General features: G+C 75.7%; 188 protein-coding genes, 2 tRNA genes, 18 pseudogenes and 3 riboswitches (2 of these 211 running past the window's edge). Of the genes and pseudogenes, 138 read left to right on the top strand and 70 right to left on the bottom strand.

Annotated elements, in window-relative coordinates; translation table 11 throughout:
• Positions 1–52, bottom strand: the 5' portion of a protein-coding gene (locus AC1VL8_RS12695) for an LD-carboxypeptidase (protein ID WP_483075395.1). It extends 977 nt beyond the left edge of the window; the window shows 52 of its 1,029 coding nt (coding positions 1–52); its start codon is at positions 50–52; the stop codon falls past the left edge of the window.
• A gap of 167 nt (positions 53–219) precedes the next feature.
• Between AC1VL8_RS12695 and AC1VL8_RS12700 the strand changes: the two genes are divergently transcribed.
• A complete protein-coding gene (locus AC1VL8_RS12700) occupies positions 220–1,329 on the top strand; it encodes a class I SAM-dependent methyltransferase (protein WP_483075396.1) in 1,110 nt (369 codons plus the stop codon).
• Here AC1VL8_RS12700 and AC1VL8_RS12705 read toward each other — a convergent pair.
• On the bottom strand, positions 1,220–4,357 hold the full coding sequence (locus AC1VL8_RS12705) for an AfsR/SARP family transcriptional regulator (protein WP_483075397.1): 3,138 nt from the start codon (positions 4,355–4,357) through the stop codon (positions 1,220–1,222). The genes AC1VL8_RS12700 and AC1VL8_RS12705 overlap by 110 nt on opposite strands.
• Before the next feature lie 67 nt (positions 4,358–4,424).
• On the opposite strand from AC1VL8_RS12705, the gene AC1VL8_RS12710 reads away from it, so the two are divergent.
• Both AC1VL8_RS12710 and AC1VL8_RS12715 read left to right on the top strand, forming a co-directional pair.
• Positions 4,425–5,723: an amidohydrolase gene (locus AC1VL8_RS12710; RefSeq protein WP_483075398.1), complete on the top strand. Its 1,299-nt coding sequence runs from the start codon at positions 4,425–4,427 to the stop codon at positions 5,721–5,723.
• A 27-nt stretch (positions 5,724–5,750) separates the two neighbouring features.
• Positions 5,751–6,609, top strand: a pseudogene (locus tag AC1VL8_RS12715) (TrmH family RNA methyltransferase).
• A gap of 54 nt (positions 6,610–6,663) precedes the next feature.
• On the opposite strand, the gene AC1VL8_RS12720 reads toward AC1VL8_RS12715, so the two are convergent.
• Positions 6,664–7,911, bottom strand: a complete 1,248-nt coding sequence (locus AC1VL8_RS12720) for a Fic family protein (protein WP_483075399.1) — start codon at positions 7,909–7,911, stop codon at positions 6,664–6,666.
• A 46-nt stretch (positions 7,912–7,957) separates the two neighbouring features.
• Positions 7,958–9,193 carry an ROK family protein gene (locus tag AC1VL8_RS12725; protein WP_483075400.1) on the bottom strand — a complete coding sequence of 412 codons (1,236 nt, stop codon included), beginning with the start codon at positions 9,191–9,193 and terminating at the stop codon, positions 7,958–7,960.
• A 94-nt stretch (positions 9,194–9,287) separates the two neighbouring features.
• Between AC1VL8_RS12725 and AC1VL8_RS12730 the strand changes: the two genes are divergently transcribed.
• From AC1VL8_RS12730 to AC1VL8_RS12740, 3 genes are all read left to right on the top strand, one after another.
• Positions 9,288–11,483 (top strand): alpha-galactosidase, encoded by a 2,196-nt coding sequence (locus AC1VL8_RS12730; protein WP_483075401.1) that lies wholly within the window; start codon positions 9,288–9,290, stop codon positions 11,481–11,483.
• A 93-nt stretch (positions 11,484–11,576) separates the two neighbouring features.
• Positions 11,577–13,349: a BCCT family transporter gene (locus tag AC1VL8_RS12735; protein ID WP_483075402.1), complete on the top strand. Its 1,773-nt coding sequence runs from the start codon at positions 11,577–11,579 to the stop codon at positions 13,347–13,349.
• A 62-nt stretch (positions 13,350–13,411) separates the two neighbouring features.
• Positions 13,412–14,863 carry an amino acid permease gene (locus tag AC1VL8_RS12740; RefSeq protein WP_483075403.1) on the top strand — a complete coding sequence of 484 codons (1,452 nt, stop codon included), beginning with the start codon at positions 13,412–13,414 and terminating at the stop codon, positions 14,861–14,863.
• A 28-nt stretch (positions 14,864–14,891) separates the two neighbouring features.
• Here the strand turns inward: AC1VL8_RS12740 and AC1VL8_RS12745 are convergent, their stop codons facing one another.
• On the bottom strand, positions 14,892–15,509 hold the full coding sequence (locus AC1VL8_RS12745; protein WP_483075404.1) for a LysE/ArgO family amino acid transporter: 618 nt from the start codon (positions 15,507–15,509) through the stop codon (positions 14,892–14,894).
• Positions 15,510–15,594: 85 nt separating this feature from the next.
• On the opposite strand from AC1VL8_RS12745, the gene AC1VL8_RS12750 reads away from it, so the two are divergent.
• Positions 15,595–16,479 carry a LysR family transcriptional regulator ArgP gene (locus tag AC1VL8_RS12750; protein ID WP_483075405.1) on the top strand — a complete coding sequence of 295 codons (885 nt, stop codon included), beginning with the start codon at positions 15,595–15,597 and terminating at the stop codon, positions 16,477–16,479.
• Between the two features lie 30 nt (positions 16,480–16,509).
• Here AC1VL8_RS12750 and AC1VL8_RS12755 read toward each other — a convergent pair whose 3' ends face one another.
• Positions 16,510–17,775 (bottom strand): APC family permease, encoded by a 1,266-nt coding sequence (locus tag AC1VL8_RS12755; RefSeq protein ID WP_483075406.1) that lies wholly within the window; start codon positions 17,773–17,775, stop codon positions 16,510–16,512.
• A 180-nt stretch (positions 17,776–17,955) separates the two neighbouring features.
• On the opposite strand from AC1VL8_RS12755, the gene AC1VL8_RS12760 reads away from it, so the two are divergent.
• Positions 17,956–20,157, top strand: a complete 2,202-nt coding sequence (locus AC1VL8_RS12760) for a putative bifunctional diguanylate cyclase/phosphodiesterase (RefSeq protein WP_483075407.1) — start codon at positions 17,956–17,958, stop codon at positions 20,155–20,157.
• 21 nt (positions 20,158–20,178) lie between these two features.
• Here the strand turns inward: AC1VL8_RS12760 and AC1VL8_RS12765 are convergent, their stop codons facing one another.
• From AC1VL8_RS12765 to AC1VL8_RS12790, 6 genes and pseudogenes are all read right to left on the bottom strand, one after another.
• Positions 20,179–23,283 (bottom strand): DEAD/DEAH box helicase, encoded by a 3,105-nt coding sequence (locus AC1VL8_RS12765; protein ID WP_483075408.1) that lies wholly within the window; start codon positions 23,281–23,283, stop codon positions 20,179–20,181.
• A 186-nt stretch (positions 23,284–23,469) separates the two neighbouring features.
• On the bottom strand, positions 23,470–23,733 hold the full coding sequence (locus AC1VL8_RS12770; RefSeq protein WP_483076246.1) for a PTS sugar transporter subunit IIA: 264 nt from the start codon (positions 23,731–23,733) through the stop codon (positions 23,470–23,472).
• Positions 23,734–23,800: 67 nt separating this feature from the next.
• A pseudogene (locus AC1VL8_RS12775) lies at positions 23,801–23,896 on the bottom strand (hypothetical protein); the annotation flags it as partial.
• An 8-nt stretch (positions 23,897–23,904) separates the two neighbouring features.
• Positions 23,905–25,391, bottom strand: a pseudogene (locus AC1VL8_RS12780) (PTS mannitol transporter subunit IIBC).
• Positions 25,392–25,591: 200 nt separating this feature from the next.
• Positions 25,592–26,632: a zinc-dependent dehydrogenase gene (locus AC1VL8_RS12785; RefSeq protein WP_483075409.1), complete on the bottom strand. Its 1,041-nt coding sequence runs from the start codon at positions 26,630–26,632 to the stop codon at positions 25,592–25,594.
• A gap of 52 nt (positions 26,633–26,684) precedes the next feature.
• Positions 26,685–27,446: a DeoR/GlpR family DNA-binding transcription regulator gene (locus AC1VL8_RS12790; protein ID WP_483075410.1), complete on the bottom strand. Its 762-nt coding sequence runs from the start codon at positions 27,444–27,446 to the stop codon at positions 26,685–26,687.
• Between the two features lie 269 nt (positions 27,447–27,715).
• Between AC1VL8_RS12790 and AC1VL8_RS12795 the strand changes: the two genes are divergently transcribed.
• From AC1VL8_RS12795 to AC1VL8_RS12825, 7 genes are all read left to right on the top strand, one after another.
• Positions 27,716–28,126 (top strand): transferase, encoded by a 411-nt coding sequence (locus tag AC1VL8_RS12795; RefSeq protein WP_483075411.1) that lies wholly within the window; start codon positions 27,716–27,718, stop codon positions 28,124–28,126.
• A 105-nt stretch (positions 28,127–28,231) separates the two neighbouring features.
• Positions 28,232–28,948, top strand: a complete 717-nt coding sequence (locus AC1VL8_RS12800) for a helix-turn-helix transcriptional regulator (protein WP_483075412.1) — start codon at positions 28,232–28,234, stop codon at positions 28,946–28,948.
• A 70-nt stretch (positions 28,949–29,018) separates the two neighbouring features.
• Positions 29,019–31,625, top strand: coding sequence for a nitrite reductase large subunit NirB (nirB, locus tag AC1VL8_RS12805; RefSeq protein ID WP_483075413.1), 2,607 nt, complete (start codon positions 29,019–29,021; stop codon positions 31,623–31,625).
• On the top strand, positions 31,622–31,975 hold the full coding sequence (gene nirD / locus AC1VL8_RS12810; RefSeq protein WP_389228106.1) for a nitrite reductase small subunit NirD: 354 nt from the start codon (positions 31,622–31,624) through the stop codon (positions 31,973–31,975). The genes nirB and nirD overlap by 4 nt, the downstream gene beginning before the upstream one ends.
• Positions 31,972–33,267 carry a uroporphyrinogen-III C-methyltransferase gene (cobA, locus tag AC1VL8_RS12815; RefSeq protein WP_483075414.1) on the top strand — a complete coding sequence of 432 codons (1,296 nt, stop codon included), beginning with the start codon at positions 31,972–31,974 and terminating at the stop codon, positions 33,265–33,267. The genes nirD and cobA overlap by 4 nt, the downstream gene beginning before the upstream one ends.
• Before the next feature lie 11 nt (positions 33,268–33,278).
• Positions 33,279–34,007, top strand: coding sequence for a sirohydrochlorin chelatase (locus AC1VL8_RS12820; RefSeq protein ID WP_483075415.1), 729 nt, complete (start codon positions 33,279–33,281; stop codon positions 34,005–34,007).
• Positions 34,008–34,091: 84 nt separating this feature from the next.
• Positions 34,092–35,138, top strand: coding sequence for an App1 family protein (locus AC1VL8_RS12825; protein ID WP_483075416.1), 1,047 nt, complete (start codon positions 34,092–34,094; stop codon positions 35,136–35,138).
• 28 nt (positions 35,139–35,166) lie between these two features.
• On the opposite strand, the gene AC1VL8_RS12830 is transcribed toward AC1VL8_RS12825, so the two are convergent.
• From AC1VL8_RS12830 to AC1VL8_RS12845, 4 genes are all read right to left on the bottom strand, one after another.
• Positions 35,167–36,627, bottom strand: a complete 1,461-nt coding sequence (locus AC1VL8_RS12830; protein WP_483076247.1) for a phytoene desaturase family protein — start codon at positions 36,625–36,627, stop codon at positions 35,167–35,169.
• Between the two features lie 218 nt (positions 36,628–36,845).
• The gene (locus AC1VL8_RS12835) at positions 36,846–37,097 is read right to left on the bottom strand and encodes a CDGSH iron-sulfur domain-containing protein (RefSeq protein WP_483075417.1); all 252 of its coding nucleotides are present in this window, start codon (positions 37,095–37,097) and stop codon (positions 36,846–36,848) included.
• On the bottom strand, positions 37,094–38,161 hold the full coding sequence (locus AC1VL8_RS12840; protein ID WP_389228121.1) for an iron-containing redox enzyme family protein: 1,068 nt from the start codon (positions 38,159–38,161) through the stop codon (positions 37,094–37,096). Before AC1VL8_RS12840 ends, AC1VL8_RS12835 begins: the two co-directional genes overlap by 4 nt.
• Positions 38,162–38,317: 156 nt before the next feature.
• Entirely contained in the window at positions 38,318–38,890 is a 573-nt protein-coding gene (locus AC1VL8_RS12845; protein ID WP_389228124.1) for a YbaK/EbsC family protein, read from the bottom strand.
• 83 nt (positions 38,891–38,973) lie between these two features.
• On the opposite strand from AC1VL8_RS12845, the gene AC1VL8_RS12850 reads away from it, so the two are divergent.
• Positions 38,974–39,435 (top strand): GNAT family N-acetyltransferase, encoded by a 462-nt coding sequence (locus tag AC1VL8_RS12850; RefSeq protein ID WP_483075418.1) that lies wholly within the window; start codon positions 38,974–38,976, stop codon positions 39,433–39,435.
• 45 nt (positions 39,436–39,480) lie between these two features.
• On the opposite strand, the gene AC1VL8_RS12855 is transcribed toward AC1VL8_RS12850, so the two are convergent.
• Entirely contained in the window at positions 39,481–40,017 is a 537-nt protein-coding gene (locus AC1VL8_RS12855; protein WP_483075419.1) for a YbhB/YbcL family Raf kinase inhibitor-like protein, read from the bottom strand.
• A 361-nt stretch (positions 40,018–40,378) separates the two neighbouring features.
• Between AC1VL8_RS12855 and AC1VL8_RS12860 the strand changes: the two genes are divergently transcribed.
• Genes AC1VL8_RS12860 through AC1VL8_RS12875 form a run of 4 tightly spaced genes read left to right on the top strand, consistent with a single transcriptional unit; the run spans position 40,379 to position 47,505 of the window.
• Positions 40,379–41,404, top strand: coding sequence for a hypothetical protein (locus AC1VL8_RS12860; protein ID WP_483075420.1), 1,026 nt, complete (start codon positions 40,379–40,381; stop codon positions 41,402–41,404).
• On the top strand, positions 41,401–43,023 hold the full coding sequence (locus AC1VL8_RS12865) for a DNA polymerase Y family protein (RefSeq protein WP_483075421.1): 1,623 nt from the start codon (positions 41,401–41,403) through the stop codon (positions 43,021–43,023). Before AC1VL8_RS12860 ends, AC1VL8_RS12865 begins: the two co-directional genes overlap by 4 nt.
• Positions 43,020–46,568 (top strand): error-prone DNA polymerase, encoded by a 3,549-nt coding sequence (locus AC1VL8_RS12870; RefSeq protein ID WP_483075422.1) that lies wholly within the window; start codon positions 43,020–43,022, stop codon positions 46,566–46,568. Before AC1VL8_RS12865 ends, AC1VL8_RS12870 begins: the two co-directional genes overlap by 4 nt.
• A gap of 43 nt (positions 46,569–46,611) precedes the next feature.
• On the top strand, positions 46,612–47,505 hold the full coding sequence (locus AC1VL8_RS12875; protein ID WP_483075423.1) for a dihydrodipicolinate synthase family protein: 894 nt from the start codon (positions 46,612–46,614) through the stop codon (positions 47,503–47,505).
• A gap of 105 nt (positions 47,506–47,610) precedes the next feature.
• Here AC1VL8_RS12875 and AC1VL8_RS12880 read toward each other — a convergent pair whose 3' ends face one another.
• The 3 genes from AC1VL8_RS12880 to AC1VL8_RS12890 all read right to left on the bottom strand — a co-directional run bounded on the left by AC1VL8_RS12880 (position 47,611) and on the right by AC1VL8_RS12890 (position 51,383).
• A complete protein-coding gene (locus tag AC1VL8_RS12880; protein ID WP_483075424.1) occupies positions 47,611–48,633 on the bottom strand; it encodes a hemolysin family protein in 1,023 nt (340 codons plus the stop codon).
• Positions 48,630–50,036 (bottom strand): hemolysin family protein, encoded by a 1,407-nt coding sequence (locus AC1VL8_RS12885; protein ID WP_389228148.1) that lies wholly within the window; start codon positions 50,034–50,036, stop codon positions 48,630–48,632. Before AC1VL8_RS12885 ends, AC1VL8_RS12880 begins: the two co-directional genes overlap by 4 nt.
• Before the next feature lie 162 nt (positions 50,037–50,198).
• Positions 50,199–51,383 carry an AI-2E family transporter gene (locus AC1VL8_RS12890; RefSeq protein WP_483075425.1) on the bottom strand — a complete coding sequence of 395 codons (1,185 nt, stop codon included), beginning with the start codon at positions 51,381–51,383 and terminating at the stop codon, positions 50,199–50,201.
• A gap of 190 nt (positions 51,384–51,573) precedes the next feature.
• Between AC1VL8_RS12890 and AC1VL8_RS12895 the strand changes: the two genes are divergently transcribed.
• A tRNA-Leu gene (locus AC1VL8_RS12895) sits at positions 51,574–51,657 on the top strand.
• A gap of 102 nt (positions 51,658–51,759) precedes the next feature.
• Here the strand turns inward: AC1VL8_RS12895 and AC1VL8_RS12900 are convergent.
• From AC1VL8_RS12900 to AC1VL8_RS12915, 4 genes are all read right to left on the bottom strand, one after another.
• Positions 51,760–52,530: an amino acid ABC transporter ATP-binding protein gene (locus AC1VL8_RS12900; protein WP_389228154.1), complete on the bottom strand. Its 771-nt coding sequence runs from the start codon at positions 52,528–52,530 to the stop codon at positions 51,760–51,762.
• An 11-nt stretch (positions 52,531–52,541) separates the two neighbouring features.
• A complete protein-coding gene (locus tag AC1VL8_RS12905; protein ID WP_483075426.1) occupies positions 52,542–53,210 on the bottom strand; it encodes an amino acid ABC transporter permease in 669 nt (222 codons plus the stop codon).
• A 46-nt stretch (positions 53,211–53,256) separates the two neighbouring features.
• Positions 53,257–54,102 carry an amino acid ABC transporter substrate-binding protein gene (locus AC1VL8_RS12910; RefSeq protein ID WP_483075427.1) on the bottom strand — a complete coding sequence of 282 codons (846 nt, stop codon included), beginning with the start codon at positions 54,100–54,102 and terminating at the stop codon, positions 53,257–53,259.
• A gap of 310 nt (positions 54,103–54,412) precedes the next feature.
• Positions 54,413–55,264 carry a helix-turn-helix transcriptional regulator gene (locus AC1VL8_RS12915; protein WP_483075428.1) on the bottom strand — a complete coding sequence of 284 codons (852 nt, stop codon included), beginning with the start codon at positions 55,262–55,264 and terminating at the stop codon, positions 54,413–54,415.
• Positions 55,265–55,364: 100 nt separating this feature from the next.
• On the opposite strand from AC1VL8_RS12915, the gene AC1VL8_RS12920 reads away from it, so the two are divergent.
• The gene (locus AC1VL8_RS12920) at positions 55,365–56,129 is read left to right on the top strand and encodes an SDR family oxidoreductase (RefSeq protein ID WP_483075429.1); all 765 of its coding nucleotides are present in this window, start codon (positions 55,365–55,367) and stop codon (positions 56,127–56,129) included.
• A 6-nt stretch (positions 56,130–56,135) separates the two neighbouring features.
• Here AC1VL8_RS12920 and AC1VL8_RS12925 read toward each other — a convergent pair whose 3' ends face one another.
• Positions 56,136–56,723: an NAD-dependent epimerase/dehydratase family protein gene (locus AC1VL8_RS12925; RefSeq protein WP_483075430.1), complete on the bottom strand. Its 588-nt coding sequence runs from the start codon at positions 56,721–56,723 to the stop codon at positions 56,136–56,138.
• 466 nt (positions 56,724–57,189) lie between these two features.
• On the opposite strand from AC1VL8_RS12925, the gene AC1VL8_RS12930 reads away from it, so the two are divergent.
• Entirely contained in the window at positions 57,190–57,915 is a 726-nt protein-coding gene (locus AC1VL8_RS12930; protein ID WP_483075431.1) for a TetR/AcrR family transcriptional regulator, read from the top strand.
• Here AC1VL8_RS12930 and AC1VL8_RS12935 read toward each other — a convergent pair.
• The 6 genes from AC1VL8_RS12935 to AC1VL8_RS12960 form a co-directional block, all read right to left on the bottom strand.
• Positions 57,912–58,472, bottom strand: a complete 561-nt coding sequence (locus AC1VL8_RS12935) for a hypothetical protein (protein WP_483075432.1) — start codon at positions 58,470–58,472, stop codon at positions 57,912–57,914. The genes AC1VL8_RS12930 and AC1VL8_RS12935 overlap by 4 nt on opposite strands.
• Positions 58,469–59,146 (bottom strand): MarR family transcriptional regulator, encoded by a 678-nt coding sequence (locus AC1VL8_RS12940; RefSeq protein ID WP_483075433.1) that lies wholly within the window; start codon positions 59,144–59,146, stop codon positions 58,469–58,471. The genes AC1VL8_RS12935 and AC1VL8_RS12940 overlap by 4 nt, the downstream gene beginning before the upstream one ends.
• 55 nt (positions 59,147–59,201) lie before the next feature.
• On the bottom strand, positions 59,202–59,444 hold the full coding sequence (locus tag AC1VL8_RS12945) for a helix-turn-helix domain-containing protein (RefSeq protein ID WP_483075434.1): 243 nt from the start codon (positions 59,442–59,444) through the stop codon (positions 59,202–59,204).
• The gene (locus AC1VL8_RS12950) at positions 59,444–60,052 is read right to left on the bottom strand and encodes a hypothetical protein (RefSeq protein ID WP_483075435.1); all 609 of its coding nucleotides are present in this window, start codon (positions 60,050–60,052) and stop codon (positions 59,444–59,446) included. Before AC1VL8_RS12950 ends, AC1VL8_RS12945 begins: the two co-directional genes overlap by 1 nt.
• A gap of 91 nt (positions 60,053–60,143) precedes the next feature.
• Positions 60,144–60,716, bottom strand: a complete 573-nt coding sequence (locus AC1VL8_RS12955; RefSeq protein ID WP_483075436.1) for a dihydrofolate reductase family protein — start codon at positions 60,714–60,716, stop codon at positions 60,144–60,146.
• A 164-nt stretch (positions 60,717–60,880) separates the two neighbouring features.
• A complete protein-coding gene (locus AC1VL8_RS12960) occupies positions 60,881–61,486 on the bottom strand; it encodes a hypothetical protein (RefSeq protein WP_483075437.1) in 606 nt (201 codons plus the stop codon).
• A gap of 76 nt (positions 61,487–61,562) precedes the next feature.
• Between AC1VL8_RS12960 and AC1VL8_RS12965 the strand changes: the two genes are divergently transcribed.
• The 6 genes from AC1VL8_RS12965 to AC1VL8_RS12990 all read left to right on the top strand — a co-directional run bounded on the left by AC1VL8_RS12965 (position 61,563) and on the right by AC1VL8_RS12990 (position 69,422).
• Positions 61,563–62,144, top strand: coding sequence for a GNAT family N-acetyltransferase (locus tag AC1VL8_RS12965; protein WP_483076248.1), 582 nt, complete (start codon positions 61,563–61,565; stop codon positions 62,142–62,144).
• A 64-nt stretch (positions 62,145–62,208) separates the two neighbouring features.
• Positions 62,209–63,696 carry a DUF3375 domain-containing protein gene (locus AC1VL8_RS12970; RefSeq protein WP_389228190.1) on the top strand — a complete coding sequence of 496 codons (1,488 nt, stop codon included), beginning with the start codon at positions 62,209–62,211 and terminating at the stop codon, positions 63,694–63,696.
• Positions 63,693–64,574 carry a DUF4194 domain-containing protein gene (locus AC1VL8_RS12975; RefSeq protein ID WP_483075438.1) on the top strand — a complete coding sequence of 294 codons (882 nt, stop codon included), beginning with the start codon at positions 63,693–63,695 and terminating at the stop codon, positions 64,572–64,574. The genes AC1VL8_RS12970 and AC1VL8_RS12975 overlap by 4 nt, the downstream gene beginning before the upstream one ends.
• Positions 64,571–67,942, top strand: a complete 3,372-nt coding sequence (locus AC1VL8_RS12980; RefSeq protein WP_483075439.1) for an ATP-binding protein — start codon at positions 64,571–64,573, stop codon at positions 67,940–67,942. The genes AC1VL8_RS12975 and AC1VL8_RS12980 overlap by 4 nt, the downstream gene beginning before the upstream one ends.
• Positions 67,939–68,493 carry an adenylyl-sulfate kinase gene (locus AC1VL8_RS12985; RefSeq protein WP_389228199.1) on the top strand — a complete coding sequence of 185 codons (555 nt, stop codon included), beginning with the start codon at positions 67,939–67,941 and terminating at the stop codon, positions 68,491–68,493. The genes AC1VL8_RS12980 and AC1VL8_RS12985 overlap by 4 nt, the downstream gene beginning before the upstream one ends.
• A gap of 62 nt (positions 68,494–68,555) precedes the next feature.
• A complete protein-coding gene (locus tag AC1VL8_RS12990; RefSeq protein WP_483075440.1) occupies positions 68,556–69,422 on the top strand; it encodes a CPBP family glutamic-type intramembrane protease in 867 nt (288 codons plus the stop codon).
• Here AC1VL8_RS12990 and AC1VL8_RS12995 read toward each other — a convergent pair.
• Together AC1VL8_RS12995 and AC1VL8_RS13000 are read right to left on the bottom strand one after the other, a co-directional pair.
• Positions 69,406–70,683, bottom strand: a complete 1,278-nt coding sequence (locus tag AC1VL8_RS12995) for an MFS transporter (RefSeq protein ID WP_483075441.1) — start codon at positions 70,681–70,683, stop codon at positions 69,406–69,408. The genes AC1VL8_RS12990 and AC1VL8_RS12995 overlap by 17 nt on opposite strands.
• Positions 70,684–70,849: 166 nt before the next feature.
• Positions 70,850–71,734 (bottom strand): annotated as a pseudogene (locus tag AC1VL8_RS13000) (glycoside hydrolase family 16 protein); the annotation flags it as partial.
• 11 nt (positions 71,735–71,745) lie between these two features.
• Between AC1VL8_RS13000 and AC1VL8_RS13005 the strand changes: the two are divergent.
• The 4 genes from AC1VL8_RS13005 to AC1VL8_RS13020 all read left to right on the top strand — a co-directional run bounded on the left by AC1VL8_RS13005 (position 71,746) and on the right by AC1VL8_RS13020 (position 76,460).
• Entirely contained in the window at positions 71,746–71,982 is a 237-nt protein-coding gene (locus AC1VL8_RS13005) for a hypothetical protein (RefSeq protein WP_483075442.1), read from the top strand.
• A gap of 31 nt (positions 71,983–72,013) precedes the next feature.
• Positions 72,014–73,306, top strand: coding sequence for a hypothetical protein (locus AC1VL8_RS13010; RefSeq protein ID WP_483075443.1), 1,293 nt, complete (start codon positions 72,014–72,016; stop codon positions 73,304–73,306).
• A gap of 273 nt (positions 73,307–73,579) precedes the next feature.
• Positions 73,580–74,620: a M15 family metallopeptidase gene (locus AC1VL8_RS13015; RefSeq protein WP_483075444.1), complete on the top strand. Its 1,041-nt coding sequence runs from the start codon at positions 73,580–73,582 to the stop codon at positions 74,618–74,620.
• A gap of 205 nt (positions 74,621–74,825) precedes the next feature.
• Positions 74,826–76,460 carry a peroxidase family protein gene (locus tag AC1VL8_RS13020; RefSeq protein ID WP_483075445.1) on the top strand — a complete coding sequence of 545 codons (1,635 nt, stop codon included), beginning with the start codon at positions 74,826–74,828 and terminating at the stop codon, positions 76,458–76,460.
• A gap of 27 nt (positions 76,461–76,487) precedes the next feature.
• On the opposite strand, the gene AC1VL8_RS13025 is transcribed toward AC1VL8_RS13020, so the two are convergent.
• The 3 genes from AC1VL8_RS13025 to AC1VL8_RS13035 form a co-directional block, all read right to left on the bottom strand.
• Positions 76,488–77,528 carry a YihY/virulence factor BrkB family protein gene (locus tag AC1VL8_RS13025; RefSeq protein ID WP_483075446.1) on the bottom strand — a complete coding sequence of 347 codons (1,041 nt, stop codon included), beginning with the start codon at positions 77,526–77,528 and terminating at the stop codon, positions 76,488–76,490.
• A 141-nt stretch (positions 77,529–77,669) separates the two neighbouring features.
• The gene (locus AC1VL8_RS13030; protein ID WP_483075447.1) at positions 77,670–78,146 is read right to left on the bottom strand and encodes a winged helix-turn-helix domain-containing protein; all 477 of its coding nucleotides are present in this window, start codon (positions 78,144–78,146) and stop codon (positions 77,670–77,672) included.
• A gap of 243 nt (positions 78,147–78,389) precedes the next feature.
• A complete protein-coding gene (locus tag AC1VL8_RS13035; protein ID WP_483075448.1) occupies positions 78,390–80,024 on the bottom strand; it encodes a metallophosphoesterase family protein in 1,635 nt (544 codons plus the stop codon).
• A gap of 366 nt (positions 80,025–80,390) precedes the next feature.
• On the opposite strand from AC1VL8_RS13035, the gene AC1VL8_RS13040 reads away from it, so the two are divergent.
• On the top strand, positions 80,391–81,350 hold the full coding sequence (locus AC1VL8_RS13040) for a cation diffusion facilitator family transporter (RefSeq protein WP_483075449.1): 960 nt from the start codon (positions 80,391–80,393) through the stop codon (positions 81,348–81,350).
• A gap of 328 nt (positions 81,351–81,678) precedes the next feature.
• Positions 81,679–82,080 carry a hypothetical protein gene (locus AC1VL8_RS13045; RefSeq protein ID WP_483075450.1) on the top strand — a complete coding sequence of 134 codons (402 nt, stop codon included), beginning with the start codon at positions 81,679–81,681 and terminating at the stop codon, positions 82,078–82,080.
• A gap of 345 nt (positions 82,081–82,425) precedes the next feature.
• Here the strand turns inward: AC1VL8_RS13045 and AC1VL8_RS13050 are convergent, their stop codons facing one another.
• Positions 82,426–83,187, bottom strand: a complete 762-nt coding sequence (locus AC1VL8_RS13050) for a fructosamine kinase family protein (protein ID WP_483076249.1) — start codon at positions 83,185–83,187, stop codon at positions 82,426–82,428.
• A gap of 114 nt (positions 83,188–83,301) precedes the next feature.
• Here AC1VL8_RS13050 and AC1VL8_RS13055 point away from each other — a divergent pair, with 114 nt between their 5' ends.
• Positions 83,302–84,255, top strand: coding sequence for an aminoglycoside phosphotransferase family protein (locus tag AC1VL8_RS13055; RefSeq protein WP_483075451.1), 954 nt, complete (start codon positions 83,302–83,304; stop codon positions 84,253–84,255).
• 6 nt (positions 84,256–84,261) lie between these two features.
• Here the strand turns inward: AC1VL8_RS13055 and AC1VL8_RS13060 are convergent, their stop codons facing one another.
• Complete coding sequence (locus tag AC1VL8_RS13060; RefSeq protein WP_389228241.1) at positions 84,262–84,798, bottom strand: Lrp/AsnC family transcriptional regulator; 537 nt, start codon at positions 84,796–84,798, stop codon at positions 84,262–84,264.
• 91 nt (positions 84,799–84,889) lie between these two features.
• Here AC1VL8_RS13060 and ald point away from each other — a divergent pair.
• The 4 genes and pseudogenes from ald to AC1VL8_RS13080 all read left to right on the top strand — a co-directional run bounded on the left by ald (position 84,890) and on the right by AC1VL8_RS13080 (position 90,143).
• A pseudogene (gene ald, locus AC1VL8_RS13065) lies at positions 84,890–86,009 on the top strand (alanine dehydrogenase).
• A 79-nt stretch (positions 86,010–86,088) separates the two neighbouring features.
• Positions 86,089–86,655 carry a GNAT family N-acetyltransferase gene (locus tag AC1VL8_RS13070; RefSeq protein WP_483075452.1) on the top strand — a complete coding sequence of 189 codons (567 nt, stop codon included), beginning with the start codon at positions 86,089–86,091 and terminating at the stop codon, positions 86,653–86,655.
• Positions 86,652–88,736 carry a M3 family metallopeptidase gene (locus AC1VL8_RS13075; protein WP_483075453.1) on the top strand — a complete coding sequence of 695 codons (2,085 nt, stop codon included), beginning with the start codon at positions 86,652–86,654 and terminating at the stop codon, positions 88,734–88,736. Before AC1VL8_RS13070 ends, AC1VL8_RS13075 begins: the two co-directional genes overlap by 4 nt.
• A gap of 57 nt (positions 88,737–88,793) precedes the next feature.
• Entirely contained in the window at positions 88,794–90,143 is a 1,350-nt protein-coding gene (locus AC1VL8_RS13080) for a M20/M25/M40 family metallo-hydrolase (RefSeq protein ID WP_483075454.1), read from the top strand.
• 39 nt (positions 90,144–90,182) lie between these two features.
• Here AC1VL8_RS13080 and AC1VL8_RS13085 read toward each other — a convergent pair.
• A pseudogene (locus AC1VL8_RS13085) lies at positions 90,183–90,430 on the bottom strand (DUF5703 family protein).
• Between the two features lie 60 nt (positions 90,431–90,490).
• Between AC1VL8_RS13085 and AC1VL8_RS13090 the strand changes: the two are divergent.
• Positions 90,491–90,802 (top strand): primosomal protein, encoded by a 312-nt coding sequence (locus AC1VL8_RS13090; RefSeq protein ID WP_389228259.1) that lies wholly within the window; start codon positions 90,491–90,493, stop codon positions 90,800–90,802.
• A 44-nt stretch (positions 90,803–90,846) separates the two neighbouring features.
• On the opposite strand, the gene AC1VL8_RS13095 is transcribed toward AC1VL8_RS13090, so the two are convergent.
• The gene (locus tag AC1VL8_RS13095) at positions 90,847–91,809 is read right to left on the bottom strand and encodes an aldo/keto reductase (RefSeq protein WP_389228262.1); all 963 of its coding nucleotides are present in this window, start codon (positions 91,807–91,809) and stop codon (positions 90,847–90,849) included.
• 137 nt (positions 91,810–91,946) lie between these two features.
• Between AC1VL8_RS13095 and AC1VL8_RS13100 the strand changes: the two genes are divergently transcribed.
• Complete coding sequence (locus AC1VL8_RS13100; RefSeq protein WP_389228265.1) at positions 91,947–92,828, top strand: undecaprenyl-diphosphate phosphatase; 882 nt, start codon at positions 91,947–91,949, stop codon at positions 92,826–92,828.
• A gap of 13 nt (positions 92,829–92,841) precedes the next feature.
• Here AC1VL8_RS13100 and AC1VL8_RS13105 read toward each other — a convergent pair whose 3' ends face one another.
• Positions 92,842–93,822: a CorA family divalent cation transporter gene (locus AC1VL8_RS13105; protein WP_483075455.1), complete on the bottom strand. Its 981-nt coding sequence runs from the start codon at positions 93,820–93,822 to the stop codon at positions 92,842–92,844.
• A 167-nt stretch (positions 93,823–93,989) separates the two neighbouring features.
• Between AC1VL8_RS13105 and mshC the strand changes: the two genes are divergently transcribed.
• Positions 93,990–95,195 carry a cysteine--1-D-myo-inosityl 2-amino-2-deoxy-alpha-D-glucopyranoside ligase gene (gene mshC / locus AC1VL8_RS13110; RefSeq protein ID WP_483075456.1) on the top strand — a complete coding sequence of 402 codons (1,206 nt, stop codon included), beginning with the start codon at positions 93,990–93,992 and terminating at the stop codon, positions 95,193–95,195.
• Between the two features lie 447 nt (positions 95,196–95,642).
• Here mshC and AC1VL8_RS13115 read toward each other — a convergent pair whose 3' ends face one another.
• Together AC1VL8_RS13115 and AC1VL8_RS13120 are read right to left on the bottom strand one after the other, a co-directional pair.
• The gene (locus AC1VL8_RS13115; protein ID WP_483075457.1) at positions 95,643–96,959 is read right to left on the bottom strand and encodes a DUF4232 domain-containing protein; all 1,317 of its coding nucleotides are present in this window, start codon (positions 96,957–96,959) and stop codon (positions 95,643–95,645) included.
• Positions 96,960–97,045: 86 nt separating this feature from the next.
• Positions 97,046–97,912, bottom strand: a complete 867-nt coding sequence (locus AC1VL8_RS13120) for a PAC2 family protein (RefSeq protein ID WP_483075458.1) — start codon at positions 97,910–97,912, stop codon at positions 97,046–97,048.
• A gap of 50 nt (positions 97,913–97,962) precedes the next feature.
• Here AC1VL8_RS13120 and AC1VL8_RS13125 point away from each other — a divergent pair, with 50 nt between their 5' ends.
• From AC1VL8_RS13125 to AC1VL8_RS13140, 4 genes are read left to right on the top strand one after another with little or no spacing between them, the layout of a single operon-like run.
• Complete coding sequence (locus AC1VL8_RS13125) at positions 97,963–99,669, top strand: bifunctional 3'-5' exonuclease/DNA polymerase (RefSeq protein ID WP_483076250.1); 1,707 nt, start codon at positions 97,963–97,965, stop codon at positions 99,667–99,669.
• Positions 99,670–99,725: 56 nt separating this feature from the next.
• The gene (locus AC1VL8_RS13130; RefSeq protein ID WP_483075459.1) at positions 99,726–100,307 is read left to right on the top strand and encodes a TetR/AcrR family transcriptional regulator; all 582 of its coding nucleotides are present in this window, start codon (positions 99,726–99,728) and stop codon (positions 100,305–100,307) included.
• A complete protein-coding gene (locus AC1VL8_RS13135) occupies positions 100,304–101,263 on the top strand; it encodes a DMT family transporter (RefSeq protein WP_389228285.1) in 960 nt (319 codons plus the stop codon). The genes AC1VL8_RS13130 and AC1VL8_RS13135 overlap by 4 nt, the downstream gene beginning before the upstream one ends.
• The gene (locus AC1VL8_RS13140; RefSeq protein WP_483075460.1) at positions 101,260–102,204 is read left to right on the top strand and encodes a 3-methyladenine DNA glycosylase; all 945 of its coding nucleotides are present in this window, start codon (positions 101,260–101,262) and stop codon (positions 102,202–102,204) included. Before AC1VL8_RS13135 ends, AC1VL8_RS13140 begins: the two co-directional genes overlap by 4 nt.
• Positions 102,205–102,232: 28 nt before the next feature.
• Here AC1VL8_RS13140 and AC1VL8_RS13145 read toward each other — a convergent pair whose 3' ends face one another.
• A complete protein-coding gene (locus tag AC1VL8_RS13145) occupies positions 102,233–102,634 on the bottom strand; it encodes a hypothetical protein (protein WP_483075461.1) in 402 nt (133 codons plus the stop codon).
• A 111-nt stretch (positions 102,635–102,745) separates the two neighbouring features.
• Positions 102,746–103,963 (bottom strand): ROK family transcriptional regulator, encoded by a 1,218-nt coding sequence (locus AC1VL8_RS13150; RefSeq protein ID WP_483075462.1) that lies wholly within the window; start codon positions 103,961–103,963, stop codon positions 102,746–102,748.
• Positions 103,964–104,080: 117 nt separating this feature from the next.
• Here AC1VL8_RS13150 and AC1VL8_RS13155 point away from each other — a divergent pair, with 117 nt between their 5' ends.
• From AC1VL8_RS13155 to AC1VL8_RS13250, 20 genes are all read left to right on the top strand, one after another.
• Positions 104,081–105,604: a sugar ABC transporter ATP-binding protein gene (locus AC1VL8_RS13155; RefSeq protein WP_483075463.1), complete on the top strand. Its 1,524-nt coding sequence runs from the start codon at positions 104,081–104,083 to the stop codon at positions 105,602–105,604.
• Positions 105,601–106,707 carry an ABC transporter permease gene (locus AC1VL8_RS13160; protein WP_483075464.1) on the top strand — a complete coding sequence of 369 codons (1,107 nt, stop codon included), beginning with the start codon at positions 105,601–105,603 and terminating at the stop codon, positions 106,705–106,707. Before AC1VL8_RS13155 ends, AC1VL8_RS13160 begins: the two co-directional genes overlap by 4 nt.
• A 109-nt stretch (positions 106,708–106,816) precedes the next feature.
• The gene (locus AC1VL8_RS13165) at positions 106,817–107,875 is read left to right on the top strand and encodes a substrate-binding domain-containing protein (RefSeq protein WP_389228303.1); all 1,059 of its coding nucleotides are present in this window, start codon (positions 106,817–106,819) and stop codon (positions 107,873–107,875) included.
• Positions 107,876–107,942: 67 nt separating this feature from the next.
• Complete coding sequence (locus AC1VL8_RS13170) at positions 107,943–109,130, top strand: Gfo/Idh/MocA family protein (RefSeq protein ID WP_389228307.1); 1,188 nt, start codon at positions 107,943–107,945, stop codon at positions 109,128–109,130.
• A 268-nt stretch (positions 109,131–109,398) separates the two neighbouring features.
• Positions 109,399–112,776: a PQQ-dependent sugar dehydrogenase gene (locus AC1VL8_RS13175; RefSeq protein WP_483075465.1), complete on the top strand. Its 3,378-nt coding sequence runs from the start codon at positions 109,399–109,401 to the stop codon at positions 112,774–112,776.
• A gap of 72 nt (positions 112,777–112,848) precedes the next feature.
• The gene (locus AC1VL8_RS13180) at positions 112,849–113,856 is read left to right on the top strand and encodes a sugar phosphate isomerase/epimerase family protein (RefSeq protein ID WP_483075466.1); all 1,008 of its coding nucleotides are present in this window, start codon (positions 112,849–112,851) and stop codon (positions 113,854–113,856) included.
• Between the two features lie 13 nt (positions 113,857–113,869).
• Positions 113,870–115,144 carry a hypothetical protein gene (locus AC1VL8_RS13185; protein ID WP_483075467.1) on the top strand — a complete coding sequence of 425 codons (1,275 nt, stop codon included), beginning with the start codon at positions 113,870–113,872 and terminating at the stop codon, positions 115,142–115,144.
• A gap of 151 nt (positions 115,145–115,295) precedes the next feature.
• Positions 115,296–116,402: a WxL protein peptidoglycan domain-containing protein gene (locus tag AC1VL8_RS13190; protein WP_483075468.1), complete on the top strand. Its 1,107-nt coding sequence runs from the start codon at positions 115,296–115,298 to the stop codon at positions 116,400–116,402.
• Positions 116,403–116,490: 88 nt separating this feature from the next.
• Entirely contained in the window at positions 116,491–117,501 is a 1,011-nt protein-coding gene (locus AC1VL8_RS13195) for a sugar phosphate isomerase/epimerase family protein (RefSeq protein ID WP_483075469.1), read from the top strand.
• On the top strand, positions 117,498–118,661 hold the full coding sequence (locus tag AC1VL8_RS13200) for an inositol-3-phosphate synthase (RefSeq protein WP_483075470.1): 1,164 nt from the start codon (positions 117,498–117,500) through the stop codon (positions 118,659–118,661). The genes AC1VL8_RS13195 and AC1VL8_RS13200 overlap by 4 nt, the downstream gene beginning before the upstream one ends.
• Complete coding sequence (locus tag AC1VL8_RS13205) at positions 118,658–119,560, top strand: SCO3242 family prenyltransferase (protein ID WP_483075471.1); 903 nt, start codon at positions 118,658–118,660, stop codon at positions 119,558–119,560. The genes AC1VL8_RS13200 and AC1VL8_RS13205 overlap by 4 nt, the downstream gene beginning before the upstream one ends.
• Positions 119,557–120,474: a sugar phosphate isomerase/epimerase family protein gene (locus AC1VL8_RS13210; protein WP_483075472.1), complete on the top strand. Its 918-nt coding sequence runs from the start codon at positions 119,557–119,559 to the stop codon at positions 120,472–120,474. Before AC1VL8_RS13205 ends, AC1VL8_RS13210 begins: the two co-directional genes overlap by 4 nt.
• Before the next feature lie 14 nt (positions 120,475–120,488).
• Complete coding sequence (locus AC1VL8_RS13215; protein ID WP_483075473.1) at positions 120,489–121,256, top strand: EboA domain-containing protein; 768 nt, start codon at positions 120,489–120,491, stop codon at positions 121,254–121,256.
• The gene (locus AC1VL8_RS13220) at positions 121,256–122,131 is read left to right on the top strand and encodes a TatD family hydrolase (protein ID WP_483075474.1); all 876 of its coding nucleotides are present in this window, start codon (positions 121,256–121,258) and stop codon (positions 122,129–122,131) included. The genes AC1VL8_RS13215 and AC1VL8_RS13220 overlap by 1 nt, the downstream gene beginning before the upstream one ends.
• Entirely contained in the window at positions 122,128–123,345 is a 1,218-nt protein-coding gene (gene eboE / locus AC1VL8_RS13225; protein WP_389228340.1) for a metabolite traffic protein EboE, read from the top strand. The genes AC1VL8_RS13220 and eboE overlap by 4 nt, the downstream gene beginning before the upstream one ends.
• Entirely contained in the window at positions 123,342–124,754 is a 1,413-nt protein-coding gene (locus AC1VL8_RS13230) for an alkaline phosphatase family protein (RefSeq protein ID WP_483075475.1), read from the top strand. Before eboE ends, AC1VL8_RS13230 begins: the two co-directional genes overlap by 4 nt.
• Before the next feature lie 31 nt (positions 124,755–124,785).
• Positions 124,786–125,247: a helix-turn-helix domain-containing protein gene (locus AC1VL8_RS13235; RefSeq protein WP_483075476.1), complete on the top strand. Its 462-nt coding sequence runs from the start codon at positions 124,786–124,788 to the stop codon at positions 125,245–125,247.
• The gene (locus AC1VL8_RS13240) at positions 125,244–125,657 is read left to right on the top strand and encodes a HepT-like ribonuclease domain-containing protein (protein WP_483075477.1); all 414 of its coding nucleotides are present in this window, start codon (positions 125,244–125,246) and stop codon (positions 125,655–125,657) included. Before AC1VL8_RS13235 ends, AC1VL8_RS13240 begins: the two co-directional genes overlap by 4 nt.
• A gap of 42 nt (positions 125,658–125,699) precedes the next feature.
• Complete coding sequence (locus AC1VL8_RS13245) at positions 125,700–127,196, top strand: RNB domain-containing ribonuclease (protein WP_483075478.1); 1,497 nt, start codon at positions 125,700–125,702, stop codon at positions 127,194–127,196.
• 58 nt (positions 127,197–127,254) lie between these two features.
• Positions 127,255–127,767 carry a GNAT family N-acetyltransferase gene (locus AC1VL8_RS13250; protein WP_389228349.1) on the top strand — a complete coding sequence of 171 codons (513 nt, stop codon included), beginning with the start codon at positions 127,255–127,257 and terminating at the stop codon, positions 127,765–127,767.
• A gap of 10 nt (positions 127,768–127,777) precedes the next feature.
• Here AC1VL8_RS13250 and AC1VL8_RS13255 read toward each other — a convergent pair whose 3' ends face one another.
• The 6 genes from AC1VL8_RS13255 to AC1VL8_RS13280 all read right to left on the bottom strand — a co-directional run bounded on the left by AC1VL8_RS13255 (position 127,778) and on the right by AC1VL8_RS13280 (position 132,829).
• A complete protein-coding gene (locus AC1VL8_RS13255; protein ID WP_483075479.1) occupies positions 127,778–128,092 on the bottom strand; it encodes a DUF3349 domain-containing protein in 315 nt (104 codons plus the stop codon).
• A gap of 10 nt (positions 128,093–128,102) precedes the next feature.
• Entirely contained in the window at positions 128,103–128,405 is a 303-nt protein-coding gene (locus AC1VL8_RS13260; protein WP_483075480.1) for a hypothetical protein, read from the bottom strand.
• The gene (locus AC1VL8_RS13265) at positions 128,405–129,631 is read right to left on the bottom strand and encodes an inorganic phosphate transporter (protein ID WP_483075481.1); all 1,227 of its coding nucleotides are present in this window, start codon (positions 129,629–129,631) and stop codon (positions 128,405–128,407) included. The genes AC1VL8_RS13260 and AC1VL8_RS13265 overlap by 1 nt, the downstream gene beginning before the upstream one ends.
• Positions 129,632–129,710: 79 nt before the next feature.
• Positions 129,711–130,721 carry an aromatic acid exporter family protein gene (locus AC1VL8_RS13270; RefSeq protein ID WP_483075482.1) on the bottom strand — a complete coding sequence of 337 codons (1,011 nt, stop codon included), beginning with the start codon at positions 130,719–130,721 and terminating at the stop codon, positions 129,711–129,713.
• 89 nt (positions 130,722–130,810) lie between these two features.
• Positions 130,811–131,152, bottom strand: coding sequence for a hypothetical protein (locus AC1VL8_RS13275; protein ID WP_483075483.1), 342 nt, complete (start codon positions 131,150–131,152; stop codon positions 130,811–130,813).
• A 48-nt stretch (positions 131,153–131,200) separates the two neighbouring features.
• The gene (locus AC1VL8_RS13280; RefSeq protein WP_483075484.1) at positions 131,201–132,829 is read right to left on the bottom strand and encodes a methyl-accepting chemotaxis protein; all 1,629 of its coding nucleotides are present in this window, start codon (positions 132,827–132,829) and stop codon (positions 131,201–131,203) included.
• Between the two features lie 171 nt (positions 132,830–133,000).
• Here AC1VL8_RS13280 and AC1VL8_RS13285 point away from each other — a divergent pair, with 171 nt between their 5' ends.
• The 5 genes and pseudogenes from AC1VL8_RS13285 (at position 133,001) to AC1VL8_RS13305 (ending at position 137,048) form a co-directional block, all read left to right on the top strand.
• Entirely contained in the window at positions 133,001–133,531 is a 531-nt protein-coding gene (locus AC1VL8_RS13285) for a hypothetical protein (RefSeq protein ID WP_483075485.1), read from the top strand.
• The gene (locus AC1VL8_RS13290; RefSeq protein WP_389228368.1) at positions 133,528–133,830 is read left to right on the top strand and encodes a hypothetical protein; all 303 of its coding nucleotides are present in this window, start codon (positions 133,528–133,530) and stop codon (positions 133,828–133,830) included. Before AC1VL8_RS13285 ends, AC1VL8_RS13290 begins: the two co-directional genes overlap by 4 nt.
• Before the next feature lie 776 nt (positions 133,831–134,606).
• A pseudogene (locus AC1VL8_RS13295) lies at positions 134,607–135,002 on the top strand (alpha/beta hydrolase); the annotation flags it as partial.
• A 7-nt stretch (positions 135,003–135,009) separates the two neighbouring features.
• Positions 135,010–135,597 carry an alpha/beta hydrolase gene (locus AC1VL8_RS13300; RefSeq protein ID WP_483076251.1) on the top strand — a complete coding sequence of 196 codons (588 nt, stop codon included), beginning with the start codon at positions 135,010–135,012 and terminating at the stop codon, positions 135,595–135,597.
• A 722-nt stretch (positions 135,598–136,319) separates the two neighbouring features.
• Positions 136,320–137,048, top strand: a complete 729-nt coding sequence (locus AC1VL8_RS13305) for an HAD family hydrolase (protein ID WP_483075486.1) — start codon at positions 136,320–136,322, stop codon at positions 137,046–137,048.
• Positions 137,049–137,081: 33 nt separating this feature from the next.
• Here the strand turns inward: AC1VL8_RS13305 and AC1VL8_RS13310 are convergent, their stop codons facing one another.
• Positions 137,082–138,008, bottom strand: coding sequence for a RecB family exonuclease (locus AC1VL8_RS13310; protein WP_389228401.1), 927 nt, complete (start codon positions 138,006–138,008; stop codon positions 137,082–137,084).
• Positions 138,009–138,062: 54 nt separating this feature from the next.
• Here AC1VL8_RS13310 and AC1VL8_RS13315 point away from each other — a divergent pair, with 54 nt between their 5' ends.
• The 19 genes and pseudogenes from AC1VL8_RS13315 to AC1VL8_RS13405 all read left to right on the top strand — a co-directional run bounded on the left by AC1VL8_RS13315 (position 138,063) and on the right by AC1VL8_RS13405 (position 159,138).
• Positions 138,063–139,178, top strand: coding sequence for a site-2 protease family protein (locus tag AC1VL8_RS13315; RefSeq protein ID WP_483075487.1), 1,116 nt, complete (start codon positions 138,063–138,065; stop codon positions 139,176–139,178).
• Positions 139,179–139,201: 23 nt separating this feature from the next.
• Positions 139,202–140,317 (top strand): tRNA (adenine-N1)-methyltransferase, encoded by a 1,116-nt coding sequence (locus tag AC1VL8_RS13320; RefSeq protein WP_483075488.1) that lies wholly within the window; start codon positions 139,202–139,204, stop codon positions 140,315–140,317.
• A gap of 123 nt (positions 140,318–140,440) precedes the next feature.
• A complete protein-coding gene (arc, locus tag AC1VL8_RS13325) occupies positions 140,441–142,069 on the top strand; it encodes a proteasome ATPase (protein ID WP_483075489.1) in 1,629 nt (542 codons plus the stop codon).
• 123 nt (positions 142,070–142,192) lie between these two features.
• A complete protein-coding gene (locus AC1VL8_RS13330) occupies positions 142,193–142,852 on the top strand; it encodes a DUF4956 domain-containing protein (RefSeq protein WP_483075490.1) in 660 nt (219 codons plus the stop codon).
• Positions 142,849–143,616 (top strand): VTC domain-containing protein, encoded by a 768-nt coding sequence (locus AC1VL8_RS13335; protein ID WP_483075491.1) that lies wholly within the window; start codon positions 142,849–142,851, stop codon positions 143,614–143,616. Before AC1VL8_RS13330 ends, AC1VL8_RS13335 begins: the two co-directional genes overlap by 4 nt.
• 26 nt (positions 143,617–143,642) lie before the next feature.
• Positions 143,643–145,517, top strand: coding sequence for a carbohydrate-binding domain-containing protein (locus AC1VL8_RS13340; RefSeq protein ID WP_483075492.1), 1,875 nt, complete (start codon positions 143,643–143,645; stop codon positions 145,515–145,517).
• 478 nt (positions 145,518–145,995) lie between these two features.
• Positions 145,996–147,599, top strand: a pseudogene (gene dop / locus AC1VL8_RS13345) (depupylase/deamidase Dop).
• Between the two features lie 122 nt (positions 147,600–147,721).
• Complete coding sequence (locus tag AC1VL8_RS13350; protein WP_389228424.1) at positions 147,722–147,916, top strand: ubiquitin-like protein Pup; 195 nt, start codon at positions 147,722–147,724, stop codon at positions 147,914–147,916.
• Between the two features lie 3 nt (positions 147,917–147,919).
• The gene (gene prcB, locus AC1VL8_RS13355; protein WP_483075493.1) at positions 147,920–148,780 is read left to right on the top strand and encodes a proteasome subunit beta; all 861 of its coding nucleotides are present in this window, start codon (positions 147,920–147,922) and stop codon (positions 148,778–148,780) included.
• Positions 148,777–149,502 (top strand): proteasome subunit alpha, encoded by a 726-nt coding sequence (gene prcA, locus AC1VL8_RS13360; RefSeq protein WP_483075494.1) that lies wholly within the window; start codon positions 148,777–148,779, stop codon positions 149,500–149,502. The genes prcB and prcA overlap by 4 nt, the downstream gene beginning before the upstream one ends.
• 10 nt (positions 149,503–149,512) lie before the next feature.
• Entirely contained in the window at positions 149,513–150,874 is a 1,362-nt protein-coding gene (pafA, locus tag AC1VL8_RS13365; RefSeq protein ID WP_389228433.1) for a Pup--protein ligase, read from the top strand.
• Positions 150,875–150,960: 86 nt separating this feature from the next.
• A complete protein-coding gene (locus AC1VL8_RS13370; protein ID WP_483075495.1) occupies positions 150,961–151,860 on the top strand; it encodes an FKBP-type peptidyl-prolyl cis-trans isomerase in 900 nt (299 codons plus the stop codon).
• A gap of 2 nt (positions 151,861–151,862) precedes the next feature.
• Positions 151,863–152,633, top strand: coding sequence for an imidazole glycerol phosphate synthase subunit HisF (gene hisF, locus AC1VL8_RS13375; RefSeq protein ID WP_483075496.1), 771 nt, complete (start codon positions 151,863–151,865; stop codon positions 152,631–152,633).
• Between the two features lie 58 nt (positions 152,634–152,691).
• Complete coding sequence (gene coaE, locus AC1VL8_RS13380) at positions 152,692–153,321, top strand: dephospho-CoA kinase (protein WP_483075497.1); 630 nt, start codon at positions 152,692–152,694, stop codon at positions 153,319–153,321.
• The gene (pcp, locus tag AC1VL8_RS13385) at positions 153,318–153,989 is read left to right on the top strand and encodes a pyroglutamyl-peptidase I (protein ID WP_483075498.1); all 672 of its coding nucleotides are present in this window, start codon (positions 153,318–153,320) and stop codon (positions 153,987–153,989) included. Before coaE ends, pcp begins: the two co-directional genes overlap by 4 nt.
• Positions 153,990–154,187: 198 nt before the next feature.
• On the top strand, positions 154,188–154,652 hold the full coding sequence (locus AC1VL8_RS13390) for a hypothetical protein (RefSeq protein ID WP_483075499.1): 465 nt from the start codon (positions 154,188–154,190) through the stop codon (positions 154,650–154,652).
• Positions 154,653–154,733: 81 nt separating this feature from the next.
• Positions 154,734–156,839: pseudogene (uvrB, locus tag AC1VL8_RS13395) on the top strand (excinuclease ABC subunit UvrB).
• A gap of 213 nt (positions 156,840–157,052) precedes the next feature.
• Positions 157,053–158,093, top strand: a complete 1,041-nt coding sequence (locus tag AC1VL8_RS13400; RefSeq protein ID WP_483075500.1) for a TerC family protein — start codon at positions 157,053–157,055, stop codon at positions 158,091–158,093.
• A 7-nt stretch (positions 158,094–158,100) separates the two neighbouring features.
• Complete coding sequence (locus AC1VL8_RS13405) at positions 158,101–159,138, top strand: TerC/Alx family metal homeostasis membrane protein (RefSeq protein WP_483075501.1); 1,038 nt, start codon at positions 158,101–158,103, stop codon at positions 159,136–159,138.
• 13 nt (positions 159,139–159,151) lie between these two features.
• Here the strand turns inward: AC1VL8_RS13405 and AC1VL8_RS13410 are convergent, their stop codons facing one another.
• Positions 159,152–159,445: a YciI family protein gene (locus AC1VL8_RS13410; RefSeq protein ID WP_389228459.1), complete on the bottom strand. Its 294-nt coding sequence runs from the start codon at positions 159,443–159,445 to the stop codon at positions 159,152–159,154.
• 56 nt (positions 159,446–159,501) lie between these two features.
• Here AC1VL8_RS13410 and AC1VL8_RS13415 point away from each other — a divergent pair, with 56 nt between their 5' ends.
• Positions 159,502–160,671, top strand: a complete 1,170-nt coding sequence (locus tag AC1VL8_RS13415) for an acyl-CoA dehydrogenase family protein (protein ID WP_483075502.1) — start codon at positions 159,502–159,504, stop codon at positions 160,669–160,671.
• Between the two features lie 84 nt (positions 160,672–160,755).
• On the opposite strand, the gene AC1VL8_RS13420 is transcribed toward AC1VL8_RS13415, so the two are convergent.
• Positions 160,756–162,216, bottom strand: a complete 1,461-nt coding sequence (locus AC1VL8_RS13420) for a DUF4190 domain-containing protein (protein ID WP_483075503.1) — start codon at positions 162,214–162,216, stop codon at positions 160,756–160,758.
• A 105-nt stretch (positions 162,217–162,321) separates the two neighbouring features.
• The gene (locus AC1VL8_RS13425; protein WP_483076252.1) at positions 162,322–164,148 is read right to left on the bottom strand and encodes a glycoside hydrolase family 15 protein; all 1,827 of its coding nucleotides are present in this window, start codon (positions 164,146–164,148) and stop codon (positions 162,322–162,324) included.
• 144 nt (positions 164,149–164,292) lie between these two features.
• Between AC1VL8_RS13425 and uvrA the strand changes: the two are divergent.
• Positions 164,293–167,167 (top strand): annotated as a pseudogene (gene uvrA / locus AC1VL8_RS13430) (excinuclease ABC subunit UvrA).
• 28 nt (positions 167,168–167,195) lie between these two features.
• Here uvrA and AC1VL8_RS13435 read toward each other — a convergent pair.
• On the bottom strand, positions 167,196–167,720 hold the full coding sequence (locus AC1VL8_RS13435; RefSeq protein WP_483075504.1) for an OsmC family protein: 525 nt from the start codon (positions 167,718–167,720) through the stop codon (positions 167,196–167,198).
• A gap of 62 nt (positions 167,721–167,782) precedes the next feature.
• Between AC1VL8_RS13435 and uvrC the strand changes: the two genes are divergently transcribed.
• The 9 genes and pseudogenes from uvrC to AC1VL8_RS13480 all read left to right on the top strand — a co-directional run bounded on the left by uvrC (position 167,783) and on the right by AC1VL8_RS13480 (position 176,968).
• The gene (gene uvrC / locus AC1VL8_RS13440) at positions 167,783–169,843 is read left to right on the top strand and encodes an excinuclease ABC subunit UvrC (protein WP_483075505.1); all 2,061 of its coding nucleotides are present in this window, start codon (positions 167,783–167,785) and stop codon (positions 169,841–169,843) included.
• Entirely contained in the window at positions 169,840–170,787 is a 948-nt protein-coding gene (gene rapZ, locus AC1VL8_RS13445) for an RNase adapter RapZ (RefSeq protein WP_389228477.1), read from the top strand. The genes uvrC and rapZ overlap by 4 nt, the downstream gene beginning before the upstream one ends.
• Positions 170,784–171,770 (top strand): gluconeogenesis factor YvcK family protein, encoded by a 987-nt coding sequence (locus AC1VL8_RS13450; RefSeq protein ID WP_483075506.1) that lies wholly within the window; start codon positions 170,784–170,786, stop codon positions 171,768–171,770. Before rapZ ends, AC1VL8_RS13450 begins: the two co-directional genes overlap by 4 nt.
• A 51-nt stretch (positions 171,771–171,821) precedes the next feature.
• A pseudogene (gene whiA, locus AC1VL8_RS13455) lies at positions 171,822–172,803 on the top strand (DNA-binding protein WhiA).
• A 224-nt stretch (positions 172,804–173,027) separates the two neighbouring features.
• The gene (gap, locus tag AC1VL8_RS13460; RefSeq protein WP_389228486.1) at positions 173,028–174,032 is read left to right on the top strand and encodes a type I glyceraldehyde-3-phosphate dehydrogenase; all 1,005 of its coding nucleotides are present in this window, start codon (positions 173,028–173,030) and stop codon (positions 174,030–174,032) included.
• Positions 174,033–174,168: 136 nt separating this feature from the next.
• On the top strand, positions 174,169–175,359 hold the full coding sequence (locus AC1VL8_RS13465) for a phosphoglycerate kinase (RefSeq protein ID WP_389228489.1): 1,191 nt from the start codon (positions 174,169–174,171) through the stop codon (positions 175,357–175,359).
• 5 nt (positions 175,360–175,364) lie between these two features.
• Positions 175,365–176,147: a triose-phosphate isomerase gene (gene tpiA / locus AC1VL8_RS13470; RefSeq protein WP_483075507.1), complete on the top strand. Its 783-nt coding sequence runs from the start codon at positions 175,365–175,367 to the stop codon at positions 176,145–176,147.
• A 209-nt stretch (positions 176,148–176,356) separates the two neighbouring features.
• A complete protein-coding gene (secG, locus tag AC1VL8_RS13475; protein ID WP_389228495.1) occupies positions 176,357–176,599 on the top strand; it encodes a preprotein translocase subunit SecG in 243 nt (80 codons plus the stop codon).
• Positions 176,600–176,611: 12 nt separating this feature from the next.
• The gene (locus AC1VL8_RS13480; RefSeq protein WP_389228498.1) at positions 176,612–176,968 is read left to right on the top strand and encodes an RNA polymerase-binding protein RbpA; all 357 of its coding nucleotides are present in this window, start codon (positions 176,612–176,614) and stop codon (positions 176,966–176,968) included.
• A gap of 154 nt (positions 176,969–177,122) precedes the next feature.
• Here the strand turns inward: AC1VL8_RS13480 and pgl are convergent, their stop codons facing one another.
• Genes pgl through tal form a run of 4 tightly spaced genes read right to left on the bottom strand, consistent with a single transcriptional unit; the run spans position 177,123 to position 181,460 of the window.
• On the bottom strand, positions 177,123–177,893 hold the full coding sequence (gene pgl, locus AC1VL8_RS13485) for a 6-phosphogluconolactonase (protein ID WP_483075508.1): 771 nt from the start codon (positions 177,891–177,893) through the stop codon (positions 177,123–177,125).
• Entirely contained in the window at positions 177,890–178,807 is a 918-nt protein-coding gene (locus AC1VL8_RS13490) for a glucose-6-phosphate dehydrogenase assembly protein OpcA (protein ID WP_483075509.1), read from the bottom strand. The genes pgl and AC1VL8_RS13490 overlap by 4 nt, the downstream gene beginning before the upstream one ends.
• Positions 178,804–180,345: a glucose-6-phosphate dehydrogenase gene (gene zwf / locus AC1VL8_RS13495; RefSeq protein WP_389228507.1), complete on the bottom strand. Its 1,542-nt coding sequence runs from the start codon at positions 180,343–180,345 to the stop codon at positions 178,804–178,806. The genes AC1VL8_RS13490 and zwf overlap by 4 nt, the downstream gene beginning before the upstream one ends.
• Positions 180,342–181,460, bottom strand: a complete 1,119-nt coding sequence (gene tal / locus AC1VL8_RS13500) for a transaldolase (protein WP_483075510.1) — start codon at positions 181,458–181,460, stop codon at positions 180,342–180,344. Before tal ends, zwf begins: the two co-directional genes overlap by 4 nt.
• Before the next feature lie 412 nt (positions 181,461–181,872).
• Between tal and AC1VL8_RS13505 the strand changes: the two genes are divergently transcribed.
• From AC1VL8_RS13505 to AC1VL8_RS13575, 15 genes and pseudogenes are all read left to right on the top strand, one after another.
• Entirely contained in the window at positions 181,873–182,742 is an 870-nt protein-coding gene (locus AC1VL8_RS13505; protein ID WP_483075511.1) for a heme o synthase, read from the top strand.
• A 54-nt stretch (positions 182,743–182,796) separates the two neighbouring features.
• The gene (gene xerD, locus AC1VL8_RS13510) at positions 182,797–183,804 is read left to right on the top strand and encodes a site-specific tyrosine recombinase XerD (RefSeq protein WP_483075512.1); all 1,008 of its coding nucleotides are present in this window, start codon (positions 182,797–182,799) and stop codon (positions 183,802–183,804) included.
• A gap of 29 nt (positions 183,805–183,833) precedes the next feature.
• Complete coding sequence (locus tag AC1VL8_RS13515; RefSeq protein ID WP_389228519.1) at positions 183,834–184,700, top strand: ParA family protein; 867 nt, start codon at positions 183,834–183,836, stop codon at positions 184,698–184,700.
• A pseudogene (locus AC1VL8_RS13520) lies at positions 184,684–185,587 on the top strand (segregation and condensation protein A). The gene AC1VL8_RS13515 and the pseudogene AC1VL8_RS13520 overlap by 17 nt, the downstream one beginning before the upstream one ends.
• Positions 185,584–186,255, top strand: coding sequence for an SMC-Scp complex subunit ScpB (scpB, locus tag AC1VL8_RS13525; protein WP_483075513.1), 672 nt, complete (start codon positions 185,584–185,586; stop codon positions 186,253–186,255). Before AC1VL8_RS13520 ends, scpB begins: the two are co-directional and overlap by 4 nt.
• 614 nt (positions 186,256–186,869) lie before the next feature.
• Positions 186,870–187,580: a pseudouridine synthase gene (locus AC1VL8_RS13530; protein WP_483076253.1), complete on the top strand. Its 711-nt coding sequence runs from the start codon at positions 186,870–186,872 to the stop codon at positions 187,578–187,580.
• On the top strand, positions 187,577–188,719 hold the full coding sequence (locus AC1VL8_RS13535; protein WP_389228532.1) for a prephenate dehydrogenase: 1,143 nt from the start codon (positions 187,577–187,579) through the stop codon (positions 188,717–188,719). The genes AC1VL8_RS13530 and AC1VL8_RS13535 overlap by 4 nt, the downstream gene beginning before the upstream one ends.
• Complete coding sequence (gene cmk / locus AC1VL8_RS13540) at positions 188,716–189,447, top strand: (d)CMP kinase (RefSeq protein WP_483075514.1); 732 nt, start codon at positions 188,716–188,718, stop codon at positions 189,445–189,447. Before AC1VL8_RS13535 ends, cmk begins: the two co-directional genes overlap by 4 nt.
• Positions 189,444–190,103, top strand: coding sequence for a lysophospholipid acyltransferase family protein (locus tag AC1VL8_RS13545; protein WP_483075515.1), 660 nt, complete (start codon positions 189,444–189,446; stop codon positions 190,101–190,103). Before cmk ends, AC1VL8_RS13545 begins: the two co-directional genes overlap by 4 nt.
• 49 nt (positions 190,104–190,152) lie before the next feature.
• Positions 190,153–191,721, top strand: a complete 1,569-nt coding sequence (der, locus tag AC1VL8_RS13550) for a ribosome biogenesis GTPase Der (protein ID WP_389228541.1) — start codon at positions 190,153–190,155, stop codon at positions 191,719–191,721.
• Positions 191,718–192,839 carry a hypothetical protein gene (locus AC1VL8_RS13555; RefSeq protein ID WP_483075516.1) on the top strand — a complete coding sequence of 374 codons (1,122 nt, stop codon included), beginning with the start codon at positions 191,718–191,720 and terminating at the stop codon, positions 192,837–192,839. Before der ends, AC1VL8_RS13555 begins: the two co-directional genes overlap by 4 nt.
• Positions 192,840–192,923: 84 nt before the next feature.
• Positions 192,924–193,571, top strand: a complete 648-nt coding sequence (locus tag AC1VL8_RS13560) for a GntR family transcriptional regulator (protein WP_483075517.1) — start codon at positions 192,924–192,926, stop codon at positions 193,569–193,571.
• Entirely contained in the window at positions 193,568–194,830 is a 1,263-nt protein-coding gene (locus AC1VL8_RS13565) for an MFS transporter (protein ID WP_483075518.1), read from the top strand. Before AC1VL8_RS13560 ends, AC1VL8_RS13565 begins: the two co-directional genes overlap by 4 nt.
• A gap of 48 nt (positions 194,831–194,878) precedes the next feature.
• Positions 194,879–194,952 (top strand) — tRNA-Pro (locus AC1VL8_RS13570).
• 159 nt (positions 194,953–195,111) lie between these two features.
• A complete protein-coding gene (locus AC1VL8_RS13575) occupies positions 195,112–196,188 on the top strand; it encodes a hypothetical protein (RefSeq protein ID WP_483075519.1) in 1,077 nt (358 codons plus the stop codon).
• A gap of 40 nt (positions 196,189–196,228) precedes the next feature.
• Here AC1VL8_RS13575 and AC1VL8_RS13580 read toward each other — a convergent pair whose 3' ends face one another.
• The gene (locus AC1VL8_RS13580) at positions 196,229–196,747 is read right to left on the bottom strand and encodes a MarR family winged helix-turn-helix transcriptional regulator (protein ID WP_483075520.1); all 519 of its coding nucleotides are present in this window, start codon (positions 196,745–196,747) and stop codon (positions 196,229–196,231) included.
• Positions 196,748–196,851: 104 nt separating this feature from the next.
• Between AC1VL8_RS13580 and AC1VL8_RS13585 the strand changes: the two genes are divergently transcribed.
• Positions 196,852–197,643 carry an SDR family NAD(P)-dependent oxidoreductase gene (locus tag AC1VL8_RS13585; RefSeq protein WP_483075521.1) on the top strand — a complete coding sequence of 264 codons (792 nt, stop codon included), beginning with the start codon at positions 196,852–196,854 and terminating at the stop codon, positions 197,641–197,643.
• 74 nt (positions 197,644–197,717) lie between these two features.
• Here AC1VL8_RS13585 and AC1VL8_RS13590 read toward each other — a convergent pair whose 3' ends face one another.
• Positions 197,718–198,839, bottom strand: a complete 1,122-nt coding sequence (locus AC1VL8_RS13590; RefSeq protein WP_483075522.1) for a PrsW family glutamic-type intramembrane protease — start codon at positions 198,837–198,839, stop codon at positions 197,718–197,720.
• Positions 198,840–199,076: 237 nt separating this feature from the next.
• On the opposite strand from AC1VL8_RS13590, the gene AC1VL8_RS13595 reads away from it, so the two are divergent.
• The gene (locus AC1VL8_RS13595; RefSeq protein WP_483075523.1) at positions 199,077–199,592 is read left to right on the top strand and encodes an SRPBCC family protein; all 516 of its coding nucleotides are present in this window, start codon (positions 199,077–199,079) and stop codon (positions 199,590–199,592) included.
• A gap of 30 nt (positions 199,593–199,622) precedes the next feature.
• On the opposite strand, the gene AC1VL8_RS13600 is transcribed toward AC1VL8_RS13595, so the two are convergent.
• Positions 199,623–201,779, bottom strand: a complete 2,157-nt coding sequence (locus tag AC1VL8_RS13600) for a peptidoglycan-binding domain-containing protein (RefSeq protein WP_483075524.1) — start codon at positions 201,777–201,779, stop codon at positions 199,623–199,625.
• Positions 201,780–202,164: 385 nt separating this feature from the next.
• Here AC1VL8_RS13600 and AC1VL8_RS13605 point away from each other — a divergent pair.
• From AC1VL8_RS13605 to AC1VL8_RS13615, 3 genes and pseudogenes are all read left to right on the top strand, one after another.
• Positions 202,165–203,897, top strand: a pseudogene (locus tag AC1VL8_RS13605) (ABC transporter ATP-binding protein).
• A 75-nt stretch (positions 203,898–203,972) separates the two neighbouring features.
• A pseudogene (locus AC1VL8_RS13610) lies at positions 203,973–205,920 on the top strand (ABC transporter ATP-binding protein).
• Between the two features lie 74 nt (positions 205,921–205,994).
• Positions 205,995–206,288, top strand: a complete 294-nt coding sequence (locus AC1VL8_RS13615) for a hypothetical protein (protein WP_483075525.1) — start codon at positions 205,995–205,997, stop codon at positions 206,286–206,288.
• Positions 206,289–206,416: 128 nt separating this feature from the next.
• Here the strand turns inward: AC1VL8_RS13615 and adhP are convergent, their stop codons facing one another.
• From adhP to AC1VL8_RS13650, 7 genes and pseudogenes are all read right to left on the bottom strand, one after another.
• Entirely contained in the window at positions 206,417–207,442 is a 1,026-nt protein-coding gene (gene adhP / locus AC1VL8_RS13620) for an alcohol dehydrogenase AdhP (RefSeq protein ID WP_483076254.1), read from the bottom strand.
• Positions 207,443–207,587: 145 nt separating this feature from the next.
• Positions 207,588–207,992 (bottom strand): PLDc N-terminal domain-containing protein, encoded by a 405-nt coding sequence (locus AC1VL8_RS13625; RefSeq protein ID WP_483076255.1) that lies wholly within the window; start codon positions 207,990–207,992, stop codon positions 207,588–207,590.
• Between the two features lie 166 nt (positions 207,993–208,158).
• Positions 208,159–209,617 (bottom strand): annotated as a pseudogene (locus AC1VL8_RS13630) (NtaA/DmoA family FMN-dependent monooxygenase).
• An 11-nt stretch (positions 209,618–209,628) separates the two neighbouring features.
• A complete protein-coding gene (locus tag AC1VL8_RS13635) occupies positions 209,629–209,790 on the bottom strand; it encodes a hypothetical protein (protein ID WP_483075526.1) in 162 nt (53 codons plus the stop codon).
• Positions 209,791–209,893: 103 nt separating this feature from the next.
• The gene (locus tag AC1VL8_RS13640; protein WP_483075527.1) at positions 209,894–210,754 is read right to left on the bottom strand and encodes an LLM class oxidoreductase; all 861 of its coding nucleotides are present in this window, start codon (positions 210,752–210,754) and stop codon (positions 209,894–209,896) included.
• A gap of 41 nt (positions 210,755–210,795) precedes the next feature.
• Positions 210,796–211,344 (bottom strand): flavin reductase family protein, encoded by a 549-nt coding sequence (locus tag AC1VL8_RS13645; protein ID WP_483075528.1) that lies wholly within the window; start codon positions 211,342–211,344, stop codon positions 210,796–210,798.
• The gene (locus tag AC1VL8_RS13650; protein WP_389228596.1) at positions 211,341–211,901 is read right to left on the bottom strand and encodes an NADPH-dependent FMN reductase; all 561 of its coding nucleotides are present in this window, start codon (positions 211,899–211,901) and stop codon (positions 211,341–211,343) included. The genes AC1VL8_RS13645 and AC1VL8_RS13650 overlap by 4 nt, the downstream gene beginning before the upstream one ends.
• Before the next feature lie 61 nt (positions 211,902–211,962).
• Positions 211,963–212,059: riboswitch (SAM riboswitch) on the bottom strand.
• Positions 212,060–212,282: 223 nt separating this feature from the next.
• A riboswitch (SAM riboswitch) is annotated at positions 212,283–212,396 on the top strand.
• A gap of 341 nt (positions 212,397–212,737) precedes the next feature.
• Between AC1VL8_RS13650 and AC1VL8_RS13655 the strand changes: the two genes are divergently transcribed.
• The 16 genes and pseudogenes from AC1VL8_RS13655 to AC1VL8_RS13730 form a co-directional block, all read left to right on the top strand.
• A complete protein-coding gene (locus tag AC1VL8_RS13655) occupies positions 212,738–213,952 on the top strand; it encodes an LLM class flavin-dependent oxidoreductase (protein WP_483075529.1) in 1,215 nt (404 codons plus the stop codon).
• On the top strand, positions 213,949–214,560 hold the full coding sequence (locus tag AC1VL8_RS13660; protein WP_483075530.1) for a GNAT family N-acetyltransferase: 612 nt from the start codon (positions 213,949–213,951) through the stop codon (positions 214,558–214,560). Before AC1VL8_RS13655 ends, AC1VL8_RS13660 begins: the two co-directional genes overlap by 4 nt.
• Positions 214,557–215,570, top strand: a complete 1,014-nt coding sequence (locus tag AC1VL8_RS13665; protein ID WP_483075531.1) for an amino acid ABC transporter permease — start codon at positions 214,557–214,559, stop codon at positions 215,568–215,570. Before AC1VL8_RS13660 ends, AC1VL8_RS13665 begins: the two co-directional genes overlap by 4 nt.
• Positions 215,567–216,409, top strand: a complete 843-nt coding sequence (locus AC1VL8_RS13670; RefSeq protein WP_483075532.1) for an amino acid ABC transporter ATP-binding protein — start codon at positions 215,567–215,569, stop codon at positions 216,407–216,409. Before AC1VL8_RS13665 ends, AC1VL8_RS13670 begins: the two co-directional genes overlap by 4 nt.
• 40 nt (positions 216,410–216,449) lie before the next feature.
• Positions 216,450–217,457 carry an ABC transporter substrate-binding protein gene (locus tag AC1VL8_RS13675; RefSeq protein ID WP_389228609.1) on the top strand — a complete coding sequence of 336 codons (1,008 nt, stop codon included), beginning with the start codon at positions 216,450–216,452 and terminating at the stop codon, positions 217,455–217,457.
• Between the two features lie 38 nt (positions 217,458–217,495).
• Positions 217,496–217,789, top strand: a pseudogene (locus tag AC1VL8_RS13680) (LLM class flavin-dependent oxidoreductase); the annotation flags it as partial.
• A 385-nt stretch (positions 217,790–218,174) separates the two neighbouring features.
• The gene (locus AC1VL8_RS13685) at positions 218,175–218,699 is read left to right on the top strand and encodes an LLM class oxidoreductase (protein ID WP_483076282.1); all 525 of its coding nucleotides are present in this window, start codon (positions 218,175–218,177) and stop codon (positions 218,697–218,699) included.
• Positions 218,700–219,292: 593 nt separating this feature from the next.
• Positions 219,293–220,405: an LLM class flavin-dependent oxidoreductase gene (locus AC1VL8_RS13690; protein ID WP_483076256.1), complete on the top strand. Its 1,113-nt coding sequence runs from the start codon at positions 219,293–219,295 to the stop codon at positions 220,403–220,405.
• Between the two features lie 13 nt (positions 220,406–220,418).
• A complete protein-coding gene (locus AC1VL8_RS13695) occupies positions 220,419–221,516 on the top strand; it encodes an LLM class flavin-dependent oxidoreductase (protein WP_483075533.1) in 1,098 nt (365 codons plus the stop codon).
• Positions 221,517–221,605: 89 nt separating this feature from the next.
• A riboswitch (SAM riboswitch) is annotated at positions 221,606–221,720 on the top strand.
• Between the two features lie 429 nt (positions 221,721–222,149).
• Positions 222,150–222,971: pseudogene (locus AC1VL8_RS13700) on the top strand (ABC transporter substrate-binding protein); the annotation flags it as partial.
• A gap of 55 nt (positions 222,972–223,026) precedes the next feature.
• Entirely contained in the window at positions 223,027–223,434 is a 408-nt protein-coding gene (locus tag AC1VL8_RS13705; RefSeq protein WP_483075534.1) for a hypothetical protein, read from the top strand.
• Entirely contained in the window at positions 223,434–224,396 is a 963-nt protein-coding gene (locus tag AC1VL8_RS13710) for an ABC transporter permease (protein ID WP_483075535.1), read from the top strand. The genes AC1VL8_RS13705 and AC1VL8_RS13710 overlap by 1 nt, the downstream gene beginning before the upstream one ends.
• Positions 224,393–225,304 (top strand): ABC transporter permease, encoded by a 912-nt coding sequence (locus AC1VL8_RS13715; RefSeq protein ID WP_483075536.1) that lies wholly within the window; start codon positions 224,393–224,395, stop codon positions 225,302–225,304. The genes AC1VL8_RS13710 and AC1VL8_RS13715 overlap by 4 nt, the downstream gene beginning before the upstream one ends.
• Entirely contained in the window at positions 225,301–227,010 is a 1,710-nt protein-coding gene (locus AC1VL8_RS13720) for a dipeptide ABC transporter ATP-binding protein (RefSeq protein ID WP_483075537.1), read from the top strand. Before AC1VL8_RS13715 ends, AC1VL8_RS13720 begins: the two co-directional genes overlap by 4 nt.
• Positions 227,007–228,344, top strand: a complete 1,338-nt coding sequence (locus tag AC1VL8_RS13725; RefSeq protein WP_483075538.1) for a M20/M25/M40 family metallo-hydrolase — start codon at positions 227,007–227,009, stop codon at positions 228,342–228,344. The genes AC1VL8_RS13720 and AC1VL8_RS13725 overlap by 4 nt, the downstream gene beginning before the upstream one ends.
• Before the next feature lie 62 nt (positions 228,345–228,406).
• Positions 228,407–230,686: pseudogene (locus tag AC1VL8_RS13730) on the top strand (ATP-binding cassette domain-containing protein) (it continues 1,333 nt past the right edge of the window).

The raw sequence follows: 230,686 nt of genomic DNA on the forward strand, positions 1-230,686 counted from the left end.
TGGCGACGCCGACGACGTCGCCCGGGGCGAGGGGCCGGGGGTAGCGGATCACCCCGGCAGTCTCGCAGCAGAGGCGGTCCGGCGCGGAGGTTCCCGCGAGCGGCCCGCTGCCGGCCGCGACCCGGCTGCGACCTCGCTGCGAGGGTGGCTCGAGGACCCGGGTGTCCGCTGGGCACCGGGCGTCGGCACACCGCCGGCCCGTGACCCGGGGAGGACCCGATGACCACCACGACCACCACGACCCCGTCGGACCTGGCGCAGCCGGTCGGCGGGAGCACCCCGGAGGTCGCCGCCCGGGTGCTCGCGGCCAGCCTGGGCGCGCAGGAGATGGCGGCGTTGCACGCCGGGGAGCGGCTGGGCTGGTACCGGGCGCTCGCGCAGCACGGACCGTGCACGGCGGACGGGCTGGCGGGCCTGACCGGCACGCACGCGCGGTACGTGCGGGAGTGGCTGGAGCACCAGGCGGCGGCGGGGTTCGTGACCGCCGCGGGTGACCGGTTCGCGCTCACGCCCGGGGCCGTCGAGGTGCTGACCGACGCCGACTCGCCGTCGTACCTCGCCCCGCTCGGGCGGCTGCACGCGGCGTCGGGGCGGGTGGTCGACGACCTGCACGCGGCGTACCGGCACGGCGGTGGCGTGTCGTGGGAGCGGCTCGGTGCGGACGCGCGCGAGGCGCAGGCGGCGCTGAACCGGCCGTTCTTCCTGCACGGGCTGGCGGACCTGCTGGCGTCCACGGTGCCGGAGCTCGACGCGCGGCTGCGGTCGGGCGCGCGGGTGGTGGACGTCGGCTGCGGAGAGGGCTGGTCGGCGGTGGGGCTCGCGCTCGCGCACGAGGCGCTGGACGTGACGGGTGTCGACCTCGACGAGGCGTCGGTGGCCGCGGGCCGGCGGCACGCGGTCGCCCACGGGGTCGAGGACCGGGTGCGGTTCGTGGCGGCGGACGCCGCGACCCTGGCGGCCGCCGTCGGGGCCGGTGGCCGGGCGTTCGACGTGGTGACGGCGTTCGAGTGCGTGCACGACCTGGCCGACCCGGTGGCGGTGCTCGCGGCGGCGCGCGCGCTGGTCGCGGCGGACGGGTGGGTGCTCGTCGTCGACGAGCGCGTCGACCCGGAGCCCACGACACCGGCCGGGGTCCTGGACCGGTGGTGCTACGGGTTCTCGCTGACCGTGTGCCTGCCCGACGGGCTGTCCCACGCGCCGAGCGCCGGGACCGGGACGGTCATGCGCCCGGCGACGCTCGCGGGCTACGCGCGGGCCGCGGGGTTCTCAGCGCTCGACGTCCTGCCCGTCGAGCACGACCTCTTCCGGTTCTACCGGCTCCGTGGGTGAGGGCCCGCCGAGCCGGGCGACGGCGCAGACCAGGTCCTCGGACCGGCCCCGCGCCGCCAGCGCCGCGACGGCCGGGGCGCCGAGCAGGGCGGTGAGCGTGTCGTGCGCGGCGGCGAGGGCGTCGGCCTCGACGCCGTACGTCGGCGGCAGGTCGGGGTGCGTGACCGTGCCGAGCAGCAGGCCCGCGTCGGCGTGCCGGCCCAGCCGGACCAGCAGCGGCACGGCGTTGCGCAGCGCGGTCAGCAGGTGCGTCCGGTCGCCGGTGGGCGCCCAGGTGCGGGCGAGGTCCAGCAAGCTCGTCGAGCGCCCCGGCGGGGTCGGGTCGGCGGGACACGGCCGCGACCGTCGCCGCCCTGGCCACGCCCGAGAGGTAGCGGTTGCCGACCTGGTCGGCGAGCCGGCGCGCCCGCCCGAGGGCCGCGAGCGCCCCGTCGGGGTCGCTGCGGGCCAGGGTCTCGCCGGTGACGAACGCCAGCCAGCCCCGGTCCGAGGGGGCGGCGAGGGTCCCGACGGCGTGCTCCAGGGCGGTGAGGGCGGTCTGCGCGGTGGTCGGCCGGTCCCGGTACGCGGCGACGAGCGCGGGGTACGTCAGGCCCATCACCCGGTAGTGCGGGTCGGCGGCGTGCTGGGCCTCGGCGGTGAGCCGGGCGCCGAGCCGGACCGCCTCGTCGGTGCGCCCCTCGAACAGGGCCAGGTCGGCGAGCACCTCCAGGGCGTGCAGCCGGTCGGCCGGGTCGGTCGCGGTGGCGAGCGCGAGCTCCGCGCGGCGCCCGGCGGTCGACCGGTGCCCCTGCAGCAGGGCGCGGGCCGCCAGGGCCGCGAGCACGGGCGGCGCGTCCTCGCGTCCGGGCACGGGCCACGCGAGCACGTCGGTGCGCAGGGCGTCGACGGCGTGCAGGTGCAGGGTCCGGGTGAGGCGCAGCGCCAGGTCGGGGTCGTGGGTCGCGGCCCAGGCGTGCGCGAGCCGCAGGTCGGGGAGCAGCGCGGTGAGCCGGACCCGGGCGTCCGGCTCGACGGCGCCCCGCAGCGCGCGGTCGGCGTCGCGGGCGACGTCGAGCAGCACTGCGGCGTGCCGGGCGCGGACGGCCTCGGCGGGCGGGCCGACCACCGCGCGGACGGTCTGCAGCATCCGGTAGCGGGTGCGGCCGGCCACGTCGTCGCGGACCAGCAGCGACGCCGCCGCCAGGTGCTCGGCGGTCGTGGCGGACACGTCCAGCACCCGTGCCGCGAGGTCCGGCGGGCAGGCGGTGGCGAACACGGGCCAGCCGTCGAGCGCCCGCTGGGCCTCGGGGGGCAGCAGCTCGCGCGACCACGCGACCAGCGCGGCGAGCGACCGGTGCCGCGGGGGTGCGGCACGCACCGGGGCCACGAGCGCGTCCAGCCGCGCGTCGAGGAGGTCCGCGAGGTCGGCCACGCTGAGCGTCGCGGTGCGTGCGGCGGCCATCTCGACCGCGAGGGGGAGGCCGTCGAGCCGACGCACGATCCGGCCGACGGGGTCGGCGGCGGCACCGTCCGTGCCGGCCACGTCGACCCTCCGGCGGCCACCGCCGCCGGACGCACGGGCTCGGTCGCGGAACAGCCGTGCCGCCGCCGACGCCGGTCCGTCGGTGCCCAGCGGCTCGACCGGCAGCACGTGCTCGCCGACCACCCCGAGCGGGGTGCGGCTCGTGGCCAGGACGCGCAGCGGCCCTGGCTCGGTCAGCAGCAGGTCGACGCAGTCCGCGACCGCCGCGGGCAGGTGCTCGCAGTTGTCGAGCACGAGCAGCAGGTCACGCTCGCCGGCGCGTGCGAGCGTGCGGGCGGGGGTGTCCTCCGGGTCGGCGTCCAGGGCCTCCGCCACGGCGGACGCGACCGCGGCGGCGTCCCGGACGGCGCCGAGCTCGACGAACAGCGCGTGCGGGGGCGCGCCCGGTCCGGCCGCAGCCTCGAGCGCGAGCCGGGTCTTGCCCACCCCACCCGGCCCGACCAGCGTGACCAGCGCGGTGCGGGCGAGCAGGTCCCGCAGCGCCGCGAGGTCGTCGGACCGGCCGACGAGGCTCGTGCGCGGGCGCGAGACCGGCGGCGACGGCCGGGGGAGGCGCTCGGCGGGGTGCGGCGTGGTGTCGGCGGGGTGCGGTGTGGCTCCGACGGGGTGCCGGCGTCGCGTCGGGGAGCCGGGCCCCACGCCGGTCGATGCCGCCCCGGCCGACGCCGCCCCGGGGGACGGCTGCGGCCGGGTGGCCGGGTTCGGGTGCGGGACGCGCGAGCCCCGGGCCCGGGCGCGGGCGGCGGCCCCGACGCCGCCGACCGGCGCGCCGGGCGCTGCGTGGGGCCGTGTCCGCCCGGCCGTGAGCGCCTCGTGGTGCGCCGCCCGCAGCTCCTGCGAGGGCAGCAGCCCGATCTCGTCCAGCGCGGCCGCCGCCCGCAGGTACGCGAGCACCGCCTCGCCGGGTCGTCCCTCGGCGGTCCGGGCCCGGACCAGCAGCGCCCACGCGCCCTCGCGGTACGGGTCCGCGTCGAGCGCGTGCTCGGCGTGCTCGGCGGCTCGCGTCGGGTCGGTGCGCAGCACGGCGCGGGCCAGGGCCTCGTGCGCGGTGCGGCGGGCCGCCTCCAGCCGGTCGGCCTCGGCCTGGACCTCCGGCAGATCCGCCTCCGTCCCGAACGCCGGCCCGCGCCAGAGCGCCAGCGCGGCCCCGAGCAGCGCGGCGGCGTCGTCGGGCGTGCGCGCCGCGCCGCGCGCGGCCTCGCGGACCGCGCGGTCGAACCGGTCGGCGTCCAGGTCCTCCGGGTCGAGGCGGTAGCCGCCGGGCACGGCGCGCAGGTCCGCGCCGACCAGCGCCCGCACCCGCGACGCGTGGCTGTGCAGCGTGTGCTCGGCGCTCGGGGGCGGCCCCTGGGGCCACAGCGCGACGATCAGCCGCTCCCGGGGCACGAGCGACCCGCGGTGCGCGAGCAGCACGGCGAGCAGGGCGCGCTGACGGGCGCCGCGGACGGGTTCGTCCCCGTCGGCGGTGTGGAGCTCCACGGGTCCCAGCACCCCGTACCGCATGGGCCCGATGGTAGGGGTCGCGGGGGCCCAGCGGCAGGGCCTCCTGGCACCCGGGTACCGTGCCGGGATGACGACCCTCCCCGCCGCGACCCCCGACCGCACCCGCGCCGCCCGCGTCCTCGACGCCGCTGACCTGCGCACGGAGCACTGGCGGGACCTCTACCGGGACCTGCACGCCCACCCCGAGCTGTCCGGCCGCGAGCACCGGACCGCCGGGGTGCTGGCCGCCGAGCTGCGCGCCGCGGGCCTCGAGGTGACGGAGGGCGTCGGCGGGACCGGCGTCGTCGGGGTGCTGCGCAACGGCGACGGCCCCGTCGTGATGCTCCGCGCCGACATGGACGGGCTGCCGGTGCTGGAGGACTCCGGCAAGCCCTACCAGAGCCGGCACACCGACACGGACCCGGCGGGCGACACCGTGCCGACGATGCACGCCTGCGGCCACGACATGCACGTGACGGCGCTCGCGGCGGCCGTCGACACCCTGGCCGGGGCGCGCGACGCCTGGCGGGGCACGCTGCTCGTGGTCGGCCAGCCCGCGGAGGAGACCGCGACGGGCGCGAACGCGATGCTGGACGACGGCCTGTTCACCCGGTTCCCGAAGCCCGACGTCGCGCTCGGCCAGCACGTCGGCCCGCTGCCCGCCGGGGTCGCCAACCACTCGCGCGAGCTGCTGATGGCGGCGGCGTGCACCCTCGACGTGACGATCCACGGGCGGGGCGGCCACGGGTCGATGCCGCACGTCACCGTCGACCCCGTGCTGACCGCCGCGTACGCCGTGACCCGGCTCCAGGCGATCGTGTCGCGGGAGACGCCCAGCGGGGACCCGGTGGTCGTCACCGTCGGCACGTTCCACGCGGGGACGAAGTCGAACATCATCCCGGACACGGCGACGTTCACGGTGAACCTGCGCGCCCGCTCGGACGCGTCGATGGCGCGCGCGGTCGCCGCGGTCCACCGGGTCGTCGAGGCCGAGGCGGCCGCCGCGGGCTGCCCGCAGCCGCCCACGATCGGCGTCCGCGAGAACCCGCCGGCCACGGTGAACACGCCCGCCCTGGTGGACCGGGTGATGGCCGCGCAGGAGGCCGTGATGCCCGCGGGCGCGATCCGGGTCGCGGAGCCGCTGATGGGCTCGGAGGACTTCTCGGAGTTCGGGCTGCCGAAGGGCCGGTACGCGGGCGACCCGGTGCCGTACGCGTTCTGGTTCTGGGGCGGGATGGACCCCGACCTGTTCCCCGCGGACTACACCACCGGGTTCTCGGCGTCCGTGCCCGGCAACCACACCGCGCAGTTCGCGCCGCTCGACGAGCCCACGATCGCCGCCGGGCGCCGCCTGCTGGTCGCCGCCGCCCTGGAGCTCCTGGCCTGACGCCGGGCGGGTCCCGGACAGGGGATGATGGCGGGCGTGCCCGCGCTCGACATCGTCCACCTGACCGACCCCGACGACGACCGGCTCGCCGACTACGTGTCGCTGACCGACGTCGCGCTGCGCTCGCGGCACGAGCCCGAGAAGGGCCTCTACATCGCGGAGAAGCTCGACCGTGCTCGGCCGGGCGCTCGCCGCCGGGCACCGACCCCGGTCGGTGCTGGTGTCCCCGCGCTGGCTGCCCGACCTGCGCACGATGCTCGAGGCGCGCGACCCCGAGGGCGAGCCCGTGCGCGTGTACGTCGGCGAGCCCGCGGTGCTGGAGGCCGTCACCGGCTTCCACGTGCACCGCGGGGCGCTCGCGTCGATGCACCGGCCGGCGCTGCCGACGGTCGCGTCCGTGCTCGCGGGTGCCCGCGGCGGAGCCGGCGCGCGCCGGGTGGCGGTGCTGGAGGACGTGGTCGACCACACGAACGTCGGCGCGGCGTTCCGGTCCGCCGCCGCGATCGGGGTGGACGCGGTGCTGGTCACCCCCCGATGCGCCGACCCGCTGTACCGGCGGTCCGTGCGGGTGTCGATGGGCACGGTGTTCCAGGTGCCGTGGACCCGGATCGACCCGTGGCCGGACGGCATCGCGCAGCTCCGCGAGGCGGGCTTCGTGACCGCGGCCCTGGCGCTGTCCGACGACTCGGTCAGCCTCGACGTGCTGGAGGCGCAGGCGCCGGAGCGGCTGGCGCTGGTGCTGGGCGCCGAGGGCGACGGCCTGAAGCCGGAGACGGTCGCGGCTGCGGACCTGACGGTCCGGATCCCGATGGCCGGCGGGGTGGACTCGCTGAACGTGGCGGCGGCGGGTGCGGTGGCGTTCTGGGCGACGCGGGTGCGGGGCTGACGCCCGGGCGAGGTCGCACGACGGGACCGAGGCCGCTCGGTCCGCGGGGCTCGGTCAGCGCAGACGGAGCCGCTCGACCATGAGATCCGCCTCGTCCAGCACCTCGCCGGCCGCCCAGGTCATGTCGCGCCTGGACTGGGTGATCGGGCGCAGGACGTCGGCTTCGACGAGGCGCTCGATCGCGGCGTACGCGCGGGCCCGGGAGGTGCCGGTCAGCGTCATGACGTCGTGGGCGTCGACGATCGGGCGGCTGGGCAGCAGCGGGAGCAGCGCAGCGGCGGCGGACCCGACGCGCGGCCGGACGCGCTCGTGCCACTGCGCGGGCAGTGCGATGAGCCGCTCGGCTGACACCGCTGCTTCGGTGGCGGCGCGCGACGTCGCGTCGGCCAGGTACGCGGCGAACGGCTCGACGTCGCCGGTCCGGTAGCTGTTGACGAGGTCGAAGTAGTGCTCCCGGTCGGCGACGATCGCCGAGGCGACCGGCACTGCCATGCGGGTGGTCACACGGCGGTAGCGCCACACGCCGTTGATCAGCGAGCGACCCAGGCGCCCGTTGCCGTCGGTGAAGGGGTGGATGGACTCGAACTGGGCGTGCGTCACCGCGGCGTGCACGATCGGGTCGACGTCGGTGCGACGCGTGAACGCGACCAGGTCGTCCATGAGCTCGGGCACGCGTCCGGGCGCGGGCGGCACGTGCACGGCGCCCAGAGGGGAGCGGTTCGACCCGCCGATCCAGTTCTGGACGGTGCGCAGCGTGCCGGCGTCCCACTTCTCCTCCGGGTCGTCCGCCATGAGCGGGCGGTGCGCCGCGAGGATGTCGTCGAGGTCGATCCCGAGGGTGGACCGCTCGACGAGCAGGCTGAGGCCGTCGATGGCGCCCTTGACCGTGCGCGCGGTCTTGGGTGCGGTGATCCCGTACTGGGCGCGTGCGAGCTGGTCGACGGTGGTCAGCTCCTCCTCGATCCGCGAGGAGGCGATGGCCTCGGTGCGCAGCAGGAACGGCTCGAGCGTGGCCACCTGGGCGGCGTACGTGCGCTCGAGCACGGCGATGTCGACCAGCGCGGCGCGGGCGGCATCGATCAGCTCGGGGGAGGGCGTCAGGGGCATGTCGGCGATCAGGGGAGGGATCGCGGCGGCGTACTCGGTGATCTCCGAGCGGCGTCCGGAGCGGGGGACCCAGGGGAGCACCTCGCGCTCGTGCCCCGGCACGCGCGCACCGCCGACGACCGGCGACGCGTCCGCTGCGCCACGAACGGACCCGCCGTCGGTGGCGACGCGCGCCGGGCGCGGGGAGTGGGCCATCCTGTGCTCCTCAGCGAGAACATCCTCGTCACTGTTCTCGCTTATTCTAGCAAAGCGAGACGAGGCGCCCTCCTGTTCTCGGTTGTGCGACGACGAGTCGGCGGTGGTGTCGACGGCGCGTCAGGCCCCCAGGACGAACCGCCGGACTGCCTCCACCGCCGCGCCGCGGGCCCACTGCCCGAGCTTCCGGGGACTGGACGGCCAGCACCGGGTCGGCGGCCAGCGGGTCGCGGTCGGCGTGCAGGCCCTCGGCGAGCGCCGCAGGTGCGGCGGTCGCGAGGCCGCTGCCCTCGCCTCCGACGACCACGAGCCCCGACAGCGAGAAGTTCGCGGCGGCGGCGACCAGCCGGCCGAGCGACCGGGCCGCGTCGTCGACCACGCGGACCGCGGCCGGCTCGCCCGCGGCGGCGAGCGCCAGGACCTCGGGGAGGTCGACGGGTCGGTGCAGCGCGACGCCGACCTGCGCGGTGATCGAGCCGGTGGTGAGCATCGCGGTCGCGCAGCCGCGGTGGCCGGCGGGGCACACGGGGCCGTGGGGGTCGAGCGGGTGGTGGGCGAGCAGGCCCAGGCCCGCGTCGGCGGCGCGCACCGGGCGGCCGTTCGCGACCAGGCCGTAGCCGATGCCGGCACCGACGGTGACGAGGGCGAACGTGGGGATCCCGCGGCCCTCGCCGAACCAGTGGGTGAGGGCGAGCAGCGCCTCGACGTCGTTGGCGAGGACGGTCGGCACGGCGGTGCGGGCGCGGACGAGGTCGCCGAACGGCACGTCCTCCCAGCCGAGGAACGGGGCGCGGACCACGTGGCCGCCGTCGGTGGTGCGGGCGCCGAGGCTGACGCCGGCAGCGGTCGCGGGGCGTCCGCCGGCGCGTCCGGTCGGCTCGGCCAGCTCGGCGATCAGCGCCGCGGTGACCTCGGCGACCGCCTCCGGGTCGTGGTCGTCCAGCGGACGCTCCGCGCTCGCGACGACCTCGGCCCGGAACGTCGTGCGGACGCCGTGCGCGCGGTCGCCGGTGAGCTTGACGCCGACGAAGTGGTGGGCGTCCGGGGCGACGTCGAGCGGCTGGGACGGGCGCCCGACCCCGGTCGGGCCGGCGCCGGTCACCTCGACCAGCACGCCGTCGGACACGAGGGGCGCGGTGAGGCGGGTGACGCTGCCGGGAGACAGGCCGGTGCGGCGGGCGAGCGCGGCGCGGGACAGCGGGCCGTGCAGCAGGACGTCGAGCGCGAGGGGGTGGGCGGGTCCCGGGGGCACCCACGGGGCGGCGTCGAGCGGCCAGGTCATCCGGGTATGTTGCCATGCGGAACGAAACCGGGTCCACGGTCGACGCTGAGCGCGTCTTGACGGTCAAATTCGTTTCCGGATAGAACCTACCCTCATGGCAGACGACGTGGTCCCGACGCTCGACGACACCGCCCGCAGCACCCCGCTGCACCTGCGGGCGGGGGGCGTGAGCGTCGTCCTCGACACCGCCGGCGCGCGGCTGCCGCGGGTGCTGCACTGGGGCCCGGACCTGGGCGACCTGGGCGCCGACGAGCTGCGCACGCTGCGCGACGTCGCCGTGCCGCCGCTCGTCTCCGGCACCACGGACGAGCCGGTCGCGCTGTCGGTACTGCCGGAGCAGTCCGCGGGCTGGCTCGGCACCCCCGGGCTGACGGGGCACCGGGACGGCGCGGACTTCAGCACGCTGTTCGAGGTGACCGGGGTCCGGGCCGCGCGCGACGTCACCCGCGACGGCGTCCCGGTCGCGCACGAGGTGCTGGTCGACGCCGAGGACGCCGTCGCGGGGCTCGCCCTGCGCCTGGTGCAGCAGCTGCTGCCCGACGGCCTGCTGCGCACCCGCGCCACGGTGACGAGCACGGGCGCGGGCGTGTTCACGCTCGGCACGCTCGACCTGGTGCTGCCGCTGCCGGGCGAGGCGGACGAGATCCTCGACTTCACCGGCCGGCACCTGCGCGAGCGCAGTCCCCAGCGCCACCCGCTGGTCGCCGGACAGCACCTGCGGGAGTCGCGGCGGGCGCGCAGCCACGACGGCACCCTGCTGCTGACCGCCGGCCGCCACGGCTTCGGGTTCGCGTCCGGCCAGGTCTGGGGCGTGCACGTCGCGTGGTCGGGCAACACGCGCACGTTCGCCGAGCAGGCGATGCCGTCCGGCACCCGGCTGATCGGCGCGGGGGAGCTGCTCCTCGCCGGCGAGGTCCGCCTCGCGACCGGCGAGGAGTACGCCACGCCGTGGGTGTACGCGTCCTACGGCGACGGGCTCGACGCGCTCTCCGCGCGGTTCCACGCGTTCCTGCGGTCGCGCCCGCAGCACCCGCGCACCCCGCGCAAGGCACTGATCAACGTCTGGGAGGCCGTCTACTTCGACCACGACCTCGACCGGCTGAAGGCCCTCGCCGACGCCGCGGCGGCCGTGGGCGTCGAGCGGTACGTGCTGGACGACGGCTGGTTCCGCGGTCGCCGTGACGACACCGCCGGCCTCGGGGACTGGGAGGTCGACCCGACGGTGTGGCCCGACGGGCTCACCCCGCTGGCCGACCACGTCCGCGGCCTCGGCATGGAGCTGGGGCTGTGGTTCGAGCCGGAGATGGTCAACCCCGACTCCGACCTGGCGCGCGCGCACCCGGAGTGGATCCTGCGGCCGGGCGACCGGCTGCCCCCGGCCGCCCGGAACCAGCAGGTGCTCGACCTCGCGCACCCGGGCGCCTGGCAGCACGTCTTCGACCAGGTCGACGCGGTGCTGTCCGCGTACGACATCGGGTTCGTGAAGTGGGACCACAACCGCGACCTGATCGAGGCCGGGCACACCGCGACCGGCGCGGCGGGGGTGCACCGGCAGACGCTGGCCGCGTACCGGCTGATCGACGCGCTGCGCGCCGCGCACCCGGACGTCGAGATCGAGTCCTGCTCCGGGGGCGGCGGTCGCGCGGACCTCGGCATCCTCGAGCGCACCAACCGGGTCTGGACGTCGGACTGCATCGACGCGCTCGAGCGGCAGACCATCGAGCAGTGGACCGGGCTGCTGGTGCCGCCGGAGATGCTCGGCTCGCACATCGGCTCGCCGCGCGCCCACACCACGGGCCGGCAGCACGACCTGTCGTTCCGGGGCGCGACGGCGCTGTTCGGGCACCTCGGGATCGAGTGGGACCTCACGCGCGCCACCGAGGCGGAGCGGGCCGAGGTCGCGCGCTGGGTGCGGGCGTACCGGGAGCACCGCGACCTGCTCCACCACGGCCGGTCGGTGCGCCTCGACGTCGCCGACCCCGCGCTGCGCGTGCACGGCGTGGTGCGCCCCGACGGGGGCGAGGCGATCATCGCCGTCGTCCAGCTGACCACCGGGGTGTCCGCGCCGCCGGCGGCGGTGCGCCTGCCGGGGCTGGACCCGGACCGGGTCTACGACGTGCGGCCGCTGGCGCCCGGCGACCGGGCGACGGCCGCCTACGACTTCCCACCGCCGCCGTGGTGGACGCAAGGCGCGCGCCTGTCGGGCCGTGCGCTCGCCGCGGTGGGGCTGCGGGTGCCCGCGCAGCTGCCCGAGCACACCGTGCTGCTGCACGTCACCGCCCTGGACTGAGCGCATGGGGTAGGTGGTGCTCCCGGTCGCCGCCTGCGAGGTGCGCGGATACGCTGACGCGCTGCCCCGACGCCCGACATCGTGAGGTTCCCCGTGACGTCGTCCACGCCCGAGACCGCCGGCCCCGCACCGGTCGACCCCGCCGCGACCGGGTCCGAGCCCGGGACCGCCGCCGAGCCCACCGCCGAGCGCCCCGCGCCGCCCGAGACCGACCACTCCGGTCCCTGGGGCACGTCGCGCGTCGTGTTCTGGGGCGCGGTGGTCGTCGTCCTGGCCGTGTCCGGGTTCACGATCGCGTTCCCCGACACCGCGAGCGACGTGATCGGCGCCGTCCAGACGCACGTCGTCAGCGCGTTCGGCTGGTACTACGTGCTGCTGGTGGCGCTGTTCGTGGCGTTCGCGATCTGGGTGGGCGTCGGCCGGTGGGGCGACATCACGCTCGGGCCGGACGACGACGAGGAGCCGGAGTACCCGCTGGGCTCGTGGTTCGCGATGCTGTTCGCGACCGGCATGGGCATCGGCCTGGTGTTCTGGGGCGTGGCGGAGCCGCTGAGCCACTACGCGGACCCGAAGCCCGGCGTCACCGGCACCCCGGAGCAGCTCGCTCAGGCCGCGATGAGCCAGACGTACCTGCACTGGGGCGTCAGCGCGTGGGCGATCTACGTGGTCGTCGGCCTCGCGGTCGCCTACACGGTGCACCGCAAGGGCCGACCGGTGTCGATCCGGTGGGCGCTGGAGCCGCTGCTCGGCGACCGGGTCCGGGGCCGGCTGGGCGACGCGATCGACGTGACGGCGGTCGTCGGCACCGTGTTCGGCGTCGCGACGTCGCTCGGTCTCGGGGTCCTGCAGATCACCGCCGGCCTCGAGCACACCGGGATCGCCCAGTCGTCCACGGTGCTGCAGGTCGTGGTGATCGTGGTCATCACCGGCATCGCGACGCTGTCCGTGGTGTCCGGTCTGGACCGGGGGCTGAAGTGGCTGTCGAACATCAACGTGTCGTTCGCGGGCGTGCTGATGATCGCAGTGCTGGTGCTCGGGCCGACCCTGTTCCTGCTGCGCGAGTTCGTGCAGTCGCTCGGCGCGTACCTGGCGAACGTCGTCCCGATGATGTTCAACGTGTCCGCGTACGCCGGCGCCGAGGGCGAGGCCTGGCAGGCGTCCTGGACGACGTTCTACTGGGGCTGGTGGATCAGCTGGTCCCCGTTCGTCGGGGTGTTCATCGCCCGGATCTCCCGGGGTCGCACCGTGCGGCAGTTCGTCGCCGGCGTGCTGCTGGTCCCGTCGATCGTGTGCTTCCTGTGGTTCTCGGTGCTGGGCGGCTCGGCCCTGTACCGCGAGCTGTTCGGCGGCGGCGGGCTGGTGGGGCCGGACGGCGAGGTCGTCCCGGAGAACGCGCTGTTCGACCTGCTGGCGTCGCTGCCCGGCGGTGCGGTGCTGTCGGTCGGCGCGATCATCCTCGTCGCCCTGTTCTTCATCACCTCCGCCGACTCCGGCGCCCTGGTCGTGGCGATGCTGTCCGCCGGCGGCGACCCGAACCCGCGCACCCCGCTGCGCGTGCTGTGGGCGGCGCTGGGCGGTGTGCTGGCGATCGCGCTGCTCGTCGCCGGCGGCCTCACGGCGTTGCAGACCGCGGCGATCCTCATCGCGCTGCCGTTCAGCGTGGTGATGATCGGCATGGTCGTCTCGACGTCGCGCGCCCTGCACCTGGAGCACCAGGCGTTCCTGCGGGCCGAGCGCCGTCAGCTGCGGTCGGCGATCACCGCGCACGTCGCCACGCAGGTGACCCGGCACGTCGACGAGCGGCTCGGCCCCCGTCCGCGCCGCGGCCCGCTCGGTGGCGGTCGGCGGGGACGCTCCGCCGACTGAGCGGCTACGGTGTTCGGCGGCCGCGAGCCGCGCGCCGTCCACCCGCACCACCGGAAGTCCTGATGCCCCGCACCCCCGCCCCGCACCCCGAGCCCGTCGTCCCCGCCACCCCCGCCACCCCCGGGACGGCCGACCCGACCGGTGAGGGCCTGGGCCACGGCCTGCGGACCCGGCACCTGACGATGATGGGCCTCGGCTCGGCGATCGGCGCCGGGCTGTTCCTCGGCAGCGGCGTCGGCATCGCGACGGCCGGGCCCGCGGTGCTGGTGTCGTACGCGGTCGCCGGGGTGCTGGTCGTCCTGGTGATGCGGATGCTCGCGGAGATGGCGGCCTCGGTGCCGTCCAGCGGGTCGTTCTCGGTGTACGCGGAGCAGGCGCTCGGCCGGTGGGCCGGGTTCACGCTCGGCTGGGTCTACTGGTTCACGATCATCATGGTGCTCGGCGCGGAGATCACCGGCGTCGCCGGGATCGTCACCGGCTGGCTGCCGGGCGTCCCGCAGTGGGGCGTGGCGCTGGTGGTCGTCGCCGTGTTCGCGGTGGTGAACCTGGCGGGGGTGCGCCGGTTCGGCGAGCTGGAGTTCTGGTTCGCGCTCGTCAAGGTCGCGGCGATCGTCGTGTTCCTGGTGGTCGGCGTGCTGCTGGTCGCGGGGCTGCTGCCGGGCACCGAGCCCGTCGGGACGGCGAACCTCCTGGGGCACGGCGGGTTCGCGCCGATGGGCGTCGGGGGCGTGGCGGCCGGGCTGCTCGTGGTGGTGTTCGCGTTCGGCGGCATCGAGATCGTCGCGATCGCCGCCGCCGAGGCCCGTGACCCGCAGCAGGCGGTCGGCCGGGCGACCCGGACGATCCTGTGGCGGATCCTGCTGTTCTACGTGGGCTCGGTCGCGATCATGGTGCTGGTCCTGCCGTGGGACGCGCCGGTGCTCCAGCAGGGCCCGTTCGTCGCGGTGCTCGAGGTCGCGGGGCTGCCGGGCGCGGCGCGTCTGATGGAGGCCGTCGTGGTGATCGCGCTGCTGTCGGCGTTCAACGCGAACGTCTACGCGACGTCACGGATGGCGTTCTCGCTGGCCGGTCGGGGCGACGGGCCGCGGGTGCTGCACCGGGTGTCCCGCCGCGGGGTGCCGTGGGTCGCGGTGCTGGTGTCGGTGGCGTTCGGCCTCGTGGCCGTGGGGCTGAACGCGGTGCTGCCCGACACGCTGCTGGGCATCCTGCTCAACGCGGTCGGCGCGGCGCTGCTGGTGGTCTGGGTGCTGATCGCGGTCGCGCAGCTGCGGCTCCGGCCGCGGCTGGCGGCCGAGGCACGTGCGCGCGGTGAGCAGATGCCGCTGCGGATGTGGGGGTACCCGTGGCTCACCTGGGCGACGCTCGCGGCCCTGGCCGGGCTGGTGGTGCTGATGCTCGCCGACGGCACCGCGCGTGGGCAGCTGCTGTCGACGGCCGGGCTGGTCGCGGTGGTCGTCGGCGTCTACGGGGTGACGGTGCTGGTGCGCCGGCGCCGGGGCGCGGCCGCGGGCTGACCCGCCCCGCACGGGAGGGCCGCGCGCCTCACAGACCGCGCAGCAGCCCGACCGCGATCGACGCCATCACCACGGCGATGACCGCGTCGAGCACGCGCCACGCCGCCGGGCGCGCGAACAGCGGGCGCAGCACCCGCGCCCCGTACCCGAGCGCGGTGAACCAGACCAGGCTGCCGAGGACGGCGCCGCCGCCGAACCACCAGCGCAGGTCGCCGTGCGTCCCGGCGACCGAGCCGAGCAGCACCACCGTGTCCAGGTACACGTGCGGGTTGAGCCAGGTCAGCGCCAGGCTCGTGGCGACCACGGGCCAGAGCGCGGCGGGTGCGGCGTCGGCGTCCTCGGTGAGCGCGCCGCGGGGGCGCAGGGCCCGGCGCGCGGCGACCACCGCGTAGCCGAGCAGGAACACCGCGCCGCCGATGCGCGCCACGACCAGGACGGCCGGCGCCCGGTCGACGAGGGTGCCGACCCCGGCGACGCCGGCGGTGATGAGCACCGCGTCGGACAGCGCGCAGACCGCCACGACCGGCAGGACGTGCACGCCGCGCAGGCCGGTGCGCAGGACGAACGCGTTCTGCGCGCCGATCGCCACGATCAGCGACAGGCCGAACGCGAGGCCGGTGAGGGTGGAGAGCAGGGCAGCGGGCACCCGGCGACGGTAGGTCCGCCCGGCCACATCGGTCCAATGACTGCAGCGCGCCGTCCATCAGCGGTGCTGATAGTAGGGTCGGCGCGTGACCGACGTGGACCTGCCCCAGCTGCGCGCCCTGCTCGCCGTCGTCGACGAGGGCTCGTTCGAGGGCGCGGCCCTCACCCTGCGGATCACCCAGTCCGCGGTGAGCCAGCGGATCCGCGCCCTGGAGACCGCCGTCGGCCAGGTGCTCGTCCGCCGCAGCCGACCCGCCGGGGTGACGGACGCCGGCGCGGTGTACCTGCGGCTCGCCCGGCAGGTGCTCGACCTGACTGACGAGGCCCGGGCCGCGGTCGCCACCGACGCGACGCCCGGCCGCACCGTGCTGCCGATCGCGGTGAACTCGGACTCGCTCGGCTCGTGGGTGCTGCCGGCGCTCGCGCCGCTGGCGGACGAGGTCGTCCTGGACCTGCACCGCGAGGACCAGGACCACTCCGCGGAGCTGCTGCGCACCGGCACCGTGGTCGCGGCCATCACCACCGCGGACCGGCCCGTGCAGGGCTGCTCGGTGCACCGCCTGGGCGTGCTCCGGTACCGGCCGATGATGACGGTGGCCGGCGCCGCGCGTCACCTGCCCGACGGGCCGACGACCGCCGCGCTCGAGGCGGCGCCGCTGGTGGTGTTCGACCGCAAGGACGACCTGCAGGACCGCTACCTGCGCCGCCGCGGCGCGGACCCCGCGCTCCCGCCGCGGCACCACGTCCCGGCCTCGGCCGACTTCGTGCTGGCGGTCCGGCTCGGGCTCGGCTGGGGCATGCTGCCGGAGGCCGACGCGACCGCGGGGGAGCGCGACGGGACGCTCGTCGACCTCGACCCCGGGCGGCACGAGGACGTGACCCTGTTCTGGCAGCAGTGGACGCTGCCGACCCGGGCCCTGGAGCGCACCGGCGCCGCGGTCCGCGCCGCCGCTGCGCGGTACCTGCGCTGACCGGGGGGCGTGCTCGCGTCGGGCGGGGCGTCAGCCGGCGGCGCGAGCCCGGGCGCGGCGGTGCTGCCAGGCCCGCCCGAGCACGCCGACGCCGAGCACCCCGGCGCCCGCCGCGACCGAGGTCGGCGGGAGCGTCGCGACCAGCACCGCGCAGCCGACCGCCCCGAGCACCTGCACGGCCCGCGGCGACCAGCGGTGCTCGCCGCGCTGCGTGGCGGCGGCGACGTTCGTGACCAGGTAGTAGAGCAGCACCCCGGCGGACGAGAACCCGATCGCCCCGCGCAGGTCGACGACCAGCACGAGCGCGCCCACCACGACCGCGAGGGCGACCTCGGCGTGGTGCGGCACCCGGTAGCGGGGGTGCACACCCGCGAGCCACCCCGGCAGGTCGCCGTGCCGGGCCATCGCCAGGGCCGTGCGGCTCACCCCGGCGACCAGCGCCAGCAGCGCGCCGAGCGACGCCACGGCGGCGCCCACCCGCACGACCGGTCCGACCCAGGGCCAGCCGGTCGCCGCGGCCGCGGCGGCCAGCGGGGTGGCGGTCGCGGCGGTCCCGTCGGGGCCGAGCGTCGCGAGCAGCGTCACCGCGACCACTCCGTAGACCAGCACCGTCAGCGCCAGCGCGATCAGGATCGCCCGGGGGATCGTCCGGCGCGGGTCGCGCACCTCCTCGCCCAGCGTCGCCACCCGCGCGTAGCCCGCGAACGCGAAGAACAGCAGGCCCGCCGACTGGAGCACGCCGTACCAGCCGACCTCGCCGCCCGCCGACCACGGCGTCACCGGCGCCCACGCCTGGTCGGCCCCGACGTGGACCGCCACGACCGCCACGAGCAGGCAGGTGAGCGTCGCCGCCACCAGCAGCCGGGTCAGCCGGGCCGTGCGGGTGATCCCGCGGTAGTTCACGGCCGCCAGCCCCACCACCGCGGCGACCGCCAGGGGACGCTCCCAGCCGGGTGGTGCCGCGTAGGCGGCGAACGTCAGCGCCATCGCCGCGCAGCTCGCCGTCTTCCCGATCACGAAGCCCCAGCCCGCCAGGAACCCCCACCAGGGGCCGAGCTGCTCGCGCCCGTAGACGTACGTGCCGCCCGAGGTCGGGTGCTGCGCCGCGAGCTGCGCGGACGAGGTGGCGTTCGCGGCGGCGACCAGGGCAGCCAGCGCCAGCCCCAGCAGCAGCGCGGGACCCGCCGCGCGGGCGGCCGGCGCGAACGCGGTGAACACGCCCGCGCCGATCATCGACCCGAGACCGAGGGTGACCGCGGCGCCCGTCCCGAGCCGGCGGGCCAGGGGAGCGGTCACGCGGTGGGGCCGGGGGTGCCGGCGCTGCGGGGGGTCACGGGCGTCATCCTGACGGCACCGCCCGCACGTGTCGAGCAGAACTCCACCCGCGTGATGCGTCAAGAACGTCCCGCGGACGCCGATCCCAGCAGAGTGAGGTGGTGGAGCGGGGCCGGTGCGAGGACGACCAGCGTCGTCGCCGTGCTCGTCGGGCACGCCCTGCTGCCCGACGGCGCCGGGCGCGACGCGCTCTACGTGACGGTCGGCGCCGCCGCCGCGGTCGTCGCCACCCGCGCCGCCCGGCGGATGTCCGGACCCGCCCGGCGGGCCTGGCTGCTGCTCAGCGCCGGGCTCGCGGCCTGGGTGACCGGGGACCTGATCTGGACAGTGCTCGACCGGGTCCTCGGCCTCGACCCGTTCCCCTCGCTCGCGGACGTGCCCTACCTGGCGTCCTACCCGCTGCTCGCGGCCGGCCTCCTGCGGGCGTTCCCCGCACCGCGCGACCACCGCCGGGAGTGGTTCCTCGACACGGTGCTGATGACGGGCGGCGTGCTGCTGGTGCTGTGGCAGCTGCTGCTCGCGCCGACCGTGCTGGAGTGGGCGTCGGACCCGGGCGGCTCGGTGGTCGGTGCGCTGTACCCGGCCGGTGACGCGCTGCTGCTGATCGCCCTGGCGCGACCGTTCCTGGCCCAGCACCGGCAGACCCGGGCGTACGTGCTGACCTCGGCCTCGGTGCTGGCGATCCTCGCGGCCGACGTGCTGTTCCAGCTCGGCAGCACGCACGGCGTCGACGACCCCCTCTACCTGCTCGACTCCTTGTGGCTGCTCGGGTACGTCCTGGTCGCCCGGGCGGCGCGCGCCCACGCGACGGACGTGATCTCGACCCCGCAGGCGTCCGGCGAGCTCACCGGCCGGCACATGGCCCTGTTCTCCGCGGCCGCCGCGACGGTCCCGGTGACCCTGGTGGTCTCGGCGCTCGGCGCCGGAGCGGTCCCGCTGCTCGAGGTGTGCGTCGTCGGCACCGCGATGATGTCCGCGCTGCTGCTGCGCTTCTGGTGGCTGGTCCGCGAGCAGCGCGCCACCAACGTCCGCCTCGCGCACCTCGCGATGACGGACCCGCTGACCGGCCTCGCGAACGCGGTCGCCCTGGGCGAGCACGTCGAGCGCGACGCCGCGCCGGACGCCGCGCGCCCCGACGGCACGGTGCCGGCGGTGCTGCTGATCGCGCTGGACGGCTACCGCGACGTCGTGGAGACCCTCGGGCACGCGGTGGCGGACGACCTGCTCCGGGCGGTCGGCGCCGAGCTCGCCGACGGGGTCGTCCCCGGCGGGCTCCCCGCGCGCCTGAGCCGGGAGGTGTTCGCCCTGGCGGTGGACGTGCGCGACCCCCAGGAGGCGGCGGACGCCGCGCGGCAGGTCCTCGACCGCCTCGGCACCGCCCTGGACGTGCGCGGCATGGACCTGCTGCCGGGTGCGCTGGTCGGCGTCGCGGTCGCGGCCGGTCGCCCCGCCGCCCTGGACGACCTCGTCGCCCGGGCCGACACGGCCGTGTCCCGCGCCCGGCGCGGGCCCGAGCGGTTCGCCGTGGACTGCCCCCACGACCCCGGCAGCGCCGGCAGCGTCCCCGCCGGGGGCGTGCTGCTGCGGGGCCTGGTCGCGGGTGCGGCGCGCGGGGAGCTCGTCGTGCACTTCCAGCCCGTCACCACGGTGCTCGGCGGCGCGGTCACCGGGGCGGAGGCGCTGGTCCGGTGGCAGCACCCGGTGCACGGCCTGCTCGGTCCCGCCGCGTTCGTGCCCGCCGCCGAGCGCACCGGGCTGGTCCGCACCGTCACGCTGGTCGTGCTCGACGTCGCCCTCGAGGAGTGCGCCCGGCTGCGCGCCCTGGTCCCGGACTTCACGGTGGCGGTGAACGTCTCGGCGCACGACGTCGACGACGCCCGGCTGGTCGGCGACGTCCGCGCCGCCCTCGAGCGGCACGCGCTGCCGCCGTCCGCGCTCACCCTCGAGGTCACCGAGACGATGGCGATGCGCGACGTCCCGCGGGCCGAGCAGACGCTGCGCGCGCTCGCCGACCTCGGCGTCCTGCTCGCCGTCGACGACTACGGCGTCGGGTACGGGTCGCTGGACTACCTGCGGCGGCTGCCGTTCACCGTGCTGAAGGTCGACCGGGCGTTCGTCGCCCCGGCCGCCACCGACCCGGTGTGCGCCGCCATCCTGCGCTCGACGATCGACCTCGGCCACGCGCTCGGCATGCAGGTGGTCGCGGAGGGCGTGGAGGACGACGACACCGCCGCGCTGCTCGGCGACCTCGGCTGCGACCTGGCGCAGGGCTGGGCGCTCGGGCGGCCCGGGCCCGCGCACGTGCTGGAGCAGCGCGTCGAGCAGCAGCTGCTCGTCGGCTGACCGGCGCCCGGCTGCCCGGCGCTACGCCAGCAGCTCGCGGACGTCGTCCGCCGTGAGCGCCGAGGCGAACAGCTCGCCGTCGTCGAGCACCGCGTCCACCAGCGCGGCCTTGCGCGCCTGGAGGGCGACGACCTTCTCCTCGACCGTGCCCGCCGCGATCAGCCGGTAGACCATCACCGGGCGGTGCTGGCCGATCCGGTGCGCGCGGTCGACGGCCTGCTGCTCCGCGGCCGGGTTCCACCAGGGGTCGAGCAGGAACACGTAGTCGGCCTCGGTGAGGTTCAGCCCGGTGCCGCCGGCCTTGAGGCTGATGAGGAACACCGGCGCCGTCCCGGTGCGGAACTCGTCGACGACCTCCCCGCGCCGCGTGGTGGACCCGTCGAGGTAGACGTACGGGACGCCCGCGGCCTCGAGGCGGTCGGCGGCCTTGCGCAGGTAGGACGTGAACTGGCTGAACACCAGCGCCCGGTGCCCCTCGGCGGCCACGTCCTCGAGCTGCTCCAGGAGCGCGTCGAGCTTGCTGGACGGCGTCCCGGCCTGCTCGGGGTCGATCAGCGACGCGTCCAGCGCGAGCATCCGCAGCAGCGTCAGCGACCGGTAGACGATGAACCGCTGCCGGTCCAGGTCGTCGATCAGGCCCAGCAGCTTCTGCCGCTCGCGCTGCAGGTAGAGGTCGTAGACGGCGCGGTGCGCGGGCGCGAGCTCGACGGTCAGCGTCTGCTCCTGCTTCTCGGGCAGGTCCGCGGCCACCCGCTCCTTGGTGCGGCGCAGCAGGAACGGGCGGACCCGGCGCCGCAGCCGCGCGAGCCGGTCCGCCCGCAGCCGGGCCGTGGACGCGGGGACGTCGCCCGCTCCGGCGCCGTCGGTGATGCCCGCGTGCGCGTCCTCGATCGGCCGGACGTACTGCCGGCCGAACGCCGTCGCGGGCGGCAGCAGCCCGGGCACGGTCAGCGCGAGGAGCGCGTGCAGCTCCGTGAGCGAGTTCTCCAGCGGCGTGCCGGTGAGGGCCAGCACGAACGGCGCGCCGAGGTCCGCGGCCGCCCGGTGCACCCGGGACGCGGCGTTCTTCACCTGCTGCGCCTCGTCGAGCACCAGCCCGGCCCACGCGACGTCCCGGTACGCGTCGGCGTCGAGCCGCAGGAGCGCGTAGCTCGTCACCAGCACGTCCGCGCCGTCGGCGAGCTCCGCGACGGGCGTGCCCGCGGCCTCCGTGGCCGTGACCCGCCGGACCACCAGGCCCGGGGTGAACCGGGCGGCCTCGGCGACCCAGTTCGGCGTCACGGACGTGGGCGCCACCACCAGGAACGGCAGGCGCGGCTCGTCGGCGGGCCGCTCCTCGACCACGTGCTGCACCAGCGCGAGGCACTGCAGCGTCTTGCCGAGCCCCATGTCGTCGGCCAGGATGCCGCCGAGCCGGTGCCGCCACAGGAACGCCAGCCAGGAGAACCCCTCGGCCTGGTACGGCCGGAGCGCGGCGCGCAGCCCGCGCGGCGCGGGTGTCGGCCGGGGTGCGTCGCCGGCGGCGTCCGCGAGCAGGTCCCGCCAGGCGTCCGCGGGCTCCGCGACGTCGGCGAGCTCCGCGAGGTCGGTCCACAGCGCGGTCTGGTGCCGGCTGAGCCGCAGCCCGGTCTCCCACTCGGTGAGCTCCTCGGCCTCCGCGACGAGCGCGGCCAGCGGCTCCAGCACGGGGTGGTCGAGGCGCAGGTACGTCCGGTCCACCAGCAGCAGCCGCCGGTGGCCCTTCGCGAGCGCGGCGAACAGCGGCCCGAACGGCACCGTCCGGCCCTCGATCGTCACCAGCACGCCGAGGTCGAACCAGTCGGTCCGGTCGGTCGGCTGGGTGGTGACGGTCAGCACGGGCGTGCCGGTCAGCTCGCGGTAGGCCGGGGCGGTGCCGGTGGTGTCGACCCGGACCCCGGGCCGCGCGGTGATGCGGGGGAGCGCGGTCGTGACGAACTCCGCGGCGTCCACGCCCGCCAGCCGCACGGGCTCGGGCAGCGCCGTCGGGTCGTCCTCGACCGTCGGCCACCCGCCGGGCACCAGGTGCGCCGGCACCACGCGCCGCGGCAGGGGCGTCGGGCCCGAGCGCGCGTGCCCGTCCCACGACCAGGCCAGGTGCACGACGTCGCCCGCCGCGTACCGGACGGCGAGCACGAGCGTCGGCGGCGCGGGCGGCGGCAGCACCACGCTGCCGTCGGCGCTGACCACCTCGAGCCCGGCCCGCAGCGCCGGCAGCCGGTCGCGGACCAGCTGCTCGGCGTCCGCGGCGGGCACGTGCACGCCGTCGCGCAGCGCGTCGGCGACGGACCGCCCGCCGCGCCCGCCCCGGCCGCCCTGCCCGCCGCGACCGGCCAGCAGGGCGAGCTGGTGCGGGCCGAGCCGCTCGGTCGTGGGGGCGAGCAGCAGCTGCCGCGGCTGCGCGGGGTCGACGACGTACACGCCGTGGTCGCCGATCGGGTGGGCCCGGTCCACGGGGTGCTCCGCGCCGTCCACGGTCAGCCGCGCCCGCAGCAGGACGCCACCGGCCGCGTCCTGCGCGACGTCCAGCCCGAGCCACGCCGAACCGGCGACCTCGACCCGCGCCCCCGCGCCCGAGCCGACGAACGGGATGCCCAGCGCCCGCGCCTGGTGCAGCAGCTCCCAGAGCACCGGGTTCACGAACTCGTCGAGGTACACCCAGGCGGCGTCCGTCCCCGGCACCGGCGGCCCGGCCGCGCGGTGCAGCGCGCCCACCTGGCAGAACCACCGGTGCTGCTCGTCGTCCAGGTCGAGCCGGGCGCGCATGTGCGGGATGTTCGCCCAGGTCAGCGTGCCGCGGGTCCAGCCCCGCTCGGAGCGGACCACCGGGCGGACGCCGAGCGCGTACGCGGGGGCGTCGGAGGCCGCGTCCGCGCCCGGGTCGGTGTCCGCGTCCCCACCGGGCGTCCGGGGCGTGCGGGCGGTCGCCGTGCGGGAGACCGGGCCGTTCCACCGCTCGCGGGTGTGCGGGGTCAGCTCCCGCAGCTCGAGCTGCAGCGCGGCCCGCCGCGCCCGGTGCGGGGCCTCGCCCGCCCCCCAGGCCAGCAGCCCGTCGAGCACCCCCCGCCACCCGTCCCCGGCGAGCGGGCGGTGGGGTTCGTCGGACACGCGCCCGATCGTCCCACACCCCACCCACGCCCCCCGCCTCCCACCGCCCCCCGCCCCCCGCGAGGGCGCACGAGACACCACGAGGGCGCAACCGTTCTGTTGCGCCCTCGTGGTGTCGGATGCGCCTTCGCGGGCCGCGGGGGCCGGGGGGCCGGGCGGGCCGCGGGGGCCGCGGGGGCCGCGGGGTCAGGCGGGGTCGACCTCCGCGAGGATCTGCGTCAGGGCCTCGCGGGTGGTGGCCGCGAGGACGCGGGCCACGCGGTCGGCGTCGGTGAAGACGAGGGCGATCCTCGACAGCAGCGACAGGTGCTCGTCGCCGACGCCGGCGATGCCGACCACGACGCGCACCGGGCCGCCGCCCCAGTCGATCTCGTGCTCGTACCGGACCAGGCAGATGGCCGAGCGGGTGATCTCGCCCTTCGCCTGGTCGGTCCCGTGCGGGATCGCCAGGGAAGCTGCCCATGTACGTCGACACGGTCTGCTCCCGCTCCAGCATCGCGTCCACGTAGTGCGGCGCGACGGCCCCGGACTGCACGAGCAGGGCCCCGGCCTCGCGGATCGCCTCCTCCTTGGTGGTGGCGCGGCCCGCGGGGACGATCAGGTCCGCGCTCATCAGCTCGGTCACGTGGTGCTCCTCTCCTGCGACGCCTCTCGGACGACGTCGTCGTACACGGGGCTGGACAGGAAGTTGTCGACCGAGACGTGCCGGGCCGACGGCGCGTGCCGCCGGGCGCGGTCGGTGAGCTCCCGCTGGGTGATCACGAGGTCGACGTCGTCCTCCAGGTTCGCGACGGCCTTGTTGACCACCGTGATGTCGGGCCTGCCTGCCTTCTTAGCTTGTCCCGCAGGATGCTCGCGCCCATCGCGGACGACCCCATGCCGGCGTCGCACGCGAACACGATGGACCGCACGGGTCCGGCGGGTGCGGCGTCCGTCGCCGTGGCACCGCCGGCCGCGGCCGCCATCGCCCCGAGCGCCGACGAGGACTTGCCCTTGTTGGCCTCGGTCTGCGCGATGGCCGCCGCGAGGTCGCCGCCGCCCGACTCGAGGTCGCGCTTGCGGGACGCCCGCAGGATCACCGCGGCCACCAGGAACGTGACCAGGAACGCCAGCACCACCGACAGCGCGACGCCGAGGAACGAGCCCCGGGGCGTCGCGGCGAACACCGCGAGGATCGAGCCCGGTGCCGCCGGACCGCGCAGGCCGCTGCCGAACACCACGTTCGTGGCGATGCCGGTCGCGCCGCCGAGGATCGCCGCGATGATCAGCGCCGGCTTCATCAGCACGAACGGGAAGTACACCTCGTGGATGCCGCCGACGAACTGCACGATCGCCGCGCCCGGCGCCGACGAGCGCGCGGCCCCGACCCCGAAGAACGTGTACGCCATCAGGATCCCGAGGCCCGGGCCGGGGTTCGACTCGACGAGGAACAGCAGCGACTGCCCGGACTCGACGACCTCCTGCGCGCCGAGCGGCACGAGCACGCCGTTGCCGATCGCGTTGTTGAGGAACAGCACCTTCGCCGGCTCGACGACCAGCGCCATCAGGGGCATCAGCTGGTTGTCCGCCATCCAGGACACGACCGACCCGAGCCAGTCGGACACCTGCGTGATGATCGGCGCGAACCCGAAGAACGCCCCGACGGCCATCGCCGCGCCGAGGATGCCCGCGGAGAACATGTCGACGAGCATCTCGAAGCCCGGCTTGATCTTGCCGGCCCACAGGCCGTCGACCTTCTTCATCACCCACGCGGACGCGGGGCCGACGATCATCGCGCCGAGGAACATCGGCACGGTGCTGCCGGTGATCATCCCGACCGCCACGATCGACGCGACGACGCCGCCGCGCTCCTTGTAGACCATCCGGCCGCCGGCGTTGGCGATGAGGATCGGCAGCAGGTACGTCACCATCGGGCCGACGAGCCCGATGTACTGCCGGAAGGTGGTGCCGTCGTCGGCGAGCGCGAGCTGCGTCGCCGCGCCCTGCCAGCTCATCTCGTCGGCGTTGCCGAACCCGCCGAGGATGCCGTTGGGCAACCAGCCCACGGCGATGAACAGCGAGGTGATCAGCCCCCAGGCCAGGAACGCCGGGAGGTTGGGCATGATCATCGCGCTGAGGAACGCCCCGAACCGCTGGACGCGGACCTGGGCCTGCTTGCCCCGCGACGGGGCCGGTGCTGCTGCGGCTGTGGTGGACACGGGCTCAGCCCTCCTGGGGGGCGCTCGGCCGGGCGGCGGTGCCCGGCGTGGAGTGGATCGGCATTGACCTGCTCCTTCGGTGACGTGACGGCCGGGGCCGTCGGGTGTCGTCAGGGTTCGATGGTGACCTTGATGCCCGCACCGCTGCGGACGACGTCGATGCCCTCGGCGACCCGGTCGAGCGGCAGCCGGTGGGTGATGAGGTCCGCGACCGGCACGCTGCCGTCGGCGATGTGCGCGAGGGCCTGGCGGTTGTGCTCCGGGCTCGACCCGTTCGCGCCGAACACCGCCAGCTCGCGGTAGTGCACGAGGTTGGAGTCGAACGTGATGGTCGGCTTGTCCTTGGGCAGACCGCCGAACAGGCTGAGCCGGCCCTGCGGCGCGAGCATCTGCAGCGCCTGCTCCTGCGCCGCGCCCGAGGCCGCGGCGGTGATGACCACGGACGGGCCCTTGCCGCCGGTGAGCTCCTTGACCGCGGCGACCGGGTCGGTCTCCGCGGAGCAGATCGCGGCGTCCGGCTGCACCACCGCGGCGGCGAGGTCGAGGCGCTCGCGGCTGAGCTCGACCAGGAACACCTGCGCGGCGCCCCGGGCGCGGGCGAGCCGCACGTGCAGGCATCCGATCGGGCCGGAGCCCACGACCACCACGGTGTCGCCCTCGTGGACGTCGATGATCTCCTGGGCGTTGATCGCGCAGGCGAACGGCTCGGCGACGGACGCCTCGGCGAACGAGACGTTCTCGGGGATGCGGTTCAGGCCGTCGACGGCGAGCACCTCGCGGGGCACGACCATCAGCGGGGCGAACCCGCCGTCGAAGTCGTAGCCCATCGAGACCTGGTTGGGGCAGATCGTCATGACGCCCGCGCGGCAGAACTCGCAGGTGCCGCAGGGGATGGCCGCGATGACCTGGACGCGGTCGCCCGGGGCCCACCCCTCGACGCCGGCGCCGGTCTCGAGGACCTCCCCGGCGATCTCGTGGCCCATGACGCGCGGCGGGACGATCCGCTGGTGCCCGGACGTCGAGATCTTCACGTCCGTGCCGCACATGGAGCAGGCGCGCACCCGGATCAGGACCTCGCCGTCCCCGGGGCGGGGGTCCGGCGCCTCCTCGAGGCGCACGTCACCGGGGGCGTAGAAGCGGAAGACCTTCATCGTTCTCCTTCGTCGATCCGTCCGGGCGCGCGGGTGCGCGCGCCGGTGGGTGTCAGGCCCGCACGACGCGCGGGCCGGCGTGCTCGATCTCGTCGGCGAGCTCGGGCGCGACGCCCGAGTCGGTGACGACGGTGTCCACGACCTGCAGCGGTGCGACGACCGCCAGCTCGGTGCGGCCGATCTTGGTGTGGTCGGCGAGGACCACCGTGCGGCGCGCGGCCGCCACCAGCGCCCGCTTGACCGTGGCCTCCGCGAGGTCGGGTGTGGTGAGCCCGTGCTCGGCGGACAGCCCGTTCGTGCCGACGAACGCGACGTCGACCCGCACCTCGGCGAGCGCGCGCTCCGCCCAGTCGCCGACCGCGGCCAGCGTGCGGGGCCGGACCGTGCCGCCGACCAGGTGCAGCGTGACGCGGGGGAGCCCGGCGAGCGCGGTCGCGACCGGCAGCGCGTGCGTGACGACGATGAGCTCGAGGTCGGCGGGCAGCATCTCCGCGAGCCGCACGGTGGTGGTGCCCGCGTCGATCAGCACGGAGCCGCCGGTCGGCAGCTCGTCCAGGGCGGCCTTCGCGATCCGGTCCTTCTCCGCGGCGAGCACGTGCTCGCGCTGGGCGAGGGCGGGCTCGTGGCCCAGCCGCTCGACGGGGACCGCGCCGCCGTGCACGCGCCGGAGCAGGCCCATCCGCTCGAGCGCGGTGAGGTCGCGGCGGACGGTCTCGGGCGTCACGTCCAGGTCGGCGGCCAGCGCCTGCACCTCGACGCGGCCCGCGGCGCGCGCGGTCGTGACGATGACGCTGTGGCGTTCGGGCGGGTACATGAGACGTCGTCGTCCTCGTGTCGGTCCACGTCGGTGTGGAGCTGCGCTGGCGGTGCTGCTGTGCTGCCGTGCGGGCGTCCGCTGGGCTCGGGACCCACTGTGGCGCGGATCACGTGCCCGAGTCAACAGAAACGCAGAAACTCAGAACCATCCGGGCAGACAGCCGGGGCGAAACGGATATCTCGACCCGCCGCGCAGGTCACGAACCGGTCACGACGCCTCGTGACCCGGGGAACAATCTCCCCGGTCCGGGCGTTCAGACGGGTGCCATGAAGAAGCGATACGAGGACCTCGAGCAGGCAGACGGCACGGTCGTGCGCTACCAGCGGCACGGCAACGGCGGCGGACTCGTCGCCAAGGGAGCCGTCGTGGACGACAGCGCCTACGTGGCCGACACCGCGTGGGTGGACCCCGGTGCGCGGGTGGAGGCCCGCGCGCGGATCGGGCAGCACTGCTGGGTGGAGCCCGGCGCGCGCGTGGAGGTGGCGGCCACCGTCGACTCCCACGTGCACGTCGGCCGCGGCGCCCAGGTCGGTGCCGGCGCCCGCGTGGGCACCCGCAGCCAGGTCGGCGCCGACGCGCGGCTGAGCCCGCGCGCGGTGGTCGAGCCCGAGACGCGGGTCGAGCCCGGCGCCGTGGTGCAGCACCCCCGGCGCGCGGACCGGCGGCTCGTCGCCTGACCCCCGGACGGGGCTCGTCCCCGCGGACCCGGTGACCTACGTCCCGGGTCCGCGCCGCCCGCCGGGAGCACCCTGCTGACGTCAGCCGCCGACGCAGGGAGAGCCATGCCCGGGGACGCCCCCGTGGGTCCGCGACCGGCGCGCGCCCGGGTGCCGGCCGCCCCGGACCGCCGCGCCCAACTGCTCGCCGTGCTCCGGCGTCGCGGGCCGAGCACCACCGGCGAGCTCGCCGCGGAGACCGGGCTGCACCCGAACACCACCCGCGAGCACCTGCGGGTGCTGGTGGACTCCGGGCACGTCGAGGCACGGACCGGCGCCCCCGCGGGCCGCGGGCGCCCGAGCACCCGGTACCGCGCGCTCCGGGCCGACCCGGAGGCGTCGCTCGTCGAGCGGCAGGCCGGCGTGCTCGTCGCCCAGGCCGCGCTCGCCCGCGCCCTGCTGGACGGCTACGGCGTACCCGACCCCGACGCCGCGGAGTCCGCGCGCCGGCACGGGCTGCGCGCGAGCGCCGACCTGCCCGAGCCGCCGGGGGACGAGGGAGCAGCCGGGGCCGACGCGCAGCTGCGGGCGCTGGCGGAGCACCTCGACCGGATGGGGTTCGAGCCCGACCTCGACCGCGTCGCCGGGACCGGCGAGGTCCGGCTGCGCGCCTGCCCGTTCCTCGACCTCGCGCGCGACCGGCCCGACGTCGTGTGCCGCGTGCACCTCGGCCTCGCTCAGGGCGTGCTCGCCCGCACCGGCGGTCCCGTGGCGGCCGACGCCGTCGAGCCCTTCGCGGCGCCGGGCCTGTGCGTGCTGCACCTGACCGGCCTCGCCCCCTGACGCCCGTGCGGGGTGGCCCGTGGGCCGTTGGGCCCAATATGCACGGCCCGAGCCGTTGAAAACTGGGCGCATGACGCAGCCCCCGCCCCCCAGCGCCCGGCCCGAGCCCGGGCGCGTCGTCGTCGTCGGCGCCGGCATGGTCGCCCACCGGTTCGTCGAGCAGCTGTGCCGCCGGGACGCCGCGGGCGCCTGGCAGGTGACCGTCGTCGGCGACGAGCCGTGGGCGCCCTACGACCGGGTGCACCTGTCGGACGTGTTCACCGGACGCGCCGACGCCGACCTCGCGCTCGACCCCGCGGTGTGGGACGACCCGCGCGTGGACCTCGTCGTGGGGGACCGGGTCGTCGCGGTCGACCTCGCCGCGCGGACCGTCCGGACCGGCTCCGGCCGGGTGCTCGGCTACGACACCCTGGTGCTGGCCACCGGCTCGCGGGCGTGGGTGCCGCGCACCGAGGGCACGGACCTGCCCGGGGTGCTGTCCTACCGGACGCTCGCGGACGTGACCGCGCTGCGGGCCTGGGTCGCGGACCGCTCGGCGGCGCTCGGCCGGCCGCTGCGCGGGGCCGTCGTCGGCGGGGGCGTGCTCGGTCTGGAGGCCGCGGCCGCGCTGCAGACGCTCGACGTGACCCCGACGGTCGTGGAGTTCGCCGACCGGCTGATGGCCGTCCAGCTCGACGCGGGCGGCGGCGAGGCGCTGCGGGTGCTCGCCGCCGAGCGCGGGATGGCGGTGCGGACCTCCGCCGCCGCGACCCGGGTGGTGGCCGCGGCCGACGGCGCCGTCGGCTCGCTCGAGCTGTCCACCGGCGACGCGCTGGCCGCGGACGTCGTCATCTACTCGACCGGCATCCGGCCGCGCGACGGGCTGGCCCGCGAGGCCGGGCTCGTCGTCGCCGAGCGCGGCGGCGTGGTGATCGGCCCGACCTGCCGCACCTCCGACCCGGCCGTCTGGGCGATCGGCGAGTGCGCGAGCCACGACGGCGAGTGCGCGGGCCTGATCGCCCCGGGCAACGCGATGGCGGACGTCGTCGTCGACCAGCTCTGCGGCGGGTCCGCGGTCTACGAGCGCGCCGCCGACGGCACCAAGCTCAAGGGCGCCGGCATCGACGCCGCGAGCTTCGGCGACGTCCTCGCGCTGACCCCGGGCGCTCTCGAGGTCACGTTCGCCGACCCCGTGGCCCGGACCTACCGCAAGCTCGTCGTGTCCGACGACGCGCGGGTGCTGCTCGGCGGGGTGTTCGTCGGGGACATCGCCCTGTACGCGTCGCTGCGCCCGATGCTGGGCCGCGCGCTCGGCGCCGACCCGTCGGCGTTCCTCGCGCCCGAGGGCGGCGCCGCGCCCGTGCAGACCGACCTGCCGGACGACGTGGTCCTGTGCTCGTGCTCCAACGTCTCGGTCGGGACGGTGCGTGCCGCCGTCTCCGAGCACGGCTGCCGCAGCGTCGGCGAGGTCAAGACCTGCACCCGCGCGGGCACCGTCTGCGGGTCGTGCGTCCCGCTGCTCACCACGGTGGTGAACCGGACGCTCGAGGCCGCGGGCTTCACCGTCTCGACCGCGATGTGCGAGCACTTCGCGATGTCCCGCGCCGAGCTGTTCGCGCTCGTGCGCGAGGGCGGGCTGCGGACGTTCTCCGAGGTCGTCGCCCGGCACGGCCGAGGGCGCGGCTGCGCGGTCTGCCGGCCCGTCGTCGCGTCGATCCTGTCCTCACTCGGCATCGGCCACGTGCTGCAGCCCGACCAGGCGCCGCTGCAGGACACCAACGACCACCTGCTCGCGAACCTGCAGAAGGACGGCACCTACTCGGTCGTGCCGCGGATGCCGGGCGGGGAGGTCACCCCCGAGCGGCTGATGGCGTTCGCCGAGGTCGCCCGCGACTTCGGGCTGTTCACCCGGGTCACCGGGGCGCAGCGCCTCGCGATGTTCGGCGCCCGCCAGGACCAGCTGCCGGAGATCTGGCGCCGGCTGGTCGACGCCGGGTTCGAGTCCGGCCAGGCGTACGGCAAGTCGCTGCGCGCCGTGAAGACCTGCGTCGGGCAGTCCTGGTGCCGGTTCGGCGTGCAGGACTCCTCGTCGATGGCCGTCCGCCTCGAGCTGCGCTACCGGGGACTGCGGTCGCCGCACAAGTTCAAGGTCGGCGTCTCCGGCTGCGCCCGCGAGTGCGCGGAGGCGCGCGGCAAGGACGTCGGCGTCATCGCGACGGAGAAGGGCTGGAACGTCTACGTCGGCGGCAACGGCGGCTTCACGCCCCGGCACGCCGACCTGCTCGCGGAGGACCTGGACGACGACGCGCTGGTCCGCGTGATCGACCGGTTCCTCGCCCTGTACATCCGCAGCGCCGACCGGCTGCAGCGCACCGCCCCGTGGGTCGCGGCGTTCCCCGGCGGCCTGGACGAGCTGCGCCGGGTCGTCGTCGACGACTCCCGCGGGATCGGCGCCGAGCTCGAGGCGGAGGTGGAGCGGCACGTCGCCGGGTACGTCGACGAGTGGCGCGCCACGCTCGACGACCCCGAGAAGCTGCGCCGGTTCACGCCCTACGTCAACGCCCCCGACGCCGGCGACCCCGACCTCGCCTACGTCGCCGAGCGCGGCCAGGCCCGCCCCGCGCGGCCCGGCGAGACCGGCGCGCCCGACCTGCGCACCGCCCGCCGTGCCGTCCCCGTCCTGGAGGTCACCCCGTGAGCACCACCGCCGCCGACACCCCCGTCCGCGTCTGCCGGCTCGACGACCTGCTCCCCGAGCGCGGCACCGGGGCCCTGCTCGGCGAGCACCGGGTGGCGCTGTTCCGGCTCGCGGACGACCGGGTGCTCGGCGTGCAGCAGCGCGACCCGTACTCCGGCGCGAACGTGCTCAGCCGCGGCATCGTCGGGGACAAGGACGGCGCGCCCGTCGTGACCTCGCCGATGTACAAGCAGGTCTGGGACCTGCGGACCGGCGCGTGCCTCGACCCGGTGGGCAAGGAACCCGTCGACCTGCGCTGCTACCCCGTGACTGTCGTCGACGGCGACGTCCTCGTGGCGGTGACCCCGTGACGCTCCTGGCCGGCCTCGAGCTGGCCGGGCGGCCCGTGCTCGTCGTCGGTGGCGGGCCCGTCGCGGCCCGGCGGGCCCGGACGGCCGTCGCCGCGGGCGCCGACGTCCGCGTGGTCGCCGTCGACGCGACGCCCGACGTGCAGGAGCTGGTGGCCGCGGGCGACGTCCGGCTGGACCGGCGCCCCGTCCGGGTGCAGGACGTCGAGGACGTGTGGTTCGTCTGGACGTGCACCGGCGACCCCGCGGTCGACGACGCGGTGCACGGCTGGGCCACGGCGCGCCGCGTGTTCTGCGTCGTCGCGGCCGACGCCGCCGCCGGCTCCGCCCGGACCCCGGCCGCGGCCCGGGTCGGCGGCATGCAGCTCGCTGTGCTGTCCGAGGGACGTCCCGACCCCCGTCGCGCCGCCGCCGTGCGCGACCGCCTCGTGCTCGCGCTGCTGGACCCGCGCACCGACACGCGCGCCCGCCGGCCCGCGACCGCCGGCCCGGACGTCCTGCACCCCGGTGAGGTCGCGCTGGTCGGCGGCGGCACCGGCGACCCCGGGCTGATGACCGTCCGCGCCCGGGTGCTGCTCGCGCAGGCCGACGTCGTGGTGGCCGACCGGCTCGGCCCCACCGCCGTGCTGGACGAGCTGCGCGACGACGTCGAGGTGATCGGCGTCGGCAAGGCGCCCGGTGTGCACCACGTCCCGCAGGACCGGATCAACGCGATCCTGGTCGAGCAGGCCCGCGCGGGCCGCCGGGTCGTCCGGCTCAAGGGCGGGGACCCGTTCCTGCTCGGACGCGGCGGCGAGGAGGTGCTCGCCTGCCGGGCCGCCGGGGTCCCGGTGCGGGTGGTCCCGGGGATCACGTCCGCCGTCGCCGCCGCGGCCGCCGCGGACATCCCGGTCACCCACCGGGGGGTCGCGTCCCGCGTGCACGTGGTGAACGGGCACGGCGGCCTCGTCGACGCCGACCTCGCCGCGCTGCACGCCCCCGAGGTCACGGTCGTCGTGCTCATGGGGCTGGCCTGGCTCGACCGGCTCGCGGAGCAGGCGCTCGCCGCCGGGGTCGACCCCGCGACACCGGCCGCGGTGGTGTCCCGGGCGACGTTCCCCGACCAGCGGGTGCTGCGCGCGCCGCTGGGGGAGCTCGCCGCCCGCGCCGCCGCCGCGGGGCTGCCGTCACCGGCGGTGGTGGTCCTCGGGGAGGTCGCCCGGGAGGGGCTGCTCGACCCGGCGCGCGATGTCGCCTGCGCCGCCGACCTCGCCGCCGACCTCGCTGCCGACGCGCTGGCCGGGGCGACGCGGTGACCGGGGGAGCGGTGGACGCGCCCGTCCTGGTCGCCTGCGCCCACGGCACCCGCAGCGCCGAGGGGCGCGCCACGGTGCGGGCGCTCGCGGACGACGTGCGGGCGCTGCGCCCGGGGCTGCGGGTCGTGGAGGCGTTCGTCGACGTGCAGGAGCCGGCCGTGGCGGACGCCGTCGCGGACGTGACCCTCGCCGGACCGGACGGCGGGCTGCGCGCGGTCGTCACCCCGCTGCTGCTGTCCACCGGGCACCACGTCCGCCACGACATCGGGGCGGCCGTCGCGGGCCGGCCCGTCCGCGCCGCCGAGCCCCTCGGCCCGGACGAGCGCCTGGTCGCCGTCCTGCTGGAGCGGCTGCGCGAGGCCGGCGCCGAGCCGGGCGACGCGGTCGTCGTCGCCGCGGCCGGGTCCACCGACCCCGCGGCCGCCGGTGCCGTCGAGCAGGTCGTCGCGGGTGTGCGCGCCGAGTGGCCCGGCCCCGTGACCGTCGGGTACGGCGCCGCCGCGAGCCCGAGCGTGCCGCAGGCCGTGGCGTCGGCGCGCGCGGCGGGGGCGACCCGCGTGGTCGTCGCCGCCTACCTGCTGGCGCCCGGGCACTTCCACGGCGCGCTGCTCGGCGCCGGTGCGGACGTGCTCACCCGGCCGCTCGGCCCGCACCCGCTGCTGGCCCGGATCGTGCTGGACCGGTACGACGCGCAGGTCGCGTCCGGGCCGGTGGCGGCGGTGGCCGTGGCGCGCGGCTGACGCCGGCTGCGGCGCGCTGCGCGGCACGGTGCCGCCCGCGGTGCCCGACGGGCGCGTCCCGGCGCGCGTACCGATACTGGGTCGATGCCGACCATCGCCGAGCTCGCCGCCCGCGCCGAGGACCGGGTCAACGCCGTCGTCGTGCGCGTGCTGACCCGCCGCGGCTACACGCCCCGGGTGGTGGCCTACCCGTCGTACGGGACCGTCTCCCGGTCCCGGGTCCGCGCGCGCGTGCTGCTGACCGCACCGGACGCGCCCACCCCCGGCAGCGTCGAGCGGCGGGGGTGGCGCAACCTGCTGTCCGCCGAGCTGCCCGACGCCGTGGTCCGCGCGCGGACCGCCCCCGGCACCGACGGCGAGGAGGTGCTCGAGGTCCGCACCGACCGCAGCGGCTACGTCGACGCGCCGGTCGAGATCGACCTCGAGCCCGGCTGGCAGACGCTCTTCCTGTCGGTCGACGGCGGTGACGCGGACGTGCCCGCCCCGGTGCAGGTCGTCGACCCCGCCGCGACGCACGGCATCGTCAGCGACATCGACGACACGGTGCTGGTCACGATGGTGCCGCGCCCGCACCAGGCGGCCTGGAACTTCCTGGTCCGGTCCGAGGCCCGCCGCAAGCCCGTGCCCGGCATGCCCGAGCTGTACGGGCGGCTGACCGCCACGTACCCGCAGGCCCCGGTGTTCTACCTGTCGACCGGCGCCTGGAACACCGCCAGCGCGCTCGGCCGGTTCCTGCACCGCGTCGGGCTGCCCCAGGGCTCGCTGCTGCTGACCGACCTCGGCCCCACCGGGACCGCGCTGCTGCGCTCCGGGCGGGAGCACAAGGCCGCGACGCTGCGCCGGCTCGCCGAGGAGCTGCCCGGGCTCCAGTGGGTGCTGGTGGGCGACGACGGCCAGCACGACCCGCAGGTCTACGAGACGTTCGCGGCCGAGCACCCCGGGCGGGTCGCGGCCATCGCCGTGCGGGAGCTGTCCGTGCAGGAGCAGGTCGCCCAGAACGGCCTGCCCGGCCCGACGCCCGCCACCCGCCGGGCGGTCGACGACCTGGACCGGTCCGCGGTCGTCACGGTGCACGCGCCCGACGGGCAGGCGCTCGCCCGGCAGCTGGCCGAGGCCGGGGTCATCTCCTGACGGAGCGGGCGCCCGACGGGGTGCCCGCTCAGACGGTCGGGTCGAGGTCGTCGGTGCGCCCGAACACCTGACGCAGCGCGCGCCGGGCCGCGTACCAGCCGGACAGGCCGTGCACGCCGGGACCGGGGGGCGCCGACGCCGAGCACAGGTACACCCCGGGCACGCCCGCGGAGAACGGGTCCAGCCGCGGCGCCGGCCGGGTCGCCATGCCCCACACCGAGATCGCGCCGCCGGAGATGTCGCCGCCGACCAGGTTCGCGTCGTGCTCGGCGAGCCGCGCGGCGGGGATCGACCGGTGGGCGACCACGGTGTCCCGGAACCCGGGGGCGAACCGCTCGACCTGCCGCAGCACCGCCTCGGTCGGGTCGACGTCGGAGCCCGCCGGGACGTGCGCGTACGCCCACACCGGCCGGCGCCCGCCCACCGCGCGCGTGCCGTCGACCACGGCCGGGTCCGACAGCAGCGTCAGCGGGTGCTCGGCGTGCCGGCCGCGCGCGACCTCGCGCTCCGCGGCCACCACCTGGTCGCGGGTGCCGCCGAGGTGCACGGTGCCCGCGCGGCGGACCTCCGGGTGGGTCCACGGGATCGGGCCGTCGACGACCAGGTCGACCTTCGCCGCGGCGTTGCCGTACCGGAAGCCCGCGTAGGCCCGCGCGAGGTGCGGCGGCATCGCGTCGTGGAACACCTGCGCGACGACACGCGGGCCGGTGTCGAACAGGTAGGCGCGCGCCGGCGGGAGGTCGGACCGGCGGGCGACCGGGTGGCCCGTCACCACACGCCCGCCGAGCCGCACGAGGTCCCCGAGGAGCGCGTCCACGATCGCCTGCGACCCGCCTCGCAGGACCGGCCAGCCCTGGCCGGTGTGCGCGAGCGTGGTCAGCAGCACCGCGGTGCCGGCGGCGGCCAGCGACGGCAGCGGCGTGATCGCGTGGCCGGCGACCCCCGTGAGCAGCGCGGCGCCCTCCGCGGTGCGCAGCGACGACGGGACCAGGGACTGGCCGTTGCGCAGCACCCCGAGGCCGAGGCGGGCGGCGGTGACCGCCGTGCGCGGGCCCGCGCCGGGCGGGACGCTCCGGTGGTCGCCCAGCACCAGGCCCACGACGTCCCGCCAGCGCTCGCCCAGCGGCCCGAACAGCCGCCGCCACGCGTCCCCGTCGGCGCCGAGACCGGCGGCGGTGCGCTCCAGGTCCCGGTAGGCGATCCCCGCGCGGCCGCCGTCGAGCGGCTGCGCGAACGACACCTCCGGGGTCAGCATCTCCAGGCGCTCGTGCAGCCGCAGCGCCCGGAAGAACGGCGACGCCCACGCCATCGGGTGCACCGCCGAGCAGATGTCGTGGCGGATGCCCGGGGCCAGGCCCAGGTCGAGGGTGCGCGCGCCGCCGCCGACCGTGCCCTGCGCCTCGAGGACCACGACCTCGAGCCCCGCGCGCGCCAGGGTCACCGCGGCGGCCAGCCCGTTCGGGCCCGCGCCCACGACCACGGCGTCCACGGGGCGGGCCTCCCGCGACGACGCCCGCGAGCCACGCGGTGCGGGGCGGGTGCGGGAGGTGCCGGGCCGGGTCGTGCGGCCGCCCGACGCGTGCCGGGCCGTCGGGTGCGCGGGCGCCCGACCGGGGTCGGGGGAGTCGGCGGCTCGAGGTGTCACCCTCCCGACCGTAGGCGTGATGCGCCGGGCCCGCACCGCCCGGCCGCCGACCGTGCCGGAGGTCACGCCGGGTGCGCGTCGGGCTCCGGCGGGCGGGGCACCTCGTCGTCCGTGCGGAAGCCGACGGCCTTGTGCGAGCCGTCGCAGAACGGCTTGATGCCCGACGCCCCGCACCGGCACAGCGCGACCGTCGACCGCCGGCGCGGCACCGCCCGACCCGCGGCGTCGCGGATCTCGACGTCCCCGCGCACGAGGATCGGCCCGTCCGGGCAGGCGGTCAGCACCACGGGCGCGTCGTGGCCGGCGCCGCTCACGCCGCACCCGCCACGGCGGTGCCCTGCGCCCCGGGACGGCGCAGCGAGGTGACGCCCGCCGACCAGCTCGACACCAGGTGCGCCCCGACGCGACCGTCGACCGCCAGGCACGCCGCCGCGCCGAGCAGCACGTCGCCGAGCAGGTCCGGCTGCTGCTCGACCAGCCCGCCCGCGAGGTCCCGCCCGGCGATCTGCTCGTGCACCGCGTCCGCCTCGACGTGCTCGTCGAAGTACCAGGTCACGTCGGCGTCGTAGCCGTGCCGCCGGAACCCGTTGCCGTACAGCCGGTTCGGCTGGGACGACGTCATCTCGAACGCCGCGAGGTGGCCGACGACGCAGCCCCGCAGCCGCCGGTGCAGGCCGAACATCATCATCATGTTCACCGAGGCCAGCGTGATCGCGGGCACGTCGTCGACGTACCGGCCGTGCGTGTCGTCCAGCCCGAGCCCGCGCATCGTGCGGGCGAACAGCGCCGCGTGCATCCGCTCGGGACGCCCGCCGCCGTACTCGTCGGCCTGGATCTCCACCAGCGCGGCCTTCGGCACGCCCGCCAGCCGCGGGACCGCCCAGGTGTGCGGGTCGGCCTCCTTGAGCTGGTAGACCGACCGCTGCACCAGGAGCTCGCGCAGCTGGTCGTCCGTGGCCTTCCGCGCGACGTACGCGGACAGGCCGGGGCCGTCGTCGCGGCTCGTCAGGTCGAACAGCGCGCGGGCGACCGCCGGACCCAGGCCCTCGACCGGGGCGCGCGCCTCCAGGTCGGCGACCAGGTCCGCCGGCACCTGCACGTCCCGGCGCAGCTGCGCCTCGAACCGCGCCTCGAGCACCGCGCGGGCCCGCAGCAGCGTCGGGTCCCACTCGAGGGCGTCGTCGACGCCGTCCAGGCCCTGGTGGTGCAGCTCGTACAGCATCGTCAGCGCGACCTGGACGTCGTCGTCGACCAGCAGGTCCGGGACGCCGTCCACCGCCTCTGCCGCCCGCTCCGGGAGCGCGGGGTCGACCGAGCCCGAGGTCAGGCTCGTCAGCACGGCGGTGCTGAACGGCCCGCGGGGGGTGGGTGCTCGCATGGTGGCCTCTCTCGCTGCCGCGGGTCGCGCGGCGGTGCGCGGCCCCGTCTGCCTGAGGCCGGGAGCGTCCGGGCGGCGGTGCGCGCCGGGGTGCTCCCGTGCGACGACGCTAACCGCGGGGCACGCGACGCGCGCGCCGAGCCGGGCGGTCGCGGCTCAGGCCAGGGCCAGGCCCCCGACCACCTCGACGCCGGGCGCGGTCGCCAGCAGCGACCCGGGCAGGGCGATCTTCGACCGGCGCAGCCCCGAGCCGATCACGACCGTGCCGCCCGCGTCCGGGTCCGCCGCGGCGACGCCGGCGTCCAGCAGCACCCGGTACCCGGACGGCAGCCCCAGCGGCGTGATCCCGCCGTACTCCATCCCGGACTCCTCGACCGCCCGGTCCACCGGCAGGAACGACGCCTTGCGCACGTCCAGCAGGCCCTTCACCGCGCCGTTCACGTCGGCACGCGTCGTCGCCCGCACGACGGCCGCAGCGACCCGCTCCTCGCCCGCGCGCCGGCCGGCGACGAGCACGCAGTTCGCCGAGACCACCAGCGGCAGGGCGTACGCCTCGGTCATCGCGGCGGTGTCCGCGAGCTCCGGGTCGATCTCCGTCACGAGCACGGCGTCGGCCACCGCCGGGTCGGCCGCGGCCCAGGCGGACACCGCCGCGGCGGTGGGCCCGGCCAGCAGGTCGAGACGGTCGACGGCACGCAGCCAGGTCAGGGATCCGAGCGTGAGCGGCATCCCCGCAGGCTACCCACCTGCGGGAGGCGGGGCGGGGCGGGGCGCCGGGCTGCGCGGGGCGGGCGCTGCGCGAGGATGGTCGGGTGACCGACGTGACACCGCCTGCCGACCCGTTCGCGGCCGACCCCTACGTGCTGGTCCCCGCTGCGCCGCCGCTGGACGCGTACCTGCGCCTGCGCGCCGGCTCCGGCCTCACGCCGAAGCGGCCCGACCAGGGAGCCGGTGCGCTGACCGGGAGCTGGTCCTGGTGCCACGTGCGCACCGCCGACGGGCAGGTCGTCGCGATGGGTCGCGTCGTCGGCGACGGCGGCTGGTACTTCCTCGTGGCGGACATGGCGACCGACCCCGCGCACCAGAGCCGCGGGCTCGGTCGCCGGGTCCTGACCCGGCTGCTCGACGACGTCCGGGCCCGGGCGCCGCAGGGGGCGTACGTCACCCTGGTCGCGGACCCGCCGGGGCGGGCGCTGTACGAGTCGCTCGGGTTCCGGGACGTCGCTCCCGGGGCGACCGGGATGGTGCTCGACCTGGCGGCGTCGGCGGGCTGAGGCCGGGGCCCGCGACCGCCGGCGTCGCCGGGTCGGGTCCGCTGGTCAGCGCTGGTAGGTCGGCGCGATCACCGCGCGGGCCAGCGTGTGGAACAGGGCGGTGAACGCCACGGCCGTCGGCGTCGCGTCGGGGGGCACGTCGAGGTGCTCCACGTCGAGCGCGTGCACCGCGAAGACGTACCGGTGCGGCCGGTCGCCGGGCGGCGGCGCGGCGCCGGCGTACCCGGTCGAGCCGCCGTCGTTGCGGACCTGGAACGCGCCCGCCGGCAGCAGGTCACCGGCCTCGGCGCCGGCCCCGCGGGGGAGGGAGGTCGTGCTCACCGGGACGTCCACGACCGTCCAGTGCCAGAACCCCGCCGGGGTCGGCGCGTCGGGGTCGAAGCAGCTCACGACGAACGAGCGCGTGCCCTCCGGGAACCCCGACCACTCCAGCGCGGGCGACAGGTCCTCGCCGTCGGCGGCGAACGTGGCGGCCAGCGGCTCGCCGTGGGTGACGTCGACGCTCGCGACGTCGAACGCGGCGACGGGCGGCAGCAGGTCGTAGGGCTCCGGGGCGACGGGACGGGTCAGCGAGACGGCCATGCAGGGTCCTCCTCGGTGCGGGCGCCGGGGGCGCGTCGGGGACACGGACGGGCGTGCCGCTCGCCATCATGCCCCCGCCCCGGAGGTGGGGCACGAGAGGTCACGACATGCGGGTCCAGGGCGGCGTCGTCCAGCGTGTCGTGACCTCTCGTCGGGCGCGGGAGCGGGGGGTGTGCGGGGGGTCGCGCGGGGGAGTCGGGCAGGAGTGTCCGGGCGGTCCTCGGAGGCGCGCCGGGCGTCGTCCCCAGGTGGGTGAACTCGGATTGACGGGTCCGGGAGTGTCAGCGTCTACTGGCACAATCGAACACGTGTTCGAAGGATGTCGACCCGGCCGCGCGACCGGAGGAGAGGGGTGGGGGCGGTGAGCCACGAGGACCGGATCGCCCGGGCGCGGGCCGCCCTGGCGTCCGCCGAGCTGCGCACCGGCGCGCGCAGCCTGGCACGGGTGACCGACACGGCCCCGGCTGCACCGGCCCCTCCGGCCCCGACCGCACCGGCGCCGACCGCACCGGCCCTTGCCGCTCCGGCGCCGACCGCCGTCGGCCTGGTCCAGGGGACCGCGGCGCTCGCCGGGGCGCAGCAGGTCCGGGACGTGCCCCGCCCGTCGACCCGCACCGCGCCGCGGCCGACCTCGCCGTCCGGGCCGGTGGCGGTCCCCGACCTGCCCGCCCCGCCCGGTCCGCCGGTCGGCGCGCCGAGCGCACCCCCGCCCGCCACCGCCCCCGTCCGGGCGTCGCGCGGGTCGGTGCTGCTCACCGACCGGCCGCCCCTCGCGGTGCCCCCGGCGCTCGCGCCGCTGCTGCCCGACGGGTTGCGGCGCGGCAGCACCACGGCGGTGCTCGGCTCGACGTCGCTCGTGCTCGCGATGATCGCCGCGGCCTGCACCGCGCGGGAGGCGTGGGCGGCCGTCGTGGGCCAGCCCAGCCTCGGGCTGCTCGCCGCCGCGCAGTCCGGGGTCGCGCTGGACCGGCTCGCCGTGGTGCCGCGGCCCGGCGTGGACACCCCCACCGTGGTCGCCGCGCTGCTCGACGGGATCGACGTCGTGGTGGTCGGCCCCGCCGCGCACCTGGCCGACTCCGACCGCCGTCGGCTGATGGCCCGCGCCCGCGACCGCGGCTCCGTGCTGCTGTCGACGGCCCCGTGGTCCGGTGCGGGCACGGTGCTCACCGTGGAGGGCGGCCGCTGGACCGGTGTCGGCGACGGGGACGGGCGCCTGCGCGCCCACGAGCTGCACGTCACCCGCACCGGTCGGGGCAGCGCCGGCCAGGCGCAGGACCTGCGCGTCGTGCTCCCGCTCGAGGTCGGCACGGACCCGTACGGCATCCCCGACCGTCCCGCGCGGCCGGTCGTCGAGGCGCCGGCGCCCGGTCTGAGGTTGGTCGGATGAGCACGCGGACCACCGTCCTGTGGGTGCCGGACTGGCCGGTCGGCGCCGCCGTGCGCGCGGCCGAGGTACCCCCGCACCTGCCCGCCGCCGTGCAGTCCGGCGCGCGGCTCGTGGCGGTCTCCGCGCTCGCCCGCGCCCAGGGCGTGCGCCGGGGGATGCGCCGCCGGCAGGCGCAGGCCGTGTGCCCCGAGCTCGTGCTGCTCCCCGCCGACGACGACCGCGACGCCCGGCTGTTCGAGCCGGTGGCTGCGGCCACCGAGACCGTCGTCGCGGGCATCGAGGTCGTGCGCCCCGGCATGCTGCTGCTGCCCGCCGGCGGCGCGGCGCGGTTCCACGGCACGGAGGAGGTGCTGGCCGAGCGGCTGGTGTCGGCGGTGGCCGAGCGCACCGGGCACGAGTGCCAGGTCGGCACCGCCGACGGGCTGCTGGCCGCGGTCCTCGCCGCGCGCACCGACGACGTCGTGGCCCCCGGGGGCTCCCGCGCGTACCTCGCCCCGCGTCCGGTCGACGACCTGGCCCCGGCCGCCGTGACCGACGAGGCCCTGCGTGCCGTCGCCGACCTGGTGGACCTGCTGCGCCGGCTCGGCCTGCGCACCCTCGGGGACCTCGCCGCGCTCGACGCCGGGGACGTGCACGCCCGGTTCGGCACGTGGGGGTCCTGGGCGTGGACCCTGGTCCGCGGGGAGGACCTGCGCCCGCCCGCGCGCCGCCGCCCGGAGACCGACCTGGAGGTCGCGACCGTCCTCGACCCGCCCGCGCAGCGCGTCGACGTCGCCACGTTCGCCGGCCGCCGCCTCGCCGAGGAGCTGCACACCCTGCTCACCGACCACTCCGTCACCTGCGCCCGGCTGCGGATCACCGCCCGCACCGACGAGGGCACCGACCTCTCCCGGACCTGGCGGACCGACCTGGGCGGGCTCGGCGGGCTGTCGGCCGCGCGCATCACCGACCGGATCCGCTGGCAGCCTCGAGGGCTGGCTGACCGCCGCGGCGGCGGAGCGGGGCGGCGGCACCGAGCCCGAGGACCACGGCGAGCCGGTCGGCCTCGTCACGCTCGCCATCACCGCGGAGGACGTCGCGCCCGCGGGCGCCGAGCAGGGCCGGCTCTGGGGCGGGCCGTCCGGCGGGGACCTGCGCGCGCACCGGGCGCTCGACCGGGTGCAGGGGCTGCTCGGCGGCGACGGCGTCCTCACGGCCGCGCTGCAGGGCGGCCGGGACGTGCGCGACCAGGTGCACCTGCAGCCCTGGGGGGCGCAGGCCGTCGCGCCGCGTCCCGTCGACCGCCCCTGGCCCGGTCACCTGCCCGCGCCCGCACCCGCGACCGTCCCGGCGCAGCCCGCCGCGGTGGAGGTGCTGGACGCCGCGGGCCGACCCGTCACCTTCGACCAGCGGCTCGCCATGAGCGGCGTCCCGGCGCGGGTGCGCACGCCCCGCACCGACCGTCGGCCCGCCGCCGACCACGACGTCGCGGGCTGGGCCGGCCCGTGGCCGCTCGCCGAGCGCTGGTGGTCGCCCGACCAGGCCCGCCTGCGCGTCCACCTGCAGGTCACGCTCGGGGACGGGCGCGCCCTGCTGCTCGCCTGCCGACCGGAGGGCTGGACCTGCGAGGCCGTCTATGACTGACACCCCCCGCTACGCGGAGCTGCACGCGCACTCGGCGTTCAGCTTCCTCGACGGCGCCAGCCAGCCCGAGGAGCTCGCCGCCGAGGCCCGCCGGCTCGGGCTCAGCGCGCTCGGGCTCACCGACCACGACGGCCTCTACGGGGTCGTGCGGTTCTCCGAGGCCGCGCGCGAGGTCGGGCTGCCCACCGTGTTCGGCGCCGAGCTGCACCTGCCCGTCCCGGGGGTCGGCGGCCCCGACGTCCTCGACCCGCCCACCGGCGTCCCCGACCCGCGGGCCCTGCACCTGCCCGTCCTCGCCCGCGGCCCCGACGGCTACCGGGCGCTGTCCCGCACCATCGCCGAGGCGCACCTGGCGACCGGCACCAAGGGCGCCGCCGAGTACCGGATGGAGTCGCTCGCCGAGCAGGCCGCCGGGCAGTGGCTGGTGCTCACCGGCTGCCGCAAGGGCCCGGTGCGCCGCGCGCTCACCGACGCCGGCCGGCAGCCCGGGGTGACGACGGCGGGCGTCGACCGGGCGCGGGTCGAGCTCGACCGGCTCGTGGCCCTGTTCGGCCGGGACAACGTCGCCGTCGAGGCCACCCACGGCGGCGGGCCGTTCGACTCCGAGACGGTCGACGCCCTCGCCTCGCTGGCCCGCGACGCCGGGCTGCCGCTCGTCGCCACCGGCAACGTGCACTACGCGACCCCGCGCGACGCCGACCTGGCGATGGCGCTCGCCGCGGTGCGCGCCCGGTCCTCGATGGAGGACCTCGACGGCTGGCTGCCAGGCGCCCCGACGGCCCACCTGGCCTCCGCGACGGAGATGCTGCACCGGCACCGCCGGCACCCGTACGCCGTGGCCAACGCCGCCGCGATCGGCGACGAGTGCGCGTTCGACCTGCACCTCGTCGCGCCGCGGCTGCCGCCGTACCCCGTCCCGGCCGGGCACACCGAGGCCACGTGGCTGCGCGAGCTCGTCCGCCGCGGCGCGCTCGACTGCTACGGGCCGCCCGACGCCGAGCGGGTCCCCGGCGCGTACGCGCAGCTCGAGCACGAGCTGCGCGTGATCGAGCAGCTCGGGTTCCCCGGGTACTTCCTCGTCGTGTACGACCTCGTGGACTTCTGCCACCGCAACGGCATCCTCGCCCAGGGCCGCGGGTCGGCCGCGAACTCCGCGGTCTGCTTCGCGCTCAAGGTCACCGCCGTCGACGCCGTCAAGCACGGCCTGCTGTTCGAGCGGTTCCTCGCCCCCGAGCGCGACGGGCCGCCCGACATCGACGTCGACATCGAGTCCGGCCGCCGCGAGGAGGTCATCCAGTACGTCTACGCCAAGCACGGCCGCACCCACGCCGCGCAGGTCGCCAACGTCATCTCCTACCGCGCGCGGTCCGCCGTGCGCGACGCCGCCCGGTCGCTCGGCTACGACGTCGGGCAGCAGGACGCCTGGAGCAAGTCGATCGAGCGCTGGGGGACGCTGCGCGGCCCGCAGCCGCAGCACCCCTGGTGGTCGGGGGAGAACCGCGGCCCCGCCCTCGGCGCCGCCGCGCCCGGTGCCGCCGCGCCGAGCCCCGCCACCTCATCGCGCACCGCCGCCGGCGCCCAGTACGCCGCACAGGGCCGCGACCCCGACGGCGTCGTCTGGGGCTGGAACCACGAGCCCGCCGCCGGCGAGCCCACCGCCGACCGGCACGACGTCGTCCCCGCGCACCGGCCGCCGCCGGCCAGCGACCTCGACGAGATCCCCGAGCAGGTCATCGACCTCGCCGACCGGTTCCTGCGCCTGCCCCGGCACCTCGGCATCCACTCCGGCGGCATGGTGATGTGCGACCGCCCGGTCATCGAGGTCTGCCCCGTCGAGTGGGCGCGCATGGAGGGCCGGACCGTCCTGCAGTGGGACAAGGACGACTGCGCCGACGCCGGGCTGGTCAAGTTCGACCTGCTGGGCCTCGGGATGCTCACCGCGCTGCGCCTCGCGTTCGACGAGGTCGAGCGGCACGGCAGCCCCCGCCCCGAGCTGCACCGCCTGCCCGACGAGGACCCGCTGGTCTACGACCTGCTGTGCGCCGCGGACACCGTCGGGGTGTTCCAGGTCGAGTCCCGCGCGCAGATGGGCACGCTGCCCCGCCTGCAGCCGCGGAACTTCTACGCGATCGTCGTCGAGGTCGCCCTCATCCGCCCCGGGCCGATCCAGGGCGGCTCGGTGCACCCGTACATCGAGCGCTACCAGGGCCGCGAGCCCGTCACCTACCTGCACCCCAAGCTCGAGAAGTCGCTGGCCCGGACCCTCGGCGTCCCGCTGTTCCAGGAGCAGCTCATGCAGATGGCGATCGACGTCGCCGACTTCACGCCCGCCGAGGCCGACCAGCTCCGTCGGGCGATGGGCTCCAAGCGCAGCATCGAGAAGATGGAGGCGCTGCGTGCCCGCCTGATGGCCGGCATGACCGGCAACGGCATCCCGGTCCCGGTCCAGGAGGAGGTCTACGAGAAGCTCAAGGCGTTCGCCGACTTCGGGTTCCCCGAGTCGCACGCGTACTCCTTCGCGTTCCTCGTCTACGCCAGCTCCTGGCTCAAGGTGCACCACCCGGCGGCCTTCTACGCCGGGCTGCTCGCCGCCCAGCCGATGGGCTTCTACTCGCCGCAGTCGCTGGTCGCCGACGCCCGGCGGCACGGCGTCGGGGTGCTGCGGCCCGACGTGCAGCGCTCCGGCGTGCAGGCGATCGTCGAGCGGGTCGCGCCCGAGCCGCCCGGTGGGGAGCCGCGCCTCGTGCCGCTGCCGTCCGGCACCGCGCCCGTCCGCCCGCCGCGGCGTGGCGCCGGTGACGTGCCGACCACCGACCAGCCGGGCGACCCCGGCCGGTCGCTCGCCGTGCGCCTCGGGCTCGCGTCGGTGCGCAACGTGGGGGAGAAGGTCGCGATGCGCGTCGTCGCCGAGCGGGACGCGCACGGCCCGTTCGCGGACCTGCGGGACCTGGTCCGCCGGGTCGAGCTCAGCACCGCGCAGCTCGAGGCGCTGGCGACCGGCGGCGCGCTCGAGCCGCTCGGCGTGACCCGCCGCGAGGCGCTGTGGGCCGCGGGCGCCCTCGCCCAGGAGGGACCCGACACGCTGCCGGGCGTCTCCGTCGGCGTCCAGGCGCCCACCCTGCCCGGCATGAGCACCCTGGAGCTGGCCGTCGCCGACGTGTGGGCCACCGGCATCACCGTCGACTCCTACCCGACGCAGCACGTGCGCGAGGGCCTGGACGCCTCCGGGGTGCTGCGCGTCGAGCAGGCGTTCCGGCACGAGGCGGGCCGCCGGGTCGCGGTCGCCGGGGTCGTCACCCACCGGCAGCGCCCCGGGACCGCGGGCGGTGTGACGTTCCTGTCGCTGGAGGACGAGACCGGGCTGCTCAACATCGTGTGCAGCACCGGGCTCTGGCAGCGGTTCCGCAAGGTCGCGCGCACCTCCCGGGCCCTGGTGGTCCGTGGGCGTCTCGAGCGCGCCGACGGCGCGACCAACCTCATCGCCGAGCACCTGACCCCGCTGTCGCTCAGCGTCGCCACCACGTCCCGGGACTTCCAGTGAGCCGGACCGGCCACCCGGACGGGCACCGGCCTACCCTGGGCCGATGTCGCTCCTCGGACCCCTGGTCGCCTACCTGCCCACCCCGCGCGGCTCCGAGGGCGAGGTGCTCACCGAGCCGCTCGAGCAGCTCGTCGACCGGGCCGTCACCGCGGGGGCGTCCGGGGTCGCCGTGCTCGGCAGCACCGGCGGCTACCCGTACCTCACCGCGGCGGAACGTCGGCGGGTCGTCGAGGCGGCTGTCGAGGCCGCGGCCGGTCGGGTGCCGGTCGTCGCCGGGGTCGGTGCGTTCACCACCGACGAGGTCGTCGTGCACACCATCGTCGCCGAGCGCGCGGGCGTCTCCGCCGTCCTGCTGCCGACCCTGGCGTACCTGCCGCTGACCGACGCCGAGGTGCTGGGCCTGGTGCAGGACGTCGCGGGCGCGGCGCAGGTGCCGGTGTGGATCTACCACAACCCCGTGAGCACGAGCTTCCGGTTCGGCGTCGAGGCGCTGGCCCGCGCGGCCCAGGTCCCCGGCGTCGGCGGCGTGAAGGACCGTGGCGGCGACGTCGGCGAGCTGCGCGACCGCGTGCACGCGCTGGCCGCCTCCGTGCCCGCGCACGTCGAGATCGGCTGCTCCGGGGACGTCCTCGGCGTCGAGGGGCTGCTCGCCGGGGCACGCACCTGGCACTCCGGGCTCGCGAGCGTCCTGCCGGACTGGTACGTCGCGGTCGCGACGGCGGCTGCCGCGGGTGACGCGGACCGCGCCCGGGCGCTGATGGCCCGGCTGAGCCCTGTCGCGGAGCTCGTCGCCGCCCTCGGCGGCCCGCGCGCCGTGCACGCGCTCGCGCCCCTGACCGGCGTCGACCTGGGCCTGCTCCCGGCCCCGCTCCTCCCGGTCCCCCGCGAGGGCACCGAGGCCCTGACCCGCGCCCTGGACGCCCTCGGCACCCCTTAGCACCGAACCCGGCGAGGTCGAGGGTTTCGCCGCCGGAACGGGGCTGAAACCCTCGACCTCGGCCGAAACCCTCGACCTCGACCTCGACCGGCCCCGGCGGGCCGGTCAGGCGGGGGTGGGGGTGCCCGTCGCGACCGGGAAGAGGCGGGCCAGGACGTCCGCCAGGGTGACGACCCCGACGACCCGCTCGCCGTCGACCACGACCGCCAGGTGCCGTCGCTTCTCGCGCATCTCGGTGAGCGCGGCCGCGACCGGTGCGTCGGCGGGCAGCCGCAGCACGGGCCGCACGATCGGCGCCACGGGGGCGTCGTCGTCGTGCGCGAGGGTGTCGCGCACGTGCACCACGCCGTCCAGCGCCTCGCCCGAGCCGACGAGCACCCGCAGGTGCCCCGAGGTGCGGCTGATCGCGCGGACCTCGGCCATCGTGGCGCCGGGGCGCACCGACGTGGGCCCGCCGCCGGCCGCGACGAGGTCCTGCACGGTCATCGTCTGGAGCTCCAGGGCGCCGGTGATCTGCGCCGAGTAGGCCTCGTCCAGGGCGCCGACGTTCGCGGAGTGCTCGACGAGGTGCCGCAGGTCGTCGGGGTTCTGGCCGGTGGCGACCTGGTCGGCCGGCTCGACGCCGACCTTGCGCAGGCACCAGTTCGCGGCCTCGTTCAGCACCCGCAGCACCGGCCGGGTCAGCCACATGAACGCGCGCATCGGCGTGGCCAGCAGGATCGCGGACGTCTCGGGGTGCGCGATCGCCCAGGACTTCGGGGCCATCTCGCCGACCACGAGGTGCAGGAACGTCACGATCACGAGAGCCAGCACGAAGCCCGCGGCGTCGGCGACCCAGAGCGCGACGCCCCAGTCGGCGAACAACGGGGTCAGCCAGTGGTGCACGGCCGGCTTGGTGATGGCGCCGAGCGCGAGCGTGCACGCGGTGATGCCGAGCTGGGACCCGGCGAGCAGCACGGTCAGCTCGGTGGAGCTGCGCAGCGCGGCGCGGGCCGACCGGCTGCGGGGCGCGGCCTCCTCGAGGCGGTACCGCTTGGCGGCGAGCGCCGCGAACTCGACCGCGACGAAGAACGCGCTGAGCGCGATCAGGGCCACGGTGATCGCGATGACGACGACGGGGTCGCTCATCGGTCCTCCTCCTGGTCGCGGGTGATGGCGGCGGCGCGCTCGTCCTCGGTGGGCGGCGGGTCGGCGGGGACGGTGACGCGGACCAGCGCGGGCACGTGCCGCTCGATCGTCAGCACGTCGACGCGCATCCACACCGGGTCGGGCTCGCCGGCGTGGGCGAGCTCCCCGGGGTCGTCGGGCAGCAGCACGACGACGCTCGTGCCGGCCGCCGGCAGGGAGCCGTGCGCGGCGATGACCAGACCGCCGATGGTCTCGTGGTCGCCGCGCGGCAGGTCGCGCCCGACGGCGCGCTCCACCTCGTCGACGTGCACGTCGCCGGCCATCGTCCAGGTGCCGTCGTCCTCCACCAGCGTCGCGGGGAAGTCGCCGGGGTCGTGCTCGTCGGTGATCTCGCCGACGAGCTCCTCCGCGAGGTCCTCGAACGTCAGGACGCCGGCCAGGCCGCCGTACTCGTCGAGCACGCACGCGAGCTGGTTGCGGGTGGTGGCGAGCTGTCCGAGCGCGTCGGGCAGGCTCATCGACGTCGGCAGCAGCGCGGCCGGGCGCATCAGCGTCTCGACCGGGGCCTGCGACGGGCCGGCGACCGCGAGCACGTCCTGGAGGTGCACGACGCCGCGCACCTCGTCGTCCGGCCCGAGCACCGGGTACCGGGAGTGCCCGCTGGCCATGAGCTCGCGGACCTGGGTCACGGTGTCGCCGACGCGGACCACGTCGACGCGGGACCGGGGGATCATCGCGTGCTCGACGTCCTGGTCCGGGAAGTCGAGGATGCGGTCGAGCAGCATCGACAGCTCGCGGGGGAGGTCACCGCTCTCGGCGGACTCCGCGACGATGTGCTCGAGGTCGCGCGCCGTCGCGGAGTGCTCGACGTCGTGCACGGGCTCGATCCGCAGCACGCGCAGCAGCGCGTTGGACGCGGAGTCGAACACCCGGATCAACCAGCCGAAGACCCGCAGGTACAGCGTGGTCGACGTGGCGAGCGCCACCGCGACGGGCTCGGGGCGGGAGATGGCGAGGTTCTTCGGGAACAGCTCGCCGAACAGCATCTGCACGAGCGTCGACACCAGCAGCGCGAGGACGGTGCCGACCGCGATGCCCACCCCGGTGGGGACGCCGACGCCGCCGAGCGCCTCACCGAGCGACTCGCCGATCAGCGGCTCCGCGACGTAGCCGACCAGCAGCCCGGTCACGGTGATGCCGAGCTGGGCGCCGGACAGCATGAACGACGTGCGGCGCGTCACCTGGAGCGCGCGCCGGGCACCGGCGTCGCCGTCGGCCGCGCGCGCGTTCAGGCGCGACCGGTCGACGGCCATGTAGGCGAACTCCTGGGCCACGAAGTAGCCGGTCACCGCGGTGATCGCCAGCACGACCACCAGGCCGAGCAGCAGGGACAGGACCCACATCACCTCTCACCCCCCGTCGCGGTCTCGTGCCGGTCCAGGGGGTGCCTACTGTCGCTGTCCATCTCTCTCCAGGTCGCCCGTCAGGTCAGCGCTCCAACGGTCGGCCCGGCCGGGGAGTTCCCGCCGGGGACGAACGGGGACGATCCGGGTGCGTGAGGTGGGTCACGCGGGGGAGACGTCGCCCTCGTCGGCCGGTTCGTCCGCGGGGTCGACGACCGGCGCCGCCTCCTCGGTGGTCATCGGCGGGTCCGTCTGGTGGAACCGGGAGTAGATCGCCCACGCGACCGAGACGAGCGGCACGGCGATCACCGCGCCGAGGATCCCCGCGGTCAGCGTGCCACCGGTCACCGCCAGCGCGACGACGACGGGGTGCAGGGACACCTGCTTGCCCATCACGAGCGGCTGGAGCACGTGGCCCTCGAACTGCCCGATCAGCGCGATGCCGATGCCGACGACCGCCGCCTGCACCGGCCCGTTGGCGGCGAGCGCGACGATCATCGCGACGACCATCGCCGCGGGCGCGCCGATCAGGGGGATGAACGCGCCGATCAGCACCAGGACGGCGAGCGGAGCGGCGAGCGGCACCCCGATCAGCGACAGGAGGACGAACGCGAGGATGCCGTCGGTCACGGCGATGATGACGGTGCCCCGGGTGTAGCCGGAGAACGTGTACCAGCCCGCGCCGCCCGCGGTCTTCCAGGACTCCCGCGCGCCGGCCGGCATCTGGTTGACGAACCACGTCCACATCTCCGCGCCGCGCGCGAGGAAGAAGATCGCGCAGAACACCGACAGCGCCAGTGCCGTGAACACCTCGACCACGGAGCCCGCCGACGCCGCCGCCTGGCTCGCGAGGTCCCCGGCGTGCTGCTGGATCCACTCACGGCCGTTGTCGATCCACTCGGCGATCTGCTCGTTGGTGATCGAGACCGGCAGCGGCCCGTTCTCCAGGAAGTCGACGATCTGGTCGATGCCGTCGCCGAACTGCCGGGACAGGGCCTGCCACTGGTTGGCCACCGAGTAGCCGACGTAGAACACCATCCCGGCGAGCACCAGGAACCCGGACAGCAGCCCGAGGGCCGTCGCCAGCGGCCGGGGCATCACGCGGCTGTAGAAGTCGACGACCGGGCGCAGCACGGCGGTGAACACGAACGCGATGAACACGGCGACGAACAGCAGCTGCACCTGGGACGTGGCGAAGAAGACCAGCGCCACCCCGGCGAGCAGGACTAGCATCCGCCAGGTGACGCCCGCGGAGGTCCGCAGCCAGCGCGGGACGCCGTCGTCCGCTGCCGGGCCGGGCCGTCGCGGTCCGGCCACCCGCCGGGCGCCGCCCATCTGCTCCGCCATGACGTGCATCACCTCCGCGCCGCGGCAGGGGCGTCCCGAGGCGGTCTCGGCGCGGCTCGCGGGCTCCGGCCAGTGTGCTCCTACCTGCGGATGCGTGCTCGGCGGCAAGTCCGTGCTAGGTTTTCTCCCGCACCTGAGGGGTTGTCAGGGCGCCGGTGTGCGCCTCACGACGACCGTTCGGGAGACACCTGTCCGGGTGGCGGAATGGCAGACGCGCTAGCTCTGAGGTGCTAGTGCCCTAACGGGCGTGGGGGTTCAAGTCCCCCTCCGGACACTCGTTGAGACAGCGACGACGAAGGCCTCGACCCCCGCCAGGGTCGGGGCCTTCGTCGTACACCGGCGGTGCGCCCGAGTGTCGGGCGGCCCGGTACGGCGCCTACAGCGGGTCGAGGATCCGCCGCAGGAACTGCTGCGTCCGCTCGTGCGCGGGCCGGCCGAGCACCTCGGCGGGCGGCCCCTCCTCGACGACCACGCCGCCGTCGATGAACAGCACGTGGTCCGCGACCTGCTGGGCGAACCGGATCTCGTGGGTGACGACGACCATCGTCCAGCCCTCGGCGGCGAGGTCGCGCATGACGGTCAGCACCTCGCCGACGGTCTCGGGGTCGAGCGCGGACGTCGGCTCGTCGAACAGGATCAGCCGGGGGCGCAGCGCGAGCGCCCGCGCGATGCCGACGCGCTGCTGCTGCCCGCCGGAGAGCTCGTGCGGGTACGCGTCGGCCTTCGCGCCCAGGCCGACCTTCTCCAGGAGCGCGCGGGCCTCGGCGGTGGCCTCGGCGACCGGGCGGCGCTGGGCGTGCACGGGGCCCTCGACCAGGTTCTCCAGCGCGGTCCGGTGCGGGAACAGCTGGTGCGACTGGAACACCATCCCGGACTGGGCCCGCAGGCGCCGCAGCTCGGCCTGGCTGCGGCGTGCCGTGAAGTCCAGGCGCACGCCGGCGACCTCGACGGTGCCGGCGTCGGGGATCTCGAGGGCGTTGAGGCAGCGCAGCAGGGTGGTCTTGCCCGAGCCGGACGGCCCGATGACGACCGTGACGCTGCCGGGGGCGACGTCGAGGTCGATGCCGCGCAGCACCTGGTTGTCGCCGAACGACTTGGTCAGGCCACGCACCTGCACGAGCGGCGTGCCGGGGGAGGGGGTCGTCATGCTGCGCTCCGTCATGTCGCCACGTACCGGTCCAGGCGCCGCTCGAGCCGTCCCTGCGCGGACGAGAGCACCAGGCAGATCAGCCAGTAGATCACCGCGGCCAGCGAGTACAGGGTCATGAACTCGTACGTCGGGGCGGCGATCTCCTGGGCCTTGCGGAGCAGCTCGGTCACCATGATCGTCGAGGCGAGCGAGGTGTCCTTCACCAGGGAGATGAAGGTGTTCGACAGCGGCGGCACGGACACCCGCAGGGCCTGCGGCAGCACCACCCGGCGCAGCGTCATCGTCGGGCCGAGGCCGATGGTCGACGCCGCCTCCCACTGGCCGCGCGGGACGGACAGGATCGCCGCCCGGATCGTCTCGGCCGCGTACCCGCCGACGTTCAGCGAGAACGCGATCACGGCGGACGGGAACGGGTCGATGACGACGCCGAGCGACGGCAGCGCGTAGAAGATCAGGAACAGCTGCACCAGCAGCGGCGTCCCGCGGATCACCGAGATGTACGCGCGCGCGAGCCAGGACAGCACCGGGACCCGGGACAGCCGGGCGAGCGCCACCAGCAGCGCGATCACGAGGCCGGCGGCGAACGAGATGATCGTCAGCGGGATCGTGCCGCGCACCGCGCCCTCGAGCAGCGGGCCGACCGAGGTGCGCACCAGCTCCCAGGTGGTGTCGTTCACCGGCCCTCCTCACCGGCGGCGGACCGGGTCCGCGTCCGCCGCGGGGTCACTGCGAGACGTCCTCGCCGAACCAGGTGGTGGAGATCTCGGCGAGCGTGCCGTCGGCGCGCAGCGCGTCCAGGGCCTCGTCGATGGCGGGCGCGAGGTCCGAGCCCTTGAGGACCGGGAAGCCCTGCTCGACCCGGTCGTCGGTCTCGAACGCGATCTCCACGTCGGTGTCGCCGGTCGACTTCAGGTAGTCGAGGACGGCGAGGTTGTCGTTGAACGTCAGGTCGATGCGGCCCTGCTTGAGCAGCGCGATCGCCTGCGTGAAGCCCTCGACGGACTCGACGGTCGCGCCCGCGTCGGCGGCGACGGTGGACCAGTTCGACGTCGCGGACTGCGCGGTGGTCTTGCCGTCGACGTCGGCGAGCGACGTGATGTCGGTGGTGCCGGCCGGGACCACGACGACACCGGTGGACACGGTGTACGGCTCGCTGAAGTCGTACTTCGCGGTGCGCTCGTCGGTGATGCTGACCTGGTTCGCGATCACGTCGTACCGGTTCGCCTCGAGGCCCGCGAAGATCGAGTCCCACGTGGTCTCGGAGAACTCGACCTCGACGCCGAGCTGCTCCGCGACGGCGGTGATGACGTCGACGTCGTAGCCCGTGAGCTCGTCGGTGCCCGGGTCGTGGAAGCTGAACGGCGAGTAGGTGCCCTCGGTGCCGACCCGCAGCACCCCGGCCTCCTGGACCGCGGCGAGCGCGGAGCCGGGTGCGGCGGTGGAGCCCGACCCGTCGTCCGACGCGGAGCCCGAGCCGCACGCGGCGAGGCCGAGCGCGGTGGCGGCGACGGCCGCCGCGGCGAGGGCGCGCGTGCGGGTGGGGCGCTGGGCGAGGGGTCGTGCGGTCATGACGGTTCTCCGGTCGTCGAGGGGATCAGTGTGCGGGGTGCGGCGGGCGGCGGCACGCGGGACGCGGCGCCGGCGCGGCGGGGAGGTGGGGCCGGACGGGCGCGAGGCCGGGCGGCTCCGGGGCGCCCGGGCTCGGGCGGGGCGGCGGCTCCGGGGGAGCAGCGGCTGCGGGGAGCGGGAGGGCTCCTGGTGAGCGCGGGTCGCGGGGCGACGCGTCAGCGTCGGGGGCGGCGACAACACGACCCGGGCACGACGGGGGTCCGTCGGGCAGGGGTCGGTGCGGTGGTCACGGCGTCAGGCTAGCAGCGACTCAGGCCCGCTCGGACGCGAAGCGCTGCTCGCCCACGACGGACAGCAGGCGCAGCTGCTCGGCGCCCCGCGACCGCGCGGGGGCGGTCAGCACGAGCAGCGCCAGCGACCGGTCCTCGGTGAACAGGGCCTGGCAGTCGAGCTCGATCGTCCCGAGCTCGGGGTGCACGAGCGTCTTGTGGTCCTCGAACCGGGTGGCGACCTCCTGCCGGTCCCACAGCGCCGCGAACTCGGGCGACCGCGGCAGGAGCGCGTCGACCAGCTCGGCGGCGCGGGAGCCGGGCCCGTCCGCGCCGTGCGCCAGCCGCAGCGACGCGACCAGCGCCCGGGAGTGCCGGGCGTGGTCGGCCTCGGGGTACCGGACCCGCTCGGTCTCCGGGCGGGTGAACCACCGGTAGGCCTCGCTGCGGTCCAGTCCCGTCCAGCCGGAGGCGTCCCCGAGCAGCGCGACGGCCATCCGGTTCTGCACCAGCGTCTCGCCCGTGGTGGACAGGATGAGCGCGGGGGAGTCCTCGAGCCGGTCGAGCACCCGCAGCAGCGCGCCCGGCACCCCGGCGGCGGTGCCGCGCCGGTCCGGCGGGGCGTGCCCGGCGAGCCGGTACAGGTGGTCGCGCTCGTCGTCGGTGAGCTGCAGCGCGCGGGCCACCGCGGCGAGCATCGGCACGCTCGGCTGCGGGCCGCGCCGCTGCTCGAGGCGCGTGTAGTAGTCGACGGACATGACGGCGAGCTGCGCGACCTCCTCGCGGCGCAGCCCGGCGGTCCGGCGGCGGACGCCCACGGGCAGGCCGACGTCCTGCGGGCGCAGCTCCTCGCGGCGGCGGCGCAGGAAGGCGGCGAGCTCGGCGCGGTTCACCCGCCCATCATCGTCGTGGCGCGTCGGCGCAGCCAGGGACCGCGGATCCCCCGATCGGCCTGCTCTGGCAGGGTGCCGGGGTGTTCGGTTGGGTGGAGGCATGGACATCACCGGGAACACCGTCTTCATCCCCGGCGCGACCAGCGGCATCGGTCTCGCCCTCGCCGTCGCGCTGCACGAGCGCGGGAACACCGTCGTGGTCGGCGGGCGCCGTGCCGCCGTGCTGGAGCAGGTCGCCGCCGAGCACCCCGGCATCGGGACGGTCGTGGTCGACACGACCGACCCCGAGAGCGTCGCCGCGGCGTCCGCCCACGTGATCGCCACCTACCCGGAGGTGAACGTGCTGGTCGCGATGGCCGGCATCATGCAGGCCGAGGACTGGCGCACACCGGCCGGGTTCGTCGACTCCGCGGTGCGGACGGTGACCACCAACGTGCTCGGGCCGGTCCGGCTGATCGGCGCGTTCGTCGAGCACCTGCAGACCCGCCCCGACGCGACGATCATGACGGTCTCCTCCGGGCTGGCGTTCGCGCCGCTCGCCGCGACGCCCAGCTACAACGCGAGCAAGGCCGCGATCCACCAGCTGAGCGAGTCGATCCGCCTCCAGCTCGCGGGCACCGGCGTCCGGGTGGTCGAGCTGGTGCCGCCGGCGGTCCGCACGCCCCTGATGCCGGGCCACGAGGACAACGCGGCGGCGATGCCGCTGGACGCGTTCGTCGCGGAGGTGCTCGCGCTGGTGGAGGCGGAGCCCGACGCCACCGAGATCCTGGTCGAGGCGGTGAAGTTCCTCCGGTACGGCGAGGCGCGCGGCGACTACGCGCGGGTGGTCGAGACGCTCAACCGGACGGACCCGCACGGGCGGTGACGGCGCTTACGCCCGCACGGTGACCCCGGCGCTCGCCGCGGTCCGCCGGCAGACCTCGTCCCACGGGGTCGGGGCGATCCCGAACCGCTCCTGCGCGGCGGTGGAGTCCAGCACGTAGGGCCGGGTGAACTGGTAGAGCAGGGGGCGGATCTCCCGCATCAGCGGGGAGACGAGCCCCAGGGCGCGCACACCGGCGGGTCCGATCGCGCGGACCGGGACGGCGGGGCGACCCGCGGCGGCGAGCACGTCCGCGACGGCCTCGGCCTGGGTGCGCGGCGGGTTGCTGGGGACGTGCCAGACCCGGCCGTGGGCGCCGGGGTCGTCCGCCGCGGCCACGAGCGTCCGGGCGACGTCCAGCACGTCGGTGAAGGTGTGCGGCTGGTCGACGCGCCCGACCATCGTCACCGGCCGGCCGCGCAGGGCGGTGGGCAGCACCCGGCTGACGTGCCCGACGCCGGTGCCGACGTAGTCGGAGCCGCGCACCTCGACCGCGCGGACCCGGCCGGCCTCGTGCGCGGCGCGGGCGTCGGCCCACAGGCGTGCCCGCAGGACGCCCTTGCTGTCCGCCGCGGCGTCGGGCAGACCCTCGTGCATCGGACCGTCGACCGGGCCGAGCGGGTAGAGGTTGCCGACGATCGCGTAGACCGCTCCGGAGCTTCTCGGCGGCGGCGAGCAGCGACGCGGCGACGGGCGGCCACACCCGCGCCCACTGCGGGTAGCTGCCCGGGTTCACGGCGTTGTAGAGCACGTCGGCGCCGTCCGCGGCGCGGCGCAGCGCCTCGGCGTCGGCGGCGTCGAGCGCGAGGTGCCGGGCCCCGGGCGCGCCGGTCGGGCGGCCCGAGCGGGTCGCGACGGTGACGGCGTCCCCGCGGGCGGTGAGCAGGGCGGCGAGCGCGCGGCCGACGGGGCCGGCCCCGACGACGAGGTGGGATGCGGTCATGACGACTCCTCCGACTAGGGGAGAGCGGTGCTCTCGGAGTCAGTCTGGCGCGCACGGGGTCGCCTGGCAAGAGCAGTGCTCTCGGTTGTGGCAGGTGCTCTCCCTGTCGCAGGATGCAGCGTGACCTCCCGCGCCCCGACCGCCCGCCAGCTCGCCCGCGAGACCGTCCGCGCCGGGATCCTCGCCGCGGCGCGGGCCCGCCTGGCGCAGGACGGGGCGGCCGGGCTGAGCCTGCGGGCGGTCGCGCGGGACGTGGGCATGGTGTCGTCGGCCGTGTACCGGTACTTCCCCAGTCGCGACGACCTGCTCACGGCGCTGCTGGTCGAGGCGTACGACGCGCTCGGCGCGGCCGTCGAGGAGGCCGACGCCGCCGCAGGCCCCGAGGTCGGCGCCCGCTGGGTCGCCGCGTGCCGCGCGATCCGCCGCTGGTCGCTCGCGCACCCCGCCCAGTTCGCGCTGCTCTACGGCAGCCCCGTCCCGGGGTACGCCGCCCCGCAGGACACCGTCGTCCCGGCGACCCGGGTGGTCGCGGTGCTGCTCGGCGTGGTGCTCGCCGCCGTGGCCGAGGGCGCCGCGCCCGCCCGCCCCGCCGGAGCGCCGACGGGGGCCGAGGAGGCCGTCGCGCAGGCGCTGGCGTTCGCCCGGGCCCGCGGCGACGTGACCGGCGACGACGCCCCCGAGGTCACGGTCCGCACGCTGATGGCGTGGACCACGTTGTTCGGCGCGGTCTCGTTCGAGCTGTTCGGCCACTACGTCCGGGTGGTCGAGACCGACGCGTTCTACGACCAGCTCGTCGCCCGGCTGGCGGGGGACCTCGGGTTCACGGCGGTGTTCGGGGCGTCCTAGGCGGTCGGGCGTCGCGCGCGGTCGAGCACGTCCTCGGCGAGCGCGTGCAGGTACTCGTCGGGCGGGGTGTCGTCCGGGTACTCCGGCCCGAACACCTCCTCCGTGATCCGGACGGCCTGCGCGGGCTCCGTGACACCGAGGACCCGGAACAGCACCGTGAGGTCGTCGAGGTCACGGTCGCGTCCGGCGAGCATCTTCATCGCGAGCAGGTGCCGAGGCGAGGAGAGCAGGACCTCCAGCCCCGGGAGCACGAGCTCGACCGCGTCGGGGTCGTCAGCGCCGGGCACCAGGGACGCGACCTGGTCGTTCAGCCACGCGGCCGGCAGGCCGTGCCGGTCGGCGACGTGCCGGATCGCGGCCGTCAGCTGACCGCGGTCGCTGCGGAACACGGCGTCGACGTCGCGGGTCGCGGACCGGGTGTCGAACAGCAGCGCCATCGCAGCGCCACCGGCGACGTAGATGGTCGCGCGCCAGCCCCGGGCGGCGAGGAACGCCCCGACCTCGGTCAGCAGGTCGACGATGTCCTGGCGGGAGAGCTCGGGATCGGGGCGGCTCATGCGGTGACGAGGTTCCGTGCGTCGAACCAGATGCCGAGGCGGGCGAGCTCGGGCGGCGTGCGCTGCATCGCCAGGACGGCGCGTGCCCCGCGGCCGGACGGCCACCACCAGGTCGCCAGGGGGTCGAGGCGGGTCCAGAGCGGGGCCGGGTGGCCCAGTCGGCGCAGGTGCACGCGGACGGTGCCGGCGAGGAGGGCGTCCCATCGCTCGTCGCCGGTGGGGCCGGGGGGTGCCAGGGCCTCGTCGAGGCGCTCGAGGGCCGCCAGCAGCGGGATCTGGTTCACGCCGTCGAGCAGGAGCCGCAGGGCGCGGTCCTCGTCCCCGGACCCGCGGGCCTCGCCGACCGCGGCGGCGAGCTCGGGCATCGTCTGCCACCACCGGACCCCGCGGTCGCGCTCGGCGTCCAGCTCCTCGGAGAGCAGGACCGCCTCGCGCAGCGCCCGCATCGCCGGGTTCCCGTAGTTCGGCGTCAGGAGCTGGCGGCGACCGTGCGCGGTCGTCGACAGCAGCCCGTCCGCCGCGAGGTCGCGCACGGCGCGCGAGACCGAGGACGCGGGCCGGTGCAGCGCCCGGGCGAGGTCGGTGGCGCTCCGGCTCCCCGCGGGGGCGTGCACCAGCTCGCGCACGACGTCGCGCTGGACGTCGGTCCGGAACAGCGTGCTCGGCAGGCTCACCGCGCCAGGGTATCAACCACGATCTGAGCGATACCCGCGGGGGCGGCGTGTCTGGTCACCGCGCCGGCTCGCCGCGCGGCGTCACGACCAGCAGGTCGCCCACCTGGCACCTGAGCACGTCGCACACCGCCGTCAGCGTGGAGAACCGGATCGCGCGCGCCCGGTCGTTCTTCAGCACCGACAGGTTGACCACCGTCACCCCGACCAGCTCGGCCAGCCGGGTCAGCGTCATCCCGCGCTCGGCCAGCAGCTCGTCCAGCCGGCAGTGGATCCGCCCGGCGTCGTCCTCGGGGGGCATCAGACCAGGCCCTCGGAGTCGCGCTGCATCCGCTCGCCGGCGCCGAACGCCGCGGCGAGCGCCCCGACGGCCATCGCCGCGAGGATCGCCGTCCAGGACACCGGGGTGCGCACCTCGTCGGCGACGGCGGGGTCCGCGACCAGGGCGAGGACGCCGTTGGTGGTCATCACGGTGAACGCGAGGTGCAGCGCCCAGCCGCCGGCGACCAGCACCGACACGGCCGTGATGAGGCGGGTGGCCGTGCGGGAGAAGAACCGGCCCGAGAGCATCTGCCGGCACAGCAGCAGCACGCAGACCGTGACGGCGATCATCGCGAGCGGCGGGACCGCGGCGGCGCCCAGGGCGGACGCGAAGGTCGCCGCCGGCATGTCGGAGACGGACAGGGCGGCGCCGTCGACGGTGGCGGGGACGAGCGCGCCGCCCGGGCCGATCGGCAGCTCGACGCGCGCGCCGGTGAGCAGGACGTCGACCGGGACGTCGCGGTTCGGCAGCAGCCGGGCGACGTCGCTCACCAGCCGGACGAGGCTCGCGACGATCACGACGGCGCCCACGACGAGCACGCTCCACAGGTCGGCGGGGCGGGCGAACAGCGGCGACTTCTCTGGCACGGCGGTCTCCTCATATCGTTTCTCGATGTTATCGACAGACGATACACAGGAGGGTGTCGGTGATCCACCCCGCCAGGGGGAGGCGAGAGGGTCAGCGCCGCCGCACGTGCTCCGCGACCACGACACCGGACTCGAACGTCCGCGACGCCACCAGGTCCAGCGCGACCGGCGCGTACGCGGTGCGGCCGAACAGGGGGATGCCGTCGCCGAGCAGCAGCGGGTTGCGCTTCACCACCAGCCGGTCGATCTCGTCGACGAGCTGTGCGGCCAGCTCGCCGCCCCCGCAGAGCCAGATGTCCGCGCCGGGCTGCTCCTTGAGCGCGCGCGCCGTCGCGACGGGGTCGCGGTCCGTGACGACGAGGTTCTCGGCCGTGCCGGTGCGGCGCCGGGAGAACACGATCTGCTCCAGGTGGCGGTACGGGCTGTCGACCCCCTGGTCGAGGCCGACGGCGTAGGTGTTCCAGCCCATCAGCACGGTCGCGAACCGGCTGCGGGTCTGCGGGACGCCCAGGTGCTCCGCCGCGGCGGTCGGGAGGGTGTCGGCGTACGCGGCGGCCTGGAACGCGATGTGGTCGCCGGTGACCGGGAAGGCGTCGAACTGGCCGTCCGGGCCGGCGATGTAGCCGTCCAGGCTGGCGGCGACGTAGTACACGAGCTCGCGCACGGGGTGGTCCTCTCGTCGGCGGGGGATCGCGGCCACGGTAGGGCGGGTCGCTCGTCGGGCGCGCGGGGTTTCTTCCCACCGGCCGTTCGGGTGAGCGCGACGAGTTCACCCGCGAACTAGCCCAAAAGTGGTCAAACCGGACACTAGCCTCGGGGCACCGAGGCTCACCGGCAGCGTCGCCACCCCCCCCGGAGGACACCGTGCACACCCGTCTCGTCGCCCTGCCCGCGGTGACCGACGCCGACGTCCAGGCCTGGCGACGCCTCGCCGAGGACACCGCCGAACCCAACGCGTTCCTCGACCCCCGGTTCCTCGTCCCCGCGCGGCACCGCGCGGGGGAGGCCGCCGACCTGCGGCTGCTCGTCGTCCAGGACGGCGGGGAGTGGGTCGGGGCGCTCGCGGTCACCACCAAGGCGGTCGCCCCGGGCGTCCCGGTGCGCGCCGCCACCACCGGCGGCCGGTTCATGACGACGCACTCCGACCGGCACCACCCGCTGCTGCGCCGGGGCCGCGAGACCGAGGCGCTCGAGGCGCTGCTGCGCGGCGCGCGCCGGGTCGGCCTGCCCGGGCTCGTCCAGCTGCAGCACTTCCCGGCCCAGGGCCCGCTCGCCGACGCGCTCGCCCGGGTGCTGCGCCGGTCCACGATGCTCGTGCACGAACGGCGGCGCGCCACCAGCGCCTTCGCGACCCGGACCAGCCTCCCGTCCGTGCGGCGCCTCGACGCCGGCGCTCGCGCGGTGGTCGTCGACCCGCCGCTCGCGTGCGACCACATGGGCTCCGGGCGGCGCAAGGACCTGCGCCGCCGGGTCCGCAAGCTTCGAGCGCGAGCTCGGCGGCCCCCTCGAGCTGCACGACGTGAGCGCCGACCCCGGCGCGGACGACGCGTTCGTCGACCTGCAGGCCTCCGGGTGGAAGGGCGACGTCGAGCGGGGTGGTGCCGCCCTCCGGCTCGACCCCGTCGCCCTGCGCTGGTTCCGGGAGGTGCTGGCCGGGTTCCGGCGGGACGGCGACGTGCTCGCGCTCCGCCTCGTCGCCGGCGGGCAGACGCTCTGGACGGGCTACACCCTGCGGTCGGGCGGCACGTACTTCGGGTTCCTCGACGCCTACGCCGACGAGCACCGGCAGCACAGCCCCGGCGCGATCGGGCGGCTCGCGGAGCTGGCCCACCTGTTCGCCGCCACCGACGCACCGCACCTCGACCCCGCGTTCGACGCCCGCTACGCCACCGGCGCGCAGCTGTACCCCGACCAGCGCACCCACGTGGACCTGCTCGTGTCGACCCGAGGACTGGTCGCGCACAGCGCCGTGCGGGCGGCGCCGGTCGCGAAGAAGCTCGGGTTCGGCGCCCACGCGCTCGCGGCCCCGCTGGTCCCCGGGTACGCCGCGGAGCTGGAGCAGGTGCTCACCCTCGTGGGCGCCGGCGTCTGAGCCCGGCGCCGCGGGGCGCGGTCTGGTCCCGACCACCCCCGCCCCGCAACTACGCTGTCCGGCGATGATCACTCGTGCCGAAGGGGCGTACCTGGGCGCCGTCCGGGCCTTCCAGAACCCGATGCTGGACCTGCTGCACAAGCGGTACGCCCCCCTGGTGGTGTCGCTGCTGTCGGTGGTGTTCACCGCGGAGCGACCCCACGTCCCGGTCGCGGACGCGCACACCGAGGTCGGCGACGCCCTCGACCAGCTGCGCGCCGCCGGGTACGAGGAGAACCTGCCCACCGGCACCGCGCGCGACCTGTGCCGCCAGTGGGCCGACGCGGGCTGGCTGGTGCGTCAGGTCCTCGACGACGACGTCGAGGTCTACCAGCTGTCCGCGCACGCCGTCGGGGCCCTCGAGGTCGCCGGGCGCGCGGGCGGCACCCGCGCGCGCGTGTCCCAGTCCCGGGTCCGGACGCTGCTCGACGCCGTCGGGCGGCTCGCGGAGGACGCCGACCCCGACGTGCTCATGCGGATGGCCCGGCTCGACGCCGAGATCGCCCGGCTGCGCGCCGAGCTCGAGCACGTGCAGAAGACCGGGACGGTCGAGCAGGTCGACGACGAGCAGCTGCTCGAGGAGGCGGAGAACGTCCTGCACCTCGTGCGGGAGCTGCCCGCGGACTTCGCCCGCGTCGCCGAGTCGATCAAGGCGATGCAGCGCGACGTCGTCACCGCGCTGCGTCAGGACGAGCGGCCCACCGGCGAGGTGCTGCGCGAGTACCTGGAGCGTGGCGAGCACGTCATGGAGTCCACCGCCGAGGGCCGCGCGTTCGCCGGCGCGCTGCGCCTGATCGGCGACCCGCAGCGGCTCGACCAGCTCGCGAGCCAGCTCGACGTCGTCCTGCGGCACCGGTTCACCCGCCGGCTGCCCGCGCCGCAGCGCGCCGAGCTGCGGGAGATCGGCCGGCGGATCGAGCAGGGCCTGGACCAGGTGTTCACCGCCCAGCGCGAGGCGTCCTACGTCATCACCGCGCAGGTGCGCAACCACGACCCGCTGCGCGACCGGCAGGTCGACGAGCTGCTCCGCGACGTCATGACCGGCCTGCAGGCGTGGGTGCCCGGCGCCCGCCGGGGGCAGGCCGTCGACCCGCTGCGCCGGCTGCCCGTCGCGGAGGTCGAGCACCTGCGGCAGTCCGCCGGCGACCTGCGCCGGGCCCAGCCGCCGAGCCCGCTCGCCGAGTGGGACGACGACGGCGGCGACGCCGCGGCCGACGAGGCGCTGGCCTGGGGCGGGCCGCACTACGCCGAGCTGGGGCAGCACCTGCGGGGCTTCGCGCGCGACGCCGCGCAGGTGGACGTCGCCGCGGCGTTCAACGCCGCCCCCGCGGTGCTGCGCCGGCCGGTGGACCTGCTCGGGCTGCTGGAGATCGCGCACCAGCGCGGCATGGTCGAGACGGACGAGGTCGCCTACGTGGACGCGGTCCGCCCCGACGGCACGCGCCGCCGGTTCGCGTTCGGCGCGGTGACCACCAGGAGCACGGACGACGAGGACGAGGGACGCGACCGATGACCGACCAGACCACCACGACCGAGGTGCCGGACGAGGTCGTCGAGCCCGGGGACCCGTTCATCACGCCCGTGCCGATGGAGGAGGACCCGGCCGAGCTGTTCGCCGGCGACTCCGGCACGCTCGACGCCGACGTCCGCCGCGTCCTGGTCCGGCTGCTCCAGCGCCGGTTCCTGCTCGCGGACAAGAACCGCGCGCAGTGGCGGACCCTGCTCGACAACCAGCAGGTCATCGAGTCGCGGCTGCACGACCTGTTCGTGCACCTGGTCGTCGACCACCAGCGCGGCGTCGCGTACAAGAAGCAGGTCCGCTCCGCCGAGCTCGACGTGCCGGTGCTGCTGCGCGACGAGGCGTACACCCGCGCCGAGACGCTGGTGCTGGTGCACCTGCGGTCCGTCTACCTGCGCGGGCAGAGCGCGGGGGAGGCGTCGGTGCGCGTCGACGTCGAGGAGATCGAGCAGACGGCGCTGACCTACTTCGACCCCGACGACACCAACGTCGCCGCGCGGCAGCGGGAGATCCGCACCGCCGTCGCACGCCTGGCGAAGGAGGGCGTCGTCGAGGAGGAGTCCGAGGGCCGGTTCCGCGTCACGGCGCTGGTCGAGATCGTGCTCAGCAACGAGCGGCTGGCCGAGCTCAGCGCCTGGCTGCGGGAGCAGGTGCGCACGGGCGGTGAGCCGCTGGTGATCGACGAGCCGGACGCCGACGCGGTGCCGGAGGTCGAGACCGACGCCGAGACCGACGCCGACGCCGACGCCGTGCCCGAGGCCGACACCGTGCCCGAGATCGACGACGAGCCGCGGCCCGACCCCGGCCCGACCCTCGAGGAGGCCGCCGCGGCGGACACCGGCACCACCACGACCGAGGAGGTCGCGCGATGACGATGGTCGACACGCTGTTCGGGCTGGTGCCCGCCGCGTCCACCGGGCAGCAGTGGGTCGCCCGCGACCTGCAGCTGGTGAACTGGGGCGGGTACGACGGCCACCACCGGGTGCGCCTGGCCTCGACCGCCACGCTGCTGTCGGGCGGCTCGGGCTCGGGCAAGTCCACGCTGATGGACGCCTACATCGCGCTGCTGATGCCGCACACCACGCCGTTCAACGGCGCGTCCAACGGCGGGGTCGTGGGCCGGCCGCGCGGCAAGGACCAGCGCAACATCCTGTCCTACGCGCGCGGCAAGGTCGACGAGTCGCGGACCGAGGACGGCACCCGGCAGCGGGTGCTGCGCGGCGACGACCGGGACACCTGGTCGGCGATCGCGATGACCTGGGTGGACCAGGCCGGCCGCGAGTTCACCGGCGTGCGCGCCTGGTACGTCCCGTCGGCCGCCCGGACGCTCGAGGACGTGCTGGCGCTGCGCGCGACGGCGGACGGACCGTTCGACCTGCGGGAGCTCGAGGACGCGGCCGCGGACCGGTTCGCCCGGCCGGTCGTCGTCGCGCTCGGCCTGACGCCGTTCGACACCGACCGCGAGTTCACCGCGCGGCTGCACTCCACGCTGGGAATCGGCGCCACCGGTGACGGCACCAAGGCGGTCGCGCTGCTCGGCCGGATCCAGGCGGGCCAGCAGATCACCACCGTCGACGCCCTGTACAAGGCGATGGTGCTGGAGGAGCCGAGCACGTTCGCCACGGCGGACGCCGTGGTCGAGCAGTTCGACAAGCTGTCCGGCACCCGCGAGCAGATGATCACCGCCCGCCAGCAGGTCAAGGCGCTGGAGGCGATCCGCGGGCACCGCGCGGCCGTCGACGAGGCCGCCGAGCGGCTGCGCGTGATCGACCAGGTGGGCACGTTCGACGACGAGGGCTCGCCCGCGGCGCTGTGGAAGCACGAGCGGCGCCTCGGGCTGCTGCGCGCCGTCGAGGAGGAGCTGCAGCGCGGCCACCAGCAGGCCGAGCGGCGCGCGGTGGAGACCACCGGCCGGATCGCCGCGGCGCGCTCCGAGCTGGACGGCGTCCGGGAGACCCTGTGGTCCTCCGGCGGCGACCGGCTGGCGACCGCGCAGCGCGAGCTCAGCGCCACGCAGGACAAGCTGGAGCGCGTGACCCGGGCGCGGACCCGGCTCGACGAGGTGCTGCGCACCGGCCTGGGCACCGCCGTCAGCACCGAGGCGGAGTTCGACGCCCTCGCCGCCCGGGGCCGGGCGGCGCAGTCCGACGGCGACGCGAAGTCCGCCGCGCGCACCGACTTCGGCGCCGCGATGGCGGAGAAGAAGGCCGCCGGCGTCGACCTCGCCGTGCTCCGGTCCGACCGCGACGCCGTCGCGCGCCGGTCCGACAACATCCCCGGCGAGCTGCACCGCGCCCGCGCGGCGCTGGCCGAGGCGGCCGGGCTCACCCCCGAGCAGCTGCCGTTCGTCGCCGAGCTGATCGAGGTCCGCACGGAGCACGAGCCGTGGCGCGAGGCGTTCAACCTCGCGCTCGGCGGGTTCGCGACCCGGCTGCTGATCGACTCGGCCCACCTGACGGCGTTCCGCCGGGCGATCGACGCCGTGCCGACCGGCCGCCGGATCCGGTTCGAGGGCGTGCCGACGGACCTGACGTCCGACGTGGCGCTCGACGGCCGGACGCTGCCGGGGCGGCTGGACTTCCGCCCGGGGCCGTTCACCGGCTGGCTGCGCAGCGAGCTCGCCGCGAAGTTCGCCTACGTCTGCGTCGACACCCCCGGCGAGCTGTCGCAGCACGCCAAGGCGCTCACCCGCGGCGGCCAGGTCTCCGAGGGGCGCCGCGGCGCGCACGGCGGCCAGGGGCACGCGAACGTCCTCGGCTTCACCAACAGCCGCCGGCTCGCGTACCTGGACGAGCAGATCGCCGCCGCCCAGGTACGCCTGGAGGCCGCCGAGCAGCAGGTGCAGGCCGCCGAGGAGCGTCTCGACTCCCACGACGTCGAGCTGCGCGCGTACGAGCAGCTCGACGCCGTCAGCTGGGACCAGGTCGACGTCGCCGCCGTCGAGGCCGAGCAGGCGCGCTGGGCCCGGGTCATCGAGGACGTCACGGCCGGCAACCCCGAGGTGACGCGCCTGCAGCAGCGGGTCGCCGAGCTGGAGGCCACGATCCGGTCGCTCACCGAGGAGGTCGGCCGCACCAAGGGCGCCGCCGAGGACCTGGGCGGACGCTGGTCGTCGGTCACCGACGAGGTCGACGTCGCCCAGCTCGCCCTGGACACGGCGCAGGACGCCGGGGTCGAGGTCGGGGACGACCAGCGCGCGTACCTCGACGCGCTGCTCGGCGGCACCGGCTCGTCCGGCGGCCCGGGCGCCGTCGCACCCGCGCCCGTCACGGCGCTGGCCGCGTTCGACGGCACCGTCGCGCGCGCGAACGAGATCCTCCGGGGCGACCGGCAGGCCGCCCAGCAGACGATCGGCACCGCGCGCGAGTCGCTGCGCCGCACGTTCGAGACGTTCGTCGAGCGCTGGCCCGACCCGAACCTCGGCACCGACCCCGACGGCGCGTACGGGGACTTCGAGCGCATCCTGTCGGCGCTGGAGACCAACGGGCTGCACGAGCTCGAGGCGGAGTGGCGCAAGAGCCTGCTGCGCCTGTCCGGCAACGACCTCAGCGACCTGCACAACGCGCTCAGCCGCTCGGTCCGGGAGATCAAGGAGCGGATCCGCCCGGTCAACGACATCCTCGCGGACCTGCCGTTCGCCGACGACGACCACCGGCTGCGGATCGACGCCCGCGACACCCAGTCGACGGTCGTCGCCCGGTTCCGCAAGGAGCTCAAGGACCTGCGCGACCTGCTCGCGAACGAGGCCACCGACGCCGAGCGGGAGCGCCGGTACCACCGGATGGCGAAGGTCATCGACCGGATCCGCCGGACCGCCCCCGACTTCGCCGACCTGGTCGACGTGCGCCGCCACGTGCGGCTCAGCGCCGAGAAGGTCGACCTCGAGGGCAACCACGTGGCGCTGTACGACCACATCGGGGAGAAGTCCGGCGGCGAGTCGCAGGAGCTGGTGGCGTTCATCGTCGGCGCGGCCCTGCGGTACCAGCTCGGCGACGCCGGGGCGGAGCGTCCCCGGTACGCGCCGGTGTTCCTCGACGAGGCGCTGATCAAGGCCGACGCCCGGTTCACCGGCCGCGCGATCGGCGCGTGGCGCGGGCTCGGTTTCCAGCTGGTCATCGGCGCGCCGAACGACAAGTTCAGCGCCCTGGAGCCGCACGTCGACCTCAAGTACGTCGTGCTGAAGGACACCACCGGCCGCTCGCGGACCAAGCCGGTCGCGGGCGTGGCACCCACGGCATGACCCCGGTCGACGCGCGTCCGGAGCCGGAGGTCCTGCTGGTCGCGGGCCGCTCCGGCTCCGGGAAGTCGGCGGTGGCGTTCGAGCTGTCCGCCCGCTGGGCGCGCGCCGGCCTCGCGCACTGCCTGGTCGACGGGGACAACCTCAGCGCCGCGTACCCCAAGCCGGCGCGCGACCCGCAGGGGACCGGGCTGACCGAGGCGAACCTGCGCGCCGTCTGGGCGACGTACGCCGCCGCGGGCTACCGGCGCCTCGTCTACGTGAACACGGTGAGCGTCCTGGAGCGGGAGCTCGTCGTGCGCGCCCTCGGCGGCCGGGCGCGGGTGACCGGAGCCCTGCTCACCGCCTCGGCCCGCACCATCCACGACCGGCTCGGCGCCCGCGAGATCGGCACCGAGCTGCGCGCGCACCTCGACCGCAGCGCGGCCGCCGCGGAGCTGCTCGACCGCGCGGCCGGGGCGTGGGTCGCGCGCGTGCCCACGGACGGGCGGGACGTCGAGGTCGTGGCGCGCGACGTCGCGGCGGCGTCGGGGTGGGAGACCGCGGGCGCCTGACGCCGGTCGCACCCGACCGCCGTCCTGTCGCCGCCCGACCCGGGCCGTGACATCGTGCCCGCATGCCGACCGACGCACGGGCCGACACCCTCGCCGTCCACGACCGTCCGCCCGTGCACGCGCCGTGGCACGTCGGGTCGCCCGCCGGGCTGCTCGCCGCGGCGCTCGTCTGCGGGTCCGCGGTGCTGCTGTTCGCGGTGCACGTCCGGCCGCTCGGCTACCTCCCGCTGGTGGCGGGCGTCGTGCTGGGCCTGCTCGTCGACCGCGCGCTCGGCCGCGACCTCGCGCTGATCGGCACCGGCATGGCGATCATCTCGACCATCTCCCTCGAGGCGGACCTGTCCGACGCCGGGATGCTGCGGTTCACAGTCGCGCTGTCCCTGGCGGTGCTCGTGCCGTGGGCGCTGTCCCGGTGGGTGTTCGGGCAGCGGACCATCCGGTTCCCGGTCGCGACCGGCCGGCGCTGGACCCGCGCGCAGTGGGTCTACCTGGTCGTGGTGGCCGTCGCGGGCTACCTGATCCTGCCGTTCTACTTCATCGGGTCCGGCGCGTACCGGAACTGGCCGGAGATCACCGGCGGGGCGGAGATCGCCCGGCTGTTCGTCGGGGTGAACGCCGTCGGGATCTGGGACGAGCTGTTCTTCATCTGCGTGGTGTTCGCGCTGCTGCGCCGCCACCTGGGGCTGTGGGTGGCGAACCTGCTGCAGGCGACCGTGTTCGTGTCGTTCCTGTGGGAGCTCGGCTACCGGGAGTGGGGCCCGCTGCTCACGATCCCGTTCGCGCTGGTGCAGGGCTGGATCTTCGTGCGCAGCACGTCGCTGCCGTACGTCGTGGCGGTGCACCTGCTGTTCGACCTGGTGGTGTTCGGGGTGCTCGTGCACGCCCACCACCCGGAGCTGCTGGACGTGTTCGTCACCGCTCCCCGGTGACGTCCTCGGCGGGCGCCTCGTCCAGTGGCGCCGCCGCCTCGTCCGCGTGGGCGACGTGCCGCAGCTGCCGCCAGATCACCACGACGAACACCGCCGACCCCACGGCCGCGAACCAGAACGGCGCCGTCACGCCCCAGTGCTCCGCGAGCACCCCGCCGAGCCCGGACCCGAGCACCAGCCCGCCGAACACGCCCACGGTGTTGACCGCCCCGACCCGACCCTGCAGCGCCCCCGGGACGGCGCGCTGCCGCACCGTGACGGACGTCGTGCCCCAGACGAACGCGTGCGCGCCGAAGAAGAAGAAGATCACCAGCGCGACCCACGGCTGCCGGGTCAGCGCCAGGCCCAGGTGCGTGAACGTCTCGACCACCAGTCCGATCCGCATCAGGTTGCCGAGGGACACCCGGCGGGTGATCCAGCCGTAGGTGGCGGTGCCCGCCAGGCCGCCCGCGGCGGACACCGTCGTGAGCAGCCCGTAGCCGACCTCGCCCATGCCGAGCCGCTGCGTCGCGTACAGCACGAGCACCGACCACGCGGCGCCGAACGTGATGTTGAAGATGAAGATGGTCAGCACGAGCGTCCGCACGGCCGCGTGGTGCCACACCCACCGGAAGCCCTCGGCGATGTCCCGGCCCAGGTGGCTGCGCGTCGCCGGGTCCCGCGGGTGCGCCGGCAGCGCGATCCGGGCCACCAGCAGCGCGGCGGCGCCGACGACCACCGCCTGCGCGCCGAACGGCCACACCGACCCCAGCGCGAACAGCGCGGCGCCCAGCGGCGGCCCGGCCAGCTGGTTCACGGTGATGAACCCCGTCTGCAGCCGGGCGTTCGCCACCGCGAGGTCGTCGCGCCGGACCAGCATCGGCAGGAACGTCTGCGCGGCGTTGTCGGCGAAGACCTCCGCGGTCCCGAGCAGGAACAGCAGTCCCAGCACGAGCGTGATCGTCGCGTGCCCGCCGGCGACCGTCAGCGCGAGCGCGGCCAGCACGACCGTCCGCACGACGTTGACGACCAGCACGATCCGCCGGCGGTCCCACCGGTCCGCCAGCGCACCCGCGAGGAGCCCGAACAGCAGCGGCGGCAGCCACTGCACGGTCGCGGCGAGGGCCACGAGACGCGCGTCGTCGGTCAGCGACGCGACCAGCAGCGGGCCCGCGGCCAGGGCGATCCCGTCGCCCAGGTTGCTCACCCACGACGACGCGAGCAGCCACCGGAACGGCACCCCGAGACGGGCGGGGACGACGGTCTCGACGAGGCGGCTCACAAGGGCGAGATGCTAGCCCCCGGCTCGCGCCCGACCGAGCTGATTGCGCGGCGGTGCCCCGCACGCGAGCGACGACGAGCTCCGGGACCGCCGGTCCGGCCGGGTCGTGCCGCAGGTCGGGGAAGTCGAACACACCCAGCACCAGCTGCACCGGGTAGTCCGGCGCCCGGCGCACCGTGCGCGTCGGCACGCCGTCGACCTCGAACGTGACGTCGTCGGGCCGCCAGTCGACCGCGTAGGTGTGGAGCCCGGCGACGTCGAGCGCGGTGCGCGGGGCGGTGAAGTCCTCCCGCAGCGCGGGGTCGCGGAACGGGTGCACCCCGGACCCGAGCGCGACGGTGAGGGTCCCGTCCGGCTCGGTGCGGACCGTGTCGCCGAACACCTCCACCAGGCAGATCTCCCCGCTGCGCTCCGGCACGTCCTCGATGCCGATCAGCCACGCCGAGAACATCGAGCCCGGTCCGACGACCGCCCGGCAGGTGACCTCGACCCGCCCGTGGTGCGGGGTGTACGCCCACCGGGCCGGCTGCTCCTCGCGCACCCGCAGCCCCGCCCGGAACGGCTGCTGCCCGCGGGTGCTGCCGACCGGCCCGGACCAGCTCCCGCTCTGCACCGCCGAGACCCGCAGCGGCGGGTGGTGCAGGTCGGGGCACCAGACGGGGTGCTCCGGCGGCACCGTGAGGTGCAGGCCCTCGGCGTCCGTGCGCACCCGCGCCGCCGCGGCCGCGCGCGAGCTCCACGCCGGGAGGTACGCGGTGGTCCAGCCGCGGTCCTCGGGCGGGGCGGTGAACCGCTCGTCGACCTCGGTCGGGCCGGGCGGGGCCGGCACGGACGGCGGAGGCACGGGCGGGGTGGGTGCGGGCGGGGTCGTGGGCACGGGCGCTCCCCGGGGATCGGCGCTGCTGGCGGTGAGCCTAGGGCGCCGGAGGGCCGGACGGGAGGGGCCGGGCGGGGCGGATCCGCGCGAGGGGGGCCCGGGTGGCAGCGGCCCCGGGTGCGGCCTACCGTGCGGGCACGGGCGGCGCACCGTCCGTGCCCGCAGCAGCACCACCAGGAGGACCCGTGAGCCACACCCGTGCCGAGACCGTCGGCGACGAGCTCGACCGCCGCACGCAGGAGCAGCCCCCGGCGCCGGCCGCCGGCCGGGTCGCGCTCGCGGCGCTGTGCCTCGCGCTGCTGCTCGGCGGGTTCTACCTGATGGGCTACGCGTTCGAGCACGCCTCGTCGGTGCTGTTCACCCTGGGGATCCTGGTCAGCGGGTCGTCGTTCTTCCTGGGGATGCACCGGCCCGGGCGCTGACCGGCGCGGCGGGGGACCACGAGGGGCGCGGGTGGCGGACCTGACCGAGGTCGCGGCCGGGCTGTACGCCGAGCAGCCCGGGGCGTTCGTCGCCGCGCGCACCGCCGCCGTCCGGGCGGCACGCGCCGCAGGGGACCGCGGGCTCGCCGCGGCCGTGGGCGCGCTGCGCCGACCGTCGGCCGCGGCCGCCGCGGTGAACCTGCTGGTGCGGGAGCGGCCCGAGGACGTCGGGCGGCTGCTGGACCTGGGTGTCCGGCTCCGCGAGGCGCAGGCCGCACTGGCCGGGGCGGACCTGCGGGCCCTGCACGCCGAGCAGCAGGGCACGATGGCCGACGTCGCGGGTGCGGCCGTGGCGCTGCTGACCGCGGCCGGCGGTGCGGCGGGTCCCGCGGTGCGCGGCCAGGTCGAGGGCACGCTGCGCGCCGCGATGGGCGACGCCGGGGCCGCCGCGGCGGTCGCGACCGGGCTGCTCACGCGCGACCTGTTCTCCTCCGGGTTCGAGCCGGTCGACGTCGCCGGCGCCGTCGCGGTGCCCGACGCGCCGCCGCTGCCCGGTGTCCCGGCCCGGCGCACCCCGCTGCGGGCGGTCCAGGCCCCGCCGCCGGTGCCGGAGCCGGAGCCGGCGGAGTCTGCCGCGTCGGGGGAGACCGGGTCGGGGGAGACCGCAGGCGGCCGGCGGCGTCGGGGGCGGGTGATCACCGTCGACGACCCGGACCCGTCCGCAGGCCCCGTGCGCGCGGTGCCGGCGCCCGGGCGCCGACGGGGCCGCGTCGTCACCGACGGCGAGACCGGCGACTCGACCGACGCCTCGACCGGCGGCAGGGCGGACGCCCCGGCGCCCCGGGTCGACGCGGCGCGACGGGGTCGGGGCCAGCAGGCGGCGAGCCGTGCCGAGCGGGCGAGGCCCGAGCAGGAGCGTGCCGAGCGGGCCCGTGCCGAGCAGGAGCGTGCCGAGCGGGCCCGTGCCGAGCAGGAGCGGGCCGAGCAGGAGCGTGCCCGGCGTCGCGAGGCCGCACGACGCAGTGCCGACGCGGACGTCGCGCTCGCCCGCCAGGACGCCGCGGTCCGGGCGGCGGCGCTCGACGTCGCGGAGGCCCGCGTCGCCGCGGCGGAGAGCCGGGCCGCCGAGCTCGCCGCGCTGGCCGAGCGGACGCAGCAGGAGGTGGACCGGCTGCGCGCGGTGCTCACCGACGCCCGGCAGCAGGCCCGGGAGGTCGGCCTGGAGGCCCGGCACGCCCGCTCGGCCCGCACCGCGGCGGCGCGCGCCGCCGAGCAGGCGCAGGCTCGGTGGCGCGAGGCGCAGCGGCACCGTGACGGCCTCTGACGGACCTCTGACGGCCTCTCGCCGCTGCTCCGTGCGCGCGACGACCGCTGTGACGCGGGTCACGTCGGGTCGTTGACACCGCGGACGGGGCGTTCCTACCCTGGCCGGACGGCACGCTGCCGGGTCCGCCGCACCGGCGGCGGGACGGCCCGTGCCGGACCGCCCGTCCTGGAGTCCGCGATGTCGCGTGCGTCCCGTCGTCCCCGCCACCGGCGGGCCGGCCGGGCGCGGCTGGGGTCGCGGGCAGCCGCGGCACGCCGCACCGCCAGAGCCGTGCTGGTCCTCGGGCTGGCCGTCGCGCTCGGGTCCGGGGCCGTCGGCTCGTCGGCACGGGTCCCGGCGGACGCAGTCCTCGCGGCGGACGCGGCCGGGTTCGACGCCGGTGCCGCACCGCCCTCCGGTGGGGACCCGCGGACGGCCGACGCCGCCCGGTGGACGGCGCGCGCCGAGGCCGAGGTGGACCGGGCCGACGAGCGTGCCCGTGCCGTGGCGAGCGCCGCGCTCGTCGGCGCGAGCGGGGTGGACGGCCTGCGGGTCGCCCCGGAGCCCGTGCCCGCGCTCGCCGACCTCGACGCCGCCGTCCGTGAGCTCCGCGGCGCGCAGGCCGTCCGCGCCGACGACCCCGCCGCCCGCCTCGCCGTGGCGACCGACGTCCGGGACGCGGCGGCTGCGGTGTTCCAGCTCACGCTGCAGGTCGAGCGCGACGCCCCGCGCACCGCGACCGACGAGCTCGGGGTGCCCGCGGAGCCGCTCGCCGCGCTCGCCGCCCTCGAGCAGACCGTCGCGGACGCGCGGGCGCAGGCCCAGAGCGTGCGCGCCGGCGGCCTGCTCGCGGGCGGGGGTGCGGTCGCCCGGTCGGGGCGGGTGACGTCGGGTCCGCTGCGCACGGACGGCACCGTCGACCCGGCGGGTCTGTGCGCCGTGCCGTTCGCGTCGGGAGCGCTGCTGCGCTGCGACGCGGTCGACGCCCTGGTGGCCCTGAACGCGGTGTTCCGCGCCGAGCACGGCACCGACCTGCCGGTCGGCGGCACGTACCGGACGTACGACGAGCAGGTCCGCCTCAAGGCCGCGAAGGGCGGGCTGGCCGCCGCCCCGGGGACGTCGCACCACGGCTGGGGCGTCGCGGTGGACTTCAGCGGGTTCGGCGGGGTCGGGCAGTTCGACCACCCGCTGTACCTCTGGATGACGGCGCAGGCACCGGCGTTCGGCTGGATCCACCCGGCGGCGATGGGCCCGGGTGGTGCCGGGCCGCACGAGCCCTGGCACTGGGAGTTCGCGGGAGTCTCACCGACCGGCGCGGCCGAGGCCCGCTGACCGGCACGCCGCCGCCCCCGGCCGCGTGCGCGGGCCCGCGCGACACCCGGTGGTTCGATGGGCTCGTCTCCGCCCGGCCGCACCGCGCCGGGCCACGCGACCCGGGCCCCGGTCGACGTCGACCCGCCCCGGACCGCCCCCGCCCGCAGCCCCGACCGGGGCACGGGACCGCAGACCGGCGAGCAGCGCACCCAGGGGGACCCCGATGAACGCCACCCAGACCGAGACCGCCACCGCCGCCGTGCACACGGGCACGGTGATCGAGGACGTCCACCACGGGGCCGTGCTGCGGCACCACCGGCACGCCTCGGAGTTCGACTACCTGTTCGCCGGCCTGCGGCGCGACGCGGACAGCCACCTGCCCGCCGACGACCCGCCGCGCGTGATCGCGCTGCTGCGCCGGCTAGGCGGGGCGATGGCGGAGCCGGCGGCCGGCGCTGCGTCGTCCTCGTCGATCCCGGCGGTCTACACGTACTGGGGCCAGTTCATCGACCACGACCTCACCCTCGAGGACTCGGAGGACCCCCGGCTCCAGGGTCCGGCGGTCGGCGACCCCGCGATGCGCCCGGTCGCCCCGGACGTGGTGCACCGTCGCCTGGGCAACGCCCGCCACCCCTACCTCAACCTCGACTCGGTCTACGGGGACGGCCCCGCCGGCGAGGCGGCGGACTTCTACGACGGCGCCCGGATGCGGCTGGGCACCCTCGCCACCGGCGGCCCCGGCGAGGAGGTGCCCGCGGCCCGCGACCCGGAGCACCGCGACCTCCCGGGGCGCGTGCGCACCCCGCGCCCCGGCGGGTCGGACACGTTCCCCGCGCGGATCGGCGACTCGCGCAACGACGAGAACCTGGTGGTCGCGCAGCTGCACGTCGCCTACCTGCGGTTCCACAACGCGGTCGTCGACGTCCTCGCCCGCAACGAGCCCGGCCTGCCCACCGACCGGCTGCTCGCCCGGGCGCAGCGGTTCGTCCGGCACACGCACCAGTGGCTGATCGTCAACGACTACCTGCGCACCGTCACGGTGCCCGGCACCGTCGACTGGGTGCTCGCGGAGAGCACCGGGCTGTACCTGCGGCGGTTCCGCCGGTCGAAGCCCGCGGTGATGCCCCTGGAGTTCTCGGTCGCGGCGTTCCGGTTCGGCCACTCGCAGATCCGCAACAGCTACGACTACAACCGCAACTTCGGCGACCCCGGCTTCGTGGCACCGCGCGCGTCGTTGGAGCAGCTGTTCCAGTTCACCGGCCGCGGCGGGTTCATCGGCGGTGCCCCGACGCTGCCGTTCAACTGGGCGATCGAGTGGGACCGGTTCACCGACAAGGGTGACTCCGACCCCCGGCACTTCGCGCGCCCGATCGACACCCAGCTCGCGGACGACCTGTCGGTCATGCGCAACGAGCCGGCCGACCTCGCCGGGATCCAGGAGCACCTCGCCAAGCGGAACCTGCTGCGCGGCTACCTGCTGAGCATCCCGACCGGGGAGGCCGTCGCGCGCGCCGTGCTGATCCGGCCGCTCACGCAGGCGGAGCTCGAGCGCAGCACCCCGGCCGGCGTGCGCAGCGCGCTGCGCAGCCCGGAGCTGTCGGGGCGGACCCCGCTCTGGTACTACGTGCTCAAGGAGGCGGAGGTGCTCACCGGGGGCGACTCGCTGGGTCCGGTGGGCAGCCGCCTGGTCGCGGAGACGATCATCGGGCTCATCGAGCACGACCCGGACTCGTACCGGAACGCCGTCGCGCCGTGGGGCGACGCCGCGGTGCCGACGCTGGAGTCCGCGGACGGCTCCCGGGTCGAGATCGCCAGCCTGCGCGACCTGCTGCGGTTCGCGGGCGTGCTGGCGTCCTGAGCGCGGGGACGTCCTGGGTCCGCGGGCTCAGCCGTCGTGGGGCCGCGACTCCCGGAGCTCGCGGCCGCGGCGCACGTCCTCCTCGGCCTTCTTCCGCCGCTTCTCGCTCGCCCGGGTGTCCCGCGGCGGGAGCTGCAGGGTGCGTTCGGCCTCGATGCCGCCCTGCAGCTCCCGGCCGCGCTCCAGCTCGGCGTCGAGCTCCGCGCCGAACAGCAGCGCGAGGTTGGTCAGCCAGAGCCACAGCAGCAGGACGATGACGCCCGCGAGCGACCCGTAGGTGCTGTCGTAGCTGCCGAAGCTCGCGACGTAGAACCCGAACGCCGTCGAGGCGACCAGCCAGACGACGACGGCCAGCAGCGCGCCCGGGCTGGTCCAGCGGAACCGCGGCTGCCGGACGTTCGGCGTGACGTGGAACAGGATCGCGACGGCGAGCACCACCAGCAGCAGCACGACGGGCCACTTCGCGATGCTCCACACGGTGACGGCCACGTCGCTGAGCCCGACGACCGACCCGACGCGCTCGGCGACCGGCCCGGACAGCACCACCGCCACGACGACGACGACCGCGAGCACGACCAGCACCAGCGTGACCAGCAGCAGCACCGGGCGCAGCTTCCAGATCGGCCGGCCCTCGTCGACCTCGTACACCCGGTTCATGCCGCGGCTGAACGCGGCGACGTAGCCGGACGCGGACCACAGCGCGACGACCAGCGACGTCACGAACGCGATCCCGGCACCGGGTGCGTTCGAGATGTTCTCCAGGATCGGTTGCAGCGTCTGCTCGGCGCCGTCCTGCCCGACCAGGTCCCCGCCCGTCGCCACGAGCTCGTCGACCAGCTGCCGGCCGTCGCCGACCAGCCCGAGCACGGAGACCAGGGCGAGCAGCGCGGGCGCTATCGCCAGCACGGCGTAGTAGGTGAGCGCGGCGGCGAGGTCCGTGCACTGGTCGTCCTGGAACTCGCGCACCGTGGTGCGGAGCACGTAGCGCCACGAGCGTGTCGTCAGGTCGGCGGGGGAGTCGGGCTTGCGCTCGTCGTCCGGCGCGGGCTCGGCGTGGGTCGCGGACATGGCGTCCTCCTGGGGGCGTGGCGCCCGCGCCGCCGACGGCGGCGGGGCTCGGCCCGGCGTGCGCGTCCTGCACCCGGTGCGGATCCACCCTCGCCCCGGTCGTCCCGGCCCGCCACACCTGCGGGCGGGGAGCGCGGCGGGTCAGCCGTCGACGCGCAGGCCCTCGACCGCGTTCAGCCGGTAGCCGACGCCGCGCACGGTGGTGATGAGGTCGTCCAGGCCGGACTTCGCGCGCACCCGGCGGACGTGCACGTCGACCGTCCGGGTCGCGGCGGACAGGTCCTGCGTGCGCCACGCCTGGCCGTACAGCTCGTCGCGGCTGACGACCCGGCCCGCCGACCGGGCCAGGTACGCGACCAGGTCGAACTCCTGCCGCGTCAGGTCCACGACGCCCCCGTCGACGACCAGGCGGCGGCCGGGGAGGTCGACGACGACGGAGCGGACCAGGGGCAGCGAGGCGAGCAGGGCCTCGAAGCCGCGCACGTCGCCGTGCGGCTGCGGCGTCGGCAGCGCGGGGGCCGCGGTCCGGGCAGGGTGCCGCAGGGCGGCGCCGGCGGTGCGGTCGACCGGGCGGTCGGCGGCGCGGCGGGCGGGTGCGGCGGAGGTCAGGACGGTCATGACGGTGCTCCTCGGGCGTCCGCCGCGCCCGGTGGGCGGCGGCGGGGCGGGACCTCGGGTCCCGCGCGGGTGGCTGACGGCTGGGGTGAGCGGTCAGGCCCGACAGAGCGGACGCGCGCAGACGAGCCGCGAGGTGCGGCACGTGGGGAGCGCGGTGGTCATGGCGGGAGCATGGCACGGCCGGCGGGGACGAGGCACGGCCCGGGGCCGGTCGTCTCATCCCGCGGACGCGTGTGTCCCGGGTCAGCCGCCGGGCGTCTCCGTGATGTCCGGGGCGGGGGTGCCGGCACCGGGGTCGTCGGCGTCGGCCTCGGGGTCGGGGTCCGGCACGGGCACCGGCCACGCCTGCGGGTCGCGGACCGTCGCGGACGCGTCGGTGCCGATCTCGACGAGCTGCCAGTCGACGATGCGGCGGGTGGTCGGGTCCCAGCGCAGCAGCGTCATCTCGGCGGTGCCCTTGAGCGGGCCGATCCGCGGCTCGTTCTCCTGCGCACCCGCGGTGGACGACGAGATGTACCGGATGCCCTGGCCGATCTGCTCCGGGTCCGTGCGGGTGTGCATGTGCCCGGACAGCAGCGCGGGCACGCAGCCGTCGGCGAGCATGTTCGGCGCGGCGCGCGGGTTGTGGAACATGACCACGTCCACGCCGTCGGGGTCCGCGCACGCGACGTCCGCCAGGCGCGTGCCCACCGCGGAGTAGGACTCCTCCTGGGTCTGCGTCTGGATCAGGCGGGTGGCCTTGGGGTCGTGGTCGCCGAGCAGGCGCATCCCGTGGACGTCGATCACCGAGCCGTCCAGCACGACCGCACCGGCCCGGGCGTACTGCGCGGTGGTCTCGGCGGAGTCGTGGTTGCCCGGCGCGGTGATGAGGTCGACGCCGTCGGGGATCGCGCGCGCGAACGTGCTGACGCAGTACTGCTCGACGGAGGTCCCGTTCATCGTGGTGTCGCCCGCGTCCAGCACGGCGGCCGCCCCGGACATCGTCGCCAGCGAGGCGATCAGCGGGGCCATGCCGACGTTGCAGTGCAGGTCGGAGATGAGCAGGAACGTCACGGGCTCGTCGGCCTCGTCGCGGGTCGGGCTCGCCGAGGCGCTGGGCGAGTCGCTCGGGGACGCGGCGGCGGTCGGCTCCTGCGCGCCGGGCTCCTGCGCGCCGGACTCCTGCGCGCCGGGCTCCTGCGGGTCCGTCCCCGGTGCGCCGCCGTCGGTCGGCGACGCGGTGGGCGCGGCGGCGGCCTCGGCCGCGGCGGCCTCGACGGCGGGGCGGCGGTCCTCCCAGTCGGCCCAGGCGGCGACCAGGGACTCGTCGGCCTGGTCGTAGAACTCCTCGTTCTCCCGGAACGCCTGCACGACGAGCCCGCCGTAGGTGTCGACGATCCCGCCCAGCCGGCCCGTCACCCGCGCGCCCTCGAGCGGGGTGCCGTCGAACACGGCGGACGACGGCGCCGACACCACCCGGGCCCGGGCGCGGCCGTGCTCGCTCGCGGTGACGAGCGTGCCGACCAGCGCGACGGCGACGCCGCCCGCGACGAGCTGCCGCGCGTGCGGCCGAACCCGCGCGCCGAGCTCGTGGCGCCGTGCGGCACCGAGCAGCCCGCGCACGGTGAACCAGACCAGTAGCAGCGCCGCGAGCGTGACCACGGTGCGCAGCGCCGCGTCGGCGACGAGCGCGCGGGCCGCGTCCTCGATCGTGGCCTGCGGGCCGGTGAAGAACTGCAGGTAGGAGTTGAGGTCCCCGGTCAGCGCCTGGAGCGTGTCGACGCCGTGCAGCGCGTCGACGTCGGCCGGGATCTCCTCGACCGTCACCCGCGCCCCCAGCCACAGCGGCAGCGGCGAGTCGATCTGCAGCGTCCCGATGGGCCCGAGGTCGACGGTCACGGTCGCGTCGGTCGTGACGTCGTACCGGGCCTCGTGCGGCCCGAAGCTGCTGGGCCGACGCGGTCGTCACCCCGGTGACCACCGCGACCAGCACCGCGAGGGTGCCGAGCAGCACCGTGCGCGCACGCGGCCGACGCGGCCGCACCCGTCGCAGCGGCGCGCCCACCGCACGGAGCCACCGGGGCGCGGTGCGGGGTCCGCTCGTGGGCTCGGCGCCCGTGGGCCCGGCGTCCGTGGGGTCAGGGGAGGTGGGGTGCTCGTCGGACATCGCCGTCGAGCCTAGACGCGCCGCCCCGGGCCGCGCGCGGGGAGGCGACGCCGGTGGCTGCCCGCGCGCCGCCCGGCCACGCGTGCTACTCCGGTCCCATGACGTCACCCGCCGCGGACCGGAGCACCGAGCCGCACGCCGAGAGCACGCTCACCGTCGTCGTCGCCCTCGCGGCCAACGGCCTGATCGCGGCGGCCAAGACCGTCGCCGCGGTGCTGACCGGTGCGGCCTCCATGCTGGCGGAGGCCGCGCACTCCTGGGCGGACACCGGCAACGAGGTGTTCCTTCTGGTCGCGCAGCGCCGCGCCGACCGGCCCGCCGACCGGACGCACCCGCTCGGCTACGGCCGCGAGGTCTACGTGTGGTCGATGTTCGCGGCGATCGGCCTGTTCGCGGTCGGCGCCGGGGTGTCCGTCACGCACGGCATCCAGGAGCTCGTCCACCCGGAGCCCGCCGGCTCGTTCGGCGTCGCCTACGCCGTGCTCGGGCTGGCGTTCGTGCTCGAGGGCGTGTCGTTCCTGCAGGCGTGGCGTCAGGCGCGGGCGGGGGCGGCCCGGCGCGACCAGGACGTCTGGGCGCACGTCCTGGCGACCTCCGACCCGACCGTGCGCGCGGTGTTCTTCGAGGACGCCGCGGCGCTCGTGGGCGTCGTGATCGCCGCCGGGGGCATCGCGGCGCACCAGGTGACCGGCTCGCCGGTGCCGGACGCGGTGGGGTCGATCCTGGTCGGCGTGCTGCTGGGCGTGGTGGCGGTCGTGCTGATCGACCGCAACCGGCGGTTCCTGGTCGGGGAGGTCGCGGACCCGGCGATCGACCGCGCGGCGGTCCGGGCCCTGCTCGCGCTGCCCCAGGTCGCCCGGGTGACGCAGATCCGGCTCGAGGTCGTCGGGGCGCGCCGGCTGTTCCTGACCGGTGCCGTCGACCTGGCGGGCAACCTCGCGGAGGACGAGGCGTCGCACGTCCTCGCGGCCGTCGAGCGGGAGGTCGCCGCCGTCCCGGGGATCGTCGGGGTGCTGCTGTCCCTGTCGGAGCCGGAGGAGCCCGCGCTGCCGGGATGACCGCGCCCGCACGGGCGGCCGTACCGGCACCCGACGGCGTCCGCGGCGGTCCGCGGAGGGTGAAACCGCGCGCAGCCGGGCGGTCCTGCAGCCCAGGGCGTCACGAACGGGCGATATGTGGACGAAATCTGTCGGTCGACAGGCGTAGTCTTGGCCGCGAGGGCGTGCCGTCCCGCCGGGGACTCCCGGGCGGCCGCTCGACAGACGTGAAGACCGGTCCTGCGTAGACGCGCAGCGCGGTGCAGAACCTGTCGCCGCGCCCTCCGCGGAGCCCGGCGATCCCGGGCCCGCGGCCGAGGAAGCACGCAACAAGCCCAGGAGGGCCTCGATGAACATGTCCATCGCCCGAGTCGGACGTCCGGTCACGCGCACCCTGAGCGTGGCTGCCGCCGCCGTCGCGACGGTCGCCCTGCTCGCCGCCTGCGCCAGCGGCACCACGGCGGGCTCGTCCAGCCCGTCGGGCAGCCTCTCCGCGTCGGACGAGGCCTCGGCCTCGGTCGCCGCGCAGGTCACCGTGATCGACCAGACCAACCTGCTCCTCGCCACCGCGCAGGAGACGCTCGAGGCGCGCGACCTCGAGGTGCTCGTCGCCGACGCGTCCGGCCAGGGCCGGACCATCGACGACCCGACCCAGTGGGTCGTCGTCACCCAGGAGCCGCTGGCCGGTCAGGTCGACCGCGGCACCGAGGTCACCCTCACGGTCCGCATGACCACGGACCCGATCTCCTGATCCGGGAATAACAGCTGGCGCCACGGTGCTGTACCGGGCGAGACTGAGGTCTCACGGTCCGCGCGGTGGTGCAGCACCCGCCGCGGGAGGACCGTCCCGGACGCGGAGCACGCGCCTCTTGTGAGAGGTGGACGGACGCGGGCCGGGTGGCTCGTCACCGACGGTCCTCAACGAGGCCGGGACGGTTCAGGCCGCGCGTGAGAAGGACAAGCGGGCGCGGTGGACGGTGGCGTGAAGATGCTGCACCTGGCGCCGACGGCCCCGGGGTCGACCAGCGGGCGAGAGCCCGCGGGTCCCCCGGGGCCGTCGTGTTCCCCGGGGTCCACAGCCTGCCCGGGAACCGCGTCAGGACAGGACGTCGACCAGCAGGCGGTGCAGCTGCGCCACGTACCCACCGCCGAACAGCACGGCGTGCATGCCCACCGGGTAGACCTGGTGCAGGGCGACCCGGTGCCGCCGACCGCGCCGCAACGGGTGCACCTCCTGGTAGCCGGCGAGCACGTCGTCCAGGTGGGGGAGGCCGAACAGCGCGAGCATCGCCAGGTCGCTCTCCCGGTGCCCGCCGTGCGCGGCCGGGTCGATCAGCACCGCGCCGTCGGCCGTCCACAGGACGTTGCCCGACCACAGGTCGCCGTGCACCCGGGCGGGCGGCTCGTCGTCGTCCAGGTCGCCCCGGCGGAGCACCGCGGCCAGGCGGTCGAGCAGCTCGAGGTCGCGGGCACCCAGCACCCCGCGTCGCTCGGCTGCCCGGGCCAGGGGGTCGATCCGGCAGTCCGCGAGGAACGCGCCCCAGCGGTCGTGGTCGCCGGCGGGCATCGGCAGCGGCTGGTCGAGCGGCCCGAAGAGCCCGTCCCCCGACCAGCCGTCGGGCGGGCTGCCGAAGCGGTCGGCCCCGGCGTCGTGCGTCACGGCCAGGCCCCGGCCCAGCGCGCGGGCGTGCGCGCGGCTCGGCGCCGTCTCGGCGAGCAGGTCCAGGTCGAGGTGGTCGGGTCCGACCCCGCGCACTCCGACCACGGGGGCGCCGCCCGGCACCCGCAGCCACGCCAGGCCCGCGGCCTCGCACGCGAAGAACCCCGCCGGGGCACCGCGGCGGTGCTTGCGGAACACACCGGCGGGCGGCGGGCCGTCCGCGTCGACGCCGCCCGTGCGCTCGGTGCTGCCCGTGCCGCCCGCGCCCGTCCCGTCCCTCACCCGGCCCACCCGTCTCGCTAGCCTGGCGTCGTGCCCCCGACGCCGTCCGTCCCGGCCATGGTGCCCCTGCCCGCGGCGCTGCGCGACGGCGCCGCCCGCACGCCCGAGGGAGCCGCGTGGGTCGCGCGGCTGCCCGGGCTCGTCGCGCGGGCGGTCGACCGGTGGTCGCTGGTGCCCGGCGAGCCGTTCGCGTCCGGTTCGGCCTCGTGGTGCGCCCCGGCGCGCGACGCCGACGGCCGGGACCGGGTGCTGAAGATCGCGTTCCCGCACGACGAGGCCCGGCACGAGGCCGCGGTGCTGCGGGCCTGGGCCGGTCGCGGCGCCGTCGCGCTGCTGGGCGCGGACGCCGGCGACTGGGCGCTGTTGCTCGACCGGGTCCGCCCGGGCACGCCGATGCGCGCGGTCCGCAGCCCCGTGCCCCGCCGGCTCGCCGCCGCGGCGGACGTGCTGCGCGACCTGCACGCGGCCCCGGTGCCGGGCGGGGTGCCGGCGCTGCACGAGGTCACCGCGGCCTGGGGGGACCTGCTCGAGGAACGGGCCGGACGTGCGGCGCGTGCCGGCGTGCCGCTCGACCCGGGGCGCCTCCGCGCGGCGCTGGACGTCCTGCGTGCCCCGGCCGTCGCCCGTCCCGTCCTGCTGCACGGCGACCTGAACCCCGGCAACCTGCTGCTCGGGACCGACGGCTGGGTCGCGATCGACCCGAAGGCGGCCGTCGGCGACCCCGCCGCGGACCCGTGGCCGCTCCTGGAGCAGGTCGGCGCGCCCCGGCGGACCCCGGACCCGGTGCGGACGCTGCGGGACCGGCTGCGGCTGGTCGCGGACCGGGCGGCGCTCGACCCGGTGGCGGTCGCGGGGTGGTCGCTCGCGCGCGGCACCGAGGTCGCGCTGTGGGCGTGGCAGCACGGCGCGAGCCCGGCGGCGACGCGGCGGCGGCTGCGCGACGCGGGGGACTGGGCGCGCGTCCGCGACGGGCTCGCGGGCTGACGGGCCTCAGCCGCCGACCGAGCCCCGCAGGTGGTCGAACACCAGGCTGGTCTCGGTGGACGCGACGTCGGGGCGGTCGCTGAGCCGCTCGACGACGAACCGGCGCAGCTCGTCGCTGTCGCGCACCGCGACGTGCAGCAGGAAGTCGTCCGCCCCGGCCAGGAAGTAGACGTCCAGCACCTCCGGCCGGGCGGCGACCGACCGGGCGAACGGCTCCAGCGTCGCCCGCGACCCCGCCGCCATCCGCACGGCGATCATCGCCCGCAGTCCCCGGCCGAGCGCCTCGGGGTCCACGTCGGCGTGGAACCCGCGGATCACGCCGGCGCGGCGCAGGGCGCGCACCCGGGCGAGGCACGTCGACGGGGCGATGCCGGCGGCGGCGGCCAGGGCGTTGTTCGCCATCCGCCCGTCCTCCTGGAGCAGGCGCACCAGCTGTCGGTCGACCGCGTCGAGCGGCGTCCGAAGATCGTTCGGCGGTGTGACCGACGTCGCAGTGCCGGTCGCAGGATGTTCGGTCACGAGGGCAGCGTAACGAAGCGACACACGCCGACACCCCGCCGAAACACCGGGAAGTTCACGCTGGACCCCCGAGGTGCCGCCGAGCCGGCGCCGCCCGCGAGCCGAGGAGCCCGACATGAGGATCTCGATCCCCACCGAGGTGAAGAACCACGAGTACCGCGTCGCGATCACCCCCGCCGGGGTGCACCAGCTGGTCGGCGCCGGGCACGAGGTCCTGGTGCAGGCCGGTGCCGGCACCGGGTCCGCGATCACCGACGAGCAGTACGCGGCCGCGGGCGCCCGGGTGCTGCCCACCGCGGCGGAGGTCTGGGCCGCGGCGGACCTGGTCTGCAAGGTCAAGGAGCCCGTCCCGTCCGAGTACGGGTACCTGCGCGACGACCTGGTGCTGTTCACCTACCTGCACCTGGCCGCCGACCGCCCGCAGACCGAGGCGCTGCTCGCGTCGGGCGTCACCGCCGTCGCCTACGAGACCGTGCAGCTCGCGGACGGCAGCCTGCCGCTGCTCGCCCCGATGAGCGAGGTCGCCGGGCGGCTCGCCGCGCAGGTCGGCGCCTACCACCTGATGCGCAGCGCCGGCGGGTCGGGGCGGCTGCTCGGCGGCGTCCCCGGCGTCGCACCCGCGCGCGTCGTCGTGATCGGCGGCGGGGTCGCGGGGCAGCACGCCGCCGAGGTCGCGCTCGGGATGCGCGCCGACGTCACCGTGCTCGACCTGTCCGTGCCGCGCCTGCGGGAAGCTCGACACCGCGTTCGGCGGCCGGGTGCGCACGCTCGCGTCCTCCGCGTACGCGGTCCAGGAGGCCGTCGCCGACGCGGACCTGGTCGTCGGGGCCGTCCTGGTGCCGGGCGCGCGCGCGCCGAAGCTGGTCACCGACGCGATGGTCGCGACGATGCGTCCCGGGTCCGTGCTCGTGGACGTCGCGGTGGACCAGGGCGGCTGCTTCGAGTCGACCCGCCCGACCACGCACGCCGACCCGACCTTCGCCGTGCACGACGCGGTGTTCTACTGCGTCGCGAACATGCCCGGCGCGGTGCCCGTCACGTCGACGCACGCGCTCACGAACGCGACGCTGCCGTACCTGACGGCGCTGGCCGGGCACGGGTGGCGCGGGGCGCTCGCCGCGGACCCGGCCCTCGCCCGCGGGCTCGCCACCCACGCCGGGACGCTGCTGCACGCGGGCGTCGGCGCCGCGCACGGGCTGCCCGTGGGCGACCCCGACGCGGTGCTGGCCGGCTGAGCCCGCCGTGGGTGCGGACGAGCAGGTGGGGCCCGGAAAGCCGGGGACACCGGCCCGGCGGGTCTGGCACGGTGGACCGATGCAGACCTTCGAGCTGACCGACGGCGTCGTGCTGCTGCGCGCCCCCGGCGCCCAGGACGTCGACCGCGTCACCGCGCTGTGCCAGGACCCCGCCATCCAGGAGTGGACCACCGTGCCGAGCCCGTACGTCCGGGCGGACGCCGAGGGGTTCCTCACCGGCATGGTGCGCCGCGGCTGGGAGGACGGCAGCCAGCTCAACTGGGCCGTCCGCACGGTGGGTGACGACGTCCTCGTGGGCATGGTCGGCATCGCGTCGCGCGACGACGGGGCGTGGGAGCTCGGCTACTGGCTGGCGCCCGAGGCGCGCGGACGGGGGCTGATGTCCCGCGCCGTGGCGCTGGTCGTCGTCGCCGCGTCGGACCGGCTCGGCGTCGGACGGCTGACCTGGCGCGCGTTCGTCGGCAACGAGCCCTCGCGGCGCGTCGCCGAGCGCGCGGGGTTCCGGGTCGCCGTCGAGGTCACGCCCGCGGACCACCGGGGGACCCCGCGCGACGAGTGGACCGGCGTGCTGGACCTGCCGGTCCGTCCCGGCATGTCGGTGGCGTCGGAGATGATGGGCCGATGACCTCCTCCCTCGACGCGGGCAACCCGTTCGCCGCACCGTCCGCCCTGCCCTACGGCCTGCCCGACTTCACGCGCGTCACCGAGGCGCACTACCGGCCCGCGCTGCTGGCGGGCATGGCCGAGCAGCGTGCGGAGGTCGAGGTGATCGCCGCGGACCCGGAGCCCGCGACGGTCGCGAACACCCTCGACGCCCTCGAGCGGTCCGGCCGGCTGCTGCACCGCGCCGCCACCGTGTTCTTCAACCAGTCGTCGTCGGACTCCACCCCGGGCCTGGAGGCCCTGGAGGAGGAGGTCGCGCCGCTGCTCGCCGCGCACCACGACGCCATCTACCTCGACCGGCGGCTGTTCGCCCGGGTCGAGGCGCTGCACGTCGCGGCCGAGGCGGGCGACCTCGTCCTCGAGCCCGACACCGCGTGGCTGCTGCACCGCCAGCACACCGCGTTCGTCCGCGCCGGCGTGCGCCTCGACGACGCCGCCCAGGACCGGCTGCGCGAGCTGAACGCCGAGATCACCCGCCTGGAGACCGTGTTCGGCCGGCTGCTGCTCGCCGAGACGAACGACTCCGCGGTGCTCGTCACCGACGCCGCCGAGCTCGACGGCCTGCCCGAGGACGCCCGCGCCGCCGCCGCCGAGGCCGCGAGCCGCCGCGGCCACGCGGGTGCGTGGCTGATCGACCTCGTCCTGCCCACGCAGCAGCCCGCGCTGTCCTCGCTGCGCGACCGCGGGCTGCGCGAGCGCCTGCACACCGCGTCCGTGCGGCGCGGCGGCCGGGGTGGCGCGCACGACACCCGCGCCACCCTGCTCGCGCTCGCCCGGCTGCGCGCCGAGCGCGCCCAGCTGCTCGGCTACCCGCACCACTCCGCGTACGTCGCGCAGGACGCGACCGCGAAGACCCCCGAGGCCGTCGCCGAGATGCTGGCCCGGCTCGCGCCCGCCGCCGTGGCGAACGCCCGCGCCGAGGCCGCCGACCTCGAGGCCGCGCTGCGTCGCGACGTCCCGGGCGCGACCCTCGAGGCCTGGGACTGGGCCTACTACGCCGAGCAGGTCAAGAAGGAGCGCCGCTCCCTCGACGACGCCCTGCTGCGGCCCTACCTCGAGCTGGACCGGGTGCTGCGCGACGGCGTGTTCCGCGCCGCCGGCGAGCTCTACGGCCTCACGTTCACCGAGCGCGCGGACCTGGTGGGCTACCACCCCGACGTGCGGGTGTTCGAGGTGCTCGACGCCGACGGCACCGGGCTCGGGCTGTTCCTCGGCGACTTCTGGACGCGCGACTCCAAGCGCGGCGGCGCCTGGATGAACAACCTCGTCGACCAGTCGACGATGCTCGGCGAGGCGCCGGTGGTGGTGAACAACCTCAACATCCCGAAGCCGCCGGCGGGGGAGCCCACCCTGCTCACCTGGGACGAGGTCATCACCCTGTTCCACGAGTTCGGCCACGCGCTGCACGGGCTGTTCTCCGCCGTGCGGTACCCGTCGCAGTCCGGCACCGAGGTGCCCCGCGACTTCGTCGAGTACCCCTCGCAGGTCAACGAGATGTGGGCGTGGGACCCGGCGGTGCTGCGGTCGTACGCGGTGCACCACCGCACGGGCGAGCCGATGCCCGCCGAGTGGGTCGAGACGATGCTCGCCGCCCGTCAGGACGGCGAGGGCTTCGCCACCACCGAGTACCTCGGCGCCGCGCTGCTCGACCAGGCCTGGTACCGGCTCGCGCCGCAGGACGTGCCCACCGACGTCGAGCAGGTCGAGGCCTTCGAGGCCGCGGCGCTCGAGGCCGCGGGCGTGGCGTTCGCCCCGGTGCCGCCGCGGTACCGGACGACGTACTTCAACCACGTGTTCGGCGGCGGCTACTCGGCCGGGTACTACTCGTACATCTGGTCGGAGGTGCTGGACGCCGACACCGTGACCTGGTTCGAGGAGAACGGCGGCCTGTCCCGCGCGAACGGCGACGCGTTCCGGGCCCGGCTGCTGTCCCGCGGCGGCTCGGTGGACCCGATGGACGCCTTCCGCGACCTGCGCGGCCGCGACCCGGAGATCGCCCCGCTGCTGGCCCGCCGCGGGCTCACGGGCGGCACCGCGTCCTGACCGGACCGGCGTCACCGGGGGCGTCCGACCCCCGGTGACGCCGGTACGGTGGAGCGCATGACCTCCGCACCCACCAGCCCGTCCGCCGACCCGCACGACACCTCGGCGGCCGAGAACGAGGTCGTCCGGCTCGCGCAGGAGCTCATCCGGATCGACACCTCGAACTACGGCGACGGCTCCGGGCCGGGGGAGCGCGCCGCGGCCGAGCACGTCGCCGCGCTGCTGCACGAGGTCGGCCTGGAGCCCGAGCTCATCGAGTCCGCGCCGGGCCGTGCGAACGTCGTCGTCCGGCTGGAGGGCACCGACCGCAGCCGCCCCGCGCTGGTGCTGCACGGCCACACCGACGTCGTGCCCGCCGAGGCGAAGGACTGGAAGGTCGACCCCTTCGCCGGCGAGGAGTTCGACGGCATGGTCTGGGGCCGCGGCGCGGTCGACATGAAGGGCATGGACGCGATGATCCTGGCGGTCGTCCGCCAGATGGTCCGCGAGGGCCGCAAGCCCGCCCGGGACGTCGTCGTCGCCATGTTCGCGGACGAGGAGGCCGGCGGGAAGTTCGGCGCCCGGCACCTGGTGGACGAGCGGCCCGACCTGTTCGAGGGCGCCACCGAGGCCGTGTCCGAGGTCGGCGGCTTCTCCGTGGACGTGAACGGGCGGCGCGCGTACCTGCTGCAGACCGCCGAGAAGGGCATCGCCTGGCTCCGGCTGATCGCGGACGGCACCGCCGGGCACGGGTCCGCGGTCAACGCGGACAACGCCGTCACCGAGCTCGCCGGCGCCATCGCACGGATCGGCGCGTACGAGTGGGACACCCGGCTCACCCCGACGGTCCTCGCGCTGCTGGAGGGCGTCGCGGACCTGACCGGCCTGCCCCTCGACGTCGACGACCCGCTGGCCATCGACCGGCTGATCGGCGCGCTCGGCCCGGCCCGGCGGTTCGTCGGCTCGTCCATCCGCACGCTCGCGAACCCGACGCAGCTGCACGCGGGCTACAAGACCAACGTCATCCCCGGGCGCGCGACCGCGACCGTCGACGTCCGCCCCCTGCCTGGCGACCACGAGGCCGTGCTCGCGAAGGTCCGCGAGCTCGCCGGCCCGAACGTGCGCGTCGAGCCGGAGCACCTGGACATCGGCCTCGAGGTGCCCGCGACCGGCGCGCTCGTCGACACGATGACCGACGTGCTCCGGGCGCAGGACCCCGAGGCCCTGGTGCTGCCCTACATGCTCTCGGCGGGCACCGACAACAAGTCGCTCGCCCGGCTCGGCATCGCCGGCTACGGGTTCGCGCCGCTGCGCCTGCCCCCGGACCTCGACTTCACCGCGCTGTTCCACGGTGTCGACGAGCGCGTGCCCGCCGACTCGCTGCGGTTTGGCGTGCGGGTGCTCGACGGGCTGCTGCGGGAGGCCTGACCAGGTCGGCCCCGCGGGGCAGCAGCCCGCCGTGGCCCGTCAGCCGCCGAGGTCGTTCAGCGTGGAGCGCACCCGGATGATCCGGCGGCGCAGCCACACCTTCCGCTCGCCGCCCGTGTAGAGCAGCGTGCGGGCGAGCTCCACCGGCCGTACTCGGCCTGGTCGGTGAGCAGCCGGCGGGCGTCGTGCCGGCTCGTGCTCCGGGGGATCGTGAGGACGCGGTACTCGTACTCCCGCACCCCGCTGGGGGTGCCGCGGTGCCCTGCGTCGAGGTCGCTGCGTGCCATGCCACCGCCTTCCGGTCGATCGTGGTGCCATTGTGCCTGGTGCGGCGCTACGGTCATCGCATGGCAATCGACCCGCGCGCGGCCCTGGACCGCTTCATCGCCGCTCTCGAGGCGCACTTCTCCGCCGTGGCCTCCGGCCGCGAGGACGACCCGGCCGTCGACGACGCGTACGACGTGCTCGCCGACGCGTTCGAGGTGTACGACGAGTCCCTCGTGGCCGTGCACGGCGAGGCGACGCCGTTCTACCTCGCGGACGAGGAGGACGACGACGAGCACGACGACGAGGACGACGCCCACGACGACGACGAGTACGACGCGGACGAGCTGGCCGAGGGCTCGTTCGACGACGAGGACGACGCCCCCCGCGCCTGAGCGGGCGGTGCCCGGCCCCCGACGGTGCGCGCCGGCCGTCGGGGTCAGCGGCGCTCGGGGTAGCCGAGCTCCGGCGCGCTGACCTCGTCGAGCGCGCGCACGATCTCCGGCGGCAGCTCGACCTCCTCGGAGGCCAGCGAGTCGCGCAGCTGCGCGGGGGTGCGTGCCCCGACGATCGCGGAGGCGACCTGGGTGCGGCCCCGCAGCCACGCGAGCGCGACCTCGAGCGGCGCCCGGTCCAGGCCCTTCGCGGCGATCACCACGGCCTCGACCACGGCGGCCGCCACCGAGCCGAGGTACGGCTCGACGAACCCGGCGAGGTGCGGGGACGCCGCCCGCGAGTCGGCGGGGACGGTCCGGCGGTATTTCCCGGTGAGCACGCCGCGGCCCAGGGGCGACCAGGCGAGCACGCCGACGCCGAGGTCCTCCGCGGCGGGCAGCACCTCGCGCTCGATGCCGCGCTGCAGCAGCGAGTACTCCGCCTCCACGGCGGTCAGCCCCGGGTCCTCGCCGAGCAGCGTCGCCGCGCGCGCGACCTGCCAGCCGGCGTGGTTCGACAGGCCCACGTACCGGGCGCGACCCGAGTCGACGGCGCGACGCAGCGCGGTGACCGTCTCCGCCAGGGGCGTGCGGGGGTCGGGCGTCTGCACCAGCCAGAGGTCCACGTGGTCGGTGCCCAGCCGGCGCAGCGACGCGTCGAGGGTGTCCAGCAGCGCCCCGCGGGAGGCGTCGACCACCCCGCCGGCCGGGGTGCGCCGCACGCCCGCCTTGGTGCACAGCACGACCTCGTCGCGCGGCACGACGCGGCCCAGCAGCGAGCCCAGCAGCTCCTCGGCGCCGCCGTCCGCGTACGACGCCGACGTGTCGACGAGCGTGCCGCCCGCGTCGGCGAAGTCGCGCAGCTGCTCCGCGGCGTCGTGCTCGTCGGTGTCCCTGCTCCAGGTCAGCGTCCCGAGTCCGAGGTGGGAGACCCGCAGGCCGGTCCGTCCGAGCTGGCGCGTGTGCATGCAGCGAGGGTATCGCCGGTGCCGGGTGACGGTCGCAGGCGTCCGGCGCCCCCGCTGCCTGCCGGGCAGGTGCAGCCGCTAGGGTGGCGCCTCGTGGCAGCGCACGCGAACCTCCCGTCCGAGATCGGCTCCCGAGCATGAACGTCCTCGAGGCGATCGTCCTCGGCCTGGTGCAGGGGCTCACCGAGTTCCTGCCCGTGTCGTCGAGCGCCCACCTGCGGATCGTCGGCGAGCTGATCGGCTCCGGCGACCCCGGCGCGGCGTTCACCGCGATCACCCAGATCGGCACCGAGACCGCGGTGCTGCTCTACTTCCGGCGGGACATCGCGCGGATCTGCGTGCACTGGTGGCGCGCGGTCCGCGGCGACCTCGGCACCGACTGGCGGTCTCGGACGGGCGCCCCGGTCGGCGGCGAGCGGGACCCCGACGCGCAGATGGCGTGGTTCATCGCGCTCGGCTCGGTGCCGATCGTCGTGCTCGGCCTGCTGTTCCAGGACGCGATCGAGCAGCCGTTCCGCAACCTCTGGCTGATCGTGCTCACCCTCGCCGGCTTCGCGCTCGTGCTCGACTGGGCCGACCGGCGCGGCCGCAAGGAGCGCGTGCTCACCGAGCTCACCCCGCGGCACGCCGTGCTCTTCGGGCTCGCGCAGGCGATGGCCCTGATCCCGGGCGTCTCGCGCTCCGGGGGCACCATCACCGCCGGCCTGCTGATGGGCTACACCCGCGAGGCCGCGGCGCGGTACTCGTTCCTGCTGGCGATCCCCGCCGTGCTCGGCTCGGGCGTTTACCAGGCGGCCAAGAGCGTGGGCACGTTCGGCGAGGCCGGGACCCCCGCCGTCGGCGTGACGCTCGTCGCGACCCTGGTGGCGTTCGTCGTCGGGTACGTCGTGATCATCGGGTTCCTGAAGATCGTCTCGACGTACTCGTACCGGCCGTTCGTGCTCTACCGGATCGGCCTGGCCGTGGTCGTCGCGCTGCTGCTCGTCGTCGGCGTGCTGCACCCGCTCGCCGGGGCGTGAGCCGCGCGGGTCGTCAGAGCCAGCGGGAGCGCCGGAACAGCCGGTAGAGCGTCCCGGCGGCCGCGCCCATGAGCACCAGCGCCGCGGGGTAGCCCAGCAGCCAGTGCAGCTCGGGCATGTGGTCGAAGTTCATCCCGTAGATCCCGGCGACCAGCGTCGGCACGGCGATGATCGCCGCCCACGCGGAGATCTTGCGCATGTCCTCGTTCTGCTGCACCGAGACGCGCGACAAGTGCACCGCGAGCATGTCGCCCAGCAGGGAGTCGTGGGAGTCGAGGTGCCGGTCGACCTTGCTCAGCGCCGTGTCGAGGCGGCGCATCCAGCGCATCGTGCGGGTCTCCCGCTCGCTGTCCTCCTGCTCCGCGACCAGCTCCGGGAACGCCGCCAGCAGCGGGACCAGGCCGCGGCGCGCCTCCGCGATCTCGCGCTTGAGGTCGTAGACGACCTCGGCGGGGTCGTCGACGTCGGGGGTGAACACCACCCGCTCCACGTCCGCGACCGCCTCCCCGATGCCCTGCTCGACGACGCCCGCGCGGTGCACGAGGGCGGCAAGCGTGGCCGCGAACACGTGGCTGCCGCGGTCGGGCGGCAGGTGGTCGGCGTCCTGCAGGTGCTCCAGCACCTCGTCGAGGAGGCGCGCGTCGCCCTCCTCGGCGGTGATGGTCACCTCGTCGACCACCAGGGTCGCCCACGTGCCCGTACGCACGTCCCGGGTGGTGTCGTCGTAGACGAGCGTGGAGCTGACCAGGTACTTGCCGCCGCCCGGCAGCCGGCGCAGCTGCGGGTGCCGGGGGTCGTCGCCGACGCCACCCGTCGTCGCGCGCCGCACGGCCGACTCCGGGACCCCGGCCTGCCGGGCGGCGTCGGCCAGCAGGTCGACCGAGTCGACGTGCACCCACGCGGCCGGCGGCTCGGGGGCCGCCAGCAGCGGGAGCACCCCGTCCGGGTCGATGGCCGTCCAGCCGTCCCCGCCCTGCACCCATGCGTTCTCCACGGCACGCATTCTCGCCGGGCCGGGCCCGCCGGACCCCCGCGGCGCGCCGCGGTGTGCGGGACACCACCCGGGCGCCGCGCTCCTGCGTGCCGCACGCCCACTACGCTCGACGTCGTGCTCACCTGGCCCGCCCCGCAGATCCCGGCTTCCCCGGCCAGGGAGGAGCGGTGCGCGTCCGCGACACCTCGACGGGCGAGCTGGTCGTCGCCGCCCCCGGTCCCGACGCCACCCTCTACGTCTGCGGCATCACGCCGTACGACGCGACCCACCTGGGGCACGCCGCGACGTACGTGGCGTTCGACCTGCTGGTGCGGGCCTGGCTCGACGAGGGCAAGCGCGTGCGGTACGCCTCGAACGTCACCGACGTCGACGACCCGCTGCTCGAGCGCGCCGAGGCGACCGGCGTCGACTGGCGCGAGCTCGCCGCCGACCAGACCGCGCTGTACCTCGAGGACATGACCGCGCTCGGCGTCGTGCCGCCCGACGTCTACACCGGTGCCGTCGAGTCCGTGCCCGACGTCGTGGCCGCCGTGCGGGCGATGGTCGCGTCCGGCACCGCGTACGTCGTCGGCGTGCCGGACGCGCACGGCCAGGGGGCCGCGGACGTGTACGCCGACGTGTCCGCCGACCCGGCGTTCGGCGAGGTCGCCCGGCTGGACCGGGACGCGATGCTCGCGCTGTTCGGCGAGCGCGGCGGCGACCCCGCCCGGCCTGGCAAGCGGGACCCGCTCGACCCGCTGCTCTGGCGGTCCGCGCGACCGGGCGAGCCCTCGTGGGACGGCGGCGACCTCGGCCACGGCCGGCCGGGCTGGCACATCGAGTGCGCGGTCATCGCCCGGGACGGCATCGGCCTGCCGTTCGACGTGCAGGGCGGCGGCTCCGACCTGCGGTTCCCGCACCACGAGATGAGCACCTCGCACGCCCGCCTGCTCGACGCCGGTCACGGGGCGCGCAGCCACGTGCACACCGGCATGGTGGGGCTGCACGGCGAGAAGATGAGCAAGTCGCTCGGCAACCTCGTGCTCGTCTCCCGGCTGCGTGCCGACGGCGTCGACGCGATGGCCGTGCGGCTGGCGATCCTCGACCACCACTACGCCACCGACTGGGAGTGGACCGACGACGTGCTCCGCGCCGGCCGGGCCCGCCTGGAGCGGTGGCGCGCGTCCGTGTCCGGCAACGGCGGACCCGCCGCGGACGCGACGCTCGCCGAGGTCCGGGCGGCCCTCGCCGACGACCTGGACGCCCCGCGGGCGCTGCGCGCCGTCGACGCGTGGGCGGACGCGTCGCTCGCCGGTGACACCGCCGAGGTGCACGAGGGTGCACCCGGCGTGATCGCGCGCACCGTCAACGCGCTGCTGGGCGTCCGGCTCTAGCCGTGCGAGACCGGCCGGAGGTCGTCTGCCTCTGCGGGTCGCTGCGCTTCACCGCGGAGCTGCGGGCGACCGCCCGTGCGCTGACGGCCGCAGGCGCCGTCGTGCTCGCGCCGACCGAGGTCGATGGTCCGCTCGACGCAGAGGCGCGGGCGGCGCTGGGTCGGCGGCACCTGCGCCGGATCGACCGGGCCGACCGCGTCGTCGTCGTCAACCCCGGGGGTACGTGGGCGAGTCCACGCGCGCGGAGATCGCGTACGCCCTCGAGCGCGGGAAGCCGGTGACGTCCACCGAGCCGGGCTGACCGGCCGGACGGAGCACGGGTGCCGGGGCCGGTCGGGTCGCGCGACCACGCCACGACGACCTATGGCTGGGCGTCCGACCTGCCAGGCGCGAGGGCGTACGAGACACCACGAGGGCGCATGCGATCGGTGACGCCCTCGTGGTGTCTCATGCGCCCTCGTGGGCCGGCTCCCAGGCGCCGATCTCGACCGCCGCGCCCGCGAGGACGTCCAGCCCGCCCTCGCGGGTGTCGAGCACGACGGGGTCCGCGCCCGGGACCGCCGTGACCAGCAGCGCCACGGTCACGTCCGGGTCCTGCGACGTCGACATCGCCCGCCAGGTCAGCTCCGCGTGCACCACCCCACCCGGCGGCAGGACGACGCGCGCCGGGGCGGGCGTCCCGCTCGGGGTGCCGGTCTCGACGTCGGGGACCGGCGTCCCCGACGCGCGGCGGAACCCCACCTCGGGCCGCCCCTCGACGGCGCACGCGGTGTCCGAGACGTTGGTCGCGGTGAGCAGCAGGTACCGCCGGCCGAGCGCGGCGTCGTCGCCGGCGTTCGCCACCTCGAGGGCGTCGCCCGGGCACGACGGCGCCGCGGGGTCGCCTGCCGAGGGGGGTGCGGAGGGGTCCGGCGCGGGGGTCATCGGGTCCTCGGGACGTCCCACCACGACACCGTGCTCCCGGAACGAGGACGCGACCACGGCGTGCACGACGCCCGCGTCGGCCGGCCACGGGGTCGCGGCGAGCGCGGCCGCGAGGAGCTCGACGGTGTCGTCGCCCTGCACCTGCACGCGCAACCAGGCCTCGCCGGTGCCCTCGTCGCCCAGGAACTGCGAGGTCACGCCGGGCCGGCCGTCCACGTCGGCCACGAGCGCGGCGACCCGGGCGTCCAGGACGCGCGGGTCGGCGGCGCTGCTGAACCGCTGGTCCGCGGTCGACAGCAGCACCGCGGTCGTGCGGAGGGTCGCGGTCGCGCGGGCCAGGGCCGGCAGGTCCGCCGCGGTCGCGGTGGTCGCGCTCACGGCGTCCGGGGTCACCTGCACCCCCGTCACCCCGGCGACCGCCGCGAGGTCGGTCACCACCCGCGTGCGGGCGACGTCGGCGGTGCCGGTGCCGGTGAGCTGCACGGCCAGGGCGGGGACGTCGGCCACCGCGTCCTGCCACACGCGGCCCGTCAGGCGCGTCGCCCCCGCGAGCTCGTCGGCGACCGCGTCGGCGACCTCGGCGAACGTCGCGGCGTCCGGGGTGGAGGTACGCACCGAGAGCTCGTTCCACGGGCGCGCGGCGGGGTCGTCCGGCGTCGCCTCGACCGGCCCGAGGTCGTCCGTCACCCCCACGACGCCGTCCAGCGCCGCGACCGCCGCGGCGACGCGCGCCACGTCGTCGCGGTGCGGGTCGGACGGCGTCGCGGTGCACGCGGCGAGCGCGAGGGCGAGGGTCAGGACCAGGCCGGCGACCCGGGCCGTCGCGGAGCGGGTGGGCATGCCCGTGACGCTAGCCAGCGACGACGGTCGCCGTGCCCGGTCCGCGCGCCCTCCCGGCGATCCGCACAGGACCGCCACAGGTCGGGTCAGCCGCCGATGCCCTTGTCCCGGCGGCGCAGGTAGCGCTCGAACTCCTGGGCGATCGCCTCGCCGCTCGCCTCGGGCAGCTCGGCGGTGTCCTTGGCCTCCTCGAGCTGGTGCACGTACTCGGCGATCTCCGCGTCCTCGGCGGCGAGCTCGTCGACGCCGTCCTGCCACGCCGCGGCGTCCTCGGGCAGGTCGCCCATCGGGATCGGCTCCCCGGTCAGGGCCTCGATCCGGTGCAGCAGGGCGAGCGTGGCCTTCGGCGACGGCGGGTGCGCGACGTAGTGCGGGACGGCGGCCCACAGCGAGACCGTGCGCATGCCGCGCGCCGCGGCCTCGTGCTGGAGCACGCCGACGATGCCCGTCGGGCCCTCGTAGGAGTTCGCCTCGACGTCGAGCGCCGCGCGCACGTCGGCGTCCTCGCTGGTCGCCGTCACCGGGATGGGCCGGGTGTGCGGCACGTCCGCGAGCAGGGCGCCGAGCGTGATGACGGTGCGCGCCCGGAGCCCCTCGGCGATGTCCAGCAGCTCGCCGCTGTACCGGCGCCAGCGCATCGACGGCTCGATGCCGTGCACGAGCACGACCTTCCGGCCCGTGCGGGGTGCGGTCGCGACGGCCACGGCGGTCGTCGGCCAGGTGATCTCGCGCCGGCCGTCCGCGCCCGCGCCGATCACCGGGCGGTTCACCTGGAAGTCGTGGTACTCCTCCGGGTCGAGCTCGTCGACCTGCTCGGCGCCCCAGACCTCGTGCAGGTGCTCGAGCGCCTGGCTCGCCGCGGACCCGGCGTCGTTCCAGCCCTCGAACGCCGCGAGCAGGATCGTCTCCTGCTCGGGGAGGCCCGGGGGTGGTGTGCTCGCCTGCTCGGTCATCGGCCCAGCGTAGGACGTGCGGGGCCGGGGTGTCGGACCCGGCTGGGATGATGGCCCGCGTGCCGCTGGTCCTCGTCGCCGCCGACCCGGACCGACCGGGCGGCGCGGTGCTGCGCGCCGTCGCGGACGTCGCGGCCGCCGAGGCGGGGGAGGTCGGCCCGCCGGAGCGCGTCGCGGGCGTCGACCTGCCCGCCGCGGTGGCCGAGCGGGAGGTCGACCGGCCCCGCTGGGTCTGGGACGACACCGCACGCTGGTACCCCGACCTGCTCGCCGCCGGGGTGCGGGTGGAACGCGCGCACGACCTGCGGCTGTGCCACACGATCCTGCGCCGCAGCACCCGGTCCGCGGGCAGCGGCGTGGCCCGGGGACCCGCGGGACCGTGGGACCGCGCACCCGAGGGCGTCGAGGGCGGGCCGCACGAGCCGGACGTGCCGAGCCTGTTCGACGACCTGCCGGGTGCCGCGACCGCACCGGCCGACGTGCCGGACGTGCCGGCCGAGCTGCGCCGCCAGCTGCGGGCGCTCACCGAGGCGGGCGACGACGGGCGGCTCCGGCTGCTGCTCGCGGCGGAGTCGACCGGCGCGCTGATCGCCGCCGAGATGCGGCACGACGGGATGCCGTTCCGGCCCGACCTGCACGACGCCCTGCTCACCGGTCTGATGGGGCCGCGCCCGCGCGGCAGCGAGCGGCCCGAGCGGCTCGCCGACCTCGCCGCCCAGGTCGCCGCCGCGCTGGACCGGCCGACGCTCAACCCCGACTCCCAGCCCGAGCTGCTGCGCGCGCTGCGGGCCGCCGGGCTCGACGTCGCCTCGACCCGCACCGCCGAGATCCGCGCGCTCGACCACCCCGTGCGGGAGCCGCTGCTCGCGTACAAGAAGCTCGCGCGGCTGCTGTCCGCGAACGGCTGGGCGTGGCTCGACCGCTGGGTGCACGAGGGGCGCTTCCGACCCGACTACGTGCCCGGCGGCGTCGTCACCGGTCGGTGGGCGAGCAGCGGCGGCGGCGCGCTGCAGCTGCCCGCGGTGATCCGGGACGCCGTCCGCGCCGACCCGGGGTGGCGGCTCGTCGTCGCGGACGCTGCGCAGCTGGAGCCGCGGGTGCTCGCCGCGATGTCCGGGGACGGGGCGATGGCGGCGGCGGGGCAGCAGGCCGACCTGTACGCGGGGGTGGTCGCGGCCGGCATCGTGGCCGACCGGCAGCAGGCGAAGTACGCGATGCTCGGCGCGATCTACGGCGCCACGACCGGCGCGAGCGCGGTGCTGATGCCGCAGCTCGCGCGCGCCTACCCGCGCGCCGTCGCGCTGGTCGAGGAGGCCGCCCGCGCCGGGGAGCGCGGCGAGCAGGTGACCACCTGGCTCGGGCGGTCCTCGCCGCTGCCGAGCGCGGCCTGGCTGGCCGAGCGGCAGGCGGCCTCGGCCGAGGGCGCTGCGCCCGAGGACGCGCGCGAGGCCCGCCGCCGCTCGCGGGACTGGGGGCGGTTCACCCGGAACTTCGTGGTGCAGGGCACGGCCGCGGAGTGGGCGCTGTGCTGGATGGCGGTGCTGCGGCGCCGGCTGCTGGCGATCCCGGGGCGGCCGCACCTGGTGTTCTTCCTGCACGACGAGGTGATGGTGCACGCGCCGTCGTCGGTCGCGGACGAGGTCGCGGTGGCGGTGCGGGAGTCGGCCGTCGAGGCGGGGCGGCTGCTGTTCGGGGCGACGCCGGTGGAGTTCGCGCTCGACGTGTCCGTGGTGGACAGCTACGCCGACGCCGTGTGACGATCGCGGGTAGGTAGACAGGTCTACCTAGTTGCTGGCGATCGACAGGGGAGCAGATGAGCGGCACGCGACGTCCGGCCCGGGCCCGGCTGCTCGAGGCTGCGGCCGTCCGGTTCTACGCCGACGGGATCGCCGCCACCGGCATCGACACGATCACCGCCGACGCCGGGGTCGCGAAGATGAGCCTCTACAACAACTTCGCGTCCAAGGCCGACCTCGTCGCGGCGTACCTCGTCGAGCGCCACGCCGAGTGGCTCGACCTGTACCGGGTCCGGCTCGCCGCCGCGGGGGACGATCCCCGCGCCGGGGTGCTCGCCGTGTTCGACGCCTACGCCGACCACGCGAACGCCGAGTACGTGCGCGGGTTCCGCGGCTGCGGGCTGCTCAACGCCGCCGCCGAGCTGCCGGCGGGTGACCCGGGTCGCGCGGTCGTGCGGCGGCACAAGGAGGAGGTCGAGCAGATCGTCCGCGACCACCTGGCCGACCTGCTGCCCGACGACCCGGCGCGCGTCGGCTCGCTCGCCGAGCACCTCGCGTTCCTGCTGGAGGGCTCGATGGTCCGCGCCGGGCTCGAGGGCGACGACCAGCGGATCCGGCACGCCCGCGGGCTCGTGGCCGAGCTGCTGGGGGTCGCGTGACCGGTGTGCTGGCGGTGCTCGCGGCCGCCGTGCTCTGGGGGACCACGGGGACGGCCGCGACGCTCGCCCCGGACGTCGGGCCGCTCGCGATCGGCGCCGCCGCGATGGGGATCGGCGGCCTGCTCCAGGCGGGCACCGCGTGGCGGCTGCTGCGCCGGCACCGCGCGGTCCTGGTGCGGCGTCGCGGGCTGGTGTCCGTCGGCGGGCTCGCCGTCGCCGTGTACCCGCTCGCGTTCTACTCCTCGATGCACCTCGCGGGCGTCGCCGTCGGGACCGTGGTGTCGCTCGGCTCGGCGCCGCTCGCGTCCGCGCTGGTCGAGCGGGTGGTGGACGGGCGGACCCTGTCCCGGCGGTGGCTGCTCGCGGCCGCGGTGGGGCTGGCGGGGATCGCGCTGATCTGCGGCGCGACGGCGCTGGCCGACGCCGGCTCGGGTGCCGTCACGGGACGGACGCCGGGGGAGTCGGCGGCCGGCGTGCTGCTCGGCCTCGTCGCCGGGGCGACCTACGCGCTGTACTCCTGGGTGGCCCACCGGCTCATGCTCGGCGGGGTGCCGTCGCGGGCGGCGATGGGGGCCGTGTTCGGCGTGGGTGGCCTGGCGCTGCTGCCGGTGCTCGCCGCGACGGGCGCGCCGCTGCTGGACTCGCCGGGGAACGCCGCGGTGGGGGCCTACATGGCGCTGGTCCCGATGTTCTGCGGCTACGTGCTGTTCGGCTGGGGGCTGGCCCGGGTCGCGGTGAGCACCGCGACGACGCTCACGCTGCTCGAGCCCGCGGTCGCGGCGGTGCTGGCCGTCGTCGTGGTGGGGGAGCAGCTGCCCGCAGCGGGCTGGGCGGGCGTCGGGCTGGTCGTCGCGTGCCTGGCGGTGCTCGCCGTCCCGGTGCGCAGCGCGCCCGTGGTCGTCGGGGGTGACGCCGGTCGGGTACGGCGCGCGCGGCTCCTACCCTGGACGTCATGACCGTCACCGACCCGGCACCGTCGACCCGAGCCCGCGCCGAGCGCGGGGCGGGGCGCGCGGGTGACCGTCGGCCGGGGGTCCTCGACGCCGCGAGCTGGACGGCCGCCGCCGACGCGCACGCCGAGCGCGCGGACGCCCTGACCGCGGGCCACCGCGCCCGCCGGGCGGCCGGTGAGCGGCACGCGATCGAGGACTTCCTGTTCGAGTACTACCCGGCGAAGCCTGCGCAGCTGCGCCGCTGGCACCCCGGGGTCGGGACGGTGCTGGCCGACGCCGCGGGCAGCCCGCAGGCGGGCTGGCGCTGGTACGGGGTGGACGACGCGGGTGCGGTGGCGCTCGACGTCCCGGCGTTCCTCGCCGACCGGGGGAGCACGGTCGGCTACGTGCACGCGCTCGTCGGCGCCACCGCGGCCCGCCCCGCGGCGACGGGGTGCTTCGGCCTGCACGAGTGGGCGATGGTGTACCGCGAGGGCGACGACGAGCACCGGCACCGGCTGCCGCTGCGGCTCGGCGGGGCCGGGACGGACGCCGTGGTGGAGTCGCACCGGATCCGGTGCACGCACATCGACGCGTTCCGGTTCTTCACGCCGCCCGCGACCCCGCTCAACACCGTCCAGCCGAGCCGGGAGACCCAGGTCGCGATGGAGCAACCGGGGTGCCTGCACGCGAACATGGACCTGTACAAGTGGGCGCTCAAGCTCGGGCCCGCCGTGCCGGGCGACCTGCTGCTCGACGCGTTCGCGCTCGCCCGGGAGATCCGGGTGGTCGACATGCAGGCGTCCCCGTACGACGTGTCGGGCTACGGGCTGGCCCCCCTGCCGATCGAGACCGCCGAGGGGAAGGCGGAGTACGTGCGGCTGCAGCGGGGGTTCGCCGCGCGGTCGCAGGAGCTGCGCCGGCGGCTGCTCGAGGTGTGCGAAGCGGTGCTGGCGGGCGCCTGAACGGGCTGGCCGGCCACCGCCCGGTCGCTCACCGGCAGCACTCGCACGGCTGCGCCCAGGCGTCGTCGGCGGTGTCGTCGTCCCGGTCGTCGTCGGCGTCGTCGACCAGGTCCTCCCAGCGGGGCTCGTCCGACCGGGTGTCGTGCCGGCGACTCCGCAAGCGGGCGTCGACCTCGGCGCGGACGGTGCCCTGGAGGTGGTCCGCCCACAGCGTGGTGCGCACCGCGGCCACCCAGAGGCCGGCGAGCTCCGCGGCGGAGGCGGTGGTGAGGTCGGTCGCCTCGACGGCGGCGTCGAGCGCGGCGACGAGCTCGGGGCCGGTCGCGGCGGCACGGAGGGCGGCGGCGATCTCGGCCGCGGGCAGGGCCGGGCGAGGCCGCCGGAGGCTGTCGGAGCGGGGGGCGTCGATCTGCTGCGTGGGTGTGCTCATGCGCCGCACGCTAGGGACGTCCGGGCCCCGTGCGTCGGCCCACCGGCGCCGATCTGGGGACGACGCGCACCGACCCCGCCTGTGGAGGGCTCGGTGCCCGCTCGTGGAGCGCTACCCGACCCCGGAGCTGCGGTCGGGTGCCAGCATCGAGTCGAGCAGCCCGTCGATCGCGCCGGGGGACAGCACGTGGTCGACGGCCATCGCGCTGGCGCCGAGGATGCCGACCTGCGAGCGGGCCTGGGAGGTGACGATCCGCAGGTGCTGCGTGGCGAGGGGGAGCGACCGCTGGTAGACGACCTCGCGGATGCCGGCGATGAGGTGCTCGCCCGCCTCGGCGACGACGCCGCCGATCACGACGAGCGAGGGGTTGAGCAGGCTGACGCAGGCGGCCAGGACGGCGCCGAGCTCGCGGCCCGCCTGCCGGACGGCGCGCCCGGCGGCGAGGTCGCCGGAGCGCACGAGGGCGACGACGTCAGCGCCGTCGCGGACCTCCAGGCCCTCGCGGCGCAGTCCCTCGGCGAGGGCGCGGCCGGAGGCGACGGCCTCGAGGCAGCCGACGTTGCCGCACCGGCAGGGCACGTCCTGCGCGCCGGGGACGGCGATGTGGCCGATGTCCCCGGCGGCGCCCTGGGCGCCGCGCCGCAGCCGGCCGTCGGAGATGATCCCGGAGCCGATGCCGGTGGCGATCTTGACGAACAGCATGTCGTCGACGTCGGGCCACGCGGTGCGGTGCTCGCCGAGCGCCATGAGGTTCACGTCGTTGTCGACCTGGACCTCGGCGTGCAGGGCGGCCGCGAGGATGCCGCGGACGTCGACGTCGTCCCACGCGGGCATGATCGGCGGGTTGATCGGCCGGCCGGTGGAGTGCTCGACGGGACCGGGCAGGCCCACGCCGACGCTGACGAGGTCGCCGGGCTCCCGCCCGGCCTCGAGGACCAGGGCGCGGCCGTGCTCGACGACCCAGGCGAGGACGGTCTCGGGCCCGTCGGCGATGGCGAGCGTCGCCTCGGTCTCGGCGAGGACGGTGGACGCGAGGTCGGTGACGGCGAGCCGGGCGTGGGACGCCCCGAGGTCGACGGCGAGGACGACGCGGGCGCTCGGCCGGAACGCGAACGTCGCGGGTGGGCGGCCGCCGGTGGACGACGCCTCACCCGCGGGGGCGACGAGCCCGGCGGCCATGAGCACGTCGACGCGCGCGGCGATGGTGGAGCGGGCCTGCCCGGTCGCGGCGGCGAGGTCGGCGCGGGTGCGCGGCCTGCCGTCGCGGAGCAGCTGGAAGAGCTCGCCGGCGCCCGCATGGCGCTGGGGGAGCCTGACGACGTCCTGCATGGCGCACAGTGAACCAGAAAAGTCGCACCACTTGTGGCGGTCACGGTTCGGTAACTCGGACAAACCAGGAGCAACTTATGCTTGACGTCCGACAGAAGTGGCGCCTAGGTTCGCCGCATGGTCAACGTGGACCCCCCGCAGCAGCCGCTGCTCCAGATGCGCGGCATCGTCAAGCAGTTCCCCGGAGCCCGCGCCCTCGACGGCGTCGACCTCGACGTCCTGCCCGGCGAGGTGCACTGCCTGCTCGGCCAGAACGGCGCCGGCAAGTCGACGCTCATCAAGGTGCTCGCCGGTGCCCACCAGCCGACCGAGGGCACGGTGCTCGTCGACGGCGAGGCCGTGACGATCCCGAACCCGGTCGCCGCGCTGAAGCTGGGCATCGCGACGATGTACCAGGAGCTCGACGTGGTGGCGGGCCTGACGGTCACCGAGAACGTGTTCCTCGGCCACGAGCTCGCCACGGCCGGCGTCTCCCGCCGTCGCGAGGCGCGCCGCCGCACCCGGGAGATCCTCGCCCGGCTCGGCCACCCCGAGATCTCCCCGCACCACGAGGTCGGGTCGCTGCCGGCCGCCGCCCAGCAGATCGTGTCGATGGCCCGCGCGCTGTCGCACGACGCCCGGGTGATCGTGATGGACGAGCCGTCCGCCGTGCTCGACTCCGACGAGGTGCAGAACCTGTTCCGGGTCACCCGCGAGCTCACCGCCGCGGGCGTCGCGATCGTCTACATCTCGCACCGCATGGAGGAGATCCGGGCGATCGGCGACCGGATCACGGTGCTCAAGGACGGGCGCACCGTGGCGCGGGACCTGCCGGTCGCGACGACGCCGACCGGCGACCTGATCCGCCTGATGACCGGCCGGACCGTCGAGTACGTCTTCCCGGAGAGCACCGAGCTGCCCGCCGACGCCGCCGTGGTGCTCGACGTGCAGGGCCTCGCGCTGCGGGGGTCGTTCGCGGACGTGAGCTTCCAGGTGCGCGCCGGCGAGATCGTCGGGCTCGCGGGCCTGGTCGGCTCAGGACGCTCGGAGATCATCGAGACCGTCTACGGCGCGCGGCGCGCGACCGCCGGCACGGTCACCGTGGCCGGGCAGCGGCTGCGGCCGGGTGCGGTGTCCGCCGCGGTGCGGGCCGGCGTCGGCCTGGCGCCCGAGGAGCGCAAGGCCCAGGGCCTGCTGCTCGACGAGCCGGTCTACCGGAACATCACGCTGTCGACGTTCGGCCGGTTCGCGAAGGGCGGCGTGCTCGACGAGGGCGCCGAGCGGACCGTGGCCCGGGAGCAGGCGGAGGCGCTCGACCTGCGCCCCACCGGTGTCGACCGCGCGATCCGCACGCTGTCGGGCGGCAACCAGCAGAAGGCGATGCTCGCCCGCTGGCTGGTGCACGGCTGCCGGGTGCTGCTGCTGGACGAGCCGACCCGCGGAGTCGACGTCGGCGCCCGCGCCGAGATCTACGCCCTGGTGCGCCGGCTCGCCGACTCGGGCGCCGCCGTCGTCGTGGTGTCCAGCGAGATCCCCGAGGTGCTCGGTCTGTCCGACCGCGTGCTGGTGGTGTCCGACGGCCGGGTCGTCCACCAGGGACCCGCCGCCCAGATCGACGAGCACGCCGTGCTCGACCTCGTCATGGAAGGAAGTGCCGCGTGAGCGAGCACCAGCTCTCCGCCCAGCCCCCGGGCACACCCACGCCGCCCCCCGGCGCGACCACCACGCCCCCGCCGCCCGCCGCCGACGAGTCGGCCCGGGTGGAGCACGTCGCCCGCGAGTCCACGGGGCGCGCGCGCCGCGGCGGGGCGTCCGGCGGGTCCGCCCGCATCCTCGGGCTCGTGGTCGCGCTCGCGGCGATCTGCGTCGTCGGCGCCATCACCTCGGGCAGCCGGTTCGCCAGCCTCGACAACGCGACGGTGATCGTCAGCACGGCGTCGATCATCGGCGTCGTCAGCATCGGCATGACGTTCGTCATCACGGCGGGCGGGATCGACCTGTCCGTCGGGTCGGTGCTGGGGCTGTCCTCGGTGTGGGCGACGACGGTCGCGACGCAGACGATGGCCGAGCAGTACGGCTGGATCGTCATGGTCGGCTGCGCGCTGGCCGTCGGGCTCGCCGCCGGCGTCATCAACGGCGTGCTCATCGCGTACGGCAAGGTGGTCGGGTTCATCGCGACGCTGGCCATGCTGGTCGCGGCGCGCGGGCTCGCCGAGCTGATCGCCGGCCGGCGCACGCAGCTCGTGAACGTGTCCTCGTTCGAGAGCACGTTCAAGGGCGACCTGCTCGGCGTGCCGAAGATCGTCTGGATCTTCGCGGTCGTCGCCGTCGCGGGCTGGTTCCTGCTCAACCGCACGACGTTCGGCCGCCGGACCATCGCGGTCGGCGGCAACCCCGAGGCGGCCCGGCTCGCGGGCATCGCCGTCAAGCGGCACACGATGTACCTCTACGCGCTGTGCGGCCTCACCGCCGGCATCGCCGGCGTGATGATGCTGGCCCGCACCGGTGCGGGCTCGTCGACCAACGGCACGCTCTACGAGCTGGACGCGATCGCCGCGGTCGTCGTCGGCGGGACCCTGCTGGCCGGGGGTCGCGGCACCATCGTCGGCACCGTGCTCGGCGTCCTGATCTTCGCGACGCTGACGAACATCTTCGTCCAGAACAACCTGGACTCCTCGGTCCAGTCCGTCGTCAAGGGCGCGATCATCATCGCCGCCGTCCTGCTCCAGCAGCGCTTCACCACCCGCACGCCCCGCACCACGTAGCGCCCCGCGCGCTCCACCCGCACCCCCCTCGCCAGGACGCCGCCCCCGCGGCGCCCACGGCACCGCACACCCACCGCCCGCCCCGTAGGACATCGTCGAAGGAGATCCCATGTCCGCATCCCTGACCTCGCGCCGTCGTCGCGGCTACGCCGCCGTCGCCGTGCTGTCGGTCGCCGCGTTCCTCACCGCGTGCACCTCCAACGCCCCCGCCGAGGAGGACGAGGGCGGTTCGGACGCCGCTCCGGTCGCCGTCTCGGACAACGACGAGCCGGGCGACACGGTCGTCATCGGCTTCTCGGCCCCCGCCGCCGACCACGGCTGGATGGGCGCGATCACCACGGCCGCCCAGGCCGAGGCCGAGAAGTACGAGGACGTCGAGCTCCGCGTCGCGGAGGGCACCAACGACGTCAACCTGCAGATCAGCCAGATCGAGCAGTTCATCAACGACGGCGTCGACGCGATCGTCCTGCTGCCGTTCGACGGCGGCGCGCTGACCGACGTCGCGACCCGGGCGATGGAGGCCGGCATCCCGGTCATCAACGTCGACCGCGAGTTCTCCAGCCCGTTCGCGTCCCGCGCGACCGTGCTCGGCGACAACTACGGCATGGGCGTCTCCGCCGGCACCTACCTGTGCGAGGAGCTCGGCGACAACCCCGACGCCGTGGTCGCGGAGATCGCCGGCATCGACTCGCTGCCGCTCACCCAGGACCGCAGCCAGGGCTTCGCCGACGCGCTCGAGGGCTGCGGGCTCGAGGTGAGCAACCGCGTGGCCGCGGACTTCACGGTCCAGGGCGGCGAGCAGGCGGCCGCGAACCTGCTGCAGGCCGCGCCGCAGATCGACGCGATCTGGAACCACGACGACGACCAGGGCGTCGGCGTCCTGGCGGCCATCGAGAACGCCGGGCGCGACGAGTTCTTCATGGTCGGCGGCGCCGGCTCGGCGAACGTGATGCGGGAGATCCAGTCCGGCGACTCCGTGCTCCAGGCGACGGTCGTCTACCCGTCGACGCAGGCGGCGGACGGCATCCGGCTCGCGCGCCTCGTGGCGCACGAGAAGTCGCTGGCCGACCTCGCGTCGTCGGGCGTGCCGCGCACGGTGCAGCTGTTCGCGCCGGTGGTCACCGCGGACAACGTCGACCAGTACATCGACTCGGCCTTCGAGTCCTGATCCGCCGCGGCGCGGGGGTCCGGTCCTCGACCGGCCGGCCCCCGCGCCCCTCACGAGAGGACCCACGATGGACGAGACGACCGCCGGTCCCCGGGACACCCTGGGCGTCGGCATGGTGGGGTACGCGTTCATGGGCGCCGCGCACTCCCAGGCGTGGCGCACCGCCCCCCGGTTCTTCGACCTGCCGCGCACGCCCGTGATGCGGGTGCTCGGCGGCCGGGACGCCTCGGCGGTGAAGACCGCGGCCGACCGGCTCGGCTGGCAGGACTCCGTCACGTCGTGGCAGGAGCTGGTCGCGCGGGACGACGTCGACCTGGTCGACGTGTGCACCCCCGGCCACACGCACGCCGAGATCGCGGTCGCCGCGCTCGAGGCGGGCAAGCACGTCCTGTGCGAGAAGCCGCTGGCCAACACGATCGCCGAGGCCGAGGCGATGGTCGCCGCGGCCGAGTCCGCCGCAGCCCGCGGAGTCCGTTCGATGGTCGGCTACACGTACCGGCGGGTGCCGGCCGTGCAGCTCGCCCGGCAGCTCGTCGCCGACGGCCGGATCGGGACCGTCCGGCACGTGCGCGTGCAGTACCTCCAGGACTGGCTGGCCGACCCGCAGGCGCCGCTGTCCTGGCGGCTCGACAAGCAGGCCGCGGGGTCCGGCGCGCTGGGCGACATCGGCTCGCACGCCGTCGACCTCGCGCAGTTCATCACCGGTGAGCGCCTGACCGGGGTGTCCGCCGTGCTGGAGACGTTCGTGCACGAGCGGCCTGTCGCGGCCGCGTTCGCCGGGCTGCACGGCACCGGCGGCACCGGCACCGGGCCCGTCACCGTCGACGACGCCGCGGTGTTCCTGGCGCGGCTGTCCGGCGGGGGGCTCGGCGTGTTCGAGGCGACCCGGTTCGCCACGGGCCGCAAGAACGCCATCCGCCTCGAGGTGAACGGCGAGCGCGGGTCGCTGTCGTTCGACTTCGAGGACATGAACGTCCTGCACTTCTACGACGCCACCGAGGACGCCGCCGTCGCGGGGTTCCGGCGGATCGTCGTCACCGAGCCGCAGCACGCGTACGTCGCGCAGTGGTGGCCCGCCGGCCACGGCCTGGGCTACGAGCACGCGTTCACGCACCAGGTCGTCGACCTCGTCGGGGCCATCGCGGCGGGGGAGCAGCCGACGCCGTCGTTCGCCGACGGCCTCGCCGTCCAGCGCGTGCTCGACGCGGTCGAGCGCAGCGCGGCCGACGACAGCCGCTGGGTGCCGCTCGCCTGACCGGCGAGCCGCACGAGCCGCACGACCCGCACCACCCACGCACGCATCCGACAGATCGCCGCGCACCGCTCGAGGGGGAGGAGGTGAGGACCTGCGCGACCGACCGGCAACGGCGCCGGTCACGTGAGGAGGTCGGGTCCCGGCACCGTGGGGACGACGAGAGACCCGACCTCTGCGACGACACTCCAGAGGAGCTGCATCACCCATGAAGCGTATCGAGCCGCGGTCGCACCGCGGCAGGAGAACGGTGGCTTTCACCCTCGCTGGTGTGCTCACCGTGACGGGGCTGGCGCTCGGCGCCGGACCCGTGGTGGCCCACGACGGCGTGGACCACGGGGCCGAGCCCGGAGCGCAGGCCGCGCTGGACTGGGGCAACTACGAGAAGACGACGCTGACGAAGGACGTCGGCGAGCCGCTGGACCTCGCGGTCCTCCCGGACGGCCGGGTGCTGCACACCGCGCGCAACGGCGACGTCCGCCTCACCGACCCGACCACGGGCGTCACCCGGATCACGAACACCATCCCGGTGTACGCGAACTCCGAGGACGGCCTGCAGTCGATCGGCATCGACCCGGACTTCGAGGAGAACAACTGGGTCTACCTCGTCTACGCGCCCCCGGGGTCGACCCCCGCGGGCTCCGCGCCGAACACGCTGCCCGCCGGGCAGGACGAGTCCTACTGGGACCAGTGGAAGGGCGTGAACCGGCTGTCGCGGTTCCAGTGGACCGGTGACGGCCTGGACCTCGCCTCGGAGCAGCAGATCCTCGACGTCGAGGTCCAGCGCGGGCAGTGCTGCCACGTGGGCGCCGACTTCGACTGGGACGCCGAGGGCAACCTGTACCTGGGCACGGGCGACAACACGCCCGCGGGCACGCCGGGCGCCAACGGCTTCGCGCCGAACAACGACGCCCCCGGCATGAACCCGGGCTTCGACTCCCGCCGCGGCGCGGGCAACACCAACGACCTGCGCGGCAAGATCCTGCGGATCCACGTCGAGGCGGACGGCTCGTACACGGTCCCCGAGGGGAACCTGTTCCCGGAGGGGACCGAGGGCACCCGCCCCGAGATCTTCGTGATGGGCGTGCGGAACCCGTTCAAGCTGGACGTCGACCCGGAGACGAACTCGCTCTCCTGGGGCGACTACGGCCCGGACGCGACGTCCGCCGTCGCGGCGACCGCGGGCCGCGGGCCGATGGGCCTGGTCGAGTGGAACGTCGTCGGCCTCGACGACCCGCACAACTCCGGCTGGCCGTTCGTCACGGGCGACAACTTCGCCTACAACGACTGGGACTTCGCCACGGGCACGCCCGGGGCGTTCTTCGACCCGGCCGCGCTGAAGAACGAGTCCCGGTGGAACACCGGCCTCGTCGACCTGCCCCCGGCACGACCCGCCACGCTGTACTACGGCGACAACCCGGGTGACCAGCCGTGGGACGAGCTCGTGACCTTCGGCACCGGCACCGGCCAGGGCCCGATGGGCGGCCCGGTCTACCACCGGCCCGCCGACGCCGGACCGGACGCGTTCCCGGAGTACTGGGACGGCAAGGCGTTCTTCGGCGAGTTCTCCCAGGACTACATCGCGGCCTTCACGGTCGACTGGGACACCTTCGAGGTCACGCACATCGAGGACGTGACGCCGAACGCCGCGATCACGGCCGAGGGCTGGCCGCCGATCGACAACCCGATGGACATCGAGTTCGGCCCCGACGGGTCGATGTACGTCCTCGACTACGGCGACGGCTTCTTCCGCGCGAACCCCGACGCCGGGCTGCACCGCATCGCCTACGCCGAGGGCAACAAGGCGCCCCGCGCCGCGTTCACCGCGACGCCGACGTCGTCGTCGTCCGCGCCGCTCACCGTGGCGTTCGACGCGAGTGCGTCGGCCGACCCCGAGGAGGGCGCGCTGACCTACGAGTGGGACTTCGACGGCGACGGCACCTTCGACGCCACCGGGGTCGAGGCCGAGCACACGTACACGGCGCTCGCCGCCTACACCGCCCGGCTCAAGGTCACCGACCCGGAGGGCAAGTTCACGCTGACCTCCGAGGTCATCTCCGTCGGCAACCAGGCGCCCGAGGTCACCGTGGCCTACCCGGCGAACGGCGGGTTCTTCTCCTGGGGCGACGCCATCCCGTTCCAGGTGACCACGCAGGACGCCGAGGACGGCACCACCACCGACTGCAGCCGCGTCGCGTGGACCTACGGCCTCGGCCACGACGAGCACGCCCATCCCGAGGTCTCGGGCACGGGCTGCAAGGGCGCGTGGAAGACCGACCCCAACTCGCCGGAGCACGGCCCGGGCGCGCTGCTGTACGGCGCGGTCGTGGTGACGTACCGCGACGCCGGCGCCAACGGCCTGCCGGCGGCGACCGGTGAGGCCACCGTGCGGCTCAACCCGCGCGAGCAGCAGGCCGAGCACGCCGCCCGCCAGGGCGTCACGGTCTACGCCGACGAGACCGCGCTGGCCGGCAACGCCGTCCGCGGGCTCGGCGGGGGCGACTTCGTCCGGTTCGACACGGTGAACTTCGCCGGCATCGAGGGCGCGGTCGTCCGGGCCAACGGCGGCGGGCAGGTCCAGCTGCGCTGGGGCGCGGTGGACGCGGCACCGTTCGCGACCGCCACCATCCCGGCGGGCGGGGGCTGGAAGGACGTGCCGGTCACGTTCGACGCCCCCGAGGGCACCGGCAGCCTGTTCGTCACCTCGGCGGACGAGCTCGCCCTCGACGCGCTCACCATGACGGGCCCCGGCGTCGCCGACGTCACCGCCCCGACCGTGGCGCACACCCTGGCCCCGGCGGCGCCCACCGGCGCCGGCGGCGTCTACACGGTGCCCGTGCGGTTCTCCGTCCAGGCTGCCGACGACGGGGCGCTCGCCGGCGTGCAGTACTCGCGCGACGGCGGCACCACCTGGGTCAACCTGGCCGCGAACCAGCAGTACGGCGTGACGTTCTCCGAGAGCGGCACGTACGACCTGCGGTACCGGGCCACCGACACCGGCGGGCACGTCTCCGAGGTCGGTCAGGTCGCGTTCACCATCGACCTGGACGCCCCCGAGGAGCCCACCGTCGACACCACGACCACGGCGACCGTCGCCGCGGCCCGGGTGCCGTACGGCGCCCCCGGCGTGGTCACCGTCGCCGTCGGCGCGGGGGACCGCACCGCCGAGGGCGAGGTCGTCCTGACCGTGGGTGAGACGGAGGTCGGCCGGGGCACCCTCGCGGGCGGCACCGTCGACGTCGCGCTCGACCCGACGCTGGCGGTGGGCACCCACACGGTGACCGCGTCCTTCGTCGGCGGCGAGGTGTTCAAGCCGTCGTCCGGCACGGTCCGGCTCACGGTCGCGCGCACCACCTCCACCACGACCGTCACGGTGTCGCCGAACCCGGTGAAGCCGGCCGTCGCCGCCAAGGCCACGGTGCAGGTCGTCTCCGCCGGCGGGGCCGTCCCGACCGGGGGCGTGACCGTCACGGTCAAGCGCAACAACACCGTGGTGGCCTCGCTCACCGGGACCCTCGACGCCACCGGCGCGAGCGTCGTCCCCCTCGGGCGCCTGCCCGAGGGCACCTACAAGGTCGACGTCGCCTACGGCGGCACGGCCGGCGTCGCCGGCAGCACGACCAGCACCACCCTCACCGTCCGCAGCTGACCGCGCGCCGGCGGCCCGGGTCGGGGCCACGCAGCACCGACCCGGGCCGACCGGCCGTCTCGAAGGAGAGACATGCACACGCACCAGCACCCGTCCCTGCCCGACCGGCCCCTGAGCCGGCGGTCCCTGATGAAGGCGCTCGCCGCCTCCACCGTGGCCGTGGGCGTCGGGACCGCCCTCGGCGCCTCCGCCGCGGGCGCCGCGGGCCCGCTGCCCGCCGCCGCACCGGGAGCCGGGCGCACCCGCCTGGTCCCCGCCAACCGCATCGGCATCCAGCTGTACACGATCCGCGACAAGGTCAGCTCCCTGGGCTTCCGGGCCGTGTTCGAGGAGCTCGGCCGGATCGGGTACTCCGAGGTGGAGTTCGCCGGCTACACGCAGGGCAACGTCGGGGCCATCACCCCGGCCGAGATCCGCACCCTGCTCGACGACAACGGCCTGCGGGCCGTCGGCTCGCACGTCGGCACCAACCTGCTGCGCACCGACCTGGCCAACCAGATCGCCATCGCGCACACGCTCGGGATGCCGCACCTCGGCACCGGCAACGCCCCCACGAACACCGCGACGAAGGAGGGCTACCTCGCCGCCGCGGAGGAGTGGAACGCCTGGGGCGCGCAGGTCAAGGCCGCCGGGCTCAAGCTCTACCAGCACAACCACGACGGGGAGTTCCGGTTCGACCCGGTCGACCCGTCGGTCCGGCTCTACGACGTGTTCTACGACAACACGGACCCGGACCTGGTCTACCTGGAGATGGACATCTACTGGGCGTACGTCGGGCAGCACAAGTACCCGGGGTTCGAGCCGGTCGACTACATCCTGCGCAACCCGCGGCGCTACCCGCTGCTGCACCTCAAGGACGGCAAGGCCAACGGGGCCAGCGCCAACGGCTACGACATCATCGAGTTCGGCGCCGGCGACCTGCCCTACCAGCAGTTCCTGTCCCAGCTGCGGACCCGCGGCCAGCACTTCGGGCTCTACGAGCAGGACAACGCGGCCACGACCGCCGTCCCGCCGAACCCGCTGGACTCGCTCGGCAACGCCGACCGCAGCTACGACGCCATCGCCGGCCTCCGCGGCTGAGAGGGAGACGACCATGAAGCGCATCTACTCGGTCCCGGCGGCACTCGTCGGGGCGTTCGGGCTCGTCACGCTCGGGGCGACCGTCGCCCAGGCCGCGTCGACCGACTGCACCGGCGACCTCGGCGACCAGACGGTCACCGGTGACCTCGTGGTCCCCGCGGGCGCCGAGTGCGTCCTCGCGGGCGCCACCGTCGAGGGCAGCATCACCGTCGGCGCCGACGGCTGGCTCGACGCCACCTCGGTGACCGTCACCGGCGACGTCGTCGCCACCGACCCGTACGGGGTGCTGCTCGACGGCACCCGGGTCGGCGGGGACGTCAGCGCCTACACCACCGGGTCCCGGGTCGGGTTCCTGTACCTCAACGACCTCGAGGTCGGCGGCAGCGTCGCGGCCGGCGGGCTCGACGTGGAGATCACGGGCTCGGACATCACCGGCGGGCTCACCACCCAGGCCGCGACCTACGTCGACCTGCTGCAGACCGGCGTCGGCGGCGACGTCGCGCTCGGCGACTCCGGCTACGGCACCACCGTCGCCGGCGCCGTCGTCCAGGGCTCGCTGTCGGTCACCGGCAGCAGCCGCGACGTCCTCATCGGGTCCACCCCCGACGGCGCCGCGGACACCTGGGGCAACACCGTCGGCGGCGACCTCGTGCTCACCGGCAACACCGCGAACCTGCGGGTCGCCGGCACGACCGTCCTCGGCACCATCCGGCTCGCCGAGAACGACCCGGTCGCCGCGTTCGGACCGGGCAACACCGCCGGCGCCGTCGAGGGCGACCACACCGGCGAGGCGCCGGGCACCGTGGCGGAGGGCGACCAGTCGCTCGCCGTCACCGTCCCGGAGCAGCGCGCCGGCGAGCTCACGTGGTCGCTGGAGGGCTCGTCCGGCCTCGTGAACCTCGGCGTGGCCGAGGAGCTCGAGGACCGGTACCAGGCCACCGGCGAGATCGTCCCGGTCCGGGTGCAGGACACCCGGGCGGGCGACCCGGAGTGGTCGGTCACCGTGCAGGTCAGCGACTTCGTCGCCGGCGGCCAGACGCTGTCGTCGAAGTACCTGGGCTGGACGCCGGAGGTGCTCGAGAACGGCGGCGACGCCGTCGCCGGGCCCGCCGTGCCGTCCGGGTTCGAGTCCGGGGACGGGCTGTCCGTCGCCCGCACCCTCGCCGAGGCCGAGGCCGGGCACGCCCGCGGCTCGTCCCTCGTCGGCGCGGACCTCGACCTGCAGCTCCCGCTCGACGCCCCGTCGGGCACCTACACCGCGACGCTGACGCTCACCGCGCTCAGCTAGCACCCCCGTCCCGCCCCCGCGCGCCGGTCCTCGTCCCGGCGCGCGGGGGTGGGGCACCACCCGCGTCACCCCAGGCACAGCCCCGCCCCGGACGACCCCCCGGACGACCCCGCCCCACCCCTGCTCCGCCCCGCACGAGAGGTGTCCCGTCGTGACCCCGACGTCCCGCGTCCCCGCCGTCCTCGCCGTGCTGGCCGCCCTCGCGCTGGGCGCGGCGCCGGCCGCCGCTGCTGCTGCTGCCGCGCCCGCCGCTGCTGGTGCCGTCGCGCCCGCCGCCGTCGAGCCGCCGCCCGCCGCGGCCGCCACCCAGGTCTCCTGGGGCGTGCGCCCGGCCGACACCGTGCACGGCGCCGAGCGCCCGAACTTCGCCTACTCGCTGCCGCCCGGCGGCACCCTCACCGACGCGATCGTCCTGACCAACAAGGGCGACGCCCCCCTCGCGCTCGACGTGTACGCCGCGGACGGCTTCCTCACCCCGGACGGCACCCTCGACCTGCTGGAGGCGGGGGAGCAGTCCACCGCCCTCGGGGCGTGGGTCGACGTCGCCAGCCCGCAGGTCGTCGTCGAGCCCGGGGCGAGCGTCGAGGTGCCGTTCACGCTCACCGTGCCCGCGGACGCCCAGCCCGGCGACTACGCCGCGGGCGTCGTGTCCACGCTGCTGGTCGAGAACGCCGCCGGCGTCAGCGTCGACCGCCGGCTCGGCTCGCGCATGCACGTGCGCGTCGGCGGCGACCTCGCCCCCGCGCTGCTCGTGTCGGGCGTCGACGTCGACTACCGCGCCGGCGCGAACCCCGTCGCCCCCGGCAGCGCCACCGTCACGTTCACCGTCACCAACACCGGCAACGCGCGCATCGCCCCCGCCGAGGAGGTCCGGGTCGCCGGCCTGCTCGGCCTCGGCGGGGTGCGCGCCGCGGCCGTCGACGTGCCCGAGCTGATCCCCGGTGCGTCCGTCGAGCGCAGCGTCGTCGTCGACGGCGTCTGGCCCCTCGTCCGGGCGACCGCCAGCGTCGCCCTCGGCGGCACCGTCGTGGCCCTGCCGGGCGCCACCGACGACGCGGCCGCCGCCCCGGGGGTGCCCGGCGTCGTCGCCAGCGGCGCCGACTGGGCGGTGCCGTGGGTCGCGCTCGCCGTCCTCGCCCTGCTCGTCGCCCTCGTGGTGCTGCGGGTCCGCGCGCGCCGGCGGCGCACGGCCCGCCGGCAGCGCGAGCTCGACGACGCGGTCGCCGCCGCGCTGGCCGCCCGGGGGGCGACGACGTGACCTGAGCGCCCGCCCGCCCGCCGACCGACCCCGCATCATCGACGTGCGGGGAGCACACCCCCCCACCGTTCTCGACGAGGAGACCGACATGGCACGCCCGATCACCCTGTTCACCGGCCAGTGGGCCGACCTGCCGTTCGAGGAGGTCGCCCGGCTCGCCGCCGGCTGGGGCTACGACGGCCTCGAGATCGCCTGCTGGGGCGACCACCTCGACCCCTGGCGCTGGGACGACGACGCCTACGTGCAGAGCCGCCTCGACATCCTCGAGCGGCACGGCCTGAAGGTCTGGGCGATCTCCAACCACCTCAAGGGCCAGGCCGTCTGCGACGACCCGATCGACCAGCGGCACCGCGACATCCTCCCCGACGTCGTGTGGGGCGACGGCGACCCCGAGGGCGTCCGGCAGCGCGCCGCCCAGGAGATGCAGCACACGGCCCGGCTCGCCGCGAGGCTCGGCGTCGACACCGTCGTCGGGTTCACCGGGTCGTCGATCTGGAAGTACGTCGCGATGTTCCCGCCCGTGTCCGCGGCGGCGATCGACGCGGGGTACCAGGACTTCGCCGACCGGTGGAACCCGATCCTCGACGTGTTCGACGAGGTGGGCGTGCGGTTCGCCCACGAGGTGCACCCCAGCGAGATCGCCTACGACTACTGGACGACCGTGCGCACCCTCGAGGCGATCGGCCACCGCGAGGCGTTCGGGCTCAACTGGGACCCCAGCCACATGGTCTGGCAGGACCTCGACCCCGTCGGGTTCCTCTGGGACTTCCGGGACCGGATCTACCACGTCGACTGCAAGGACACGAAGAAGCGGATGGCCAACGGCCGCAACGGCCGGCTCGGGTCGCACCTCGCGTGGGCGGACCCCCGCCGCGGCTGGGACTTCATCTCCACCGGCCACGGCGACGTGCCCTGGGAGGACGCGTTCCGCACGCTCAACACCATCGGGTACACCGGGCCGATCTCCGTCGAGTGGGAGGACGCCGGGATGGACCGCCTCGTCGGCGCGCCCGAGGCGCTCGCGTTCGTCCGGCGGCTCGCGTTCGACGCCCCCGACGCCGCGTTCGACGCCGCGTTCAGCACGAAGGGGGACGCGTGACCGGCCACCGCACCGGCCTGTGGCTCGTCGGCGCCCGGGGGTCCGTCGGCACGACCGCCGCGCTCGGGCTCGCCGCGCTCGCCCAGGGGCACGCGACCGCCGAGGGCTGCGTGACCGCGGCGCCGCCGTTCGCCGGGCTCGGGCTGCCCGCCTGGGACGACCTGGTGGTCGGCGGCCACGACGTGTCCGACGTGTCCCTGACCAAGCACGCCGAGGCGCTCGTCGACGCCGGGATGGTCCCCGCCCCGCTGCTCGCCGCCACCGCGCACACCCTCGACGCCGCGGACGCCGAGATCCGCCCCGGGCACCGCGGGCTGCTCGCCCCCGGCGAGTCCCAGGCGGACGTCGCCCGCCGGCTCGCCGCCGACATCACCGGGTTCGCCGACCGGCACGACCTCGCGCGGGTCGTCGTCGTCGACGTGTCGTCGACGGAGCCGATCGCCGAGCACGTGCCCGAGCACGACGACCCCGACGCCCTGCTCGCCGCGCTCGAGGAATCCGACCGGGTCGTGCTCCCGCCGTCCGCGGTCACCGCCTGGGCCGCCCTGCTCGCCGGTGCCCCCTACGCGGGCTTCACGCCGTCGGCCGGGATGGGGCTGCCCGCGCTCCAGGCGCTCGCCCGCGACCGGGGCGTGCCCGTCGCCGGGCAGGACGGCAAGACCGGGCAGACGTGGCTGCGGACCGTCCTCGCCCCGGCGTTCACCGACCGCGGGCTGCGGGTGCTGTCGTGGGCCGGCACCAACCTGCTCGGCGGCGGCGACGGCGCCACCCTCGCCGACCCCGAGGCCGTGCGGTCCAAGCTCGCGTCCAAGACCCGCGGGCTGCGCGACCTCACCGGGTCCGAGGTCACGCCCCTGCACATCGACCACGTCCCCGACCTCGGGGACATCAAGGTCGCCTGGGACCACGTGCACGCCCGCGGGTTCCTCGGCTCGCGGATCACCCTCCAGACGACGTGGAGCGCGCACGACTCGATGCTCGCCGCGCCGATGGTCCTCGACCTCGCGCGGCTGCTCGCCCTCGCGCACGCCGCCGGGGTCGCCGGGGTCGTGCCCGAGCTCGGGTACTTCTTCAAGGACCCCTGGGGCTCCGACCGGCACGCGGCCGCCGACCAGGCCGACCAGCTCGTGCGGTGGGCCGTCCGGCTCGGGGCGGCGTGACGACGGCCGACGGGGCGCGGGCCCGGCTGCGCGACCACCTCGAGCTCGTCCGCGCCCCCGCCGTCCTGACCGTGCTCGGGGACACCGTCGCCGGTGCCGCCCGGGCCGGGCACCCCGCCACCGCCCGGCGTGCGCTCCTGCCCGCCGCGTCCGCGTGCCTCTACGCCGGGGGGATGGCGCTCAACGACTGGGCCGACCGGGACCTGGACGCCGTCGAGCGACCCGAGCGCCCCGTCCCGTCCGGGCGGATCAGCGCCGGGCGCGCCCTCGCGGTCGCCGGGACCCTCGGCGCCACCGGCCTCGCGCTCGCCGCCGCCGGGGGCGGGCACCGGGCGCTGGCCGTCGCGGTGCCGCTCGCCGCGAGCATCTGGCTCTACGACGCGCGCCTCAAGGACACCCCCGCCGGGCCCGCGGCGATGGCGGCGTGCCGCGGGCTCGACGTCCTGCTCGGCGCCGGCGTCGGGCACCTGCGCGCCGCCGCGCCCGCCGCCGCGGCCCTGGCCGCGCACACCGCCGGGGTCACCGCGCTGTCCCGCGGCGAGGTGCACGGGACCAGCCGGGCCGTCGCCGCCGCGGTCGCCGCCGGGACTGTCGCGGTGAGCGGGTTGGTCGGGGCGTCCCGCGGGGCGGCGCCCGCCGGCGCGGTGGTCGCCACCGGGCTCGCGCTCACGGCGTACCTCGCCGCGACCCTCCCCGCCCAGGTGGCCGCCGCGCGCGAGCCCGTCGCAGGCCGCGCCCGCGCCGCCACCGGCGCGGGGATCCGGGCGATGGTGCCGCTCCAGGCCGCCGTCGCCGCCCGCGCGGGTCACCCGCGGGCCGCCGTCGCCCTCGGCGCGGTCGCCCTCACCGGGACCCTGCTCCGTCGCGCCGCCGGGCACCGGGCGGTGAGCGAGACATGAGGCACCCCGCGCTCCCGTTCGCCCTCGGGTACGGGACCAACGGGCTCGGCGACCACCCCCTGCCCGCCGCCCTCGACCTCCTCGAGCACGAGGGGTACGACGCCGTCGCCCTCACCCTCGGGTTCCCGCACCTCGGCCCCGGCGCCACGCCCGCCGAGCTCGCCGCCCTGCGCCACCGGCTCGCCCGTGCCCACGACGGCCGCGGGATGCGCGTCGCCGTCGAGACCGGCACCCGCTACCTCCTCGACCCCCGCCGCAAGCACGCACCCGCCCTCGTCGACGCCGACGCCGGCCCCCGGATCCGCTACCTGCGGCGCGCCGTCGAGGTCGCCGCGGCCCTCGGCGCCGACACCGTCCAGCTGTTCTCCGGCGTCCTCGAACCCGGCACCACGCACGCCACCGGAGCAGACCGCCTGCGCGACCGGCTGCCCGCGCTCGTCGCCCACGCCGCCGACCACGGCGTGCGCCTCGCGCTGGAGCCCGAGCCCGGCATGCTCGTCGAGACCGTCCAGGACGCCTTGCGCCTGCACGCCGACCTCGGCGCGCCCACCGCGCTCGGGCTCACCGTCGACATCGGGCACTGCCTCGTCGTCGAGCCCGGCGGCGTGATCGGCGCCCTCGCCGCCGCCGGACCCCACCTCGCCCACGTCCAGATCGACGACATGCCGAGCACGCACCACGAGCACCTGCCGTTCGGCGAGGGCGACCTCGACCTGCCGGCAGCACTCGACGCGCTCGCGGCCCTGCCGGGCTACACCGGGATCGTCGGCGTCGAGCTGCCCCGGCACTCCTGGGACGCGCCCCGCCAGGTCCGCGCCGCCCGCACCGCGCTCCACCGCGCCTGGTCCGACCGGGCCGACCGGCCCGACCGGGCCGAACCCGTCCCCACCCCGGACCCCGTCCCCACCCCCTGAACCCGGAGGTCACCGTGACGCCGACGACGTCGTCCGCACCCCGCACCCCCCGACCCGGCGCCGGCCCCCGACCCGGCGCCGGCCCCCGACCCGGCGCCGGCGCGTCCGGCCCGCCCGCCGTGGTGGCCGCCGCGACCGCACCACCGACCGGCTGGCTCGCCGACGCCGTTGCCGAGGTGCGCCACGACCCGGGCGCCGCCGGTCGGCTGCTCCCGCTCGCCGGACGCCGCGTCGGGCGCGCGGCGCTGCGGCCCGACGAGGACCCGGCCGGGACCGTGCACGGCACCCAGGACGACGCCGCCCGCGCCGCGCTGGTGCTCGCCGTCGCCCACGCCCTCGCCGACGACCCGCCGGCCCTCGCCGACGCGCTCGTGACGCTCTACCAGGACGGCGACGCGACCGAGCGGCGCGGGCTCCTGCGCGGGCTCGACGCCCTCACCAGCACCACCGACGCCGTCCCCGGCCCCGTCGTCGCCGCCGGGCGCGCGCTCGCCGCCGACGCCCTGCGCGCCAACGACACCGCCCTCGTCGCCGCGGCCGTCGGACCGTTCGCCGCCGCCCACCTCGACCAGCACGCCTGGCGGCACGCCGTCATCAAGCTCGTGTTCCAGCAGACCAGCCTCGACGCCGTCGCCGCCCTCACCGAGCGCGCCGACGCCGAGCTCGCGCGCATGGCCACCGACCTCGCCGCCGAACGCCGCGCCGCCGGCCGGGCCGTCCCCGCCGACCTCGCGCGGATCGGCGCCGCCCCCTCGACCACCGCCCACCCCCTGGAGTCCTGATGCGCATCCTCGACCCGCACATCCACATGACCAGCCGCACCACCGACGACTACGAGGCCATGTACGCCGCGGGCGTGCGCGCCGTCGTCGAGCCGGCGTTCTGGCTCGGGCAGCCGCGCACCGGTGTCGGCTCGTTCGTCGACTACTTCGACGCCCTGCTCGGCTGGGAGCGGTTCCGGGCGGCGCAGTTCGGGATCCGGCACCACGCGACGATCGCCCTGAACCCGAAGGAGGCGAACGACCCGCGGTGCGCCGAGGTGCTCGACGTGGTCCCGCGGTACCTGGCGAAGGAGGGCGTCGTGGCGGTCGGGGAGGTCGGCTACGACGCCATGACCCCGGCCGAGGACGAGGCGTTCACGCGGCAGCTCGCGATGGCGCGGGACGCCGGGCTCCCGGTGCTCGTGCACACCCCGCACCGGGACAAGCAGGCCGGCACCCGCCGGACCCTCGACGTCGTCCGGGAGTCGGGCCTGCCCCCGGAGCACGTGCTCGTCGACCACCTCAACGAGACGACGGTCGCCGCCGTCCGGGACGCGGGTGCGTGGGCCGGGTTCTCGATCTACCCGGACACGAAGATGGACGAGCACCGCATGGTGGCGATCCTGCGCGAGTACGGCACCGAGCGGGTGCTGGTGAACTCCGCGGCCGACTGGGGCCGGTCCGAGCCGCTGAAGACCTGGCGGACCGGCGTGACGATGCTCGAGCAGGGCTTCACCGAGGACGACGTCGACCGGGTGCTCTGGCGGAACCCGGTGGAGTTCTACGGCCAGTCCGGCAACCTGGTGCTCGACCCCGTCCCCGGCTTCGTGGCGCAGGCACCGCCCGCCCCGGCGACGTTCGAGGGCTCGTCCGTGCTGCGCGGGGTGCGCGCATGACCATGCCGCTGTCCTACTGCACCAACGTCCACCCCGCCGAGGACCTCGACGGCGTGCTCGACCAGCTCGACCGGTACGCCGGACCCGTGCGGCAGGCCGCCGGGCTGGACACGCTCGGCGTCGGCCTGTGGCTGCCCGCGGACCTCGCGCACCGGCTCGCCGCGAGCCCCGCCGACCGGGACCGGCTGCGCACCGCGCTGGCGGCGCACCGGCTGACCGTCCACACGCTCAACGCGTTCCCGTACGGCGGCTTCCACGCGGAGGTCGTGAAGCACGCGGTGTACTCGCCGACCTGGGCGGACCCCGCGCGCGCCGCCTACACGCTCGCGTGCGCCGAGGTGCTCGCCGACCTGCTGCCCGACGGCGTCGACGGGTCCATCTCGACCCTGCCGCTCGCCTGGCGCGAGCCGTGGACCGCCACGGACGACGCGGCCGCGACGGCGGCGCTGGCGTCGGTGTCGGCGGGCCTGCGCGACCTGGCCGCGCGCACGGGCCGCACCGTGCGGCTGGCCGTCGAGCCCGAGCCCGGCTGCGTCCTCGACACCGTCGCCGACGTGGTCGGCTGGCTCGAGCCCCGGCTCGGCACGGGCGCGGGCCAGATCGACCCCGAGCACGTCGGCGTCTGCCTGGACACCTGCCACCTGGCGGTGTCGTTCGCCGACCCCGTGGCTGCCGTCCGCCGCATCCGGCAGGCGGGCCTGCGGGTGGTGAAGGTGCAGGCGTCCGCGGCGCTGCACGTCGACGACCCCGCCGACCCGGTCGCGCGCGCCGCCGTGGCCCGGTTCGCCGAGCCGCGGTACCTGCACCAGGTGCGCGAGCGCAGCGGGGGGACCGTCCACCCGGCGGACGACCTGCCCGACGCCCTCGACGCCCGCACCGGGCTGCCGGGCGCCGGTCCGTGGCGGGTGCACGTGCACGTCCCGCTGCACGCCCGCCCGGCGGCGCCGCTGTCCGCCACCACCGACGTGCTGCGCGACGCCGTCACCGCCGTCCTGCGCGGGCCGCACGGCGACGCCGCGCACCTGGACGTCGAGACCTACACCTGGGCCGTGCTGCCCGACGACCTCGCGGCCCGCGCCGCCGACGACCTCGTGGCCGGCATCGCCGCCGAGGTCCGGTGGGCGGCCGACCACCTCGACCTCGCCTCGTGGTGGGGAGCCGAGGACGACAGCGACGACGACCTCCACCCCCCGACCGTCCGGAGGACCGCATGAGGCCCCTGCTCCTGCTCGACGTCGTCGGGCTCACCCCGCGCGCCCTCGCGCACATGCCGCGGCTGGCCCGCCTGGCCGACGGCGGCTGGCGTGCGGGCCTGCGCACCGTCCTGCCCGCCGTGACCTGCTCCGTGCAGTCGACGATGCTCACCGGGCTCGCGCCGTCAGGGCACGGCGTCGTCGGCAACGGCTGGTACTTCCGCGAGCTCGGCGAGGTGCACCTGTGGCGGCAGCACAACCGCCTGGTCGCGGGGGAGAAGGTCTGGGAGACCGCCCGCCGGGCCGATCCGACGTACACCGCCGCCAACGTCTGCTGGTGGTACGCGATGGGCATGTCCACGGACGTCACCGTGACCCCGCGGCCCGTCTACCACGCGGACGGACGCAAGTCGCCGGACGCCTACGTGCGCCCGCCGGCCCTGCACGACGAGCTCGTCGACCGGCTCGGGGCGTTTCCCCTGTTCCAGTACTGGGGGCCCACGGCGTCGATCGCGTCGACGGAGTGGATCGTGGCCGCCACCCGGCACCTCATGGCGACCCGGCCCACCGACCTGACGATGGCCTACGTCCCGCACCTCGACTACGACCTGCAGCGGTTCGGCCCGCTCGACCCGCGCGCCGACGCCGCGGCCGCCGCCCTCGACCGGGCGCTCACGCCGCTGCTCGACGACGCCGAGGCCCGTGGCGTCACCGTGCTCGCCGTGTCGGAGTACGGCATCGAGGCCGCCTCCCGCCCGGTGCACCTCAACCGGCTGCTCCGCGAGGAGGGGCTGCTGCACGTCTACACCCAGGCGAACGGCGAGCAGCTCGACCCCTGGACCTCCCGCGCGTTCGCCGTCGCCGACCACCAGGTCGCGCACGTCTACGTCGCCGACCCCGACGACGTCCCGCGGGTCGCCGCCCTGCTCCGCGGCGTCCCGGGCGTCGACGAGGTGCTCGACCGCGCCGCCCAGGCCCGGTACGGGCTCGACCACGACCGCTCCGGCGAGCTCGTCGTGGTCGCCGAACCCGGCGCCTGGTTCACCTACTCCTTCTGGCTCGACGACGACCGGGCCCCGGACTACGCGCGCGGCGTCGACATCCACCGCAAGCCCGGCTACGACCCGGCCGAGCTGTTCTTCGCCGACGGTGCCGCCAAGGCCCGCGCCGGGCTCAACCTGGTGAAGAAGAAGCTCGGGCTGCGGTACGCGATGTCGACGACGCCGCTCGACCCGGCGCGGGTCGCGGGCACCCACGGGCGGCTGCCCACCTCGGCCGCCGACGCCCCGGTCGTGCTGTGCTCCGACCCCGACGTCCCGCCCGTCGTGGCGGCGGCGCTCGCGGACGCCGGCGCGGTGCCGGCGGCGGCGATCCGGTCCGCGGTGCTGGAGCTCCAGGGACTCGGCGCGGTCGCGGCCCCGGGGCGGTGACGCGCGATCACGCCGTTGTTATCGTGTCGGTATGACGGAGCGGCCGATCGGTGACCTGGTGCGTGCGCGGCGGTCGATGCTGGGCCTCTCGCAGCGCGCGCTCGCCGAGGCGTCGGGGGTCGCGCAGCCGCTCATCTCGGCGATCGAGTCAGGCCGGAGGCAGGCGACCTCGACGTCGGCGGCCGCCCTGCTGGCCGTGCTCCCGCTCCGGCCGTCCGTGGCGCTGGACCGCCGACGAGCCGAGGTCGCCGCTGCGGTTCGACGCCACGGCGGCCGCGACGCGGTGGTCTTCGGCTCGGTGGCACACGGGACGGATGCGCCGGGCTCCGACCTCGACCTCATGGTCGCGTTCGCCGACGGGCGCGACATCGTCGACCTGCTCGCGCTGCAGGCGGAGCTCGAGGAGCTGCTCACCGTGCCGGTGGACGTCGTGTCTGCCGGCTCGACCGGACCTGTCGCGGACCGGGCCCGCAGCGAGGCGGTCGCCCTGTGACCGAGGACGACCGGGTCGCGCGTCGCCTCGGTGACCTGCGTGCGTTCGGCGCGGAGGCGCGGTACGTGGTGGGGCGCGGGCGTGACGCGTACCTCGCCCAGGGTCCCGAGGGCACGTTGCTTCGCAACGCCGGGGAACGGGTCCTGATCAAGGTCGCGACCGTGGTCGAGAAGCTGCCCGAGAGGTTCAAGGCAGAGCACGAGGACGTCCCCTGGGTCGCGATCTCGCGGATGCGGAACCTCGTCGCGCATCACTACGACAAGGTCAACGACGACGTCATGTGGGCTGCGCTCGCGGTACGGGTCCCGGAGATGCTCGGCGCGCTTGGTCTGCGCGAGCCGGGCACGGGTCACGGCGCCGTCGACCCGGGACCGGCCTCGCCCATGCCGCCCGGCACCGGTCCAGGCTGAGCCCACCCGGCGCCCGCCCGCGTCCCGCCCTAGGCTCGCCGCGTGCCCCGACGTCACGTCCGCCTCCGCCCCGCACCCACCGCCGCCGACGACGCCCGCCGGGTCGATGCCGCGGTCCGCGCGGGACTCGACGCCCTGCGTTCCGAGCTCGACGTCCCGGCGGCGTTCCCGGCCGAGGTGCTGGCGGAGGTCGACGCCGTGCTCGCCGCCGGTCCGGCACCTGGGCCCGCGGGTGCGGCCGAGCGCGTGGACGCCACCGACGTCCCGTTCGTGACGATCGACCCCGAGGGCTCCCGCGACCTCGACCAGGCCGTGCACCTGGAGCGCCGCGGCGCCGGCTACCGCGTGCGGTACGCCATCGCCGACGTCGCCGCCTGGGTGCGCCCGGGCGGGGCGGTCGACGCCGAGGCGCGCCGCCGGGTCGTCACCCTGTACGCGCCCGACGGCCGGACGCCCCTGCACCCGCCGCGGCTGTCCGAGGGCGCCGCCAGCCTGCTGCCGGGCCAGGACGCGCCCGCCCTGGTCTGGGAGGTCGACCTCGACGCCGACGGCGCGCCCACCGACGTCCGCGTCGTGCGCGCCACCGTCCGCAGCCGCGCGCAGCTCACCTACGAGGGCGCGCAGCGGGCGCTCGACGACGGCACCGCCGACGACGTGCTCGTGCTGCTGCGGGCGGTCGGGCGGCTCCGGCAGGCCGCCGAGGTCGCCCGGGGCGGGCTCACGCTCCCCACGCCCGAGCAGGTCGTCGAGGTCGACGCGCGTGGTCGGTGGACGCTCACCAGCCGCGCCACCCTGCCGGTCGAGGAGTGGAACGCCCAGATCTCGTTGCTCACGGGCACCTGCGCCGCGCGGATCATGCTCGACGCGGGGGTCGGCGTCCTGCGCACGCTGCCGCCCGCCGACCCGCGCGACGTCGAGCGCCTGCGGTCCACCGCGCGGGCGCTGGGTGTGCCCTGGCCGGAGGGCGCCGACCACGCCGCGGTCGTCCGGGGGCTCGATGCGGCGGTCCCCGCGCACGCCGCGCTGCTCACCGAGGCCACCACGCTGCTGCGCGGCGCCGCGTACGTGGCGTTCGACGGCGTGCCCCCGGAGCAGCCGCTGCACGCCGCGATCGCCGCGCCCTACGCGCACACGACGGCGCCGCTGCGCCGGCTGGTCGACCGGTTCGTGGGCGAGGTGTGCGTCGCCGCGTCGGCCGGCACCGAGGTCCCGACCTGGGCGCGCGAGGCCCTGCCCGACCTGCCCGGGCTGATGGCGGCGGGGGACCGGCGGGCCTCGGCGTACGACCGCGGGTGCGTCGACCTGGTCGAGGCGGCGCTGCTCGGCGACCGGGTCGGCGAGGAGTTCGACGGCGTGGTCGTCGACGTGCGCGACGACGGCGACAGCGGCGTCGTGCAGCTGCGCGAGCCCCCGGTGCGCGGGCGCCTCGCCGGCGCGGCGCTGCCCCTCGGCACGGACGTGCGGGTGCGGCTCGACGCGGCGTCGGTGCCGGAGCGCACGGTGCGGTTCGTGCTCGACGGCGGGGCCCCGGGGGCCTGACCGCATTCGGGACGGCGCTCGGGACGGCGTGCTGCTCCGCGTCGGTACCGTGGCGCCCGTGCCCCTCGACCTGCGCGCCTACGCCCCGTCCGACGCCGAGGCGCTGACGGACCTGCTGCACCGGTCGTACGCCGGGCTCGCCGAGCGCGGCCTGAACTTCACGGCGGCGACCCAGGACGTCGAGCTGACCCGGTGGCGCGCGGCGGCGGGGCCGACCTGGCTGCTCGCCGACGGCGACGCCCCGGTCGCCACGCTGACGCTGTCCCTGCCGCCGGCGACGTTCCTGCAGGGCCTCACCGCCGAGGCCGCGGCGCCCGGGCGGGCCTGGCTGAACCAGATGGCGGTGGCCCCGGAGCACCGCGGGCAGGGGCACGCCCGCCGGCTCCTCGAGGCTGCCCTGGCGCACGCGGTCGAGGAGGGCGTGACGGCGGTCGGCGTCGACACGGCGGCGCCCGCGGCCGACCTGCTCGACCTCTACCGACGCTGGGGGTTCGCGGAGCGCGATCTCATCCGCTGGCCGGGCAAGACGTACGACAGCGTGGTGCTGGTCCGCGAGCTCGCGCCGGCGTGACGCGGGTCGGTCAGGCTCCCGGCCCGGCCAGCGGCCACCCGCCGCGCGCCAGGTGCGCGGACACGCGCGCCACGTCCTCCTCGGACGCCGCGTCGAGCGTCGCCTCTCCGACAAGGCGCTCCACGTCGCCCGTGGTGATCTGCGCCCCGCGGCTGGCGAGCACCGCCAGGTCACCGGCGATCTGGTGCACCTCGGCGTCCGTGAGGCTCCGCCGCAGCAGCCCCAGCAGCACGACGTAGTCCTGCTGCGGCACGCCCGTCGGGTAGCCCGCCCGGAGCCAGCGCAGCACGCGCGCGGGCCAGGTGCCCGTCCCCGCCTCCGTCATCGTCCGGCCCTCACGCCTTCTCGACGAGCAGCGGCCCGCCGCCGAGGAGAAGCTCGTGGCCGAGCCCCGACGCCACGACCACGGTGATGCCGAGCACCACGCCGGCGGCGGCCAGCGCGAAGCACAGCACCCCCAGGACGCGGCCGAGCGGGTGCGGTCGTGGCTGCACCCCCGCGGCGTGCTCCTCGGCGTCGCCGCCCGTGCCCCACGCCATCGAGCGCAGGCCCAGGGCGAACAGGGTCGGCAGCCCCGCGCCCAGCACCAGCGAGACCAGCAGCACCTGGCCGAGCATCCCCGTCTCCGTCGCCAGCATCAGCGCACCCCTCCCGTCGCGGCCGGCCGCCGCTCGCGGGCCGGCTCGTGCCACTCGTCGTTGACGTTGCCCGCGTGCACGGCGTCGCGCCGCGACCGGACGTACATCGCGCCGCTGAGCGCGAGCAGCACCAGCACCACCGCGACGGCGCCGAGCACGCCGCCGCCCAGCACGTGCGCGAGCCCCCAGGTGGCCGCGCCGACCAGGCCCGCGGCGGGCATCGTGATGAGCCACGCGACGCCCATCCGTCCGGCCACCCGCCAGCGCACGGTCGCACCGGGCCGGCCGACGCCCGCACCGAGCACGGAGCCCGTGGTGACCTGCGTCGTCGACAACGCCAGGCCGAGGTGGCTGGACACCAGGATGGTGGCGGCGGAGGCGGTCTCCGCGGCCATGCCCTGCGGCGGCGCGATGTCGATCAGCCCCTTGCCGAGGGTCCGGATGATGCGCCAGCCGCCCAGGTACGTGCCCAGCGCGATCGCCAGCGCGCACGCCACCTTGACCCAGAACGGGATCGCCGTGGTGCTGGTCCAGTGACCGGAGGCGATCAGCGCCAGCGTGATGACGCCCATCGTCTTCTGCGCGTCGTTGGTGCCGTGCGCGAGCGACACCAGGGAGGCGGAGCCGATCTGCCCCCACCGGAACCCGCGGTCGGTGTAGCGCGCGGCGACACCGACGGTGATCCGGTAGATCAGCCACGTCCCGGTCGCGGCGACCACGCCCGCCACGACCGGCGACGCCACTGCCGGGACGACGACCTTCCCGAGCAGCCCGTCGGGCTCGCCGCCCTCGCCGGTCCAGTGCACGGCGCCCCAGCCGAGGCCCGCGACCGTCGCGCCGATCAGGCCGCCGAACAGGGCGTGCGAGGAGCTGGACGGCAGGCCCAGCAGCCAGGTGAGCAGGTTCCACACGATCGCCCCGACCAGACCCGTGAGCACGATCAGCAGCAGGGCCGTCCCGCCGTCCTGCACGAGTTCAGGGCGGGGCGCCCCGTCGTCGTCCTGGATGCGGACGACGGCGTTCGAGACGGTCAGCGCGACCTCGACGGACAGGAACGCGCCGACGAGGTTGAGCACGGCGGAGAGCGTGACGGCGGCCCGCGGGGGCAGCGCGTGGGTGGCGATGGAGGTGGCCATCGCGTTGGCCGTGTCGTGGAACCCGTTCGTGAAGTCGAACGACAGGGCGACGACGACCACCAGGACCAGGAGGAGGGTTGCAGCGTCCACGGCGACCACCGTCCTCGCGGTCGGCGTGGTCCGCAGCCGGGGCACCGTCGCGTGGGCGAGTCGTCGCCCCGCGTTCACCTCAGGACGGCCCGGTGCCCTTCCCGTGGTCGAGCGCCCCGGGCCCGCCGAGCAGCCGGGTCAGGGTGACGACGAGCCCGTCGACGGGTCGGGTGGTCCCGCCCGCATCGGCGCGGTCCTCGGCGACCGCCTCCTGCACGGCGTCCAGGGCGGCCCGCAGCTGGTCGGCGGCCTCGTCCGCGGTGCCGTCGTCCCGCATGTCGCGTGCCATCGCGGCGGCGGCGTCGAGGGCGTCGGCGCCGGCGAGCGCGCCGGGGGTGCCGCACGCGCCGTCGACGTCGGGGTCGAGGTCGCGCAGGGCGGCGACGACGCGGTCGGCCTCGAGAGCGACGTCGGCGGCGGTGTCGAGGGCGTGCGCGTAGCCGTCCTGCCGCCGGCGCCACGTCTGGTAGCGGCGGGCGGACCAGTTGGCGAGGGCGGCCTCCTGGGCGTCCGAGACGGCGGCGGCCGCGAGGGAGCGCGCGGTGCGCAGCGGCTCGTCGGCGGGGACGTCGGTGGCGCGGTCCCGCAGGGCGGCGGCGAGCGCGGTGAGGTGCTCGACGGTGCCCTCGCGGACCCGGCTGAGCGCGCGGTCGGCGGGGGTGAGCGGCAGCTGGGGCAGGACGACGTTCACGCCGACGCCGACGAGCGCACCGACGAGGGTGAGGCCGATGTACGCGGACACGTACCCGACGGGGTCGCTGTCGCCGATCACGAGGACGAACAGCGCGGACGTCGGCACCCAGGAGCCCATCTCGCCCAGCGCGCGCCAGCCGCTGATCAGCATGCCGACGAGGACGACGGTGGCGAGCCCGGCGGCGGACGGCAGGGGCAGGGCGTCGGTGAGCCGGGCGACGACCGCGCCGATCGCGATGGCGAGCACGGCCTGCCAGGTGCGCCGGGTGGAGCCGCGCACGGAGACCGAGGTCGCGATGACGGCCCCGAGCGGCGCGTAGTAGGGGTACCCGCTCCACGGTCCGGGGACGAGCCCGACCAGGCCCCAGGCGAGCACGGCGGCGGTGGTGGTGCGCACGGACCGGGCGAGCCAGGGGGCGCGCGCGACGAACTGCGCCGTCCGGCGCGCGGCGACGCGGGGCGGGGGCAGCGGCGGCAGCGGGCGGTTCAGGACGCGGCCCGGTCGACGGCGTCGGGAGCGACGGGCGAGCCCGCGCGGCGCCGGCGGAGGTGGGCGCGCAGCAGCGCGTGCAGCACGACGTTGAGCACGGCGGCGCCGACGGCGACCGCCACCTGGGTGGCACCGGACCACGTGTCCGGGCCGAGCAGCGCGAGCACCGACCAGGGCGCGCCGAACGGCAGCACGGCGAGCAGGGCGAGCCCCGCGCCGATGTTCGCGTCGGGCGTCTCCCGGCTCGCGACGACGACCAGCAGCACGCTCAGGGCGAGCACGACGACGGCGTGCACGGTCAGCAGGACGGGCGGGCGGCGCGGTGCGGGGGAGGTCACGGACCCATCCTGCGCGACCGCACCCCCGCCCGCCCGCGCGCCCGTCGGTCAGTACCGGAAGGCCCCGACCCCGCGCTGGAGGTCCGCCGCCATCGCCGCGAGCTCGCGCATCGCGCCCTCGACCTGGATGAGCACGCCCGTGGACGTCTCGGCGGAGGACGCGACGCCGGTGATGTTCGTCGCGATCTCCCCGGAGCCGGTGGCGGCCTCGGCGACGGACCGGGACATCTCCGCGGTCGTCGCGGTCTGCTCCTCGACGGCCGAGGCGATGGTGAGCTGGTAGTCGTTGATCGACGCGATGATGTGCGCGATCTCGCCGATGGCCCCGACGGCGTCCCCGGTGTCGCCCTGGATGGCCTCGACCCGGCGCGCGATGTCCTCCGTGGCCCGCGCGGTCTCCTGCGCGAGCTCCTTGACCTCGCCGGCGACGACCGCGAAGCCCTTGCCCGCTTCGCCGGCGCGGGCGGCCTCGATGGTGGCGTTGAGCGCCAGCAGGTTGGTCTGCGCCGCGATCGTCGTGATGACCTTGACGACGTTGCCGATCTCCTGGCTGGACACACCGAGGCGCGCGACCTGCTCGTTGGTGCTCGCGGCGACGTCGGTCGCCTGCCCGGCGACCTTCGCGGCCTGGGCGGCGTTCTGCGAGATCTCGCGGATGGACGCGCCCATCTGCTCGGCGCCGGCGGCGACGGTCTGCACGTTGCGGGACACCTGCTCGGCGGCCGCCGCGACGACACCGGCCTGCGCGGAGGTGTCCTGCGACCGGGCGAGCACGGCGCCGCTGGCGCCGGACATGTGCTCGACCGCGCCGACGAGCCGGGTGGAGACGCCCGCGACGGAGGACAGGGTGCCGCGCAGCGACTCCTGGGCGGTCGCGAGCGCGCGGGCCATCCGGCCGAGCTCGTCGTCGGACCGCACGTCGGGGACCCGGGTGAGGTCGCCCGCGGCGAGCGCGTCGAGGGACGCGCCGACCGCGGCGACGGTGCGGACGATCTGCCGGGTGATGAGCGCCGCGAGCACGAACGCCACGGCGACGCCGCCCAGCAGCGCGGCGACGAGCAGCGTCCGGGTGCGGGAGACCAGGGCGGCGCCGGCCTCGAGCTCGACGCGCGCGTCGTCGGCCTTGGCCTCGGACTCGGCGGAGATCGCCTCGAGCGCCGCGTCGCCCTCCGGGTAGACGGCGTCGTCGTAGATCGCGCGCAGCGCGGTGTCGTCGGCCCCCGCGTCGGCGGCGGGGGCGAGCTCGTCGGCGAACGCCTCGACGAACGCGGTCGCGTGGGTCCGGGCGTCGGTGACGTGCGCCGGGTCGGAGGCGTGCACGGCGTAGTCGTCCACCAGGTCGAGGTAGGCGGTGTGCCGCTCGGCGATCTCCGCGGCGAGGGCGGGGCGGTCGGCGGCCGGGGTGAACGGGTAGAGGTTGACCCGCACCCGGGTGCCCTGCAGCTGGCGCTGGAGGTCGTCGAGCAGGTCGAGCGGCTGGACGTCCTGCTCGTAGAGCGCCTGCTGCCCGGCACCGAGCCGCTGCACGCTCGCGATCGCCAGCACCCCCATGCCGGCGGCGACCACGGTGAGCACCGCGACGACGGCGCCGATCTTCACGGCGAGCGGCCGCCCGGCGAACCAGGACGAGCGGGCGGGCGCGGGCGAGGCCGGGACGGGCGCGGCGGGGTCGGGCACGGGATCTCCTGGTGGTCGAGCGAGGGCGACCGGCGGGGGCCGGGGCGCCATCCCTACCGGTCGGTCGGTCCCGGGACCGGATGACCGGATCGGCCGGTGGGTGTCGTCACAGGGTGATCCGGCGCGTCCTCGGCGTGCCGCGCTCGCGTGCTCTCACCTAGGGTGTCGCGCGTGACCGATCCCGAGGAGGCCCTCGCGCAGGCACCGCTGCTGCGCCGGGTGCACGAGCGCCATCCCGACGTCGACCTGGTGGTGCTGCCGCCCGAGGGGCCGGCACCCTACCCGACGCTCGCCCCCGTGCCGGTGACCGACGCGGCGCTGGCGGCGGAGCGGGACGCGGTGGCGGCGGTGCTCGCGGCTCTCGTCGCCGCGGCGGGTCGGGCCGAGGAGCCGGTGACCACGTGGCGCACGGCGGGCAGCTCAACGCGGGTCGTCCCGGTCGCGGAGGCCCGGTTGCCGTTCGACGGCGCGCAGGACGGCATCGAGCTGGGGCGGGCGCTGTCGGCGCGGCTGCGGGCGGACGGCTGGGCCGGCTCCGTGGACCGCACGGGCGTCACCGTGCTGCTGCACGCGACGCGCGAGGACCGGTCGGCCCGGGTCGCGTGGCTGGACGACGCGGTGCTGGTGGCGGTGACGGGCCGGGTGCTGCCGGTCGCCACCGCGACGGCGCGGGACCTGATCAGCGGGGAGGACGCGCGATGAGCGACGAGTACCTGGTCGACTCGTACACCCTGGGCCTGTCCGCCGACGACTGGTCCGACCAGGGCTCGCGGATGCGCACCGCCCGGGACCGGGTCGCGGACGCGTCGACGGCCGGCTTCACGCCGGCTGTCTCGGGCGCGGCGGCGCGCTGGACCTCGGGGTGGGGCACGACGCTCGGTGGCGTCGCCGACCGCGCCGAGGAGATCGGCGAGCAGCTGCGCAGCGCGGCGACGGCGTACGCGGTCACCGACATCGAGGCGCAGGAGCGGTTCCAGACCTGGCTCGGGGGGACGCCGTGAGCACCGTGACCATCGAGATCCCCGCGGCCGTGGACGCGATCCCCGCCGTGCAGGGCGACCCGGCGGCCGTGGCGGCGTTCGCCCAGGACCTCCTGGCGAGCGCGGTCAACCTGGACGACCTGGACACGGTCGCGCAGGACTCCGCGACGCTGGAGGGCTGGACCGGCGACGCCGCGACGGCGTACGGCGCGCACGTGCGGGCCGCGGGCGCCGACGCCCAGGCGATGGGGGTGGCGCTGCGCCAGGTCGCGCGGGCCGCCGACGACCACGCCGAGGACCTCACCGACCTGCGCCGCCGCCGGGACGACCTCGTGGAGGCGCGGTCGTCGTACCACGCGAGCCGCGAGGACCTCGAGGCGGACGTGCGGAACGCCGGCGAGGTCGACGAGGCCGCGGTCGCCGAGCTGCAGTCCCGGGCGACGGCGCTCGCCACCCGACGGACGGGGCTCGTGGCGGACGTCGACACGCTGGTCGCGGACCTCGCGACCGCCGAGCAGGCGATGCTCGACGCGTTCGCCGCCTACACGACCCTCGCCCAGGCGCGGGCGGCGGTGTCCGGGCAGATCGACCTGGCCGACGACGCGCTGGGGCGGTCGGGCTCGCCGTCGCAGGGCGGGACGCCGGAGCAGGTCGCCGCCTGGTGGGCGTCGCTGTCCGAGGAGGAGCAGTACGCCGTGCTCGCCGCGCGGCCGGAGCTGATCGGCGGCGCCGACGGCATCCCCGCCGTGGTGCGCGACCACGCGAACCGCCTGCTGCTGGAGACCGACCTCGAGGCGATGGAGCTGCGCGAGGAGCGCGGTGAGCAGCTGTTCGGCGACTACCAGGCGCTCGAGAACGCCCGGTCGGCGCAGGCGGCGCTGGAGGCCGGCGCGGAGCGCGTCGACCCGATCACGGGCGAGAAGCTGGTCCCGCTGCTGCACCTGTACGACTCGTCGGCGTTCGGGGGCGACGGCAAGGTCGCGATCGCGTTCGGCGACCCGGACACGGCCGACCACGTGTCGGTGATGGTCCCGGGGCTCACCAGCCGCGGGACGGAGGCGGAGAGCAACGCCGAGCACGCGTTCAGCATCTACGAGTCCGCACGGTTCTCGGACCCGTACTCCAGCGCCGCGTCGATCATGTGGATCGGCTACGACGCACCGAGCGACTGGGACTCGGCGACGGTCGCCGGCGAGGGCCGTGCGGAGGCGGGCGGCGAGCTTGCTGTCCCGGTACGTCGACGGCCTGCGGGCGTCCCGCGACGGCAGCCCGGCGCACCTGACGGTGATCGGGCACAGCTACGGCTCGACGACGACCGGGCACGCGGCGACCGACCACGGGCTCGCGGCGGACGACATCGTCCTGGTCGGCAGCCCGGGTGCGGGCGGCGGCACGGAGCACGCGTCCGAGCTGGGCGTCGGCGCCGACCACGTGTGGGCGGGGAACAACAGCCGCGACCTGGTGGCGGCCCTCGCGGACGACGGCTGGGTCGGTGGCTGGATGCTCGGCGGCGCGGGCCTCGGCAACGACATCGTCGAGGACGACTTCGGCGCGAACCGGTTCCAGGCGGAGTCGACGACGCGCGCGGACGTGGTGCGCAACTTCGACGACCACACCAAGTACTTCAACCCCGGCACCGAGTCGCTGTACAACATCGGCCAGATCGTCGTCGGCGACTACGACGAGGTGCTGCGGGCCGAGCACTCCTACGACCCCTGGTACGACGGGGTGCAGGACCCCGAGGCCGGCCGGACCCCGACGAGCGTGGACAGGAGGCCGGAGTGGTGACGCGGCGACGGACGACCGGGAGGCTGCTCGGCGCGGCGGGTCTCGTCGCGGCCCTGGCGCTGGGCGGGTGCTCGTCGGTCCCGGACGGCTCCGCCGAGGACCTGGACGCGCTCCGCGACCGGGTCCGCACCGCGGCCGAGGCCGACCTGCCGACCGTCGTCGACACGCTCGGCGCGACGGTCGACGACGCGTGGGGCGAGTTCGAGTACGGCGGCGACGGCATCTTCGACCACCGCCGGTACGCCGTCACCGCGGTCGTCACCGGCCCCGCGACCGGGATCGACGACCTCGCGGCGGCGTTCGAGGCCGCGGGGTACACCGTCGAGCAGCGGCTCGAGCAGGGCGTGCGGGGCGCACGGGACGACCTCGAGATCGGGGCGGCCCCGGGCGGTGCCGAGACCTGGATCACCGTGTCCGGGCCCTACCTGGAGGTGCCGGACGACGTGCCGCACGACAGCGCCCGGGACCCCCTCGACCTGGGCTGACCGGCGCGCACCCCCACACCTTCCCGCACTCCCACCCGCTCCCGCTGCCCCCTCCCGCGAGGGCGCACGAGACACCATGAGGGCGCAAGCGTTCTCGTACGCCCTCGTGGTGTCCCGTGCGCCCTCGCCGCCCGGACGCGGGTGTGCGGGTACGGGTGGGTGGTCACCGGGCGTTCACCGGGGGCGGGTAGCGTCGTGGCAGACCGCCGCCCGTCCTCACCCCTGGAGCCCAGCACCGTGACCGACCTGCGCCCCGCCGCCGGCCCGACGCCCCACCCGACGCCCGAGACTGCGACGGCCCTGCCCGCTGCCGTCCTCTGGGACATGGACGGCACCCTGGTGAACACCGAGCCGCTGTGGATGGCCGCCGAGACCGGGCTGGTCGAGTCCTGGGGTGGCACGTGGACCCACGAGGACGGGTTGTCGCTGGTCGGCAACCCGATGAAGGTCTCGGGCGAGGTGCTGCAGGGCCGGGGCGTGGGGCTGTCGGTCGACGAGATCGTCGACCACCTCAACGCGGAGGTCGCGCGCGGTGTCGCGGAGCACACCCCGTGGCAGCCGGGCGCGCGCGAGCTGCTGGCCGCGCTCGCTGCGGCCGGGGTCCCGCAGGCGCTGGTCACGTCGTCGTACCGCGAGCTCGCGGACCCGTTCGCGGAGGTCGCCGGGGTGTTCGCGACGGTGGTCGCGGGTGACGAGGTCGACCGGCCGAAGCCGGACCCGCAGCCCTACCTGCTGGCCGCGGAGCGCCTGGGGGTCGACATCGCGCGGTGCGTGGTGGTGGAGGACTCGCCGACCGGCATCACGTCGGGCGTCGCCGCGGGTGCGCGGGTGCTCGCGGTCGAGGTGTTCCGTGAGCTCCCCGACCTGCCGGGGCTGTCCACCACCGCGTCGCTGGCCGAGATCAGCGTCGAGGACCTCGGGCGGATCGGCGCGGGCGCGGTGCTGGACAAGCTCGGCCGCGCCTGAGCCCGGCCGGACACCCTCGGGAGGTCGCTCCCCTCAGGAGGCCGTCGGCAGGGGCGTGATCCCGAACGCCCGCTCGACGGCGCCCTCGGGGATCTCGGGGAGCGTCCCGCCGAACGCGGGGCACACGTCCCGGTGCGCGCACCAGTCGCACAGCCGGGAGGTCCGGGGGCGCCACTCGCCGGTGCGCGCGGCCTGCTCGATCTGCTCCCACAGCGACCGCAGCCGCAGCTCGAGGGTGTGCATCTCTGACTCCGAGGGGGTGTGCCGGAGCACCTGCCCGTCGCCGAGGTAGACGAGCTGGAGCATCTTCGGCAGCACCCCGCGCTCGCGCCACAGGACGTAGGCGTAGAACCGCATCTGGAACAGCGCGGTGCCCTCGTACCCGGGGCGCGGGGACTTGCCGGTCTTGTAGTCGACGACCCGCAGCGCGCCGTCGGGCGCCACGTCGAGGCGGTCGACGATCCCGCGCAGCTGCGGGCCGTCGTCGAGCAGCGTCCGCACGGCGAGCTCGCGCTCGCCCGGCTGGAGCCGGTTCGGGTCCTCGAGCGTGAAGTAGGTGTCGAGCAGCAGCCGGGCGCTGCCGAGCCACGCCTCGCGCTCCTGCTCGTCGGCGAACAGCGACGTCACCTCGGGCGACCGCTCCAGCAGCGCGTCCCACGCGGCCGGGACGAGCGCGTGCGCGGCGGCGGGCGTCCGCTCGCCGAGCGGCAGGTCGTACAGCCGCTCCAGGACGGTGTGCACGAGCGTGCCGCGTGCCGCGGCGGAGCTCGGCGGCTCCGGGCGCTTGTCGACCACCCGGAACCGGAACAGCAGCGGGCACTGCTGGAAGTCGTTCGCCCGCGACGGCGACAGGCCCGGGACCCGCGGCTCGGCGGGCGCCTCCACGTCGCCGGCGTCGGCACCCACGCCGTCGACCGAGGCGGAGGCGGGCACGAGGAGCTGCGGGTCGGTGGTCGTCACGTCGACGAGCCTAGGCGCCACCACCCACACGGACCGGCCACGTAGCCTGAGCGCGTGACCGAGAGAGCACGAGGCTGGGTGGTGGCGCGCGTCGCCGGTGCGCCCGTGGTGCTGGCGCCGACCAGCCTGTTGACCGTCGCCGTCATCGCGGCGGCGTTCGCGCCCGGCGTGGGTGCCCGTCTGCCCGGTTCCAGCCCCGCGCTCACGGGCGTCGCGGCGCTCGCGATCGCGGTGCTGCTGATGGCGTCGGTGCTCGTCCACGAGATCGCGCACGGCCTGGTCGCGCGCGCCCGCGGCCTGGAGGTGCGCGAGTACGCGCTGGCCCTGTTCGGCGGGCACATGTCGTTCGACGGCCGCGAGACCCCCGTGACCACGGCGCTCGTCACGGTGGCCGGACCGGTCTCGAGCATCCTCGTCGGCGGGCTGCTCTGGCTCGGAGCGGTCCAGACGGACCCCGGCGGGATCGCACGGGTCGTGCTGGAGGTCGCCGCGATCAGCAGCGCGTTCCTCGGCGCGTTCAACCTCCTCCCGGGCCTGCCGATGGACGGCGGGTACCTGCTGGAGGCGGTCGTCTGGGCGGTCACCGGGGACCGCCGTCGCGGCACCGTCCTCGCCGGCTGGGCCGGTCGGGTCGTCGCGGTGGGGTTCCTGCTGGCCTCCGTCGTGCGGCCGCTGGCGGAGGGCGGCCGGATCTCGCTGGTCGAGGTGGTCTGGGGTGCGGCGATCGGTGCGCTGCTGTGGAGCGGCGCGACGCAGGCGATCGTCCGCGGGCGTGCGATGCGCGCCGCTGACGCCCTGCACGTGAGCGCGGTCGGGCTGCGAGCCGTGGGAGCGCCCGCGACGAGCGTGATGGCCGAGGCGGACGTCCTGCGCGGCCGGACGGGTGCGGAGGTCGTGGTCCTGCTCGCACCCGACGGGCAGCCGGTGGCCTACGAGGACCCGCAGGCCGCCCGGTCGGTCCCCGCGGTCGAGCGCGCGCACGTGCCCCTGACCGCCGTCGCGATCGCCCTGCCTGCCGGGGCGGTCGTGGACGCGACCCTGACGGGCGGCGACCTCGTGCACGAGATCGCCGAGCGGCAGTCCGTGTCGCCCGTCCTCGTGGCCCTGGACCGGGGCGTCGTCGTGGCGCTGATCCGGACCGCGGACGTCGCCGCGGCGCTGCGCGGCTGACCGCTCTCCTAGACTCGACCCCCGTGACCGACGACACCGCCGCCCCCGCGCCCGCACCCCAGCCCGCGGACGCCGCGCCCGAGCCCGCGCCGGGTGCCGCCGGCGCGACCCCGGCGGGTGCCGACCAGCGCCGCGGCCTGCTCCGGGTGGGGGAGCGCGTGCAGCTGACGGACCCGCGCGGCCGCCTGCACACGATCACCCTGCAGCCGGGCGGGACGTTCCACACCCACAAGGGGTTCTTCCGCCACGAGGAGCTGATCGACGCGCCCGAGGGCACGGTCGTGACGAGCAACGGCGGCGTCGAGTACCTCGCCCTGCGCCCGCTGCTCAGCGACTACACCCTGTCGATGCCGCGCGGCGCCGCGGTCGTCTACCCGAAGGACGCGGGCCAGATCGTCGCGATGGCCGACATCTACCCGGGCGCGCGCGTCGTCGAGGCGGGCGTCGGTTCCGGCGCGCTCACGATGTCGCTGCTGCGCGCGGTCGGCGACGGGGGCGCGCTGCACTCCATCGAGCGGCGCGACGACTTCGCGGCGATCGCCCGCGGCAACGTCGAGACGTTCTTCGGCGGCCCGCACCCCGCGTGGCGGCTGTCGGTGGGCGACCTGTCCGACGTCCTGCCCCTGACCTCGGCCCCGGGCGAGGTCGACCGCGTCGTGCTCGACATGCTGGCCCCGTGGGAGAACCTCGACGCCGTCGCCACGGCGCTGGCCCCCGGCGGCGTGCTGATCGCGTACGTCGCGACGGCGACGCAGCTGTCCCGGCTGGCCGAGGACGTGCGCGCCGACGGCCGGTACACGGAGCCGCAGGCGTGGGAGTCCATGGTCCGCGGCTGGCACCTCGAGGGCCTGGCGGTGCGCCCGCAGCACCGGATGATCGGCCACACCGGGTTCCTGCTGACCACGCGCCGACTCGCGGACGGCGTGGAGCCGCCGCTGCGCCGCCGCCGCCCCGCGAAGGGCTCGCAGCCGGGCGAGGCGGCGCTCGTCGACGAGACGGGCGACGTCGTGACCAGCCGGTCCTTCCAGGACGTCCCGGACGCGGAGTGGACGCCCGAGGGCCTCGGCGAGCGCGCGGTGTCGGACAAGAAGGTCCGCCGCGTGCGCCGCGACGTGGGCCAGGCGCCCGAGCAGGACTGAGCCGTCGCGCCGGACGCGCGCTCCCGGCGTGGGGGCGCGCGTCCGATTGACAGGTGTGGTTAGGGTCGCACCACGAAGAGCCGCACAGCGCTGTGGGGTCCACCCGCGATCGGAGGTGCCGCGATGACGGAACCGACAGCCCGTGACCTGCAGCGTGAGCTCGCGCTGCTGGCCGCCAAGAACGAGCGCATGTCCGACGCCCTGGTGGCCGCGCGGGACCAGATCATCGAGCTCAAGCGCCAGATCGACGAGCTCGCGAAGCCCCCGGGCACGTTCGCGACGTTCCTGCGCGGGCGCGACGACGGCACGGTGGACGTCGTGTCCGCCGGGCGCAAGATGCACGTGGGCACGAGCCCCGCGGTCGACGTCGCGCGGCTGCGCCCCGGCCAGGAGGTCATGCTCAACGAGGCCCTGACAGTCGTCGAGGCCGGCGGGTACGAGCAGGTCGGCGAGCTCGTCACGGTCAAGGAGCTGCTGGGCCGGGACCGCGCGCTGGTGGTCGGCCGCGGCGACGAGGAGCGCGTGGTGCGGCTCGCCGGCCAGCTGCTCGACGGCACGGTCCGGGTCGGCGACGCGCTGACCGTCGAGGCGCGCAGCGGGTTCGTGTTCGAGCGGGTGCCGCGCGCCGAGGTCGAGGACCTGGTCCTCGAGGAGGTCCCGGACATCGACTACGCCGACATCGGCGGGCTCGGCCCGCAGATCGAGGCGATCCGGGACGCCGTCGAGCTGCCGTTCCTGCACCCGGACCTGTTCCGGGAGCACGGGCTCAAGCCGCCGAAGGGCGTCCTGCTCTACGGCCCGCCCGGGTGCGGCAAGACGCTGATCGCCAAGGCGGTCGCGCACTCCCTGGCCGAGACGTCGGCGCGCGCCCGCGGCGAGGACGTCGCCGAGGCGAAGTCGTACTTCCTCAACGTCAAGGGCCCCGAGCTGCTGAACAAGTACGTCGGCGAGACCGAGCGGCACATCCGGCTGATCTTCGCGCGCGCCCGGGAGAAGGCGTCGCAGGGGCACCCGGTCGTGGTGTTCTTCGACGAGATGGAGTCGCTGTTCCGCACCCGCGGGACGGGCGTGTCCAGCGACGTCGAGACGACGATCGTGCCGCAGCTGCTGGCGGAGATCGACGGCGTGGAGCGCCTGGAGAACGTCATCGTCATCGGCGCGTCGAACCGCGAGGACATGATCGACCCCGCGATCCTGCGCCCGGGCCGGCTGGACGTGAAGATCAAGATCGAGCGGCCCGACGCCGAGGGCGCCCGCGAGATCTTCGCGAAGTACCTGACCCCGGACCTGCCGATCCACGACGACGACCTCGCGGAGCACCACGGCTCCGCGCAGGCGGCGGTCGACGCGATGATCGCGCGCTCGGTGGAGCGGATGTACTCCGAGGACGACGAGAACCGGTTCCTCGAGGTCACCTACGCGAGCGGCGACAAGGAGATCCTGTTCTTCAAGGACTTCAACTCGGGCGCGATGATCCAGAACGTCGTCGACCGCGCCAAGAAGTCCGCGATCAAGGACCTGCTCGCCACCGGACGGCGCGGCCTGCGGGTGGAGCACCTGCTCACCGCGTGCGTGGACGAGTTCAAGGAGAACGAGGACCTGCCGAACACCACCAACCCCGACGACTGGGCGCGCATCTCCGGCAAGAAGGGGGAGCGCATCGTGTTCATCCGCACGATCGTCCAGGACAAGAAGGGCGAGGAGGCCTCGCGCCGGATCGAGAACGTGCAGAGCACGGGGCAGTACCTGTAGCACGGGCAGTACCTGGAGATCCACACCTCGCGCTGGCGCCCCGCACAGGGACCGCACAGCGGCGGGCGGCTGGATGGTCGTACCCGGTTCACCGGGCGTTCATCCCCGACCCGCGAGGTGCCCATGCCTGCCGCTGCCCTGTTCGCCGCCGACCTCGTCGCCATCGGCGTCCTGACCTTCGCCCTGTACTTCCCCCGGCACCGCCGGCGCGACCTCGTGGTCGCGTTCCTCGGCGTCAACGTCGGCGTGCTCGCCGTCGCGGGGGCGCTGTCCGCGAGCACCGTGGGCGCCGGCCTCGGCCTCGGTCTGTTCGGCGTGCTGTCGATCATCCGGCTGCGGTCCTCCGAGATCGACCAGCGCGAGGTCGCGTACTACTTCGCGGCGCTGGCGCTCGGCCTGATCGGCGGGCTCGGCAGCAGCCTGGGCGTGACCGCGCTCGCGCTGATGGCCCTGATCCTGGTGGCGCTGCTGGTGGGCGACCACCCGCGGCTGCTCAGCCGGTACCGGCAGCAGGTCGTCGTGGTGGACCGGGCGTTCGGCGACCACGCCGCCCTGGTCGCGCACCTCGAGCAGCTGCTCGGCGGCCGGGTGCACAGCGCGACCGTCCAGCGCCTCGACCTGGTGGACGACACCACGGTCGTCGACGTCCGGTACGCCGAGCGGGCGCGTCCCGCCGCGACCGACCCGCCGGCCGGGGTGACGGTCGCGCGCGCCGAGCACGCGGAGCACGCCGGGCACGCCGGGCACGCCGGGCACGCGGAGCTCGTCCGGGGCGCGCGGTGAGCGTCGTCGACCTCGCGCCCGCGCTCGCCGCGCTGCCGGCGGTCGGCCTCGACGAGCTGCTCGCCACCGCCGCGCTGCAGACCCGCGTGGACCGCAAGTACGTGCTGCCACGCGCCGCCGTCCTGGACCTGCTCGCCGCGCTGCCGGAGGGCACCCGCCGGCTCGTCATCGACGGGCGCGACGCGTTCGGGTACGAGTCGGTGTACTTCGACACCCCCGACCTCGCGGCGTTCCACCTCGCGGCCGGCCGGCGGCGACGCCGGTACAAGGTCCGCACCCGGACCTACCGGGACACCGGCGGCTGCTGGCTGGAGGTCAAGTCCCGCGGGTCGCGCGGCACCACCGTCAAGGACCGCCGCGAGCACGCCGTGGCCGACCGGGCCCGCGTCGGCGACGCGCTCGGCTTCGTCGTCGACACCCTGCACCGGCAGGGCGTCGAGCTGCCGGGCGGGCCGGACGCGGAGCTCCGACCGACGCTGACCACGCAGTACCGCCGTCGGACCCTGCACCTGCCGGACGGCGCCCGGCTGACGATCGACACCGGGCTCGAGTGGCTCGGCGCGACGTCGAGCGCGGCCGTCCCGCGGCACGCCGTCGTCGAGACGAAGTCCGTCACCGGGGCGTCGGTCGCCGACCGCGCGCTCTGGTCCCTCGGCCACCGGCCGAGCCGCATCTCCAAGTACGCGACCGGCCTCGTGGTCCTCGACCCGACGCTCGGCGGCCGCCCCTGGCGCCGCACGGTCCGCCGCACCCTCACCCCCTGACCCGTCCCACGCCCTGGAGGCACCCCATGCGTCGTCCCCGTCCCGTCCTCACCGTCCCCGCCGTGCTGATCGGCCTGTTGCTCACCGGCTGCGGGGTGGACGCCGTCGCCGGCACGTCCACCGGCACGTCGGCCACGACCACCAGCACCACCGCGACGGACGTCGCCGCCGGCGCCACGGCCGAGGAGGTGCTCGCGGCCGACGCCGAGGTGCACGCCGTGGCGGACGCCGGCGCGGCGACCGGCACGATCACGCTCGACGACGGCACCGCCACGACGGACGCCGCGGGCGTCACCGTCGACGGGTCGACCGTGACGATCACCGCCGGCGGCACCTACACGCTCACCGGCACCCTCGACGACGGCCAGGTGGTGGTCGACGCCGGCGACGAGGTCGTCCACCTCGTCCTGGACGGGGTCGACGTCACCTCGTCCACCGGAGCACCGCTGGTGGTCGCGTCGGCGGGCTCGGCCGTCGTCGAGCTGGCCGATGGCTCCCGGAACACCCTGACCGACGCCGTGACGTACGCCTCCGACGGCGAGGACGAGCCGAACGCCGCCCTGTTCAGCGCCGCGGACCTGACGATCACCGGCGGCGGCGCGCTCACCGTCACCGGGAACGCGAACGACGGCATCACGTCCAAGGACGGCCTGGTGATCGAGTCCGGGACGATCACGGTCGACGCCGTGGACGACGGCGTGCGCGGCAAGGACTACCTCGTGGTCTCCGGCGGGACGCTGGACGTCACCGCGGGCGGCGACGCGCTGAAGGCCGACGAGGCCGACGACGCGGCGAAGGGCTTCGTGGTCGTCTCCGGAGGCGACGTCACCCTCACCGCGACCGGGGACGGGATCGACGCCGAGACCGACGTCGTCGTCACGGGCGGCACCCTCGACGTCACCGCGGGCGGCGGCAGCGGCACCGAGCCGGTCGCGGACGTGTCGTCCAAGGGCGTCAAGGGCGGCGCAGCGGTGGTGGTCGGCGGCGGCACGGTCACGGTGGACGCGGCCGACGACGCCCTGCACTCCAACGGGATCGTGTCGGTCACCGACGGCGACCTGACGCTCGCGTCCGGCGACGACGGGGTGCACGGCGACGTGGCCCTGGACGTCGTGGGCGGCACCCTCGACGTCACCACGTCGTACGAGGGCCTGGAGGCCGAGGCGATCACCCTCGCGGGCGGCGACGTCACGGTGGTCGCGTCCGACGACGGCGTGAACGCCGCGAGCAGCGCGACGGGATCGACCGAGGACGCGCAGGGCGACTGGGCCGGCCCGCAGGGCGGGACCGCGGGCACCGCGACGCTCACGATCACCGGCGGCACGCTCGCCGTGGACGCGGGCGGCGACGGCCTGGACGCCAACGGCACGCTCACGATGTCCGGCGGCACCGTCGTCGTGGACGGCCCGACCGACGACGGCAACGGCGCGCTGGACGTCGACGGCACCCTCACGGTGACCGGCGGCACCCTCGTCGCGGCAGGCTCGTCCGGCATGGCCGTGGCCCCCGGTACCGACGGCCAAGGCTGGGTGTCGGCGACGTTCGACACCGCCCAGGCGGCCGGGACGACCCTCGCCGTCGTCGACGCGGACGGCACGGTCGTCGCGACGGTCACCCCGACGAAGCCGATCACCTCGCTGGTGGTCTCGGCCGCCGGCCTCACCGCAGGGGACACCTACACGGTGGTGTCCGGGGCGACGGCGTCCGGCGAGGCGTTCGCCGGGTACACCGCGGGCGGCGACGCCACCGGCGGCACGACGGTCGCGACCGTCACCGCGGGCGAGCACACCGGCGGCACGGGCGGGGGCATGGGCGGGGGCATGGGCGGCGGCCGCCCCGGCGCGGGCCAGGGCGGCGGCATGCCGGGCGGCCCGGGCACCGCCCCCGACCCCGAGGCCTGACCAGACTCGCCCCGCCCCGCCCCGCGCCGCCCCGCCCCGCCCCGCCCCGCCTCCCCGGCCGCCCCCGGTCGCCCCCGGTCGCCGGGTGGATCCACTCGGCGACCGTGTGGACGATTCGCGTCGACACACCCCGGCGCGTCGCCCCGGGTGGATCCACCCGGGGCTGGAGGGGCGGGGACCCGGGCACCGCCCCCGACGCCGAGGCCTGACCCGACCCGACCGACCCCGACCGACCTCCCCGGTCCGCACCACGGTCGCCGGGTGGATCCACTCGGCGACCGTGTGGACGATTCGCGTCGACACACCCCGGCGCGTCGCCCCGGGTGGATCCACTCGGGGCTGAAGGGGCCGGGCTGAAGGGGCCGGGCTGAAGGGGCCGGGCTGAAGGGGCGGCGGTCCGGGTGGCGCGGGGTGGCGCGGGCGGCGCGGGGCGGGGCAGGGCGGACTTAGGGTGGCTGGCGTGAGCGTGCGCCGGGTGATGGGGATCGAGACCGAGTACGGCGTGCTGCAGCCGGGGCGCCCGACGGCGAACCCGATGCTGCTATCCAGCCACGTCGTCGCCGTGCACGCGGCGGCGCGGGCCGGGGGGCGGGCGAAGGCGCGCTGGGACTACGACGACGAGGACCCGCTGCAGGACGCCCGCGGTTTCCACCTGCAGCGGGCGGCCGCGCACCCGTCGCTGCTGACCGACGACCCCGCCCGGCCCGCGCCGTCCGGCGACGGACCGCAGCCCGTCGCCCGGTCGCTCGCCGAGGAGTACGAGGACCCGGGCGCCGCGAACGTGATCCTGACGAACGGCGCCCGTCTGTACGTCGACCACGCGCACCCCGAGTACGCCGCCCCGGAGGTCACGAACCCGCTGGACGCCGTGCGCTGGGACCGGGCGGGGGCTGGTGATGCTCGCGTCGGTGCGGGCGCTGGCGTCGACCGCGGCGCTGCCGGACGTCGCCCTGTACAAGAACAACGTCGACGGCAAGGGCGCGACCTACGGCACGCACGAGAACTTCCTCGTCGACCGCGCCGTGCCGTTCGCGGACCTGGCGTCGAGGCTCACCCCGTTCCTGGTGACCCGGCAGGTGTTCACGGGCGCGGGCCGCGTCGGCCTGGGCCAGCGCGGCGAGGGCGCGGGGTTCCAGCTGTCCCAGCGCGCGGACTACATGGAGGCGGAGGTCGGTCTCGAGACGACGCTGCGCCGCCCGATCGTCAACACCCGAGACGAGCCGCACGCCGACCCGGACCGCTGGCGCCGGCTGCACGTCATCATCGGCGACGCGAACCTGCTGGAGGTCGCGACCTACCTCAAGCTCGGCACGACGTCGCTGGTGCTCTGGCTCATCGAGCGGATCGCCGCGGGGGAGGCGCCGGGCCTGGGTGCCGCGCTGGACCGGCTGGAAGCTCGCCGACCCGGTGCGGGCGGTGCACGTCGTCAGCCACGACCTGACGATGACCGAGCGCCTGCCGCTCGCCGACGGCCGGCGCCTGACCGCGCTGGAGGTCCAGCAGGAGTACCTGGCGGCGGTCCGCGACGCGCTGGCTCGCACCGGGCACGACGGCGCCGGCGACCGCGACCCGGACCCGCAGACCACGGACGTGCTGACCCGGTGGGCGTCGCTGCTGGACCGGCTCGCGACCGACCCGGCGTCGTGCGCGCGGGAGGTCGAGTGGCTGGCCAAGCTGCGCCTGCTGGAGGGGATGCGCCGACGCGACGGCCTCGACTGGGACCACCCGCGCCTGGCCGCCGTCGACCTGCAGTGGTCGGACGTCCGCCCGGAGCGGGGCCTGTACCACCGGCTGGTCGCGGCGGGCGCGGTGGAGCGGCTGGTGTCCGACGAGGCGGTGCAGGAGGCCGTCACGACGCCGCCGGAGGACACCCGCGCGTACTTCCGCGGTCGGACGATCGCCCGGTTCGGCGCGCACGTGTCGGCCGCGAGCTGGGACTCGGTGGTCTTCGACGTGCCCGGCGCGCCGACCCTGCAGCGGGTGCCGATGCGCGACCCGCTGCGCGGCACGAAGGCGCACGTCGCCCGCCTGCTGGACGACGCGCCGGACGTCCGGGCGCTGCTCGACGCGCTCGGGGCCTGACCTCGCCGGACGCCGCGCGCCGCGCCTCCCGGGAACCCCCGCCGAGCAGGGCCTAGGGTGGGTGCACCGGCGGGCCCCGCGCGAGCGGCGGACCCGCGCCCGTACGTCCGGCGGAGGTGGACATGGCTGGTCAGGAACGCGCGCAGGACCGTCGCGAGGACGACGAGCCGGTCGACGGCCCGGACGTCGAGCAGGTGGCCGCGGCCGCCCAGCAGCGCGACGCCGACGTCGACGCGCTGCTCGAGGAGATCGACGACGTGCTCGAGACGAACGCCGAGCAGTTCGTGCGCGGCTTCGTGCAGAAGGGCGGGCAGTGACGCGTGGCGACGGACCCGCTGACCTCGGCGGGGCGGCTGCCCGGGGCGTTCACCACGCCCGGGTCGTCGTCCTTCGTCGACTTCCTCGCCCAGCACGCCCCCGACCTGCTGCCCGGGCGGCGCGCGCCGCTGCCCGCGGGTGACGCCCTGGCCGGCGCCGCGCCGCACGCCACGACGATCGTCGCGCTGACGTTCGATGGCGGCGTCGTGATGGCGGGCGACCGGCGCGCCACGATGGGCTCGCAGATCGCGTCCCGGGACATCGAGAAGGTGTTCCCGGCCGACGACTACTCCGCCGTCGGCATCGCCGGCACCGCGGGGCTCGCCGTCGAGCTCGTCCGGCTGTTCCAGCTCGAGCTCGAGCACTACGAGAAGATCGAGGGCGCCCTGCTGTCGCTCGACGGCAAGGCCAACCGGCTGTCGACGATGATCCGCGGCAACCTCGGCCTCGCGATGCAGGGCCTGGCGGTCGTGCCGCTGTTCGCGGGCTACGACCTCGACCGCGGCGCGGGCCGGATCTTCTCCTACGACGTCACCGGCGGCCGGTACGAGGAGCACCAGCACCACTCGGTCGGCTCGGGCTCGGTGTTCGCCCGCGGCTCGCTGAAGAAGCTGTGGCAGCCCGGCCTGGACGCCGACGCCGCCGTGCGGGTGGCCGTCGAGGCCCTCGTCGACGCCGCGGACGACGACTCCGCGACCGGCGGGCCGGACCGGTCCCGCCACATCTGGCCCGTCGTCGCGACCGTGACCGCCGCGGGCTACCTGCGGGTCGGCCAGGACGCGCTCGGTGAGGTCGTCGACCGCGTCGCCGCGGACCGCGACGCCCAGCACGCCCGCGCCCGGCGGGAGGAGGACCGCGCATGAGCATGCCGTTCTACGTCTCGCCCGAGCAGCTGATGAAGGACCGGGCCGACTACGCGCGCAAGGGCATCGCCCGCGGCCGGTCGGTCGTCGTCATCGCGTACGACGACGGCATCGCGTTCGCGACCGAGAACCCGTCGCGCGCGCTGCACAAGGTCTCGGAGATCTACGACCGGATCGCCTTCGCGGCGGTCGGCAAGTACAACGAGTTCGAGAACCTGCGGGTCGCCGGCGTCCGGTACGCGGACCTGCGCGGGTACTCCTACGACAGGCGGGACGTGAACGCCCGCGGCCTGGCGAACGCGTACGCGCAGACGCTCGGCACGGTGTTCACCACGGAGTCCAAGCCGCTCGAGGTCGAGCTCGTGGTCGCGGAGGTCGGGCCCGACCCGGCGACGGACCAGATCTACCGGCTGCAGTACGACGGCTCGGTGGCCGACGAGCGCGGGTTCGTCGTGCTCGGCGGGCAGGCGGACCGGCTGCGCGAGGAGATCGCCGGAGCGTGGGCGCCCGGGATGCCGCTCGCCGAGGTCCTGGCCCTCGCGGTGCGGGCCCTCGGGACGCCGGCCGCCGGGTCCGACGAGGACGACCGCCGCGTGATCCCCGCCGCCCAGCTCGAGGTCGCGGTCCTGGACCGCACGCGGCCGCGCCGGGCGTTCCGGCGCCTGTCCGGCGTCGTCCTGGAGGACCTGCTGGGCCAGGCCGTCGCGCCCGACCCGTCCTGAGGAGGACCAGATGGACCGTCGGATCTTCGGCCTCGAGACCGAGTACGGGGTGACGTGCGCCGCCGAGGACGGGCGCGGGCTGTCGGCCGACGAGGTCGCGCGGTACCTGTTCCGCAAGGTCGTCGCGTGGGGGCGCTCGTCCAACGTGTTCCTGCGGAACGGCTCGCGGCTGTACCTCGACGTGGGCTCGCACCCGGAGTACGCGACCGCGGAGTGCGACGACTGGCGCCAGCTGGTGACGCACGACCGCGCGGGGGAGCGGATCCTCGAGGGCCTGGTCGCCGACGCCCAGCAGCGGCTGGAGCACGAGGGCCTGTCGGGGCGGATCCACCTGTTCAAGAACAACACCGACTCCGCGGGCAACTCCTACGGCTGCCACGAGAACTACCTCGTGCGCCGGCAGGGCGACTTCGCGCGGCTGTCGGACGTGCTGGTGCCGTTCCTCATCACCCGGCAGGTGCTCACCGGCGCGGGCAAGGTGCTCACGACGCCGCGCGGGGCGGTCTACTGCCTGTCGCAGCGGGCCGACCACATCTGGGAGTCGGTGTCGTCCGCGACCACGCGGTCCCGGCCGATCATCAACACCCGCGACGAGCCGCACGCCGACGCCGAGCACTACCGCCGGCTGCACGTGATCGTCGGCGACTCCTCGATGTCCGAGACCACCACCATGCTCAAGGTCGGCAGCACCGACCTGGTGCTGCGGCTGGTGGAGGCGGGCCTGCCGATGCGCGACCTCACGCTCGAGAACCCGATCCGCGCGATCCGGGAGATCAGCCACGACATCACGGGGACGCACCCGGTGACGCTCGCGACCGGCCGCACGGTGACGGCGGTCGACCTCCAGGAGGAGTACCTGGGCCGGGTCCAGGACTTCGTGCGGGCGGAGACCGACCCCGAGCCGCAGCTCGCGCGGGTGCTCGACCTGTGGGAGCGCGGGCTGCGGGCGCTGCGCACCGGGAACCTGTCGCTCGTGGAGCGCGAGCTCGACTGGGTCATCAAGCACCGGCTGATCGAGCGGTACCGCGCGAAGCACGACCTCGACCTGTCCGACGTGCGCGTGGCGCGGATGGACCTGGCTTACCACGACATCTCGCGCACCGAGGGCCTGTACAACCTGCTGGCGCAGCGCGGCCTGGTCGACCGGGTGACCACCGACGTCGAGGTGTTCGAGGCGACGTCCGTGCCGCCGCAGACCACGCGCGCCAAGCTCCGCGGCGAGTTCGTCCAGGCCGCCCAGGAGGCGCGTCGTGACTACACGGTCGACTGGGTGCACCTCAAGCTCAACGACCAGGCGCAGCGCACGGTGCTGTGCAAGGACCCGTTCCGGAACGTCGACGAGCGGGTGGAGCGCCTGATCGAGTCCATGTGACGGTCGGGCGCCGTGGGCGTCCGGACCGCACGGGCGGGGCCCGTACAGTGGGCGGCGGAATCTGCAGGCCCCTCGGAAGGATCGATGTGCGACGTCTCGTGGCCGCGTGCGCCGCAGCCGCGCTGCTGCTCGTGGGGTGCTCCACCCCCGACCCCGCGCCCCCGGAGGTCGTGGTCTCCGGCGAGGCGGGGCAGCCGCCGACCGTGACCTACCCGACGCCCCTGCGGGTGTCCGAGGCCGTGCACGAGACGGTGTGGGAGGGCACCGGCCCCGAGCTCGTCGACGGCCGGCCCGTGCTGCTCGACTTCTGGCTGGAGGACGCGTCCGACGCGTCGCTCGTCAAGGAGTCGTTCACGTCCAGCCCGACGCCGCGGATGCTCACCGAGGAGGACCTCGGCAAGGACCTGTACGCCGCGCTGTCCGGCCAGAAGGTCGGCGCGCGCCTGCTGCAGATCAGCCCCGCCTCCGACGCGAACGCCTCGTCCTACCCGACGGTGACCGTCCTCGACGTGCTGCCGGTGCGCGCCGCCGGCGAGGCCGTCGCGCCGCGCGAGGGCGTCCCGGCCGTGACGCTGGACGACTCCGGCGCGCCGTCGATCACGCCCACCGGCACCGAGCCGCCGTCGGACCTCGTGGTGCAGCCGCTCGTGCGCGGCACCGGGAACCAGGTCGCCGAGGGCGACGTCATCACCGTGCAGTACACCGGCTTCGTCTGGTCCTCGGGGGAGGCGTTCGACTCCACCTGGACCGGCGGCAGCCCGCAGACCTTCGCGCTCGCCGACGTCCCGGCGTGGTCGGAGGCGCTGGTCGAGCAGTCCGTGGGCAGCCAGGTGATGGTCGTCGTCCCGCCGTCGTACGCCCTGGGCGCCACGCAGAGCGAGGAGCTCGCGGGCCAGACCATCGTGTTCGTCATCGACCTGCTGGCCACCCGGGGTGCCGCGACAGCGGCCGAGCCCGGGGCCGCCGACACGACCGAGGGGGAGTAGCGGTGTCCGTCGCGCTGCGCGTGGTCCCGTGCCTGGACGTCGACGCCGGGCGCGTCGTCAAGGGCGTGAACTTCGAGAACCTGCGGGACGCGGGCGACCCCGTCGAGCTCGCCCGCCGGTACGACCGCGAGGGCGCCGACGAGGTGACCTTCCTCGACGTGTCGGCGTCCTCCGGCGACCGGGAGACCACCTACGACGTCGTCCGCCGGACCGCCGAGCAGGTGTTCGTCCCGCTGACCGTCGGCGGCGGCGTCCGGTCCGCCGACGACGTCGACCGCCTGCTGCGGGCCGGCGCGGACAAGGTCGGCGTCAACACGGCCGCCATCGCCCGCCCCGAGCTGATCGCCGAGATCGCGCACCGGTTCGGCAGCCAGGTGCTCACGCTGTCCGTCGACGCCCGCCGCGTCACCGGCGACACCCGCACCGACTCGGGCTACGAGGTCACGACGCACGGCGGCCGCCGCGGCACGGGGATCGACGCCGTCGCCTGGGCGGTCCGTGCCGCCGAGCTCGGCGCCGGGGAGATCCTGCTCAACTCGATGGACGCCGACGGCACCACGGCGGGCTTCGACCTCGCCATGCTGCGCGACGTCCGGCGCGAGGTCCGCATCCCGCTGATCGCCAGCGGCGGCGCGGGCACGCCCGAGCACTTCGCCGAGGCCGCCGACGCGGGTGCGGACGCGGTGCTCGCCGCGAGCGTCTTCCACTTCGGCACGCTGACCATCGGTCAGGTCAAGGACCACCTGCGCGCCCGGGGGCACGTCGTCCGCTGACCCCGGGTCGCGTGGTCCGGCGCGTGACGTCGGCGCTCCCGCACGGCACGATGGGGTGATGCAGCGCATCGGACTGACCGGCGGGATCGCGGCGGGCAAGTCGGTGGCCGCGCAGCGGCTGGCGGAGCGCGGCGCCGTCCTGATCGACTACGACGTCCTGTCGCGGGAGGCGGTCGCCCCGGGCTCCGCGGGGCTCGCGGAGGTCGTGGAGGCGTTCGGGCCCGGCGTGCTGACCCCGGACGGCGCGCTCGACCGCCCCGGCCTGGGCGCCGTCGTGTTCGCCGACCCCGCCGCGCGCGAGCGCCTGAACGGCATCGTGCACCCGGTCGTCCGGCGACTCGCGGCCGAGCGCGAGGCCGCGGCCGCCGCCGCCGACCCCGGGGCCGTCGTCGTGCACGACATCCCGCTGCTGGTCGAGACCGGTCGCGCGGACGCGTTCCACGTCGTGGTGGTCGTCGACGCCCCCGCCGTCCTGCGCGTCGAGCGGCTCGTGCGCACCCGCGGCCTCGACCGCGCCGAGGCGGAGCGCCGGATCGCCGCGCAGGCCCCCGACGCCGACCGGCTCGCCGCCGCCGACGTCGTCCTGGACGGCTCCGGCGACCCGGAGGGCCTGCGGGCCGAGGTCGACGCGCTCTGGGACCGGCTCGCCGCCGAGCGCCACGACGAGCAGGAGGTCGACACCCCGTGACGACGGTGCTCCTCACCGGGTTCGAGCCCTTCGAGCAGCAGGAGGTCAACGCGTCGTGGGCCGCCGTCCGCGCGGTCGCCGCCGGCTGGGACGCGCGCGCGGAGGGCGCGGAGCTGGTCACCGCGTTGCTCCCGGTGTCGTTCGCCCGCGCCCCGCGGCGGCTCGCGGAGCTGCTCGCCGAGGTCCGGCCCGACCTGGTCGTCTGCGTCGGCGAGGCCGGCGGCCGGTCGGCGGTCGGCGTCGAGCGCGTCGCGGTGAACGTCCAGGACGCGCGGATCCCCGACGAGGACGGGGCGCAGCCGGTCGACGAGCCGGTCGTCACCGGCGGCCCGGTCGCGCACCTGTCGGGCCTGCCGGTCAAGGCCTGCCTCGCCGCGGTGCAGGCCGCGGGCGTCCCCGGCGAGGTGTCGAACTCCGCGGGGACGTACGTGTGCAACACCGTCGCGTACGCGCTGGCCGAGCAGCTCGGTGCGAGCGGGCCCGGCGGTGCGGGCGGTCCGGCGGGTGCGCGGGGCGGGTTCGTGCACGTCCCGCGCCTCCCGGAGCAGGTACCCGCCGGCACACCGTCGCTCGACGTGACGGCGTCCGCCGCCGGCGTGGCCGCGGTGCTGCGGGCCGCCCTGCGGACCACGGTCGACGTCCGGGTGGCGGCGGGCACGCTGGCCTGACGCCGCTCAGCCTGCCGGACCACGTGCGGACACGAGGCGCGAGCCGCCCGGTACGGACTTCTCTCTCGGTTCCCCCGGACCCGGGGTGGCTCCGCTACGCAGATGCCGAGCGCGTGGCGACGACCACCCGGGTGACGGCCTGGCGTGCCGACGCCGGTCGCCGGGTGCGCTCTCCCGGCGGCGCCACCCCTCCCGGAAGTGAGAACCGCCGTGCGTCGTGTCGCGCTCCTCGTCGTCCTGTGTCTGGCCGGGTGCACCGGGTCAGTGGCGCCCGAACCTGCGTCGGCCGTCCTGCGCGATGCGCTGGCCGACGCGCGCGCCGGCGGGGCGGGCGACGACCAGCTCGCCGCGCTGAGGCAGGCGCAGTCCGCCGGGGCGGTGTCGACCGAGGCCGTGCGCGCGGCGGCTCACCGTGCCGTCGGGTGCATGCGAGCCGCTGGGCTCGACGCGCGCTACCACGAGGGCGCGTTCGCGCACGGTGTGGTGGTGCCCGGTTACCTCGTGCACCACGAGCCCGACGCGGACGAGGACACCCGTGCAGAGGCGTGCGACGCGCGTGAGTTCCACTGGGTCAGCAGGGCCTACCAGGTTCAGCCGTCGTCGATCGACGCGTCGGGGCGACTCGTCGAGCTGCATGTTCCCGCTCGGGTCGAGTTCGGGTGACCCGGCCCGTCGGGCCACGCCCTGCGCGAACCCGCTACCCCTCCCGCCGCGCGTGTCAGACCCGGGACGTACGGTGGACGCATGCGTCCCGTGACCGACCTGCAGCGCACCGTCGCCCCGTTCGAGGTGGTGTCCGAGTACACCCCCTCGGGCGACCAGCCGACGGCGATCGCCGACCTCAAGAAGCGGATCCAGGCGGGCGAGAAGGACGTCACGCTGCTGGGCGCGACGGGCACCGGCAAGTCGGCGACGACGGCCTGGCTGATCGAGCAGCTGCAGCGCCCGACGCTGGTGATGGCCCCGAACAAGACCCTCGCGGCGCAGCTCGCGAACGAGTTCCGCGAGCTCGCTGCCCAACAACGCGGTCGAGTACTTCGTGTCGTACTACGACTACTACCAGCCCGAGGCGTACATCGCGCAGACGGACACCTTCATCGAGAAGGACTCCTCGATCAACGACGAGGTCGAGCGGCTTCGGCACTCGGCGACGTCCTCGCTGCTGACCCGGCGCGACGTGGTCGTGGTGGCGTCGGTGTCCTGCATCTACGGCCTGGGCACGCCGCAGGAGTACGTCGACCGGATGGTGACGCTCGACGTGGGCGACCAGGTGGACCGCGACCAGCTGCTGCGCCAGTTCGTGTCGATGCAGTACAGCCGCAACGACATGGCGTTCACCCGCGGCACGTTCCGGGTCCGCGGCGACACCGTCGAGATCATCCCGGTCTACGAGGAGCTCGCGATCCGGATCGAGTTCTTCGGCGACGAGATCGAGGCCATCCAGACGCTGCACCCGCTGACCGGTGACGTCGTGCGCAACGAGAAGCAGGTGCACGTGTTCCCGGCGACGCACTACGTCGCGGGGCCCGAGCGCATGGAGCGCGCGATCGCCGGCATCGAGCACGAGCTCGAGGAGCGGCTGAAGGACCTGGAGCGGCAGAACAAGCTGCTCGAGGCCCAGCGGCTGCGGATGCGCACGACCTACGACATCGAGATGATGCGGCAGATCGGGTCCTGCTCCGGGATCGAGAACTACTCGCGGCACATCGACGGCCGCGAGCCCGGCACCGCGCCCAACACGCTGCTCGACTACTTCCCCGAGGACTTCCTGCTCGTCATCGACGAGTCGCACGTGACGGTCCCGCAGATCGGCGCGATGTTCGAGGGCGACATGTCCCGCAAGCGGAACCTCGTCGACTTCGGGTTCCGGCTGCCGAGCGCGATGGACAACCGGCCCCTGCGCTGGGAGGAGTTCGTCGAGCGGATCGGCCAGACCGTCTACCTGTCGGCGACGCCCGGCGACTACGAGCTCGCGATGTCGGACGGCGTGGTCGAGCAGATCATCCGCCCGACCGGCCTGGTCGACCCCGAGATCGTCGTGAAGCCGACCAAGGGGCAGATCGACGACCTGCTGGACGAGATCCGCACCCGCGTGGAGCGCGACGAGCGCGTCCTGGTGACGACCCTGACCAAGAAGATGGCCGAGGACCTCACCGACTACTTCCTGGAGAAGGGCGTCCGCGTCCGCTACCTGCACTCCGAGGTCGACACGCTGCGGCGCGTCGAGCTCGCTGCGCGAGCTTCCGGATGGGCGAGTACGACGTGCTGGTCGGCATCAACCTGCTGCGCGAGGGGCTCGACCTGCCCGAGGTGTCGCTCGTGGCGATCCTCGACGCGGACAAGGAGGGCTTCCTGCGGTCCGGCAAGTCGCTGATCCAGACGATCGGGCGCGCGGCCCGCAACGTCTCCGGCCAGGTGCACATGTACGCGGACAAGATCACGCCCGCGATGCAGATGGCGATCGAGGAGACCTCGCGCCGCCGGGAGAAGCAGGTCGCGTACAACACCGAGCGCGGCATCGACCCGCAGCCGCTGCGCAAGAAGATCGGCGACATCACCGACCTGCTGGCCCGTGAGGACGCCGACACCGCCGAGCTGCTGGGCGGCAACGGCCGGCAGTCGAGCCGCGGCAAGGCACCCGTCCCGGGCCTGGGATCGAAGGGCCCGGCGACCGCCCGGACCAAGCTGGTCGGCGCGGCCGCGGGCGAGCTCGCGGAGCTGATCCAGGAGCTCAGCGACCAGATGCACGCCGCCGCGGCCGAGCTCCAGTTCGAGCTCGCCGCCCGGCTCCGCGACGAGATCTCCGGCCTGAAGAAGGAGCTGCGGCAGATGCAGGCCGCGACCGCCTGACCGGCCCGGCACCGGTGGGCGAGCGCCGGTCAGCACCTCTGGGACTCATGTCCTATAGTTGCGCTCGCAGTGGAGGGGAGTATCCCGACACGATGCCCCCCGTCAACACGGTCGCCGACGCAGTCGACCCGGGAGCGTCGGCCCGGTCGTCCGGGTGGGAGAGACCTCCGGTTCTCAGTCGTCTTCATTTTCGCCTGTACCGGAGGAACACCTATGTCCGTCGACCTGTGGGTCTGGATCGCGACGGCCGTCGCGATCATCGGGATGATCGTCTTCGACTTCTTCGCGCACGTCCGCACGCCGCACGCCCCGTCGTTCCGGGAGGCCGCGACCTGGTCGGCGGTCTACATCGTGCTCGCGATCGTCTTCGGCATCGGGCTCGGGATGGTCTGGGGCTGGGACCACGGCACCGAGTACTTCGCGGGGTACGTGACGGAGAAGAGCCTGTCCGTCGACAACCTCTTCGTCTTCCTCATCATCATGACGAAGTTCGCGGTCCCCCGGGAGTTCCAGCAGAAGGTGCTGCTGGTCGGCGTCGTCATCGCGCTGGTGCTGCGCACCGTCTTCATCCTCGCGGGCGCCGCGGCGATCGAGCGCTGGTCCTGGGTCTTCTACATCTTCGGCGCGTTCCTGGTCTACACCGGCATCAAGCTCGCCCGGGAGAAGCACCAGGCCGACGAGGTCCAGCACGCCGACGAGAAGAAGGACGGCCTGGCCGTCCGGCTGCTGAAGAAGGCCGTCCCGACGGTCGAGGAGTACCACGGCGACCGCCTGACCACGAAGATCGACGGCAAGCGGTTCATCACCCCGATGCTCGTCGTCATGGTCGCGATCGGCGCCACGGACATCCTGTTCGCGCTCGACTCGATCCCCGCGATCTACGGCCTCACGCAGGAGCCGTACATCGTGTTCACCGCCAACGCGTTCGCCCTCCTCGGCCTGCGCCAGCTGTACTTCCTGATCGGCGGCCTGCTGGAGCGTCTGGTGTACCTCAACAAGGGCCTGGCCTTCATCCTCGCGTTCATCGGCGTCAAGCTCGTGCTGCACGCCATGCACGAGAACGAGCTCCCGTTCATCAACGGCGGCGAGCACATCGAGTGGGCGCCCGAGATCCCCACGTGGCTCTCGCTGCTCGTGATCCTGGGTACCCTGACCGTGGCGACCGTCGCGAGCCTCGCGAAGACGCGCCGCGACAGCGATGCCGCTCCCGCCGTGACCGCGACCGAGGAGCCGGCAGGCACCAAGGAGCACTGACCCGCACGTGGACGTCTCGCCTCTCGTCTGGTGCGTGTCGCTCGGCCTCGCCGCCGCCGTCCTGATCGTGGACGTCGCGGTGGTGGGCCGGCGGCCGCACATCCCCTCGACCTCGGAGTGCCTGCGGTACCTCGGGGTCTACATCGGGCTGGCGGTGGCGTTCGCCGTCGTCGTCTGGGCGGTGTGGGGGGCCGACCCCGCGGGGGAGTTCGTCGCGGGGTGGCTCACCGAGTACTCGCTGTCGGTCGACAACCTGTTCGTGTTCCTGCTCATCATGAGCCGGTTCGCGGTGCCGCGGCAGTACCAGCAGACGGCCCTGCTGATCGGGATCATCCTGGCGCTGGTGTTCCGCGGGGCGTTCATCGCCGCGGGCGCCGCGGTGATCGCGAGCTTCAGCTGGGTGTTCTACCTGTTCGGCGCGTTCCTGGTGTGGACGGCCGTGAAGGTCGCGCGCGAGGGCGTCGGCGAGGACGAGGAGTCCGGCGAGGACTACCGCCCGCCGGCCCTCGTGCGCGTCGTCCAGCGGTTCCTGCCGACGACGGACGGCTACCACGGCGTCCGCCTCACCGCGCAGGTCGACGGCCGCCGGCACGTGACGCCGATGCTGCTCGTGCTCGTGGCCATCGGGGCGACGGACCTGCTGTTCGCGTTCGACTCGATCCCCGCGGTGTTCGGCCTCACGCAGGAGCCGTACCTGGTCCTCATGGCGAACGTGTTCGCGCTGATGGGGCTACGGCAGCTGTACTTCCTGCTCGGCGGCCTGCTGACCCGGCTGCGCTACCTCAACATCGGGCTCGGCGTGCTGCTCGGGTTCATCGGCGTGAAGCTCGTGCTCCAGGCCCTGCACGAGAACACGCTGCCGTTCCTCAACGGCGGCGAGTCCGTCGAGTGGGCCCCGGAGCTGCCGTCGTGGGTCTCGCTCGCCGTGATCGTCGTGACGCTGGGCGTCACCGCGGTGACCAGCATCGCGGCGTCCCGCCGGGACGAGCGCCGGGCGCCGGCCGAGGCCGGGCACGCGGACGAGGTCGACGCCCGCCGCCCCTGAGGGCTCGGGCCCGTCAGCCCGCGGTACCGGCCCAGGGGCCGATGACGAGCGTCCACGGCCGCACCTCGACGTCGGCGATCACGCCGGCGCGCGCGAACGGGTCGTCCGCGAGCAGCGCGTCGAGGGTGCCCCGGTCCGGGACGTCGAACACCAGCAGGGCGCCGGGTGCCCCGTCGGCGAACGGGCCCGACCCCAGCAGGAGGCCGCGCGCGGCGACCCCGGTGAGGTAGTCGCGGTGCTCGGGGCGGACCTCGGCCTGGAGGTCGGCGCGCTGGTCGTAGGTGTACCGGACGGCGTAGGTGGGCATGGGCGCCATCATGCCGGACGACGCGCGCTCGCCGGGTGCGGTGGGAGAGTGGCCGCATGACCGCCACGTCCTCCCGCCGCACGCTGCTGACCGACGAGGTGCTCGCCCGGATCGCCGGGCGCGCCCCCGTCCACGACCGCGAGAACACGTTCCCGCACGAGGACCTCGCGGACCTGCGGGCGCTCGGCTACCTGACGGCGTTCGTCCCGGAGCGTCTCGGCGGTGCGGGCCTGTCGCTGGAGGAGGTCGCCCGCGAGCAGGTCCGGCTCGCGGGTGCGGCCCCGGCCACGGCGCTGGCGGTGAACATGCACCTCGTCGTGACCGGCATGGCCGCGGTCCTCGCCGCCCGCGGCGACGACTCCCTGGAGGCGGTGCTCCGGGACGCGGCCGCGGGCGAGGTGTACGCGTTCGGCAACTCGGAGGCCGGCAACGACCTGGTGATGTTCGGGTCCCGGACCCGCGCCGAGCGGCAGGACGACGGCGGCTACCGGTTCTACGGGACGAAGATCTTCACCTCGCTGTCGCCGGTGTGGACGCGGCTGGCGACGTTCGGGCTCGACGCGGACCACCCCGACGGCCCGCGGCTGGTGCACGCCGTGGTGGCGCGGTCGGACGGCGGCGCGACGTCGAAGGACGACTGGGACACCCTCGGCATGCGCGCCACGCAGAGCTGCACCACCGTGCTCGACGGCGCGTACGCCCCCGCCGACCGGGTGGTCCGCGCGCTGCCGCCCGGCCCGAGCGCGGACCCGTACGTGTTCGCGCTGTTCGCGGTGTTCGAGGTGCTGCTCGCCGCGGTCTACACGGGCATCGGCCGGCGCGCGCTGGAGCTCGCGGTCGCGGCGGTGCACCGGCGGACGTCCCTGAAGCACGACGGCCGGCCCTACGCGCAGGACCCGGACATCCGGTGGCGGGTGGCGTCCGCGGCGATCGCGCAGGACGGCATCGAGCCGCAGGTGTGGTCGTTGGCCCGGGACGTGGACGAGCAGGCCGACCACGGGGCGCGCTGGTTCAGCCTGCTCGTCGGGCTGAAGGTGCGCGCGACCGAGACGGCGCGGGACGTCGTCGACAAGGCCGTGCGGGTGTCCGGCGGCGGGACCTACTTCGCGGGGAACGAGCTCGGCCGCCTGTACCGCGACGTGCTCGCCGGGATGTTCCACCCGTCCGACGACGAGTCCGCGCACGGGACCGTCGCGGCCGCGTGGCTGGGACCGCTGGCCGACTGACCGGCGCGCCCGGCATGACGAAGGCCCCGGGACGGTGCGTCCCGGGGCCCGCGTCGTGGCGTGCTGTGGTGCCGTGCTCGGGGATCAGCCCGCCGCGGCGAGCTCCTCCTCGCAGCTGGCCGCGAACTCGACCCGGTTCCCGCAGGTGATGCCGAAGTCCTCGTACGCCGAACCGGCCGGGGACTCCCAGTACAGGTTGTCGCACGCGGCGCCGTCGCCGGCGGCGCACGCGTCCCACATCACGTCCAGCTCGGGGTCGGTGCCGTAGCCGTCGCCCGTCGCGGTGCCGGAGTCCTCGGTGCCCGGGTCCTCGGTCGCCGGGTCCTCGGTGAGGCCCGAGTCGCAGTACGTCGTGCCGTCCGCGGTGCCGGCGCAGGTGCGGCCGAACTCCTCGTACTCGGAGCCGCCGGGGGCGGAGGAGTACAGCTCGTCGCACGCCGCGCCGTCGCCGGCCTCGCAGGCGTCCCACAGCGTGTCGAGCTCGGCGTTGTCGCCGTACGTGAAGCCGTCCTCGAGGCCGGTGCAGGACACGGTCCCGTCGGTGCGGCCGCCGCAGGTCAGGCCGAACTCCTCCTCGTCGGAACCGACGTCCGAAGTGCGGTACAGGTCGTCGCACGCCGCCATGTCGCCCGACGCGCAGCTGTCGCGCAGGTCGTCGATGCGGTCGTTCGCCGCCGAGATGCCGAGGATGATCGCGACCGTGAGCCCGATGGTGGCGAGGATCGCCAGGCCGCCGAGCACGATGCCCGCGATCGCGAAGCCCCTGCCCTGGGTGCCGTTCTGCTTGGTGCGGCGCAGGCCGAGCACGCCGAGGACGATCGGGATCAGGCCCATGCCGAGGATGCCGGTGACGAGCGCCGCGATCGACACCCCGTCCGTGGTCGACGCGGGCGGCGGCCCGGGGTACTGGCCGGGGGAGTACGGGGCGGCGCCGTAGGGCGTGCCGGGGGGCGGGTAGCCGCCGCCCTGGCCGTAGCCGCCGGGCTGGGGGCTGCCGGGCTGGGACGTGCCGGGCTGCGGGTAGCCCTGCGGGCCGGTGCCGGCGGACGCGCCCGCCGCGGGTGCGCCGTACGGGCTGCTCGCGGGCTGGTCGGCGTCGGAGGCGGCGGGCGCGGCGCCCGGGGCGGGCTGTGGCGCCCACGGCTGGCCGGCGGCGGGCTGGCCCGGCGCGGGCTGCGGCGCCCACGGCTGGCCCGGACCGGGCTGACCCGAGGAGGACGGCGCGGGCTGGCCGGGGCTCGGCCAACCGGCGGAGCCCGTGGGCTGGCCGGGGCTCGGGTACCCCGCGGTGGGGTACGCCTGCGTCGGGGTGTCGCCCGTGCGCGGGAACGCCTGCGTGGGGGCGTCCTGCGTCGGGTACGCCTCGGTCGGCGTGGTGCTCGAGGGCACCTCGTAGCCGGAGGGCGCGGGACCGGTGGCTCCGGTGGCCTCGTACCCGGAGGGCGCCGGGGCGGCGGGCGGCTCGGTGCCCTGGTCCGGGGCGGGCCGCGCGGCGCCGTCCGGCTCCTGGCCGGGCTCCGGCGTGGCGGTGCCGTCGTTCGACATGGATGTCCCTTCGCGTGATGTGCAGATCCTGTGCGTCACTATGGCAGAAGCGGTCAACGCCGGACGGATGCGTCCATACCGGTCAGGGCCGTCCGGGGCGCCGCGTCACCCGTCCGTGGCGGCGTCGTGGCTCTGCACCGCCCGCACCAGCGCGAGGTGGGACAGCGCCTGCGGCAGGTTGCCGATCATCTGCCGGGTCGCCGGGTCGTACTCCTCCGCGAGCAGGCCGACGTCGGTGGCCAGACCGGTGAGCACGTCCAGCACCCGCGTGGACCCCGCGACGTCCCCCTGCCGCGCGAGCGCGTCGGCCAGCCACCCGGTGCAGGCCAGGAACGGGTGCTCCGTGCCGCGCAGCCCGTCGTCGGTGCGGTCCGTCCGGTAGCGCAGCAGCAGACCGGGGGCGACCTCGAGCTCGGCGCGCACCGCCGCCACGGTGCTGACCAGCCGCGGGTCGTCGGCCGGCAGGAACCCGACCAGCACCAGCTGCAGCAGCGACGCGTCCGTGTGGGTCGCGCCGTAGTGCTGCACGAACGTGCCCCGGTCGGCGTCCCAGCCGTGCGCGAGGACGTCGGCGTGCACGGCGTCCCGCTCCGCGCGCCAGCGCTCGACGGGGCCCGGCAGCCCGTGCTCCTCGATGGCGCGCACCGCGCGGTCGAACGCGACCCAGGCCATCACCTTCGAGTGCGTGAAGTGCCGGGGACCTCCGCGGACCTCCCAGATCCCGCTGTCGGGGCTGCGCCAGGTGCGGCAGAGGTGGTCGACGAGGTGCCGCTGCAGCGACCAGGAGTCGGCGCCCTCGGCGACGCCCGCTGCCCGGGCGAGGTGCAGGGCGGCCATCACCTCGCCGAGCACGTCGTTCTGCACCTGCCCGACCGCCGCGTTGCCGACCCGCACCGGCCGCGAGCCCGCGTACCCGGGCAGGTGGTCGAGCGTGCGCTCGGGCAGGTCCCGGCTGCCGTCGGCGCCGTACATGATCTGGATGTCCGCGGGGTCGCCCGCGACTGCGCGCAGCAGCCACTGCCGCCACGCCTGCGCCTCGTCGCGGTAGCCGTGCTCGAGCAGCGCCTCGAGCGTCATGGCCGCGTCGCGCAGCCAGCAGTACCGGTAGTCCCAGTTCCGCTCGCCCCCCGGGTCCTCGGGCAGCGACGTCGTGGCCGCCGCGACGATCCCGCCGGTCTGCTCGTCGGTGAGCAGCCGCAGCACCAGCAGCGACCGGACCACCGCGTCGCGGTACGTGCCCGTGTACCGGGACGCGCGCGCCCACCGGCCCCAGCGCTCCTCGGTGGCCTCGATCCGGTGCGCGCCCCGCGGCGCCCGCGGCACCGGCTGCCAGGACGGTACCCAGGTCTGGGCCAGCTCGACGGACCCGCCCTCGTCGAGCGTGAAGGCGTCGGTGTGCGCGCGGCCGTACGGGCGGGGCAGCCGGTCGCCGCGGAGCACGACGCTGTCCGGGCCCGCCACGGCGCGGATGACCTCGACGCCGTCGGGGTCCCGCACCCGGTGCACCCACGGCTCGACCCGGCCGTACCCGAACCGGACCACCCACTCGTGCCGGACGCGCACGGTGCCGCGGGTCGCGGTCACCCGGCGGACCAGGTCGCAGCGGTCGTCGCCCAGCGGCATCGCGTCGAGCAGCACCGCCGTGCCGGTGGGCGTCTCGACCGTGGTCTCGAGCACGAACGAGTCGCCGAGGTACCGGCGCGTCACGCGGGTCGCGTCCTCGACCGCCAGCAGCCAGCGCCCGTGCTCCGGGCGCCCGAGCAGCGCGGCGAAGCACGCGGGGGAGTCGAACCGCGACGGGCACAGCCAGTCGACCGACCCGGCGCGGGACACGAGCGCGGCGGTGCGGCCGTCACCCAGGACGGCGTAGTCGCCGATGGGGGTGGGCGTCGGGCCGGCTCCCGTCGCGGGCGGGGGCGTGGGCTGCGTCACGGACGGCGGGGACGCGGACGGTGCGGTCACCGCCTCATCATGCGGTGACCAGCCGTGCCGCCGCACGGGAGAGGTCCCGGGGCCGCCCGTCGGGCCGTGCGCACCGTTCGAACACATGTGCGCCTGTCGGTGGTCGGCCGTAGCATGGCGCGCGTGAACGATCGACTGGTGGTCCAGGGGGCCCGCGAGCACAACCTGCGCAACGTCGACCTGGATCTGCCCCGGGACAGGCTCATCGTCTTCACGGGGTTGTCCGGGTCCGGCAAGTCGTCGCTGGCCTTCGACACGATCTTCGCGGAGGGGCAGCGGCGGTACGTCGAGTCGCTGTCCGCGTACGCGCGGCAGTTCCTCGGCCAGATGGACAAGCCCGACGTCGATTTCATCGAGGGCCTGTCGCCCGCGGTGTCGATCGACCAGAAGTCGACCAACCGCAACCCGCGGTCGACGGTCGGCACCATCACCGAGGTCTACGACTACCTGCGCCTGCTGTTCGCCCGCGCGGGGACGCAGCACTGCCCGGTGTGCGGTGAGCGCGTGACCGCGCAGACGCCGCAGCAGATCGTCGACCGGCTGCTCGAGCTGCCCGAGGGCACCCGGTACCAGGTGCTCGCGCCGGTGGTCCGCGGCCGCAAGGGCGAGTACGCCGACCTGTTCGAGGAAGCTCCAGGCCAAGGGCTTCGCCCGTGCCCGCGTGGACGGCGAGGTCGTCCAGCTGGCCGAGCCCCCGACGCTCGAGAAGAAGCTCAAGCACGACATCGAGGTCGTCGTCGACCGCCTGGTCGCCCGCGAGGGCGTGCAGCGCCGGCTGACCGACTCGGTGGAGACCGCCCTCGGCCTCGCCGGCGGCCTGCTGGTGGTCGAGATGGTCGACGCCGACGCGGACGACCCGGAGCGCGAGCGCCGGTTCTCCGAGAACCGCGCGTGCCCGAACGACCACCAGCTCACGCTGGAGGAGATCGAGCCCCGGACGTTCTCGTTCAACGCGCCGTACGGCGCCTGCCCCGAGTGCACGGGCCTCGGCTCGCGCCTCGAGGTCGACCCCGAGCTGATCGTCCCCGACGAGGACCTGTCGCTGCGCGACGGGGCCGTGGCGCCGTGGGCCCAGATCTCCTCGGAGTACTTCGAGCGGGTGCTGACCGCGCTGGCCGACGACCTCGGCTTCTCGATGGACGTGCCGTGGCGCGCCCTGCCGGAGCGCGCCAAGCTCGCCGTGCTGCACGGCGAGAACCACAAGGTGCACGTCAAGTACAAGAACCGCTGGGGCCGTGAGCGGCAGTACTCCACCGGGTTCGAGGGCGTCATCACGTTCCTCGAGCGCCGCCACGCGGAGACCGACTCCGAGTGGAGCAAGGAGAAGTACGAGGCCTTCATGCGCGAGGTGCCGTGCCCCGTGTGCGAGGGCACCCGCCTCAAGCCCGAGGTGCTGGCCGTGCTCGTCGGCGGCAAGTCGATCGCCGACGTCTGCGCGCTGCCGATCCGCGAGGCCCGCGACTTCCTCGACACGCTCGAGCTCGGCGTGCGCGAGCGGCAGATCGCGGAGCAGGTGCTCAAGGAGATCCAGGCCCGCCTCGGCTTCCTGCTCGACGTCGGCCTCGACTACCTGTCGCTGATGCGGGCCGCCGGCACGCTGTCCGGCGGCGAGGCCCAGCGCATCCGGCTCGCCACGCAGATCGGCTCCGGCCTGGTCGGCGTGCTCTACGTGCTGGACGAGCCGAGCATCGGCCTGCACCAGCGCGACAACCGCCGCCTCATCGACACGCTCACCCGGCTGCGGGACCTCGGCAACACGCTGATCGTCGTCGAGCACGACGAGGACACCATCCGCACCGCGGACTGGATCGTCGACGTCGGCCCCGGCGCGGGCGAGCACGGTGGCCGGGTCGTGCACTCCGGGGACCTGCAGGGCCTGCTCGACTCCCGCGAGTCCGTGACGGGCGCGTACCTGTCGGGGCGTCGGCAGATCCCGATGCCCGCGAAGCGCCGCAAGGTCGACAAGAAGCGCCAGGTCACCGTGCACGGCGCCCGCGAGCACAACCTGCAGAACGTGGACGTCTCGTTCCCGCTCGGCACGTTCACCGCGGTCACCGGCGTCTCCGGCTCCGGCAAGTCCACCCTGGTGAACTCGATCCTCTACACCGTGATGGCCAACGAGCTGAACGGCGCCCGCCGCGTGGCCGGCCGGCACAAGCGGATCACCGGCCTCGACCAGCTCGACAAGGTCGTGCACGTCGACCAGGGCCCGATCGGCCGCACCCCGCGGTCCAACCCCGCGACGTACACGGGCGTGTGGGACCGGATCCGCAAGCTGTTCGCGGAGACCACCGAGGCCAAGGTCCGCGGCTACACCGCCGGGCGGTTCTCGTTCAACGTCAAGGGCGGACGCTGCGAGGCGTGCTCGGGCGACGGCACCCTGAAGATCGAGATGAACTTCCTGCCGGACGTCTACGTCCCCTGCGAGGTCTGCCACGGCGCGCGCTACAACCGCGAGACGCTCGAGGTGCACTTCAAGGGCAAGACCGTCGCCGAGGTGCTGGACATGCCGATCGAGGAGGCCGCGGAGTTCTTCGCCGCGGTGCCCGCCATCGCCCGGCACCTGACCACGCTCGTCGACGTCGGCCTCGGGTACGTGCGGCTCGGCCAGCCGGCGCCGACCCTGTCCGGCGGCGAGGCGCAGCGCGTCAAGCTCGCGACCGAGCTGCAGCGCCGCTCGACCGGGCGCACGGTCTACGTGCTGGACGAGCCGACCACCGGCCTGCACTTCGAGGACATCCGCAAGCTCCTCGGCGTGCTCCAGGGCCTGGTCGACAAGGGCAACAGCGTCATCGTCATCGAGCACAACCTCGACGTCATCAAGAACGCCGACTGGGTCATCGACATGGGGCCCGAGGGCGGCTCCGGTGGCGGCACGGTCGTCGCGCAGGGCACGCCGGAGCAGATCGCGCGGGTCGCGGCCAGCCACACCGGCACGTTCCTCGCCGAGGTGCTCGACGACCCCGCCCAGGAGCGCGTGAGCGCCTGACCCCGCGTCGGTCGGCGGCGGTCCGGCGTCAGGCCGGGTCGGTGCCCGTGGTCTCCAGGACCGCGGGCGCCGGCTCGGTCAGCACCGGGAACGTCACCGACCGCGCGATGAAGCAGTGCTCGTGCGCCCGGCGGTGCAGGTCCGCGAGCTGGGCGTCCAGCCCGGCTCCGCCCGGTGCCCCCGGGACGGACGCCCCGGCCCGCACCGTCACCGCGGGTCGCAGGATCACCTCGGTGAACTGCCCGTGCCCCGCCGCCTCGACCCGCATGGTCCCGGTGGCCCGGTCGGCGTAGCCGACGACGACGACGCCCGACGTGGCGGCGAAGTGGAGGAACCAGAGCATGTGGCACTCGGACAGCGACGCGACGAGCAGCTCCTCGGGGTTGTGCCGCGTCGGGTCGCCGCGGAACGCCGGGTCCGCGGACCCGAGGACCGTCGGCTTCCCGGCCACGCGGATCTCGTGGTCGCGGCCGTACGTCGCGTACCCCGTGGTGCCGGAGTCGCCGGCCCCGGTCCAGACGACGTCGGCGGCGTACTGGTGCAGGAGTCCCATCGGCCCACGGTACCGACGTCCCGCGCGCGTCGGGGCGGCGGGCCCGAACTACGGTGGTGCGCATGGCTGACCCCGCGACCTACCGCCCGGCGCCGGGGGAGATCCCGGACCAGCCCGGCGTGTACCGGTTCCGCGACGAGCACGGCCGGGTCATCTACGTCGGCAAGGCCAAGAGCCTGCGCCAGCGCCTCAGCTCGTACTTCCAGGACGTCGGCGGGCTGCACCCGCGCACCCACCAGATGGTCACCACGGCCGCGTCCGTGCAGTGGACCGTCGTGGGCACCGAGGTCGAGGCGCTGTCCCTCGAGTACTCCTGGATCAAGGAGTTCGACCCCCGGTTCAACGTCAAGTACCGCGACGACAAGTCGTACCCGTACCTCGCGGTGACGCTGGCGGACAAGGTGCCGCGCGTCCAGGTGATGCGCGGCGCCAAGCGGCCCGGCACCCGGTACTTCGGCCCGTACGCGCACGCGTGGGCGATCCGCGAGACCGTCGACCTGCTGCTGCGGGTGTTCCCGGTCCGGACCTGCTCGGCGGGCGTGTTCAAGCGCGCGCGGCAGCAGGGCCGCCCGTGCCTGCTCGGGTACATCGACAAGTGCTCCGCGCCGTGCACCGGGAAGATCTCGGAGGAGGACCACCACGTCCTCGCCGAGGAGTTCTGCGACTTCATGGCGGGGGACACCGCGCGGTTCACCAAGCGGCTCACCGCCCGGATGAAGGAGGCCGCGGCCGACCTCGACTTCGAGCGCGCCGCCCGGCTCCGCGACGACATCGCCGCGCTCCAGCGGGCCACCGAGAAGAACGCCGTCGTGCTGTCCGACGGCACCGACGCGGACATCTTCGCGCTGGCCGGCGACGAGCTGGAGGCCGCGGTCCAGGTGTTCCACGTCCGCGACGGCCGGATCCGCGGCCAGCGCGGCTGGGTGGTCGAGAAGGTCGAGGACGTCACCGACGCCGAGCTCGTCCAGCACCTGCTCCAGCAGGTCTACGGCGACGCGCCCGCGGGCGACGGCGCGACCGCCGGGTCCGTGCCCCGCGAGGTGCTGGTGCCGGTGCTGCCGCCCGACGTCGACCAGGTGCAGACCTGGCTGACCGGGCTGCGCGGCAGCCGCGTGCAGGTCCGGGTCCCGCAGCGCGGCGAGAAGCACGAGCTCGCCGCGACGGTGCTGAAGAACGCCGAGCACGCCCTGGTCCTGCACCGCACCCGCCGGGCCGGCGACCTCACCACCCGCAGCCTGGCGCTCCAGGAGATCCAGGAGGCCCTGGGCCTCGAGACCGCGCCGCTGCGCATCGAGTGCTACGACGTCTCGCACAACCAGGGCACCTTCCAGGTCGCGTCGATGGTCGTGTTCGAGGACGGGCTGGCCCGCAAGAGCGAGTACCGCCGGTTCAGCATCCGCGGGCCCGAGGGCACCGGTGCGCGCGACGACACCGCGGCGATGCACGAGGTCATCACCCGCCGGTTCCGCCGCTACCTCGCGGAGCGCGAGCAGGCCGGGGACCTCGAGATCGGCCTCGGCGAGGACCAGGTCGCCGCGGCGCTGGCCGACACCGACGCCGGACCCGTGCGGTCCGGTCCGGTCGACGAGACCACGGGCAAGCCGCAGCGGTTCGCCTACCCGCCGAACCTGGTCGTGGTCGACGGCGGACCCCCGCAGGTCGCCGCCGCCGCGGCCGCGCTCGCCGAGCTCGGGATCGACGACGTCGCGCTCTGCGGCCTGGCCAAGCGCCTCGAGGAGGTGTGGCTGCCGGGGGAGGACTACCCGGTGATCCTGCAGCGCTCCTCCGAGGGCCTGTACCTGCTCCAGCGCGTCCGCGACGAGGCGCACCGGTTCGCGATCACCGCGCACCGCAAGCAGCGCAGCAAGGGCATGACCGTGTCCGTGCTCGACGGGGTGCCCGGGCTCGGACCCGCGCGGTCGGCGGCCCTGCTCAAGCACTTCGGCTCGGTGAAGCGGCTCAGGGCCGCCACGGTCGAGGAGATCGCGTCGGTCCCCGGGATGGGCGAGCGGACCGCCGCGGCCGTCGTCGCCGCGCTGGCCGGGGAGTCGGCCGCGCCGGCGGGGGCCGCGCCCGCGCCGGTCACGCCGGGTGCCGGTCCGGCTGGCATGCTGGGGTCATGAGCGACGAGATCTCGCCGATCACGGTCCCCCAGGGCATCCCGGCGATCGAGGCGGCCACCGAGGCGCCCCACCTCCAGCAGCCCCACGTCCTGATCATCACCGGCATGTCCGGCGCGGGCCGCACCCGCGCGGGCGCCGTGCTCGAGGACATGGGCTGGTACGTCGTCGACAACCTGCCCGCGCAGATGCTCACGCACCTCGTCGGCATGCTCACCCACGGCGGCCCGCCCAGCGCGGACCTGCGGATCGCCGCGGTCGTCGACGTGCGCGGTCGGGAGTTCTTCGCGGACCTGCTGGCGGTGCTGGCCCAGCTGCGCGAGTCCGGCGTCGACTACCGGATCCTGTTCCTCGACGCCTCCGACGAGGTCCTGGTCCGCCGCTACGAGCAGGTCCGGCGCCCGCACCCGCTGCAGGGCGAGGGGCGGATCCTCGACGGCATCTCCGCCGAGCGCGCGCTGCTGTCGGACATCCGGGAGCGCGCCGACGTGCTGATCGACTCCTCGGAGACGAACGTGCACGAGCTCGGGCGGATCGTCCGGGCCGCGGTGTCCACCTCCGAGCAGGAGGACGTGCTGCGGGTCAACGTCATCTCGTTCGGCTTCAAGTACGGCATCCCGCTCGACGCGGACCACGTCGTCGACGTCCGGTTCCTCGCGAACCCGTACTGGATCACCGAGCTGCGGCACATGTCCGGCCGGGACGCGCCCGTGCGCGACTACGTGCTCGGACTGCCCGGCGCGCTGGAGTTCGTCGACCGGTACGTGGACGCCCTGGAGCCGGTCCTCGCGGGCTACCTCGCGGAGGAGAAGCGCTACGTGACCGTCGCGGTGGGCTGCACCGGCGGCAAGCACCGGTCCGTCGCGATCAGCGAGGCGATCGCCGAGCGGCTGCGCGCCCGCGGCCAGCGCGTCACCGTCGCGGCCCGGGACCTCGGCAAGGAATGACCGGGACGGGCGACCACCGGCCCGCGTTCGTCGCCCTCGGCGGGGGCCACGGCCTGTCCGGGACCCTGGCCGCGCTCCGGCGCGTCACCGACCGGCTGACCGCCGTGGTGACGGTCGCGGACGACGGCGGCTCCTCGGGCCGGCTGCGCGACGAGCTGGGCGTGCTGCCGCCGGGCGACCTGCGGATGGCCCTGTCCGCGCTCTGCGACGACTCCGACTGGGGCCGGACCTGGCGGGACGTGCTGCAGCACCGGTTCACCTCGGCGGGCGACCTCGACCAGCACGCCGTGGGCAACCTGCTGATCGTCGCGCTGTGGGAGCTGCTGGGCGACACCGTCGACGGCCTGGACTGGGTGGGCCGGCTGCTCGGCGCCCGGGGGCGGGTGCTGCCGATGGCGGCGGTCCCGCTGGCCATCGAGGCCGACGTCGTGCGCGCCGACGGGTCCACCGGCGTCGTGCGCGGTCAGAGCCAGGTGGCCGTGGCGCGCGACCGGATCGTCGCCGTCCGGCTGGTGCCCGAGCGCCCGCCGGCGCTGCCCGAGTCGGTCGCCGCGGTCGAGGCAGCCGACTGGGTCGTCCTCGGGCCCGGCTCCTGGTACACCTCCGTGATCCCGCACCTGCTGGTGCCCGACCTCGCGGCGGCGCTGCACCGGACCGCCGCCCGGCGGATCCTCGTGCTCAACCTCGACGCGGACGCCGAGACCGCGGGCATGGGGCCGTGCGAGCACCTGGACGCGCTCCGGCAGCACGCGCCCGACCTGCGGGTGGACGCCGTGATCGCCGACCCGGGCTCCGTGGACGACGTCGACGAGCTCGAGGCCCGGACCCGCGCCGCCGGCGGTCGCCTGCTGCTGCGCCAGGTGCGCCGCGGCGACGGCACCCCGCGCCACGACCCCCTGCGGCTCGCGGCCGCGATCAGCGACGTCGTCGAGGGGCACCTGGGTGACGTCGAGCCGCCGACCGGCCGGGGGAGCGCGCGGTGACGGAGCGCGGAGGCGGGTCCGGGCGCCCCCGGAGGATGGCAGGATGACGGCATGGCTCTGACGGCACAGGTGAAGGACGAGCTTGCGCGGCTCCAGGTCGACAAGACGTCGTGCCGGAAGGCCGAGGTGTCGGCCACGCTCCGGTTCGCGGGCGGGCTGCACATCATCTCGGGTCGCATCGTCATCGAGGCCGAGCTGGACACCGGCGCCGCCGCCCGGCGGCTGCGCACCGCCATCGCCGAGGTCTACGGGCACCAGTCCGAGGTGATCGTCGTGTCCGGCGGCGGGCTGCGTCGCGGCAACCGCTACGTCGTGCGCGTCGTCAAGGACGGCGAGTCGCTCGCGCGCCAGACGGGCCTGCTGGACAACCGCGGCCGGCCGGTCCGCGGGCTGCCCCCGCAGATCGTCGCCGCCGGTGCCCAGGAGGCCGAGGCGGCGTGGCGCGGGGCGTTCCTCGCGCACGGCTCGCTCACCGAGCCGGGCCGGTCGTCGGCGCTCGAGGTCACCTGCCCCGGGCCCGAGGCCGCGTTGGCCCTGGTCGGCGCCGCGCGTCGCCTGCAGATCTCGGCGAAGGCCCGCGAGGTGCGCGGCATCGACCGCGTCGTGATCCGCGACGGCGACGCGATCGCCGCGATGCTCGCGCGGCTCGGCGCCCACGACACGCTGCTGGTCTGGGAGGAGCGCCGCGTCCGGCGCGAGGTCCGGGGCACCGCGAACCGGCTGGCCAACTTCGACGACGCCAACCTGCGCCGGTCCGCCCGCGCGGCGGTCGCGGCGGGGGCGCGGGTCGAGCGCGCGTTCGAGATCCTCGGCGCGGAGCTTCCCGGAGCACCTGCGCGAGGCTGGCGAGCTGCGGCTCGCGCACAAGGAGGCGTCGCTGGAGGAGCTCGGCAAGCTGGCCGACCCGCCGCTGACCAAGGACGCGGTCGCCGGTCGGATCCGCCGTCTGCTCGCCACCGCGGACAAGCACGCCCAGGACCTCGGCATCCCCGACACGGAGTCGGGCCTCAGCCCCGACCTGCTCGACCTCTAGCCACGGCGGACCGGTCGCGTCCGCGCACCACGCGGCGCCCGGTCCGCGGCCAGACCTAGGTCCCTGCACCGGTGCCCGCTCGGGTATAGGCTGGAGGCCATCCGGAGACCTCAGGTGAGTCAAGTTCGTGTGACCGCAGGGTTTCCGGGAGCGCACAGCGGCGTGCGCAGTCCATCACCGCAACAGTGTGTGCCGGCCCTGCCGGCGCGTGCCGAGGAGGGCAAGTGACCATCAAGGTCGGCATCAACGGCTTCGGCCGCATCGGGCGCAACTTCTACCGGGCCATCGTGGCGTCGGGCGCCGACATCGAGATCGTCGGCGTCAACGACCTGACGGACAACAAGACGCTCGCGCACCTGCTCAAGTACGACACCGTGCTGGGCCGCTTCCCGCTGAGCGTCGGCTTCGACGACGACAACATCATCGTCGACGGCAAGAACATCCGCGCCCTCGCGGAGCGCGACCCGGCGAACCTCCCCTGGGCCGAGCTCGGCGCCGACATCGTCATCGAGTCGACCGGCTTCTTCACCGACGCCGAGAAGGCCAAGGCGCACATCGCCGCCGGCGCCAAGAAGGTCATCATCTCCGCCCCGGCGAAGAACGAGGACGCGACCTTCGTCATGGGTGTGAACCACACCGACTACGACGCCGCGACGCAGCACATCATCTCCAACGCGTCCTGCACCACGAACTGCCTGGCCCCGATGGCCAAGGCGCTCAACGACGCGATCGGCATCGAGCGTGGTCTCATGACCACGATCCACGCCTACACCGGCGACCAGAACCTGCAGGACGGCCCCCACAAGGACCTCCGCCGCGCCCGCGCCGCCGCGCAGAACATCGTCCCGACCTCGACCGGTGCGGCCAAGGCCGTGGCGCTCGTGCTGCCGGAGCTCAAGGGCAAGCTGGACGGCTTCGCGATGCGCGTGCCGACCATCACCGGCTCCGCCACCGACCTGACCTTCACCGCCTCGCGCGAGGTCACGGTCGACGAGGTCAACGCCGCGGTCAAGGCCGCTGCGGAGGGTCCCCTCAAGGGCATCCTGTCCTACGTCGAGGACGAGATCGTCTCCAGCGACATCGTCACCGACCCGCACCAGAGCATCTTCGACGCCAAGCTCACCAAGGTGTCGGGCGACCTGGTCAAGGTCGTGTCCTGGTACGACAACGAGTGGGGCTACTCCAACTCCCTCGTCGCCCTCACCAGCTACGTCGGCGAGCGTCTCTGACACTCGTCCGTCCGTAGCGACGGTCATGCGTCCGCGCACGCCGGGGTCGGCTCACGACCCCGGCGTCCGCGGACGCTGCCATGTAGGAGCCAGGGTCGTCGGCGACGTCGGCGGCACGGAAGCGAAGTAGGAGAGCATGAAGACCATCGAGGACCTCGGCGACCTGCGCGGCAAGCGCGTGCTGGTCCGTTCCGACTTCAACGTGCCGCTCGACGGCACGACCATCACCGACGACGGCCGCATCCGCGCCGCCCTGCCGACGCTGCAGCGCCTGCTCGGCGCCGGCGCCCGCGTCGTCGTGACCGCGCACCTCGGCCGCCCCAAGGGCGAGCCGGACGCGAAGTACAGCCTGGCCCCCGTCGCGGCCCGCCTGGGCGAGCTGCTCGGCCAGGACGTCACGCTCGCGCAGGACGTGGTCGGCGACTCCGCCAAGGCCACCGTCGCCGCGCTCGAGGACGGCCAGATCGCGCTGCTCGAGAACATCCGGTTCGACGCCCGCGAGACGTCCAAGGACGACGCCGTGCGCGGCGAGCTCGCGGACGAGCTGGCCCAGCTCGCCGACGCGTTCGTGTCCGACGGCTTCGGCGTCGTGCACCGCAAGCAGGCGTCGGTCTACGACGTCGCGCTGCGCCTGCCGCACGCGGCCGGCACGCTCGTGCTCGCCGAGGTCGAGGCGCTGCGCAAGGCCGTCGAGGACCCGGAGCGCCCCTACGTGGTCGTGCTCGGCGGCTCGAAGGTCTCCGACAAGCTCGGCGTCATCGCCAACCTGCTGACCAAGGCCGACAAGCTGCTGATCGGCGGCGGCATGATGTTCACCTTCCTCAAGGCCCAGGGCCACGAGGTGGGCGCCTCGCTCCTCGAGCAGGACCAGGTCGAGACCGTCAAGGGCTACCTCGCGCAGGCGCAGGAGTCGGGCGTCGAGATCGTCCTGCCCGTCGACGTCGTCGCGGCGGACGGCTTCGCGGCCGACGCCCCGCACGAGACCGTCGACGCGGACAAGATCCCGGCCGGCAAGATGGGCCTCGACATCGGCCCGAAGTCGGGCGAGCTGTTCCGCGAGGCCATCCTCGGTGCGAAGACCATCGCCTGGAACGGCCCGATGGGCGTCTTCGAGTTCGACGCGTTCGCGGCCGGCACCAAGGCCGTCGCGCAGGCGCTCGTCGACACCGACGGCTTCTCCATCGTCGGCGGCGGCGACTCGGCCGCGGCCGTGCGTCGTCTCGGCTTCGACGAGGCCGGCTTCGGCCACATCTCGACCGGCGGCGGCGCGTCGCTGGAGCTCCTCGAGGGCAAGACCCTCCCCGGCATCGCGGTCCTGGAGGCCTGATCCACATGGCACGTACCCCCCTGATCGCGGGCAACTGGAAGCTCAACCTCGACCACCACGAGGCCGTGCACCTGCTCCAGAAGCTCGCGTGGACCCTGAAGGACGCCAAGCACGACTTCTCGGACGTCGAGGTCGTCGTCCTGCCGTCCTTCACCAACATCCGCTCCGTGCAGACCCTGGTCGACGCGGACAAGCTGGCGATCGGCTACGGCGCCCAGGACGTGTCGCAGCACGCGTCCGGCGCCTACACCGGCGAGGTCTCGGCCGCGCAGCTCGCCAAGCTCGGCGTCACCTACGTCGCCGTCGGCCACTCGGAGCGTCGTGAGTACCACGGCGAGTCCGACGCGGTCGTCGCCGCCAAGGCCGTCGCGGCCTTCGGTGCGGGCATCGTCCCGATCGTGTGCGTCGGCGAGGGCCTCGAGGTCCGCAAGGCCGGCGAGCACGTCGCGTACACGCTCGCCCAGCTCGAGGGCTCGCTCGCCGGCGTCACCGCCGAGCAGGCGAAGACCGTGGTCGTCGCCTACGAGCCCGTCTGGGCCATCGGCACCGGCGAGGTCGCCACCCCCGAGGACGCCCAGGAGGTCTGCGAGGCCATCCGCGGCAAGCTCGCCGAGCTGTACTCGACCGAGGTCGCCGAGGCCGTCCGCGTGCTCTACGGCGGTTCGGTGAAGTCCGGCAACGCCGCGCAGATCATCGGGAAGGCCGATGTCGACGGCGCCCTCGTCGGCGGCGCGTCGCTCGACGCCGAGGAGTTCGCGAAGATCGCGCTCTTCCGCGCCGGCGCCTGACGCCACCGGCTCACCTCGGACGGGGTGCGCGCGTTCCTCGCGACCGTGCGCACCCCGTCCGACCCGGCGGTGGGGCCGACGACCGGCCTGTCGTGCTGGATTCCGGCGCGTCGCGTCGCCTACCCTGGACCCCGCACCGCCCGCTCCACCCCGTCACACCCCCGTCCCGGTCAGGGCCGGGTCCGCGAACCGAGAGAGTCAGACACGCCGTGACCGCCCTCACCATCGCCCTCCAGGTCGTCCTGGTCGGCGCGAGCCTGCTGCTCATCCCGCTCGTCCTGCTGCACAAGGGCAAGGGCGGCGGGCTCTCGGACATGTTCGGCGGTGGCATCACCAGCAGCGCCGGCAGCTCGGGCGTCGCCGAGCGCAACCTGAACCGGATCACCATCGGCGTGAGCCTGGTCTGGGCGATCGTCATCGTGCTGCTCGGCCTCGTCGAGCGCGTGAGCTGAGGAGCGACCAGCATGGCGAGCGGAAGTGCGATCCGGGGTTCGCGCGTCGGCGCGGGCCCCATGGGCGAGGCCGAGCGCGGCGACGCCGCCCCGCGGATCTGGATCTCGTACTGGTGCGCGAACGGCCACGAGACCCGGCCGAGCTTCGCCGAGGAGGCGGCCCTCGAGGCCCCCGAGACCTGGGACTGCCCGCGTTGTGGGTACCCCGCCGGCCAGGACGAGGCGAACCCGCCGTCCCCGGTCCGCAACGAGCCCTACAAGACGCACCTGGCCTACGTGAAGGAGCGCCGCTCAACCGAGGACGGGCAGGCCATCCTCGACGAGGCCCTGGCGTCGCTCCGTGCGCGTCGCGGCGGCGGGGTGCGCTGAGGCGTCCCCTTCCGACCCACGTCGTCGCCAGGCCCCGCAGCACGTCGCTGCGGGGCCTTGCGCGTGCCTGCGCGTCGGTCGAGCGGGACGAGGGCCCGGCAGCGTGTGCTGCCGGGCCCCCGGGGTCGTGCGTGGTGCGGCGCGCGGCCGCCGGTCAGGCCGCGCCGACCTCGGCCACCGCGGCCGCGTCGACGAGCCACAGCGTCGCGCGGGTGCCGCGTGCCCCCGCGGCGGGGGTCTGCTCGACCGGGGCGTCGGAGAGCGCGGACGCCACCGCGCCGGCCTTCTCCGCGCCCGCGGCCACGACCCAGACCTCCTGCGCGGCGTGGATGGCCTCGAACGTGAGCGAGACCCGCAGCGGCGGCGGCTTGGGGGAGCCGTGCACCCCGACCGTGGGGACGCCGGTCGTGCCGACGGCCTCGTGCCCCGGGAACAGGGACGCGACGTGCCCGTCCGGGCCCATGCCGAGCATGAGCACGTCGAAGGCCGGCACGTCGGACCCCTCGGGGGCGAACGCGGCGAGCTCGGCGGCGTAGGCGGCGGCCGCGTCCTCGGGCGTGGCGATGCCGGCCGCCTCGTCGAGGGCGCGCATCGGGTGCACGTTGGCCCCGGGGAGCGCGTCGCCGAGGGCGGAGATCAGCGCGTCGCGCGCCTGCGTCTCGTTCCGGTCGGGGTCGCCGTCGGCGAGGAACCGCTCGTCGCCCCACCACAGGTGCACGCCGGACCAGTCCACGGCGTCCCGCGCCGGGCTGGCCGCGACGGCGGCGAGGGTCCGGATGCCCACCGTGCCGCCGGTGAGCACGACGTGCACCGGGGCGGCGGCCGACTGCACGTCGACCAGCCGGGTGAGGAGGCGTGCGGCGGTGGCCTCGGCGAGCACGGTCGCGTCGGGGTGGACGAGGACGGTCCGGGGGGCGGCCGTCATGCGCCGACCTTCGTCATGCCCTTGCGCAGGACCTCGCCGTAGACCTCGTCGGCGTCCAGGCGGCGGAGCTCCTCGGCGAGGCACTCGCGCAGCTGGCGGATCGGCAGCGCGATCCGGTGCTCGGGCTGGTCGGGCTGGCGCAGCGCGGCGGTCTTGCCGTCGGGCCTGTCGAGCACGATCGGGCCGGACTTCCGCTCCAGGCGCACCTGGGTGATCGCGGGGGCGTCGGCCTGGCGCTCGATCTCCACCGGGCAGTTCAGCGCGTACGCGAGCCACGCGGCCATGAGGTCGACCGAGGGGTGGGTGCTCTCGCCCGAGACGACCGCGCGCTGCACGGGCTCGAACGGCGGCTGGTCCAGGGTCGCGGCGATCAGGCCGCGCCACAGGGTCGTGCGGGTCCACGCCAGGTCGGTGTCGCCGTCCGCGTACCCCTGGGCGAGTCGGCGCAGGGTGTCGGACGGGCGCGAGCACTCGGTGCTGTCGGTGATCCGGCGGCGGGCGAGCTGGCCGATCGGGTGCTGCGACGGGTCGTCCGGCGCGTCGTACGGCCACCAGGCGACGATCGGGGCGTCGGGCAGCAGCAGGGGGAGGACGAGCGTGTCGAGGTGCCGGGCCTGCGCCTCGGACGGGTGCAGGATGACGACCTCGCTCGCGCCGGCGTCGCCGCCGAGGCGGATCTGGGCGTCGAGCTCGGACTCCGCGCCCGGGCCCTTCTCGGTCAGCACGATGACGCGGCACGGGTGCTCACGGCTCGCGTCGTTGGCCGCGTCGATCGCCGCCTCGGGGTCGTGCGCGCCGACGTCGATGATGAGCGTCAGCACGCGCCCGAGGGCGACGGCACCGCCCTCGTCGCGCTCGTCGACCAGCCGCTTGTTGATGTCGCGGGTGGTGGTCTTGGGCAGGTCGATGATCACGGTCGCCTCCAGCTACGTCCGTCGCGCTCCATCATGCGGTCGGCCGACTCGGGGCCCCAGGTGCCGGCGCGGTACGGCTCGGGCTTGCCCTTGCTCGCCCAGTACGAGGTGATCGGGTCGAGGATCTTCCAGGACAGCTCGACCTCCTCGTGCCGGGGGAACAGCGGCGGGTCGCCGAGCAGCACGTCGAGGATGAGGCGCTCGTAGGCCTCGGGGGACGACTCGGTGAACGCGTGGCCGTAGCCGAAGTCCATCGTGACGTCGCGGACCTCCATCGCGGTGCCCGGGACCTTGGCGCCGAACCGCAGCGTCACGCCCTCGTCGGGCTGCACGCGGATGACGAGCGCGTTCTTGCCGAGCTCCTCGGTGGCGGTGGACTCGAAGGGCAGGTGCGGCGCCTTCTTGAACACGACGGCGATCTCGGTGACGCGGCGCCCCAGCCGCTTGCCGGTGCGCAGGTAGAACGGCACCCCGGCCCAGCGGCGGGTGTCGACGTCGACGCGGATCGCGGCGAACGTCTCGGTGGAGGAGTTGGGGTCGAAGCCGCCCTCGTCGAGGTAGCCGACGACCTTCTCCCCGCCCTGCCAGCCCGCGGCGTACTGCCCGCGCGCGGTGTGCTTGCCGATGTCCTTCGGCACGCGGACGGCGGAGAGGACCTTGATCTTCTCGGCCGTCAGGTCGTGCGCGTCGAACGTGACGGGCTCCTCCATCGCCGTGAGCGCGAGGAGCTGCAGGAGGTGGTTCTGGATGACGTCGCGTGCAGCGCCGATGCCGTCGTAGTACCCGGCGCGACCGCCGACGCCGATGTCCTCGGCCATCGTGATCTGGACGTGGTCGACGTAGTTGGCGTTCCAGATCGGCTCGAACAGCTGGTTGGCGAACCGCAGCGCCAGCAGGTTCTGCACCGTCTCCTTGCCGAGGTAGTGGTCGATCCGGAAGACGTCGTCCGGGTGGAACACGCTCGACACGACGTCGTTGAGCTCCTGCGCGGACTTCAGGTCGTGGCCGAACGGCTTCTCGATCACCACGCGCCGCCAGGCGTCCTCGACGGACTCCGACAGGCCGGAGCGGGCGAGCTGCTTGCACACGACGGGGAACGCGCTCGGCGGGACCGAGAGGTAGAACGCGTGGTTGCCACCGGTGCCGCGGGTGACGTCGAGCTCCTCGACGGTCTGGCGGAGGCGGTCGAACGCGTCGTCGTCGTCGAACGAGCCCTGGACGAACCGGATGCCCTCGGACAGCTGGCGCCAGGTCGACTCGCGGAACGGGGTGCGCGCGTGCTCCTTGACGGAGTCGTGCACGATCTGCGCGAAGTCCTGGTCCTCCCAGTCGCGCCGGGCGAACCCGGTGAGCGCGAAGCCGGGGGGCAGCAGGCCGCGGTTGGTGAGGTCGTAGACCGCGGGCATGAGCTTCTTGCGGGCGAGGTCGCCCGTGACGCCGAAGATCACCAGGCCGGAGGGGCCCGCGATGCGGGGCAGGCGACGGTCGCGCGGGTCCCGGAGCGGGTTGTGCTCGGCGGTGACCTTCGCGGGCCTCACGCGGTCACCTGCGCCAGGCCGTCGCGGACGGTGTCGAGCAGCTCGGCCCAGGACTTCTCGAACTTGTCGACGCCCTCGGTCTCGAGCGCGTCGGTGACCTCGTCGATGTGGATGCCGAGCGCGGCGAGGCCGTCGACGACCGCCTGCGCCTCGGCCTGGGTCCCGGTGACGGTGTCGCCGCGGAAGTCGCCGTGGTCGGCGACGGCCTGCAGCGTGGCCTCGGGCATGGTGTTGACGACGCCGGCGACGACGAGCTCGTCCACGTAGCGGGTGTCGGGGTAGGCCTTGTCCTTGACGCCGGTGGACGCCCACAGCGGGCGCTGCGGGTGCGCGCCGGCGGCGGCGAGCGCCTGCCAGCGGTCGCCCGCGACGACCTCCTCGTAGACGCCGTAGGCGAGCCGGGCGTTCGCGATGGCGGCCTTGCCGCGCAGCGCGGCGGCCTCGGGGGTGCCGATCTCGTCGAGCCGCGGGTCGATCGCCGCGTCCACCCGGGACACGAAGAACGACGCGACCGAGGCGATGGCCGCCAGGTCGTGCCCGTTCGCGCGGGCCTGCTCGAGACCCTCGACGAACGCGTCCAGCACGGCGCGGTACCGCTCGAGGGAGAAGATCAGGGTGACGTTCACGCTGATGCCGTCGGCGAGCACCTGCGTGATCGCGGGCAGCCCGTCGAGCGTCGCGGGGATCTTGATGAAGACGTTGGGGCGGTCCACGGTCGACCACAGGGCGCGCGCCGAGTCGACGGTGCCCTGGGTGTCGTGCGCCAGGCGCGGGTCGACCTCGATCGACACCCGGCCGTCCTGGCCCGCGGTCGCGTCGTAGACGGGCCGCAGCACGTCGGCGGCGTCCCGGACGTCGTCGGTCGTGATCGCGAAGACCGCGCCGCCCACGTCGGTGCCCTGCGCGGCGAGCTGCTTCAGCTGCTCGTCGTACGCGTCGCCCTTTGCGAGCGCGCTCGCGAAGATGGTCGGGTTGGTCGTGACGCCGACCACGCGCCGGTCGGACACGAGGCCCGCCAGGCCGCCGGTCCGCAGCCGCTCCCGCGACAGGTCGTCCAACCAGACCGCGACGCCCGCGTCGGCCACCTGGTCGAGCGGCGTGATGCCCTCAGTCATCGTCGTGCCACCTCACTTCTCGTCCCGATCGCCCGGGACGTCGACGGACGCGTACCCGGTCGGGGGCCGGGCGACGCTCACGCCCGGGACCCGTGGTGCCGCGGTGCCGAGCGTGCTGTTCGAGCCTAGACCCGCAGCCGGGGGTGCTGCCGGTCGTCCACAGGCCGACAGGCCCCGGGGCGACGGACGTCACACCCCTGGGACCGAGGTCCCAGGGCGCTCCTGGCCGCACCGACCGTCCGCGGGGCCGTACGATGGCCAGGATCATCCGCGGGGCCCTGCTGCCCCGCGGTCCGAGGAGGGGCGGAGGACCGGAGTGCGCACGACGAGCCCTGCAGCTCCCGCCGGCGCCGCCTCCCGACCCACGACGCCGCCGTCGACGGCCCCCGCGGGCCGCACGGTCCGGCAGCGCGTGCTGTCCTACGTGGCGCTGACCAAGCCCCGCGTGATCGAGCTGCTGCTCGTGACCACGCTGCCGACGATGATCCTCGCCCACGGCCGGTTCCCGTCCGTGGGCCTGGTGCTCGCGACGCTGGTCGGCGGCGCGGCCGCGGCCGGGTCGGCGAACGTCCTCAACTGCTACATCGACCGCGACATCGACCAGGTGATGAACCGGACCAAGCGCCGACCCCTGGTCACGGGGGAGATCACCCCGCGCGCCGCGCTCGTGTTCGGGCTGGCGCTGGGCGTCGTCTCGCTGCTGTGGCTGGCGCTGCTGGTGAACGTGCCGTCGGCGCTGCTCACCGGCGGGGCGATCCTCATCTACGTCATCGGCTACACGATGATCCTCAAGCGCCGCACCCCGCAGAACATCGTCTGGGGCGGCGCGGCCGGCTGCATGCCGGTGCTGATCGGCTGGTCCGCGGTGACCGGCGGGGTGTCCTGGGCGGCGGTGCTGCTGTTCGGCGTGATCTTCTTCTGGACCCCGCCGCACTACTGGCCGCTGTCGATGAAGTTCCGCAAGGACTACGCCGCCGCCGGCGTGCCGATGCTGCCGGTGGTCGAGTCCGACCCCAAGGTCGCGCGCCAGATGATCGCCTACACGCTCGCGATGATCGCGTGCTCGCTGCTGCTGTGGCCCGTCGCGTCGATGACCTGGGTGTACGGCGTCGTGGCGACCGCGCTGGGCGTGTGGTTCCTGTGGTCCTGCATCGGGCTGTACCGTCGCGCCCAGGACCCGTCCCGCGGCAAGCTGCGCGCGATGTCGGTGTTCCACGGGTCGATCACGTACCTGTCGCTGCTGTCGGTCGCGGTGGCGGTCGACGTGTTCCTCCCGCTCTAGCCGGCGGCCCCCGAGCGCGCCGGCCCGGTCCGGCGAGGCAGGGAGGACGACCCGATGGCGGAGGCCCCCGCGCTGCGCTCCGCCCTCGACGGCTACCTCGCGCACCTGACGGTCGAGCGCGGCCTGTCCGCGAACACGCTGGCCGCCTACCGACGCGACCTGTCCCGCTACGTCGCGCACCTCGAGCGGGCCGGGCGGACCGGGGTCGCCGACGTCGCCGAGGCGGACGTCGAGGACTTCCTCACCGCCGTCCGGACCGGGTCCGACGACCGCGCGGTGCTGTCCGCGTCGTCCGCGAAGCGCGCGGTCGTCGCGGTGCGGGGCTGGCACCGGTTCTGCGTCCTCGAGGGCCTGAGCGGCGACGACCCCGCACGCGGCGTCCGGCCGCCGAAGCAGGCGCAGGTGCTGCCGAAGGCGATCGCGACCCACGAGGTGGAGCGCCTGCTCGACGCCGCGTCGCTCGGGGACGGACCGGTGCCGCTGCGGGACCGTGCCCTGCTCGAGCTGCTGTACTCCACGGGCGCGCGCATCTCGGAGGCCGTCGGGCTCGACGTGGACGACCTCGACCTGACGCCGGGCCGGGCCGCCGTGCGGCTGTTCGGCAAGGGCAGCAAGGAGCGCGTGGTCCCGGTCGGCGCGTACGCGGTGGAGGCGGTCGAGGCGTACCTCGTGCGCGCGCGCCCGGCGCTGGCGGCCGCGGGCCGGCAGCAGGGGAGCGGCGCGGCGGTGTTCCTCAACACCCGCGGCGCGCGGCTGTCGCGGCAGAGCGCGTGGGCGGTGCTGCGGACGGCGGCGGAGCGGGCCGGGCTCCCGGGCGCCGAGCACGTGTCCCCGCACACCCTGCGGCACTCGTTCGCGACCCACCTGCTCGCGGGCGGCGCCGACGTCCGCGTCGTGCAGGAGCTGCTCGGGCACGCGTCGGTGACCACCACGCAGATCTACACCAGGGTGACGCCGGACACCCTGCGGGAGGTCTACGCCACCAGCCACCCGCGTGCCAGGCGGTCGACGCGGGGCCCGGCGCCGTCCCGGACCGCCGCGCCCGGCGCGGGACGCGGCTGACGGGCCGACCGCTCCGGTAAGTTGTCCTGGTGGCACGCGAGGAGACGACCGAGACCGTTCTCGACCCGGTGGGCAGGCCCCTGCCGGACTTCGCCGTCCCCGCGCCCCTGGCGTCGCACGGCCCGGCCCGCGTCATCGCGATGTGCAACCAGAAGGGCGGGGTCGGCAAGACGACCACGACCATCAACCTGGCCGCCGCGCTCGCCGAGTACGGCCGCCGGGTGCTCATCGTCGACTTCGACCCGCAGGGCGCCGCGTCGGTGGGCCTGGGCGCGAACCCGCACGAGCTCGACCGGACGGTCTACGACCTGCTGATCGACCGGCACGCAGTGGTGGGCGAGATCATCCGCCCCACCGAGATCCCCGGCCTAGACCTGCTGCCCGCGAACATCGACCTGTCCGCCGCCGAGGTGCAGCTGGTCAGCGAGGTCGCCCGCGAGTCGATCCTGGCGCGCGTGCTGCGGCCGGTGCTGGACGACTACGACGTGGTGCTCGTCGACTGCCAGCCGTCGCTGGGCCTGCTCACCGTCAACGCGCTGACCGCGTCGCACGGCGTGCTGATCCCGCTGGAGTGCGAGTTCTTCGCGCTGCGCGGCGTGGCGCTGCTGGTCGAGACGATCGAGAAGGTCCGCGACCGGCTGAACCCGCGCCTCGAGGTCGACGGCATCCTCGCGACCATGTTCGACCCGCGGACGCTGCACGCCCGCGAGGTCGTCGCCCGCGTCTACGAGGCGTTCGGCGACACGCTGCTGCACACGATGATCGGGCGGACCGTGAAGTTCCCCGACGCGTCGGTGGCCGCCGAGCCGATCACCACCTACGCGCCGACCCACCCCGGCGCGCACGCGTACCGGCAGCTGGCGCGGGAGCTCGTCGCCCGTGGCGACGCCGCCTGACACGGCGGCCCCGACCGGGACCGACACCGCGGCGCCGGGAGCCGTCGACGACGGCGCGTTCCGCGTGCACCTGGACAACTTCTCCGGGCCGTTCGACCTGCTGCTGGGGCTGATCTCGAAGCACAAGCTCGACATCACCGAGGTGGCGCTGGCGACCGTCACCGACGAGTTCATCGGCTACATCCGGGCCGCCGAGCGGTCCGCGGCGGACGGCGGGCCGACCTGGGACCTCGGGCAGGTGAGCGAGTTCCTGGTCGTCGCCGCGACCCTGCTGGACCTGAAGGCCGCGCGCCTGCTGCCCGCGGGCGACGTCGAGGACGCCGAGGACCTCGAGCTGCTCGAGGCGCGCGACCTGCTGTTCGCGCGGCTGCTGCAGTACCGCGCGTACAAGGTCGTCGCCACCGACATCGGCTCGCGGCTGACCGACCAGGGCCGCCGGTTCCCGCGCACCGTGCAGCTCGAGCCGCACCTCGCCGCGATGCTGCCGGAGCTCGTGTGGCAGATCGGCCCCGAGGAGCTCGCGGCCCTGGCGGCGAAGCCCCTGGCGCCCGCACCGCCTCCGCCCGACGTCGACATCAGCCACCTGCACGCCCCGGCGGTCAGCGTCCGCGAGCAGGCGGCGCTGCTGGCCGACCGGCTGCGGTCGGGCGGTCCGGCGTCGTTCCGCACGCTGACGGTCGACGCCGGGTCGACGCTGCTCGTGGTCGCCCGGTTCCTCGCGCTGCTCGAGCTGTTCCGGCAGGGGGCCGTGGGGTTCGACCAGGTCGAGCCGCTGGGCGAAGCTGACCGTGCGGTGGACGGGTGCGGGCGACGACGAGGTGACGGTGGACACGGACTACGACGAGGGCGACGACGCCCCGGTGCCGACGGAGGGGCAGGACGGATGACGGACCCGACCGCGCAGGTGACGGACGGCGCCGAGCCGGTGCTCGCGCCCGGACTCGTGCCCGAGGAGCCGGCGCCGGACGTCGACGACCTGCCCGGCGGTGCCCTGGCGGCGCTCGAGGCGGTGCTCATGGTCGCCGACGAGCCCGTGCCCGCCGTCCGGCTCGCGAGCGTGCTCGGCCTGCCCACGGAGCGGGTCGGCGCGCTGCTCGCCGAGCTCGCCGCCGAGTACCGCGGGGAGCGCGGCGGGCGACCCCGCGGGTTCGAGCTCCGGCACGCCGGCGCCGGCTGGCGGATCTACTCCGCCCCCGCCTTCCACCAGGTGGTGGGCGGCTTCGTGCTGGACGGGCAGACGGCCCGCCTCACGCAGGCGGCGCTCGAGACCCTGGCCGTGATCGCGTACCGCCAGCCGGTCACGCGCGGGCAGGTCTCGGGCGTGCGCGGCGTCAACGTGGACGGCGTCGTCCGGACGCTGACCACCCGCGGACTGGTGGCCGAGAGCGGCACCGATCCGACCACAGGTGCGGTCTTGTACCGGACCACGGGATACTTCCTCGAGCGGATGGGCCTCACGGACCTCGATGAGCTGCCCCCGCTCGCGCCGTACCTGCCCGAGATCGATGCGTTCGACGGGCTGGACGGCGCCGACGGTACGACAGGAGACGTGTGATGAGTACAGCAGGACAGGGCGGCCGAGGCCGCGGCGGAGCGGGCGGCGGGAACGGCGCGCGCGGGGCCGGCGGCGGTGCGGCGGGCCGGTCCGGCGGTGCCGGACGGGGCGGCCAGGGCCGGCCCGGCGGCGGTGCGGGACGACCGGGCGGCTCCGGCCGGCCCGGCGGGTCCGGGTGGTCCGACGGCGGCGGGCGGTCCGGTGGCGCCGGGCGACCCTCCGGCCCCGGGCGACCCTCGGGCGCCGGGCGGCCGTCGGGCGGCGGCTGGTCGGGCGGTGAGTCGCGCGGTGGTGCGCCCCGCGGCGGCGAGTCGCGTGGTGGCTGGCAGGGCGGCGAGTCCCGCGGCGGCGGCCAGGGTCGCCCCGGCGGTCCGTCCCGCGGTGCGGGTCCGTCCCGTGGGACCGGCGCGTCCGGTGGCGGCTCCGGTCGTCCGCAGGGTGCGGGTGCGGGGTCGCGCGGTGCCGGCGGTCCCCGCAGCGGTGCCGGTCAGCGTGGTCCCGCCGGCGGCATCGGCCGTCCCGGGTCGCGGTGGCCGTCCGGTCCGACGCGTCCCGCGCCGCGCCGCACGGGCGCGGAGCCGACGGTCGACGTCCACGACCCCGAGGGCGTCCGCCTGCAGAAGGTGCTCGCCCAGGCGGGCCTCGGCTCGCGCCGCGCGTGCGAGGAGCTGATCGCGGCGGGTCGCGTCGAGGTCGACGGGCAGATCGTCCTGGAGCTCGGCGTGCGCGTCGACCCGAAGGCGTCGGTGATCCATGTCGACGGCCTGCGGCTGCAGCTCGACCAGAACGTCATCACCCTGGCGCTGAACAAGCCGCTGGGCGTCGTGTCGACCATGCACGACCCCGAGGGCCGGCCGTCGCTCGCGCAGTTCGTCGAGAACCGCGAGGAGCGGCTGTTCCACGTCGGGCGCCTGGACGCGGACTCCGAGGGCCTGATCCTGCTGACCAACGACGGCGAGCTGGCCAACCGGCTGTCGCACCCGTCCCACGGAGTCGCCAAGACGTACCTCGCGACGGTCGAGGGCCGCGTCTCCGGCGGGATCGGCACCCGGCTGCGCAAGGGCGTCGAGCTCGAGGACGGCGTCGTCGCGGTGGACTCGTTCCGGCTGGTCGACCAGACGCCGCAGGCGAGCATGGTCGAGATCGTGCTGCACGAGGGCCGCAACCGCGTCGTGCGCCGGCTGCTCGAGGAGGTCGGGCACCCCGTGACCCGCCTGCTGCGCACGCAGATCGGCCCGATCAAGCTGGGCGACCTCCGCCAGGGCCGCACCCGCGTGCTCGGCAAGGCGGAGGTCGGGTCGCTGATGACGTCGGCGGGCATGTGAGCACGTCCGCCACGACCGCCGCAGGTGCGGGCGGGGTCGCCACACGCGGCCCCGTCCGCGTCGTCGGCACCGGGCTCCTCGGCGCGTCGGTGGGGCTCGCGCTGAGCACCCGCGGCGTCGAGGTGACCCTGCACGACCCGTCCCGGACGGCCCTGGCGCTGGCGCGCGACGTCGGCGCGGGCCGCCCGGCGGCCGACGGCGACGCGGAGCCCGCCCTGGTGCTGGTGGCCGCGCCGCCGGACGTGACGGCGGACGTGGTGCGCGCCGAGCTGGCCGCGCACCCCGGTGCGGTCGTCACGGACGTCGCCAGCGTCAAGGGGTACGTGCTGCGCGAGCTGCGCGCGGCGGGTGCCGACCTCACCCGGTACGTCGGGTCGCACCCGATGGCCGGGCGGGAGCGCTCGGGCCCGGCGGCGGCGGTGCCGGACCTGTTCGTGGGCCGCCCGTGGGTGGTCGTCGACTCGGGGGAGTCCCGGCCCGACGCCCTGCTCGCGGTGCGCGCGCTGGCGACCGACCTCGGCGGCGTACCGGTGACGATGGACGCCGACGCGCACGACGCGGCGGTGGCGGCCGTGTCGCACGTGCCTCAGGTCGCCGCGAGCCTGGTGGCCGCGCGGCTGCGCGGCGCCGAGCCCGACGCCCTGGGGCTCGCCGGCCAGGGCCTGCGCGACGTGACGCGGATCGCGGCGTCGGACCCGGCGCTGTGGACGTCGATCCTCGCGGCGAACGCGGCGGCGGTGCGCGACGTCCTCGTGGGGCTGCGCACCGACCTGGACGAGGTGCTGGCGGCCCTCGACGGCGCGGCGCGCGCCACGGGCCCGGAGGACGTGGAGCTCGGCGCCCTCGCTCGGCTGGCCCGGCTGCTGGCCGACGGCAACGCCGGCGTGGCGCTGGTGCCCGGCAAGCACGGCGGCGCACCGCGCCGCTACGCGGTGACGACGGTGCTGGTCCCGGACCAGCCCGGCGAGCTCGGCCGGCTGCTGACGGACGTCGGCGCGGCGGGCGTGAACCTGGAGGACCTGCAGCTCGAGCACGCGGCGGGCCGACCCGCCGGCATGGCCGCGGTGTCGGTGGACCCCGCGCGCTCGGCGCACCTGGAGGCGGAGCTGACGGCCCGCGGATGGAGACTGGTGAGATGAGCACGCGCGACGAGCACGGGGTGCGCCCCGTGGTGGTGGCGGTCGACGGGCCCTCGGGCTCCGGCAAGTCGACCGTGTCCCGGCTGGTGGCCGAGCGCCTCGGCCTGGCGTACCTCGACACGGGCGCGATGTACCGCGCCGCGACCTGGTGGGCGCTGCACCGCGGCGTCCCGCTGACGGACACCGACGCGGTCGCGACGCTGGTGCGCGAGATGCCGCTGGTGATGGGCGTCGACCCCCGCGACCCCGGGGTGCACGTGGACGGGCACGACGTCGGCGCGGCGATCCGGGAGACCGCGATCTCGGCCGCGGTGAGCGCGGTCGCGACGAACCTCGAGGTGCGGGCGGAGCTCGGACGCCGGCAGCGGGCCGAGATCGCCGCGCAGGCGGTGTCGTCGTCGTTCTCGGGCGGCCGCGGGATCGTCGCGGAGGGGCGGGATATCACGACGGTGATCGCGCCCGACGCCGACGTGCGGCTGCTGCTGATCGCCAGCGAGGAGGCCCGGCTGGCCCGGCGCGCCCGCGAGGTGCACGGCACGGCCGACGCCGCCGCGGTCGAGGCGACCCGCGACCAGGTGGTGCGCCGCGACGCCGACGACTCCACGGTGTCCCAGTTCCTGGTCGCCGCCGACGGCGTGGTGACGGTGGACTCCTCGGAGCTCGACCTGGACCAGACCGTCCAGGCGGTGCTCGACGTCGTGGCGCAGGCCACGTCCCTGCACGCGTGACCACGGCGGAGCCGCTCGGCGAGGTCCCGGCCTGGGCGCGCGCGATCGGGCGGGTCCTGGCGCACGGTGTCTGGGACACGCGTGTCGTCGGGGAGGAGCGCGTCCCGGCCACGGGCCCGGTGCTGTTCGCCGCGAACCACACCAGCGTGGTTGACGGGCCGATCCTCGAGGGGGTCACGCCGCGGCGGGTGCACATCCTGGTCAAGGAGGAGATGTTCACCGGCCCGGTCGGGATGGTGCTGCGCGGGGCGCGGCAGATCCCCGTGGACCGCGCCGGTGGCCGCTCCGCTCTGACCACGGCGCTCGGGGTGCTGCAGGCGGGCGGTGCGGTCGGGGTGTTCCCCGAGGGCAACCGGGGGCGCGGGGACGCGTCGTCGGCGCGCGCGGGCATCGCCTGGCTGGCGGTGAACGGGCACGCGCCGGTGGTCCCGGTCGCGATCCTCGGGACCCGGCGCACCGGCGAGTCCGTCGGGCACGTCCCGGGGCTGCGCCGACGCGTGCACGTCGAGCTGGGGGAGCCCGTCCGGCTCGAGCCGGTCGAGGGCCAGTCCCGCCGGGCCGCGGTCGTCGCGGCCACCGAGACCATCCGCCTGGCGCTGTCCGCGCTCGTCACGGAGGCCTCCGGGCGGGCCCGGATCACGCTCCCGACGGACTGACGCCGGGTCGCGGTCGATCGAGGGCCCGCCGTCGGGGACAATGGTGCCCATGCATGACAGCGAGCCGGCCCAGCCGACCACCACCGGACCCCTCGAGGACGAGGTCGTCGACCTCGCCGCGGAGGGCGCCGGCACCACGGAGGCCGAGCCGTTCGACGGCACCGACGTGACCACCGAGGCGGCGGACGACGCCACCCGCGAGCGTGCCCTGCGCGCGGGCCTCGAGGAGTACGACCTCGCCGAGGAGGACGTCGCGCTGCTCTCGGGCGACCTCGAGGACCTCGACGAGCTCGGCCAGCACGTCGTGCTGCCCGTGCTCGCCGTCGTCGGACGCCCGAACGTCGGCAAGTCGACGCTCGTGAACCGCATCCTCGGCCGCCGCGAGGCCGTCGTCGAGGACAAGCCGGGCGTCACCCGCGACCGCGTGTCGTACCCCGCGGAGTGGGCCGGCCGCCGGTTCACGCTGGTCGACACCGGCGGCTGGGAGGTCGACGTCGCCGGCATCGAGGCGCGCGTCGCCGAGCAGGCCGAGGTCGCCATCTCGCTGGCCGACGCCGTCCTGTTCGTCGTGGACGCCACCGTCGGGCCGACCGCGACCGACGAGCGCGTCGTGAAGCTGCTCCGCAGGTCCGGCAAGCCGGTCGTGCTGTGCGCCAACAAGGTCGACGGCCCGCGGGTCGAGGCCGACGCGTCCGAGCTGTGGAGCCTCGGCCTCGGCGAGCCGCACCCCGTCTCCGCGCTGCACGGCCGCGGCACCGGCGACCTGCTGGACGCGGCGATGGCCGCGCTGCCGCGCGTGTCCGCGCACGGCGCCGCCCGTCCGGGTGGTCCGCGGCGCGTCGCGCTGGTGGGTCGCCCGAACGTCGGCAAGTCCTCGCTGCTCAACAAGGTGCTCGGCACCGACCGCGTGGTCGTGGACGACGTCGCCGGCACCACCCGCGACCCGGTCGACGAGCTCGTCGAGCTCAAGGGCATCCCGTGGTGGTTCGTCGACACCGCCGGCATCCGTCGCCGCGTGCACCAGACGTCCGGCGCGGACTTCTACGCCTCGCTGCGCACCCAGGCCGCGATCGAGAAGGCCGAGGTGGCCGTCGTGCTCCTCGACGCCTCGCAGCCGCTGACCGAGCAGGACACGCGCGTGATCCAGCAGGTCATCGACGCCGGTCGCGCGCTGGTGATCGCGTACAACAAGTGGGACCTCATGGACGAGGACCGCCGCCCCTACCTGGAGCGGGAGATCGAGAAGGAGCTCGTCCAGATCACCTGGGCGCCGCGCGTCAACATCTCCGCCCGCACGGGGTGGCACACCGACCGGCTGGTGCCGGCGCTCACGCGGTCGCTCGAGTCGTGGGACACCCGCGTGCCGACCGGCAAGCTCAACGCGTTCCTCGGCGAGCTCGTCGCGGCGCACCCGCACCCGCTGCGCGGCGGCAAGCAGCCCCGCATCCTGTTCGCGACGCAGGCGTCGACGCGCCCGCCGCGGTTCGTCATCTTCGCGTCCGGGTTCCTCGAGGCCGGGTACCGGCGGTTCATCGAGCGTCGCCTGCGCGAGACGTTCGGGTTCGAGGGCACGCCGATCTCCATCTCCGTGCGCGTCCGGGAGAAGCGCAAGCGGTGAGCCGCGAGGCCGCGCGGCGTCCCGGCGGGAGCGCGGTCGAGCCGCGCACGGCCCGGCGGTCGCCGGTGCTCGTGCTCGGGCTGCCGCGCGACCCCGCGGGGCCCCGGCACGTCGCCGGGTTCCTGGTCGTCACCGTGCTGACCGTGCTGGTGACGCGCGGTCTGCTCGCGCTGTCCGGCTACCCCCAGGTCGGGGGCGGCGGCCTGCACGTCGCGCACGTCCTCTGGGGCGGCCTGCTGATGGCCCTGGCGGTCGTCGGCGCGCTGTCCTGGGCCGGGCCCGTGGTGCGCCCGCTGGCGGCGCTGGTGGGCGGCATCGGGTTCGGGCTGTTCATCGACGAGATCGGCAAGTTCGTCACGTCGGACAACGACTACTTCTTCGAGCCCACGGCGTCGCTGATCTACGTGGTGGTCGTGTTCCTGGTGCTGCTCGGCGAGGCGATCCACGGCCGCCGGGCGCGCGACCCGCACGAGACCCTGGCCGCCGCGGCCGACCTCGCGGTCGCCGGGCTGGCGGGCGGGTTCTCGACCCGGGCCCGGCGGCACGCGCGCGAGCTCGCGCAGGCGGCGGGCGACGTCCGGGGCGCCGCGGAGGTGCGCGCCCTGCTCGACGTGGTCGAGGACGACGCGCGCGAGCTGCCGGACCCGATCAGCGCGGTCTCGCAGGCCGTGGTGACGGTGTCTCGCCGTGTCGTGCGGGTCCGCTGGCTGCCGCGGGTGACCGTGGCGGTGCTCGCGGTCGCGACGCTCTACACGGTCGGCCGGGGCGTGGTGCTGATCGCCCAGGGTGCGGACCTGCCGTGGTGGGCCGAGGTCGGGATGATCGCGAGCGGCGCGCTGGCGCTGGTCTGCGCGGCCGTCGGGCTGCGGCGGGTCGGCGCGGACCGGCGGCGCGGGTACGAGTGGTTCCGCCGCGCGGTGCTGGTCAACCTGCTGCTGACGCAGATCTTCCTGTTCCGGATCGACCAGTGGAGCGCGGTGTCCGGGCTCGTGGTCGACCTGCTGCTGCTGGGCCTGGTCGCGGCCGAGCTCGACGTGCTGCGGGGCCGCGACGACGGGGACGGCAGCGCCGCGCAGGAGGCGGCGCGGGCGACCGAGACCGCCGCACCCGACCGCTGAGCGGTCCAGCCCGCGACCCTTGCCCGTCCCAGCGGGTGGACCGCCGCCGCACCGTGGGATGCGACTGAGATACATGTAGTGACCATGAACATGCTCGCGCCGCCCGCCGCGGAGACCGCGTACGGCCACGTGAAGGGGGCGCTGCTGTCCGGGCGCCTGCCGGCGGGGGAGATGCTGAGCGAGGGCGACGTGGCCGCCGAGCTCGGGATCAGCCGCACACCGGTCCGCGAGGCGTTCCTCCGGCTGGCTGCCGAGGGCTGGCTGCGGCTGTTCCCGCGGCGCGGCGCCCTGGTGGTCCCCGTCGCCCCGGGCGAGGCCGAGGCGGTCGTCGACGCCCGGCTGCTGCTCGAGGGGCACGCGGTCGAGGTCGCCGTCGCCACGCCGGCCACCCGCGAGGCGCTCGTCGCCGGGCTGCGCGCCCTCCTCGACCGGCAACGGGCCGCGGTCCGCGCCGGCGACCTCGACGCCTACGCTGAGCACGACAGCGCGTTCCACCTCGCCCTCGTCGCCGCGGGCGGCAACGCGGTGCTCACGGAGTTCGCCGCCACGCTGCGCGAGCGTCAGCGGCGGATGATCGCGCTGTCCGTCGGGGCGGCGGGGGAGCGGGCGCCCGGGTTCGTCGCGGAGCACGAGGCGCTGGTCGCTGCCGTCGAGGCCGGCGACGCGGCGGGCTTCCGGACCGCGCTGCGAGCGCACCTGCACGACGCGCACCTGCCGGGAGCGGGTCGGTGACCGCCGTGACCGCCGACGCGGCCGCTGCGACGCCGGGCGCCGGCACCACGACCGTCGGCGCCCGCACCTGGCTGCGGGTCGGGGCGCTGATGTGCGCGGTCGCGTGGGGCGGGAACGAGTTCACGCCGCTGCTGGTGATGTACCGCGAGGTCAGCCACCTGTCCGCGCTCACCGTGAACGTGCTGCTCGCCGCCTACGTGCTCGGGATCGTGCCCGCGCTGCTCGTCGGCGGCCCGCTGTCCGACCGGTACGGCCGCCGGCCGCTGCTGCTGCCCGCCGCGCCGCTGGGGATCGTGGGGTCGCTGGTGCTCGCCCTCGGGCCCGCGTCGGTGCCCGCGCTGGCCGCGGGGCGGGTGCTCTCGGGGCTCGCCCTCGGGCTCGTGATGGCCGTGGGTACGACCTGGGTCGCGGAGCTGTGCGCGGCGGCAGGCGAACCACGTGCCGGGGCGCGCCGGGCGTCGCTCGCGCTCACCGCCGGGTTCCTGGTCGGTGCCGGGCTCGCCGGGGTGCTCGCGCAGTGGGGCCCGTGGCGCACCGGCACCCCGTACCTCGTGCACGCGGTCGTGACGGTCGTCGCCGGCCTGGGGGTGCTGGCGGTCCCGGAGACCCGCCGACCGACCGGCGACCGGGGCCGGCTGCGGGACGACCTGCGCGTCCCGGCCGTCGCGCACCGGCGGTTCCTGCGCGTCGTGCTGCCGCTCGCGCCCTGGGTGTTCGGCGCCGTGGGGTCCGCGTACGCGGTGCTGCCCGGCCTGATGCGCGAGCACGCCGGCGGTATGCCGATCGCGTTCTCCGCGCTGCTCACCGTGGTCACCCTGGCCGTCGGGTTCGGCGTGCAGACCCTCGGCCGGCTGGTCGACACGCACCGCAGCGCCCGCGCGTCGGTCGTGGCGCTGGTGATCCTCGTCGTCGGCATGGGGCTCGCCGCGTGGGCGTCCCGCACGCTCGCGCTGCCGGTCGTCCTGCTCGCCGCCGCCGTCCTCGGCGCCGGGTACGGGCTCGCGCTGGTCGCCGGGCTGTCCGAGGTGCAGCGCATCGCGACGCCCTCGGACCTCGCCGGGCTCACCGCCGTCTACTACTCGGCCGCGTACCTCGGGTTCTTCGTCCCGGCGGTCCTCGCGTGGCTCTCCACGCGGTGGGCCTACCCGCAGATGTTCGTCGCCGGGGTCGGCGTCGCCCTGGTCTGCCTGGTGGTGGTCGCCGCCGCGTGGCGCGCCCACCTGCCGGTGGGGGACGAGGCAGCCCTGCGGATGCGGTAGAGTTTCCGAGGCTCCTGCGGGGGCCACCGAGGTCCTTCCGAGGACCATCGGGCTGTGGCGCAGCTTGGTAGCGCACTTGACTGGGGGTCAAGGGGTCGCAGGTTCAAATCCTGTCAGCCCGACACATCGTGTCGCAGGTCAGAGGCCGTTTCCGGAAGACCGGAGGCGGCCTTTCCCCTGTCCGGGGTGGCTCAGTGCTCGCGCGCGTCGTGGCCCGCGTACGGTGGAGCGGCCGCGGGTCGTCCGCCCGTCGGCGTCGCGCTCGGGGTGCGGAGGCTCACGTGGTGGTGTCGGGGTTCTGGCTGAAGCGGGCGACCGCCGCGGAGTTCGAGGCCGTGTACGACGCGGCCACCTGGCCGACGTACGCCGACGACCGCGGGCGGACCCTGCTCCCGGACGCGCTGACGAACCGGGACCCGGCGACCCGCGCGCTCATGGTGCGTCGGCTGGTGGACGACGGCGCGGACGCCGCCGTGGTCCTGGACGAGGGCTACACGGTGCTGCACGTCCTGCTGGGGCAGCGCGCCCGGGACCCGGAGGTCGACCCGGGGCTGGTGCGGCACCTGATCGCCGCCGGCGCCGACCCGAACCGGGAGGCGGGTCGGCACCTGCGCCGGCCCGTCGAGGAGGTCGACCACCCGAAGCTCTCGCCTGCCGAGCACGAGCCGTACTACCGGGCCTTCTTCGACCAGCCCGGCCTGGAGCTCCTCGACCCCGGCCGCCGCGGCCGCTCGGTCCTGGACGCGGCGCGGCTGCACCGGTTCCGGCGGCCGCAGCTCTTCGAGCACGTGATGGCGTACCTGGAGCGGATCGACGCGGTCCCGGTCGGGGAGCCGCTGACGCAGACCGCGACCTGGCAGCGGCTGGACGAGGTCCTGGCGGTGTACACCGCCCCGGACGCGACCTCGGTCGAGCCGGGCAGCGCCGACACCCTGCTGCACGCGGTGCTCCGCAACCCGGACCTGGACGTGCGCACCGAGCTCGTGCCGCGGCTGCTCGCGGACGGGGCGGACGTCACGGTGCGCAACCGGGCCGGGGAGACCCCGCTGCACCTCGCGCTCGACCGCTCGGGCGACCGGGACCCGGTGCGCGACGCCGGCGTGGTCGCGGCGCTGCTGGCCGCGGGGGCCGACGGCAACGCGCAGCAGGCCGACGGCGCCGTGCCGCTGACGTTGCTCGCCGGACAGGGGAACGCCCCGGAGGACCGGCTCGGGCCGCTGTACGACGCGCTGCTGGCCGCGCCCGGCCTCGACACCTCGGTCGTCGTCGCGAAGGGGCGGACCGTGCTCGACGTGCTGCGCACCGCGCGCCCGCCGCGACCGGTGCTGCTCGCCCGCGCGGAGGCGCTGGGGGCGTGACGCCCGCTCGCGCACCGTCGCCGCCACGGTCCTGCGCGGTTCATCTCCCGGGTCGTGCCCTGTCGACGGGCGCCGGTGCGGGCTGGTACGCCCCCTCGGCGCGGATGCCCTGGGCGATGCGCCGGCTGATGTCCCGCAGCTGCCGGTTCTGGGCCGGGGTGAGGCGGTCCAGCACCAGCCGGCGCACGTGGCGGACGTGCCCCGGGCCCGCCTCCTCGGCGGTGCGCCGGCCCGCGGCGGTGAGCACGGCGAGGGTGAACCGTCCGTCCGCGGGGTCGGGCGCCCGGCGGAGCCACCCCCGCGACTCGAGCCGGGTCACGGCGCGGGACAGCCGGGACAGCGAGCTGTTCGCGTAGTCCGCGAGCACGCTCATCCGCAACGTGCCCTCGGGGGCCCGGTCCAGGGCGTAGAGGATCCCGTACTCGAAGTGCGTGAGGCCGGCGTCCCGCTGCAGCTGGGCGTCGAGGGCCGGCGGCAGCCACTCCAGGACGGTCGCGAGGGCGGACCACGTCTCCAGGTCCTCCCCGGTCAGCTCGGCGGCGGTCTGCGGATCCGTCATGGGGCCAGCGTAGTCCGTTCACTTGATCGGGAAAGTCATCGCCACCTACGATGACTTGACTGAGCAAGTGAATGCGGCCTCGCGAGGTCGCCGGAGGAGGACGCGTGGATCTGGGACTGGCAGGCAAGCGGGCGTTCGTGAGCGGGTCGACGCAGGGCATCGGGTTCGCCATCGCGCGGGCCCTGCTGCGTGAGGGCGCGGAGGTCGTCGTCAACGGGCGCGACCAGGACCGGGTGCACAGCGCGGTCAACCGGCTGCGCGGGGAGGTGCCCGAGGCGGTCGTCTCCGGGATCCCCGCGGACTTCGCCGACGCCGCGCAGGTCGAGGACCTCCTCGACCGGCTGGGCGACGTCGACGTCCTGGTGAACAACGTCGGCGTCTTCGACGTGGCGCCGTTCGACCGGATCACGGACGCCGACTGGCGGCGGTACCTGGACGTCAACCTGATGAGCGGCGTCCGGCTCACCCGTCGGCTGCTCGGCCCGATGCTGGCCCGCGGCTGGGGCCGGGTGCTGCTCATCAGCAGCGAGTCGGGGGTGGACGTCCCCGCGGACATGACGCACTACGGCGTGACCAAGGCCGGAATGATCGCGCTCGGCAACGGCCTGGCCAAGACGACCCGCGGGACCGGCGTTACGGTGAACACCGTCCTCGGCGGGCCGACCTACTCGGACGGCGTCGCACGGACCGTCGCCGGGTTCGCCCGCGCCCACGGCGTCCCGGAGGAGCAGCTGAAGAGCGACCTCGCCGCCGCGCGCACCACCTCGCTGCTGCAGCGCTTCCTCGAGCCGGAGGAGGTCGCCGACCTCGTCGTGTACCTCGCGAGCCCGCGCGCGTCGGCGACGAACGGTGCCGCGCTGCGGGCCGACGGCGGGGTGCTCACGACGCTGCTGTGAGGCGGCGGGGCCTCGCGCGGGGTCGCGTGCGGACGACGTCGGTCCCGGTCGGGAGACCGACGCGCCCGGGACGGTCAGGACCGGGTCGCAGGCTCCGCGGCGCCCACGTCGTCGGTGCCGGTGGCGACGGCGTCCGTCGGCAGGTGCCGCGGGGTCCAGGCGCGTGTGACGCGGCCGATCAGCGTCGGCGGCGTCGACCGGCGCGCCCCGGCGCGGAACACCACGTACATCACGATCGGGAGGCCGCACTTCAGCAGTCCGATCAGGGGCGCGATCTCGGGCGCGTCGCAGACCGCGGTGGCCGAGCTGTCGTTCAGGGAGTGGACGACCATGACCAGCAGGATCCCGCCGACGGCACCGGGCGTCCCGCGGCGGCCGTCGAGGTGCCACAGCCGCCACGCGACGGCCACGGCGATCCCGGTCCACTGCCAGTGCAACGGGGAGACGAGGAGGATCCGCAGCACCTGGGCGGCGGCGACGCTCGCGGGGTCGGTCGCGATGCCCGCCCCGCCGCAGAACGAGGGACCGGACGCCGCCGGCAGCTGGTAGGCGTACCGGGTGGTCTCGGTGATCGCGAACCCGAACCCCGCGGCCAGACCGAGCCCGATCCCGGCGCGGGGGTCGCGGTAGGTGCCGAGCAGGAACAGGGCGAGCGGGACCAGCAGCTTGGTCGACTCCTCGACGAACCCGACGGTCGCGGTGGCGGTGCGGACGCCGTAGGTGTCGATGACCCAGCCGTTGAGGTTGCCCGCGACGAGCAGCGCGGCACCGGACGTCGCGACCACCACCGCGAGGAGCTGCCCGGGCCCGATGGCCCGGGACAGGTCGAGCTGCTGGTCGACGAACCGGTAGAACGCCCAGCAGACGCCGGCCATGCCGAGCAGGCTGGTCGCGGCGATGACGTGCACCTGACCGGTCGACCGGTAGAGCGCGGTGCCGGCGACGAGGACGACCACGGCGCCCGCGAGCCACCCGACCCACGAGCCCCAGAACCGCCCCCGGAACCGGTGGCCCCGGTCCGCGGGCTCGCCGCCGTCCGCCACCGACCGCGTCCAGGCGCGGGAGTCCCAGAACCGTCGGCGTGCCGTCGTGCTGGCGGGGTCGGGGAACCACCCGGCCGCCGGGACGCCGGGAACCCGCAGGGCCAGGCGGTAGGCGGCCCACGTGCCCCCGACCACGGCGAGGGCGGGGAGCACGAGCTCGAGTGCTGTCGTGGTGCTCTCCTGACGTCGCGGGGCGCTGGGCGGATCGTGCGGGCGAACACCTGCACCGCAACCTAGTGCCCGGCACGCGGCGACGGAGCCCGGTCCGAGCGGCCCGCGCCGTGCTCGGTGGACCGGGACGGCCCGCGTCAGACCGGCCCGGGCCCCGGGTCTGGTGGCGGTGGGTCCGTCGGTGCCACAGTGGCGGTCCCGACCCACCCAGGAGGCACCATGACCGTCCAGCCCACCGGACGCCGCGAGGACCGCGACGGGACCGACGTGCTCGTGCTCGACCGGACGCTGCCGATGCCGCCGCGCGAGCTCTGGGCCGCGGTCACCGAGCCCGACCGGCTCGCCCGGTGGATCGCCACCTGGTCCGGCGACCCCGCGTCGGGGAGCGTCGCCGTCCGGATGACCGCCGAGGGCGACGACGTGGCCGAGTCCACCTACGAGGTGCTCGCCTGCGAACCGCCGCGTCGGCTCGCGGTGCGCAGCGTGAACCCGTGGGGCGTGTGGAAGCTCGAGCTCGTCGTGTCGGCCGCCGGTGCGGGGTCGACCCTGAGCTTCGCGCAGGTGGTGCACGACGCCGCGGCGCTCGGTGACATCGGCCCCGGCTGGGAGTACTACCTGGACCGGCTGGTCGCCGCCGAGACCGGGGGCGACCCGGACGCGATCGACTTCGCCGACTACCACCCGGTGCTCGTCGAGCACTACGCGGCGCTGCCGGCGCCGGGGGGCGCGGACTGAGGCGTCCCCCGGCGCAGGAGCGGCAGGAGGTCAGCGCTGCGACGCCAGGGCGGCCCAGGTCCGACGGCCGACGACGCCGTCCGCCACCAGCCCGTGCGCCCGCTGCCACGCCAGCACCGCGGCGCGCGTCCGCGGCCCGAAGCGCCCGTCGGCCGGGGCGCCGACGAGGCGCTGGATCGTCGCGACGGCCTGCCCGCGGGCGCCCTGTCGGACACCGCGCAGCACGAGGGCCTGCGGCACGGACGCGGCCGTGATCGCGGACACGCCCGAGCCACCGTTGGCGACGTCGACGAGCGCCGCCCAGGTGAGCGGCCCGACGATGCCGTCCGCGACGAGCCCGTGGGTCCGCTGGAACGCGCGGACGGCGGCCGCGGTCTGCCGCCCGAACCGGCCGTCCGCCGTCACCCCGAGCAGTCGCTGGATCAGGGCGACGGACGGGCCGGACTGCCCGCGGGCGACGCCGCGCGCGATCCTGGACGCCGGGATCGCGTCGGCGCGGAGCGCCGGCGTCGCGGGGACCGGCGCCGGCGTCGTCGGGGTCACGGGCCCGGTCGGGCGGGGTGTGAGCGGGTCGGGGACGACGGGGCCGGGCGTCGGGCCGGGGTCCGGCGCGCCCGCCACGTCGAACACCCAGCGGTACGTGCTGGTGTTCCCGGCGAGGTCGGACATCGAGACGACGAGGTCGTGCGGACCCGGCTGCAGGCCGCCGAACCGGAGGACGGCCGAGCGGGCGTCGGTCCCGGTGAACTCGGTCTCGGCTCCGCTGTCGAGCCGGTACGCCCACCGCCCGACCGTCTCGTCCGCCACGTAGCGGAACGTCCAGGCACCGGCCTCGAGGGTCCGGGTGGTGTCGAGGAGCTGCGGCGCCGCCGTGTCCGGGCCCCCACCGTCGACGTCGAACACCCAGACGACGACCGTGGACGCGCCGGCGCCGTCGGTGGCCCACACGGACAGGACGTGCCGGCCGGGCGGCAGGTCGGCGAGCCGGAGCTCGGCTCGCCCGGCGTCCGCGTCGGCGATGCCGTACCGCGGGGACCCGTCGAGCGAGTACTCCCAGGTCGCGACCGGCGCGCTGCCGTCCTCGACCCCGTAGCCCCACACCCACGTGCCGTCCGGCTCGAGCCCGCCGCCGGAGCCGATCCGCGGGCCGCCGTGCCCCGGGACGTCCACCTGGAACAGGTCCTCGATCCGGGTCACCTCGCCCGCGGCGTTCTGCGCCCAGACCGTCAGGACGTGGCTGCCGTGCGCGAGGCCCTCCAGACGCAGGGACGCCCGGCGCGCGTCGGCGCCGGGGATCCGCGTGACGGCCCCGCCGTCGACGGCGTAGGTCCAGCGGACGACGTCCTCGTCCTCCGCACCGAAGCCCCACACCCAGGCGCCGTCCTCGACGCCGCCGCCCCACCCGACGGGCGGGCCGTCCTGCGCGGGCGCCGGCGCCTGCACGACGAACGAGAACGGCAGCCGCGTCACGCCCCCCGCCGCGGTGCTGGCCGTGACCTGGATCGTGTGCGGGCCCACCGGCAGGCCGGGCAGGCGCAGCTCCGCACGCTCGTCGTCGACCGCGGCGAACGGCGTCACGGGGCCGCCGTCCAGCTCGTACGTCCACGCGACGACGTCGCGGTCGACCGCGCGGAACGTGAACGACGGGGTCTCGCTGCTCAGCGAGCCGCTGCTCTCGACCCGGGGCGACGCGGGCGCCGGTGCGGGCACCTCGACCGTCCAGGTGGCGGAGCCCTCGTTGCCCGCGGCGTCGAGCGCCCAGACGGTGAGCAGGTGCAGGCCGACCGGCAGGCCGTCGAGCACGACGCGGGCGTGCCGGGCGTCGTCGCCGGTGGTCATCGTGCGCCCGGCGCCGTCGACCGCGTACCACCAGCCGACGACGTCCTCGTCGGCGGCGAGCTCCTGCGTCCAGGCGGTGCCGACCAGCGACCCGGTACCGGCGAGGCCGGGGCCGGTGACGTCGTCCACCTCGTCCACGGCGCTCGCCGTGGGGCCGCCAGCCGCGGGGACGGGGTCGGCGGCGACGGGGTCGGCGGGCACGGGGTCGGCGGGCACGGAGTCGGCGGGGGAGCCGTCGCCAGGTCCGGTCGGTGCGGCGGTCGCCGGCGCGGCGAGGCCGCCGGTGGTCGCCGCGACGAGCGCGGCGCTCACCACGGCGGAGCTGAGGCGGGTGGTACGTGCGGACATCGGTGGTGCCTTCCTGCCGGGAACCGGCGTCGGTCGTCTCCTGCCCCCGCTGGTCACAGGCCCGGGACAGCGGACGCACAGCATCCGCAGGCGCACTCTGGCACCCCACGCGCACCCGGCACCGGGAGTTCTGCCGGGCGGTGGTGACGGACGGCTGGGATTCACCCGTTCGGCGCCGCGCCGCACCACCCGGTGCCGGTCCGTCGGGACCGGGACGGAGCGCCACTAGGTGGGTGACGGGCTCCGTCGAAAAGGGGACGCTGAGTGTCGGACCCGGTGCGTACCCTCGGTTCTGCCGATCACGCGCCGCGCCCCCGCGCGGCCGTCACCGTCGCGCCTCGCCGCGCGTCGACCCGCCATCCCCCCGACCCACCTGGAGACCCGTGTGCTCGCCCGACTGCTGACGCGCTACCTGCGCCCCTACCGCCGGCTGCTCGTCGGCGTGCTGGTGTTCCAGCTGGGATCGGCCCTGGCCATGCTGTACCTGCCCAGCCTCAACGCGAAGATCGTCGACCAGGGCGTCGCGCTCGGCGACACCGGCTACATCTGGCGCACGGGTGCGCTGATGCTCGCCGTGTCGCTGGGGCAGATCGTCGCGGCGGTCGTCGCCACCTACTTCGCGGCCCGCGCGGCCATGCAGGTCGGTCGCGACCTGCGCGACGACGTGTTCGGCCGGGTCAGCGGGTTCTCCGAGCGGGAGATCTCCCGGTTCGGCGCCGGCTCGCTCATCACGCGCAACACCAACGACGTCCAGCAGGTCCAGATGCTGGCGATGATGGGCGCGACCATGCTGGTCACCGCCCCGCTGCTCGCCGTCGGCGGCATCATCATGGCGCTGCGGCAGGACGTCGGGCTGTCGTGGCTGATCGCCGTCGCCGTGCCGGCCCTGCTCCTCATCGCGGGGCTGATCATCAGCCGGATGGTCCCGCTGTTCCGGTCGTTCCAGACCAAGCTCGACGCGGTCAACCGGATCATGCGCGAGCAGCTGACGGGCGTGCGCGTCGTGCGGGCGTTCGTCCGGGAGGACATCGAGCAGGAGCGGTTCCGCGGCGCGAACACCGACATCATGGTCGTCGGCCGGAAGATCGGCTCGCTGTTCGTGGTGCTGTTCCCGCTCGCGATGCTGGTGCTCAACGTGACGGTGGTCGGCGTGATCTGGTTCGGCGGCATCGAGGTCGACAACGGCTCGGTGCAGATCGGCACGCTGCTCGCCTTCATGCAGTACATCGGCCAGATCCTCATGGGCGTCCTCATGGCCTCGTTCATGACGGTGATGATCCCGCGCGCGGCCGTCTCAGCCGAGCGCATCTCCGAGGTGCTGGCCAGCGAGTCCACGCTCGCCGAGCCCACGGAGCCGGTGCGCACCGCGCCCCGCCCGGGGGAGGTCGCGTTCGAGGACGTCACGTTCGCCTACCCCGAGGCCGAGCACGCGGTGCTGTCGGGCGTCACGTTCACGGCGGAGCCCGGGCAGACCGTCGCGGTCATCGGGTCGACCGGCGCGGGCAAGACGACGCTGGTCTCGCTCATCCCGCGGTTGTTCGACGCGACCGGCGGCGTCGTGCGCGTCGGCGGCGTGGACGTGCGGGACCTGGAGCTCGAGACCCTCTGGACGCAGATCGGCCTCGTGCCGCAGCGTCCGTTCCTGTTCGCCGGGACGGTGGCGTCGAACCTGCGCCTCGGTCAGGAGGACGCGAGCGAGGCCGACCTGTGGCGCGCGCTCGAGATCGCCCAGGCGAGCGACTTCGTGCAGCAGATGGACGGCGGCCTGGACGCGCGGATCGCCCAGGGCGGCACGAACGTGTCCGGCGGCCAGCGTCAGCGGCTCGCCATCGCCCGCGCGATCGTGCGCCGGCCCAGCGTGCTGGTGTTCGACGACTCGTTCTCCGCGCTCGACCTCGCGACCGACGCGCGCCTGCGCGCGGCGCTCTGGCGGAGCTGCCCGAGGTCACCAAGGTCGTCGTCGCCCAGCGCGTGTCCACGGTGACGTCCGCGGACGCGATCCTCGTGCTGGAGGACGGCCGCGTCGCCGGGCTCGGCACCCACGAGCAGCTGCTCGAGACCAACCAGACGTACCGCGAGATCGCGGAGTCCCAGCTCGCGGTGGAGGCCGGCGCATGACCGAGAAGACGACGAGGCGCGGCCAGCGCGCGCAGGTCGAGGAGCCGGGAGCTCGCCGAGGACGAGAAGCTCGAGATCGAGCTCGGGGAGCAGGCGCGGATCGCGTCCGACTCCTGGGACTCGGTCGCGCCGGGCAAGGCCGACAACTTCAAGGAGTCGTTCGGCCGGATGATCGGGCTGCTGCGCCCGTACCGGGTGGCACTGATCCTGGTCACGGTGCTCGGCTCCGCGGGCGTGGTGCTCACGGTGCTCGCGCCGCGGATCCTCGGGCGGGCCACCGACGCGGTGTTCACCGGGTTCCTTTCCCGGCAGGCTGCCGGACGGCGTCACGCAGGACCAGGCCGTCGCCGCGCTGCGCGCCGACGGCCAGGACCGGATGGCGGCGATGATCGAGGCGGTCGACGGCCTGGTGCCGGGTGCCGGCATCGACTTCGACCTGCTCGGCCGGCTGCTGCTGACCGTGCTCGCGCTCTACGTCGCCGGGGCGTTCCTCACCTGGCTGCAGGGCTACATCATCAACGTCATCATGGTCCGCGCCATGTGGCGGCTGCGCGAGCAGGTCGAGGCGAAGATCAACCGGCTGCCGCTGGCCTACTTCGACAAGGTGCAGCGGGGTGAGCTGATCTCCCGGGTCACCAACGACATCGACAACATCACGCAGACGATGCAGCAGTCGCTGTCCACCGCGCTGACGTCGATCCTCACGGTCATCGGCGTGATGGTCATGATGTTCTCGATCTCCTGGCAGCTGGCGCTCGTCGCCCTGGTCTCGATCCCGCTGATGGGCGTGATCTTCGGCGTCATCGGGCCGAAGTCGCAGAAGGCGTTCGGCACCCAGTGGCGCAAGGTCGGGCGCCTCAACGCCCGCGTCGAGGAGTCGTTCTCCGGGCACGCGCTGGTCAAGGTGTTCGGCCGCCGCCAGGACTTCGCCGACCGGTTCAAGGCGGAGAACGAGGAGCTCTACCGCGCGTCGTTCAAGGCGCAGTTCCTGTCCGGGATCATCTGGCCGGGCATGTCGTTCGTCGGCAACCTCACGTACGTCGGCATCGCGGTGCTCGGCGGGCTCATGGTCGCCAACGGGTCGCTGCGGCTCGGCAGCGTGCAGGCGTTCATCCAGTACGCGCAGATGTTCACGCAGCCGCTCTCCGAGCTCGGCGGCATGGCCGCGGTCGTGCAGTCCGGCACCGCCTCCGCCGAGCGGGTGTTCCAGCTGCTCGACGAGGACGAGCAGCGCGCCGACGACCCGCACGCCCCGAAGCCGGCGGAGGGCGACGGGACGATCGAGTTCGAGCACGTCGCGTTCTCGTACAGCCCGGACGCCCCGCTCATCACCGACCTGTCGTTCACGGTCCGGCCCGGGCAGACGGTCGCGATCGTCGGCCCGACCGGCGCCGGTAAGACGACGCTGGTGAACCTGCTGATGCGGTTCTACGAGCTGGACGGCGGCCGCATCCTGGTCAACGGCCAGGACATCGCTACGCTCAGCCGGCACGACGCCCGGTCGCGGACCGGCATGGTGCTGCAGGACCCGTGGCTGTTCGCCGGCACCATCCGGGAGAACATCCGCTACGGCCGGCAGACCGCCACCGACGACGAGATCCTCGCCGCGGCGCAGGCCACCTACGTGGACCGGTTCGTGCACTCGCTCCCGCACGGGTACGACACCGTGCTGGAGGAGGACGCCGCCAACCTGTCCGCGGGGGAGAAGCAGCTGCTGACCATCGCGCGGGCGTTCGTCGCGCAGCCGTCGGTGCTGATCCTCGACGAGGCGACGTCCTCGGTCGACACCCGCACCGAGCGGCTGCTGCAGCAGGCGATGGCGTCGCTCCGGCAGGGACGCACGTCCTTCGTCATCGCGCACCGGCTGTCGACGATCCGCGACGCGGACCTGATCCTCGTCATGGAGCACGGGGCGATCGTCGAGAAGGGCACGCACGACGAGCTCATCACCGCGGGCGGGGCGTACCACCGGCTCTACCAGTCGCAGTTCGCGGGCGCGCTGGTCGGGGAGGACGCCGAGTGACGGGTGCCCCCGGCGCCGGCACGCTCGCCGGGCGGTCGGCGTCGGGCCGACGCCCTCGCGGGCCACTGCCCGGGGTGCCGACCGCGGTGCTCGCCGCGGCGACGCTGGTCGTGGCGTTCGCCGCGGTCCAGGTCACCCACGTGCGGGGGGTCGGTGGCGCCGTGCTGGTCGTCGGCGTCGTCTGGTGCGCGTGGCGCGCCCTGCCCGCGGCGGGCTGGTCGCGGGTCGCCGCGGTGGTGGTGCTCGGGGCGCTGTGCTTCGCGGCGTCGCACGTCGCTGCGCCCGCGCTCGGCCCCTGGCCGGCGGTGCTGCTGGCGGCCGCGGTGCTCGCCGCCGGCACGGCCGCCCTGGTCGACCGCCGCCGCTGAGCCGTCGAGATGGCAGGACGCGCCTGAGTCCGGGGTCCCGGAACCAGGCGCGTTCTGCCATTTCGGCGCACGACCGCCGCGCGCGTGGCGGGCGGCGCACGCCACGCGCGCGGCGGCGCGCGGGGGCGTCAGAGGGCGAGGTCGAGGACGACGCGGCCGTCGATGGTGCCCGTCTCCATGCGGGAGAACACGTCGTTCACCGCGTCGAGCGGGCGGAGCTCGTACTTCGTGCTGACGGCGCCGCGCGCGTAGAAGCCGATCGCCTCGATCATGTCCGTCCGGGTGCCGACGATCGACCCCCGCACGGTGAGTCCCCGCAGCACGGTGTCGAAGATCGACAGCGGGAACGTGCCCGGCGGCAGGCCCACCAGCGACACCGTGCCGCCGCGCCGGAGCATCGACAGCGCCTGCGGGAACGTGGACTCGCTGACCGCGGTGACCAGCGCGGCGTGCGCCCCACCGACCAGGTCGTGCACGGCCTCGCCCGGGTCGCCGTCGCGGTAGTTGACCACGAGCTCGGCGCCGTACTCGTGCGCCGCGGCCCGCTTCGACTCGGACCCCGTCACCGCGATCACCCGGTAGCCCATCGCCGCCGCGTACTGGATCGCCATGTGGCCGAGACCGCCGATGCCCGAGACCACCACCCAGTCGCCGGGCTTCGCGTCCGCGACCTTGAGTCCCTTGTAGACCGTCACCCCGGCGCAGAGCACGGCGGTGAGCCCGGCGAGGTCGCCGTCGAGCTCGCGCGGGACCCGCGGGGCGTACCGCGTGTCCACGAGCATGTACTCGGCGAACGACCCGTCGACGGAGTACCCGGAGTTCTGCTGCCGCGGGCACAGCGTCTCCCAGCCGCTGAGGCAGTGCTCGCAGGTGCCGCAGGCGGTCGCCAGCCAGGCGTTGCCGAGGCGGTCGCCGACCCGGACGTCGCGCACGTCGGGCCCGACGGCGACGACCCGGCCCACGCCCTCGTGCCCGGGGACGAACGGGGGCGTCGGCCGCACGGGCCAGTCGCCGCGCGCGGCGTGCAGGTCGGTGTGGCAGACCCCGGTGTACTCCACCTGCACGAGGGCCTGGTGCGGCCCGGGGACGGGGATCGGCCGCTCCTCGAGCACCAGGGGGGAACCCAGGTCGCGGACCACCGCGGCCGTCATCATCTCGGGCACGTCGCATCTCCTCCGAGCCGCGCGCCCACCACCTTGTGAACGCTGTCACGAGGACCGTAGCGCCGCCCGTGCCCGACGCTCGAGGGACCTCGGGCCCAGGTCGGGGTCGCGGCTCGGTGCCCGGGACGCGCCCGGGTCAGGTGCCGGTGGGCGTGTCGTCCGGGCGGGGTGCGGGGTCGGTCGCGCGCCGTTCGCGGGCGCGCAGGTCCGCCTCCCAGTCGCGGAGCATCTGCTCGTGCTTCGCGTCCGAGTCCCGCAGGCCCGCCAGGAACTCGGCGTCGTCGTCGGGTGCGGTCCGGCGCGGGCGCTCGTACTCCGGGAACCCGGCCGTCGCGGTGCTGGGCCACGGGACGCCGGTGCTCCGGCTCGACCCGAGCGGGCGGCCGGCGACCAGCCAGGCGATCCCACCGACCAGGGGCAGGATAATGATGAGCAGGATCCACACGCCCTTCGACAGGTTCCGGATCCGGTACGTGTCGGACTGGATGCAGTCGACCAGGCAGTAGACGAGCAGCGCGAGCTCGACGACGACGGGCAGCATGCGGATCACGACGGACCCCTCGCAGGTCAGGGGGCGCGGGACCCCGGGACGGACGCCGCTCAGGGTAGGGGAGCGGCGTCCGCCGTGTCCGGGGTTCCGGCAACCCGATCGCGCCGCGTCACCCGGGTGGCCGCGCCGGGTCGTCGGCCGCGCGTCGGGTCCGCCCTCAGGCGCCCACCAGCGCGCCCACGCTCCGCGGCTCGACGGCCGGGTCGCCCCGGCGGGTCAGCGGCGCCCGCAGCCCGAGGTGCTCGCGCAGCGTCGTGCCGGTGTACGCGGTGCGGTAGGCGCCGCGCTCCTGCAGCTTCCGGGACGACGCGGTCCACGATGTCGTCCAGGCCGGACGGCACGAGCCACGGGCTGATGTTGAAGCCGTCGACCGCCCCGGTCCGCACGAACCGCACGAGCCGGTCCGCGACGGCCGACGGGGTGCCGACGAACCCGCCCTCGCTCGACACCTTCACCACGAGGTCCCGGATCGACAGGTGCTCGGCCTCGGCGAGCGCCCGCCACCGGGCGGCGACCTCGTGGGTGCGGGCGCCGGTGGTGGACGAGCCGCCCTCGGCGCCGAGCTCGGCGACGACGGGGTCGTGCGCGGGCAGCGGGCCGTCGGGGTCGTACCCGCTGAGGTCCTCGGCCCAGATCGTGCCGACGACGTGCAGCGCCGTGGCGGGGGTGACCTGCGCGCGGCGGACCCAGCGGGCGCGCTCCTCGGCCTCCGCGGGCGTGTCGCCCACGACGATCGCGGTACCGGGGAAGATCAGCACGTCGTCCTCGGGCCGACCCGCGGCGACGACCCGGGTGCGGATGTCGGCGGCGAAGGCGAGCGCGTCGGCCAGGACGCTGCCGTGCCGGGAGAAGATCACGTCCGCCGACCGCGCGGCGAAGTCGCGGCCCTGCGGGGAGTCGCCGGCCTGGAAGATCACGGGGTGGCCCTGCGGGCTGCGCGGCGTCGTCGGGTCGATCTCGGCGTCCAGGAGCTCGTGGTGGACCGCGACGTGCCCGACCGTGCCCGGGCCGCCGGAGGTGCCCGGGCTGCCCGCACCACCACCGGAGTCCGGCCACGCGTCCCACACGGCGCGCGCGGCGGCGAGCACCTGCTCGGCGCGGTCGTAGCGGCGGGCGTGGTCGAGGTAGCCGCCGCGGCGGAAGTTCTCGCCGGTCCAGGCGTTGTCGGTCGTGACGACGTTCCACGCTGCGCGACCGCCCGACAGCACGTCGAGGCTGGCGAGGCGCCGCGCGAGGTCGGCCGGGTCGTTGTAGGTGGTGTTCTGCGTGGCGACGAGGCCGATGTGCTCGGTGATCGCGGCCAGTGCGGCGAGCTGGGTGATCGCGTCGGGGCGGCCGACGACGTCGAGGTCGTGCAGCCGCCCCCGGCTCTCGCGCAGCCGCAGCCCCTCGCCGAGGAAGAACGCGTCGAACAGCCCGCGCTCGGCGGTCCGGGCGACGCGCTCGAAGGAGGCGAAGTCGGTCTGGGAGCCGGACTCCGGGTCGGACCAGACGGTGGTGTGGTTGACGCCCTGGAAGAAGACGCCGAAGTGCACCTCGGCGTCGGGGCGGGTGATCGGGTGGTCGTGCTCGGCGTGGGCAGGCTGGGCGTGGGCGTGCTCGGTGCGGTCGGACATCGCGGGGCTCCTCAGGCGGTGCGGCGGGCGGTGCCCGCGAAGCGGTTGGCGGGGCGGCTCAGGCCCAGGTGGTCGCGCAGCGTGGCGCCGGACCGGGGTGCCGCGGTCAGGCGGGCGGCGCGCAGGGCGGGCAGCACCTCGCGGGCGAGGACCGGCAGGTCGACGTCGAGCACCGCGGGCAGCAGGCGGACGCCGGCGACGGCGGGGTCGGCGGCGAGCCCGGTGAGCAGGGCGACCAGGCCCGCGGCGTCGCCGACGTGCCGCAGCGCCGCGCCCTCAGCCCACGGGCTGCCGCCGTCGAAGCTCGGCCAGGCGGTCGCGGGCCGTCCGGCCGTCCGCGTCGAGGACGACCTCGACCTCGACGGCCGCGAGCGGGGCGGCGCCGGGTCCGGTGCGGGCGTCGGCCGCGGCGGCGCGGGCGCCGGCGACGTCCGCCCCGCCGACGAGCCGCACGTCCACCAGGGCCTCGCCGTCGCGCCCGGCCGGGTCCACGTCGCCCGCGCGGGCGAGCACCACGAGCTGGCCCTGGGGCGGCCGCGGGGTGATGAGCGGGCCGACGACGGAGAAGGTCGCACCGGTGAAGTCGACGCGGTGGATCCGGTCCCGGTCGACGTAGCGGCCCGTGGCGACGTCGCGGATCACGGCGTCGTCCTCCCACGAGTCCCAGAGGTCGCGGACCACCTGGACGACGTCGCGGGCCTCGCGGTCCAGGTCGGCGACGGCGGCCCGGCCGTAGGCGGCGGGTGCGGCGTCGCCCGGGGTGACGGCGGCGAGCCAGCCGCCGCGCCCGGACGCGGCCAGGTCGAGCGCCGCGAGCTGCGCGGCGACGTGGAACGGCTCGGGGTAGGTGGTCGGCACCTCGGGGACGAGGCCGATCGCCGTCGTCGTGCGGGAGACGAACGCGGCACGGGTCACGGCCTCGAGCCGTGCCGACGTGGTGTCGCCCGGGCTCGTGGGCAGCAGGGCGTCGGCGAACGACGCGAACGTCAGGCCGGCGTGCTCCGCGTGCCGCACGGTGCGGGCGAGGCGGGTGCCGGACACGAGCCCGGCGGCGGACAGGCCGGACAGCGCGGCGGCCGCGGGGTGGTGGCCGGCGCCGTCGACGTCGAGGCCGAGGAACAGCGGGGGGACGGTCATGGGGTGCTCCGGAGGTCGGGTGGGACGGGCGGCGGTCGGCGTCAGAGGGCCGAGTGGCCGCCGATCCGGTGGTAGGTGCGGTCGTGGTAGACCAGCGGGGTCGCGGCCTCGGCGGTGCTCGCGGCGAGCGCGCGCAGGGAGACCAGGTAGCTGTCGCCGACGGGGGTGCGCTGCACGACCCGCGCGCGGACCCAGGACACGGCGCCGTCGATGACGGGCTCGCCGGTGGTGAGCGAGGTCCAGCCGCCGTCGGCGAACCGGTCGATCCCGCTGGTCGCGAACCGCGCGGACACGTCGTCCTGGTGGTCCGCCAGGAAGCTGACCGCGAGCGTCGGCGCGGCGGAGACGGCGGCCCAGGAGGACGAGGTCGACGCGAGCGAGAACGCCAGCAGCGGCGGCGCCGCGGACACGGAGATGACGGAGGTCGCGGTGAACCCGACCGGCCGGCCCTCGTGCCGCAGCGCCACGACCGCGACGCCCGCGGGGTGCCGGCGGAACACGGACTTGAACTGCTGGGCGTCGAGCTGCGGCTCGTCCTGCTCGGCCAGCAGCCGCTCGAACGCGGACAGGTCCGCGCGCTCGGCGGTCACCGGGCCACCGCCCCGGCGCCGACGGTGCCCCGGGCCGCACCGGCGCCGACCGCGCGCAGCAGCGCCGGCTCGGCCCGCAGCAGCCAGGCGTCCACGACGCCGTCCAGGTCGGCGAGCTGCGCCTCGGTGACGGTCAGCGACCGGGTGGGGACGACGGCGCCGAGCTCGACGAGGACGGGCCGCAGGTGCACCTCGCCGACGAGCGCGTGGGCGGGGTTCCCCGAGACGACCAGCGGCACGACGACGACGCCCGCGAGGCCGTCGGGCCCGTACAGGTCGAGGAACGCCTTGAGCAGCCCGGTGTAGGAGGCCTTGTAGACGGGGGTGGCGACCACCGCGACGTCCGCGACGGCCAGGCGGGCGAGCGCGGCGTCGGCGGCGGGGTGGACGGGGGCCAGCAGCTCTCCCGCGAGCTCCGCGAGGTCGATCGCGTCGAGCGCGTCGGCGCCGAGCAGCGCGGCCAGGCGGTCGGCGGCGGTGCGCGCGGCGAGCAGGGTGCGCGAGCCGGGGCGCGGGTTGCCGGAGACGGCGACGACGGCAGGGGGACGGGACGTCATGGAGTGCCTCGCAAGGGTGTCGATCACGGTTGCCGTGCGGCGGAGCGGGCACCACGTCGCGGGCGCCCGGCCGACGGCCAGGTCATCTCCCGGAGCACCCCGCCGTGACGTGGGGTTGCTGCCCAGCCAGCCGGGGCTTGGCGCTGGGACTCTCGACCTCGGCGGTGTTGTAGCAGGGCGCGGCGCCGGGACCGAGCACCGGACCCCGACTTCTCACGATCCGGGACCGTGCGTCCTGCCCGGGACCTTCGTCCCGTGACAACGCTCCGGAATGCGAGACGGACGGCCGGATCGTTGACGCGGTCGCCGGGGGTTCGTATGTTCCCCGGCACCGGATCACGTCGCCGCCACCACCCCGGTGGCCGGCTGCGGGGCCCGGCAGGTCATGAGTTCCGACGCGTAGCCCCGGCTGGTCGGACGGCAACCCCCCGCGCGGGTGGGTGCCCCGGGTGAGGACCAGGCCCGCTGCCGACCGGCAGCCGGCAACACGCGAGCCCGCCGCGGCGGGTGCACGAAGGAGACAGCATGAGCCGGAGCACGGTGGCGCAGACCACCTCCTCCCTGCGTGCCGCCGCGCAGCCCGGGCCCCACGCGGCCCGCTGTCGCTGTCGCTGACCTCCCTCCGCGAGCAGCGCCACCCGTCGGCGCCCGGTCGGCCGTGACCCGGCCCGGCCCCGACCGGTAGCCCTGACACCGCGAGCCCGCGCCACCGCGCGTCCGCCATCCCCGCCCTCGGGGACCTCACGCCCGCCCGCCGGGCGCACCCGCTCGTCCCACCGGTCCCGGTGCGCGTCGCCGCGCGCCGGCGACCCCGGACGCCCTCGAACGGAGCCGTCATGCCCAGCCCCACCGCGCGACCCGCCGGTCGCGACCACCGCGACCCGCCCGGCAGCGAGCGCCGGACCGCCCTGCTCGGCCTCGACCTGACCGCCGTCGGCGCCCGCCCCGGCGGCCACGGGCCGCAGGGTGCGGTCGCGGCCCGCCCGTTCGACGGCGAGCGGCTGGCCCGCCTGGTGCACCGCGCCGACCGCGGGCTGGTGGACCTCGTCGTGCTCGGCGACGCCCTGCTGCTGCACCCGGGCCGCCGTCAGGTCCCGGGCCGCCTGGACGCCGCGGTGGCGGCCGCCCGGGTCGCGCCGCTCGCGCTGCGGACGGTGCTGGTCGCCGGGGTGCCGCACCGCGAGGTCGAGCCCGCGCACCTCGCGGCCGCCGTCCGCGGGGTGCAGCGCGCCGGTCGGGCGTCGGCGGGGTGGCAGCTGTCCGCCCCGGCACCGGGCGCCGACCTCGACGAGCAGGTGTGGGCCGCGCACGCCGAGGCCGCGGTGCGGCAGGTCGACGCCGTGTGGGAGGGCGCCGAGGACGTGGGCGCGGTGCGGCTCGACCCCGAGGGTCGGTTCCACGTCGACCACGAGGGCGTCCGGTTCGCGGTCCGCGGCCGGACGGCGCCCGGCCCCGGTGACGCCACCCGGCCGGTCGTGGTCGTCCCCGTGTCCGGCGGTGCGTCCGCGGAGGTCGCGGGCCGGCACGCCGACGTCGCCCGCGTCACCGCCGCGGACCCCGACGAGGCGGGCCGCCTGCGGGCGCTGGTGCGGTCGGCGGCCGTCGCGGCCGGGCGACCCGCCGACGACGTGCGGGTGCTGGTCGACGTGGACGTCGCCCTCGCGGACGACCACGACAGCGCCGTCGCCCGGCTCGACCTGGTGCGCGCGACGGAGCGCCCCGACCTCGGCGCGAGTGCGTTGGGCCCGGGTGCGCGGGGCGCGGGTGCGCGGGGACTGGTGCTCGCCGGCACGGGGGAGCAGCTCGCCGCGCTGGTCGTCGACTGGGTCCGTGCGGGTGCCGCCGACGGGGTCGTGGTGCGCCCGACCTCGCCCGAGGCCGACCTCGACGTCCTCGTGGAGCGGGTGGTGCCCGCGCTCCAGGGGACCGGCCTCGTGCGCCCTCGACCCGCACCCGCCCGTGCACCTGCGCCCGCCGGTGCACCTGCGCCCGCCGGTGCCTCCCGCACGCCCGCCCTCGCCGACTCCGCCCGACCCGAGGTGACCCGATGACCACCACCGACCTGCACCGTCCCACCGACGTGCACCGTCCCGTCGACCCCGCGCGCCTCCAGGTGCGCGCGGTGCGCCTGCACGACCCGCTGGTGGGTCCGCTGCTGGACGGCCTGGCGCACGAGTACAGCACCCGCTACACCGGCGTGCTCACGCCCGCGCAGCTCCGCGACGAGCTGGAGCACTACGGCGCGCAGGAGTTCGCCCCGCCGGACGGCGAGCTCGTGCTCGTGCTGGAGGACGGGCGGCCGGTCGCGGGCGGCGCGTTCCGGCGCCGGACCGAGCCCGAGCACGGCGACCCGGCCCTGTTGGCCCGGCCCGGCACCCGTGACGCGGCGGGCGCCCCGGCGGTGCCCACGGCCGAGCTCAAGCGGATCTGGACGCACGCCGAGCACCGGCGCCGCGGCCTGGCGCGCGTCGTCCTGACCGAGCTGGAGCAGCGCGCCGCCGACCGCGGCTACCCGCGCCTGTACCTGACCACGGGTCCGCGGCAGCCGGAGGCCGTCGGCCTGTACCTCGCGGCCGGCTACACCGCGCTGTTCGACCCGGCGGCGTACCCGGCCGACGTCGTCCCGCACGCCTTCGAGAAGTGGCTGGTGACCCCGTGAGCGCCGTCGTCGACCGGCCCGTGGCGGCCGTGCCGCCCGCGACCGTCGCCGAGCTCGCCGACCTGCCCGTGGTCCCCGCGCGGCACCCGGGTCGCTGGGTCGCCACGGCCGGGGTCGCGGTGCTGCTCGCGATGGTGCTCAGCTCGCTGCTGACCAACCCGCAGTGGGAGTGGGACGTCGTCGCGCAGTACCTGACCTGGCCGTCGGTGCTCGAGGGCGTGTGGGCCACGGTGCGGCTGACCGCGGTGGCGGGCGTGATCGGGTTCGGCCTGGGCACGGTGCTCGCGCTGATGCGGCTGTCCCGGTCGCCGCTGCTGCGGTCGGTGTCCTGGGCGTACTCCTGGGTGTTCCGGTCGGTGCCGCTGATCCTGCAGCTGCTGCTCTGGTACAACCTCGCGTACCTCTACCCGGAGCTGTCGCTGGGCATCCCGTTCGGGCCGTCGTTCCTGGCGTTCGACACCCTCGACGTGGTGGACAAGTTCGGCGCCGCGGTGCTCGGGCTCGGGCTGGCGCAGGCGGCGTACTCCGCGGAGATCGTCCGGGCCGGCATCCTCGGCGTCGACCAGGGCCAGCACGAGGCCGCCGCTGCGCTGGGCCTGCCGCGTGGCCGCCAGCAGCGCCGGATCGTGCTGCCGCAGGCGATGCGCACCGTCGTCCCGACGTCGGTCAACGAGATCATCGGCCTGCTCAAGGGCACGTCCGTCGTCTACGTGCTGGCGTACGGCGAGCTCTTCTACACGGTCGGGGTGATCTACGGCCGCAACCAGCGGGTCGTCCCGCTGCTGCTGGTCGCGGCGATCTGGTACCTCGCGACCACCACGGTGCTGACCGTCGCCCAGTACTACCTCGAGCGGTACTACGCCCGCGGCGCCCTCCGCACGCTCCCGCCGACGCCCCTGCAGCGGCTGCGCGCCCTGCCGCGGCGCGGCCACCTGACCCGCACCGTGCGCACACCCCGCACCACCCCTCGCGACACCGCACCCACCCGCGACACCGGAGGCCCGGCATGACCACCACGCTGAACCGGACCGCGCCCGCCCCGGTCGCGGCCGACGTCCCGCTGACCGTCCCGGCCCCGGGCGGGCACCTGCAGATCCACGGGCTGCACAAGTCCTACGGCGCCCTGGAGGTGCTGCACGACGTGGACCTGGAGGTCCGCCCGGGCGAGGTGACCGTGATCCTCGGCCCGTCGGGCTCCGGCAAGTCGACCCTGCTCCGTCTGGTGAACCACCTCGAGCGGCCCGACCGCGGGTTCGTCGCGCTCGACGGCGAGGTGATCGGCTACGCGCACCGCCGGACCCGCCGCGGTCCCGTGCTGCGGGAGCTGACCGAGCGGGACGTGCTGCGCCAGCGCACCCGGATCGGGTTCGTGTTCCAGAACTTCCACCTGTTCCCGCACCTCACCGTGCTGGAGAACGTCGTCGAGGCGCCCGTGCACGCGCAGGGCCGGCGCCGCGACGAGGTCGAGGCCGAGGCGCGGGAGCTGCTCGCCCGCGTCGGCCTCGCCGACAAGGTCGACGCCCGGCCCCGGCAGCTGTCCGGCGGGCAGCAGCAGCGGGTCGCGATCGCCCGCGCCCTGGCGACGCGCCCGTCGGTGCTGCTGTTCGACGAGCCGACCTCGGCCCTCGACCCCGAGCTGGTCGGCGAGGTGCTCGGCGTGATCCGGGCGCTCGCGCACGGCGGCACGACGCTCGTGATCGTCACCCACGAGGTCGGGTTCGCCCGCGACGTCGCCGACACCGTCGTGTTCATGGACGCCGGCGTCGTCGTCGAGCAGGGCCCCGCCGCCCAGGTGCTCGGCGCGCCCAGCCACCCCCGGACCCGAGCGTTCCTCGACAAGGTCCGCTGACCCCCGTACTCCCACCCCCTCTCGACCGGAAGGCACCACGATGACCACCACCCCGACGCGACCGCACCCGCGGCGCCGACCCGTCCGAGCCGCCGTCGCGGCCCTCCCGGTCCTGGCCCTGCTGGCCGCGTGCGGCGGGACGTCCGACGCCGCCGAGGCCGGCAGCGAGCTCCAGTCCGCCGCGCAGGCCGCGGGGCTCGAGGTGAACACCTCGCCGGAGCAGGACCGGATCCACACCGCGGAGAACCCGGCCGCGATCGCGCTGCTCCCGCCGGAGCTCGCCGAGAAGGACACGTTCACGGTCGCGGTCAGCGCCTACGTCGCGCCGCTGGCGTTCCTCGCCGACGACGACCAGACGCCGATCGGGAACGAGACCGACATCGCGCAGCTCGTCGCGGACGCGCTGGGCAAGGACCTCGACCTGCAGGTCAAGGCGTGGGCGGACTGGCCGCTGGCCGTCGAGTCCGGGGACGTCGACGCGGTGATCTCGAACGTCACGGTCACCGAGGAGCGCAAGGAGACGTTCGACTTCTCGTCGTACCGCAACGACGAGCTCGGCTGGCTGGTCAAGGCCGGCAGCGACATCACCGAGATCGACGAGGCCGCCGACATCGCCGGCCTGACGGTCGCGGTGGGCTCCGGCACCAACCAGGAGAAGATCCTGCTCGCCTGGGACGAGGAGAACCAGGCCGCCGGGCTGGACCCGGTGCAGGTCGAGTACTTCGAGAACGACGGCGACACCATCCTCGCGCTGCAGTCCGGCCGGATCGACGCGTCGTTCGGCCCGAACGCGACCGCCGCCTACAAGGCCAAGGTCTCCCCGCAGGACTTCACCGTGGTCGGCACGCTCAACGGCGGATGGCCCGACACCGCGCAGATCGCCGTCACCACGCTCAAGGGCAGCGGGTACGCCGAGGCCGTGACGGCGGCGCTCCAGGGCGCGTTCGACGACGGCAGCTACCAGGAGGTCCTGGAGCGCTGGGGCCTGGAGGACGAGGCCATCGAGGCACCCGCGACCAACCCGCCGGGCCTGCCGAAGACGTCCTGACCACGCCCGACCCGTCCCCGCCCCTCGAAGGAGGCACCATGTCCGACACCCGCACCCGGGTCCCGCTGTCCGTGCTCGACCTCGCGGTCGTGCCCGAGGGCGGCACCGGCGCCCGGGCGGTGCGGTCCGCCGTCGACCTCGCGGTCGACCTGGACCGGCTCGGCTACCACCGGGTCTGGTACGCCGAGCACCACCTGTCGCCCGGCGTCGGCTCCGCGTCGCCCGCCGTGCTGGCCGCCGCCGTCGCGGCCCGGACCGACCGGATCCGGGTGGGGTCGGGCGCGGTGCTGCTCAGCACCACGAGCCCGCTGATCGCCGCGGAGCAGTTCGGCACCATCGCCGCGCTGCACCCCGGGCGGGTGGACCTCGGGCTCGGGCGGGCGTTCACCCCGCCGACCGGACCCGCGACGGCGCGACCCGACGCCGCGCCCCGGCCGGTCGACGGGCCCCGCCCGGTCGTCGGGCCGCGGGTCGTCGACGGGCTGTACGTCCCGGGCCCGCCGCCGGTGGACCTGTCGGACTCGGTGCTGCGGGAGCGGCTGCTCGCGCAGAAGCGCGTCGTCGGCGCCTCCCGCACGCCGGCGGCGTTCCGGGACGAGCTCGAGCTGGTGCTCGGGCTGCGCGCCGGGACCTACGCGGAGGCGGACGGCACCCGGCACGTCGCCCCGCCGGTCGAGGGCGCGGCCCTGGACGTGTGGGTGCTGGCGTCGTCGCCGGGTGAGAGCGCCCGCGTCGCGGGAGAAGCTCGGCCTGCCGATCGCGGCGAACTTCCACGTCAGCCCGGCGACCACGCTCGACACGGTCGCCGCCTACCGCGCGGCGTTCCGGCCGGGGGTGCTCGCCGAGCCGTACGTGGTCGTCTCCGCGGACGTCCTGGTCGCCGAGACCGTCGACCGCGCCCGGGAGCTCGCGACCCCGTTCGCCGACTGGGTGCTGTCGATCCGGCGGGGGACCGCCGGCGCGATCGCGTACCCCCGGCCCGGCGACGCGGTGCCGTGGGAGTCACGCGACGCCGCCGAGCGGGCCGTCGTCGCCGACCGCGTCGACACCCGGGTGGTGGGCGACCCCGCGACGGTCGTCGCCCGCCTGGAGACCCTGCAGCGCGTCACGGGCGCCGACGAGCTGCTGCTCACCACCGCCACCCACGACCCGGCGGACACCCGCCGGTCGTTCGCCCTGCTCGCCGAGGCGTGGGGCGCCCCGGCGCCCGCCCGCACGTCCGACGCCGTCCTCGTCAGCTGAAGGAGACCCACCATGTCCAGCACCGACCCCGCCGCACCCGCCCTGAAGCCCGCCGCGGACGCGGCCGCCGACGTCGCGCACGGCGCCCTGCTCGTGGACGTCCGGTCCGCCGGCGGCCGGGCCGCGCACGGGGACATCCCCGGCGCGACCCTCGCCGACCGGACCGACCTCGACGCGCTGTTCGGCCCCGCGCACGCCCCGGTCATCTCGATCGACACCCCGGTGGTCGTCGTGTGCGGCTCGCCCGCCGGCTCCGGACCCGTCGCCGAGCAAGCTCGCCGCGCGCGGCTACACCGTCACCCACGTCGACGGGGGCTTCCCGGCCTGGAAGGCCGCGGGCCTGCCCGCCACCAACCCCACCGACCCCGCCCAGCCCTGACCCCCCGCGCCCACCCCGCCCCGACCTCTCACCCCGCCCCTCCCACCCCGCCCCTCCCGCCCCTCCCACCCCGCCGAGACAGGACCCGCGCGCCGAGTCAGGGCGCTGGACCGACCTGTCTCGGCGCCGCGGCCCCTTCTCGGCGAGGCACCGCGGTCGGGGCAGGCGGGGGACGAGGCACCGGGACGGGGCCAGCACCCCAAGGAGAGCCACCATGCCCGTCGAGTTCCTCGGCATCGCGACCGCCAACGACGCGTCCGAGACGCGCGCCGCCACCACCCGTCCGTTCGACCCCGCGTTCCTGGAGCGGATCGTCCGGGCCCACGAGGACAACGGCTGGACCCGCGTCCTGTTCGCGTACGGGTCGTCCGGCCCCGAGCCCGCCGCGCTCGCCGCGTACACCGCGGCCCGGCTGGAGTCGATCGAGCTGCTGCTCGCGCACCGGCCGAACGTGTCCTACCCGACCTACGCGGCGAAGACGTTCGCCACCCTGGACCAGCTGTCCGGCGGCCGGCTGTCCGTGCACGTCATCACCGGCGGCAACGACCACGAGCAGCAGCGCGAGGGCGACACCCTCACCAAGGACGAGCGCTACGCCCGGACCCAGGAGTACATCCAGATCCTCAAGCGGGCGTGGACCAGCACCGAGGCGTTCGACCACCACGGCCGGTTCTACGACTTCGACGACTTCCACCTCGACACCAAGCCCGCCGAGGGTCACGTGCCGACGATCTCGTTCGGCGGGTCCTCGGACGCGGCGTTCCGGGTCGGCGCCGCGGAGGCGGACATCTTCGCGGTCTGGGGCGAGCCGCTGGACCGCACCCAGGAGCAGATCGACCGCGTGCACGCCGAGGCCGCCGCCGCCGGTCGCACCACCCCGCCGCGGATCCACGCGGCGTTCCGGCCGATCATCGCCCCGACCGAGGAGCTCGCCTGGGAGAAGGCGCACCGGGTGCTCGACGCGATCGAGGCGCGCAAGGCGGCGCTCGGGGGCGTGCTGAGCAACCGGCACCCGGTCACGGCGCCGGAGAACGCCGGGTCGCAGCGGCTGCTGGAGATCGCGGCGCAGGGCGAGCGGTTCGACTCGGTGCTGTGGACCGCGACCGCGCGGGCGACCGGCGGCGCGGGCAACTCCAACGCGCTGGTCGGCACGCCCGAGCAGGTCGCCGAGGCGCTGCTGGCGTACTACGACCGGGGCGTGCGGATCATCTCGGCCCGCGGCTACGACCTGCTGGACGACGCCGTCGACTTCGGCCGGTACGTCATCCCGCTGGTCCGCGAGGGCGTCGCCGCCCGGGACCGCGCGGCCGCCGCCGTCGCCGCCTGAGGGGGCCGGGGGCGTGCGGTTCCAGCTGCTCGACATCGTGTTCAACCCGCCGCACCCGGTCACGGGCGCGGCGGTGCCCCCGGCGGACCGCCTGGCGCGGACGGTCCGGCACGCGGTCCTGGCCGAGGAGATCGGGTTCGACTCGTTCGCCGTGGGGGAGCGGCACGCCGGCGACGTGCTGTCCTCGGCGCCGACCGTGATCCTCGGGGCGATCGCGGCGTCCACCAGCCGGATCCTGCTGTCGACCGGCGTCACCGTGCTCGCGCTGCTCGACCCGGTGCGCGTCGCGGAGGACCTGGCGACCGTGGACCAGCTGTCCCGGGGCCGGCTCGAGATCGTGATCGGGAAGGGCAACGAGGTGCTGCAGTACCCGCTGCTCGGCCTGGACATCGACAAGCAGTACGAGTACCTGGCGGAGAACTACGAGCTGCTCCGCCTGCTGCTCTCGGAGGAGGACGTGACCTGGGAGGGCCGGCACCGGCACCGCCTGGAGCACGCCACCACACTGCCCCGGCCGTACGCGGGGCCGTTCCGGATCTGGCACGGCTCGGCGACGTCGCGGTTCGCGGTGAAGCTCGCGGCGCGGTGGGGCGACCCGATCGTGACCGCGAACGCCCTGCAACCGCGGGAGAACTACCAGGTGCTGATCGACCACTACCGCGAGCGGTACGCGGCGCACGGGCACGACCCGGCGCACGCCCACGTCGGGTCGGGCTCGGGCGGGCTGTTCCTCGCCGACACCACGGAGGCGGCGGTGCGGCAGTACCGGCCGCTCTACCAGGGTCAGGTCGACGCGGCCGCGCGCCGCGGCTACGGGGCGGACGCCGTCGGGCGGGCGCCGAGCTTCCGGACCCTCGAGGAGGCGGTCGAGCGGGGTCCCGCGCTGGTGGGCTCCCCGGAGCGGGTGGCCGAGAAGATCCTCGACTACCACCGGTCGTACGGGCACGTGCTGCAGTCCGTGTCCGTGAACCACCTGCTCGACCCCGCCGAGCAGGAGGACGTGCTGCGCCGGTTCGCCGAGGAGGTCGTGCCGCTGGTGCGCGCCGAGGTGAAGTCCGACCTGTGGACCGAGGCCGACCCGCGGCGCGCGGCGGGCTTCACCGCGGCGTGACCCCGCCGGCCACCACACGAAGATCCGCGATGTGAGAACCCGCGGCGGTTCCTTGACCAGGTCCGCCGCCGCGGGTTCCCTCACCCCCAGGTGACGAGCGCCAGCGCGCAGGCCCGGCTTGCTGGCCAGCAACCCTTCGACGTGACGGGGTGCTCCGGGAACGACCTGACCCGACCGCGACCGCGGACCGGGTAAGCACGGCGACGACACGCCGGAGCGCGCCCCCGCGCGCCCCGGCCGGCGCCCCACCCCGGCCACGGCCGGTGACGACCAGGAGTGCACGCATGACCACCTCCCCCTCGCGACGCGCCACCCGCCCCGCTGCGGCCGCCGCGGCGCTGACGACCACCGCGCTGCTGCTGACGGCCTGCTCCGGCGGGTCGACGGGCACGGGCGCGGCCACCGACGCGGCCGCGTCCGCCGAACCCGTCGCCGGCGGCGACCTGCGGTTCGCCATCACCGTCGACTCCCGGTGCATCGACCCGCAGCAGGTCGGCAACAACGACGCGATCGCCGTCGCCCGGCAGACCGTCGCCTCGCTCACCGCGCAGGACCCGGAGTCCGGCGAGATCGTCCCGTGGCTCGCCGAGAAGCTGGGAGGTCGACGACGACGCGTCGAGCTACACGTTCCACCTGCGCGACGACGCGACCTACGCGGACGGGACCCCCGTCGACGCCGCGTCCGTCAAGACCAACTTCGACGCGATCGTCGCGCTGGGCGCCACCGCGTCGCTCGGCTCGCAGTACCTCGTCGGCTACGAGGGCACGACGGTCGTCGACCCGCTGACGGTCACCGTCGACTTCGCCGCCCCGAGCGCGCAGTTCCTCCAGGCGTCGTCGACGTTCTCGCTCGGTCTGCTGTCGCCCGCGTCCGCGGCGCTGACGCCCGAGGAGCGCTGCGCCGGCGACTACATCGGGTCCGGCCCGTTCGCGGTCGAGTCGTACACGCCCGACCAGGAGGTCGTGCTGACCAAGGTGCCCGGCTACGCCTGGGGCTCCGCGGCCGACGACCACACCGGCGAGGCCTACCTCGACACCGTCACGTTCCAGGTCATCCCCGAGTCCTCCGTCCGCGCCGGCAGCCTCCAGTCCGGGCAGATCGACGCGACGGCCGCGATCGCCGCGGTGGACCAGCCGCAGTTCGACGGCAACGGGTTCTGGCTGCAGCAGCGCGCCAACCCCGGCGTGGCCTACCAGCTGTTCCCGAACGAGTCGAGCGCCCTGGCGTCCGACGAGGCGGTCCGCGTCGCGATCTCGAAGGGCATCGACCGGCAGCAGATCGTCGACACGGTGCTGACCGAGCGGGACCAGGCGGCGACCGCCGTGCTGTCCCACTCCACGCCGCTGTACGAGTCCCTCGCGGACGACCTGGCCTACGACCCGGACGGTGCCGTCGAGGTGCTCGAGGACGCCGGCTGGGAGCTCGGCGACGACGGCATCCGCGAGAAGGACGGCCGGCGGCTGTCCACCACCGTGACGTTCTGGCAGGACCCGGCGCCGCTGGAAGCTCGTGCAGCAGCAGCTGCGCCAGATCGGGGTCGACCTGCAGCTGCAGCACGTCGAGATCGCGGAGTCCACGGCGATCAAGGCCGACGGGGACTTCGACTTCGACTACTACAACCTCACGCGGTCCGACCCGGACGTGCTGCGCTCGGTGTTCTCCGCGAACGCCCGCAACGTGAACAAGCGGACCCCCTCGGAGGTCGACGACCTGCTCGACCGCTCCGCGGCCGCCACCGACCCGGCCGAGCGCGCCGAGCTCGTCACCCAGGCGTCCCGGCTGCTGATCGAGCAGGGGCACGCGATCCCGGTCTACGAGCTCTCGACGACCATCGCCGCGGCCGACCGCGTGCACGGGCTGGCGTTCGAGGGGTCCAGCCGGATCGACTTCTACGACGCGTGGGTCGACGCGAGCTGATGGGTCGCTACCTCCTGCGGCGCGCCGCCCAGGGCCTCGTGGTGCTCTGGGCGGCGTTCACCCTCGCGTTCTTCGTGCTGTACCTGCTCCCGAGTGACCCGGCGGCCCTGGCCGCCGGCGCCGGGGGCGAGGTGCAGGACGTCGACCCGGCGCTGCTCGACGACCTGCGCGCCCGCTACGGCCTCGACCGGCCCCTGCTGGTGCAGTACGGCGACGCGCTGCTGCACGCGGTCCGGCTCGACTTCGGGCCGTCGTACCAGTCCGGGGCGCCCGCCGGCTCGCTCGTCGCGCAGGCGCTGCCGGAGACCCTGAAGCTGACCGGCGCCGCGCTGGTGCTCGCGGTGCTCGGCGGGACGGCGCTGGCCGTGGCGAGCGTGCTGCCGCGCAGCCGGGCGCTGCGCCAGGTGCTGTCCGCGCTGCCGCCGCTCGGCGTCGCGCTGCCCACGTTCTTCGTCGGCCTGGTGCTGCTGCAGTGGGTGTCGTTCCGCGCGGGTCTGCTCCCCGCGATCGGCAACGCCGGCTGGCAGAGCCTCGTGCTCCCGGCGGTGACGCTCGCGGTCCCGCCGGGCGCGCAGCTCGCGCAGGTCCTGTCGCGCAGCCTGCGCGGGACGCTCGGCGAGCCCTACGTCGAGACCGCCCGGGCCAAGGGCGCCGGCCGGCTCCGGGTGCACCTGGGGCACGCGCTGCGCAACGCGGCGATCCCCGCGTTCACGATGCTCGGCGTGATGGTCGGGGCGCTGCTCGGCGGGGCCGTCGTCACCGAGACGGTGTTCTCCCGGGTGGGGCTCGGCCGGCTGACGGTCCAGTCCGTCAACACCCAGGACGTGCCCGTGGTGCTCGCGATCGTGTCGCTGTCGGCGCTGGTGTTCGTGGTAACCACGCTCGTCGTGGACCTGCTGTACCCCGTTCTCGACCCCCGCATCGAGTCGCGGGGCGTCTCCCGAGAGGCGGTGCCCGCATGACCACCATCGAGATCGCCGACCGGCAGGACGCCCGCTCGATCATCCGGCACGGCCGGGTGCGCGGCGCCCGCGCGGCCGGCCCGTGGGCGCGACGTGCGGCCCGGTACCTGGTGCGCCGACCCGGCCTGGTGCTGGCCGGGCTGGTCCTGCTGCTGGTCGCCGCCTGGGCCGCCGCGCCGACCGTGTTCGCGTCCGGCGACCCCCTGACCGGTGTGCCCGCCGACCGGCTGCAGCCGCCCTCGGCCGCGCACGTGCTCGGCACCGACCACCTCGGCCGCGACGTGCTGACCCGCGTGGTGCACGGCGCGTCGCTGTCCCTGCGCACCACCGTGCTGGCCGTGCTCGTCGGGCTCGTCGTCGGGTCGACCCTCGGCCTGCTCGCCGGGTTTCTGCGCGGCTGGGTGGACGACGTGGTCGGCCGCCTGGTCGACGTGCTGCTCGCCGTGCCGAGCATCCTGCTGTCGCTCGCGATCATCACCGCGCTCGGCACCGGGTCCACGAAGATCGCGGTCGCGGTCGGCGTCGGCGCGGTCGCGACGTTCGCCCGCGTGATGCGCGCCGAGGTGCTGCGCACGTCCACGTCGGTCTACGTGGAGGCCGCCCGGGCGTCCGGCTCGCGCTGGTACGCGGTGCTCGGCCGGCACGTGCTGCCGAACTCCGCCGGGCCGGTGCTCGCGCTGATCGCCCTCGAGCTCGGCGGCGCCGTCCTCGCGGTGTCCGCGCTGAGCTTCCTCGGCTACGGCACCCCGCCGCCCACGCCCGAGTGGGGGTCGCTGGTGTCCGGGGGCCGCGACTTCCTCGCCACCGCCTGGTGGCTGACCACCCTGCCCGGGCTCGTGATCGTCGCGGTGGTGCTGGCCGCCAACCGCGTCGCGCGCGCCCTCGAGACGACGGGAGAGGACCAGTGACCCAGCTGCAGCAGGAGGCCCCGCCCGTCGCGGCGGGTGCTCCCGGCACCCCGGTGCTCGAGATCACCGGGCTGGAGGTCGGCTACCGGGCGGACGGCGGCACGTACCGCGCGGTGCGCGGCGTCGACCTGGTCGTCCGGCCCGGGGAGGTCGTCGCCCTGGTGGGCGAGTCCGGGTCCGGCAAGAGCACGACCGCGCACGCGGCGCTGCACCTGCTGTCCCGCGGCGGCGCCGTCACCGGCGGCACCATCCGCCTCGCGGGCCGGGACGTCTCCGACCTGACCGAGCGCGAGTGGCAGGCCGTCCGGGGACGTGAGGTCGGCCTCGTGCCGCAGGACCCGACCGTGTCCCTCAACCCCGTGCAGCGCGTCGGTGACCAGGTCGCCGAGGTGCTGGTCGTCCACGGGCTCGCGCGGCGCCGTGCCGCCCGGGAGCGGGCGGTCGCGCTGCTCGAGCAGGCCGGCATCGACGACCCGGCCGCCCGCGCGCGCCAGTACCCGCACCAGCTGTCCGGCGGGATGCGGCAGCGCGTGCTCATCGCCATCGCGATCGCGGCGGGCCCGCGGCTGGTCGTGGCCGACGAGCCCACCAGCGCGCTGGACGTGACGGTGCAGCGGCGGATCCTCGACCACCTCGAGACGCTCGTCCGGGACCGGGGCACGGCGTTGCTGCTCATCACCCACGACCTCGGCGTGGCGGCGGACCGGGCCGACCGGATCGTCGTGCTCGAGCAGGGCGTGGTCGTCGAGCAGGGGCCCGCGGCCGAGGTGCTGCGCGCGCCGCAGCACCCGTACACGCGTCGGCTGATCGCCGCCGCGCCGAGCCTGGCGAGCGGGCGGCTGGTGGCGACCGACGTCCGGGTGCCCGTGGCGGCGGCCGATCCCGGACCGGTGGACCCCGGGCCCGCCGCGCCGGTCCTGGAGCTCGACGCGGTCCGCAAGGAGTTCGCCCTGCCGCGCGGCGCGGCGGCCCGGTCGGTCGTGGCCGTCGACGGGGTCGGTCTGCGCGTCGAGCGGGGCCGGACGTACGCGCTCGTCGGGGAGTCCGGGTCGGGCAAGAGCACGACCGCCCGGATCGCGCTGCGCCTCGAGCGACTGACGTCCGGCCGGGTGCTGTTCCGCGGCGACGACGTGACCGCCGCCCGCGGCGAGGCGCTGCGCCGGCTGCGGCGCGGGTTCCAGGTCGTCTACCAGAGCCCGTACGCGTCCCTCGACCCGCGGTTCACCGTCGAGCAGGTCATCACCGAGCCGCTGCGCGCGTACGGCGTCGGCAGCCGCGCCGAGCGCGCCGACCGGGTGCGCGAGCTGGTCGCCGACGTGGCCCTGCCCGCCGACGTCCTGCGGCGCAGCCCCCGGGAGCTGTCCGGCGGGCAGCGGCAGCGCGTCGCCGTCGCCCGGGCGCTCGCGCTGCGGCCCGACCTGGTCGTCCTGGACGAGCCGGTGTCCGCGCTCGACGTGTCCGTGCAGGCGCAGATCCTCGAGCTGCTGGTGCGGCTCCAGGCCGAGCACGGGCTGACGTACCTGTTCATCTCCCACGACCTCGCCGTCGTCCGGCAGGTGGCCGACGACGTCGGGGTGCTGCACCGCGGCCGGCTCGTCGAGCAGGGCCCCGCGGAGGCGATCCTGCTGGACCCGCGGCAGGAGTACACCCGCGAGCTGGTCGCCGCCATCCCCGGCGGGCGCGTGCGGGCGGGGGCGCACCGGTGACCGCGACGCTGCTCGACGCCACCCGGCTCGCCGGCGAGACCGTCGAGCTGCTGCAGGCGCTGATCCGCAACGCCTGCGTCAACGACGGCACCGTCGGCTCGGGCCAGGAGATCCGCAACGCCCGGACCCTCGCCGACTACCTCGACGGCTCGGGCCTGGACCTGGAGGTCGTCGAGCCGCAGCCCGGGCGCGCGTCCCTGGTCACCCGGATCGAGGGGCGCGACCCCGCCGCGCCGTCGCTCGGCCTGGTCGGCCACACCGACGTCGTCCCCGTCGAGCCGGGCGGCTGGACGCGGGACCCGTTCGGCGGCGAGCTCGTCGACGGCTGGGTCTGGGGGCGTGGCGCGATCGACATGCTGGGCCTCACCGCCGCCTACGCCGTCGTGACGCGCGCCCTCGCGACGTCCGGGCGCCGGCCCGCGGGCGACCTGCTGCTCGCCGCGGTCGCCGACGAGGAGCACGGCAGCGTCTGGGGCGTCGACTGGCTGACCACCCACCGCTGGGACCTGGTGCGCGCGGACCACGTGCTCACCGAGTCCGGCGGCGTCCCGGTCGGCGACCACCGCACGCTCGCGGTCGGGGAGAAGGGCGGGGCGGCCCGGCGGCTGCGCGTCGTCGGGACCCCCGGCCACGGGTCGGGGCCGTGGGGCAGCCGGAACGCGATCGTGCTCGCCGCGGAGGCCGTGCGCCGGATCGCGGCGGTGCGCGGGCCCGTCGTCGTCGGGGACCTGTGGCGGCGGTACGTCGACGCCCTCGACCTGCCCGCGGACGTGCGGGCGGCCGCGCTGGACCCGGACCGGCTCGACGACGTGCTGCCCCTGCTCGGCGCGCTCGGCCCGGTGGCGCATGCGACCACGCACACCACCGTCGCCCCGACCGTGCTGCACGCGGGCGGCAAGCCGAACGTCATCCCCGGGCTGGCCGAGGTCACGCTCGACATCCGGGTGCTGCCCGGGACCCGGCCGGCCGACGTCGACGCGCTGCTCGCCGACGCGCTGGGCGACCTCGCGGACCACGTGCACATCGAGGGCGACCGGTTCGGCGAGCCGTCGCTGTCGCCCACCGACACCGGGCTCTACCGGGTGATCGAGCAGGCCGTCGCGGCGCGCACCGGGGGAGCCCGGGTGCTGCCGACGCTCGGCACCGGCGGGACCGACGGGCGGTTCTACCGGCGGCGCGGGGTGCCCGCGTACGGCTTCGGGCTGCTCTCCGCCGGCTGGGACCCGGGGACGTGGCGCGGCCTGTTCCACGGGAACGACGAGCGGGTGGACGTCGCGTCGCTGGAGCTGACCACGGCGGCGCTGCACGACGTGGTCACGGCGTTCCTGGGCTGACCGGGCCCGACGGCGCAAAACGCTTCGGGGATGTCCGAGGTCCGGCCTAGGGTCGAGGAACCATGCTCGACACCACCACGGCCAGCAGCGCCACCGCCACCGACCCCACGACCGCCGGGCCCGACGGAGCCGGACGTCCCGCGGTGCGCGGTCCCCACGCCGACCCCGCCCGCCGCCTCGACTGGCGCCGGCTGCGCGGTCCCGTCGCCGTGCTCGCGCTGCTCGCGCTCACCGTCGGCGCCGTCGGGTCCGCGCTCGGCACCTGGGTCGCGGGGACGATGGCCGAGGACCCGACCACCGCGGGCCTGCTGCTCCTGCTCGCCTGCCTGGTCGGCGCGGCGCTGGTCGACGCCGCCGGCCAGGTCGCGTGGGCCGGGGTCGTGGACCGGGCGGAGGGCCGGCTGCGCGGCGACCTGCTCAGCGCCGCGCTGCACCAGCCGCTCGCGACCCTGTCGGAGCAGGCCGTCGGCGAGGTCCTGGACCGGGTGGACGACGACACGCACGCGGTCGGCTCTCTCGTGCGCCGGCAGCTGTGGGGGATGGGACGCACCGTGGTCGGCTGCGTGCCGATGTGGGTGGTCGCCGGCCTGACCTGGTGGCCCGCCTGGGCGCTGTTCCCCGTGCTCGGTGCCCTCACCGTGCTGGTGGTGCGCCCCTCGCTCGGGGAGATCGCGCGCCGCAAGGTCGTCGAGGAGCGCGCGTGGACCGACAACGCCGCCGCGTTCGAGGAGGCCGTGGCCGCCCGGGACGACCTGCGCACCAGCCACGGGCAGGCGTTCGCCGTCCGACGGCTCGCGGAGGCGTCGGCCGTCGTGCACCGCACGCTCGACCGGGTGCTCGCGGTGGAAACCCGGATGACGGCGCGCGCCGGCCTGCTGCTGCACGCCCTGCTCGCCGCGGTCGCGGTGGCCGGGGTCGCGCTGGCGGGCGGGGGCGACCTGTCGATCGCCCGGCTCGTCACGCTGTTCCTCGTCACCGCGTCCTTCGTCGGGCAGTTCGACATGCTCGCCCGGCACCTGCCCGACCTCCAGGAGGGCATCGGCGCGGCCATCCGGATCCGCGAGCTGCTCGACTCGCCACCCGAGCCGACCGGCGGGCTGCCCGTGCCGGACGGCCCGCTCGACCTCGAGGTCCGCGACCTGCACTTCGCCTACGAGGAGGGCACGTTCGCGCTGCAGGGCGTCCGGCTGCGGGTGCCCGCCGGCCAGACCGTCGCGCTCGTCGGACGCACCGGCTCGGGCAAGTCCACGCTCGCGTCGCTGCTGTCCCGCGCCGTCGACCCGGAGCCCGGGTCGGTGCTGCTCGGCGGCGTCGACGTGCGCGACCTCGACCTGCAGGCGCTGCGCGCGGCCGTCGGCGTGGTGACGCAGCGCACCGAGGTCGTCGCGGGGACGCTCGCGGAGAACATCGCCCTGTTCGCCGACGTGCCCCGGCGCGCGATCGAGGACGCCGTGCGCGAGCTGCGCCTCACCGACTGGGTCGCCGGGCTGCCCGACGGCCTCGACACGGTGCTCGGCCCGGGCGGGACGTCGCTGTCCGCCGGCGAGGAGCAGCTGGTGGCGTTCGCCCGGCTCCTGGTGCGCGACGTGCAGGTGGTCGTGCTCGACGAGGCCACGGCGCGGATGGACCCGCTCACCGAGGCGCGCGTCGTCGCCGCGTCCGAGCGGCTGCTCGGCGGCCGGACCGGCGTGCTGGTCGCGCACCGGCTCGGCACCGTGGAGCGCGCCGACCAGGTCGTGGTGCTCGACCACGGCCGCGTCGTCCAGCAGGGACCGCGCGCCGAGGTCGCGCGCGCCGACGGGCCGTTCCGCACGCTGCTGACGGCCAGCCGGAGCGAGGGGCACGCCGAGGTCCTCGACGACGACGCGGAGCCCGACGGCGACGCGCCGGACGCGGACGCCCCGGACGTAGAGCAGCCGGCCGACCTCACCTCCGGCGGTCTCGGCGCCCGACGCCGGACCGGACCGGCGCCGGTGCTCCCCGAGCCCGGGAGCGGCCCGAGCCTGGCGCGCGGCATCGCCCACGCCCTGGTCGTCCGCCCGCGGTGGGGCGTGGTCGGCGGCCTGCTGTTCCTGCTGTCCAGCCTGTTCGCCGCCCAGGGCGCGGTCACCGGGTTCTTCTGGGGCCGGACCGTCGAGGACCTGCGCGCCGGCGCGTCGCCGACCCTGCTGGTCGCCGCGATGGTCGTGCTGCTGCTGCTCGTCGCGCCGGTGAACTCGCTCGCGTTCCGGCTGTACCCGAAGTGGTGGATCGAGGTGCTGCTGCGGGTGCGGATGTCCGTGCTCGTCGGGCAGACCCGGCAGCACCGGCTGCGCCGCACCCCGCCGGGGGAGGTCGTCGCC

The organism is Cellulomonas sp. KU4C (assembly GCF_056868065.1).

Coding starts and splice junctions, on each gene's coding strand:
- AC1VL8_RS12920 (WP_483075429.1), top strand. CDS start 55,365: ATGGACATCACCGGGAACACCGTCTTCATCCCCGGCGCGACCAGCGGC.
- AC1VL8_RS12945 (WP_483075434.1), bottom strand. CDS start 59,444: ATGCCCCCCGAGGACGACGCCGGGCGGATCCACTGCCGGCTGGACGAG.
- AC1VL8_RS13350 (WP_389228424.1), top strand. CDS start 147,722: ATGGCTGGTCAGGAACGCGCGCAGGACCGTCGCGAGGACGACGAGCCG.
- AC1VL8_RS13155 (WP_483075463.1), top strand. CDS start 104,081: ATGGTCAACGTGGACCCCCCGCAGCAGCCGCTGCTCCAGATGCGCGGC.
- AC1VL8_RS13675 (WP_389228609.1), top strand. CDS start 216,450: ATGACCACCACCCCGACGCGACCGCACCCGCGGCGCCGACCCGTCCGA.
- AC1VL8_RS13655 (WP_483075529.1), top strand. CDS start 212,738: ATGCCCAGCCCCACCGCGCGACCCGCCGGTCGCGACCACCGCGACCCG.
- AC1VL8_RS12855 (WP_483075419.1), bottom strand. CDS start 40,017: ATGGCCGTCTCGCTGACCCGTCCCGTCGCCCCGGAGCCCTACGACCTG.
- AC1VL8_RS12990 (WP_483075440.1), top strand. CDS start 68,556: ATGCCGACCGACGCACGGGCCGACACCCTCGCCGTCCACGACCGTCCG.
- AC1VL8_RS12975 (WP_483075438.1), top strand. CDS start 63,693: ATGACCGACCAGACCACCACGACCGAGGTGCCGGACGAGGTCGTCGAG.
- cmk (WP_483075514.1), top strand. CDS start 188,716: ATGAGCACGCGCGACGAGCACGGGGTGCGCCCCGTGGTGGTGGCGGTC.
- AC1VL8_RS12875 (WP_483075423.1), top strand. CDS start 46,612: ATGTCGCTCCTCGGACCCCTGGTCGCCTACCTGCCCACCCCGCGCGGC.
- AC1VL8_RS13415 (WP_483075502.1), top strand. CDS start 159,502: ATGACCGCCACGTCCTCCCGCCGCACGCTGCTGACCGACGAGGTGCTC.
- AC1VL8_RS13170 (WP_389228307.1), top strand. CDS start 107,943: ATGGACGAGACGACCGCCGGTCCCCGGGACACCCTGGGCGTCGGCATG.
- AC1VL8_RS12730 (WP_483075401.1), top strand. CDS start 9,288: ATGGCAGACGACGTGGTCCCGACGCTCGACGACACCGCCCGCAGCACC.
- AC1VL8_RS13120 (WP_483075458.1), bottom strand. CDS start 97,912: ATGACCGAGCAGGCGAGCACACCACCCCCGGGCCTCCCCGAGCAGGAG.
- AC1VL8_RS13255 (WP_483075479.1), bottom strand. CDS start 128,092: ATGACGGAGGCGGGGACGGGCACCTGGCCCGCGCGCGTGCTGCGCTGG.
- AC1VL8_RS13075 (WP_483075453.1), top strand. CDS start 86,652: ATGACCTCCTCCCTCGACGCGGGCAACCCGTTCGCCGCACCGTCCGCC.
- AC1VL8_RS13340 (WP_483075492.1), top strand. CDS start 143,643: ATGCGTCGTCCCCGTCCCGTCCTCACCGTCCCCGCCGTGCTGATCGGC.
- AC1VL8_RS12795 (WP_483075411.1), top strand. CDS start 27,716: ATGAAGAAGCGATACGAGGACCTCGAGCAGGCAGACGGCACGGTCGTG.
- AC1VL8_RS13600 (WP_483075524.1), bottom strand. CDS start 201,779: ATGTCCGCACGTACCACCCGCCTCAGCTCCGCCGTGGTGAGCGCCGCG.
- AC1VL8_RS12725 (WP_483075400.1), bottom strand. CDS start 9,193: ATGACCTGGCCGCTCGACGCCGCCCCGTGGGTGCCCCCGGGACCCGCC.
- nirB (WP_483075413.1), top strand. CDS start 29,019: ATGACGCAGCCCCCGCCCCCCAGCGCCCGGCCCGAGCCCGGGCGCGTC.
- AC1VL8_RS12785 (WP_483075409.1), bottom strand. CDS start 26,632: ATGAAGGTCTTCCGCTTCTACGCCCCCGGTGACGTGCGCCTCGAGGAG.
- AC1VL8_RS13070 (WP_483075452.1), top strand. CDS start 86,089: ATGCAGACCTTCGAGCTGACCGACGGCGTCGTGCTGCTGCGCGCCCCC.
- AC1VL8_RS13140 (WP_483075460.1), top strand. CDS start 101,260: ATGACCGTCACCGACCCGGCACCGTCGACCCGAGCCCGCGCCGAGCGC.
- AC1VL8_RS12700 (WP_483075396.1), top strand. CDS start 220: ATGACCACCACGACCACCACGACCCCGTCGGACCTGGCGCAGCCGGTC.
- AC1VL8_RS13045 (WP_483075450.1), top strand. CDS start 81,679: ATGAACATGTCCATCGCCCGAGTCGGACGTCCGGTCACGCGCACCCTG.
- AC1VL8_RS13690 (WP_483076256.1), top strand. CDS start 219,293: ATGCCCGTCGAGTTCCTCGGCATCGCGACCGCCAACGACGCGTCCGAG.
- AC1VL8_RS13095 (WP_389228262.1), bottom strand. CDS start 91,809: ATGCACACGCGCCAGCTCGGACGGACCGGCCTGCGGGTCTCCCACCTC.
- scpB (WP_483075513.1), top strand. CDS start 185,584: ATGACGGACCCGACCGCGCAGGTGACGGACGGCGCCGAGCCGGTGCTC.
- rapZ (WP_389228477.1), top strand. CDS start 169,840: ATGAGCGACGAGATCTCGCCGATCACGGTCCCCCAGGGCATCCCGGCG.
- AC1VL8_RS12970 (WP_389228190.1), top strand. CDS start 62,209: ATGATCACTCGTGCCGAAGGGGCGTACCTGGGCGCCGTCCGGGCCTTC.
- AC1VL8_RS12865 (WP_483075421.1), top strand. CDS start 41,401: ATGAGCACGCGGACCACCGTCCTGTGGGTGCCGGACTGGCCGGTCGGC.
- AC1VL8_RS13145 (WP_483075461.1), bottom strand. CDS start 102,634: ATGAGCACACCCACGCAGCAGATCGACGCCCCCCGCTCCGACAGCCTC.
- AC1VL8_RS13465 (WP_389228489.1), top strand. CDS start 174,169: ATGAAGACCATCGAGGACCTCGGCGACCTGCGCGGCAAGCGCGTGCTG.
- AC1VL8_RS12705 (WP_483075397.1), bottom strand. CDS start 4,357: ATGCGGTACGGGGTGCTGGGACCCGTGGAGCTCCACACCGCCGACGGG.
- tal (WP_483075510.1), bottom strand. CDS start 181,460: ATGACTGAGGGCATCACGCCGCTCGACCAGGTGGCCGACGCGGGCGTC.
- AC1VL8_RS12925 (WP_483075430.1), bottom strand. CDS start 56,723: ATGCACGAGGGTCTGCCCGACGCCGCGGCGGACAGCAAGGGCGTCCTG.
- AC1VL8_RS13435 (WP_483075504.1), bottom strand. CDS start 167,720: ATGGGACTCCTGCACCAGTACGCCGCCGACGTCGTCTGGACCGGGGCC.
- arc (WP_483075489.1), top strand. CDS start 140,441: ATGACGGAACCGACAGCCCGTGACCTGCAGCGTGAGCTCGCGCTGCTG.
- AC1VL8_RS13710 (WP_483075535.1), top strand. CDS start 223,434: ATGGGTCGCTACCTCCTGCGGCGCGCCGCCCAGGGCCTCGTGGTGCTC.
- AC1VL8_RS13020 (WP_483075445.1), top strand. CDS start 74,826: ATGAACGCCACCCAGACCGAGACCGCCACCGCCGCCGTGCACACGGGC.
- AC1VL8_RS12825 (WP_483075416.1), top strand. CDS start 34,092: ATGCCGACCATCGCCGAGCTCGCCGCCCGCGCCGAGGACCGGGTCAAC.
- AC1VL8_RS12845 (WP_389228124.1), bottom strand. CDS start 38,890: ATGCCGCTCACGCTCGGATCCCTGACCTGGCTGCGTGCCGTCGACCGT.
- AC1VL8_RS13625 (WP_483076255.1), bottom strand. CDS start 207,992: ATGCTGCCCGTCGTCGTCGAGCTCGCGCTGCTCGTCTACTGCCTGGTC.
- AC1VL8_RS13450 (WP_483075506.1), top strand. CDS start 170,784: ATGACCGGGACGGGCGACCACCGGCCCGCGTTCGTCGCCCTCGGCGGG.
- AC1VL8_RS13150 (WP_483075462.1), bottom strand. CDS start 103,963: ATGCAGGACGTCGTCAGGCTCCCCCAGCGCCATGCGGGCGCCGGCGAG.
- AC1VL8_RS12910 (WP_483075427.1), bottom strand. CDS start 54,102: ATGACCGCACGACCCCTCGCCCAGCGCCCCACCCGCACGCGCGCCCTC.
- adhP (WP_483076254.1), bottom strand. CDS start 207,442: ATGATGACGGCCGCGGTGGTCCGCGACCTGGGTTCCCCCCTGGTGCTC.
- AC1VL8_RS13670 (WP_483075532.1), top strand. CDS start 215,567: ATGACCACCACGCTGAACCGGACCGCGCCCGCCCCGGTCGCGGCCGAC.
- AC1VL8_RS13400 (WP_483075500.1), top strand. CDS start 157,053: ATGTCCGTCGACCTGTGGGTCTGGATCGCGACGGCCGTCGCGATCATC.
- AC1VL8_RS13090 (WP_389228259.1), top strand. CDS start 90,491: ATGGCAATCGACCCGCGCGCGGCCCTGGACCGCTTCATCGCCGCTCTC.
- der (WP_389228541.1), top strand. CDS start 190,153: ATGCATGACAGCGAGCCGGCCCAGCCGACCACCACCGGACCCCTCGAG.
- AC1VL8_RS12740 (WP_483075403.1), top strand. CDS start 13,412: ATGCCCCGCACCCCCGCCCCGCACCCCGAGCCCGTCGTCCCCGCCACC.
- AC1VL8_RS13260 (WP_483075480.1), bottom strand. CDS start 128,405: ATGCTGGCGACGGAGACGGGGATGCTCGGCCAGGTGCTGCTGGTCTCG.
- eboE (WP_389228340.1), top strand. CDS start 122,128: ATGACCATGCCGCTGTCCTACTGCACCAACGTCCACCCCGCCGAGGAC.
- AC1VL8_RS12870 (WP_483075422.1), top strand. CDS start 43,020: ATGACTGACACCCCCCGCTACGCGGAGCTGCACGCGCACTCGGCGTTC.
- prcA (WP_483075494.1), top strand. CDS start 148,777: ATGAGCATGCCGTTCTACGTCTCGCCCGAGCAGCTGATGAAGGACCGG.
- AC1VL8_RS13290 (WP_389228368.1), top strand. CDS start 133,528: ATGAGCGACGAGTACCTGGTCGACTCGTACACCCTGGGCCTGTCCGCC.
- AC1VL8_RS13180 (WP_483075466.1), top strand. CDS start 112,849: ATGCACACGCACCAGCACCCGTCCCTGCCCGACCGGCCCCTGAGCCGG.
- AC1VL8_RS12985 (WP_389228199.1), top strand. CDS start 67,939: ATGACCCCGGTCGACGCGCGTCCGGAGCCGGAGGTCCTGCTGGTCGCG.
- AC1VL8_RS13220 (WP_483075474.1), top strand. CDS start 121,256: ATGCGCATCCTCGACCCGCACATCCACATGACCAGCCGCACCACCGAC.
- AC1VL8_RS13480 (WP_389228498.1), top strand. CDS start 176,612: ATGGCGAGCGGAAGTGCGATCCGGGGTTCGCGCGTCGGCGCGGGCCCC.
- tpiA (WP_483075507.1), top strand. CDS start 175,365: ATGGCACGTACCCCCCTGATCGCGGGCAACTGGAAGCTCAACCTCGAC.
- AC1VL8_RS13580 (WP_483075520.1), bottom strand. CDS start 196,747: ATGACGGATCCGCAGACCGCCGCCGAGCTGACCGGGGAGGACCTGGAG.
- AC1VL8_RS12880 (WP_483075424.1), bottom strand. CDS start 48,633: ATGAGCGACCCCGTCGTCGTCATCGCGATCACCGTGGCCCTGATCGCG.
- xerD (WP_483075512.1), top strand. CDS start 182,797: ATGGCGGAGGCCCCCGCGCTGCGCTCCGCCCTCGACGGCTACCTCGCG.
- AC1VL8_RS13040 (WP_483075449.1), top strand. CDS start 80,391: ATGACGTCACCCGCCGCGGACCGGAGCACCGAGCCGCACGCCGAGAGC.
- AC1VL8_RS13235 (WP_483075476.1), top strand. CDS start 124,786: ATGACGGAGCGGCCGATCGGTGACCTGGTGCGTGCGCGGCGGTCGATG.
- AC1VL8_RS12790 (WP_483075410.1), bottom strand. CDS start 27,446: ATGTACCCGCCCGAACGCCACAGCGTCATCGTCACGACCGCGCGCGCC.
- AC1VL8_RS13025 (WP_483075446.1), bottom strand. CDS start 77,528: ATGTCCGCGACCCACGCCGAGCCCGCGCCGGACGACGAGCGCAAGCCC.
- AC1VL8_RS12935 (WP_483075432.1), bottom strand. CDS start 58,472: ATGAGCCGCCCCGATCCCGAGCTCTCCCGCCAGGACATCGTCGACCTG.
- AC1VL8_RS13715 (WP_483075536.1), top strand. CDS start 224,393: ATGACCACCATCGAGATCGCCGACCGGCAGGACGCCCGCTCGATCATC.
- AC1VL8_RS13650 (WP_389228596.1), bottom strand. CDS start 211,901: ATGACGTCCCGTCCCCCTGCCGTCGTCGCCGTCTCCGGCAACCCGCGC.
- AC1VL8_RS12980 (WP_483075439.1), top strand. CDS start 64,571: ATGACGATGGTCGACACGCTGTTCGGGCTGGTGCCCGCCGCGTCCACC.
- pgl (WP_483075508.1), bottom strand. CDS start 177,893: ATGACGGCCGCCCCCCGGACCGTCCTCGTCCACCCCGACGCGACCGTG.
- AC1VL8_RS12840 (WP_389228121.1), bottom strand. CDS start 38,161: ATGCGAGCACCCACCCCCCGCGGGCCGTTCAGCACCGCCGTGCTGACG.
- AC1VL8_RS12885 (WP_389228148.1), bottom strand. CDS start 50,036: ATGTGGGTCCTGTCCCTGCTGCTCGGCCTGGTGGTCGTGCTGGCGATC.
- AC1VL8_RS13115 (WP_483075457.1), bottom strand. CDS start 96,959: ATGCCCACCCGCTCCGCGACGGCCCGGGTCGCCGGCCTGGTCCTGACC.
- AC1VL8_RS12890 (WP_483075425.1), bottom strand. CDS start 51,383: ATGGCGGAGCAGATGGGCGGCGCCCGGCGGGTGGCCGGACCGCGACGG.
- AC1VL8_RS13640 (WP_483075527.1), bottom strand. CDS start 210,754: ATGACCGTCCCCCCGCTGTTCCTCGGCCTCGACGTCGACGGCGCCGGC.
- AC1VL8_RS13330 (WP_483075490.1), top strand. CDS start 142,193: ATGCCTGCCGCTGCCCTGTTCGCCGCCGACCTCGTCGCCATCGGCGTC.
- pafA (WP_389228433.1), top strand. CDS start 149,513: ATGGACCGTCGGATCTTCGGCCTCGAGACCGAGTACGGGGTGACGTGC.
- AC1VL8_RS13125 (WP_483076250.1), top strand. CDS start 97,963: ATGGCCCGCGTGCCGCTGGTCCTCGTCGCCGCCGACCCGGACCGACCG.
- AC1VL8_RS13195 (WP_483075469.1), top strand. CDS start 116,491: ATGGCACGCCCGATCACCCTGTTCACCGGCCAGTGGGCCGACCTGCCG.
- AC1VL8_RS13100 (WP_389228265.1), top strand. CDS start 91,947: ATGAACGTCCTCGAGGCGATCGTCCTCGGCCTGGTGCAGGGGCTCACC.
- AC1VL8_RS13080 (WP_483075454.1), top strand. CDS start 88,794: ATGACCTCCGCACCCACCAGCCCGTCCGCCGACCCGCACGACACCTCG.
- AC1VL8_RS13185 (WP_483075467.1), top strand. CDS start 113,870: ATGAAGCGCATCTACTCGGTCCCGGCGGCACTCGTCGGGGCGTTCGGG.
- AC1VL8_RS13030 (WP_483075447.1), bottom strand. CDS start 78,146: ATGACCGTCCTGACCTCCGCCGCACCCGCCCGCCGCGCCGCCGACCGC.
- coaE (WP_483075497.1), top strand. CDS start 152,692: ATGCAGCGCATCGGACTGACCGGCGGGATCGCGGCGGGCAAGTCGGTG.
- AC1VL8_RS12900 (WP_389228154.1), bottom strand. CDS start 52,530: ATGACGACCCCCTCCCCCGGCACGCCGCTCGTGCAGGTGCGTGGCCTG.
- AC1VL8_RS13130 (WP_483075459.1), top strand. CDS start 99,726: ATGAGCGGCACGCGACGTCCGGCCCGGGCCCGGCTGCTCGAGGCTGCG.
- AC1VL8_RS13660 (WP_483075530.1), top strand. CDS start 213,949: ATGACCACCACCGACCTGCACCGTCCCACCGACGTGCACCGTCCCGTC.
- AC1VL8_RS13595 (WP_483075523.1), top strand. CDS start 199,077: ATGACCGTCCAGCCCACCGGACGCCGCGAGGACCGCGACGGGACCGAC.
- AC1VL8_RS13230 (WP_483075475.1), top strand. CDS start 123,342: ATGAGGCCCCTGCTCCTGCTCGACGTCGTCGGGCTCACCCCGCGCGCC.
- AC1VL8_RS12720 (WP_483075399.1), bottom strand. CDS start 7,911: ATGGCCCACTCCCCGCGCCCGGCGCGCGTCGCCACCGACGGCGGGTCC.
- AC1VL8_RS13560 (WP_483075517.1), top strand. CDS start 192,924: ATGAACATGCTCGCGCCGCCCGCCGCGGAGACCGCGTACGGCCACGTG.
- AC1VL8_RS12800 (WP_483075412.1), top strand. CDS start 28,232: ATGCCCGGGGACGCCCCCGTGGGTCCGCGACCGGCGCGCGCCCGGGTG.
- AC1VL8_RS13420 (WP_483075503.1), bottom strand. CDS start 162,216: ATGTCGAACGACGGCACCGCCACGCCGGAGCCCGGCCAGGAGCCGGAC.
- AC1VL8_RS13210 (WP_483075472.1), top strand. CDS start 119,557: ATGAGGCACCCCGCGCTCCCGTTCGCCCTCGGGTACGGGACCAACGGG.
- AC1VL8_RS12710 (WP_483075398.1), top strand. CDS start 4,425: ATGACGACCCTCCCCGCCGCGACCCCCGACCGCACCCGCGCCGCCCGC.
- AC1VL8_RS13165 (WP_389228303.1), top strand. CDS start 106,817: ATGTCCGCATCCCTGACCTCGCGCCGTCGTCGCGGCTACGCCGCCGTC.
- uvrC (WP_483075505.1), top strand. CDS start 167,783: ATGGCTGACCCCGCGACCTACCGCCCGGCGCCGGGGGAGATCCCGGAC.
- AC1VL8_RS13410 (WP_389228459.1), bottom strand. CDS start 159,445: ATGCCCACCTACGCCGTCCGGTACACCTACGACCAGCGCGCCGACCTC.